Raw genomic sequence first — 210,023 nt, forward strand, 5'->3', positions numbered from 1 at the left:
CCGTCTGCACATCGCCGACCTGATCCGCGTGGCGGATTCGACCGCGCTGCCCGGAGAAATGGCGGATGCCGTGAAGGCCGGCGTCGAGCGGCTGGACCGCAAGGCCGATGACGTGATCAAGGCCGAGGTGAAGACCGTCACCGCGCAGCTCACCGATCGTCTCGTTGCCACCGGGGCCAGCATCGAACTGGCGACCCGCGTGGCGCGGCTCTACGAACTGGACGGCGCGATTGCCATTGCCGCGCTGGCCGCGCGCTGCGGCTGGAGCGAGGAGGATGTGGTCTCCGCCTACGTTCGTCTCGGCGAGGCACTGGGGCTGGACTGGGCCAAGACGGCCGCGCAGCGCGCGACTTCGGCGGACAGCTGGGAGCGGCTGCTCACTGCCGGTCTCGCCCGCGATTTCGAGCAGCTGCGTCTCGATTTCCTGTCGCGTGCCGGCAAAAGCGGACCCGTCAGGCTGGTCGATACCTGGCTCGATCAGCACGAGACCCGCGTCGAGCGCTTCGCCCGCCTCGTCCAGCGCGCTCGCACCGCGCCGTCGGTCAGTCCGGCGATGCTGGCGCAGGTCGCCGCACAGGCGCGCATCCTGCTCGCGCGGCGCGCCGACGGGGAGTGATGGTACGATCCCGGCGCCTCGCGCGAGGCGCCGGGGCGTCGTTCAGCGCCGGTCCTGCCAGACGATCTGCGCGTTGGTGAACTCGCGGATACCGAAGTGGGAGAGTTCGCGGCCATAGCCGCTATGCTTGATCCCGCCGATCGGCGTGCGCGGGTCGGATGCGGCGAAGCCGTTGATGAAGACGCCGCCGGTTTCCAGCTTCCGCGCCATCGCCCTGGCACGCGCGGCATCGCCGCTCCATACCGCCCCGGAAAGGCCGAACTCGCTGTCGTTGGCGAGCGTGACGGCCTCGTCGGCATCCTTCGCGACGACGATCGCGGCGACCGGGCCGAACGTCTCTTCCTTGAAAGCGGTCATGCCGGGCTTCACGCCGCCGAGAATGGTCGGCGCGTAGAAATTGCCGTCGCCTTCGATCGGACCGCCGGCGAGCAGCACCTCGGCACCCTCGGCGATCGTGCGCTCGACCTGATTGTGCAACTCGTCGCGCAGATCGCGCCGCGCCATCGGGCCGACATAGGTGTTCTCGTCCAGCGGATCGCCGATTTTCAAGGCATTGACCGCTTCGACGAAGCGGCTGGTAAAGGCCTCGGCGATCGGCGCCTCGACGATGATCCGCTTGGCGGCGATGCAGATCTGCCCGCTATTCTGGAAGCGCGCCTCGACGGCTGCCTTCACCGCCGCATCGAGATCGGCATCGGCGAGCACGATGAACGGGTCGGAGCCGCCCAGTTCGAGCACGGACTTCTTGATCGCCTTGCCGGCCGCCGAAGCCACCGCCGATCCGGCGCGGACGCTGCCGGTGAGCGTCACGGCGGCGATGCGCCGGTCCGCGATCACGTCGGCGATCGTATCCTGATGCGCGTTGAACACCGAGAAGGCGCCATCGGGCGCGCCGGCAGCCTGGAACGCCTCCTCGACGTTCAGGCCGGAGCGCACGCAATTGGGCGCGTGCTTCAGCAGGAAGCCGTTGCCTGCGAACAGGATCGGCACCGCGCCGCGCACGATCTGCCACAGCGGGAAGTTCCACGGCATGATGCCCAGCACCACGCCGATCGGCAGGAAGGAGACGTAAGCCTTGTCGCCCTCGATCGTGGTCGGCTCGTCGGCGATCAGCGAGGCGCCGTGATCGACATACCAGTCGAACAGCTTCGCACATTTCTCCACTTCGGCGCGGGCCTGCACGATCGGCTTGCCCATCTCCTCGGTCATCGTGCGGGCAAAGCGTTCGGCATGGGCGCGGAAGTGCGCCGCGACCTTGCGCAGGATGTCGCCCCGCGCCGCGAGATCGAGACCGCGCCACGCCCGATAGCCGGATGCCGCCCGATCCAGCGCCGCGTCGCGTTCCGCGTCGCCCAGCCACGGAAAGGTCTCCGCCGCCTGTCCGGTCGCGGGGTTGATCGCGGTCGCGCCTGTGCTGCTGTCGGGCATCGTCTGTCCTCTCGTGGTGCGGCGCGGATATCGGGATCGCCGCGCCGGATACAATGCAGCCTTACCCCAGTCGCACGGCGTGCCAGCGCAGGTGATCGGCCATGAAGGTCGAGATGAAATAGTAGCTGTGGTCGTAGCCCGGCTGGATGCGCAGCGTCAGGTCGATGCCGGCATCGGCGCAGGCCTGCTCCAGCAGTTCGGGCTTGAGCTGGTCGGCAAGGAACTGGTCCGCGCCGCCCTGATCCACCAGCAGCGCGGGAACGCGCGCGCCATCCTCGATCAGGGCAACCGCGTCATGCTTGCGCCATCCCGAACGATCGGTGCCGAGATAGCCGGTCAGCGCCTTCTCGCCCCACGGCACCCGCCCCGGCGCGACGATCGGCGCGAAGGCGGAGACCGCCTTGAAGCGATCGGGACAGGACAGGCCGATGGTCAGCGCGCCATGCCCGCCCATCGAATGACCCATGATCGACTGGCGCGCCATGTCGGCCGGGAAATGTTCGGCGATCAACGCTGGCAGTTCGTCGGTAACATAGCTCCACATGCGGTAGTTCGCCGCATAGGGTTCCTCGCTCGCATCGACGTAGAAGCCCGCGCCCAGCCCGAAATCATAGGCCCCGGCGGGATCGTCCGGCACGCTTTCTCCGCGCGGCGAGGTGTCGGGCGCGACGAAGATCAGCCCCAGTTCGGCGCAGGCGGCGCGAAACTCGCCTTTCTCGGTGACGTTGGCGTGGGTGCAGGTGAGGCCTGACAGATACCAGACCACCGGCAGCTTCGCGCCTTCGGCATGCGGCGGCACATAGACCGAGAAGGTCATGTCCGTCCCCGTCGCGGAGGATGCGTGCCTGTAGACGCCCTGCACGCCGCCGAAGGCGCGGTTGGTCGAAACCGCCTCCATCATCCGCTCACCTTATGGAAGCCGCACAATTTGTTGCCTGCCGGATCGCGCAGATAGGCGAGGTAGACGACGCGTCCCTCGGTCGCCTGGCGGATGCCGGGTAGGTCTTCACAGGAGGTGCCGCCATGGGCGACGCCCGCTGCGTGCCAGGCGTCCACCATCTCGGGCGAGGCACAGAGGAAGCCGATCGTGCCGCCATTCGCGAAGCTCGCCGCGCCGCCATCGACGGGCCGCGTCACCAGGAAGCGGCCGCCGTCGTGCGAATAGACCAAGCGGCCCCGCGCATCGACGACGCCCGATGCCGCGCCGAGCACGCCCAGCGCCGCGTCGTAGAAGGCCTTCGAGGCATCGAGATCGTCCGCGCCGACGACGATGTGGCTGAACATCGGCCCGCCCCGTTCAATAGACGACGACGCTGCGGATGCTCTCCCCCGCGTGCATCAGGTCGAAGCCCTTGTTGATCTCCTCCAGCCCCATGACGTGGGTGATCATCGGGTCGATCTCGATCTTGCCGGTCATGTACATGTCGACGATCTTGGGCACGTCGGTGCGGCCCTTGGCGCCGCCGAACGCCGTGCCGCGCCAGTTGCGGCCCGTCACCAGCTGGAACGGCCGCGTCTCGATCGTCTTGCCGGCCTCGGCCACGCCGATGATGATCGAGGTGCCCCAGCCGCGATGGCAGGCCTCCAGAGCCGTCCGCATCACCTCGGTGTTGCCGGTCGCGTCGAACGTGTAGTCGGCGCCGCCGTCGGTCATCTGGACGATCTTCGCCACCACGTCCTCGCGGCTCATCCCTTTGCTGTTGAGGAAGTCGGTCATGCCGAAGCGGCGGCCCCATTCCTCGCGATCCGGATTGATGTCGACGCCGATGATCTTGTTCGCACCCGCCAGCCGCGCGCCCTGCAGCACGTTGAGGCCGATGCCGCCGAGACCGAACACCACGACATTGTCGCCGACCTGCACCTTGGCGGTGTTCACCACCGCGCCGACTCCGGTCGTGACCCCGCAGCCGATGTAGCAGCTGGTCTTGAACGGCGCGTCCTCGCGGATCTTCGCCACCGCGATCTCGGGCAGCACGGTGAAGTTGGAGAAGGTCGAGCAGCCCATATAATGGAAGATCGGCTGGCCCTTGTAGCTGAACCGCGTGGTGCCGTCGGGCATCAGCCCCTTGCCCTGCGTCGCGCGGATCGCGGTGCACAGGTTCGTCTTGCCGCTGAGGCAGCTTTTGCACTGGCGGCATTCGGGCGTGTAGAGCGGGATGACGTGATCGCCCGGCTTCACGTACGTCACGCCCGCGCCCACCTCGCGCACGATGCCCGCGCCCTCATGGCCCAGCACGCTCGGGAACAGCCCCTCGCTGTCGAGGCCGTCCAGCGTGTAGGCGTCGGTGTGGCAGATGCCGGTCGCCATGATCTCGACCAGCACCTCGCCCGCCTTCGGGCCTTCGAGATCCAGCTCCACGATCTCCAGCGGCTTCTTCGCTTCGAACGCTACGGCGGCGCGGGTCTTCATGATCGTCTCTCCGTGGATGCGGGTGCGCTGCTTGATCGTCATTCGGCATCGGGTGTCAATCGCCTTTGGCGCAAAGCAATGTTCGTCGGGGCAATCCCTATGGATAGGCCACCGGCGGCCGCCGGTTCGGCTATGCCCGACCGGAAGCCCCGCTGAGGGCATCGGAGGATCGCGGCTTGTTCGACAGTTTCACGCTCCGCGCGCTGCCGCCAGAGGACGAGGCGCTCCGTGAGCCGTTGCGGGCATTGATCGCCGAGCGTGTCGCGGCGCAACCGATCGATCGACGGGCGCGATCGTGGATGGGCTTCGATGCCGATCTCAGCCGCGCGCTGGGTGCCGCCGGCTATCTCGGCCTGACCCTGCCGAAACGCTACGGCGGGCAGGAGCGCGGCGCCTATGCGCGCTTCGTCGTCTCCGAGGAATTGCTGAGCGTTGGCGCGCCGGTTGCCGCGCACTGGATCGCCGATCGCCAGTCCGCACAGCTCATCCTTCATTTCGGGACGGAGGCGCAGCGGCAGGACTATCTGCCGCGCATCTGCCGGGGTGAGATCTATTTCTGCATCGGCATGAGCGAGCCGGGATCCGGATCGGACCTCGCCAGCGTGCGCACCCGCGCGGAGCCAGTGGAGGGCGGCGGCTGGCGGCTCAACGGCCAGAAGATCTGGACCACATTCGCCCACCACGACGATTACATGATCGCGCTGGTCCGCACCTCGGGTATTAGTGCCGACCGGCATCAGGGCCTGTCCCAGCTGATCATCGATCTGAAGACGCCCGGCGTCACCGTGCGCCCGATCGTCGACCTGACCGGCGACGCGCATTTCACTGAGGTCTTCTTCGAGGACGTCCACTTGCCGCCCGACGCGCTGATCGGCGAGGAGGGGGCGGGCTGGGCGCAGGTCACCGCCGAACTCGCCTTCGAGCGCAGCGGGCCGGAGCGTATCTATTCGAGCATCGTGCTGCTCGATGCATGGATCGCGCATATCCGCGCGCATCGGCCTGACGATGAGGCCAGCCTTGCGCTCGCCGGACGGCTGACCGCCGAGCTGGCGGTGCTGCGCGCCATGTCGCTGGCGGTCACCGCACGGCTGGCGGAGGGAGAGTCGCCGGTGATCGAGGCGTCGCTGGTCAAGGACATAGGCACCGGCTTCGAACAATCGATTCCCGCGCTGATCGCGGACGATCTCGGCCGCCATCCGGATCAGCCGGTCGCGCCCGAGCTGGTCCGTGCGCTGGCTTTCGCCACGCAGATCGCGCCGAGCTATTCGCTGCGCGGCGGTACGCGGGAAATCCTGAGGGGCATCATCGCCCGTGGTCTGGGGCTGCGCTGATGGACGACGCCGAATTCCTCGATCCGTTCGCACGACTGCTCGACGGCGTTTCGTCGCCCGCTCAGGTGCGTGCCGCGCAAGGCGGGGCGGGGATCTCCGCCTTGTGGAGTGCGATTTCCGAAAGCGGCTTCCTCGACGCATTGGTGCCGGAAGAGGCGGGAGGTGTCGGCTTGACCCTCCGCGCGGTCGGGTCGCTCGTCGAGGGGCTGGGCGCTCGCGCGACGCCCGCTCCCGTCGCGGAGACGATGGTCGCCCGCGCGCTGCTCGCCGAAGCCGGCGTCGCGACCCCCGCAGGGCCGATCGTGCTCGCGACCGGGTCGGCGTCGCGCGTGCCGCTGGCGATGGTCGCGGAACATGTGCTGCTCGATACGGGACGCGCGCTGCTCCTGTGCCGGCTGGATGAGGGCAACCGGCGATCGGCGGGCGTGCCGGGCAGCCTTGCCGCCGATCTGGCCGTCAGCGGGTGGCAGACGATCGAACGCCCTGCCGACGGCCTTCGCCCGATCGCGGCGGTGCTGCGGGCCGCGCAGATCGCCGGAGCCGCCTCCCGCCTGCTCGACATGACCGTCGCCTATGCCAACGAACGCAGCCAGTTCGGCAAGCCGATCGGCAAGCAGCAGGCGATCCAGCAGCAACTCTCCGTCATGGCCGAGAAGATGGTGATGGCGCGCATGGCGGCGCGGATCGGGACGGGCTACGCGCTGCTTCCCACGCCCGCCGCTGCCGCGACCGCCAAGAGCGTCGCCAGCGCCGCCGCCGTGGACATCGCTGCGATCGCGCACGCCGTGCATGGTGCGATCGGCATCAGCGAGGAGCATGACCTCCAGCTCTTCACCCGCAGCCTGCACGAATGGCGCGCGGCGGACGGATCGGAGAGTTATTGGTCTGCCATCCTTGGCCGTGCGCGACTGGCCGACGAGGCCTCGACGAGCGCCGATTTCATCCGCACGCTGTCCTCGCCCGCCTGATCCGCTTTCCCGAAAGGACCGACCATGACCGACCTCATCCTCGTCGAGCAGACGGAGGCGATCCGTACGATCACGCTCAACGCGCCCGAGCGGCGCAACCCGATCTCGGACATAGCGATGGTCGATGCGCTGTGCGACGCGATGAAGGCGGCCGATACCGATCCCGTCGTGCGTGTCGTGGTGCTGACCGGCGCAGGGAGTGCCTTCTCCTCCGGCGGGGACGTCAAGAAGATGGCGCCGGGGCAGGGCCTGCGCGACGCTCTGCCGGTCCGCACGCGGAGCAATTACCGCGAGGGCATCCAGCGCTTGCCGATCCTGTTCCAGTCGCTCGACGTGCCGGTGGTCGCGGCGGTCAACGGCCCGGCGATCGGCGCGGGCTGCGACCTCGCCTGCATGTGTGATGTCCGCATCGCGGGCGAGAGCGCGAAATTCGCCGAGAGCTTCGTCAAGGTCGGCCTGATCCCCGGCGATGGCGGCGCCTGGCTGCTGCCGCGCATCGTCGGCTTCTCGAAAGCCTGCGAGCTGGCGCTGACCGGCGATGTGATCGACGCGGCCGAGGCGCTGGCCTGCGGCCTCGTCTCGCGCGTGGTGCCCGATGCGGATCTGCTGCCGACCGCCCGCGCGATGGCGGAACGGATCGCCGCGAACCCGCCGCACGCCGTGCGCCTCACCAAGCGGCTGCTGCGCGAGGGGCAGACGGCGTCGCTGACGGGGCTGCTGGAATTGTCCGCCGCGCTGCAGGCGCTGGTCCATGCGACCGGCGATCATGACGAGGCGGTACGCGCCTTCACCGAGCGGCGCACGCCGGTGTTCAAGGGCGCTTGATCGGCCGGGGCGGTGTGCAATCCGCCGATGGTGACCCCAACGGTCACTCAGTAATCGCAGCAAGGTATTGGTTTAACGCCGGACTTTCTCTCCGGCAGCATTCCCATACCATCACAAATACCAGCCGTCTATTGGGATCGACTGGGCTGACACGGTGCTTCTTGAAGCCCATGGCAGGCCATCGCGGTGGGGATGGATGTCGGTATTGTCGCTTGCGGTTGTCGTGCAGGCGAGTGGGCGACACCAAGCCGTCAGGCAGCAACGCGCTCATTCCCAGCCGTTTCCAGGCCCGAGAGCCTTTCCTGTTTCCCGTCGGTCTGCTTCCAAGCGCGATCCACATCGTGGTCGGGGTTGGAAGGGCACCAATTGCAGCTTTGCCATCGGGCAAGTTTCGGGTGACGATGATCGCATTGCTGGTCTTCCGGTCTGGCGAATTGACCGGGCGAACCATTCCCGTCCTATAAGGCGGCCGCCAGCCGAACGCCATCAATCGAGCCGAGCGCGTGGCGACGAGAGGTTGTCGTATGCTTTTCACCGTTGACTTCGACAACCGCCGCTCGGTGTCCAATCTCTCGATTGACTCCAGAACGTCGCGGTCGTGGCTCAGTCGGCCAGGCCTTCCTTGTGGATGAGCGCCACGCCATGCCCGTTCGGGTTAGGGTGCGGCTCATAGGGGATGCCGAAGATCGTGCCGCGACCAAGCACCTGACGCGCGTCCGCGTCGGCCTCGAGAATGGCCAGCTTCTCCGGCATGACCCTGATCAGCAGCGGTTCGCGACCCTCCGCTCGCGACCGGTCGATCAAATCCTCGAGTTGCCCGATCAGCGTCATGTCGTCTCCATCAGTCGGCCGCCGACGATCACAGGCGAGCAAGAACTACAACGCGCCACCAACGTCTTCGGCGCATTCCGATCGACGGGCGGCATCGGCCGACGCCTACCATCCGCATGCGGATCACGGAGATGCGCGCCGTCTTGGGATTGCTTCGCAACGACTGATTTGGCCATATCGGGGCGCGGGCGAGGGCCGCCCTTGGGGGAATTCATTGAACAAGATCATTATGAGCGTTCTAACCTGCGCGGTGCTGGCGGGCTGCACGAACCATCCCAAAACCGATGCGGAGTTGAAGGGCGAGGCTGAAAACGCCGTCGACCAGAAGCTGAACACTCAGGCAACCTTTTCGCTCATGGAATCCGTCGCCTCGCAGGACATCGCTTGTGGCCACGTGTCCGCGGCGGAAGCGCCCGGCCGTGGAGGGGTCGATCAGGATTTCGTGTATCTGCACGACCGACTGATCATGGACGATGATCCCGATTTTGATCAGGCGGCAATGAAATGCGATATCGCGGCGGGTGGCGGCAACTCGTCGGATCTCGACAACGCAACCGATTAAAGGTGGGCGTCGAGCCGCCGGGAGCGGGATTTCGGTTGCGAAACGGAACTCAAGGGCGCATCGCATTAGAATGCGGGAGTGGAGTGACGAGGAGCGGCAAGCGCTACGCGATCTATGCGCTCAGGGGCTGCATATCGAACGCATTGCGAGCGCGATGAAGCGTCGTCAGACCGAAGTTGCGCAGGAGGCGGTGCGGCTTGGCCTTGAGGTTAAGCTGTCCCGCCCGCGGTATTGCTGAAAGGGCGGGTCACGGTTCTCCGGCGACCGCACCGTCTCTGGGAACACGCCGCTGGGCCCGCGGGGCGGCAACCCAAGCATCCTCGGCCAAGCGAAAAACGCGAATGTCGGGGGGGTGAGGATCGATCTCCCTGATGACGTATAAGCCCCCCGCCAGGTGCATGACATGGGTCTAGCCGCTCAGCGCCAATGTCGGCCGTTCCGCGGCCGATTTGGATATCCCGGTTGCTGCCGTTCTGATTTTTGGCAATTCGTAACGCACGAGCAGAGGTTCGCCGAACGGATGCGGCCCGGCGCCTCAAGGATCCGCGGGAATCGACGCTGCGGGTCGCTATCCGGATCCAACCGACCGCTGGACCTTGGTCGAAGCAGGGAAGGTATCGCCTTCGCGATTAGCAAATCGTCAATCCGTCCGTGAGTTAGATCAGTTTGGAGGTTGTCTGATCGGCGATGAAGAACTGGATGCATTTCTCCCGGCAGCCCGAGATCGTGCTCGCGCAATATGCCGAGTTGAAGCGTCAGGTGCCGCTTCTCTATGCCCTGCTCGTCCTGAACGCATGCGCGGTCGGCTACACCCACTACACTTTCGCGCCCGCGTGGACCACGTTGGGATTTCTAGGTTTCCTGATCGTGGTTTGTGGCTGGCGGATCGCGCGCTGGATTGCGGCGCCCGGCGCGGGGGAAATCGCTGTGTCCGACGCGCGCGCGCAACTTATCCGCACAACCCTTCTTGCAGGGGTTCTCGGCGCTGTGTTCATCGCCTGGTCTTTGCTCATTGATCAATATGGCGAAGCTGCTGAGCGGGGACATGTGGCGCTGTTCATCGCAGCCACGGTCATCGGATGCATTTTTTGCCTCGTCTATCTGCCGCAGGCCGCTTTGCTCGTCACCGCGGTCGTCACTCTTCCGTATCTGCTTTATTATACATTACGCGGTGATCCGGTTTTCATCGCTATGGCGCTTAACATCGCACTGGTATCGGGCGTCATGGTGCGTGTCCTCCTGAACAGCTTCAATGGCTTTAAGGACATGATCGAATCGCGGTCAGCGTTGGCGGCTAAGCAAGGGGAGACAGAACGTCTCAGCATTGAGAATGCGCGTCTCGCCCACACCGATATGCTGACCGGTTTGCCCAATCGAAGGTATTTTTTTAATTGCCTCGAGGAAGCGCTGGCCGCCGCACGTGCAAGCAAATCGCGCGTTGTGGTCGGCGTCCTTGACCTCGACCGCTTCAAACCAGTGAACGACACCTATGGCCACGCCATGGGGGATCGGCTGCTTGCTGATGTCGGCAAGCGACTGTCGAGCATTGCGTCCGCCGAGACGCTGCTGGCACGGCTAGGCGGCGACGAGTTCGGCCTGCTGCTGACCGGTTCGGTTGGCGACGTTCAGGCGGTAGGTCAGACGATCTGCGACATGCTCGCGGTACCCTTCGTGATCGATGGCCAGCGTATCAACCTCGGCTGTTCGGCAGGCTTGGCGGCCTATCCGGAAGCAGGAACATGCGTCCACGAGCTGTTTGATCGCTCGGACTATGCCTTGTACCATGTCAAGAGTGTCAAACGGGGCAGGTGCGCGCTCTTTTCGCTGGAACATGAAACGCTTATTCGATCGGAGCGTGCGATCGAGGCCGCGCTTCAGGCGGCGGACTTCGAGACAGAACTCGGCGTCGTCTATCAGCCTATCATCTGCCTGAATACGCAGACGGTTATCGGTGTCGAAGCTCTTGGCCGCTGGACCAGCCCAGCAATAGGCGCGGTGCCGCCGGACCGGTTCATCACGACCGCGGAACGCGTGGGAACGATCCATTCCCTGACGCTCATGCTGTTCAAAAAAGCCCTTTCCGATTTCAGGCGGATGCCAGCCGGTCTCCGGCTTTCTTTCAACCTTTCGGCATATGACATCACCTCGGCCGAATGTCTCGATCGATTGATGGCGTTGATCGTCGATGCCGGCGTGAATCCTGGTCGCCTGACGTTCGAACTGACAGAGACGGCATTAATGCGCGATTTTGAAGCGGCGGTGAGCGGTATCGAGGCTCTGCGAGCACTGGGTGCACGAGTAGCACTAGACGATTTCGGAACGGGGTATTCGAGCCTCGGTTATCTCAGGCAACTTCCCCTCGACACAGTGAAGGTAGATGGAAGTTTCGCGCTGAATGTCACCGAACAGTCCGGGCGCAATATCCTCTCAGCGATCCTCGGCCTATGCCGTACACTCGGTCTTGAATGCGTTATCGAGGGCGTCGAGAGCGATGTTCAACTGGCGGCCTTGCAAGCGCTCGGATACCGCGCTGCGCAGGGTTATCTCTTCGCCAGGCCGATGTCGTTTCGATCCCTTTTGGATTGGTGCGATGGCGCCGGCACAACTCGTGGCACCGATGCGGAAGCAGCTTGACGTCACTTCGTCTCAACTGCCCACCGGGATTGCTGTCGACGGGACCAAGATCAGGAGCAGCGGTAATGGAAAGACTTGGACTGAGCGGCCGTATCATCAGCGCGCTGAATCGTGCAGAGATCCATGACCTGGAAGCTCTTTTCGCCCACGATCAGGCTGCACTGGCTCGCGTTCCGGGGATTGGGCGCGCCAAGCTTCACGAATTGAAACGAGCAATGCTCGATCATTTCGGTTCGGACAGGGCCCCGCAGGATCCTCAAATCATTCGGCAAGCGCTGATTGGGCGGCATCAGGAGGCGATCGCGCAGCTGAAGTACCGTCGTCGTGAGATCAATCAGCAAATTTCCATTCATAACCGATCGATCAAGAGTCTACAGGAATCATCGATCGAGCGTCTGCGATCGGCCCCAGCTCAATGACCGCCGCCCCTTGAGATCGTGACCCGCATTCGACCAAGGTCTGTGCATCGCGATGGGTTCGGTGCGTCATCCTTAACACGCCCGAAGGGTTGAGCTGGTATCGCGCTAAATCTGAACCTTAGACGAGCCCATCAGTGCAGATCGCGACAAAATTTCAACGCCAGCTTCCGAGGTTCTTGCGGGACGCATTCGACGTCATGACCGGGAGCATCCCCGTAGCGAGCATTCCGACGCGTCCGTCCGTTTGGCGCGCGATCTGGCCGGTCTTGTCCCTGGCGACGGTCGCGGTGGTCAGCTGCGGGATAATGGTCAGTATCCTTGTTGCGCGTATGGATGCCGAGGCGGCGGCCGAAAAGCGGCAGATGATGTCCGGCGCCTATGAGCGAGAGATAGAAGCGCTAAGACCGACTGCGCGGGATTATACGCGGTGGGACGATGCCGTGACCCATCTCTATGGCACCGTCGATCGACGATGGGCTGCTGCCAACATCGGCGGAAGCTACATCAATTTCGTTCTGGACCACGATGGCTCGACGTTGTTCAGCGCAGAGCCGGACAAAAGCGAGCCTCTACTCGATCGCGTCGCTCCGGGCGCTAAAGCCGCTTTGATGGCAAGCTTTCCGCGAACAGCGAGACAGGTCGCTGCGACGGGTATCATTGCCATCATCGGCCAATATCGCGGTCGCCCCGCTGTTTTTGCCGGCGGCCCTATCATTCCCGGCGACCTCGGCGGTGCGATGCCGCCTGCTCTACGCTACGGAGTTGTCGTCCGAACGCTTGATGAAAAGGTTGTTGCCGGCTGGGAGAAGGCGTTCGATCTGCCGGGGTTACACTGGGTCGACAAAGCGTCGGGCTCTCCCGATGAGATCCTGGTGAAAGATAAAGCCGGGAAAACGGTGGGTGTGCTCGCCTGGAAGCCGGTCCGACCGGGACGATCGGTGCTCTTTTCAATGCTGCCGCTGATATTGGGTTCGAGCGCCCTCATCGTCGCAGCCGCGTACATGCTTTCCCGCGTTGTGCTGCGAACCAACGCGGCGTTGACACGGCAAACGTCCGCGGCACGCTCTGCGGCCGAGGTCGAGCAGGCTGCCCGGGAGGCGGCTGTCTTGGCCCAGCAGAGAGCGGAGGCAGCACTTCGATCGGCTGATGAGCAGCGGACTCGCGCGGAGGCACTGGCAAAGCGAGAAGTGGAAGAAGAGGTCCGTCATCGGCAAGAGCTTAGAAAATCGTCATCGGAGATTGCCCAGGCAGTCGACAGCAGACTGGGCGACCTGGTTTCCAAGCTTCTGGAGAAAGCCAGTGCCCTGGAAGGGAGCGCCGAACGCACTCTGTCATCGGTCGTCGAACGTGAGCGCGACGCCGCCGCGGCCCAGCGTGCGAGTCTGCTGGCGACCGACGCGATGGCGGAAATAGCGCAGCGCGTGTCCGAGATGGTCGCCACCACTGGGCAGATCCGGGAAGAGGCCCGCACCACGCAACAGGCAGTCGAGCGAGTCGACGGACAATCCCGCGCAGCGACAAAGGCGAGCCTATCTCTTCGTCACCATGTCGATGCCATCGCCCGTGTTGGAGAGACAATCGAACAAATTGCGCGACAGACTAACCTGCTGTCGCTCAACGCCACGATCGAAGCGGCGCGGGCCGGAACGCAAGGACGCGGCTTTGCCGTGGTCGCCAGCGAGGTTAAATCACTGGCGGAGGATGCTGGCCACAACGCCGCCGACATTGTGCGAAAGGTCGAGGAGGTGCAAACCGCTGCCGCGGTAACCGCGGGAATGGCCGAAACCGTCCACGGTCTTTTGCAAGAAGTCGGTAGATCGGCAGCGGAAACAGCAGCTGCGGTCGATCATCATAAGGCATCCGCACAATCCATTCTCGAGACGAGCGCCCTGATCGACCGAGAAACCCAGACCTCTCACGAGTCGATCTCCGAAATTGTCACGGGTTTGAAACACGTCTCGAGCGAGGCAAATACTACGCGCGCCGTGGGCATCTCGATTAGAGAAGATGCGCTTGAACTTAAAAGAGAGCTTCGGAATTTGCTTGCTGGCCTGAAGGACGCCGCAAGTCATTGATTGAATGAGCGACCAGAGCATATCAGTGACTTGGTCGAGGTCACTCATTTGCGGTAGAGCAAAGATCTTCGATCTGTGTTTAGGTTTCGGAGGGGATAGAAGCAGTCGGGCCTTAGCATCCAGCCCAAGCTATTGCGTGACCTACCCATGAGCGTCTGCTAAGGCGGTAAACCGTTATTCGCATACTATCCAGCAGACGGGCAACAGCGCGCCATAGTCGGTCATAGACTGTCTTCAAGACGCGGCCCAGAAGCTGCCGGGCGGCTATCGAAAGCTGGCAGCTAGTCTTTCGTTGCCTTGAAGCGCGATCGCGGCAGACGTCTGATCGTTGCGCAACGATCACGTGCCTCCACGTAAATGAGCCGATGCCTTCTCGGGTTGGAACCAAAGCTGGACGAAGCGTTGGATTGCCATGACGATCAAACAGGTTGCAGCTCTTCCTTATCGCATGGGTTTCGATGGACGCCCGGAAGTGATGCTCATCACATCACGGAGCGATGACCGACATTGGCTACCGCCAAAAGGGCATTTGATTGATGGTCTGGAACCTCACAACGCCGCAGCCCAGGAAGCACACGAAGAAGCTGGCGTGATTGGTGAAATATCGGAAAGGCCCATTGGCGCGTATCGCGCCCAGAAAATCCGTACGAACGGACAATCGGACGACCTCGAGATCGCACTCTATCCGATGCGTTTCGTGCGTCGCGAGGCTGATTGGCCGGAGAAAGGGCAGCGCGCAATACTCTGGTTCGATCCACAAGATGCGGCCCGCGCGGTACGAGAGGCTGGCTTATCGCGCCTACTTTCGGAATTTCGGCCTTTTTGACACCAGGCCTCAAGGACGCCGCAACCTGAAAATGGATATCGTCACGAACTGGTGATGCACGGGCGGCGTCCCTGCACCGGCGTCAATGAGCGCCATCCAATGGTTGGCGTTGGATCACGGGCGCAACGGATGGATGTACCTTTAGGCCTGTAGCCGTAGAAGGCATTGATGGAAGAGGAACTGAGCGACGCGCACTATGAAGCCTTGGCGAGCATTCGCCACGAGCTGCGGCGTTTCCTGCACTTCAGCGAGCAGGCTGCGTCCGCATCGGGGGTGACAGCGCAGCAGCATCAGGCGCTTCTCGCCATCAGGGCGTCGGGCGGCTCGATGCTCGTGGGAGCGCTGGCGGATCATCTGCTGCTTCGACCTCACAGCGCGAGCGAGCATGTCGATCGTCTCGTCAAGCTGGGCCTTGTCCGCCGCGGCGGCGGCACGACGGACAAACGACAGGTCCCGGTCGAACTGACATCGGAGGGCAAGGCGATGCTGGCATCGCTCTCCCGCGTGCACCGTGAGGAGCTCCGGCGGATACGCCCCTTGCTGACTCAGCTCATCGAGACGCTCTGACGAGCGAACTGGTAGCTTTGTTGGATCTGGATGTGGGGAGCCGCGCCACCGGGGTTCGGCGCGGTGCAGACATGACCGAGCAATCCGTCTCCAACGCCATAGACCAATCCATACAAAGCCAGCTCTCGGCCGCTTCTCCAGGCCTCAGTCACGATTGGGTGCTGCAATAGCGCTTGCACCTGCTCGATCACATTGAGTTCGCACAACCTGTCCAGCTTCGTACCCCGCGAACAGCCAGCGAGGTCATCGTGGCGTTGGCCATATAATCGACGAACAGGCGCCAACCACTGTGCGACCGCGTCAGCCGGTTCGGTGAGAACCGCTTCGATCCCGCCGCAGCCGTAATGGCCGACCAGCAGGATGTTATCGATGCCCAGCGCATCGACGGCGTAAGCGAGTGCGGCTGTGAAATTCGGATCCCCGGGCTCAGCAAGATTGGCGACGTTGCGGTGAACGAACATCTCGCCTGGATCGAGATCGACGATCTCGGTCGCCGGAACCCGGCTATCGGCGCAGCCGATCCAGAAGTAACGGGGGCGTTGTTGTCCGACCAGCCGAGCAAAGAAGCCCGGATCGCTGGTCGTCTTTCGTTCGGCCCACGCTCGGTTACGGCGGAGAAGATCCGGGACGGGACCATCCGCAGCGTCGGCCGTCATGTCGGCGAGTGAAGGTTCGGCACGCGGCCTCGCGTTTTGCCCTTGGTTCCGTCCTTAATCAGACGGCGCAGGCGATCCTGCTCTCGCCATGCTCGACCCACCGGGAGCAGTGCGAGAGCGCCGATCCCAAGGAAGAGGATCACCATCTGGACGAATGGGCGTCGTGCGGCGCCGGGAATGATGAACAGTGATGCCAGCACCAGCCAGGGGCCGAGCTCAGGCAACCGCATCCACTTGAAGACGTGCCACGCGGCCCAGGCGACGAGCGCGGCAGCAACAATGCCGCCGAACACCTGGAGCAGACAATTGGCAAATACGACGAGCATATCGCGGTCCCCCTGCTAGTCCGGGCAGCATCATGATATAAATATCGTAGAGCGATATATGTTCCCGATCAAATCTATTTCGCGAAGCGGGAGCGGGCAGTTTCGGCCTGGCGGTGCGCGCTCCGCGCCTTGAGCAGATCCTGCCTCGACAGGATGCCGACGACGCGACCGGTTTCAGCTTCCACGATCGGTACGCGGCCGATACCGGTTTCTATGATCATATCCGCGATCAGACCGCACGGCGTTTCGGGATGCGCCGCGGGCTGCGAGACGTCGGACAGCGTTTCGGCGAGACTGACATCGCCTTCCGGATCGGTGACCCGCCAGCGGAGCGCGTCCGTGCGCGAGACGAGGCCGAGCAGGCGCCCGTCAGCATCGACGACTGGATAGCTGCGATGCTTTGCCTCATCGGCGAAGAAAGCGCTGGCCGCTGAGATGCTCATCGTTCCAGGCAGCGTATCCGGGTGGGGCGTCATCAGCTGCCCTGCCTGGAGGAAATCGAGCGGATCGACGGTATATTCCTGCAGGATGTGTCGGCCGCGCCGGGCGATCTTCTCGGTGAGGATCGAGCGCCTCATCAGCAGGACGCTGACCGCATAGGCACCACCGGCGCTCGCGATCGTCGCAGGAAGACTGGCGAAGTGGCCCGTCAACTCGGCCGCGAAGAGCGCGCCCGTCATCGGTGCCCGCATCGCGCCGCTCATGATCCCTGCCATGCCGATCATCGCCCAGAAGCCGACATCGCCCGGCAGCGCGTGGCCAAGCAGGCATCCCGTGGCTCCCCCTAAGATGAGTAGCGGCGCAAGTATGCCGCCGGACGTGCCCGATCCCAAGGCGATCAGCCACACTATCGCCTTCACGAACAGGAGTGCCAGGACTACGCGCATGGCGAGACTGCCGTCGAGCAACGCCTGGATGCTGGCATAGCCCGAGCCCAGCACATGCCGATCGACGAGGCCACCGATGCCAACGAAGATCGCACCGATCGCAGGCCACCACATCCAGTGGACGGGCAGGCGATGGAACAGGTCTTCCACGCGGTAGAGCGTCGTTGAGAGCAGAGCCGCTTCCAGGCCGACGATCAGCCCGATGACGGCGGCTGCGGCCAGCACCCAGAGGCCGCCGGGCTGCGCGGACGCGGTCGCGAACATGGGGCCCGCGCCGATCAGCGTCGGTCGCCAGGCAAAGGAGACGAGCACGGCGACGACGACCGGCACGAAGCTGCGCGGCTTCCATTCGAACAGCAGTACTTCGATCGCCAGCAGGATGGCGGCGAGCGGCGTTCCGAAAATCGCGGTCATGCCGGCGGCGGCGCCCGCCACGAGCAGCGTCTTGCGTTCGGCTGCGCTCAGATGGAAGCATTGGGCGAAGAGCGATCCGATCGCCCCTCCGGTCATGATGATCGGCCCCTCGGCGCCGAACGGTCCGCCGCTGCCGATCGAAACGGCGGCGGAGAGGGGCTTAAGCAACGCAACTTTGACAGACAGACGGCTCTCGCCGAACAGGATGGTCTCGATCGCCTCGGGGATGCCGTGGCCCCTGATCTTTTCTGAGCCGTAGCGCGCCATCACGCCGATGATCAGGCTGCCGATCAAGGGGATGGCAAGCACCGCGAGCCCGACGGCACTGTCGGTGATGAGCGCTGGTGCGGCGGACAGGCGCCCGAACCAGAACAGGTTGGTGGCGACCGCGATCATCTTGAGGAGGGTCCAGGCGCCAATAGCCCCGCCCGAACCGACCACGACCGCCATGGCCGCCAACAGCAACATGCGCGCATCGACGCTGTGATCGGCAAGCGGGCGCCGGGCGAAATGGTCGGAATTGATCGCTGTCACTACGAGTCCCAAAAAAATGTGCGAGCCAGATATATCGCATACCGATATAGAACAAGGCGCGACATCGATGGTTGGAGCGCGGACGGTCTCCGGAGGCATGGTGTGTCGACCGGAGCATCAGCGGAGGAGATCCGGAATGAAGGCTGCCAGCATCCTGGAGACGATCGGAGGGACGCCCCACCTCCGCTTCGCCCGCATGTTTCCCGACGTCGAAGTGTGGATAAAATCGGAGCGCGCCAATCCTGGTGGCTCGATCAAGGATCGCATCGCCCTTGCCATGGTCGAGGACGCGGAGCGGACGGGAAAACTCCGGCCGGGCGGTACGATCATCGAGCCGACCAGCGGAAACACCGGGATCGGCCTCGCCATGGTGGCGGCCGTCAAAGGCTACCGGCTCATTCTCGTCATGCCCGAAAGCATGTCGATCGAGCGCCGCCGCCTGATGCTCGCTTATGGCGCGACGTTCGATCTCACCCGGCGCGAACAGGGCATGAAGGGGGCCATCGAGCGTGCCGCCGAGCTCGCCAGGTCAATCGACGGCGCCTGGATCCCCGGCCAGTTCGAGAATCCGGCGAATATCGATGTTCACGCCCGCACCACGGCGCAGGAGATACTGGACGATTTCCGTGACGATCCGCTGGATTTCCTGATCACCGGTGTCGGGACCGGCGGACACATCACAGGCGTAGCGCAGGTGTTGAAACCAGTTTGGCCAGATCTGAAAGTCTTCGCCGTGGAGCCGACCCTGTCGCCGGTCATCTCCGGCGGCCAGCCCGGTCCCCACCCGATCCAGGGGCTCGCGGCGGGCTTCATTCCCGCCAACCTGCACACGCGGCTCCTCGATGGCGTGATCACGGTCGAGGCGGCCGCTGCCAAGGAGATGGCGAGGCGCTCGGCGCGGGAGGAAGGGGTGCTGGTCGGAATCTCGTCCGGCGCGACGCTTGCGGCCATCGACCAGAAGATTTCGGAGGTCGGCGGGAATGCCAGGATATTGGGTTTCAACTACGACACCGGAGAGCGCTATCTCTCGGTCCCGGATTTTCTGCCAGGAGCGGAGCAGATATAGGCTCGATATTCCGCGCCACCGCTCTCCGCTCGCGGGGATCGGCGCCTGAGTTGTCTTTTCGCGCTCCCGCAGCGTAAATCGCAAGGCTGATCGGGAACCGAGTTTTGGTCGATGCGGCATGCTCTGTCGCGTTTGGGAGCGGGCTAAAAGAATGAATGGTATGAAGAGCGCGCTGTCCGACAGGCAGGCGCTATGGGCCTTTGTGCTGGGTTGCCTGGCGGTGACGGCGGGCGTCTGCGCCCACCTGCCGATGTTCGCCATGGCGCGCGGGATGCACTACCATCTCGCGGGCATGCCGATGACCAGCCTGATGATCGGCGGCATGGGCCTGATCCTGGGCGGACTCGGCGTTGCCGCCTATGGCCTGCTGCCCCGCAATCTGAGCACGCATCGTCTGTCGACCGCTAACATCGTCGTGTCCGCGCCGGAAGATGCGCCTCTCGGCCTCTCCCACTTCGCGCTGATGCTGGTGCTGGTGATCGCGCTTGTGGTCGACGTGATGAAGCCTGCCGCATTGGGTTTCGCGGTGCCGGGCATGAAGAGCGAATATGGCGTGGCGAAATCCACCGCATCCCTCGTCGCCTTCTTCGCGCTCGTGGGCACGGTGGTCGGTTCCGTCGTCTGGGGTTTCCTGGCCGACATCTATGGTCGCAAGGCGACGATCCTGCTGTCCGCGGTCTTCTTCGTGGGCACGGCGATCTGCGGCGCGATGCCGAGCCTCGCGTGGAACATCGGCATGTGTTTCATGATGGGCGCGGCCGCCGGCGGCATGCTCCCCGTCACCTATGCTCTTCTCGCCGAGATGATGCCGACCCGGCACCGGGGATGGGCGCTGGTCATGGTCGGTGGCCTCGGCGCCGTCGGAGGCTATTTCGCGGCGAGCGGCGCGTCCGCACTGTGGCAAGCCACCTACAGCTGGCGCATCCTGTTCCTGCTTAACTTGCCGACGGGCCTGCTCCTCGTTCTGCTGGGTGTGTTTATCCCTGAATCGGCGAAGTTCCTGATCGCTCGTGGGCGGACCGACGAAGCCGAGGCCGTGATGCGGCGCTTCGGAGCGACCGCTCGACGTGTCAGAGCGGAACCCGATCCCGAACGTCCCGCTTACCAGGCACTGACCGGCCTCCACCTTTGGGGCAAGCTCTGTGCACTCAGCCTGGCGGCCTTGTGCTGGGGCCTGATCAATTTCGGGCTCATGCTCTGATTGCCCGGCGATCTGCAGGAGAAAGGCTATTCGGTCACCGTCGCGAGCGCATTGCTCGCCAAGTCTGCCCTGATCTCGTTTCCGACCGTCTTCCTCTGCGCGTTCCTCTACAGTCGCTGGAGCACCAAATGGTCGTTGGTGACGATGATCGCGATCACCATGGTTGGACTGGCGCTGATCCTGCGCCTTGAACTTGTAGGCCGTGGCGACCCGGTTTTGCCCGTGGCATTGTTGATCGTGGGTTCGAACGGTGTCCTCGCAATCCTGTTGCCTTATTCAGCCGAGAGCTTCCCGATGGCTGTTCGCGGACGCGCCACGGGCTGGGTGGCTGCCTGCACCAAGGCCGGCGGCGTCGGTGCGCAAGCGCTCGCCATCTGCGCGCTTGCGCCGCCCATGGGCCTGTCGGCAGCGTTGATCCTGATACCGACGGCGATCGCGATGGCGCTCATCGCATGGTTTGGTCGCGAGACGCGCGGTCGGGACCTGCGTGACCTTGACCGCAGCGATATGGCCATGCCTGGTTGATGCGGTTTGGCGAGGGCGTAACACTGCCATTCGTCGCTAAAGGTGCGATATCGTACCCACAGCGCCGATCGGTCGTCTCCTATAGGATTTGCGAAGCCGCATGCCGAAGGCCGGCGCGCAATGGGGTCATCGCAGTCTCATCGGCCTTCGCCGAATGGACGACATAGGCCGAATAGGAGAATTCGGGCGCTTCGGACACCTGAACAAGCCGGCCATCATCGAGGTAGGGCTTGACGAAGCCTCGCCTGAAATAGCCGCTTCCGCCCATCGCGAGGATATAATCCAGCGCGAGAGGCCCGTGGCTGACCGATATGACCGGGTTGGCCTCGTCGGGAAGGGCGGCAAAGTATCGCTCGGCGAATTCCGGCCCCCAATCGATCCAGACCTGGCTTGCCGGATCGGCGGTTGGGGCAGGCGACACCGTTCGCACGAGGACCAGCTTCTCTTCGAAGAGAAGCTCTGCTGCGATCCCGACGCGGCGAGGAGCGGCGTAGAGCACCGCTGCATCGAGCGACCCGTTCTGGACCTGCTCCATCAGTTCGTCGGCGCCCGCGATCTGGACGTGCAACGCGTAATGCGGACATTCGCGACGCATCCAGCACATCCAGGCGGTGATGAGCGGGTTCCACAGGCTGAGTTGGGCACCCAGCATGATCATCATGTCCTTGCCGTCGGGGAGCGCCACAACGCGCCGCGCACGGTCCCAGGATTGCACCATGGTCGTCGCGAAGCGCAGAAAGCGCTCGCCCTCGGGCGTGAGGCGTGCACCGGCCTTGTTGCGGTGGAACAGGGTCCGCCCGAGTTGCTCCTCGAGCACGCGGATGCGGGCGCTGACGGCGGTCTGCGTGAGATTCAGGCTGGCGGCCGCGCTTACGAAATTCCCGGTCCTGACGATCTCAAGGAACGTGCGCGCCGCAGCGATGTCCATCTTCAAACCTTTTGCAGTGAAGGTGCAATAATATGCATTTGCTTGCAGTGAATGGCCAGCCGACAAACAGGAGAGAGCCGCAGGTGGGACCGGAGCGGCAAAGTCGAGGTCATCCCGCGATGCCGCCACGTTATCCTTTCGTGAAGGGCGCGTTGCTCACGTTGGCGGTGTCGGCGGGCTGGCTCGTTCTCTACATCGTCAACGAGACCCGGCGCGTCACGCCGACAGGAGTTTTCCTAGCCATGCTCGTTGGCGCTCCCGTTGCGGTCTGGTATTTGCGGACCTACGCGGATCGCCGTTCGTCCTGATTGCCGGAGGGCATGGCTGTGAGCGATGAGCTTTCTTCGCCCGTTTGCTACGCAGGCCATGCCGACGATCGGTACATGGGATATGCGGCGCGCGACGAGGTGGTCGATGCGCTCAACCGCTTGATCGAAGCCGAGCGTGCCGGTTCCCGCATTGCGTCTGCCTGGCGCAAGGATCCGGCTTTCGGCGATGGCGCAGCGTTTCTGTCGATGCTGAGGCTAGAGGAAGCGCAATGGTGCGCGATGCTGATCGGGCATGTGAGGCGGCTCGGTGGAACACCTTCTTCGAAGGCCGGACTCTTCCTTGCCAAGGCGATGGCGATGGAAGGCGTGTCGCAACGCCTCGCATATCTGAACAGGGGCCAGGCATGGGTCGTGCGGACCCTCGATGAACTGACCCCGCGAATCCGCGATGAGTGCCTCCATGCCGATCTCAAGCGCATGCGCGATGGGCATCTCGTCAATATCGCGTCTGCTGATGTCCTGATCGCCCGTCAGGACCAGCCGCCGCCCAGCGCCTGAAAGACAGTGATCTGATCCGCATTGACGTCGGCCTCGGCCGAGGCCGACGCGGCGACGGCGGCGATCCAGCTGCGCTCGGAGTCGAGCGCCACGAGACCTCCGACGCGGCCGCCCTTGCGAAGCTCGCGGGTGCGGGCCATCACCACGGCGGCCTGCTGCTCGGACTGACGAAGCCGTTTCAGCCTGACGAGCGCCGCCGCATAGGTGTCGAGCGACGTTTCGGTTTCGCGCAGCGCGGCGAGCACGGTGCCGTCGAAACTGGCGAGGCTGGCCTTGGCGCCGGCTTGCGAAGCGGCGATCCTGTCGCGCACGGCGCTGCGATGCAGGTCCCAGCTGATCGCGGGGCCGACACCGAAGCGGTTGGTGAGTGCGGACAGGGCATCGACGGCAGCGCCGGTGGACCCCAAAGTCGCGCCGAGCCGGATATCGGGGTAGAGAGCGGCGGTGGCGACCCCGATCCGTGCCGTTGCCGCCGCCAGCCGGCGCTCGGCGGCGCGGACATCGGGCCGCCGCCGGAGCAACGCTCCTCCGTCTCCGGTCGGAATCGGATTCTTCAGCTGCAGCGGCGCGGCGCAACTCAGCCATGCCGGATCGTAATCGCGGGGCGGTATGCCCATCAACGTCGCCAGCCGAAACGCCGCATTGCGCTGCCGCGCGGCGAGCGGCGCCAGCTGCGCCAGACTGTTTTCGATCGCACCCTGCTGGCGCTGTTGCTCGAATTGCGGAGCCCGCCCGTTGCGGACCAGCGTCCGCGTCAGGGTGAGCCCCTGCTGCTGGACGGCGATAGACCGGCGCAGAACGTCGAGCTGCCGCCCGCCGTTGCAGATGTCGGCATAAGCGCGCGTCGTCTCGGCGGCGACCGAGACCCGCGCGAGATCGCGGGCGGCGACCACCGCCTCCTGGTCGGCGGATGCGGCTTCGATGCCGCGCCGGATGCCGCCGAACAGATCGAGGTCGTAGCTGATCCCGATGCCGCCGTTGTAGGTGTAGCGCTCCGGCGGCTGGACGTGCTGGAGCGCGGCCTCGGCGGATTGCTGGACATAATTGACCTCGACGTCGGCCAGCCCGCTGAACCGGCCGGACTGCGCCTCGGCGAGAAGGGCGCTGCTGCGCTCGAGATTGGCCTCGGCCACGCGCAGATCGGTGTTCCTGGCCAGTGCCTGCTCGACAAGCCCGTCGAGGCGCGGATCTTCGTAGAGCCGCCACCAATGATCGGGGAGCGGCTCGGCCGTAACCGCCTCACCGCCGGACAGAAACGCGCCCTGCGCCGCGGGCGCGTTGACGATCGCGGCTTCGGGCACCCGGTAATTCGGGCCCACGGCGGCGCAACCCGCCGTTACGAGGGCGATGGCCAGTGCCAGCGGGTGCCGTATCCTCACCACGGCAGACTCCGGCGGACGGTCGCGTCGCCCGGCCTGCCATGGATCTCGACCGATGCGGTTTGGCCGGGGATCAGGCGGACGCCCGGCGGGATGCGATCGATGACGATACGCACCGGGATGCGCTGGGCGAGGCGAACCCAGGTGAAGGAGGGATTGACGTTGGCGAGCTGCGCGTCGGTCCCCTGGCGCTCGCGATCCTCGACACCGCCGGCGATGCTCTCGACATGGCCGCGTATCTCGTTGGCGACGCCCATCAGGTAGATGCTCGCGGGATCTCCGACATGGATGGCGGGGAGCTTGGTCTCCTCGAAATAGCCTTCGACACGCAGCGAGCGATCGTAGACCAGCGCCAGCGCCGCCTTGCCCGCCGTCAGGTACAGGCCCGGCTGAAGATCGACGTTGGAGACGGTGCCGTCGACCGGCGCGCGCACCAGCGTCCGATCGAGATTGAGCGCCGCGAGATCGCGAGCCGCCACCGCCTGATCGACTGCGGCGCGCAGCTGCGCGACCTTGGCGGTGCCTTGCTGCGTTACCTCTTCGGCGACGACATCGGGCATGGCGCGGTTGCGACGGTCCTCCTGGGCGGCCTCGGTCAGCGCCGCCTTCTGGGTGGCGAGGCTGGCACGCGCCTGCGCGAGCGCCAGCTGATAGCGGGGGCGATCGATGACGAGGAGGATCTGCCCCTTCTTCACCGGCTGGTTGTCATGGACGAGCACGTCCGTCACCAGGCCTCCGACGTCGGGGGCCACCGGCACGATATCCGCCCGGACCTTGCCGTCGCGGGTGATCGGTTCGACCTGGTAACGCTGCCACAGCGCATAGATCGCGCCGAGAATGACGAACAGCAGCAACCCGGTGACGAGGGTGCGAACGATAGCGTGCCAGCGGATCATTCAGGAGATTGCCCATCGCGGGAGGAAATCGTCGGCGAGGGTTGCGAGACCCAGCCAGATGAGGAGGAACAGCGCCAGTTCGAGCAGCGCCGGATGCCAAAGGATGCGGTGCAGCGGCAGCCGCAGCAGAAGACCACGCAGCAGGAAGGTCAGCATGACCGCCACCACCGCCCAGACGAGCGCCGCCGGCATGTAGACGCCGAAGACATGGAGTTCCTCGATCATGCCCTCGCCTGCTGGAAGGGCGTGGCCCGTGGGAAGAGGTTGCAGCGCATGCCCACCATCGCCAGCAGCGTCGAGGGATAGATGCCCGAATGCGGATCGATGCCCTGGTCGATGGCGTCGTCGATCGCAGTAAGCAATGTTGCGTCCGGCTTGATCGCTTCGCCGGCCTTCAGCCTTGCGCGGAACATGGCGCTGAGTTGATCGAGCAGCCTGTCGATCGCGGCCATCGCGTTCGTTCCGGCATGCTCGACGCCCCCGCGGATTTGCACGATGTTGCGCCCGACGCGGAGATCGGCGAGCCCATCGGCCGCGTGCAGGGCGTCTCCGGGCGCCGCCACCGCCATGCGGGCCGCGACCTGGCCGAGCCGATCCACGGCACGCGCGGTCCATGCATCGGCGGCCGGGACGGCGCGGGGATCGGCCAGCGCTTCCAGGTCACGCCAGTTCGCCCGGATGATCCGGTGCGCGGTCCAGCGCGCGTTGGCGGAGCGGAACAGCCGGGTGACGGCGAGCGTGGTGACGATGCCGCCGACCTGGGCGAGCCCGGTGTTCGCGAAGGCGGAGAAGTCGATCGTGAAGCGGTCGAGGAAGCCCATCGCCACGATGAAGCAGGAGAACATCGGCAGTGCGTGGGCGGAGCGCGCCGGATCCGCCTGGATGTATCCCATGCCGATCAGCGCCGGCGCCAGCGTGACGATCAGCATCTCGGCCCCGTCGACACGGGGCAGGATGACGAACAGATACAAAGCGGCGAGCGGAAAGGTGGCGAGCGTCGCCGTCAGGTAGCGGCCGATCACTGGTGCCGGATCGTCCTGCGCCGCGAACGAGCAGGTGATGAGCGCCGCGAAAGCGGCTGTCGCAGACCCGTTTGGCCACGCCAGCAGGATCCAGACCGCGCAATAGATCATGACGGCGGTGGCGGTGGCGGCGCCTGCCAGCGCCGCGAGGCCGTGATCGCGGGCCAGCGGGAAATGCGACGCGGCCGGCAGGGCCTCGCGCGCCGCGATCGAGGCATCGGGATCGTCGAATCGGCGAACGAGAAAGCTTGCCTCATGCAACGCCGCCATGAACTCGGCCATCCGGTCGCACAGGCTGGCGGCGAGCAGCGAGTTCCAGTCCCCGTTTCGGACGCGCGTCGCGGCGACGGCCCGGCATTGCGCGAGCAGCCCGTCGTCGAGCGGGTCGGGCATGTCGGCGTTGCTCAGGCCCAGGATCACGGTCTGCACGAGTGTCCCGATCTCGGGATCGACGGCGTCGTGCGCGCGCAGCTGGTCGAGCCGGTTGGCGGCGGCAGAGGCGAGCGGGAGGATCGTCGCCAGTCGTTGCTGGAGCGCGATAACCGTATCGCGCGTCGCCAGCGCGAAACGCTGGTCGAACGGCAGGTTCACCGCGATCATGCCGAGCTCGGTCACATCACTCGCGAGCTTGCGGCGATGCTCATACTCGAGCGCGGTATGACGGGTGCCGAGTGCCTCCGCCGTCCATCTGGAGGCATCGGCCAGGAAGGTGCGGGCGCGCTGGTGGATAGCAGGCCGGACGTTCCACGGCTGCAGCACCATGTGGGTGACCGTCACGCACAGGATCGCGACCGTCATCTCCTCGACCCGCGAGATGGTGGTGGTGAAGATGTTGCCGGGATCGTCCAGATAGGGAAAGCTGATCACCGCCGAGCTGAACGCCGCCATCTGGAACAGGAAGGCGCGCGGTGTCCGGTCGAGTACCGCTAGATAGATACACAAGCCGGTCCATGCCGCCAGGCAGACGACAAGCAGGATCGGCGAATTCTGGAGATTGGGGACCAGCGCGATCGTCACCAAGGCGCCGGTCAGGATGCCTCCGATCCGATAGAAGACCTTCGGCCGGAACGCACCCGCCATCGGCTGCGCCGTCACATAGACGGTCAGTAGCGCCCACCAGGGTCGTGGCAGGCTCGCGGTGAAGGCAATGATCAGGGTTGCGGCAGCCGCGATGAAGCTGCTCAGCGAAAAGAGCAGCTTCCGTGAATCGATCGCCAGAGCGCCGGATACTCCGCGATTTGCCCGGAAGGCATGCGACGCGGGCGAAATGCGCCCCGGAGAGGAAGATGTCGAAGCTACGCTCATGGCAGGGATCCGTCGCGCGAGGCGATGCTAGCTGATCACCCGGCTGTCGACTTCGCGATCGACGTGGACATCGGTCACTCGGCCGCTCTCGCTGTTCAGCGAAGTCGTCCAGCGAACCTCGTCGGTCGCGTCGCCGTCCGTCCACATTTGTCTGTAAAGGCATTTGATCGCCTCTGGATGATGGCGGTCGGGCCGGCACGTTGCACCCGCGGCACGCAGAATCTGTATCGCGTCGGGCAGGGGGCTGCCGATTGCGACGGCTGCGAGGATCGCGGTTCGTCCAGCCGCGAGGGCCGCGTCGCCTGTATGAAGATATTCGACCTCGCGAAAATCGAGGGGCGCAGCTGTTGCCGCCTGGATCGAGGCAGGAGAGATCAGGCTCGTCGCCACGGCGAGCAGAGCGGGCAGGGGCGATGGCAAGCGCATTCGGTCGACCTCGTGAAAAGGGCGTGCGGCATTCCGCGCGCCGTCGCTGTCGACGGTACGCGGGTTAGACTTGCTGGTTGGGGGAGAACCTGCCCGTCAGTCCGGGCCGCCGCGTACAAGCGGCGTGATGACAAAAACAGTGCAATGTTTTGCTGCCTGCCAGCAAATATTCTGCACTATGCCGTCGTTGGCCGTAGCCCTGGTATACGACGCGCGCAATTGCGAGGAGATTAGGCGTCGTCCGGGAACAATCATATGCCGCGCCGGGCGCTAATCCGGCATCGGTATCGGGCCTAGACCGGCTTCACCGCCACCGAATGACCGGCCGGGCGGGGAGGTTGGAGACACGTCATGGACCGCAACATCGGAAATGCCGACACCTATGCCACGCCCCGCATCGAAGCGCGGGTGGAGGCGATCGCCCACCATTTCGGCGAGCAGGCCGCGCCCGACGTTCCGGCCGCCGTCGGCCTCATGCTCGTCGCGAGCTTCGCCACGATCATGGGCAGCTTCCTGCTGCTCTACACGGGGTCGCGCTTCGCCACGATGATGGTCGCGATCAGCATCGTCTACACGGCGATCTATCTGTCGGTCCCGACGATCTTCCTGCGCATCGACGCCCGCCGCGGCGGCCATGTCGGCATGGCGGAATTCCTGGAGAAGGGCCTCGATACCTGGACCGGTCATGTCGGTGGCCGCGAGGCGATCGTGCAATTCCTCACGATCCCCGTCGCCATCGCGATCGCCGTCTTCGGCATCGGCGTCGCCGCCGCGCTGATCCTCTGACGCCCGTCGGGCGTCATTCCCTGCAAATCCCGCGGAGCCCGGCCTCAGGTCGGGCTCCGCTGCTGTCGCGCGTACCCGATCGCTCAGGCGGCGAGCAGGTCGTCGGCGGGGCCGAACAACTCGTAGTGGATCCGATCTTCCGCTACGCCTTCGGCCCTCAAGCCGCTCACGAAATGACGCAGAAACGGGGTGGGGCCGCACAGATAGACGTCGGCGTCCATCAGCGGCGTGTTGGCCCGCAACCATGCCAGATCGACGAAGCCCGTCCCGTCATGATCGACATCGGCGTCCAGCGGCTGGCTGTAGAAGGTCGCCGTACGCATCCGGCCATGCCCGGCCGCCAGCGCCCGCACGTGCTCGCGCATCGCATGGGTGTCGCCATTCAGCGCGCCATGGACAAAATGGGTCTCGACCCCCGGCAGTCTTGCGGCGATCGTCTCAGCCATGCTCACCATCGGCGTCAGGCCGACGCCGCCCGACAGCAGGATCACGGGGCGGGCAGGCTGATCGGGCAGGAAGAAATCGCCCGCCGGTGGTGTCGTCTCCAAGGTATCGCCGATCTCGACGCGGTCGTGGAGGTGCACCGATCCGCCCATGCCGTCGACCTCGCGCTTCACGGAGATACGGTAGACATCGCTGTTGGGTGCGCAGGAGATCGAATAGTTTCGCTTGGTGCCCGGCTCCCCCGGCATGTCGAAGCGCAGCGTCAGATACTGGCCGGGTTTGTGCGGAAGGACGGCGCCGCCGTCGACCGGGCGCAGGACGAACGAGGTGATCACCGAGCTTTCGCGGATCTTCCCGGCCACGACGAACCGCCGCCAGCCGCTCCAGCCCCCGTCGGTCCGCTCGATTTCCGACCGGATGGCCGCTTCCCTGTCCTTGAGGATGTCCGCAAGGAACCAGAATGCCTGGCCCCAGGCGGCCAGAATGTCCGGCGTTGCCGCCGCGCCGAGTACGTCCTCGATCGCTGCGAGCAGCGCGTTGGCGACATGGGGATAATGCGCGGACAGGATATGATAGCCGATATGCTTCTGGGCGATGCGCTCGATCACCGGCGCCAGCACGCCGGGATCGGAGATATTGCGGGCATAACCGAGGATCGCCGCGGCCAGCGCGTTGACTTGCCGGCCTCCTTCGCCCTGGTTGGCGCGGTTGAACAAGGCGGCGATGACGGGATCTTCGAACAGCTTCGTGTACATCGCCGAGGTGATCGCGGCGCCGTGCTTCTCCAGCGCGGGCACGCTGGCCTGGACGCGCGCGATCGTCTCCGCGGACAGCGGATGGGGCATGATCTGTCTCCTTGGGTGGATGGTTCAGGTGGTGACGGAAGCCGGCGGCGGCCTGGACCCCAGCATCGCAGCTCGCCCTTCAGGCGTGTGCAGCTGCAGCCCGAGCCGGAGGCTCTGCGCGATACGGGAGGCCTTTTCCTGGAGAGCACCGGCCACCGGGCCGGGCAGCAACTCGCTCGTCGTCGTCGCCCAAAGCGCAAGCCAGCGATCGAACATCGGCGGCGTGATCCGAGATGCGTGCCGCATATGCGTGGCCATCGGATTACCCTTGTACCGGCTGCTCGAGATCATCACCGACGACCAGAAGTCGGCGATCTGTCCGAGGTGGTGGGGCCAGTCGCTGATCGCGTCCTCGAAGACCGGGCCGAGGAGGGCATCGCCCCGGACACGACCGTAGAAACGGTCCAGCAGCGGCGCCAGCTGATGCTCTTCGAGGACGGGCTCCACGACTCACTCCAAATGCAACGGCAACGCATCTATTGCCGAAGGATAAAAGATGCAACAGATTTACATCTTATCGGTCGACGACTAGGGTCGAGACATGCGGCTGACCCGGTACACTGACTATGCGATGCGGGTGCTCATGCATCTCGGCGCGCGCGAGGATGAGCTTTCGTCCATCGCCGAGATCGCGCGTGCCTACGGTATTTCCCAGAATCACCTCATGAAGGTCGTGCAGGATCTCGGCAAAGCCGGCTATGTCGCGACCCAGCGTGGACGGGGCGGCGGTATCCGGCTGGCGCGCCCGGCGATCGACATCAATCTGGGCGCCGTCGTGCGGCATACCGAGGAGGGGTTCGACCTCGTCGATTGCGACGACTGCCTGATCGCACCGGCCTGTTCCCTGCCGCGCGTCCTCAACGAAGCCGTCCAGGCGTTCCTTGCCGTGCTCGATCGTTACACGCTGGAGGACATCCTCGTCCGGCGTCGAGACCTGCGATCGCTGTTCGGAATGGCGACCGAACCGGACGCGCCATTATGCGCCGATCGTGCACAATAGAGATGGCGAACCGGGTCTAATCCCCGGCGCCGACCCGGCCTAGTCCAGGGGCAGGCCGCAACCGCGGCCGGCACCTGAGGAGCAGGACCATGTCGCACCGAATCGACTACAACAAAGCCGCCCCCACCGCGATGAAGGCGCTCGGCGGCGTCTACGGTTACGTGATGACCTCGGGGCTGTCGCCCGCACTGGTCGACCTCGTCTATCTGCGCACCAGCCAGATTAACGGCTGTGCCTATTGCATCGACATGCACAGCCGCGACCTCGTCAAGAAGGGTTTCGACATCGAGAAGCTGGTGCTCGTACCTGTCTGGCCCGAGGCGAAGGGACTGTTCAGCGAGACGGAGCAAGCGGCCCTCGCCTGGACCGAGAGCGTGACCAGGATCGCCGAAGGCGCCGCGCCGGACGAGGTCTACGAAGCGGCGCTCGACGCCTTCGGCGAGAAGGGACTTGCCGACCTCACGGTCGCGATCGGCCTTATGAATGCCTACAACCGGCTGGGCATCAGCTTCCATGCGACCCCGGCCGCGGTCGCCAAGGCGTGAGAAGGCTCTCGCGATTGGCGCAATTCCGGCAATAATGAAGTGCCGAGCCGACGCTATTCGAGGCGACCCCCAGGGCATAGCGACTCTCTGCAGGAGAGTATCATGATGAGCCACTATCGCGCGCAGGCCACCGCCATCGGCGGGCGCACCGGATCGGCCGCCTCCGCCGACGGAGCGCTGCGCGTCCTGCTCGATACGCCGCGCGAGCTGGGCGGCGAAGGCGGCAAGGGCACCAATCCCGAACAGCTGCTTGCCGCCGCTTATGCCGCAAGCTTTCTCGAGACGCTCCGCACCGTGGCCCTGGGCCGGCGCCTGCAGCTCGCGCCCGACGCCAACGTCACCGCGACGATCGGCATCGCGGACCGGGACGAGGCCGGCCGCATGACTCTCGCGATCCGGCTCGATGTCGACCTGCCCGGTATGGACGAGGTTGCCGCAAGCACGCTCACGGAGGAAGCGCATTCGGTTTGCGCCTATTCGAACGCCATGTCCGGCAATGTCGAGATACGCATCGACGTGCAGTGATTACGCTTCGATGCCGTGCGCCCAGGGCCGGTTCGCGAAATGGTCGCGCAGGAACCCGAGCAGCACGCGAACCCGCGCGGGGCGGGCGCGGCCGGGCGGCGTCACCACATAGACCGGGCCGGGCGCCGTCTTCCAATCCGGCAGCAATTCGATCAGCCGGCCAGCCTGGAGATGATCCCAGATGTAGAATTCGGGATAGGTCGCAAGCCCCAGCCCCGCCAGGAGCGACGGCACCATCGCCGTGCCGTTGTTGACGCGCAGCGGTCCCTTCGCGCGAACCGTGAAGCTCCCTTCGGTTTCGTGCGAGAATTCCCATTCCGTGCCCCACGGCACGTGGCTGGGGATCACAGCCGGAAGGGTCGCCAGCTCGGACGGGTGGGCGGGGCTGCCGTGCCGCTCGATAAAGGCGGGCGCCGCGACGAGGGGGCGACGGAAGGAGAAGAGGCGGCTGACGCGCAGCGAGCTGTCGGCCAGCCCGCCGATCCGGATCGCGCAGTCCAGTCCTTCCGCGACGATGTCGACCTTGCTGTCGGTAAGGCAGAGATCGATTTCGATGTCCGGATAGGCCTTGAGGAATTCCGGCAAGAGCGGCGCCAGCGCCTCGACCCCGAACGCGGTGGTCGCCGCGATCCGCACCAGGCCGCGCGGAATGGCGGCCTCCTCCAATATCTCGGCCTCGACACCGATGCCGTCGGCGAGAATGCGGGATGCACGCTCCAGGCAGATTCTGCCGCTCTCGGTCAGGGTGAGCTGGCGGGTGGTGCGATGGATCAGCGTGGTGCGCATCCGCTCCTCCAGTCGCGTGACGGCCTTGGAAACCGTGGTCTTGGCGAGGCCCAATTCCTCGGCAGCATGGCTGAACGAGCCCTTCTCGGCGACCTTGGCGAAGATTGCCCAGGCTTCGAAATCCGGCATGTGCGGCATGGTCGCGCCCCCCTCGCCGCGACCCTATCATGTCCGTTCCGTCAATCTAGCGCCTTGCCGATCGAGCCGCCGCCATCCACGAACAGGGTCTGCCCGGTGATGTAGCCGGCGTCTTCGGAGAGAAAGAAGGCGATCGCTGCGGCGAGCTCTTCCGGTCGACCGAGGCGGCGCATCGGGATCAGCGAGAGGAAGCGCGCCTCGCGTTCGCTGCCTTCGGGCGTGTTGGCACGAAACAGCTCGGTGCCGACCGGGCCGGGTGCCACTGCGTTCACGGTGATGCCGGTCTCCGCCAGTTCCAGCGCCCAGGTACGCGTGAAGCTGTTGAGCGCGGCCTTGGCGCCCGCATAAGCGGTGCGTTCGGCGATACCGAGCACAGTAAGGCTCGAGAGATTGACGACCCGACCCCATCCGCGCGCCTTCATGCCCGGCAGTAGCGCTTGGGTCGCCAGAATGGCCGGGTGAAGGTTCAGGCGCAGGATGTCGTCGACGTCGGCGAGCTCGATCTCGCCGATCCTGTGCAGGCGCACCAGGCCGGCGTTGTTGACCACACCGTCAAAGGCGTAATGCGCCGCGAGATCCGCGAACATTTTGGTCGATCGTGCAGTGTCTGTAAGATCGAGTGTCACCAGCGCGCCTGGAAAGCTCGGGTCAGGACTGCGTGCGATACCGACGACGCCGTGGCCGGCAGCGATCAATCGTTCAGTCAGGGCACGGCCGATGCCCTTCGTGGCACCGGTCACGAGGAACGTGCGGGAAGTTGTCATGATGGGATCTTTCGATTTCGCGCCGACCCTCTCAGGCGGCGATTGCGGTGCTGGCGACGGAGGGCGAGAAGCGGATCTCGGCAACGCGCCGCTCCGCGTCGGCAATCGCGGCGGCCCGTGCATCCGGTCCCGTCGCGACGCCTTCGGCGCGGACGACCATGATCTCCGCGATGCCAAGGAACCCGAAGACGGTGCGCAGATGCGCTTCCTGATGGTCCATCGTCTCGGCTGGGGTTCCCGCGAGTACGCTGCCGCGGCCCGACAGGATGATGACCTCCTTGCCACCGGCCAAGCCTCGCGGCCCTTTGGCGGTATAGCGAAAGGTTTCGCCGGCAACGGCGATCCTATCGATCCAAGCCTTCAGGGTGCTCGGGATGCCGAAGTTGTACATCGGGGCACCGATCACGATGATGTCGGCTGCCTTGAATTCGGTCATGAGTTCGCGACCCAAGGCGATATCGGCCTCGATTTCCCTCGTACGTGGTGCGTCGAGATCGGTCAGCGCCTGGATGTAAGCCGGCGAGAGGTGGGGGATCGGCGTCTCTGCGACATCACGGTGTGTGACGGCAGCGGCAGGGAAGGTTGCGGAGAGGTGCTCCACCACGCGCATCGACAAGGCGCGTGTCACGGAATTGGCGCCGAGAATGCTGGAATCGACAATGAGAATGTTCATGGCCTGTCCTTTCGGAATCGGGGAAGGCCCTTTGTTTGGCGTTTACGATGGCCCGCGATTAGTCGGCACTCCGGCAACTCTCTGCTGACCGATTGCGGGTATCGGAACGACCAACCGCTGCCTCATATCGGCCATTGCCCGTTGCAGGCGATAGCAAGTGGCGCGAAAACGGGTGCCGGCCAGGCAAACTCTGATCGCTGGCAAGGGGTCGGGCGAAGTCGAGCGCTGTCGGAATGTCCGGCCGCCAAGCTGGATGCAGGTCGAAGGGGCCAACGCTGTTGGTCAACCCTGCCGCTTTCGACTCGGCAGCCGGACTTGGGTATCAGACCCCCGACCGCCGCGATTGGCAAGATCGTTGGCTACCATTTGCGCCGAAACGTGAGGCGTGCCGACTTGGCTTAGATCGTGTCTACTTGACCGGGCAAGATCAACGGTCATCAGAGGATTTGTGGTCCAAAATTTAAAAGCTAGCCATTTTTGCTGCACGCGGTTTATCAGCTAGGCGCCAATTGTCGCCGTTCACGCCTTGATATGAAGATCCCAAAACCCGCCATTCGTTCATCCAAGCCGTTCCACTATTTCGGAGAACCTGATCTTGGCCTTTCACTCTGGCAAAGCTTGGCGGGCCTATTGGCGCGCTGTCATCTTCCGGCGTGCCTGAGAGTTCGCACAAGTGTTCTGGAAGGCCCCTCGATGAAGCGTCCCGATAATCTGCAAGAAACCCAATCGGGTGGCGATGTTGCCCGGCTGACGATCGCGCCGCTCTTTATTTTGGCTGGGCTTGTCCACCTTGCACGACCGAGCTTCTTCGAGCCGATGATGCCGGCGGCGGTGCCCTATCCTCATGCGGGCATCATCATGACTGGCATCGCGGAGATCGCCGGAGCCGTCGGCCTGTTTGTGCCCCGCGTCCGCGCTCTGGCGGGCGTAATGCTCGCGCTCTACGCGGTCTGCGTCTATCCGGTGAACACCCTCCATGCGGTCCATGATCTGTCCACCGGCACGGATCTCGGCTGGGCGTATCATTATCCCCGGCTGTTCGCCCAGCCGCTGATCTGTTGGTGGGCACTGGCGGCCGGTGGCCTGCCGCGTCGTAAGACTTCGAGCCCGGGCTGATCCCGCTAGCGTGCATCCGGCGCAATCCTCCTCCCGTATCTTCCCTGCGCGTGAAGGGCGCGTGGTCACGAGGAGACGAGAGCGATGCCCATCTGGAAATGGTATCTGCTGCCTTCATGCCTGGGCCTGACTGCAACCCCGGCTTTCGCCGCCCCCGCCTTCGCGCCCGGGCAATGGAACCACGAGACGCGCCTCGTGCAGGCCGACGTTCCGGGCATCCCCGAATGGGTGATCCGGATGTTCGCGGGCCATGGCAGCCGCAAGAGCTGCAACAGTGCCGCGCAGCTGAGTAGCCATCCCGAAGCGCTGCTGACGGCGGACGACGAGGCCGTCTGCAAGTTGCGGAAATTCTCCGCAACCAACGGAAAGCTGGTGTTCGACACCTTCTGCACGAACAAGCGCTTCCCGGACGGGCTGCTGGTGTCATCCCGCGGCTCCTACACGCCGACATCCTACAGCATATCGACGACGAGCACCGGTACGCGGGATGGCAAGCCGGTCCGTATCCTGACGACAGGCACCGGCAAGCACGTCGCCAACGCCTGCACCAAGTCCTGAGCCATCATGATTGGCACATGGATATCGACGGCGTTTGCGACCGGCATCAGCTTCCTGGCGCTGGATTCGATCTGGCTCAGCCTGGCGGCGAGCCGGCTCTATCGCCCTCGCCTGGGGCCGCTTCTGCTCGAGCGCTTCGATGTGGCACCGGCGGCGGCTTTCTACCTGATCTATCTGGCGGGAATCCTCATCTTCGCTATCGCTCCGGCACTCGTGACGGGGCGGTGGACGTCCGCGCTCGCGCGCGGTGCGATGCTGGGGCTGGTCGCTTACGCCACCTACGATCTCACCAACCAGGCGACGCTGCGCGGCTGGTCGGCCACTGTGACCGTAGCCGATCTGTGCTGGGGCATGTGTGTCACAGCGACGGCCGCGACGATCGGCTTCACCGTGGCGCGCTGGATGCTCGCGCGCGGCTGAGGCTCCAGACGATCACGGCGGACAGCGCCGCCACGCTCATCACGTTCAGCCGCAGGAAGTGGGCATATTCCGGCGCCGTGAAGCGCCCGAGCGGATCGCCGTAATGGCCATGCAGCAGGCCGGCGCCTAACGTGACGCCGAGCAGGACGGCGGCGACCCGCCACTCTTCGCGCCGAAACGCGAGGCAGGCGATCAGGCCGCATGGGATCAGGAACAGCTCTACGCCGGACGTCTCGCCGAACGCCTTGGTGCTGAGGATGCCGTTGGCGATGCCGGTAAGCGGCAGCATGATGCGGCCGGCGACCGCGTTTCGCCGAGCGACGACCGGCAGGCAGGCGAAGAAGGGTGTCGACAGGAAGGTCCAGCACGCCACCGGCCAGTCGCCGCCGACGATCCACCAGAGATAGAGCGGATAAAAGGGCTGGTTGGAGGCGACGAGCAGCGCGATGCGGTTGCACGCTGCCGTCAGCGGATCGGAATGCGCCGCATAGTTGCCGAGGCGCCGGACTAGGCTCACGCGGAACTGGCGACGGGGCGAAGACGATAATGGCTCACGCCCCATTCCTCGCCGCCCGCATGGCCGAAGAGACCGGCGGTCGCGAGATAGAAGAGCCGCCAGCGGCGGCGCCAGAGCTTCGCCTGATCGCCATAGACTTCGCGCAGCACGGCATCGATCTCCGTACGGTTGGCGTCGAAGCGGGCGAGCCACTGTTCGGCAGTGCGCTGATAGTGGCGGCCGTTCCAGCGCCATTGCTCCTCGACCTCGAAGCAGTCTGGGAAATGTCCGATCAGGCCATGGCTCGGCATGATCCCGCCGGTGAAGAAATGCTGTGCGATCCAGTCGGTCTGGTCCGCCTTGTCGAAGCGATAGGGCTGGCTCCGGTGGCTGAACACATGGAGGAACATCCGGCCCTCCGGATTGAGCCAGCCCCTCGCGCGATCGAGCAGCGCTTTCCAGTTGGACATATGCTCGAACATCTCGACCGAGACGATCCGGTCGAAGGTGCCGGTCGACTGGAAGTCGTTCATGTCGGCGGTGACGACGAGGAGATTGGTGATGCCGGCCGCCTCGGCTAGTTTCTCGATATGGCGCCGCTGCGGGGCGGAGTTCGACACTGCGACGATCCGTGATCGCGGGAAGCGCTCCGCCATGAACAGGGTCAGCGAGCCCCAGCCGCAACCGAGTTCGAGGATCGTCTGGCCGTCGGCGAGGTCGGCATGGGCAATCGTGTCTTCCAGCGCGAGGATCTCGCCCTCGACCAGCGTTTCGCCGCCAGTCGGGTAGAGGCAGCAGCTATATTTGCGGCGCGGCCCCAGCGTCAGCTCGAAGAAGCGGGGCGGCAGTTCGTAATGCTGCTCGTTGGCGGTGTCGGTGTGCTCGGCGATCGGATGATCGGCCATGGCGCGCGCGAAGGCGGCGTCATTGTCCTTCGCCGAGGCGAGGCTCCGCCGCCGCGTGCCGACCAGGAACTCGACCCCCGCGCGCGTGATGGGATCGGGAAGTGGTGTCGCCTCGACGGCACGGATGGCGGCGGCGATCGGGTTCATGGGCGATCCTCTTTGGTCGGAGACTTGGGGATGGGCCAGAAGGCGCGGATGCGCCGCTGCGTCCGGCGGAAGGCTTCGCCCCGCGAGCGCAGCATATGCGCTTCGAGCGGCGGGATGCCGGAGACGTGGACGAGCAGCCAATACATGAAGGCCGGCCCGCTCAGCGCGAGCCAGCCCCAGCCGAAGCGGCCATCCGGCCCGATGGCGATCATCGTATAGGCGACCCAGCCGAGCCATTCGAAGAAATAGTTGGGATGGCGTGACAGGCCCCACAGCCCGGCATCGCAGACACGGCGCCGATTGGCGGGGTTGTTGCGGAAGCTGCTGAGTTGCGTGTCGGCCACGGCCTCGCCGATGACCGCCGCAAGCAGGATCGCGGCCCCGGCTCCGTCGCTCCAGCCGAATGCGGGCGCCGGATTGCGCGCCGCGACGAGGATCGAGACCGACAGCAGCCACGCCGCGATCGCCTGGATCTGGAGGAAACCGAAGAGGCGCCGGTCGAACCGGTCTCCCCATTCGCGGCGCAACTCTGCATAGCGCGGATCGTCCTGGCCACCCTTGGTTCTGAGCGCGATGTGTGTGCCCAATCGCAGCGACCAGCCGCCTACCAGCAGCGCAACCAACTCTTGCCGCTTGCCCGGCGACCCATCGATTGGTGCCAGCGCCGATACTACGCCGGCCAGTCCTATCGCGTAGGACCAGATCACGTCCGTCCAGCCCGATCGGCCGGGCCTGCGGGCGATCGCCCATGCTCCCGCCATCGCGATCGAGAGCGCGACGGCGATCAGCGCGGACAGGATGACGGGGCCCATGCCGGAGATACGGGCGGTCATGAATTTCGGATGCCGCCGATTTTCCGCTCATCCAAATCCGGCCTCGCTCCGTAGCTCCTTCAGGAAGCGATTGAGAGAGGGTGCGGAACATCATGCAGGCCGACGGGACGCTCGATATCGCGGTGGTCGGCAGCGGCATTTCCGGCTTGTCGGCCGCCTGGCTGCTGTCGCATCGCCATCGCGTCACCCTGTTCGAGGCGGACGATCGGATCGGCGGCCACAGCCATACGGTGGTGGCGGGCGGCACGCCTGTCGACACCGGCTTCATCGTCTATAACGAGCAGACCTACCCGAACCTGACGGCGCTGTTCCGCCATCTCGACGTGCCGACCAAGGCGACCGAGATGACGTTCGCTGTCTCGCTTGATCGCGGGCGGCTCGAATATTCGGGCACCGATCTGGGCGGCCTGTTCGCCCAGCGCCGCAACCTCGCGAGCCCGCGTTTCTGGTCGATGCTGCGCGATCTCGAGCGCTTCTACCGGCGCGCGCCGCGCGACCTGTCGACCATGGGATCGGTCGGGCTCGGCGATTATCTGGACGGTCTGGGGTGCGGCGCGGCCTTCCGCGACGATCACCTCTACCCGATGGCCGCGGCGATCTGGTCGACGCCGGTCGGCGACATTCCGGATTATCCGGCCGCCGCCTTCGTCCGCTTCTGCGAAAATCACGGTCTCCTCAAGCTCGGCCGCCGTCCCGTCTGGAGGACGGTCGATGGTGGCAGCCGAGAGTATGTTGCGCGGCTTACCCGATCCTTCGCGGATCGCATCTCCCGATCGCGACGGGTGCGGCATGTCCGGCGCGTGCAGGGCGGCGTCGAGATCGATGCGGGCGGTGGCACAGAGCGCTTCGATCACGTCGTGATCGCCACCCATGCCGATCAGGCGCTGGCGATGCTAGGCGATGCGGATGCGCGGGAACGGCATATTCTCGGAGCCTTCGGCTATCGCCGTAACGAGGCGGTTCTGCACTCCGATCCGTCGCTGATGCCGACCCGCCGCCGCGTCTGGTCGAGCTGGAACTATGCTTCGGAAGCCGGGCCGGGCGCGCCGGCGCTTTCGGTCACCTACTGGATGAACCGCCTTCAGGGTCTGCCCGACGCGCAGCCCCGGTTCGTGACGCTCAACCCGATCCGTCCGCCGGATCCATCGCTCGTCCACCGCCGTGATATCTACGATCATCCCGTCTTCGACACGGCGGCCGGTGCCGCGCAGGCCAGACTCTGGTCGCTACAGGGCGTGCGCAACACCTGGTTCTGCGGAGCCTATTTCGGCGCGGGGTTCCATGAGGACGGGTTGCAGGCGGGTCTGGCGGTGGCCGAGCAACTCGGCGGCGTGCGGCGACCGTGGACCGTCGCCGGCGAATCCGATCGCATCCAGATCACGCGACCGGCCGACTTGGCGGTCGCCGCATGACGGGCAACTCCGCTCTCTATGTCGGCCACGTCATGCACCGGCGCACCCGGCCACGGGAGCATCGGTTGCGTTATCGCATCTTCTCGCTTCTGCTCGATCTCGACGAGATCGACCTGCTGGCGAAGCGATTACGCCTGTTTTCGCGCGGTCGCTTCAATCTGTTCGCCTTCCATAACCGGGATTATGCGGCCGGCACCTGCGAGCCGCTGCGCGTGCAGATCGAGCGATATCTCGTCGCCGCGGGCATGGACCTTGGTGGCGGAGCGATCCGGCTGCTCACCATGCCCCGCATCCTCGGCTTCGCGTTCAATCCGCTGAGCGTCTATTTCTGCCATGATCTCCAGGGAGCGCTGCGGGCTGTGCTCTACGAGGTGAACAACACCTTCGGGCAGCGGCACAGCTATCTTCTACCGGTCGAGCAGGCGGACGGGGCCATCCGGCAGGGCTGCGCCAAGCATTTCCATGTTTCGCCCTTCATGGGGATGGACATGCGCTACGCCTTCCGGCTGGCGCCGCCTGCGGAGCGTCTATCTCTCGCCATCACGGGCTCTGACGATGCCGGGCCGATCATCACGGCGGTCCACAGCGCCACGCGTCGTCCACTGACCGATGCCGAACTGCTCAAGGCCTTCGCCAGTCACCCGCTACTGACCGTCAAGGTCGTCGGCGGCATCCTGTGGGAAGCGCTCAGGCTCTGGATCAAGGGCGTGCCGGTGCAGGACCGCCCGGCGGCGCCCCTTCATCCCGTCACCATCGTAAAATCCCGGCAGGAGGCCGCATGTATCTGAGCCACGAGACGCAGGCCGATACCGTCGCCTTCCCGCCGGCAACGCCTGAGGCCGGGCCCTGGCTGGTGCGCCGCGTGTTGCGCCATCTGGAGTGCGGGCGGCTGACGGTGACCCTGCCTTCCGGCGAGCGGATCGCGCATGTCGGGCGGCTGCCTGGGCCGCATGGCGTGATGGAAGTGCGCAACCTGCGCGCCTTCCGGCGTCTGCTGACGCGGGGCGATGTCGGCTTTGCGGAAGGCTATATCGCCGGTGACTGGGCTAGCCCCGATCTCACTGCGTTGATCGCGATGGCGGCGGAGAATGTCGCGCGGCTCGATCGGACGATGGACGGCTTCTGGGCGGTCCGGCTGTGGCGCCAACTCGGTCACGCGCTGCGGCGTAACTCGACCAGCGGGAGCCGGCGCAACATTGCCTTCCACTACGATCTCGGGAACGATTTCTATCGGCTGTGGCTCGACGAGAGCATGACCTATTCGTCGGCCTGCAGGATCGGAGTGGGCCAGTCGCTGGAAGCGGCACAGGGCGGCAAGCTCGATCGGATCGCCGAATTGCTGTCGCTCGGTGGCAACGAGAATGTTCTGGAGATCGGCTGCGGTTGGGGGGCGCTCGCGACGAGGCTGGCTCCGCAATGCCGCAGCGTCACCGGGCTCACGCTGTCGGCCGAGCAGCTTGCCTACGGTCGCGAACAGGTCGCGAAGCAAGAGGTGGCCGACCGAGTCGACCTGCGGCTGCAGGACTATCGCGAGGAAAAAGGGCGTTACGATCGCATCGTCTCGATCGAGATGCTGGAGGCGGTCGGCGAAGCCTATTGGCCCGTCTATTTCGCAAAGCTCAGGGGTTGCCTCAAGCCCGGCGGCCGGTCCGTTCTGCAAGTCATCACCATCCGCGAGGATCGCTTCGATTCCTACAAGCGCAGTCCCGATTTCATCCAGCGCTACATCTTCCCGGGCGGGATGCTGCCGACGCAGGCCATCCTCGCGGATCAGGCGAAGCGGGCGGGGCTCGCCGTCACGACATCCGAGACCTTCGGCGAGGGCTATGCCGACACCTTGGCCGAATGGCGCCGCCGCTTCGATGCGGCCTGGCCAAAAATCGCCGCGCTCGGCTTCGATGCCGATTTCCGGCGGCTGTGGGACTATTATCTCAGCTATTGCGAGGCGGGCTTCCGCACCGGCACAATCGACGTCGGGCTGTATGTCCTCGAACCGGTCTGATCACCCAGCAGGGTGTGCCGCCTGCCACGCCTTGACCGCCGCCATCGTCTTCTCGACATGCCCGGCCGGATCAAGCGCGCTATAGGCGAAGATCACCTTGCCGTCGGGCGCGATCACGTAGCTGGTGCGATTGGAGCGGGCGACCACTGGCAGCTTGACCTTGTATTCCGAGATCAGCTTCCCGTCCGCCGAGGCGACGGCGAACTTGTTGCGGCATTCGCTGACCGAGAAGCGATTGAGCTTGTCGATGTCGTCACCCGACACGCCGATCACGGTGGCACCCAGCGCATGGAACTGGTCGCTTGCCTCGGCGAAGTCATGCGCTTCGACGGTGCAGCCGCTGGTGAAGGCTGCCGGGTAGAAATAGAGGACGACCGGCCCCTTCTTCAGCGCATCGGCAAGATGGAAGGGGAAGGGCTTGCCGGCGAGGCTCGCCTGTGTGGTGAAGTCCGGTGCGGTGCCCCCGACCGGAAGAGCGGCTTTGCCCGGCGAGCAGGCCGATAATGCGAGGGTTCCGACGGCCGCCGCGATAGCCCTGATCATATCGTATCTCCTGCCGTTTCTGATCGAGATACGCGCGGGCCGATGAACCGGATGCATCGCGGATCAGGTCGTCGTCAGCTTGCCGGTCAGGATGACCGGGCCGGTCGGCTGGCCAGTCGGCGAGCCGCCCACCGGCTCGACCGAGACGGCGATCGTCACGCCTGCTGCCATCACCGAGGCCGCGGTGGTCGGCACCTTGGCCCAACTCGGCGCCGCCGCGTTCATCACGCCCATCGAGCGCGGCTTGCCGTCGGCCGGGATGACCCACAGTTCGGGCGAATGCGCGCCGATGTCGAGGCCGGTGACGGCCGAGGTCATTCGCCCGCTGGCCGGATCGAAACTGACCGTCACGAAGCCCGTCTTGCCGGTGAGCACCGCCACCATCGGTGCTGCGGCCTGCTGCGCGACCGGCACGCGCTCGACGATCGTCTGCGGCTTCTGGAGCGCTACCACGGCCAGTACGACGGCAGCGGCGCTGGCGACCAGCGTTCCCGCCTTCCACCAGCGGAGCGACGCAGAAGCGGCCTGCGAGCTATCGTTCGCCGGCAGGCGCGCCTCGATCGCGGTCCAGACCGAAGCGCTGGGTGCTTCGCCGGGATGGTCGATCATCGCCGCCGCATAGCCTTGCCAGCGGGCGTGGGCGCTGGCGAACCCTTCGTCGGAGGTCAATCGCACTTCCGCCACCTGCCGCTCCGCAGGATCGAGCAACCCAAACGCCAGCTCGGCGGCGAGCAGTTCGTCGTCATCGGGCAACTCTGCGCTCACGACAGGCAGTCCTTGAGCTTGAGCAGCGCGCGCCGGATCCGGCTCTTGATCGTGCCGAGCGGCGTCGCGGCGCGGCTCGCCAATTCGGCATAGGTCGAGCCCTCAAAGAAGGCGGTGCGGATCAGGCCGGCATCGCCGCCGTCAAGCGTGCCCAGGCAATGGGCCAGTCGTTGCTGGTCCTCGCCGATCTCCATCAGCGTCGAGGCGGCCGGTGCGGGATCGTGCACATCTTCGGCAAGTTCGATCGGCGCGGTCGCGACCTTGCCACCGCTGCGCAGGCGATCGACCGCGCGGTTGCGCGTCAGCGTGATGAGCCACGTCATCGCGCTGCCCTTCGCCGCGTCGAACGTGGCCGCCCGGCGCCACACCGAGAGATAGGCTTCCTGCAACGCCTCTTCCGCTTCCTGCCTTACGGGCAAGATACGCAGGCAGACGCCGAATAGCTTCACCGAAGTGCGGCGATAGACATCCTCGAACGCGGCGCGGTCGCCATCCGCCACGCGGCGAAGCGTTGCGGCAAGGCTGGCGGCGTCGCTGTCGGAACTTGTCGAGCCCATGCGCATCCAATGAGTCGTGAGCGACGTAGCTCGTAAGAGCTTCAGACTAGCCGGCATTCCGCCCGAGGCAAGAAGGACGACGAGGAATGATGAAGGTTCGACGTGAAGCTCGGTAGGGGGCGGGTAGCTGGCGCGCTGCTGGGGCTGATCGCCTCGGCCTGCTCGCCGCTGAAGGTTTTCAATGCGGTCATGCCCAAGGATAGCGGCGTCCGGCTGATCGTGCGGGACGCGGCCTTCGGTCCCGATCCGCGTCAGCGGCTGGACGTCTATGCGCCGATGGCGCGATCCGCGACGCCCCGGCCGATCATCGTCTTCTTCTACGGAGGTTCCTGGAATTCGGGGACGAAGAGCGGCTATTCCTTCGTCGGGCGGGCTTTGGCCTCGCGCGGCTACATCGTGGCGATCCCCGATTACCGGCTCGTGCCGCAGGTCCACTATCCTACTTTTCTAGAAGACAATGCGACTGCGGTGCGTTGGGCGCGTTCGCATGCGGCCGAGATCGGCGGCGATCCCGATCGGCTGGTGCTGATGGGCCATTCCGCCGGTGCCTATGATGCGGCGATGCTGGCGCTCGATCCGCGCTGGCTCGGGGCGGACCGCATGGCCGTCAAGGCGCTGGTCGGGCTGGCGGGCCCGTATGATTTTCTGCCGTTCGACGGTCCGGTCGTCCAACAGACCTTCGGCGGGGTGGCGGATCCGGTCACGACGCAGCCGGTCCATTATGTCGAACCCGGCGATCCGCCGGCTTTCCTCGCGACGGGTGACAAGGACGAGACCGTCCGCCCGGCCAACAGCGACTCTCTCGGCGCAAAACTCCGGGCGGCGGGCGTTCCCGTCGAGCGCCGAAGTTATCCCGCAGTCGGGCACGCTGGACTCGTCACGGCGATCGCGAAGCCATTAAGAGGGCGGGCTCCCGTGCTCGGCGACCTGACCGCGTTCGTGAACCGCGAAGTCGGATCCGGGCATTGAGGTCAGGCTCGCGGGAACGATGTCTTCCATCGGACGGTTTCAAGTAGTTACCTCCGCCCTGTGTCGGCAGTTTGCCACCAGCATATAGCGTTTTACCAACCTTCCTCAGCGGGCCTCCGGACCTGCCGAGCCTTCAGGGGATCTTGCCGGCAATGGGGTTTCTGGGACTCGACACCCCGATGGCCGAAGCGATCCGATCGCACGATTGGTCCGCGACGCCGCTGGGCCCGATCGACGGCTGGCCAGCCGCTCTGAAGACGACGGTCAGCCTGATCGTGAATTCGCAATTCCCGCAATGTATCGTCTGGGGTCCTGGGCTGGTCAGCATTCCCAATGATGCGTTTTTGCCGATCCTGGGCGACAAGCCTTCGGCGCTTGGGCGATCCTTCGCCGATGTCTGGTCCGAGGCGTGGCACGAGATCGGTCCGATCGCGGAGCGCGCTTTCGCCGGCCAACCGACCTTCATCGAGAACTACGCGATGATGACCGATCGTTTCGGCGCGGAGGAGGAGGCCCATTTCACCTTCTGCTACAGCCCGATCCGCGACGAGAACGGCACGATCGTCGGTATGCTCGACACGGTGACGGAAACCAGTTTCGCGGTCCGAGCGGACCAGCAGCTCAAGATTCTCAACCGAGAGTTGGGCCACCGCCTCAAGAACGTCCTGGCGGTGACGCAGGCCGTCACCTTGCAGACCCTGCGGCGCTCCGCAACGCTGGATCAGGCGAAGGCGGGCGTCAGCGAGCGACTGGCGGCGCTGGGCCGCGCGACCGACGTGCTCACCGCTGCGGAATGGGATGCGGCCGATCTGGCAGCGCTCGCCGAGGTTGCCCTCGCCGGGCATCAGAACGACCGCATCACGGTCAGCGGTCCGCCCGTGCTACTATCCTCCTCGCAGGCGATCGCGATGGCGCTGGCCCTGCACGAGTTGGCCACCAACGCCTCGAAATACGGGGCGCTCGCCGTGCCTTCCGGGCGGATCGATCTGTCCTGGAAAATCCATCCGGCCCCGAATCCCGATGGCATGCGTTTCACCTTGTGCTGGACGGAAATGCATGGACCCACCGTCACGCCCCCCGTGTCGAAAGGGTTCGGCTCGACGCTGATCGAGCGCACATTGAAGTCCGCCTTTAAAGGAAATTGCGTGCTGGATTATCGGCCTGCGGGCCTCATCTTCACACTGGACGCGCCATTGGCAGGCATGTCCGGGGGGGCGGGTCTGCTCTGATGGGCCAGGCCATCACCATAGCCCAGCATACCGTGCTGGTGGTCGACGACGAGCCGATCCTGCGGTTCGAGCTTGTCGACATGCTGGAGGAGCATGGCTTCCAGGTTCTCGATGCGGAGGATGCCGACGAGGCGATCCGGATCATGGAAGGCCACCCGGAGATCGGTGCCGTCGTCACGGACGTGCAGATGCCGGGCTCGATGGACGGGATCAAGCTCGTCCACTACATCCGCAACCGCTGGCCGCCTGCAGCGCTTTTCATCGTCTCGGCGCAGAAGCTGGCCAACGACTCGCTGCTGCCGGATCGAACGATATTCTATGGCAAACCGCTCGATAGCCGACGCCTGGTCCGCGATCTGAATGCTGCGCTGGATGCATGAACGGTGAACTGGGAGGTTCGCTTTCAGGTATTTCGTGCCCCCCACCAAGAGTAGGCGGTTGGTCTGCACCTGACTTACCGTTCCTGTCCCGCGAGCGAAGTGCGTAACGCCTGGAGTGCGTTTCTGTTGTGGCCGATTTTGGCCACAGGAGAAGAACGATGGGCACTTCAGAATTTGATCCCGGCGCGGGTGACCGGCAAGCTTGGAACGCGGGGCGGAAAGTTGGGGCCAAGCGAGCGCTGAAGCCAAAGCAGATATGGGGTATTCGCTTCTATCTCGATCATCATCGGCGCCTTCGCGATCGAGCGCTCTTCGACGTCGCGATCGATAGCAAACTTCGGGGTTGCGACGTCGTCCGCCTGAAGATCGGCGATATCGTAAGCGGAGGGCAGATTCGCACACGTGCAACCGTCACCCAGACAAAGACAGGGCGGCCGGTGCAGTTCGAGTTGCTTTCGGATGCCCGTGCTAGTCTGTTGGCTTGGCTGCAGCGTCGCGGCGGCACATTAGGCGATTACGTGTTTCCAAGCCGGATCGATCATTCCGACCATCTCAGTACCCGTCAGTATGCTCGCCTAGTGGATGAATGGGTGACCGGCGTCGGATTGCGACGAGAAGACTACGGAACCCACTCTCTCCGGCGTACCAAGGCCTCGATCATCTATAAGGCGACGGGAAATCTGCGGGCTGTCCAGATTCTGCTGGGTCATAGCAAGATCGAAAATACAGTCCGGTATTTAGGCGTCGATGTCGAAGACGCCTTGACCCTCGCAGAGGGCACAGAAATCTGACGGTGTCGGCTCCCCGCCCAAAGCGAGGAGCCGATCTGATCGGCGCCCAATCCCGGTCATAGAGCGGCTTGTTATCCGTGGTGGTTTGCGGTCGTTGCCATCAAGCGCCTTCGATGCAAACGTAGAGCAATCGCGGAAAGCTGCTCGTCGCGTCCTCTGGCGAGCCGCTTTGAGGGGAGAATAGGGTGGAAGCTACGGGCGTTTTGGCTGCCGGGGAAAGCTCCGCCGCGATGGCCTATATCAAGGCCCGGCGAGGCGTGTCGCCACGGCAGACCAAGTTAATCCTCCTCATCTTTATGTTGGCCGTAGGCGTTCCGGTGGGGGCATGGGCGTCGGGTTCATGGCTGGACGCCGGGCTGTCGGTGGAGTTCGCCGTCGTCGGTCTTATCGTGGGGGCGCTGGTGGTCCAACGCATTGCGAGGTCCTTGATGCGCAAGGCGCTCACCGAACGGGGTCAGGCTTACGAACAGCGCCTTACCTTCCGTCTTGCGCCCGAAGGCATAGTCTATGATTTGACAGACCTTACGATGACCGCCCGCTGGTCTACCACCGCTCTATCAACGAAAGATCGGGCAAAACGCCCTACTTGCTTGGCAAGTGTCTTTCCAAAGCCGTCCATTGCTTCCTTGACGACGGGAGCAGCGATTGCAGCGGCGGTAAGGGCTTCGGGAGGAGGTGGAATAGCCATAACTTGATTAGTGCAACAAGCCAAAGGCCTATGCAATAGTCCGTCGCTCCCGCTCATGCTTTAGAAAACCGGCTTTGGCACCTCGCTCTTTGGCTGAAGAACACTCACTAAGCATCATTGCATTTTGAGGCCTTCCGCCCGCGCCATACCGCGACTTTGGTCTCCATCGGGCCATAGAACGGTATACGTTCAACCGGTTCGCTGGGCGATCGCGTGCTAGTTGGCATCAATTTTGATCGCCCAAACCTTTGATGGTGGCGGCGCGTCAGGCACCGAACGTCCTGCTCATCCAACCCGCCTTCGGCATTGACGGTGTGGCGGGCAGGGTATCGATCGGCGCAGGTTGCTCTTTGCCGACAGGCTCGGGCTGCGTGGCTGGCGTCGCTGCTGCCTGCATCGCGAGGATGGTGCGGAAGCGCCCATGCCATTCATCAAGGCGTTCTGCCGCCCGCCGAACGAACATGGAGTTCGGCTCCTTACCCTGTCCATCCTTGAAGAACACGATCTCATGGACGGGCTGCACAAGGTCGTTGGTGAAGACCTTGAGTGATAGGCGCTTCACGAGGTCCGTGGTCGTCTTCGATCCCGACAGGCCACCGACAAGGAGGCCCGCAGGCCCAAGCAGCACGCCACCGACGATCGCACCCTTCGCTTGGCTCCCCCGATTGGTGCGCGTCAGCAAGCCGCCGTTACGCTCGATCTCGACCGCGACAAGCTGGTCGAAGGTGAAGACCTTGACGCTGGCGCCCCGCATAATCGCAAAGCGGTTGGAAGCGGGATCGAGTGCAAGGCTAGGGCCGAATCCCCCGTCGAACCTAACAGCAGGGTTGAAGCCGTCGATCGTGGCAAGGGCCTGCGTATGCCCTTGCTGTACCTCGGATTGCATGATGCCCATGATGATGCCGCCGATGATGACGAAGGCTACGATAACGACAATGAGCATGTGCTTTGCTCCCGTTGGATTGCGGCGTGGTGCCGACGCTATCGAATGAGATTTCGGAAGTCGGGCGAGGCCAGCGCCTTGCCGATGATGTCCTGCACGGCAGGTACATAGGCCTGCGCAACGTTGTTGCACGCTGCGGTGGCGGCAAAGCCTGCCCTGAACGTGTAATCGTTCGATATGGTCAACGTGGTGCCGTTGCTGGACGTAAGCATGATCGTCATCGACCACCGCCCGTTTTCGCTACCGAGGCCAGAACTGGAATCGATGCGCAGCAGGCGCCCGCTGACCATTACCCTGCCCGGTGGCGGCGCATAGGCGCCCGCTACCTTCAACTCGTCGGCAAGGGCCTTCTCGACATACTGGGCATGGGTAAGCCCGTCCTGCATCCGCATGAGGCCGATACCGCGGCACTTCACATCGTCCTGTGCAGGTTCCTCGAAGGCGCCCACGCTGATGCCTGTAGCGTGAAGGTCGCGGAGCGCGACCACGTTGTCCGTTCCGACAGAGTAGCGAGGCGTTACAGGCGTCGCACAGGCTGACAGGGCACCCGCCACCGTCAAGGCCACCACATGCTTTGTTCGTATCGTCATGCCGCCCCCTGTCCCTGTAGGAGGCGTTCCCGGCTGCGAGCCGGGCGTTGGAAACCCTGCACAAGGACAAGGCGCATGCACCTTTACCGGCGAACCGGCTGGACATACGCGCATGCCACCCGGCCGAGAAAACTCGACCGGACCTTGTGGCAAAGAGGTTTCCACGCCTCACGGTTTGGATTTTGCCGAACCGCATAGGCATCAATGCCAGCGCCAACGATCGGGCGCAATGGGTATCAGTTTGCGTTATGTTCCAACTGTGGATGATTGATATAGGGCTGACCGCATTCGCCCCAATTGCAGCCATCGCCGTAAACGATCATGATACCTCAAATCGGTCATCGGAACGAGCGGGAGAGCCATGAAGTTAAGCACCACGGTGATGGAGCGAATTGGCGTCGCGACCCTAATCGTCGGAATGATGCTGCTCCCAGCGATCGCCTCTATGCATCTTTCGCCCTACTGGATGATCTTAGCGCTCGCCATCGCGTGGAGTGGGGCGTATTTGCGTTCTCGTAGTCGTCGTGCGCAACAGGCCGCCACAATTCGCCAGCGATAGCCACTTGAGCCGTTCGGCTATCGCCCCAAAGGCGGTCGTGAACGCCGCGTTTGCATTTCGCTGATTGCCGACGCAACCTCGCTCCTTTATCACGCTCCGCTGACAAGCGCAGGGCGGAACGATGTTCCATAAAGTTTTACTCGCCGTTGTATCGTTCTCGCTGTTATCGGGAGAGAAATATCCGCCCGCCCCTAGCCACAAGCATGCCGGTCCTATTCAGAGCGATATCATTCAGTCCTTCGCCACGGACTGCGGGGCAGGGATCGGGCGATATTCTGTTTCGCTAACAATGCCGGCAAAAGCGGAAGCATATCTTAGTGGAATAACGGTAGATGGGAGAGTGATCGAAGAACCAGTTCTCAGTGAAGCCAACAGGGCTTTGAAAGGTATTTCGCGGGTTCAATATGCAACCGTCGAATGTATCAATAGCGGTCTCGCCGTTCAGGTTACGGGGTCAGATTCCTCAAAAGACCAGAAACTTTTGGTGATATTCGTAGCTTCTCGGCGCGGTCTTGACGGCATTCGGACTCTACCTGCTGTTTCATAGCCGCGTCTAGAGGAAGTCGATCGAGATCACCTTGGGAACCGGCAAAGAAGCGGCAAGCAATTTCCAAAAGCAGTCCAGCCGTTTTCCACCATCCCATGCCGATCCGGTGCCTCTGCCGAATCGAATCGCGCGGGAAGCGGCCTGACGGGTTTCGGGCGGAAAATCTGCCGGGCCGTTGTCGCCCCAGTTGGCGCCGTTTCAACGTCTGGACGCGGCTCCTGACAGCCGCCATCATGCTTCCGATGATCGAGGTCCGCGCCCCACTGGAGATCAAAGCTGATCCGCAAGGCGGCTGGGAACTCGTCTTCTGGGTGTTAAATAGTTTCAACTACACAACTCCGTTCCGCGCCATGCTCCGCGAAATTGCGGAGGCATTGGGACAAGACGCAGATGGATGTCTCTCGCTACCCGCTCATGTCGATGGCGAGGATTTCGTAGAAGGAGTCCTGATGTTCAACGAGACATCGCTGCGGGTCTATTACGAACACGCGCTCAGCTATCTGACCTTGGCGACAGGGGATCGAGAGGTGCTGGCGGCGGTGGCTGAGCGTATCCAGCCGCGCATCGCAGTCATTTAACCGAGCGTCAGCTCCCGACTTCTCGCGTCCAAAACCTGCCCGCCCGCAACCCACCATATCCGGACGTTCGCAGGTTGGTGGCAAATTGCCTACAAAAGCGCACAGCGAAGGCACGAGACGGGTTAGGATACCCTACATGCCTTGGCTGTGCGCATCTGGTGGCGAATCAACGCCAAATCGAGGGTTATCGGCCCTCTTCTGCCCTCCTTCGATCTATCGCTTCGAGTTTGGCGATAACGGCTGCGATGGCAGCAGGGTCGATCTGCCCACCCCTCATACAATGTCGGGGAACCGCTCTTACTGAATGCAGATTACAATTGGTTGCGGGACATGCAGCGATTTGCTCACGCCAAGTTCCAGGGTTCAGACTATCATACCCGCAATCTTTACAATGTAGCTCAATATAAGTTTTGTAGCTTGCCAAACTTCTGTTCCTTTTCGATATTACACTCCATAATTGTTGAAATAAAACGGCGTTGCCGTCCGAAGTAATTAGCGCATTGGCAGGTGCATTGTAAAGCCTCTTATCGATGACTTGGATACACATGCGCCCTCTTTGCCGAACGCGGAAACCCATCGGCGGCAAGAGAGCAAGCGCCAAGTGTAATTGCGACCGGGTTCTGTTTATGTTCTCATTGATGCATGGACCGAATCGAACCTGCACGCATTGCCGAAATCCTCGCCGATAGCCCGATATGGGCGAGGCTGGCCCTGACGGCCGCCAACCCTTCTCTCGTTGAAAGGGCAGCCGATACGATGGCGGCGCTGATCGTCGCCCGCCTTGGCGAACCCGAGCCGCCGACGAACGACGCAAGGCAGATGACGCTACCGATCCGTTGAACCGCGCCGCCGTGGAATCGGTGCTATTGTGCCCCTCTCCACCCAAAAAAGTGTGAGACAAACACGCGCGACAAAGCCCCCCGGAAGGAGGCTAAGTGCTTGATTTTATTAAATTGGTGACCCCAACGGGACTCGAACCCGTGTTTTCGCCGTGGACACAAAATCTTGAATTAATTCAATGGCTATTGCCACACAGACGCCTCGAATGCGCCTTATGTAAATCAATGGCTTAGGGTAGCGGTGGCAACGATCTGGCAATGTAGGATTCCACCTGACACGCTTTACAGGTGCCACGATTCGCGACGCTCAAGGACATCTGCTCTGCCGGCTACGACCTCCGGCTCTGGTGTTACGCGTGCGCCCGCGCCGAGCAGATCGATGCCGGCATCTGGCGTCAATTCGAACAGAGAGGATGGCCTATTGAACTCGAAGCCGCCCGTCGCCGATTTCGCTGCCGATGCTGCCAATCGCGCGACGACGTGCTGATCGTTCCCGGCCGGCCGGCTCCGTCACAGGCCGATGCTCCGTTGCCGTCCTTTGAGAACGGAGCCGACATGGTCGCGTGGTTCTATCATCATAATCGAGCGCTGAAAAAGAAGCGCACCACGCTTCACGTTCCCCCTGCCATGATGGAGCGGTTACGACTTCGAATGATGCGACAACCCCGCTAGCCTTCCAAGCTGACATGAATAGCTGAAATCTGCGCGTTCTCGTGTAAAACATCGCCAAAATCGTCTATTGGAGATCAATAGGTTAGCGCTGCGGTGTAAAACATTTCTATTGGCTCAAACGGGCATTCCTACGCCGTTGACGTTCCAGTTGAGCGCCCCTTCCCGGTTGCACCACGCCGCATACATTTGCGCCCCGGATGCCGTGGAGAAGTCACCACGGACCAGCGCTCCGATACCATCCTCCTCCGGCCGCTTAGCCCGAACGCAGAAGCGATCGCGTAGCGGGCCGAAGCCGTCGACGTAGGCTCGGGCGCCTGCCGGCAGCGTCGGAGGCGTATTGCCGGCAAGGCGCCCGAAAAGCCGCATCAGGCCGCTGCCGCCGTCGTGCCGGCCAGCGCTTCGATGCCGTCGACCACCAGCGTGGCGGCGAGCTTGAGGCCGCCAGCGCTCTCGATCGCCGAGGCGAGCGCCACGAGGCCGCTTTCGAGGTTCGGCAGCGTCGCGCGATAGGCCGCCTGGGCAACATCAAGGGCGACGGCACCGATGATGTTGATGTCGGCCTTAATACCCTGCGCCTCAGCCGTGGCGATCAGCGCTTTGGTGATGGCGAACACCTTGTCGGGGCCGCTCATACCGGTCGTGTCGATCGAGAGCTTGGCGGCGAGGTCTTTCGCCGCTTGACCGAAAGCCGTCGCCAACTCTTGCTGGATCGCGTGAGTGAGGTCGGTGGTACCTTCGCTGGTGCCGGGGATGAGGATGCCGGCAACGAAGCCGAGAACCTTCTTGAGGGTGGATGCAACGGACATGATATTCTCCTTCTGGTAGGCTTTGCGAGTGAGGGTGATGATCAGCTGGCTGGCGCGCCTGTGGCGGCGCCTCAGGATGGCTGCACGGGCGGCCGAGGCTCCGCAGGCGCGTACAGTGCCTCCACCCATCGCCAGTGAGCAGCGCGCGCCCGGATGGCACTCCAAGAGGCGGCTCCAGCTACGAGCAGCGCGCCGAGGACTTCGTCCGCGATCGGGGAGACGGCGCCGTTGACCGTGTCCTGATCGACGTAGCCGTGCGCGACCAGCGCCGTGCCGGCAGCGGTGATGACGTGCCGGACGATCGCAGCAGCGATCGCCCGCGCGGCGGTGGATGCAGGCGAAGGGAGATCGTTCATTTCGGCAACTCCGTGAGGCAGATTTTGATTTCGTCTGTGCGCCGGTTCACCAAACCGGGCACGACCTTCCCATTCGCGCGGTTCCACATGGCGAAGGCTGTGCACGCGCCGACCCAGTCGCCCGCGCGAAAGCGGCGGGCGACTGTCGACGTTGCGAAGTTGGCGGCGCCGATATTGTAGGCGAGGCTGATCGAGGCGGCGAGCTGATAGGGATGGCCCTTGAGCGTGGGCGCTGCCTTGAGGACCGGCGCCACGAATGACACGAGGCGCTTATCGACACGCACCGCGCAGCCCGCCGACGTCTCCCGGTCGCCGGGCTTCACGTTCAGCGTGTCGCCGTCGCAGATCGTCCAGATGCCCGGCGCGTCGGCAGCGCCATGATAGGCTTCAAGGTGCTGCTGGCCGCCGCTCTCCCATTTCGTCACCGTCGTGCCTGTGATGATCGCTGCCGTGGCGCCGATCGCAGCGGCGAGCTTCGGCCAGCGGTTCACGCGCGAAAGCGCGGCCCGATCGTCCGTCATGAAACCTCCATCGATGTCGATCATTGAGAGGTCAGCCGGGTGCCTACTCCACCCGGCCTTCCCCCGCTTGACCCCGTCGGCTGACCCCGGCGGGGTTCTTTTTTATCGGCCGGGGTAGCCGTATCTGGCGCTCATCCAGCCCTGCATGTAGGCTTCGTCGTGCTGGACCTGGCGCAGCTGCTCGTCCTGCGCCTTGTTCTTCTCGCGGGCGATCTCATTGCTGTCGTAGTTTCGCCCGATGCCGGCGCCCTGTTGTGCCAGAACCTCGCGCACCGCCGCGATGGCTGCCGTATCGGCAGCCTGCCCGGTGGATGTCGTCTCCAGCTTTTCCTTCCACGGCCCGGTCAATGCGGCAACGATGAGCGCGATGGCGCTGAGCAGGCCGAAGCCGATCATCGCCATGCCGTTGCGTTCCTTTGACTTGCGGTCGGTTTCGTCCCGCATCTCGGCCTTCACCGCTTGGGCGCGCTGAGCTGCACGCTCGCCCGTGTCCGTCATTCCCTCGCTCAGCTTATCAATCTTGCCGCCAATGTCGCCAACGACGCTGGTCAGCTGGTTAACTGAGCTTTCGATACGGTCCTGCCGCTCTTCGATGTGCTGCCGCCAGCCGTTGCCGAACATCACGCGACCCCCACCATCGTTTTCCAAGCGGTGATCACGGCCGCCACCGAAGTATCGAAGTCGGCGTCACCCGCTCCATACGCTTCGTTGAACAAGGCCCATCCGGCGTGCTTGCCGTAGAGCGGGACGCCGCCCGATCCCGAAACGTAACCGAACGGGTGCGCGCTCGCGGCCGAGCTGGTGACCAACGCGTCGGGGGAGACCTGCGTGAGCAGCCCTTCGATGCCATCGATCGCGAAGTGGTTCGTTTTCGTCAGCGGATCGTGGCTCAGCAGCGCGATGTGGGGCGCCCCTGCGGTCGGCGTTGCACCAGCAAACACGATGTCGGCCTGAGGTGCATCTGCCCACGTCACGCCGATCTTGAAGTCGGCGCCCGCGAACTCAGCGACATACCCCGAGCCATCGAGGCCGGAGCCATAGATGCAGAAAAGGCTGCCCGTCGCCGTGCGATTGATCAGCTGGATCGGCGCGATGAAAGTGAAGGCCTGTGGTGGCGTAACGCCGAGCGCATACGGGCCAGTCGTCGTGGCATGGACGTCGATTGACGCATCGCCGTTGAAGTCGGCATCGTTCGCCGCCAGCACCTGCAACACACCGGTTCCGGCCCCGGCATTGCCGATCGCGACGCCTGCATTCATCCGCTCGGTGAAATTCTGGTTGGGATCGATCCCGCGTCGCGCCAGCGCGTTTGGGCGCATATACGACACGATCTTCGAGAAACCGATCGCCGCCACCGCGCGATCGACATCGTCCGAGAACGGCTTTCGCGCCCAAGACGCGCCCTGCGTGTCGGTGAGGATGTTGCCCTTGCCAATTCCCATGTGCAGCTCCTCAGATCGCGTTGAAGGTCAGAATTTGGTGCTGTGACCAGTCGAACATGCGGCCACCGCCTGCGAGCGCGGAGAACGTGTCGGCGGAAGTGTCGCGGATGCAGCCGCGTGGGCCACTCGTTGGGCCGGCCGGCACGGCGGGAACGGATCCGTTTTTCACCCCTTCGAACGTCTGCATCGCGTAGGTCAGCGTGTAGCTGCGGCCCGCAACCAGCGCCGTTGCAGTCGTCGCCGTGATGTCGCTGAAGCCGGACGGTGCGAAGTCCGACAGCGCGATCTCAGCTCCGCTGGTGTTGTCGACCAGCCTGAAGCCGAGCTGCCCCGGATCGGTGACGTTGACCGCGTCGATCGCGATCTGGGTAAGCGTACGGTAGCTGATCGTGATGCCGGTGCCGGTGCCGTTCACGTTGGTCGCCCAAACGCCGGGCACCGGCTGTCCGGCGCGCAGCGCGGCCTTGGCGCGGCCCTCATATTCGCCGAGCTTGCGATAGCCGAGCGAATCTTCATGCAGGCCATCTATGAAGTGGACCAGCCAGTATTGCGGCCCCAACATGATGAACCGGTCGGGATTGGCGATAGCGCGCGCCACCATCGCGGCTACGATGTTGCCGTTATAGTGGGTCGAGCCAGCCGCGTTGCCGTAGACGCACCAGCTGCTCGGCGACCAGAAGATCAGCGGTATATTCGCCGGGACCGGATGGCCATTAGCGCCGAGGATCGCGCGGATGCTCGTGCTAAGGTGCAGCCCGAGCGCATCCCATTTGTCGACGAAGGTATCGACCGTTGCCTGATTGTCGTTCGGGTAGTTACTCTCGCCCTGATCATAATCGACGCCAGGCACTTCGAGGATAGCGCCCGTTAGCTTGGCCCAAGCCGACCATTTCTCGACGCCGCGCAACAGACTGCGATCCGGCAGCGTGTCAGGGCCGATTTGGTCGATGTTCGCGCCACCGACGCCGAAGGTTGCGTAGACCATCGCTTCGTTGTCGCCCAGCGTCGGCGCGAGTACGGCCGCCTGCCCGGCGCCCGTCGACTCTCCGAGCGTGTTTGAATTCGCGACCAGCGTCTCGACCAGCGGCACGAGGCTGTCGAGCTGGCTGTCGAGGATCAGATAGGGCGCGGTCGGCACCTCGTGCACCGCGTCCTGCATCGGCCAAGTGCCGGTCGAGAACATGAAGGCCTTGGTCGGCGCCGGCGGGGTGGTGCTGATCGGCAACCCCGAATTCGTCTTCACGCTCAGCGACTGGCCGGTCTTCGGGCAGCCCACGAGCCGCGTCTTTCCGGACAGCATCGCCATGCCGCCCGCAAGATTGAGGTGCCGCATCTCCTCGGCGCCGCCATTTTCGTCGATCCACCGCACATAGGTGCGATTGAGGCGAGGGGCGCCCTTCACCGCACCCTTCACGCTCGCGATCGAAATCCGCAGCGTGTCCGAACGAACCGTCACCAAGCCCGCATCGTCGACGAAAGGAATGAACTCGTCATACCCCGGAACGACGCTGCCATCGTCCTTATACCAGAGAATGGGCGCGAAGTTGGCATCGAACGTCCCGCTGCCCCCGCCGTCGTCGGGAAAGATCGGAAATGACAGCGCGCCCAAGCTGTCGGGCGTCACCGCCTTGTCAGCGTCTCGACCAGCGAGAACCTCGGCTTTGGTTGCAGGGGCCACGAGACCATCCGCCCCGTGAAAGGTCTGCAGCCAGTCGTCGAACGAACCGACGAAGCCCTGTACGACGGCCAGCTGATACGCATTCATGCCGGGAGGGCCGGCGGGGATCATTATCGTCATGTGGTGGGACCCTTGATCACGCGAAGAGTGAGATCGCCGAGCAGGAAGCGTTCGCCGGCAGGCGGCGTCGCCAGCAGATCGGCCTGCAGAATGAAGTCGCCGGTCGTGTCGTCGATACCGGAAAGCGTGGCGGCAAGGATGCGGATGCCGATCAGCCGGGAAGGCCCGTCAAGGATCGTCAGCCCCTCGCCGGCACCGCCAGGCGCCATGTCTAGTGTGAAGTCCACCGTCGCGACATTCGCGTGGTAGAAGCTCGCTTTGAGCGTGTAGCCTGTCAGATCGACATGGCCGTCAAGGCTCGCATCGCCATAGGTCAGAGACTGGACGTAGTCGCAGCTCTCGCGGGCATCTGGAAGCATGACCATCGATCAGCTCGCGGGGAAGAGCTTGATGATGTAGCTCTCCAGCGTGCAAGTGTCGGTCGTGACGGCAAGCTGGCAGGTGAGCGTGATCGGAACCGATGCCGTGGTGTCGATCGCGCTGGTCGTCGGCGTACCGGACGAAGTCGCGAAGCCAGCCGATGTGCCGACCTGCGAGTTGGTGGCGTTGCGGTTCGCGATGCGTACGAGGACCTGCCCTTGCGCGCTGGTCGTATAGGCCGACGAAGCGAACGACGTGCCGCCGAAGCGGACCCTGATCGTCTTGGTGTTCGAGTTGTTGGTGTAGCTCCAGTCAGGAACGATCTCGATCTGCCCGTTCGGGGCCATCGCGTTTGCCGGCACCGTGCAGGTCGCAGCCGTCCATTCGATTGTATCGCCGGTATGGCTGGCGGCAACCGCATTTTGACAGAGGACCGAACCGAGACCGAGCAGGCCGCGCGCTGTGGGAGCGTCGGCCGCGCCAAGAAGCGATTGGCCGAATGGTGATGCCGAAATCAGAGAGCAACTGCCCGATCCGGTCCAGAGCGCGACCTTGTTCGCCGACGTCGCCAGCGCGGAAAGGCAGGCGAGGTTCGCGTTATAGCCCTGCACCGTGGTGCCGATCGCGCCGGACAGCAGGCCGGAGTTAGACAGCGTGCCGCCAGAGAAGCCCAGGCCACCGCCGATCGTCACTGGCGACCATGTGCCAGCGGCCGAACGATAGTAAAGGGCGCCCGTGGCGCTGGCACCGGCGAGCGACGTCAGGTCGCCGTCGAGCGGCTGAAATGCCGTCGTGAAGCTGCTTTGTCCTGCAAGGTATCCGGCGAGGCTGCCCGTCGTGACGACCACATTCGAGCAAGGCGATACGCCCGTCGCACAGCCGCTACCCTGCACGCCCGACAGCTTGATAGCATCGTCCGGCAAGGTCGCCGCTGGCATGGCAGAGATTTTCACATCCGCAGCCGGCGCCGAGGCGCAGACCAGCAGCCCGGCGAGCAGCGCGCCCGCCAGGCGGCCTTGCGGTCGAAGTCGACGGGCGCGAGCTTGCTGATCAGGTCCGCGCGATCGTGCGGATCGAGCTTCCATTCCGCGATCCACTTGTCGCCCTGCCGGCGACGACGAAAGCGCAGGGTGCCGTTCAGCACGTTGATCGTGAACGGGTCCGCGTCAAACGCATCGTCCTTCACCGCCAGCCACGGCTGCGCGAGACGCGCTATGCACGTCAGCTTGCCGTTGGCCTCCGAGCTGCGGCCCCATTTGCGATGATGATCGGCGCGGGTGACCGCCTGCCCCTTCTTGACGTCGACGATGCAATCGAGCGCGTTTTCATCGCCGCCGGACTGCCGCCACATCTTCAACTCCGCATAGGCGAAGGCATCGAGCTTGTAGCGCTCGGCCTCGGGCAGCTCCTCCCATTCGTCGAACCAGTCGGGCTTCGTCGCGCCGCTTTCGCGGATCACCTCGGCTTCGTCCTGAATGGCGCGCACCGTCTTGAACACGGCGTCCAGCACCTCGGGCGGCACCGCCTTCTCTTCCTGTTTCAGCGCGACCCAGCGACGGCCATCCCAGCCCATCCAGCCGAGCGCGGGCGACCAGCGGAAATCGTCGCCAAAGCGCTCCGCGAACCGCTCGGCGTTGCCGAGATCGGTATGCGGCTTGAAGATGCAGCGGCGATGCCGCGCCTCTTCGTCATCGTCCGCCCCCCGGCCCCCATCGTCGTCATTGGCCGGCTCAGGCTTCCACCCGGAAGGTTTGCCATCCTCAGTCCCCCGGCGGGGTGCGGGGTTGGCGGAAGGGTGGAAGGGTCGAGCGGCGCGATCGCGGGCGCGGGCGGCGATGTCGGCCAGGTCGCGCGGATCGGCGATGCCGGCGGCGAGGCCGCGATCGACGGCCGAGCGACGCGCCACGGGATCGCCGAATGCCGAGACGGCATCGTGCAGGGCCGCACGAGCGACGGATTCGGAAATCGCGCCAGCGCCGACCAGCTGGCCGATCACGAAGCCGCTGGCGTTGCTCTGATTGTCCCGATTGCCGAGCGGCGTCGACGCCAGCGCCTTTGCCTCGGCTTCGAGCGCTGACAGCGCATAGCGCCGCACGATCGTGGTCGCCGCGTCGTCCGCCGCCCATGTGGCGGACGGACGCGAGCCGGAAGGATGAGAAGCGGTCGCCGGCTGGTCGCCGGCGGCGTTTTTGGGTTTGCCAGCCTTGGGCGCGCGTAGCGCTTCGATCAGCCCGGCCGGAGCCTCTACAGGTTCGACGTCGTACTTACCGCGCAGCCAGCGATAGCGGCCGGCAGTTGCATCCGCGCACGGCTCGACGATCACGCTGGGCGGCGCGATCACGTAGCCGCCCTTGCCGCGCACGTCGACGTGAAGCGGCAACGTCCCCCGATTGCGGATCGATTCGCCCTCGGCCGGCTGGCGGAGATAGACATGCACGCCGCCGCTAGGCGTAACAGACACCAGCGAACTGGGAATTTCGCAGCCGATCTGCGCTTCAGTCTCGGCCTTCAGCTGATCGAGCGTGAATTCGCGCCGGGTCACCTCGCCGGTATTGGGATCTACATCTTCCTCGACGCGCGGATCGAAATCGACCGCGAACAACCCATTGCGGCCCATGGCGATGCCGATCATCGCGTTCGGCCAGCGTCGCCACCATCCGACGATCGTCTTTTCGTCGACCGTCGCGCCGCTACAGCCGTTGCCGATATACGGCGCCTTCGCTTTGGGCGTCTTTGTCTCGCCCTTCGAATTCACATACGGCTCCCCGTCGCACTCCCGGCAAGGAAAAACCGGCCAGCCCTGCCGCGCATATTGAAGCGCGGCTTGGCCCATAGGCGACGGCAGACTGGACACGGGGCAATACCTCCGAAACCGCGCGAGGCGGCGAAGCAAACAGGATCAGCGGGGGAGCGGCCGTCAGGGCCTAGAAGGGCACATCGTCATCGAGATCGCTATCGAAGGCTCCACGCCCATTCCCGGTCCACCCGTCACCGGTATTGCTATTTCCGGCCGGCCCGGCACCGTTGCCGCCCGATTGGGCACCGGCACCATCGAGCATAACGAGCGTGCCATGGAACCCCGAAACAACGATTTCCGTGGTGTAGCGATCGCTGCCATCTGATGCCTGCCACTTCCGAGTAGCGAGCTTTCCCTCGATATAGACCTTCGAGCCTTTCTTGAGATAGCGCTCGGCGACGCCGCAAAGTCCTTCGTTTTGGATCGATACGCTATGCCATTCGGTGCGCTCTTTGCGCTCGCCGGTATTGCGATCCTTCCAAGTCTCGCTGGTCGCGATCCGAAGATTTACGAGCTTTCCGCCATTCTGGAAGCTCTTCGTCTGCGGGTCTTGCCCGAGATTTCCGACAATGATGACCTTGTTTACTCCGGCCATGACTCCCCCTTCTAAAACAGGCTTGCTTGGTGAGGTTGATTGGCTGCGATCCAGTCCTGCACCTCGCGGGCAGCGGCGATATATTCGGCGCTTGGCGTCTTTGATTGCTCTTGCCCCGGCCGGAAGGTCCGCCAAATTTTCGAGCGTAGACGCTGCGGCAACTTGTACCAATGTTCGCGGCATCCCCAGGATGCCGGCGGAACTCGCCTATCGCAGCCGGGCCAATGGCAATGATGCCCGCCGGAGCGGCCGTCCGCGATCGCAGCCCGGACATACTCGGCTTTCTCGCCGATCGGCGCGCTCGTCATAGCAGCGGCCTCACGACGGCGCCGGGATCGAGCGGTTCGACGATTTCGATGCCGCAATCGATCAGGCACGGCGTGCACGGCTTCCAATCGCCGGCCACCTTGCCGAGCCTCACCAGCTCGCGATGCACGGCGTAGCAGGGCGGATCACCATCCTCCGCACAGCGGTTCGCGCAAATCGCGAGGGCGGGATCGTTCGTCATGCCGGCATCCCATCATGCTGGACGCCGTCGAGCAGGCGGCCGGCGACTTTCTTGCCGACGCGCTTGAAGACGACTGGCTCAAGATCTGCGGGCACCGGCATGCCATCGGGCCACTTCGCGTCAGGCGCCGGCTCGGCGATGTGTTCGCCCCATTGCTTGAAGAGGAAGGGCACGCCTGCCGCCGAACACTGATTGCGCAGGCCTCGCACCCAATCCGGATGCACCGGCCGCGCACCGTGCCCGCTCTCCCCGCCCACGATCACCCAATCGATGCGATGCTTGGGATAGTGACGCGGATAATTATTCAACCAGCCGCTGTTCCATCGCGAAACCGGCAGCACAAAAGGCTCGATATCCAGTTCCGTTAGCAACGGCTCGCAAGACAAAAAGCGGATGGCGGCGGGCGTCTCCACAAGATCGCAGGCGCGCTGCATCAGCCAATGCTGGTTCTCGGCGGACACCCCGAGCCAGACATTCGCAAGCGGCCATTGTTCTACGGCCCACCATGCTTTCGCACGGCGGTTCGCGTCGGCAGCCGATGTTCCGCCCCACTGACGCAGAACGTCCGTGATGCGCCTCGGCGTATCGGCGTCGCTGATATAGGCGCGCATCCGCGCGGACCGCTTCGTCAGGACCTGGTGAACGTGCTGCGGCGATAGCGCGCACGCAGCGAAAACACGATCGATCCACGCATCGGGCACCTTTTCATGGAAGGTGTCACCATGGGCGTTCCAGAAGATATGACGCGGCCGCCGCCAACTCAGCGGCTGGCGAAGGGCAGCCTCGTGGAGATGAACCTCGCCATTCCACACCATCCCGCCCGTCGTCTTATCGACAAGAGCCGCGCGGAAGGGGGTACGATGCGCCTGTTTCATGGCGTAGCAGCGCTTGCAGCCAGGCGAATAGACCGAGCAGCCGTTGATGGCGTTGACCGTGGCGTCCGTCCACTCGATCCGCGTCCGATCAGCCACGCGCCGTCACCTTGAAGAAGACGTGCAGGCCGCTAATTTCGGGTTGCACGACAGGGAGGACTGAATGGCCGACATCGACTGGACCCAACCCGCTACCGTTTACAGCCGCATCCCGCTCGCGGGTGGGCCGCCGCGTGAACGGGCCGAGGCAATTACTGGCAACCTTGAACAGGCCGTGCGTTTCGCCATCACCGGTTCCAGCGGGCCTCTCGACCGGCTGGTGATCAAGATCGACGACGGATCGGCCGAATACGAAGCCGAGGAAATCCGCGAGCTTGCAAGGCATTTGCCCTAGGCCGGCCATCAGCGTTCCTCCACTTGACGCGCGACCCACTCTTCCAGCGCTGACATCATCAGCGCGCCCGGAGCCATGTTCTGTTCGCGCGCGACCGCGACGATCGCCGACCAGATCGACGGCCAGCGTTCACGCACCATCCGGATCGCATCGGCCGGCGTTTCCGGACCGCCCGCGATCATCACTTTCGCGATCGGATCGCCGGGCGGCAGCGGCCGCATCAGGACCGGCGCCGCGCCCATGCGCATGGTCGCGCGATCGATCTCGATCTGCGCGCGATCGCGCTCGACGCGAGCGGCCATCTTCTCAGAACTGGACGGCGGCAGCGGCGCAACCTCGCGCAGGGCGGCCGTCGCCGGATCAGCTTCATAACGCTGCATGAATAGGCGCGCCTCGGCCGCGCCCTTGACGCCGATCCGTCCGCAGCCGCGCAGGCGCGCCACGAACGCCGTATCGTTTCGCGCCAACAGGCCGAATTCGTGTGGCTTCATTTTGTAGCGATCAAGGAACGCCTCGATCTCGCGGCGCAGGGCGCGGCTGTCATACTTGCTCATGCCAGCGCCATTCCGGTACGCGCGCCGCTCGACAGTATCGTGATGCGACGGCGATGCTTGGGGCCGACAAACTCGATGCCGATCCGTTTTGCCGCCCTGAGTTTGCTGATGACGTAGCTGGCGGCCCGCGCGTCGGCGAGGCCGGCTGCGGCCGCCAGTGTCGCGTTCGATGGGCACGGGCGCTTCGCTGCCGCCGCCCTGCGCAGGCGCAGATAGATCACGGCTTCGGGACTGACCGGCTCCGCATCATGAGCCGCTGCGGCGGACATCGCCTTCACGGCGGCGCGCTGTCGGGAGGCGAGGCGCTGCATCACATATTCTCGACGCCCGTCCGAGGTGCGGCTCGTGAACGTGATCAGACCTTCGCTATGCTTGATCTTCGCCCGAACGACGCCAGGCGCAGACCGAGGGAATTCCTTCCCCCAGGCATACACAGCCGATTCTCCGACCGCCGCCGCGTCGACCCACTGATCGACCTCGGCGGGGGTAATCGCCCCCCGTTCCGTCATGTTGCCCCCGCCTACTCCTAGATAGCCAGCATCTGCCCGAGGCCCCCGCGCAGCATCGCTGCAGCCCCGAACGGGATTTTGATGGACTGCCCGTGGCCGACGATGGTCACGCCATCGCTGCCGTTGAGCAGGTCGAAATGATCGTCGAGCTGGACGTGGCGTGGCGCCTTCGCAGGCGCAGCGCTCGATACTGGGGCCACAGGCAGGTCTTTGACAGGCGGAACGACCGCCCGCGCGAACATGCCGGGGCGCACTGCGCCCCCGGTCGTTTCGGCGATCATATTGGCGATGCCGGTTTCCGGCTCAGCTTCGCCCGTCAGGATGCGGACGGCTTGGGCTTCGGTAAGGCACGCTGCCAGCCGGCTGAAGCGCACGCCATAATCCTCGCCGAGATCGCGGCCGAGCATCCACTTCGCCAGCTCAACCTGCCCGGCAGTCCATTCCCCCGAAATGATGCCGCGCTCATCGCGCAGATCGCGGATCAAGTCCCATTCGTCTAAGCCAGCCAAGCTGCAGCCAGCGAGTGTAAGCGAGAGGGTCATGGTGCAACCTCCGTCAGTGCTTTGAGACGCATGCGCATCATGTCGATCACGTGCCCGGCGGCCTCGATCTCGTTGCGCATTTCGACAATCTCTTCATCGTCGATCTTGCCGTCGTCGGCGAATGCCAACGCAACTTCGTGCAGCAAACCGGTGATTGCCGGCAGCGCGTCCCGATCGGTCGCGTCGCTGCTGTCGATGGGAACTACACGCATGCCAACCAGTGACATTACGTCATTGGCGAAGGCTCCATTCCATTCACGGCATCCGAGAATGAACGAAACAACCCCCATTTCGGCAGTCGCATCACGATATTTTGCGGCGGTATCCTCGCCTTTGCCGAGAACGCGACCGACGTCTGCATACGTTAAACGGTCGCGGTCTTTCAGGCGCCCGAGGCTCACCCCGATGGTTTCGAGCAAAATCGAAGCGGATGGCGTGCGAAAATTGCCGTGGATCATCGGGCGGCTCATCCCGCAATACCCGCTGCATGAGCCGGCATTACGACACTAGGACGCTCATTGTCCGCGCAGAGCAGTTGACGCTGTTCGTACTCTTCCATCGCTTGGCGGACCTTTGCTTCCGTCGTCGACCAAACACGCCGGCCGGCCCGCACTTGGCGGACAAAATGGCGGTCGCCGAACAGCGCGCCGAAGGTTGTGGCCGCCATCTTGTGGCGATCGAGGAAGCGCTCGATGTCAGTTAGCAGCGTCGTCATGACCGCCGACATAAGGTGTGAAACATCACACCGTCAAGGTGTGAAACATCTCATCTGCCGTCGACGCATCATTACGTGTGAAAAATCACACATGTCCGAGCAGTACGAAGTCACCCGCGTGAAGGCCGAGTTGAGGCGCTTGATGGCCAAGAAGGGCCTTAAGGCTAAGCGCCTGTCGCTTGATGCCGGCTTGGGGGAGACGGCCGTTAGAGATATATTCGAACGGCCCGACGCTGACATGAAGGTGGGGACGCTGCACAAGCTGGCGGGAGCGCTCGACGTCACCATTGATGATATCATCGGTTCGAAGATCGATATCGTCGGCCGCGTCGGCGCAGGCGGCAACGTCATCTATGAAGAGAATCCGCTCGGCAGCGCGCCTCGCCCGCCAGGCATCGGCGGCACGCTGGAGGCGTTGGAGGTCGATGGATCATCGATGCTCCCGCGCTATTCGTCGGGGGACGTCGTCTATATCGCGCGCCAACATGACGGAGTTAGCGAAGAGGACATTGGCGAGTTCTGTGCCATCCGGCTGCTCACTGGTGAAACGTACATCAAGCAGCTGGCTTTGGGGTCGCGACCTGGCTTCTTTACCCTTCGATCCCTGAATGCCGAGGATATTTCGGACGTCGAGGTTGAGTGGGCGACGCCGATCCTTTTCGTCCTTCCAAGAGCCGCGCGACGTCGGATGGGCTTTTGACCCAATAGCGGAAGCCGCCAGCCGGCGGTTCCGGTGCGTGACGATCTGGGTAGTACGAAGCGACCCCGACATGGTCGTCGGTGACCACCACAGCGAGCGTCGCCCCCAACAGGCAGGCGCGCCCATACCCGACGCTGGCGATCGTCGCTGCTATACCGCGTCCCTGTTCATGAATAAGCCGGTGCAGCCAGTTGGCGCGCGGTACATAGCCTATCGTTTCCTGTGCAGCGGAAATGACCCGTAGAGCCATCTCATCATGTGGATTGTCCGGCTCGTGGACGAACAGCACACGCTCGCCAGCCGAGCAGCGCGACAGCGCCTCTTGATAGTGTGAGACCCCCGCGACCCGGCAAAATGCCAACCCATCGTCCACGAATCGACCCCGTTTGACCTCCACTAACGATTCCAGAGGCAGGAGAACAATTCAAGAACCATGTGACAGATCACACTTTCATATTGACGAGGTGTGAAACATCACACTAGAGCTTGCACCTTCCAACGGGGAGGCACGCATGCCGGTATCCAAAGACAACATCGTTCGCTTGGCCGACCGCCGGCCGGTTCGCACCGCGCAGCCGATTGAGCCGGCCTCGCTGCAACGCCTGTACGAGGGGCCGCGCCAGCGCCCCCGGCTGATCCCGCTTCCGCTGAAGCCGTCTCGCGCCAAGCAGATCGTCGACGTGGCGATGATCGCGCTGATCGTCCTGACCATCGGCTATTTCGCGGCGGAGTTCGCCCGTGCTTACATCGCGGGGCGGCTGTGATGCGCGATCAGCAGATGGTCTTCCGTCACAACATCACGGCCACCGCCGTGCTTGAACTTGACGAAGCGCAGCTCGGGGCACTCGACGCGCTGGCGGGCTACGGCGACGACGCGTTTCTTCGCGTCTTCTACAAGCAAATGGGCGAGAGCTATCTCAAGCCGTACGAGGCGGGCCTGCGCTCGCTCTTCAAGCGCATCAAGAACACGGTTCCGGAGGCGCTCCACCAGATCAACGACGCCCGCCGCCTGTTGCGCGCGCAGCAGGATCGCCGTGAGGCCCAATGGCGCAAGCGGCTGCAGCGCGACCGCCCCGATCTGGACGGCCGCGACATGGTGGAGGGCGATCTGTGATGTCGATCCCCGCAATCATCCAAGCCGATCGCGACTGGTGGGCCGACTACCTCTCGGAGGTCTACGGCGCCGGGCATCCCGACATCGTCGCCATCCGTGCCGGCGAACGTGACAACGCCAAGGCGTTGCGCATGATCGCTCAACATCGCGTCGCCTATGCTCCGCCGAGCCTTGATGGTCGACCAAGCGATGACAGTCTGTTGCCGCATCTGCCCGAGAGCATTTCGGCCGCGAAGCGGTGCGGGATGCAGCGCTCGCATTGGCTCGACGGCTGGTTCGTTCCTTGGTCGCCGCGCAATGACAATGAGAACGCCGAGGGTCCGTGGTCGGATTGGGTCGCTCTCGCGCTCCGCATCCTTGAAACGGACGCCAAGGCTCGCGCCGCCCTCGCACAAGAGGGAGCGAAGGCATGAAGCACCCGAACCTGCTCGACGGCCTCGAACCCGCGCTGGCGACACCGATCCCGCATATCGGCGGGCTGGTCGGCGTCGGCTTTGCAGGCGGCGGAGGTAGCTCCGAAGGGCTGAAGAAAGCCGGCCTTACGGTCGACTTCGCCATGAATCACGATGCCGCCGCGATCGCGATGCACGTCGCGAACCATCCTCAGGCTCTGCATTTCTGCCAGGACATCTGGCAGGTCCGCCCGGAGAACGTGGAGCCGGGTCGCCCGATCCGCATCATGTGGTTCTCGCCGGACTGCAAGCACTTCAGCATCGCCAAGGGCGGAACGCCGGTCGACAAGCAAATTCGCGACCTCGCTTGGGTCATTCTGCTGTGGGCGAAGCTCCGCCGCCCCGACGTCATCCTGATGGAGAACGTCCGCGAATTCATGGGCTGGGGGCCGCTGATCGAGGTCGACGGCGAATTGGTGCCCGATCCCAAGCGCAAGGGCGAATACTTCCGCGCCTTCTGCCGCGAGCTGCGCAAGCTCGGCTACGTCATCGACTTCAAGATCATGGTCTGCGCCGATTACGGCGACCCGACCAGCCGCACCCGCATGTTTGGCCAGTTCCGCTGCGACGGTCAGCCGATCACATGGCCGGAGCCGACCCACGGTGCGCCGAACGATCCGGACGTCATCGCTGGCAGGAAGCTGCCTTGGCGTACCGCCGCGTCTCACGTGCTGGACTTTTCGCAGCCGTGCCACTCGATCTTCATGACGAGGGAGGAAGCACGCGCTGGCAAGATCAGGATCAATCGGCCGCTGGTCGACGCCACCTTCGCCCGCGTGACGCTGGGGCTGGAGCGGCACGTGCTGGAGGCGGCACAGCCCTACATCATCAAGATCACGCACGGCAGCGCCGCGCCCGCAGCCAGACGCGTCGACGCACCGCTCTACGGGCAGACCTGCGCCAAGGGCGGCGAGCATGCGCTCGCGGTCCCCAGCTTGGTGCCCCTGACGCATCAAGGCGCGCCGCGCGCCCACGGCGCCGAAGAGCCGACCCGGACGATGACTGCCGCCAATCGCGGCGAGATCGCGATGTCGGCCGCCTTCGTTACGAAGTTTCGTCGCGATAGCGCCGGCACGGCCGCGACCGATCCGATCCCGACCGTCTCGGCGAACAGCTTCCAGAAAAAGCCCGGCGGTGCCGCGCCGCTCGGTATCGCGGCCGTGCACATGGTGCAGCACAACGCCGGCCCGAATAACGGCGGGCTGGCCGGCCGGCCGACCACCGAGCCGGTGTCGACCCTCACGACGGCCGGCGCGCAGCAGAACGTCTGCGCGTCATACCTGGCGCATTTCCGTGGCAGCGGCGATCGCAGCGGCAACGACGTGCGCGAGCGCGTCGTCACGCAAACGGCCGGAGGAACGCACGTCGCCGAGGTGCGGACCTTTCTGGTGAAATACTACAAGAGTGCCGAGGTCGGGCAACATACCAACGAGCCGGTTCACGCGGTCACGACGAAGGCCCGTTTCGCGCTGATCGAAGTCAGCACCGCCGACGTCATCATGACGGAAGAGCAGCGTTACACCGCCTATTGGGTTGCCCGCCTGATCGACGTCTATGGCCATCCGGAGGGAAAGCCGAAGCGCCGCCGCCGCAAAGGCTTCGGCTCTCTCCACTATCGCACGCTGATCGACCGGATCGACGCCATGCACCGGCCCCGCCCGTCTGCAGTCGGCCGCGACGGCTGGATCGTATGGGACATCGGCATGCGGATGCTGACGGTCCGCGAACGCTTCCGCGCGCAGGGCGTCACCGACGATTACATCATCGACGTCGAGGTCGACGGCAAGCCGATCAGCGCCACCAAGCAAGGCGAAATGTGCGGCAACATGGTGCCGCCCAACACGGCCGAGGCGATCGCCCGCGCCGCGCTGCCGGAGCTGCGCGCACAGCCGGTCGGGGTGGCGGCATGAATGTGATCGACACGCTCTACGCGCTCGACGCGAAGCGGCCGCAATCGAATCTGTTCAACGGCGATCATCGCGAGGCCGTTGGCGAATGCGTCCAACGCACGGTCGCCAACATGCTGACCGTCGCGACCCGCTATGATCACTGGATCATCGCCTATTCGGGCGGGAAAGATAGCTCCACAGTCGTGACCGTCATCGTCACGCTGCTGCAGCTCGGCGCGATCCCACGGCCGAAAACGCTGATCGTCATGTACGCCGACACGCGGATGGAGCTGCCGCCGCTGCAGGCGGCCGCGCGTCTCATGATGCAGCGGCTGCGCGAAATGGGCATTGAAGTGATCGAAGTCGTCGCGCCGATGGACGATCGTTTCTTCGTCTACATGTTCGGCCGTGGCGTACCGCCGCCCTCGAATACTTTCCGCTGGTGCACACCGCAGATCAAGGTCGAGCCGATGACGGCTGCTATCCGTGATCGCATCGCCGGGCTGGACGGCCGCGTCCTGACCCTGACCGGCGTTCGGCGTGGTGAGAGCAAAGCTCGCGACGATCGGATCAATCTGTCCTGCAGTCGCAACGGTGCCGAATGTGGACAGGGCTGGCTGCAGACTGATCTGCCCGGCGATCTGACTGATACCTTCGCGCCGATCGATCACTGGACGCTCTGCAACGTGTGGGATTGGCTTAGCGTCTTTGCGCTGTGGCCGGAGTTCGGCAGCTGGCCGACCGCGATCATCGCCGAGGGATACGGCGAGATCGAAGACATGCGCACCGGCTGCGTCGAGTGCAATCTGATCGAGCATGACGGCGCGCTCGGCGCCGTGCTGCGCATGGGCGGATGGGAACATCTGGTCCCGCTGCTCGGTCTGAAAATCCTGTATCGCGAGCTGAAGAAGCCTCGGCACCGTAAGCGGAAGTCGGGCGGCCAGACCCGCAAGGACGGCACGCTTCAGACTAACCAGCAGCGCATGGGGCCACTGACCTTCGAGGCCCGCCTAATGGGCCTCGACACCGTTCTGCGCATTCAGCGCCAGGTCAACGACATGGCGGCCGAGCGCGACCGGCCGGGCATCGTCCTGATCGACGAAACGGAGGAAGCGCGCATCCGCGAGCTGATCACGCTGAAGACGTGGCCGCGCGACTGGAGCGAGAGCGATCCCGACGCGACCGTCTGGCTCGATCGCTTCAATCCCGATGGGTCGGTCGAGCCGATCCTCTATCGCGATCTGGTCGGCCAGTGATGGCTTGGCTTCCAAACCCCGGATACCTGCCAGAGGCAGCGATCGGCAAGCGCGTCCGCGTCCGATTTCCGGACGGCCGGGAAGGGCGCTGCGATGACAATCCCATGTCGCCCCCCGGCTGGGCAGCGGATGGCCGCAGCGGTTGCCGCTGGTCGCTGACCGGCCGACCCCACGACATCGCCGAATACGAGGTGATCGAATGACGAAGTCCGTCTTAGACGGTCACGCGGCCGCTAACCCCGGCCCGTACCTCAACGATCGCCAGCGCCTCGCCGCGCTCGCCGTGCAGCTGCGCGACAATCGCGCTGGTCAGTACGAGGCGATGATCGCCAAGGGCCAGATCAGCGAGAACGACGCGTTCCGTGATTCGCTCGCCCGCCAGAGCATCGCAACCGATTGGACGGCGATCATCAACCAGACGGCCCGGCCGAGCGAACCTTGGGCGCGCAACGCCGAATGCTGCTGGTGCCTGCACGAAGTGCTGCGCTCGCAAGAGGATCGCCTTGCGCCGATGCATGAGACGCACGACGGCTATTTCGAGGCCGTGGCGCTCCGCGATACGATCGCCGCCCTGCTGCAGCACTACCGAACGAAATGGGTTTGGATACTGCTCGGCGAGGCCGAGCGCCGCGCCGCCGCCCCGCAGGCCATGCGAGGTGCGGCATGACGTATCCGCTTATCAAGCCATGCCTCGGCTGCGGAGATTTGAGCGGCGTCCTATACGGCTACGGCGATTTCGGACCGTTGAACTGGCACGTCGAATGCGACGGTTGCGACTACATGGGGCCGGCTGGAAATAAGCTGCAGGCGATCCGTCAGCATAATCAGCGCGTCGATAACCGTGTCGACACCATCATCGCCAACCTCACGGGCGCGCAGCGTTCGTGGATGACCGAGCGTGCGAAGGTCTATGGCGGCCGGGTCGCCATCCTGCCGCCCTCGAATACCTATCGCCGGCTCTTCGCGCTTTGCCTCGTTACGCCCGGCGGCGACGCAACGCCTCTTGGCCTCCTAGTGCGCAAGCGGTTGTTCGCGCAGATCGCGAAGCACCAATGACGGATCGCGCAGAGGATCACGCGGGTTTTGCCATGGACCCGCCGACGCCCGTCTTAGACGGATCAGCCCTTGAGCAGAGCGCGCGCACATATCGACGGTGCGTCGAGATCGCCGATCAGGCCGTGCCTAAATATCGGGGCGGCAAGCGCTCGTATAGCTGCGGCGGACAGATGGCTAAGCGCTGGGCCGCCGCGTTCGACGCAGCCATGATCGCGCTCTCAGGGGCTAAAGCATGACCGTCTTAGACGGACCCGCCAGAAAGCCCGCTGAGAGCCAGAACGCGTCTCAGGGCGACACCTGCCCCGAATGCGGGAGCGTCTACGCACGCGTGCATCCCAACCAGATGTTCTGCACGCCCGCGCACAGCAAGGCGTTCAACAACCGTCTGCTGAAGCGTGGGCAATCCCTTACGCCCCTTTCCATGGCCGCGCGGATCACGCGAGGCGGATGGTGCGGCGACACCGCCACCGGGATCAAAGCCCGCCAGATGGCCGAGCAGCTGATCGCCCGCTACGTCGCCGAGGATAAGGCGGCCGGCCGGATGCGCATGGATCACTATGTCGCTTTGCGTATCCGCAAGGGCTTCACCCCGGCATGAGGATGGAGCGCGTCCAGATCATGCCGGACTGGCCGGCGCGGATGACTGCGGAGCTAGCCTCCGCGTACATGGGCATATCTAAGTCCAGCTTCATCGCGCGCTATCAGCCGATCGGCGTGAAGGAAGGCGCGAACACGTTGTGGGCGCGCGCGCAGCTCGACGCCATCATTGCCAAGCAGTTCAATCTGAAACAGTCTCCCACCGGTCGCGGCGCGGAGATCGATACGTGGGCAGATTTGTGATCGACCGCCCCAACCTGAAGCAACAGGGCAAATACCTCTATTTCCGCCGCAAGGTGGGCGGAAAGACGCAGTATCATCGTCTGCCCGATCCGAGCGATCCGGACTTCGAAGCGGCTTACGATCGTCTCGCGCAGCCCGATTCGCCGAAGGCCGCCGCGCCGATCGCCGGCAGCCTCGCCGCGCTCGTGCGGGACTATCGGGCGAGCAGCGACTATCTAGGTATTCCCAGCGACAAGACGCGGGCGAACTATCTCCGCTATCTCGATCTGATCGTCGAGAAGCACGGCCACCGCCAGGTGCACCAGATCAGGCCGACGCACGTCTACAAGATGCGCGACGCTATGCAGGACACGCCGGGCAAGGCGAACAACTGGCTGAGCATCTTCCGCACGCTCATGAGCTATGCGGCCAAACGCGACTGGCGTGGCGACAACCCCGCCGCTGGCATCAAGCCGCTCGCGATCGGCGAACATGAGCCGTGGCCGGCCGACCTGCTGCGCGTCTGCCTTGAAGTCGCCTCGCCGATGACGCGGCTGCTGATCGTCACGGGGCTTTGCTCCGGACAGCGGAACAGCGACGTGATTCGCATGCAGCACGGCTGGATCAAGAACGGGATCATGGGGCCGTTCATCCAGCAGAAGACGAAGGTCGAGGTCGCGGTGCCCATGCACCCGTTCTGGACGGCCGAGCTGGCGAAGCTGCCTCGCAATGCCGTGACGCTGGTCTATGACCGGTTTGGCAAGCCATTCGGCACAACCGGCGCGGTGCGCGAGCGCATCCGCGACCTCATGGCGATGAAGGAGGTTCAGGAAGTCCTAGCCGACCTTGCCGCCCGCGAGATCATCGCCGAGGGCGACACCTTCGTGTTCCACGGCCTGCGCAAGAACGCCTGCTGCTACCTGCTGGAGATGGGCAATAATGACAGCCAGGTCGGGCACATGCTCGGCATGTCGCCCGAGATGGTCCGTCACTACGGCAAGCGCTCGCGCGCGCTCATGATCGCCAAATCGGCCGCCGCCAACTTCAAGGGTGGTAAATTCGGCGATTTGCAGGTGGTAAATTTCAAATCGCGTCCGCGCAAAAACGGCTGATTTCAGCCGATGGTGACCCCAACGGGACTCGAACCCGTGTTTTCGCCGTGAAAGGGCGACGTCCTAGACCGCTAGACGATGGGGCCAGCGAGGCGAGGCCGCGCGTTAGGGCATCACGGGCGCGGGGTCAATCCGCCCAGGCAGCATCATCGAGATGAAGTTCGGCGGACGGGCGCGATGCCCAGTCGTCGATGCGGGCGCGGCCGGCCAGCCAGAGCTTGCGCGTGCTGCCGGCCGCCAGCAGCGCCCGGCCCAGGGGCGTATCCGCCGAACCGAACGCCATCGCCTTGATCGGCTTGCCGTCGTCGCCTGAAACGATCGTGCGGACATGGCCGTTGCCGACGATATCCGCCTTCACCACGCTCACGCGGCCGGCGGCGACGCGCGGCCCTGGCCAGCCGGCGCCGTAGGGGCCGCCTGCTTCCAGCGCCTCGACCAGCGCCGGCGTGACGCCGCCGGGGCCGACCACCGCGTCGACCAGCAGCGCGCGCGCATCGGATGCGGCGGCGACGTCCGATGCGAGGCGTTCGTCGAGGAATTCGGCGAAGGCATCGAGCTTGCCGGGATCGATGGTGATGCCACAGGCCATGGCGTGGCCGCCACCCGCCACCAGCAGGCCGCTGTCCTTTGCCGCCAGCACGGCCGCACCGAGATCGACGCCCGAGATCGAGCGGCCCGATCCCTTGCCGGTCTCGCCATCCAGCGCGACGACGATGGCGGGCTTGCCGGCGCGTTCCTTGATGCGGCTGGCGACGATGCCGATCACGCCGGGGTGCCAGCCATGGCCGGCGATCACCGCGACGGAGCGGTTGTCCTGCGCTGCCAGCAGGGCCTCGGCCTCCTCGCGCACCGCCTGCTCGATCGCGCGGCGTTCCTCGTTGAGCAGGTTGAGTTCGGCGGCGATGGCGCGCGCCTCGCCCTCGTCCTGCGTGGTCAGCAGGCGCACGCCGAGATCGGCACGGCCGACGCGTCCGCCCGCATTGATGCGCGGACCGAGCGCGAAGCCAAGGTCGGTGCAGGTGGGGTTGCGGGTGAGCCGCGCCGCCTCGATCAGCGCGGCAAGGCCGATATTGCGCCGCCCGGCCATCACCTTCAGACCCTGCGCCACGAAGGCGCGGTTCAGGCCCTTGAGCTGGGCGACGTCGGCCACGGTGCCGAGCGCGACGATATCCAGCAGCTCCAGCAGCTTCGGCTCGGGCCGGTTCGCGAACCAGCCGCGCGTGCGCAGCGTGCGAATCAGCGCTGCGCTGAGCAGGAAGGCGACACCCACCGCGGCGAGGTGGCCGTGCGCGGCGCCTTCGCCCTCATCCAACCGGTTGGGGTTCACCAGCGCGTGCGCGACGGGGAGCGAGGTGGCGCATTTGTGGTGATCGACCACCACGACGTCGAGCCCGGCATCCTTGGCGGCCTGCAGCGCCTCATAGGCCATGGCGCCGCAATCGACGGTGACAACGAGGCTTGCGCCGGCTTCCGCCAGCCGTACGAGCGCATCGGCCGACGGGCCGTAGCCTTCGAGCAGGCGGTCGGGGATGTAGGTGCCGGCGGCGAGGCCGAGGTCGCGCAGCAGGCGGACGAGGAGCGCGGCCGAGGTCGCGCCGTCCACGTCATAGTCACCGAAGATCGTCACCGGCTCCTGATGCTCGACCGCGTGCGCCAGCCGTTCGGCCGCCTTGTCCATGTCGCGGAAGATGGATGGGTCCGGCATGAAAGCGCGGATGGTGGGCGTGCGGTGGCTTTCCAGCGCGTCGCGCGTGCAGCCGCGTGCCATCAGCAGTTGATCGACGAGCGAATCCGGCCGGAAGCCCGCATCGGAATCGTCGTTGGCGAGACCGCGCCAGCGCCAGGGCTGGCCAAGGATCGATCGGGTCACTCCACAGGGGGCGGCGGCACTCATGCCACCGCCCTAGCGGATGATCGGGCCAAAGTGAATCAGGCCTCGGCCGCCCGCAACACGACATGGCCGACGCGCGGCAGCAGCAGCTTCAGCAGCGGACCGGTCATCAGTGTCGTCACCACCGCCATCACCACCAGCATGGTGAACATGTTCTGCGGCAGGAAGCCCAAATCGTAGCCGATGTTGAGCACGATCAGCTCCATCAGCGCGCGGGTGTTCATCAGGCTGGCGAGGATGCTCGATTCGTTGGTGTCGAAGCCGGCAGTCCGCGCGGCGAGGAATACCGACACAAGCTTGCCGCCCACCGCTGCCGCGAGCACCAGCGCCAGCCAGCCGAAGTCGCTGGGCGAGAGGCCGAGCAGATTGGTGCGCAGGCCGGTGAAGGTAAAGAAGACAGGCAGGAAGAAAACCAGCGTGAAATGCCCCACCTGCTTGTGCCAGGCCGCCACGAACTCGGTATGGCGATGGAAGAGCAGACCGCAGGCGAAACCGCCGAAGATCGCGAAGATGCCGATCTGGAAGGTCGCGATGCCGAGCGCGAACATCAGGCACAGCACCACCGCCATCAGGTTCGCGGGCAGGCGGCCATCCACCAGCGGGTAGCGGCGCATCAGCCAGTCGACGAAGGGGGCCAGCACGAACCGCAGCGCCAGCAGCAGCGCGCCGATCGCGAGCAGTCGATAGAGCAGGAAAAGAGTGGAAAAAGCGGCGGCGGCGTAAGCCGAGATGCAGGCCAGCAGCACCCAGCCGACGACGTCATTGATCGCGGCGGCCGAGATCGCGACCACCCCGATCGGAGTACGCGTCAGCTCGAACTCGCGCAGGATGCGGCCGAGGATCGGCACGGCCGTAATCGCCAGCGCCACGCCGCAGAACAGGGCATAGATGAAGGGATCGATGCCGGGCGCCACGCTGGGTTGCGAGGCGAACCCCAGCCACAGGCCGAGGCCGAAGGGCACAACGATCGAACCGACCGCGATCAGCAGCGTCGCCCGTTTCATTTTTGCCGATCGCAGATGGCCGAACTCGAAGTCCGCGCCGATCTGGAACATCAGCAGGATCAGGCCGATCTGGCTGAGCACGGTGATCGCAGGGCTGGCCTTGGCGCCGAATATCGCGAGCGACACGCCGGGAAAGAAATGGCCGAACAGCGACGGGCCGAGCAGCAGTCCGGCGACGATCTCACCGATCACACCGGGCTGGCCCATCGCCCGGAACACGCCGTTCATGATCCGCGCCGCGCCGATCATGATGATCAGCTGTAACAGGATCGAGAACAGCAACTGCTCGTTTGCGTGCACGGACGCCATCGAAAACCCTCCCCCTTTTTTGGGGGAGGATTAGGCTGTTGGCCTACGCTGTCAACGGTGGCGCGATGAGCAGATAGGATCCGCTCACTTCCCCTTGTGGTGCTCGCCCTTCACCCAGCGGATGGTGCGCGAGGAGGCGCGCATCACGACGCTCTCGGTGGTCAGCACGCCGTCGCGGCGACGCTTGACGCCGCCCAGCAGCGAGCCATCGGTCACGCCGGTGGCGGCGAAGATCGCGTCGCCCTTCACCAGATCCTCGAGTTCATAGACGCGGTTGAGGTCGGTCACGCCCCACTTGGCGGCGCGCGCCTTCTCGTCGTCGTTGCGGAACAGCAGACGGCCCTGGAACTGGCCACCGACGCAGGAGAGCGCCGCTGCCGCCAGCACGCCCTCGGGCGCGCCCCCCGAGCCCATATACATGTCGACGGTCGATTCCGGATCGGTCACCGAGATCACGCCTGCGACGTCACCGTCGGGGATCAGGTGGACGCCGCAGCCGAGCGAGCGCAGTTCGGCGATCAGTTTTTCGTGGCGCGGGCGATCGAGCACCATCACCGTGACGTGGTGGGGCTTGCAGCCCTTGGCGGCGGCGAAGGCGGTGACGCGCTCGGTCGGCGTCATGTCGAGATGGACGACGCCACGCTCGTAGCCCGGCCCGATCGCCAGCTTGTCCATATAGACGTCGGGCGCGTTGAGCAGGCAGCCATCCTCGGCGATCGCCAGCACGGCCAGCGCGTTGGGGCCGGCCTTGGCGGTGATCGTGGTGCCCTCCAGCGGATCGAGCGCGATGTCGATCTTGGGGCCTTTGCCGGTGCCGACCTTCTCGCCGATGTAGAGCATCGGCGCCTCGTCGCGCTCGCCCTCGCCGATCACGACGGTGCCGTCGAACTCCAGCTCGTTGAAGGCGCCGCGCATCGCCTCGACGGCGGCGGCATCGGCCGCCTTCTCGTCGCCGCGTCCGATCAGCTTCGCCGCAGAAATCGCCGCCGCCTCGGTTACGCGCACCATTTCGAGCACCAGAACGCGATCGAGAACCTGACTTGCGGCGACCTGACTATCCGGCATGATGCCTCCTGCGACCTTCGAGTTGCGCCGAGCGATAGGGAAGGCGTGTTACGATGTCGAGCATGGCAGCGTTGGCATTTCTCGCGGCCGCAGCATCGGTTCCTCCATCCAGCGCATCCGCTCCGCAGGGCGCGATCAGCGCCGATCAGGCGATGGCGCATTATCGGTCCATCGTTCACGATGCGGAGGTTGGAACGCAAGGGGATGCGGCCTGCCCCGAAAGTGAAAACCGCGATATCGTCGTTTGCGGCCAGGATCGGCATCCTGCTCCCCGCCTGCCGATGCCTGAGGCGCGCGCCGAGCCGGGCGAGGTGACCCATCATCTCGGCGAGCCGCCGCCTTCCCTGGCGCCATCGGCACCCCGTCTGCCGAGCAAGCAGGCGCAGACGATCGGCAAGTTGTTCGGCCTGCTGCGTGAAGCGGTGACCGGCGAGGATCCGGACGATTAGACGTCGAGAATGTGCATCAGCATCGGCGTGCCGAGCAGGCTCTGCGATCCTTCGAGGCGGGCGAGTGCGTCGCTGACCGAACGTTCCGGCCCCTCGTGCGTCACCATCGCGACCAGTACGCCGCCGTCGGGCGTGGTGCCGCGCTGGATCAGGCTTTCGATCGACACGCCGGCATCGCGCATCGCAGCGGCGATCTCCGCAAGCACACCGGGGCGATCCGCGACCGAGAAGCGCAGATAGGCGCGGCCGCGACGCTCGCCGGCGGGGGCGGGCGCCATCTCGGCGAGGCTTTCCACCGGCATGGCGAAGGCGGGGCCATATTCGCCGCGCGCGATGTCGATCAGGTCGGCGACCACCGCGCTTGCGGTCGGGCCTTCGCCCGCGCCGCGGCCCTCGAAGAACAGGCGGCCGACGAAATTGCCCTCCGCCACCACCGCATTGAGAGAACCGGCAACATGCGCGAGGGGATGATGCAGCGGCACCAGGCAGGGCGCGACCCGCTGGAACAGGCCGGCGGTGGCGCTGCCTTCCGGCTGAGCCTCGGCCAGCCCGACGAGGCGGACGCGATAGCCGAGCGCCTGCGCCTGCGCGATGTCGGCGGCGATGACGTGGCGGATGCCCGAAACGGCCGCTGCGCCGAAATCGATCTTCGATCCGAAAGCCAGCGACGCAAGAATTGAGAGCTTATGGGCGGCATCGACGCCATCGATGTCGAAGGACGGATCCGCTTCCGCATAGCCCAGACGCTGCGCCTCGCCGAGCACCTCGGCGAAATCGCGGCCTTCCGCTTCCATCGTGGTCAGGATGTAATTGCAGGTGCCGTTGAGGATGCCATAGACGCGCCCGATCGCGTTGGCCGCTGCGCCCTCGCGGAGCCCCTTGATCACCGGGATGCCGCCCGCGACCGCCGCCTCGTACTTGAACGCGACGCCCTTGCCCTCCGCGTCTCCGGCGAGGCCGAGGCCGTGATGCGCGATCATCGCCTTGTTGGCGGTGACGAAGTGACGGCCCCCGGCGATGGTACGACGCGCGAGCGTGAGCGCCGGGCCGTCCGCCCCGCCGATCAGTTCGACGACCACGTCGATATCGTCGCGCGCAGCCAGCTCGGCGGCATCGTCCACCCAGTCGAAGCGGGCGAGGTCGACGCCGCGATCGCGGGTACGGTCGCGGGCCGAGACCGCGACGATCTCGATCGCGCGGCCGGCGCGGCGCTCGACGATTTCGCGATTGGTGTCGATCAGCTTGATCACCCCTGCACCCACCGTGCCAAGGCCAGCCAGAGCGACGCGCAACGCTTTCGACATCAAAAACCCTCCCGAGAGACCAGAACTCGCTGGCACGTCGGGAGGGTCAGGGCAAGCCGATTAGGCTTGGGTACCGCTTAGCGGCACTTCACGTTGCCGCGATCGATCGAGCGGCCGAGCAGCGCGCCGCCACCGGCGCCGAGCAGCGTGCCGAGCGTGCCGCCGCCGAGCAGGTTGCCGGCGAGGCCGCCACCCAGGGCGCCGATCACGAGGCCGGTCGTGCCGTCGCTGCGGCGGCAGTAATAGCGACCGTCATGGCCGCGATAGATCGAATCGTCCCGGCCCATGCGGCGCGCCTTGTAACGGCGGTCGTAATGATAGGAGCCCTGCGGATTCCAGTCGTGGCGATCGCCCTGCCAGCCATAGTGATTGCCATTGTCGTGGCGATCCCAATGCTTGGCCAGCGCAGGCGTCGGCAGCGCCATCGGGGTCGCGAGCATCGACAGCGCGACCGCGCCGAACATCAACTTCTTCATGGTCCACTCCTTCAAGCGTTCCCCCAAGAACCGGCCGGGCGACCAAAAGTTGCCCGGCACGATCCTGATATGGGTTATGCGCTTCGAAGCGTGACGCGTCCATGAATTGCTTCGTCAGCGAAACGAAAGGTTCAGACTGCCTTTGCCGTGGTCGACGGCGTGTTGACGCCCATCGACTGGAGGTAGCGCTTGATGTTGCGCGCCGCCTGGCGGATGCGGTGCTCGTTCTCGACGAGGGCGAGGCGTACATAGCCTTCGCCCTCCTCGCCGAACCCGACGCCCGGCGCCACCGCGACCTGCGCATGGGTGAGCAGCTGCTTGGAGAATTCCAGCGCGCCGAGATGCGCGAGGGCGGGCGGGATCGGCGCCCAGGCGAACATCGAGGCTTCGGGCGAGGGAATGTCCCAGCCGGCGCGGCCAAAGCTCTCGACCATCACGTCTCGCCTGCTCTTATAGAGCTTGCGGTTGCTCTCGACGATGTCCTGCGGCCCGTTGATCGCCGCCACTGCCGCGGCCTGAATCGGCGTGAAGGCGCCGTAATCGAGATACGACTTCACCCGCGTCAGCGCGCCGATCAGCGTCTTGTTGCCGACCGCGAAGCCCATGCGCCAGCCGGCCATGGAGTAGGTCTTGGACATCGAGGTGAACTCGATCGCCACGTCCTTGGCGCCCGGCACCTGCAGGATCGAGGGCGTCGGCGTGTCGCCGAAATAGATTTCCGAATAGGCCAGATCGCTCAACACCCAGAGCTTGTGCTCCTTCGCGAACGCCACGACCTGCTCGTAGAAAGCGAGGTCGGCCACATAGGCGGTCGGGTTCGACGGATAGCCCATCACCAGCACCGAAGGTTTCGGCACGGTGTAGGCGACGGCATGCTCCAGCCGCTTGAAGAAATCCGGCCCCGGCGCGGCCGGGATCGAGCGGATCGCGGCGCCCGCGATGATGAAGCCGAAGGTGTGGATCGGGTAGCTGGGGTTCGGCGCCAGCACCACGTCGCCCGGCGCGGTGATCGCCTGGGCAAGATTGGCGAGGCCCTCCTTGGAGCCGAGCGTCACCACCACCTCCGTCTCGGGATCGAGATCGACCCCGAAGCGGCGGGCATAATAGCCGGCCTGCGCCTTGCGCAGCCCCTTGATCCCCTTCGACGCGGAGTAACCGTGCGCGCCGGGATTGCGGGCGACCTCGCACAGTTTCTCGATGACGTGCGGTGCCGGGGCACCATCGGGATTGCCCATGCCGAGATCGATGATGTCCTCGCCCGCCGCGCGCGCCGCTTCCTTCATCGCGTTCACTTCGGCGAACACGTAGGGGGGCAGGCGACGGATACGGTAGAATTCCTCGGACATTCAAAAGACCTTCTGGATGGCTCGCCACCATGGCGGCGGGCGCGCTATAGCCGAATCGAGGCGCACGGCACAGGCGCGAAAGTCCGGAGAGATCCTTTGGCCGAGAATGGCGATACCCTCGACGCGATCCAGCCGACGCTGGAGGATATCCAGCACTGGACTGGGGTGATGGGGCGCGCCCAGCAGCTCATCCTCGAATATGTCTCGAAACAGTCGCTCCAGATGCCGGCGGCGACGGCCAAGCTGCCGGACTTCTCGACATTGTGGACGAACCCGCAGGCCGTGTCCTTCGACACCGACAAGCTGGCCGACGCGCAGGCCGATTTCTGGAAGGACAGCCTGACGCTCTGGCAGCGGTTCCTCGATCCCTCCACGGCGCCCGTACCCAAGGGCGACAATGATCGCCGCTTCGCCGCTCCGCAGTGGCGCGACTTGCCGCTGTTCGATCTGATCCGCCAATCCTACCAGATCGTCTCCGAGCATATGCTGCGTTCGGTCGAGGCGATCGGCGGGCTTGCGCCCAAGCAGCAGGAGCAGCTGCGTTTCGCCACGCGCTCGTTTGTCGAAGCGATGTCGCCCTCCAACTTCGTCGCGACCAACCCGCAGGCGCTGGAGAAGATCATCACCTCGCGCGGGGAGAGCCTGCTGAAAGGCATGGAGAACCTGCTCGCCGATCTCGATCGCGGCCAACTCACCCATTCCAATAGTGGCGCGTTCGAGGTGGGACGCGATCTCGCCTCGACCCCCGGCAAGGTGATCCACGAGACGCCGCTCTACCAGCTGATCCATTATGCGCCGACGACGAAGGAGGTGGCGAAGATCCCGCTGGTGATCTTCCCGCCGTGGATCAACCGCTTCTACATCCTCGATCTCAAGCCCGAGAAGAGCTTCGTTCGCTGGGCGGTGGAGCAGGGGCTGAGCGTGTTCATGGTCTCGTGGAAGTCGGCTGACGAGAGTCTCGCCCACATCACGCTCGACGACTATGTCTCCGCCCAGATCGATGCGATCGACACGATCCGCGACCAGCTGGGCGTCGAGAGCGTGCACACGATCGGCTATTGCGTCGCAGGCACCACGCTCGCGACGACGCTCGCCTGGCTGGCGGCGAAGGGCGAGGCGGCGAAGGTCGCCAGCGCGACCTTCTTCACGGCCCAGGTGGATTTCTCCGACGCGGGAGACCTCACCCTGTTCGTCGACGACACGCAACTCGATCTCGCGGCGGGGTTGGCGGGGGACAAGGGCTATCTCGACGGGCGCTATATGGCAGCGACCTTCAACCTGCTGCGCGGCAAGGACCTGATCTGGAACTATGTCGTCCAGAACTACCTGTTGGGCGAGGACCATATGGCCTTCGACCTGCTGCACTGGAACGGGGATGTCACCAATCTGCCCGCCGCATGGCACCAGGCCTATCTCCGCGATCTCTATCGCGACAATCTGCTGGCCCAGCCGGGCGCCTTGACCGTGATGGGCGTGCCGATCGATCTGTCGAAGGTCATGACGCCCGCCTACATACAGGCCGGACGCGAGGATCATATCGCGCCGCCGCAGAGCGTGTGGAAGATCACCGAGCATTTCCGCGGGCCACTACGATTCGTACTCGCAGGCTCCGGTCACATCGCCGGCGTGGTGAATCCTCCGGCCTCGGGCAAATATCAATATTGGACAAGCGATGCGCCGGCCCCGACACTGGAGCAGTTCGTCGCGGATGCGAAAGAGACCCGTGGAAGCTGGTGGCCGCACTGGCGTGCCTGGATCGCCGAGCGGGACGGCGAGACCGTCCCCGCAACCCGCGCGCGCATCCCCGGCAAGGGCAAGCGCAAGAGCATCGAAGACGCGCCCGGACGCTACGTCATTCAGCGCTGACGACGGTTCGCCGCGTCACCTTTTCCGTTCGTCTCAAAGATCATGTTGCAGTGCACAATAAGCGCTTGCAGCAATCGGTGCGATTGTGTATTGTGCATCGCAACATGACTGTAACAGTGCTGCGTGGAGCACGACGATGGCGGACGAGACGAGCAAGCCCCAGCCCGCGGTAACCCCGAAGCCGGTGGTCGCCGATGCGCCCAAGTCGACGGTGGTGGCGAAAGCCCCAGCGCCGGTGAAGGTCGAGAAGGCCGAACCCGCTCCCGAGCCCATCGTCGCCAAGGTCGCACCGGTCGCCAAGCCGGCCGCCCCCGCAGCGAAAGCAACACCCGCCGTCGCGAAACCCGCGCCGGCGGCTGCCAAGAAGGCGTCCAGCGCGCCCAAGAGCAAGTCGGCCCCCGTGGCTGCGACGCCCGCCCCCAAGGTGGTTCTGTCGAAGCCGGTCGAAGTGGCCGCCATCAAGGTGGAACCGAAGGCTGCGGCGCCCATCCCCGCGAGGGAAGCGTCGAAGCCCGCCCAGAAGGCAGCCGTGACGAAACTTGAGACGGCCCCCGTCGCCGTCCTCAGCGAGGGAAGCAGGATTATGAACGACACCGTGACCAAGGCCCAGGAAACCGCCAAGAAGCTCACCGCCGATGCCGGTGCCAAGATGCAGGCCTTCTTCGGCGACGCCAGCGAGCGCGCCAAGGCGAACTACGAGAAGGGCGTGAAGCTCACCGAGGAAATGACCGAGTTCGGCAAGGGCAATGTCGAGGCGATGGTCGAGTCGGGCAAGCTGGCCGCCAAGGCCGCGGAGTCGCTCGGCCAGGAAGCCGCCGACTATGCGCGCAAGTCTTTCGAGAGCAGCACCGCGGCGTTCAAGACCTTCGCGTCGGCCAAGTCGCCGACCGAGCTCTTCAAGCTGCAGAGCGACTATATGAAGACCTCGTTCGAGGCGGCCGTCGCCGAGAGCACCAAGGTCACCGAGGCGTGGCTGAAGCTGGCCGGCGACATCGCCCAGCCGCTGTCGAACCGCTTCGCGGTCGCCGTCGAGAAGGTGAAGGCCACCGCCGCCTTCTGATCTCCGACGGATCGACACAAGGACACGGCCGTCCCCTCGCGGGGCGGCCGTTTTCTTTTGGGTCCATCGGTACGGTCCGGCCCTTGCCCTGCCCCCGCGCAATGCCATATTCTGCGTGATGACCATGCAGCAGCACGACCCCCTCCGCGACCACTGGATCAACGCCATCTCCGTCACGGGTATGGCGCAGAAGGACGGCGAGGATGCCGGCACCGGCCTCGGCGTCGCCACGCGGACCCGCACGCGCACCAAGAAGCCGTCGCTCTACAAGGTGCTGATGCTCAACGACGATTATACGCCAATGGAATTCGTCGTGCTGTGCCTGCAGCGCTTTTTCCGCATGAGCATCGAGGATGCGACGCGGGTGATGCTCCACGTCCACCAGAAGGGTGTCGGGGTGTGCGGCGTGTTCAGCCACGAGGTCGCCGAGACAAAGGCGACTCAGGTGGTGGATTTCGCGCGCCAGCACCAGCATCCGCTCCAGTGCACAATCGAAAAAGCCTGACCGGCCTCATTCAATAGCGGAAGGCGCTCGCGATCGGCTCGGCGGTGACCGGGTAGCCGGCATCGTTGGGGATGCAGAGCCAGTCTCCTCCGTCGCGCTGCTCGATCCAGGGCGAGATGATGCGATCCGGCAGACGCTCGGCGTCCGCGCGGGCTTCGTCGAAAGAGGCGAATCGCGCCAGCCGTTCGAGCAACCGTCGCGTCGGGTAGATCACCCGGCCGTCCCCCCGGTCGCAGCGTTGCAGGACCTCGGCGGCCGTGGCCCAGAAGGCGCGACTGGTCTCGATCCCGTCCGCCACCGGCTCGTTTCGGTCCTCCAGCCGGGCGATGTAGAAGCGGGTGTCGAACCGCCGCTTCACCGTTTCGTGCATCGGTAGCCAGCGAGCGAAGGGAATCAGCGCGGTGGGATCCTGCGCCACGACGATGCCTGTTTCCTCCATGGTTTCGCGCAGAGCCGCGATCCGCGCCGCCGCGTCGATGGGATCGAGTTGCGGCAATCGTGCGCCGGCTTCGTCGCGATCGGGTGGATCGACCCGGCCACCGGGAAAGACGTAGGCGCCTGCCGCGAAGACGAGATCGGCGCCCCTCTGGACGATCAGATATTCGGGCCACGCCCCCCTGTTTTCCCGCATCAGGATCAGGGATGCCGCATCGATCGGCGGCGATATCGCGATGTTCGGCTGTCCCAAGTTGATGTCCACCTTGCGGAGTTGTCATTTTGTCACCGCTCTGCGGCATGAGATAGTCACGTTTGCACATTCCGGTGCAGGGGCGAAGGGCGCGCATCGATCATGACCATGGCTGCGATGTTTTGCCGCCTCCGCGGGCACCGGCGTCTGCGCACCAAGGCGTGGCATGATGGCATTGATTATCGCGCGCCGTGCGTGCGCTGCGGGACGCCGCTGATCCGCGACATGGATGGCGCGTGGCGACCGTTCGACTGGGTCAAGGACGCGCCCCCCGGCTCGCAGCCTCGATCGGGCAGGCCCCACCAAGATCATTGAGCCATCACGACCTTTGAGGATGCGCCCGGCCGGCGGAACGATTCCGCTCGCCATGTCTTGAATCGCCCGCATTTTCGGGAGGCTCACGGTGGCGACACGCGCCTATTGGCAAGGGCAGATCAGGCTGGCCCTGGTCTCGATCCCCGTAGAGATCTATTCGGCCACGAAGAGTGGCGCGACCGTCTCCTTCCGTCAGATCCACGAACCTTCGGGCAAGCGGATCCATTACGAAAAAGTAGTGGACGGCATCGGCCCGGTGGATGCCGACGAGATCATGAAGGGGTTCGAGGTTGAGAAGGGCGAATATGTCCTGCTCGACGAGGCGGAGATCGAAGGCGTCAAGCTAGAGAGCAAGAAGACGCTGGAACTGACCCAGTTCGTCGATGTCGGCGAGATCGACGCCATCTATTATGAAAAGCCCTACTATGTGGTCCCGGCCGACGATCTCGCCGAAGAGGCATTCGTGGTGCTGCGCGAGGCGCTTCGGCGGGCAAAGAAGATCGGGCTGGGGCAACTGGCGCTGAGGGGCCGCGAATATGTCGTCAGCCTCAAGCCCTGCGGGCGCGGCATGGTATTGGAGACCCTGCGCTATGCCGACGAGGTCAACAAGGCGGCGAGCTATTTCCGCGACATCGGCGATACCAAGCCCGATGAGGATCTTCTCGATCTCGCCACTTCGCTGATCGAGAAGAAGGCGGGCAAGTTCGATGCCGCCGAATTCCACGATCGCTATGTCGATGCGCTGAAGGATCTCATCGCCCGCAAACGCAAATCGAAGACCGGCAAGGTCAGCCTCGATACCGACGATGCCAGGCCGGCGCGCGGCGGATCGAACGTGATCGATCTGATGGCGGCGCTCAAGAAGTCGCTCGACAGGCCTGCCAACGATACCGCGCGCAAGACGACGGCCCGCAAGGCGTCTGCGAAGAAGGCTCCGGCGAAAAAGCCCGCCGCCCACAAGGCGCCCGCGCGTAAGAGCGCCTGACATGGCGACGCGGCGCAAGCCCGATGCGCTCGCCACCTATCGTGCGAAACGCGATTTCAAAAGGACGCGCGAGCCTCGCGCCGGCAGGCGATCGAAGAGCGGCCACCTCTTCATCGTCCAGAAGCATGATGCGACCCGCCTCCACTGGGATTTCCGGCTGGAGATGGATGGCGTGCTGAAAAGCTGGGCGGTGACGCGCGGTCCCAGCCTCGATCCGGACGACAAGCGCCTCGCGGTGCGGACCGAGGATCACCCTATGGCCTATGCCGAATTCGAGGGGACGATTCCCGAGGGCGAATATGGCGGCGGCACCGTCATGCTGTGGGACAGGGGCGAGTGGGAGCCGGTCGGCGGCAAGGACCCGGCGAAGACGATCGGGGAGGGGCACGTCCACGTCATCCTCCATGGGCAACGGATGAAGGGCGAATGGCTGCTCGTCCGCATGAAGCCGCGCAAGGGCGAAAAGCGCGAGAACTGGCTGCTACGTAAGGTGGAAGACAAGGAGGCCGGCGGGTCCGGCGATCTGGTCGACAACGCGCTCACCAGCGTGGCGAGTGGGCGTTCGATGGCCGAGATCGCGCAAGGGGGCGATCCGGTGTGGCACTCGGACGCGAAGAAAGCGAAGGACGACCCCAAAGCGGCGAACGCCCCCGGAAAGGCGCCGCCCAAGGTGCCGGCAAGAAAGAAAGCGATCGGACAGCTGCCGGCTTTCCATGCCGTGCAGCTGGCGACCCTGGTCGATCATGTCCCCTCGGGCAGCGGCTGGCTGCACGAGGTGAAATATGACGGCTATCGCGCGCTGCTCGCCGTCTCGGGCGATCAGGTGAAGGCCTATACCCGCCACGGCCTCGATTGGTCCGATCGCTTCGCGCCGATCGTCGAGGCGGTGGCTGGACTGGGCCTCGGCTCGGCGCTGATCGATGGCGAGGTGGTGGCGCTCGACAAGCAGGGGCGGCCGAGCTTCTCCGCACTGCAGGCCGCGCTCAAGGATGGCGGCGCGCTTCATTATTTCGCGTTCGATCTATTGTCGGAAGGCGGCAAGGATCTGACGAAGCTCGGCAATGCCGAGCGCAAGCAGCGGTTGGAGGCGCTGTTGAGCGGTGCCGAGCCGCCTATCCATTATGCCGATCACATCGCATCGGGCGGGGAAAAGCTTTTCGATCGCCTGTGCCGCGAGGGCTATGAGGGCATCGTTGCCAAGCGCGCCGACGCGCCCTATCGCGGCGCCCGCACGCGCAACTGGCTCAAGGTGAAGTGCACGCGGCGGCAGGAGTTCGTCATTCTCGGCTATATCGAGAGCGACAGGAAGGGCCGCGATCTGCGCAGCCTCGCGCTCGGGCTGAACGAAGGTGGCGAGTTACGCTACGCCGGGCGTGTCGGCACCGGCTTCGATGCCGACACGCGCGCGATGCTGCTGGCGAAGCTGAAGCCGCTCGCCCGCAAGACCGCGCCGGCCGAGGTGCCGAAGGTCGCGGCGCGCGGCGTGCAGTGGGTGACGCCCAGGCTCGTCGCCGAGATCGCCTTCGCCGAGTTCACCGCCGAGAATGTGGTGCGCCATGCGAGCTTTCTCGGCCTGCGCGACGACAAGGAGGCGGAGCAGGTCGTGCCCGAGAAACCTGCCGCTGAGAGCAAGGACGTCAAGCCTTTCGGCATCGCCATCTCGCATCCCGATCGCGTGATCGACCCCGACGGGGACGTCACCAAGGGGCAGCTTGCCGATTATTACGCGGCGATGGCCGATCCGATCCTGCGCTGGATGGGCGGGCGGCCGGTCAGCCTCGTCCGCTGCCCGCAGGGGCGGGGGCGCAAATGCTTCTTCCAGAAGCATGATGCCGGCAGCTTCGGCGAGCATGTCGGTCACGTCGCGATCCGCGAGAAGGATGGGTCGTCCGAGGATTATCTGGTGGTCGAGGACGGCGCCGGCCTGCTCGCCTGCGTGCAGATGGGCACGATCGAGTTCCACGGCTGGGGGGCGCCGGCATCCGATGTTGAGAAACCCGACCGGCTGGTCTTCGATCTCGACCCCGACGAAGGGCTGGATTTCGAGGCGGTGGTGTCGGCCGCCCGCCATCTGCACGATCTGCTCGGCGAGATGGGCCTCGCGACCTTCCCGATGCTGACCGGCGGCAAGGGCGTCCATGTCATCGCGCCGCTGACGCCCAAGGCGGAGTGGCCGGCGGTGAAGGACTTCGCCCGCCGCTTCGCCGCCGCTCTGGCCGAGGACGATCCCGATCGCTTCACCGCGGCATTGGCCAAGACGCAGCGCAAGGGCCGCATCTTCATCGATTATCTGCGTAACCAGCGCGGCGCGACGGCGGTGATGCCGTACAGCGCGCGGGCGAGGGCGGGGACGCCGGTCGCGGTGCCGGTGACATGGCAGGAATTGCGCGAGATGGATGGCGCCGCACGCTGGCATGTCGGCGATGCGAAGGAACTGGCGAAGCGCGCCGGATCGAAGGCGCTGGCGCGCTGGGGCGTCGCCGACCAGACCTTGCCGGATCTCTAAGCCGCAAAACGAAAAGGCGCCGCCCGGCCATGCGGGCAGCGCCTTTCGAGGATCAAGCTGGCGGGCATCACGCCCGCCGCCGAATCACTTGATCTTGGCTTCCTTGAACTCGACGTGCTTGCGCACGACGGGATCGTACTTGCTGAAGCTCAGCTTCTCCGTCTTGGTGCGCGGGTTCTTCTTCGTGACGTAGAAGAAGCCGGTGTCGGCGGTCGAAACGAGCTTGATCTTGACGGTCGTCGGCTTGGCCATGGTGCCCTCGTACAAATCCTAGAGCGCGTTTCGCCGCCGCCGGATATGCCGGGCCCGCCGAATCGCCTGAAAAGCAAAAAGCGGCGCTGCCGCCGCTCATCCGGCGCGCTCCTGCGGCAGTGCGGGGGATATGTCAAGCCTGCAGCCCTTTAACCGGGCCGCAACACCCCTGCTTTAGTCTCAACCCATTGATATGGAGAGACGCCGTGAACAGGCAGTCGAACGAAGGGATGAAGCTGGTGCGCGCCGATCTGGGCGCCCGGCTGGATGCGCTGGAGGCGAGCCTCGCCAGGCGCGGGCCGATCGGTATGGCCGGACAGGCCGCCGGCATCGCCGTACTGGCGGCCGATTACGGGCTGGTTCCGGTACAGCGCCTGGCCGAGGGGCTGATCGTCGCGCTCGATGCGGGCGGACGCGGCGCCGCCGTGGGGCCATGGATCGAGCGCCTGCGCGACTCGATCGATTCGGATGCGGTCGACGAGCAGGCCGGCACCAGCTGGCTCGCATCGGTCTGGGTCCGTCTCGCCGGATGACCCCGGAACAGGCGGGGCGCCGCTGATGGACGCGCTCGTCCCCGCCTTCATCATCGCCCTGCTCGCCGAATTCGGCGATCGCACGCAGTTGCTCGCCATGGCGCTGGGCGACCGCTACCGCCGGTCCGGCGCCGTCATCGCGGGTATCGCGCTCGCCGCGATCCTGAACATGGCCATCGCCGGGGCGATCGGCATGGAGATAGCCGCCTACATCCCGCATCGCCCGGTCCAGTTGCTTACCGGCATCGCGCTGATCCTCGCCGCGAGCGGGGTGGCCTTTCGCGTCAAGGCGCCGCCGACGGTGGAGACCTGGCGACTGGGGGCCTTTCTCTCGTCAGCCGGGGCCTTCTTCATCCTCGCGTTCGGCGACAAGACGCAGTTCGCGATCGGTGCGCTGGCGGCGGGCAGCGGTTATCCCTGGCTGGCGGCGGCCGGCGGCGCGGCCGGCGTCACCGTCGCCAACGTACCCGCCGCGATCCTGGGCGAGCGCTGGCCACAGGTCGCGCCGTTGCGCTGGGCGCGGATCGCGGCGGGCATCCTCCTCGGGCTTGCCGGCATCGTGCTGATCATCATGGCGCTTCAGATCGGCTAAGCCTCGCTCGATCACTCAAATCGGATAATTTTGCACCCTAGCGGCGAACCGTTCGGCTATTAGCTCGTTATGGACGCGAACCGATCGCAAGGAGATTTCTGATGGCCGAGACGCCCCCCGCCAAGCTGGACACGCCCACCGACATCCAGAGCAACAAGGCTGCGACCGTTGCCGATGCGCTGAACGCGATTCTGGCGGACAGCTTCGCGCTGTACCTGAAGACCAAGAATTTCCACTGGCACGTCTCCGGCCCGCATTTCCGCGACTATCACCTGATGATGGACGACCAGGCGACGCAGATCCTCGGCACCACCGATGCGATCGCCGAGCGCGTGCGCAAGACCGGCAACACCACGCTGCGCTCGATCGGCGACATCAGCCGCCACCAGCGCATCAAGGACAATGACAAGGATTTCGTGTCGGCGTCCGACATGCTGGCGGAGCTGCGCGAGGACAATCTGGCGCTGGTCGAATCGCTGCGCGAGGCGAAGGACATCGTCGACGAGGCCAAGGACAACGCCACGTCGGGTATCCTCGACGAGTGGACCGACCAGGCTGAGGAGCGCGCCTGGTTCCTGTTTGAGGCCAGCCGCAAGGGTTGACGCAAGTCAAGGCGTGCATGGAACCGCCATGCACGCCCGGCGTTCAAATCCCCGACTGATCAATCAGGGGTTTCAACCATGCTCAAGGCGGCTTTTCTCTTTCTCGTGATCGGGCTGGTGCTCGGTCTTCTCGGCTTCGGCGGCATCGGTGGTGCATTCGTCGGTATCGCCAAGATCCTGTTCTTTATCGCGCTGGCGGTGTTCCTGGTGCTGTTGGTGCTGGGCCTGATGGCGGGCCGAGCGGTCGCCGACCGGTTGTAAGGTAGCGTCGCTGCAACAAAATTGGCCGGTCGCCCTCGCGGGTGGCCGGCCAAACCATGTCCGGCACCTGTCGAGAGGATGATCGTTAGGGATCGATGCGCGCCTTCGCCAAGCTCCTCGACGGTCTCGTCTACACGCGATCGCGCAACGCCAAGCTCAGGCTGATCGCGGATTATCTGCGGGCGACCCCCGATCCCGATCGCGGCTGGGCGATGGCGGCGCTTACCGGGGCGATCGACATCAAGGCGGTGAAGGCCGCGGCGATCGGCGAGATGGTGCGGCAGCGGGTCGATCCCGAACTGTTCGCGATGAGCCGCGATTTCGTCGGCGATCTGGCCGAGACGGTGGCGCTGATCTGGCCCAAGCCGGAGGGTGAGGCGGCAGAGCTTGATGACGGCTCGCTTTCCATCTCGGGCGCGCTGGCGCGGCTGGAGGCGGCGCCGCGCGCCAAGGCGGGTGATGAACTGGCGGCGATGCTCGATCATCTCGATTCGTCGGGCCGCTACGCTCTCATCAAGCTGGCGACCGGGGCGCTGCGCGTCGGTGTCTCGGCGCGGCTCGCCAAGACTGCGCTGGCGCAGGCCTTCGGGCTGGATGTCGATGAAGTGGAGGAGCTTTGGCACGGGCTTGAGCCGCCTTACGCCCCGCTCTTCGATTGGGCGGAGGGCAAGGGCGAGCGGCCGGCGCCCGAGGACCTGCCGGTCTTCCGCCCGTTCATGCTGGCGCATCCGCTGGAAGAGACGGTCGTCGATCTCACCGATTATGCGGCCGAGTGGAAATGGGACGGCATCCGGGTCCAACTCGTCCACGTCGGCGGCGAGACGCGGCTGTTCTCGCGCGCCGGAGATGACATCACCGGCAGCTTCCCCGATGTGGCAGCGGCTTTCGCTATGCCGGGCGTGCTCGATGGCGAATTGCTGGTGCGTGGGCAGGGGCAGGGGCGTGCCGAGCATGGCGGCGAGACGGCGAGCTTCAACGCGCTCCAGCAGCGGCTCGGGCGCAAGGCGGTCAGCGCGAAGATGCAGGCGGAGTATCCGGCCTTCGTGCGGCTCTACGACATCCTCTTCGACGGGCCTGATGACATTCGCGAATTGCCGTGGTCCGATCGGCGCAAGCGGCTCGAAGCGTTCGTCGCGAACCTGCCGGACGATCGTTTCGACATCTCGACGCTGATCGATGCCCCGGATTTCGAGGCGCTGGGCGACATCCGCGCCGGATCGCGCGACGCGGCTATCGAGGGCGTCATGCTCAAGCGCCGTGATTCACCCTATGTGGCGGGCCGCCGCACGGGCTTGTGGTACAAATGGAAGCGCGATCCGCTCGTGGCGGACTGCGTGATGATGTACGCGCAACGCGGCCACGGGAAGCGCTCCAGCTTCTATTCGGACTACACCTTCGGCTGCTGGACCGCGCCGCCGGACGAGGGCGGCGAATTGCTCCCCGTCGGCAAGGCCTATTCCGGCTTCACCGACGAGGAACTGAAGGGCCTCGATCGTTTCGTGCGCAACCACACCGTCCAGCGTTTCGGCCCGGTGCGCGAGGTGGAGAAGACGCTGGTGCTGGAGGTCGCCTTCGATTCGATCCACGAATCGAAGCGCCACAAGTCCGGCCTCGCCATGCGGTTCCCGCGTATCAGCCGGATCCGCACCGACAAGCCGGCGCACGAGGCCGATCTGATCGATGCGTTGAAGCGGATGATCGCCTGATTTCGATGGTGGATAACTTGCCCCGAATCATAATCGCTGCTAGGGCGCGCGCTTTCCGGACGTAGGGCATGTCCTGCGGCCGCCAATTTCGACGTGTCGTCAGGCCTCTCGGGACGCAGGGTTCCGATGCCTTCCGGCCGGCAGGAGACAGACGGGTTTATGCAGATCATCGTTCGCGACAACAATGTCGACCAGGCGCTCCGGGCCCTCAAGAAGAAGCTGCAGCGCGAGGGTGTCTATCGCGAGATGAAGCTGCGTCGCCATTACGAGAAGCCGAGCGAGAAGCGCGCCCGCGAGCGTGCCGCCGCGATCCGCCGCGCCCGCAAGCTGGAGCGCAAGCGCGCCGAGCGTGACGGCGTCCGGTAAAAAGCGGACCGGGCGGCGACTCCTGCCGCCCTCAAAACGCTAGACGTGATCGAACGGGCGGTGCAAAAGCCGCCCGTTTTCGTATCTGCAAGACGCGAGGTCCCATGTCCGAAGTCACCGCCGTTCCCCTGCGTCCCGTCGCCAAGGGCACCGTCAGGAAGATCTGGCTCGGCGTCGGTTTCGCCGTCGTGATCGGCGTCGGGGCGGCGCTGGCAGGCACCTACAAGCAGGTGGCGATGGGCCAGCCGCCGAGCGTCTTCCTCGCCAAGAACGCCAAGAAGCATGGTGTCGTCACCACGGCATCCGGCCTCGAATATGAGGTGCTGGCGCCGGGCAGCGGCAATTCGCCCGGCCCGCAGGACATCGTGCTGATCGATTATGACGGCAAGCTGCTCGATGGCACGACCTTCGATTCGACCGCGCAGCACGGCCAGCCGGCGGTGATGCCCGTCGCAGGCTCGATCCCCGGTTTCTCGGAAGGCCTGCAGCTGATGAAGCGCGGCGCGCGCTATCGCTTCTGGATCCCGCCGCAGCTGGGTTATGGCGAGCAGGGCGCGGGCGACGGCGTGATCCCGCCGAACAGCGTCCTCCAGTTCGATGTCAGCCTGCGCGAGATCGCGCCGCAGCAGCCGGGCTACGGCCAGGCGGGCATGGGCGGCGCGGGCGGCCAGCCCTAATCCCTACGGGATCGTCATTGCGGGCGTAGCGAAGCAATCCGTCGCCGCACACGATGCGCCTATGGATTGCTTCGTCGCTACGCGCCTCGCAATGACGACGAACTAGCCGGCGCGGGGTTCAGGAGGCCTTCTTCGCCTCTTCCGCAGGATCGAGGCCGCTCTTCCGCTCCAGCGCGACCTTCGCCATCGCCACGATCGGATCGGCAAACATGAGGCCCAGCAGCCCGAACAGCGCGCCGAGCAGCAACTGCATCCCCAGCACCAGCGCCGGCGCGAGATCGACCGAGCGGCGCGCCACCATCGGCACCACCACGTATCCGTCGAAGATCTGCACCAGCACGTACACGCCGATCGCCAGGAAGCCCGTCGTGCTGCCCGCCGAGAAGCCGACCAGCACGGTCAGCACGCCCGATACGATCGCGCCGATATTGGGCAGGAAGGCGAGGATGCCGGTGATCAGGCCGAGCAGCAGCGCGAAGGGCACGCCGACGATCGACAGCGCGATCCAGATGAAGAGACCCTCCGCCGCCATGCCGATCAGGCGCCCCGCCATCAGGCGGCGCAGCGTGTGCGCCATGTCGGCGCTGGTCTCGAAGAAGCCTTCGCGCTTGTCGGCGGGGATCAGCCAGGCGAGGCCGCGCTCGTATATCTTCGGCTCGGCGGCGAAGAACAGACCCAGCACCACGATCATCGCGACGCTGGAGATGCCGCCCAATGCCACGCCCACCGCACTGGTCAGCTGGCCGAGCGATCCCATCAACTGTTTGCCGAGCGCGCCGACGTCCGGACCGCCCTTCGGCACCACGCCATATTGGCTGGCCCAGCCTTCGATGCGCTGGAACTGGCTCATCACCAGTTCTTTCAGCGCCTGGAACTGGCTGACCAGCGTCAGCCCGGCATAGAAGAAGACGCCGATCAGGAAGGCGAACGCCAGCACCGCCACCAGCGCCACGCGCCAGCCACGCGGGATGGGCAGGATGCGGCCGAGCAGTCGCGCGCCGCCATCCAGCATCGAGGCGAAGACGAGGCCGCCGACGATCAGCAGCAGCGGCTGCGCCAGCACGTAGATCAGCACCACCGACAGCACGACCGAGACCCAGATGATCGCCTTCACCAGCTCGAAGCGGGTGCGCGGATCGCGAAGCTCGACGGGGGCGGGCGCCTGCATCGACGCCTCCGCCTCCTCGTGCGGGGTGGTCGGCGTCACGGCTTGGGCGGCGCGACGCGCGCCGGGTGGAGGTTGATGCCGGTGCGGCTCGGGCGCAGCGCGGTGAACCAGCTGATCGGGTTCCAGATCTCGCCGGTGCCGTCATAGCTGTGGGTGATGAACTCTGCGCGGCCGCCCAGATTCTCCCACGGCACCGGGCCGCCCAGGCCCAGTTCCTCGACCGGGTAGCGGCTGTCCGCCGACTCGTCGCGATTGTCGCCCATCACGAAGACCGTGTTGGCGGGCACGGTGATCGGGCCGTATTCGTCGCCGGGGCTGGCATCGACGCCGAGATCGATCGTGTCGTAGGTGCGGCCCGAGGGCAAAGTCTCGCGGAAGACAGGCAGCTCGCAATAGAGCTTGCCGTCCGGCCCGGTGGTGCGATGCGCTGCCTCCAGCCCGCGGTCGCAGGGCACGTTGGCATCCACCGGGATCATGGCCGGTTTCTCGGCGACACGCGGAATGGGTTTGCCGTTCAGCCACACCACGCCGCCGCGCACCTCGATCGTGTCGCCGGGCAGGCCGATCACGCGCTTGATATAGTCGCTGCTCTCACCGGTCGGCGTGAGGATCACGACGTCGCCGCGTTCGGGCATGTGGCCGAACAGGCGACCATGGATGAAGGGGATGACGTGCCAGAAGGAGGAGGCGTAGCTCCAGCCATAAGGATATTTGCTGACGACGAGGCGATCGCCCTTGATCAGCGTCGGCATCATCGACTCGGACGGAATGTAGAAGGGCTTGGCGACGAACGTCCAGAAGCCCAGAACCGCCAGGATCAGCCAGGCGAGGCCGCGCGCTTCGGTCTTCCAGTCGACCTTGTCCTTCTCCTTGGGAGCTTCCGCCGGGGTGGTGGTGGCGGTGTCGGTCTCGCTCAACTCTCTATCCTCAGTCTGCGTCTGCCGGGATCGGCAGCGCCTCGATGATGACGAACGCCTGCGCCCAGGGCAGATCGTCGGTCATCGTCAGATGCACAATCGGGGCGTGGCCCGCCGGGATCAACGCGTCAAGCCTCGCCTTGGCCCCGCCGGTCAGCGCGAGCGTGGGCGCGCCGCTCGGCAGGTTCACGACGCCGATGTCCTTCATGAACACGCCGCGCTTGAAGCCGGTGCCGACGGCCTTGGAAAAAGCCTCCTTGGCGGCGAAGCGCTTGGCGTAGGTGGCGGCGCGGGTGAGCGTCCGCCGCTCGGACTTGGCGCGCTCGGTATCAGTGAAGACGCGGACGATGAAGCGCTCGCCGAAGCGATCCAGAGAATTCTGGATCCGGTCGATGTTGCAGAGATCGGATCCGATGCCGACGATCACCGCGCCTCATCCATCAGTGCGCGCATCCGGCGGACGCTGGCCTCCAGTCCGGTGAAGATGGCCTCGCCGATCAGGAAGTGGCCGATGTTGAGCTCGGCGATCTGCGGAATGGCGGCGACCGGCACGACATTGTCGTAGGTGAGGCCGTGGCCGGCGTGCGGTTCGATGCCGTTCTTGGCGGCGAGCGCGGCGGCGTCGGTAAGGCGCTTGAGTTCGGCCACCTGTTTCTCGCCCTCGGCATGGGCGTAGGCGCCGGTATGGAACTCCACCACCGGCGCGCCGAGCGACACGGCCGCCTCGATCTGGCGGGGATCCGGCTCGATGAACAAGGACACGCGGATGCCGGCCTCGCCCAGCCGCGCGATCAGCGGCTTCAGGTGATTGTGCTGGCGCGCGGCGTCGAGGCCGCCCTCGGTGGTCACCTCCTCGCGCCGCTCGGGCACGATACAGGCGGCGTGCGGGCGATGGCGGAGCGCGATCGCCACCATCTCCTCGGTCGCCGCCATCTCGAAATTCAACGGCAGCGAGATCGCACCGATCAGATGGGCGATGTCCTCGTCCATGATGTGGCGGCGATCCTCGCGCAGGTGCGCGGTGATGCCGTCGGCACCGGCCGCCTGCGCCACCTGCGCGGCGCGGATCGGATCGGGATGCAGCCCGCCCCGCGCATTGCGGATCGTCGCGACGTGATCGATGTTGACGCCTAACCTCAGCTTGCCACTCATGAAGCACATCCCACGGCCGATAGCGCCCTATAGGCGAAGCCCTTGCCCTGCCAAACCTCGCCGAAGGTAAAATCGCCCCGCCGGGTGAACATGACCAGTGCCTTCCCCATCGCGGGCAGTATGAAGTTGCGAATCTGAACGCCGCCGATCTCGCCCCGTCGCTCGACGATCGAGGTGGGCATGGCGCAGCCCGCCAGTGTCGCGTCATATTGCCACTGGCCGAGCGCCGCCTGGCCCCATCTGGGCTCGCCCTTCCACATCGCGGCGGTTGCCGCCTCGCCGAGCAGCGTGTGGGCGATCAGCGCGCGATCGAAGGCGTAGAGCGCCATGGGAGGCCCGTAGACCGACCCCGCCGCGCCATAGGTGCCGAGATTGCCGATATCCTCGCGCACGCCGGGTTTCGCGATACCGCGGACGTGGGGCGCGGGCGGGCGATCGGGGGAGAAAAGCCCGATCTTGAACTCCAACGGCCCGGCGATCCGTTCCTGCAGCAGCTTCGCATAAGGTTTGCCGGTCGTCCTCTCGATAAGCGCGCCCAGCACGATGAAGTCGCAATTGTCGTAGTGAAAGACGAGGCCCGGCTTGGCGCGGGGGTGCTCCGCGCAATAATGCGTCGCCTCATATTGCATCGTGCCCCGGCCGGGCGGCGGGCGGTAGAAGAGCGGCATCCCGCTCCTGTCGTTCGGCCCGTCCTCGTTGGGATCGGCGAGGCCGCTGGTGTGCTGGAGCAGCTGGCGGATCGTGATCAGATCCGAAAAGACATGCGGCCATTCGGGCCACCAGTCGGTGATCGGCCGGTCGAGCGACAGGCGGCCCGCCTGCACCTCCTGCATCACGATCGTCGCCGCGAGCTGCTTGGAAACGGACGCCCAGCGCCACGTCGCGTCCGCATCGCCATGGACGTAGCCGGGCCTGTCCGAATCGCCCGCGATCACCACGCCGTCGAACCTGGCGGCGGAAACGATTCGGTCGAGCGGGGCGGGCGCCGGTGCGGCGGCGGTCAGCGCGAGCGCGAAAATCGGGGCGAAGCGGCGCGATCCCATCCCAATCCTCCCCCGCCAGGGGGAGGTGGCATGCGTCAGCATGACGGAGGGGGTGGGCGGCGGAGTTTTATCGGTGAGCACATCGTCGTCCTCCCCCTCCGTCGCCTTCGGCGCCACCTCCCCCTGGCGGGGGAGGATTTAGTTATGCCGCCTTGGCCCGGCTGCCGGGCTTGATCGCCGGAATCGCCGCCAGTTCCTCCGGCAGTTCGTCCGGCGCGTAGGTCGGCACGTCCATGGTCAGCAAAGCGGTCAGCGGCACGCCGACGTCCGCCGTGCCGTTCGAGCGATCGACCAGGCAGCCCGCCGCGATCACGCGGCCGCCGGCTTCCTCGATCGCCTTGATCGCCTCGCGCGACGACAGGCCCGTCGTCACGACGTCCTCCATCATCAGCACCTTCTGGCCCGGCTCGAGGCTGAAGCCACGCCGCAGCTCGAAGGTGCCGGAAGGCCGCTCGACGAACATCGCCTCGACGCCCAGCGCACGTGCCATCTCATAGCCGACGATCACGCCGCCCATCGCCGGCGACACCACCGCCGTGACGCCGGCATGCACCGCCGGCGTGAAGCGCGAGGCCAGCTCCGCGCACAGCCGCGCGGCGCGTTTGGGGTCCATCAGCACGCGTGCGCACTGCAGATAGGTGGGGCTGCGCAGGCCGGAGGACAGGATGAAATGTCCGTCCAGCAGGGCTTCGGCCGCGCGGAATTCCGCCAGCACCTCGTCGTCGGTCATGTCAGCCTTCCGAAAACCTTGGGTTCCGAGTCCCCCGGATCGCGCGCTGATAGGCGTGCCGGGCGCCACAGGCAATCCGCTGGCGTGCTGCGCCGCGGTTATCGGCGCTTGAGGCTTTGCGTTCGCTTGCTATAAAGCCGCCCAATGGTCGATGATGGGCAAGAGCCTGCGACACGGCCATGTGGGAAGAGGGGTGACATGAAGAGTTTGAAGTCACTGGGTTTTGCGGGCCTGATCGCCACCATGGCGCTGGGTGGCGCGCTCCATGCGCAAGCCCCCGCGGCGACGCCTGCGACGGCTTCCCCCACCGCGACCGCGACGCCTCCGGCCTCCGGCCAAGCCGCCGCCACCGCGACCACCAAGGATGCAGCCGCGCCCGCCGCCGCCGCGCCGGCCGACAGCGCCGCCGCGACGCCGGCCCCCGCGGCTTCCAAGATCCCCGAATTCTACCAGCCGACGCCGGGCATCGGCCAGCCGACCGACAAGATCTCGCTCCAGCCGCAGGTCACCGATCTCGGCCTCTTCGCCCAGCATTTCGACACCGCTTTGATCTGGGTGATTACGGCCATCAGCCTGTTCGTGCTGCTGCTGCTGGCGATCGTCATCGTCCGCTACAACCGTCGCGCCAACCCGACGCCGTCACGCACCAGCCACAACACGACGATCGAGATCATCTGGACGGTGGCGCCAGTGCTGATCCTGCTCTGCATCGCGGTGCCGTCGATCAAGCTGCTCGCCCGCCAGTATGCGACGCCGAAGCCCGATCTGACCGTGAAGGTGATCGGCCACCAGTGGTACTGGTCGTACCAATATCCCGATAACGGCGACTTCGAGGTCGTCTCCAACATCCTGACCGACGCGCAGGACAAGGCGAAGGGCGAACCCCGCCAGCTCGGCGTCGATGCCCGCATGGTCGTGCCGGTCGATTCGGTGATCAAGATCATCACCACCTCGGACGACGTGATCCACTCCTTCGCGGTGCCGGCCTTCTGGACCAAGATGGACGCGGTTCCCGGCCGCCTGAACGAGACATGGTTCAAGGTGAACCGCCCCGGCCTCTATTACGGCCAGTGCTCGGAACTGTGCGGCGCGCGCCACGGCTACATGCCGATCGCGGTCGAGGTCGTCTCCAGGCAGCAATTCGCCCAGTGGGTCGCCGCCAATGGCGGTACGATGCCGGGGGCAGCGAAGCCTGCCTCCAGCGACGCGACGGCCAATTCGCCGATCAGCAATCCGCCGGCGGGCACCGCCAATCCTGAACCCGGTGCCGGTGAATCCACCACCGCGACCGAGAACAGCACCGCCGCCGCGACGCCCGCGTCGCAGGCTGCCACGACCAACTGAGGCCCGGACCGATGACCGATACCACGGCCACCCCGCATTTCTTTGAAGCGCATGGCGACGCCCACGGGCATCATCACGACGCGGATCACAAGCCGGGCTTCTTCGCGCGCTGGTTCATGTCCACCAATCACAAGGACATCGGCACGCTCTACCTGATCTTCGCGATCACCGCCGGCATCATCGGCGGCGCGATCTCGGGCATGATGCGCGCCGAACTGATGGAGCCGGGCATCCAGTATCTGCCCACCTGGGCGCATTACTGGCACCAGCCCGAAGGCCGCGACGCGGCGCTCCATCTGTGGAACGTGCTGATCACCGCGCACGGCCTGATCATGGTCTTCTTCATGGTCATGCCGGCGATGATCGGCGGATTCGGCAACTGGTTCGTGCCGATCATGATCGGGGCGCCGGACATGGCGTTCCCGCGCATGAACAATATCAGCTTCTGGCTGATCATCCCGGCGTTCCTGCTCCTTCTCGGCTCCACCTTCGTGCCGGGCGGAACGGGCGACGGCGCGGGCACTGGCTGGACGCTCTACGCGCCCCTGTCGACGTCCGGATCGGCCGGCCCGGCGGTGGACATGGCGATCCTCGCGCTTCACCTGGCGGGCGCGTCGTCGATCCTCGGCGCGGTGAACTTCATCACCACCATCTTCAACATGCGCGCGCCGGGTATGACGCTGCACAAGATGCCCCTCTTCGCCTGGTCGGTGCTGGTCACCGCCTTCCTGCTGCTGCTGTCGCTGCCGGTCCTCGCCGCCGCGATCACCATGCTGCTGACCGACCGCAATTTCGGCACGACCTTCTTCGATGCGTCGGGCGGCGGCGACCCGATCCTCTACCAGCACCTCTTCTGGTTCTTCGGACACCCCGAGGTGTACATCATGATCCTGCCGGGCTTCGGCATGATCAGCCACATCATCGCCACCTTCTCGAAGAAGCCGGTGTTCGGCTATCTCGGCATGGCCTACGCGATGGTCGCGATCGGCGTGGTCGGCTTCGTCGTGTGGGCGCACCACATGTATACGACCGGCCTCGACGTGAACACGAAGATGTATTTCACCGCCGCCACGATGGTGATCGCGGTGCCGACCGGCATCAAGATCTTCTCGTGGATCGCGACGATGTGGGGCGGATCGATCGAGTTCAAGACCCCGATGGTCTGGGCGATCGGTTTCATCTTCATGTTTACCGTCGGCGGCGTGACTGGCGTGGTGCTGTCCAATGGCGGCATCGATAACTATTATCAGGACACGTATTACGTCGTTGCGCACTTCCACTACGTGCTGTCGCTCGGCGCGGTGTTCTCGCTGTTCGCGGGCTTCTACTACTGGTTCCCGAAGATGTCGGGGAAGATGTATTCGGAAGCGCTTGGTCAGATCCACTTCTGGCTGTTCTTCATCGGTGTGAACCTGCTGTTCTTCCCGATGCACTTCCTCGGCCGGCAGGGGATGCCGCGCCGCTATCCGGACTATCCGGACGCCTTCGAGAAGTGGAACCACCTGGCGACCATCGGCTACATGGTGATGGCGTTCAGCATGATCTTCTTCTTCGTGAACGTGTTCTACACGCTGTTCGCGGGCAAGAAGGCGCCGAACAATCCGTGGGGCGAGGGGGCCACGACCCTCGAGTGGACGCTGCCGTCCCCGCCGCCCTACCACCAGTTCGAGACCCTGCCGGTGATCGGCGACGAAGATCACCACTGATTCACGGCACTGATCCGGGTCGTATTTTCTGCTAGGGCCGCGCCCGGAGCGACGTTTCCGCTCCGGGCTTCGGTTCGAGTGAGATGAAGGACAGAATGGCGAGCGCGCCGATCGTTACATCGAATATGCCGGCGGAATGGCGCGACTTCTGGGCGCTGACCAAGCCGCGCGTGATGACGTTGGTGGTCTTCACGGGTCTGTGCGGCCTGCTGATCGCGCCGGGCCATATCCATCCGGTGCTGGGCTTCACCGCGATCCTGTGTATCGCGCTGGGCGCCGGCGCCGCTGCCGCGCTCAACCAGTGGTACGAGGCCGATCTCGATGCCAAGATGAAGCGGACGGCCAATCGCCCGCTTCCCGCCGGGCGCATGAACCGCCAGTCCGCGCTCCATTTCGGCGTGGGCCTCGCCGCCTTCTCGGTGATCCTGATGGGCCTCGCGGTGAACGCGCTCGCCGCCGCCATCCTGATCGTCTCGATCCTCTTCTACGTGCTGATCTATACCGTCTGGCTGAAGCGCCGGACGCCGCAGAACATCGTCATCGGCGGTGCGGCCGGCGCCTTCCCGGCGCTGATCGGCTGGGCGGCGGTGACGGGGCGGGTGGACGTTCTGCCGGTGCTGCTCTTCTTCCTCGTCTTCCTGTGGACGCCCCCGCATTTCTGGGCGCTCTCGCTGTTCGTGAACTCGGACTATGCCGCCGCCGGTGTACCGATGATGAGCGTTGTGGCCGGCACGAAGGCGACCCGCCTGCAGGCCTTCCTCTACAGCTGGCCAATGGCGGCGGTGGCGATCGCGCCCTGGCCGCTGGGCCTCGCCGGACCGATCTACGGCATCGCGGCGATCGCGCTGAACCTAGTTTTCCTGGCGCTCGCCGCGCGCGTCGGCTTCAGTCGCGAGGCGGATCCGGCGCTGATGAAGGCCGAACGCCGCCTGTTCGGCTATTCCATCCTCTATCTCTTCGCGACCTTCGGCGTGCTGGTCGTGGACAAGCTCTGGTTCGCCTGATGGCCCTCGATCCCGAAACCGAAACCGAAGTCCGCCGCCGTCAGCGCAGCCGGGCGATCGTCACCGCGCTTCTGCTCGGCGCCTTCGTCGTGCTGGTCTACGCGATCAGCATCGCCAAGATGCTCAAGTGAGCGCGGCGTCCCGCAACCTGCGCACCGGCCTGATCGCGGGCGCAGTGGCCTGCGGGATGGTTGGCATGGGCTTCGCGGCGGTGCCGCTCTATCGCATCTTCTGCCAGCAGACCGGCTTCGGCGGCACTGCGCGGATCGAGGAGGGGGCGAAGGCGCCCGGCGACACCGGCAAGATCGTCACCGTCCGTTTCGACGCCAACGTCTCCGACAAGCTGCACTGGACCTTCGAGCCGGAGCAGAAGACCGAACGCGTCGCGATCGGCGCCCGCCAGCTCGCCTTCTTCGACGCGACCAACCTGTCCGACAAGCCGATCACGGGATCGGCCGCTTTCAACATCTCGCCCGACCAGAGCGCACAATATTTCGTGAAGGTGCAATGCTTCTGCTTCACCCAGCAGACGCTCCAGCCCGGCGAAACACAGCGGATGCCGGTGGTGTTCTACGTCGATCCCGCCTTCCTGAAAGACCCGGACAATGCCGGGGTCAGCGAAATCACGCTCAGCTACACATTCTATCCTGTGGACCACGCGCCCACCCAAGGCTAAGGTCCACGCCGAACACGGCCTCAAGAGCCGACAGACAGGGACGAGAGAGACGATGGCCGGTGCGAAGAACCACGACTACCACATCCTTCCGCCGAGCCCCTGGCCGCTGCTGACGGCCTTCTCCGCGCTGGCGCTCGCATCCGGCCTGATCATGTTCATGCACTCGGTTCCCTACGGCAAGCTGCTGCTGCCGGTGGGTCTGCTGCTCACCGTCTCGATGATGGGCTTCTGGTGGGCGGACGTGATCAAGGAGGCCCATGCCGGCGATCACACGCCGGTGGTGCAGCTCCACCTGCGCTACGGCATGATCCTGTTCATCGCTTCGGAAGTGATGTTCTTCGTCGGCTGGTTCTGGGCCTTCTTCGACGCTTCGCTCTTCCCCAAGGCGGTGGAAGCGGTCGGCGGGGTGTGGCCGCCCAAGGGGATCGAACCGCTCAATCCGTTCAAGTTCCCGCTGCTCAACACCTTGATCCTGCTCTGCTCGGGTACGACCGTCACCTGGGCGCACCATTCGCTGATCCATGGCGATCGCAAGGGGCTGAAGCAGGGCCTGTGGTGCACGATCCTGCTCGGCCTGCTGTTCAGCTCGATCCAGGCATGGGAATATATCCACGCGCCGTTCGCGTTCAAAGGCAACATCTTCGGTGCCACCTTCTTCATGGCGACCGGCTTCCACGGTTTCCACGTCATCGTCGGCACGATCTTCCTGATCGTCTGCCTGATCCGCGCCTACAAGGGCGACTTCACGCCGCGCCAGCATTTCGGCTTCGAGGCGGCCGCCTGGTACTGGCACTTCGTCGATGTGGTGTGGCTGTTCCTGTTCCTCTCCATCTACGTATGGGGCGGCTGGGGCGCGACCTACGCCGGCTGAACGGGCAGCCGCGACGATGCAGGCTATGAGGGCGGGGGTGCGAACTTCCGCCCTTTTTTCAATTTCGCGGTCGTGCGCGCCGAGGGGCGGACGGAGGCGGGTGGCCCAACTTGCCTTCGCGTCCGAACGCTTCGCCGCTATACCCTCGTCATGACCACGGACCCGCCGCCCACCGAACCCACGATCGCTGCGGCGGGTCTGCAGGGGCTGTGCCCCAGGTGCGGCGCCAAGACGTTGTTCGGCGGCATGGTCAAGTTCGCGTCACGCTGCCGGGCCTGCGGGCTGGACTTCGATCGCTTCAACGTCGGCGACGGACCGGCGGCTTTCCTGACGCTGATCGTCGGCGCGGTCGTCTGCATCGCGGCGATCACTCTCGAACTCTCGGTAAGCCCGCCTTGGTGGTTGCACGTGATCATCTGGCCGCCGGTCACGACCGCGCTGGTGATCGTCTCGCTGCGCGTCGCCAAGGGTATGTTGATCGCATCCGAATATCGCAACCGCGCCGGGGAAGGTCACCTCCGCCGCGAGCCGCCGCAGCCATGAAGATCCGCATCCCCATCCTGCCGACCCTGCTTGTCATGCTCGCCGCGGGCATCATGATCTGGCTCGGCATCTGGCAGTTGCACCGTCTCCATTGGAAGGAGGGCCTGCTCGCCGAATATCGCGCCGCCGCCGGCAAGCCGCCGGTCGCCTTCCCGCGCGACCTGACCGACCAGTCCCTGCTGTTCCGCAAGTCGGAAGCCTTCTGCCTCCAGCCCGTCGGCTGGCGGGCGAGCGCGGGGCGCAACGAGGCCGGCCAGTCGGGCTGGAAGCACATCGCCGATTGCCGCACCGGCGCCGAGGGGCCGGGCTTTGCGGTCGACATGGGCTGGTCCGAAAAGCCCGACGCCCCGGCCGGGTGGAAGGGCGGCGAGGTCTCCGGCGTGATCGGGCCGGATCATGACGACCAGATACTGATCGTCTCGGCCGTCGCAGCACCCGGCCTGCAGCCGAGCCAGCCGCCCAGCCTCGACGACGTGCCCAACAACCATCTCGCCTACGCGGTGCAGTGGTTCATCTTCGCCGGGCTGGCGGTGCTGATCTACGGCATCGCGCTGTGGCGGCGGGGGAGGGTGTCGGCCGGCTGACGGCTCCGTCGCCCGAAATTGACAAAGTTGACAGCTGTGAAGGCGAAAAGAAGGCATTCCTGCGCGGCGATCGACGGTGAGAAAGAGCCGGCCGGCCACCCCGACCGGCGCGAGCGTGACAGACGAAATCCTACATTGGAAGGGCAGGCGATTCCGGCCTCAAGCCGATCATTCCCTTCCCGCAACGATGGCGCTAGGCTGCGCGCGATCAGGGGGGTACATGCACGTTCATCTTCCGAAGCCGATCCATGGTTGGCGTCAGTTTTTCGGCGAAGTCGGGATCATCGTGATCGGCGTGCTGATCGCGCTGGCGTTCGAGCAGGTGGTCGAGTGGGCGCACTGGCGCCATGTCGTCCATCAGGACGAGGAAGTGCTCAACGGGCAGGTGGAGGGCTATTACGGCGCGATGCTGGCGCGGGTCGATCAGCAGGCCTGTATCGACCAGCGCCTGTCCGATCTGGGTGTCATCCTCGCGCGGCACGATGCGGGCACACCGCTCGGCATCACGGGGCCGATCGGCCGCCTGAGCGCGTTCGGTGGGGATGACAGCGCGTTCGAGATGGCGATCGCCGATCAGTCGCTCGCGCACATGAGCCTCGCGTCGAAGCAGCGATTCTATGATGCCAGGGGATCCTACAAGACCTTCATCGCAAGCCAGGATATTGAGATGGAGGCATGGCGCACGCTGCGCACGGTCGATAGGCAGGCGCATCTGTCGCCTTCGGACTGGAGCGACATCGCGAAAGCCTATGATCGTGCCGTCGACGTGAACGGGGTGATGAAGGCCAATCTCACGACGACAAATGCCACTACGTGGCTGACGCCGTTCGGATCGTTCGAGAAGCCGACCGACGCGAGCCTGCGGTCCCTGCCCTGGGTCAAGCAATTGTGCGCGGGAACGGTGATCGGGAAAACGGCAGGCAACGGCAAGGCAGGCGCCTGATCGCCCCTGCCGATCGTCGCGGTGCGCCGATCCGGTTCGCGCCCTTGTGAAGCCGTGCCGGAACGGACGGCCTGCTCCGTCCTCTCCGCTTGCCCCTTGTCCCCCCGCCGTCTAAGCCGCGCGGCCATATGCGCTACATCTCCACCCGTGGGCAGGCCGATGCGCTCGGCTTCCAGGCTGCCACCCTTGCCGGTCTCGCGTCCGACGGCGGGCTTTATGTGCCCGAGGGCTGGCCGACGCTCAGCACCCAGGAGATCGAGGCGCTGGCCGGTCTCACCTACGCCGAGACGGCGGTGCGCATCCTCGCCCCCTTCGTCGGCGATGCGCTGTCCGAGGCCGATCTGCGCGCGCTGTGCGAGGCCGCCTACGGCCGCTTCAGCCATGCGGCGGTGACTCCGCTCGCGCAGCTCGATCACCGCCATTTCCTGCTGGAACTGTTCCACGGGCCGACGCTGGCCTTCAAGGACGTCGCGCTGCAGATGCTCGGGTTGCTGTTCGAGCGCTTCCTGTCGGGCGGCGACCAGCATCTCACCATCGTCGGCGCGACCTCGGGCGACACCGGATCGGCGGCGATCGAGGCGGTGGCGAACCGCGCGCACATCGACATCTTCATGCTGCACCCGAAGGGCCGCGTCTCCGACGTGCAGCGCCGCCAGATGACGACGGTGCTGGCGGAGAACGTCCACAATATCGCGATCGAGGGCGATTTCGATCAGGCGCAGGCGCTGGTGAAGCGCATGTTCGGCGACCGCGACTTCGCCGGGCGCTTCCAGCTGTCGGCGGTGAACTCGATCAACTGGGCACGGCTCGCGGCGCAGATCGTCTATTATTTCTATGCGGGCGTGCGGCTCGGCGCGCCGCATCGCGCGATCGCCTTCTCGGTGCCGACCGGCAATTTCGGTGACGTGTTCGCGGGCTTTGTCGCGAAGAAGATGGGCCTGCCGGTGGCGCGGCTGATCGTCGCGACCAACGTCAACGACATCCTTCATCGCGCGCTGTCGGCGGGCGATTACTCGACCGGCACCGTGACGCCGACCGCGACGCCGTCGATGGACATCCAGGTCAGCTCCAATTTCGAGCGGCTGCTGTTCGATCTTCACGGCCGCGATGCGGGCGCGCTGTCGGCGGCGATGAAGGGGTTCGAGGGCGACAAGGTGATGGCATTGTCGCAGGCGCAGCGTGATCGCGCGTCGGCGGATTTCGCCAGCGCCCGCGTCGATCACGAGGGCATGGTGGACGCGATGCGCTGGGCCCATGCCTCGGGTCAGGTGATCGATCCGCACACCGCGATCGGCCTCGCGGCGGCGCGTGCGGCGGAGTTGCCGGCCGACGTGCCGGTGGTGACGCTTGCCACCGCGCACCCCGCCAAGTTCGGCGATGCGGTGGAGGCTGCGATCGGCACGCGCGCTCCGCTGCCGGAGCGGATCGGCGGGCTGATGGAGAAGGAGGAGCGTTACGCCACGCTCCCCGCCACGTTCGAGGCGATCACCGGCTATATTGCCGAGCGCGCGAGGCCCCGCGCTTGAACCCGCGCCTCCATCGCCTGCCCAACGGGCTGACCGTTGCGGTCGATCCGATGCCGGGCGTCGAGACGCTGGCGGTCGGCCTCTACGCCGATGTCGGCAGCCGCTCGGAAGCGGCGCACCTCACCGGCCTCGCCCACATGGTCGAGCATATGGTGTTCAAGGGCGCGGGTGACCGCGATGCGCGCCAGATCGCCGAAGCGGCCGAGGATGTCGGCGGGCAGCTCAACGCGTGGACCTCGCGCGACACCACCGTCTTCCATGCGCGGCTGCTGCCGAACGATCTCGCGCTCGGCGTCGACCTGATCGCCGATCTCGTCCGCGCGCCGCATTTCTCGGCGGAAGAGCTGGAGCGCGAAAAGCAGGTGGTGCTGGCCGAACTTGGCGAATCGCGCGACACGCCCGACGACATCATCTTCGATCACCTCGCCGCCGCTGCCTATCCGGGCCAGACCTACGGCCGCCCGGTGCTCGGCGACGCGCAGACCATCGCCGCGATCGACGTGGCGGCTCTGAAGCGCTGGCTGGAGGAGCAGTATCGCCCGGCCGGGCTGGTGCTCGCCGCCGCCGGCAAGGTGGACGAGGATGCGCTGCAGAAGCTGGCCGAAGCGCGCTTCGGCGATCTCGCCGCCGGCGCGCCGCCCGCGTTTGAGCCGGCGCGCTTCGCTTCCGGTGTTGTCACGGATGCGCGACGCTTCGATCAGGTGCACGTCGCGTTCGCGCATCCCGGCGTCGATCAGCGCCACGGCGATGCCTATGCGCTCAGCCTGTTCGCCAGTGCGGCGGGCGGCGGCATGTCCTCGCGGCTGTTTCAGGAGGTGCGCGAGCAGCGCGGCCTCGCTTATTCGGTCTATGCGTGGAGCAGTGCGGCGGCGGACACCGGCCAGCTCGGCGTCTATTGCGCCTCGGCCAAGGCGGATGCGCCGCGTGCCTTCGCGCTCGCCCGCGAGGTGCTGGCGCGCACGGCGGAGGATCTCTCCGAGGCCGAACTGGCGCGTGCGCAGGCGCAGGCCAAGGCGGGGCTGCTGATGGGGCTCGAATCGGTGCAGGCGCGCTGCGACCATCTCGCCCGCCAGATCCAGGTCCACGGCCGCATCGTGCCGGTAGCGGAGACGGTCGCGCAGATCGAGGCGGTGGATGTCGCCCACGCGCGGCGCGCCGCGAACGACGCGATCGGCGGCGGCATCGCGACCGCCAGTGTCGGCGGCAAGCTCGCCCGTGTCGCCTGATACACTCGTCATTGCGAGCGTAGCGAAGCAATCCAGTGCCACAGGCGTGGCGCATATGGATTGCTTCGTCGCTTCGCTCCTCGCAATGACGGTGGAATGACAGGCACGCTGGTGAACCTTCAAACCCTCATCACCGAACCGTGGGCCGATTACGGCCTCGTCGATTCAGGCCACGGCCGCAAGCTGGAGCGCTATGGCCGCTTCCGGTTCGTCCGGCCTGAGCCGCAGGCGATGTGGGCGCCCGCCTCCTCGGAATGGAAGCACGATGGCGAGTTCCTCGGCGCGTCGGACGAGGATGGCGGCGGACGCTGGCACCTGAAGGGCAACGTACGCCGCGACTGGCCGCTCGGCTGGCAGGACGTGAAGTTCCACGCCGCCAACACGCCCTTCCGCCACCTGCAATTCTTCCCCGACATGGCGCCGCAATGGGCGTGGATGCGTGATCGCGTCGCGACGGACGACGAGGTGATGAACCTCTTCGGCTATACCGGCGTCGGCTCCCTCGCGCTGGCCGCCAAGGGTGCGAAGGTCACGCACGTCGATGCGTCCAAGAAGTCGGTCGAGCAGGGCAAGGCCAATGCTTTGCTCTCCGGCATGACCGACAGGCCGATCCGCTGGATGATCGACGACGCCACGAAGTTCACCGCGCGCGAGGTGCGGCGCGGGCGGCGCTATGCCGGGATCATGCTCGATCCGCCCAAGTTCGGGCGCGGCCCGACCGGCGAGACCTGGCGGCTGGAAGAGGGCCTGCCCGGCCTGATCGCCGATTGCGTGAAGCTGCTGGACCGCGAATCGAAATTCCTCGTCCTCACGGTCTATGCGGTCCGCATGTCGGCGCTCGCCATTGCCGAACTGCTGCGGCAGGCGACCGCCGAGCTGTGCGGTACGGTCGAGGCGGGCGAGATGGCGGTGCGCGAGGAGGCGCGCGGCCTGCTCCTCCCCACTGCCATCTTCGCCCGCTGGTCGAGTGGCGGCTGAAACCCTGCCGTCATTGCGAGGAGCAAAGCGACGAAGCAATCCAGATGCGCGGCGCTCGTGGCGCTGGATTGCTTCGCTATGCTCGCAATGACGATGCAAGAAGCGCTCAATACACCAATATCTGCCCCTGCATCCCCGATGCGACATCGAGCGCCACCGACGAGGTGAGATCGAACGGCCCACGCGCGCGCGGCGTCACCACGAATTCGCGGGTCGATTGCGAGGGAACGGTAACGATGCCCTCCCGGATCGCCTGCATGCCGCCGCGCGCATCGCGGATGTCGGCGCGTGCGAAGAAGCCCTTGGCCGAGAAATTATGCCCGCTCACGTCGCGGTTCACCAGCACGATGCGGGTCGGCACGTTGATCCTCAGCCGGATCACCTGGGGGTGGAACTTGCGATCCTGCATCACCACGGTGCGCGTCGGGATGGGCTTTGCGGCGGGCGCGGCCTGTACCGGTGTCGCCGCGATGGGCGCCAGCAGCGGGAGGGCGGCGGCGAGGGCAAGGGCGATACGCTTCATCTTGGGCTCCGTTGGTCAGTCTCGAAGGCTTCGTAACGCCGCACCGGCGGCAAAGGGTGCGCCGAAAGTGAGGAGCAAGGCGGTCGCGGCCAGCAGCTTGAGCGCCTGCGCGTTCGTCGGTTCGAGCGCGCCGGCACCGAAGATCAGCAGCGGTACCGCGAGCGGCAGCAGTACGAGGCCGGCCAACGCGCCACTCCCGCGCAGGCCGGCGGTGAGCGCGGCCACCGTCAGGCCCAATGCGGCGAGCGCGGGCGTGCCGATCGCCAGCCCGGCCTCCAGCCGGCCGAGCGTCGCGCCGTCCAGCCCGAGCAGCGCCGAGCCGGGCAGCGCCGCCAGCATCAGTGGCGGGCCGAAGCTCAGCCAGTGTGCGGCGATCTTGGCGGCGGCGACGCCTTCGTCCGCGATCCCGCGCGCCGCGAACTGATCGAGGATCCCTGCCTCGGCATCGGGGGCGACCAGCCGCTCGATCGGCAGCAGCGCGGCGAGCAATGCCGCCAGCCACAGCATCCCGCCGCCGGCCTTCGCCAGCAACCGCGCATCCGGCCCGACCGCGAAGGGGAAGAGGGTCGCCGCGATCAGGAAGAACACCACCGGCAGGCCGGCGGCGCGCAGGCCGCGTAGCGTGTCGCGCAGGATGAGGGGGGAGATCATGCGAGGATCCCGTCGAGCACGAGGTTCGCCGCATCGTCGACCGGCAGCGGCAGGTGGGTGGCGGTGACGACGGCGCCTCCAGCATTCCGATGCGCGCGGATCGCTTCGCCCAGCCGATCGACCCCCTCGGCGTCCAGCCCGTTGGCCGGCTCGTCGAGCAACCACAGCGCCGCGCCGCTCGCGATGGTGCGCGCGATGGCGGCGCGGCGGCGCTGGCCGGTCGAGAGATAGCGCACCGGCACGCGGGCGATGTGGGCGATACCCATTGCCTCCATCGCGGCTTCCGGATGCGTGCCGTCGAGCTTTGCCCAGAAGCCCAGCGCCTCGCCCAGCGTGCGATCCGTATCGAGAGCCGTCGCCTCGCCCAGCCACGCGACGCGGCCATCGCGTTCTACCGTGCCGGCGGACGGGCGGAGCAGCCCCGCCGCGATGCGCAGCAGGCTCGATTTGCCGACGCCATTGGGGCCGGTCACGACCAGCGCCTCGCCCGGCGCGACCGTCAGCGTCAGCCGCTCGAACAGCAGCCGGTCACCGCGGAGGCAGGCGACGTCGCGTAACGCCAGCATCACGCCTCGCCATCCTCCAGCGCGTGCATGTCGTCGTCCGACAGGCCGAAATGATGGCCGATCTCGTGGATGATGACATGGGTGACGAGCGCTTCCAGCGTCACTTCGCCCTCGGCCCATTCGTCCAGCAGAGGGCGGCGGTACAGATGGATGACGTCGGGCATCGTGCCGCTGTCGTCGACGCTCTTCATGCCGATCGGGCGGCCGGTGTAGAGGCCGGAGAGCGCGAAGGGATCGTCGATCCCCATCTCGTCCAGCACCGCTTCGTCGGCGAACTCTTCGACCTGCAGCACCACGCCGTCGAGATGCGCGCGGAAGGCATCCGGCAGGCGCGCCATCGCAGCGCGGGCGATCGTCTCGATCGCATCGGCATCGGGGGAGAGGCCCCAGGGGGTTTGACGGGCGGTCATCGCATCGCGACAGTAGAAGAGCCGAGCGGAGGTGCAATGGAAGACAGCGGCCCGGAGGTGGGGTTCGAGCAGGTGGTCAAGCGCTTCGGCGGTCTGGCGGTCGATCATGTCGATTGCACGGTCGCGGCGGGCAGCTTCGTGGCGCTGGTCGGCGGATCGGGGGCGGGCAAGTCGACGCTGCTCAGGATGGTCAACCGGCTGGTCGAGCCGGACGAGGGGCACATCACGATCGGCGGGCGCGATGTCGGCGAGGGGCCTGCGCCGCTGCTCCGGCGGCGGATCGGCTATGTCTTCCAGTCGATCGGGCTGATGCCGCATATGAGCGTCGCCGAGAATATCGCGCTGCCGGCGCGGATCGCTGGGACGGCGCCACCGGACCTCGCCGAGTTGCTGGCGATGGTGGAGCTTCCCGCGGACTATGCCGGGCGCCGCCCCGATGCCTTGTCCGGCGGCGAGCGCCAGCGCGTCGGCGTCGCGCGCGCATTGGCGACCGGCGCGAAGCTGATGCTGCTCGACGAGCCGTTCGGCGCGCTCGATCCGGTGACGCGCGACGCGATCGGACGGCGCTATCGCGATCTCCATGATCGGCTCGGCCTCACCTCCATCATGGTCACGCACGACATGGCCGAGGCGCTGCTACTGGCCGATCGCGTGCTGGTGATGGCGAAAGGCCGCATCGTGGCGGACGCGACGCCGGCCGAGATGCTGTCGGGCAAGGCGGGCCCGGAGGCGGACGCGCTGGTCGCGGTGCCGGCGCGGCAGGCCGTGGCGATCGAGGCCTTGCGAGGGTGACCGAGATCGCATCCCTCGCGGCGCATCACATCCTGCTCGCGGCCGCCGCTTTGGCGCTGGCTCTGCTGATCGCGGTGCCGCTCGGCCTTGCCGCCGTGCGCCGTCCCAAGCTGGCCAGCTTGGTGCTGGGTGTCGCGGGGGCGATCCAGACCATCCCCGGCCTCGCGCTGCTGGCCCTCTTCTATCCGCTGCTGCTGACGGTCGGCCATGGCGTGCCGGCACTGGGCTTCCTGCCGGCCTGGATGGCGCTGACGCTCTATGCGCTGTTGCCGATTCTGCGCAATGTGGTGGCGGGGGTGCGCGGACTCGACGCGGCGGTGATCGAGGCGGCGGAAGGCATCGGGATGACGGCCATGCAGCGCCTGCGGCTGGTCGAGGCGCCACTCGCGGCCCCCGTGGTGATGGCCGGAATCCGCACCGCGACCGTCTGGACGATCGGTGCGGCGACGCTGGCCACGACCGTTGGCGCGGCGAGCCTTGGCAATCTGATCTTCGCCGGCCTCCAGACCGAGGACTGGGCGCAGGTGCTGAAAGGCTGCGTCGCTTCGGCGGCGCTGGCGCTGGTGGCGGACGGGCTGCTCGCTCTGGTCGAGCGCGGGCTGGCGAAACGCGAGCGCTGGTCGCTGTGGCTGGGGGCGGCGGGCGTCGCGATCGGGCTGCTAGCGGCGGGCGTGCCTCTGGTCGGCGGTGGGCAGAAAATGGTGGTGGTCGGCGCCAAGAATTTTTCCGAGCAATATGTCCTTGCCCGGCTGATCGGGGATCGGCTGGAAAAGGCCGGCTATGCGGTCAGCTATCGCGAGGGGCTGGGATCGGCCGTGGCGCTGCGTGCGCTGCGGCAGGGGGATGTCGACGTCTATGTCGATTATTCCGGCACGATCTGGGCGGATTCGATGCACCGCGACAAGCCCGCGCCGCGTGCCGAGACGTTGGCCGGGATCGCCGATTTCCTGAAGCCCGCCGCGCTGGTCGGCCCGCTGGGGTTCGAGAATGCCTATGCGTTGGCGATGAGGAAGGGGCGCGGGATCGGCGATCTGCAGGCACTCGCCGCGTCCGCGCCTTCGCTTCGGCTCGGCGCCGACCTTGAATTCCTCTCCCGCCCCGAATGGCGTGCGGTGCAGTCGGCCTACGGGCTGCATTTCGCCTCGCAGCGGGCCTATGCGCCGACCTTCATGTACCGCGCGCTGGAAAGCGGGCAGGCCGACGTGATCTCGGCCTTCTCGTCGGACGGGCGGATCGCGGCGGATGATCTGGCGGTGCTTGCCGATCCGAAGCACGCGCTGCCTGGCTATGACGCGATCCTGCTGGTCTCGCCCGCGCACGCACACGATGCGCACTTCCTTGCGGCGGTGAAGCCGCTGGTGAACGCGATCCCGGTGGCGGCGATGCGGCAGGCGAACTACATGGTCGATCGCGACAGCGGCAAGGTGTCGCCCGATCAGGCGGCGCAGTGGCTGGCCGCGCATCTGGCCAAGAACTGAGGAGCAAGTGATGGCCGAGATCGTCAACCTCAACCGGGCGCGGAAAGCGCGTGCCAAGGCGGAGGCGGGCAAACAGGCCGAGGCCAATCGCGCGAAGTTCGGTCGCACCAAGGCGGAGAAGGATCGCGACGCCGCCGAGCAGGCGCGCCGCGACACGCTGCTGGATGGAGCGAAGCGGGGGGACTAGCTTCAATCGTCATTGCGAGGAGCGAAGCGACGAAGCAATCCAGTTGCGTGGCGTTCGTGGCTCTGGATTGCTTCGCTTCGCTCGCAATGACGATCGGTCAGTAGGCCAGCGCACACCCGTCCGCGCGCATCTCGCTGGCGGCGGCGTAGACGAGCTGGCCGGCGTCGGGCTTGTATTCCACGCATTCGTAGCGGCCGAAGCCGCCGTCCGACGCGCCGATCACATGGCCCATCGCCGCGAGCTGGGTGCGCGTCGCCTCCGGCACGCCGCTTTCGAGGCGCAGCAGACCCGACGGCGGCAGGCCCGCCCCGTCCTCACCCATCGACTGCGAGGAGCCTTCATGGTGCCAGCGCGGACTGTCGGAGGCGGCCTGCACGTCCAGCCCGTAATCCTCGCGGTTGACGATGATCTGCGTCTGGCCCTGCGGCTGCATGTCGCCGCCCATCACGCCGAAGGCGAGCCACGGCGTCCCGTTGCGGGTGGCGAAGCCGGGGATGATCGTCTGGAAGGGGCGTTTGCCCGGCGCGTAGATGTTGGGATGACCGTCCTTCAGTGAGAAGAGCTGCCCGCGATCCTGGAACATGAAGCCCAGTCCATCGGCCACCAGCCCCGATCCCATGCCCCGGAAGTTGGACTGGATCATCGACACCATCATGCCGCTGCTGTCCGCGCAGGAGAAATAGGTGGTGTCGCCATGGCTCGGCGCCTGCCCCGGATAGACCGGCATGGTGATCTTCGCCGGGTTAATCAGCTTGGCGCGCTGGGCGGCATAGTCCTTCGAGATCAGCCACTCGACCGGCACCTTGGCGAAGTGCGGATCGGCATAATAGCGGGCGCGATCCTCATAGGCCAAACGCTTGGCCTCGACCTGCAGGTGGATCGACAGCGGCGACTGGAAGCCGGCGCCGCGCATGTCGAAATGCTCCAGCATGTTGAGCATTTGCAGCGTCGCGATGCCTTGCGTGTTGGCGCCGAGCGCGTGGACGGTGACGCCGCGATAATCGGTCTGGTGCGGCTCGATCCATTCCCCGTGGTGGGCGGCGAGGTCGGCTGCGGTCATCCAGCCGCCGATCCGCTTGAAATAGGCCTCGATCGTCTTCCCGATCTCTCCGCCGTAGAACACGTCGCGGCCGCCTTGCGCGATCATCCGGTAGGTGCGGGCGAGATCGGGGTTGCGGAAGATCTGGCCGGTCTGCGGGCCTCCGTGCCCCATGCCGTAGGTCTTGATCGCATTAGCGGTCTCCTCGACGCCGGAGCCGGGGCGGAGGAACACCTTGAGGTTGCCGCGGATGTAATGCGCGATGATCTCCGGCACCGGCACGCCCTGTTCGGCATAATGGATCGCCGGCTCGAACAGCTCGGCCCATTTCAGCCTGCCGTAGCGCTGGTGCATCATCCACCAGCCGTCGAGCGCGCCCGGCACCGAAACGGCGATCGCGCCGAGCGGCGGGAGGGCGCCGTTCTTCGCGCGAGACCGGGCGATTTCCAGCGTCAGCGCGTGCGGGGAGCCGCCCGATCCGGCGAGGCCGACCACCTTCTTCTGCTTCGGGTCCCAGATCATCGCGAAGCAGTCGCCGCCGATGCCCGATGAGGTCGGCTCGAGGAAGCCGAGGCAGGCGTTCATCGCAATCGCGGCATCGACCGCCGATCCGCCTTTCTTGAGCGTATCGATCGCCGCCAGCGTGGCGAGCGGCTGCGCCGATCCCGCCGCGCCGTTGATCCCGTAGACTGCGCTGCGCGTCGCGAAGCTCGCGCCGACCGGCCGATCGCCGGCATGGACGTCGGGGCGGATGAAGCGCTCGTCGCCGCTGGGCTGGAAGCCCGGCAGCGGCGCCGGCGTCTCGGCGAGCAACGGGACCGCGACGGCGGCGGCGGGCAGCGAGGCGAGGAATTGTCTGCGGCGCAAGGGCGGTCTCCGTATCCCCCCGGAGGCGGATGGGAGTGTTGCGGCACGGACGTGCAATAGCAAGCCGGATCAGGCCGCGACCAGTTTGTCCTCGCTTATCGTCAATGTGAACACGGCCCCGCCGTCGGGATCGGTCGCGGCGCCCACCGCGATGCCCAATGCGTCCGCGAATCCTTTCACGATGGCGAGGCCGAGGCCGCTGTCCCCGCTGCGGTCGCTGCCCTTGCCGCGCGCGAAGGTCTCGAAGATCGCCTCCTCGTCGCCCGGCTGGATGCCGGGGCCGCGATCGCGCACCTCCAGCAGCACGGCGCCCGCCGTCCGGCGCGCCTCGATCGCGATGGGACCGTCGGGCGCGCCGTGCTGGGCGGCATTGGCGAGCAGGTTGATCAGGATGTGGTGGAGCAGGCGCGGATCGGCGCGGACCAGCGGCAGCGTCGCCGGGATCGCCAGGTCGATGCGGTTCTTCGCCAGCGTTTCCTTGAGATCGTGTACCGCCGCGCTGGCCGCGTCGGTCAGGTCGATCGGTTCCGGCTCCAGCTGGAGCGCCCCGGCATCGATCCGCACCATGTCGATCAGATTGTCGAGGAAGCGCTTGAGCCGCTGCACCTCGCGCCGGGCGAGCGCGACCTCGGGCGATTTCGGTGTCTCGGCCGCCAGTGCCTCGACCGCACCGGCCACCGAGGTGAGCGGGGTGCGCAGATCGTGCCCGATCGAGGAGAGCAGGGCCGCACGAAGCCGGTCCCGCTCCTTGAGCAGCGAGAGTTCGTGCATCTCGCCTTCCATCTTCAGCCGTTCATGCGCCAGCGCCGCCTGATTGGTGAGCGTCGAGAGCAGGACCGCACGATCGGCGCGCACCGGCTCGGTGCCGTCGGCGCGCGCAAGGCCGAGTACCGCCAGGGTGCCGAGCGCCGTCTTGAGCGGATGGAACTGCCAGTCCGCCGCTGCCAGCGTCGCGGTGCCGCGCCCGGCCGGCTCGCCCCGCGACCAGCACCAGTCCGCCGCCGCCTGATCGACCGGGCCGAGCGGCGCCGCCTCGGGCTGGGCAGCGACGATGCGCAAGCTGCCCTCGCGCTCGGCGATCAGCATCGTGTCGCAATCCATCAGGTTGCCGACCTCGAGGCAGACCGCGCTGGCGGTCTCGTCCCAGGTCGAGGCGCGGGCGAGCGACTGGCCGAAGGCGGCGATCTGCGCGTTCTCCGATGCGCTCCGTGCCGACAGGTTGGCGCGCAATCGCAGCCGTCCGGCAAGATTGCTCACCAGCGCCGCGATGCCGATCAGCACCAGCATCGTCAGCAGGCTCTGCGGATCGGCGATGGTGAAGGTGTGGAGCGGCGGCAGGAAGAAGAAGTTATAGGCAAGGCCGGCGACGAGGCTGGCGAACAGGCCGGGCCTCAGCCCGAAGCGCTGCGCCGTGAGGATGACGGGCAGCAGGTAGATGAGGTCGAGTCCGCCCGCGCCCACGAGCGGCTGGGCAAAATGATCGATCACGGTGGTCAGCGCCACCAGCAGCACCGCGATCACGTAGGGGACGGGACCGCCCCAGCCATCGACGAGCGGGGCGAGGCCGCGCCCGCGATTTTCCGCCGGGCGGGTCGCAGGAATGACGTGCAGCGCGAGACCCTCCGGTCCCTCCTTGATCATTCGCTGGACGACCGATCCGTGGCGCAGCTCGAACCACCAGCTGCGCCGCGACTTGCCGAGGACGAGCTGGGTCGCGCGGCTGGCGGCGATCTGGTCGAGCAGCCCCTGCGCGACGTTCTCGGCCGGCATCCGCGCGATCGTCGCGCCCAGGCTGGCGGCGAGGCGCAGTACGTCGGCGATACGCTGGCGCTGCTCCTCGCCGAACGTCTCGGCCCGCGCCGTCTCGATCACCACCGCCGTCCACGGCGCCTTCAGCGCATCGGACAGCCGCTTGGCGACGCGGATCAGCGTGTCGCAGCCGGGTTGCTCCGATACCGCGACCAGCACGCGCTCGCCGCCGGCATAGGCGCCGGGCATGGCGCCCGCGTCTAGCATCTCCAGCATCTGCCGATCGACGCTCATCGCCGCGCGGCGCAGCGCCATCTCGCGCAGCGCCGACAGGTTGGGCTTGGAGAAGAAATGCTGGAGGGCGCGCGTCGCCTCTTCCGGCACGTAGACCTTGCCGTCCTTCAGCCGATCGATCAGGTCGTCGGGCGGAATATCGACGACCTCGATCTCGGCCTGCTCGAACACGCTGTCGGGCACCGTCTCGCGCACGCGGACACGGGTGAAGCTGGCGACGACGTCGTTGAGGCTTTCGACATGCTGGATGTTGAGCGTGGTCGCGACGTCGATGCCGGCGTCGAGCAGTTCCTGCACGTCCTGCCAGCGCTTGGGATGGCGGCTGCCCTCGACGTTGGAATGGGCGAACTCGTCGACCAGCGCCAGTTGCGGCCGGCGTTCGAGGATCGCGTCCAGATCCATCTCGGCGAGATTGTGGCCGCGATGTTCGACGATGCGGCGCGGTACGATCTCGAACGGTGCGACCAGCGCTTGCGTGTCGGCGCGTCCGTGCGTTTCGACCACGCCGATCACCACATCGATCCCGGCGCGCAATTTCTCCGCGCCATCGAGCAGCATCTCGTAGGTCTTGCCGACCCCCGGCGCGGCGCCGAGAAAAATCTTCAGACGCCCGCGCCCCTCACGCGCGGATTGCTTCAGCAACGCCTCGGGGGAGGGGCGGAAATCATCGCTCATCGGCCTGCTTCTACGCCGCCTGCGGGGCGGGCACCACCGCGCTTTACGCGAGGCTTATGCCGAAACGGGATTTCCCCATTGCATGGCACCCGCCAGCGCCCCATCAACCGGCGATGTCGATTCCCGCCAAGATCCTGGTGATCGAGGATGATCCCGCGATCCGTCGCCTGCTGCGCGTCACGCTGGAACGCGCCGGCCATGCCGTCGCCGAGGCGGGAACCGCGCGAGAAGGGCTGTCGCTGCTGGGCATCGAGAAGCCGCAGGTGGTGCTGCTCGATCTCGGCCTGCCCGATCGCGACGGGTTGGAGCTTGTGCAGCTCATCAAGGGGCAGCTGCAGGCGACGGTGATTGTCGTCTCGGCGCGCGAGGAGACCGCGGAGAAGGTCGCGGCGCTGGATCTCGGTGCCGACGACTATCTCACCAAGCCGTTCGACACCGAGGAATTGCTCGCCCGCGTCCGCGCCGGGCTGCGCCACCGCCTCGACGCGCGCGGTGCCGAGCATCGCGTCGAGGCGGGCGAGGTGGTGATCGACCTCGACAAGCGCCGCGTGACGCGCGGAGGCGAGGAGGTGCATCTCGCGCCCAAGGAATATGGTGTGCTGGCACTGCTCGCCCAGCGGCCCGACCGGGTGCTGAGCCACGCGCAGATCCTGCGCGAGGTGTGGGGGCCGGCGCAGGCCGATCGCGTCGAATATCTCCGCATCGTCGTCCGCGCGCTCCGCCAGAAGCTGGAGGCGGACCCGGCGCGGCCGGTGCTGATCGTCAACGAACTGGGCGTGGGATATCGGCTGCGGCCGGAATAGAGGTTACTGCCCGCCGCCCCAGTGGCCCCGGCCGCCGCCGCCCATGCGCCCGCCCATGCCGTGTCGCAGCCGCTCCAGCGCATCGAAGCGGGCCTGCTGATCGGGCGCCAGCGTGGCGCGGAAGGTCTGCGCGGCGGCCATCCGGGCCTGCATCCAGCCGCTGCGATCGCCGCCGCCATCGGGCGGCGTCATCGCGCCGAGGAACTGGTCGAGCGCCGGACGCTGGTCGGGCCGCAGGCCGAGCAGCAGCGCCATGTCGTCCGCGCGCCCCGCCGCCGTCTGCGCCGGGTCCATGCCGGGCGACGGAGCGGGATCGGCGGCGTAGCCCGTGCCGGTGATCAGAACGGCGGCGGCGAGCGCGCCGAACAGGGTGTTGCGCATGGGGCATCCTCGTTTGTGGCCACGCTTTGCTCGCGTGGCTTTGTGTCGGGCGAATGTCCGCTGCCCGGCACGGCTGAAATCCTGTGCACACATGGCGAGTCCATGCGCTAGACTATGAATATGGCTGTGCTCCCCGACCGAACCGTCGCCACGCTCGCCCATCTACTGGTGGTGGACGACGATGCCGGCATCCGCGTGCTGCTCGCCGAACGGCTCGGTGCCTACGGTTACCGGGTAACCACGGCGGCCAGCGTCGCCGAGATGGACCGGGTGCTCGCCCGCGACACGATCGACCTGATCCTGCTCGACGTGATGATGCCGGGTGAGGACGGGCTGTCGGCGTGTCGCCGTCTGGTGCAGCAGGGCGGCCCGCCGGTGATCATCCTGTCCGCGCTGGGCGACGAGCAGGATCGCATCGTCGGGCTGGAGATCGGCGCCGATCATTATCTGTCCAAGCCGTGCAGCCCGCGCGAGATCCTGGCCCACGTCCGCGCACTGCTCCGCCGCAGTGCGGCGGCCGAGACGTCTTCGGACGATCGGCGCGGCTTTGTCTTCGATGGCTGGCGGATGGACCTCGATTCGCACGAACTGCTCGATCCCGAGGGCGTGCTCGTCCACCTGTCCGACGGCGAGTTCGCGGTGCTGCGCGCCTTCGTCGAGCATCCGCGCCGGGTGCTGACCCGCGAGGCGCTGCTCCACGCCGCGCGCGGGCCGGATTCGGATGCCTTCGATCGCGCCATCGACGTGCAGGTCAGTCGGCTCCGTCGCAAGCTGCGCGCCGGCGAGAGCGACCTGATCCGCACCGTGCGCAACGAGGGCTATCTGTTTGTCCCGAAAGTCACGCCGACGTGAGGGCGCAACGGTGATGCTCGGCCGGGCATGGGGGCGCCCGCCATTGTTCCTGCGGATCTTCGGGGTGATGCTGGCGGCGCTGATCGCGGCGCAGCTGCTCGATTTCGCACTGCTCGTGTCCGTCCCGCCGCCGACGCCGCGCCTCTATCCGATCGCGGAGGTGGCGGAACTGCTCCATGGCGATGCCCCGCACGACACCGCCACTTACCGCGTCACCGAGACCACCAAGACGCCGGACGACGATGACGATCCGCGCACCCGCCGCCAGCGCGCGCAGCTGGCCCAGCGGCTCGGCGCGGGGCAGGCGGACGTGCGGCTCGATTTCGATCGGCCTCCGCTGTTCCTCGGTGGCCCTATGCGTCGCCCCCAGCATTGGAAGGACGAGCAGCGCGACCAGCTGCTGTTCGGCCATTTCGTCGCCTCGTTCCATCTGCCCGACGGGCGCTGGCGGGTGGTGCGCCCGGCCAGCCACGGGATCGAGCCGTGGCATTGGCGGATGCTGCTCTGGCTGTTCGGGCTGCTCGTCGCGGTGGCGCCCTTCGCCTGGTGGGTGGCGCGGCGTGTCGCCCAGCCGATCGGCCTGTTCGCGGATGCCGCCGGACGGCTCGGCCGCGATCCGCGCGCGGACCCGATGCCGGTCGAAGGGCCGGCCGAGGTCGCGGCCGCGGCCTCCGCCTTCAACGAGATGCAGGCGCGCATCCGCCGCTACGTCGACGATCGCGTGACGATGGCGGCGGCGATGGCGCACGATCTGCGCACGCCGCTGATGCGCCTGTCGCTGCGGGTCGAGAAAGCGGGGCCGGAACTGCGCCCGGCGATGGAGGCCGACATCGCGGAGATGCGCGAGATGATCGGCGCGGCGCTCGCCTTCGTGCGCGACATAGGCCGCCCGCCGCGTCGCCAGAAGCTCAGCCTGCGCGCGCTGGTCGAAAGCGTTGCCGACGAGATGGCGGATATCGGCGCCGACGTGATGGTGGAACTGGGCGACGATATCGTCATCGAGGCGGACGTCGCGGGCCTGAAGTCGCTGCTCGCCAACCTGATCGGCAACGCCGTCGCCTATGCGGGCCAGGCGCGAGTCCGCATCGCGCGGCCTGCCGGTCATGCGCTGATCGAAGTGGCGGACGACGGACCGGGCCTGCCCGACGACATGCTGGAGCGCGTGTTCGAGCCGTTCTTCCGCGCCGAACCATCCCGCAACCGGGAGACCGGCGGCAGCGGCCTCGGCCTCGCGAGTGCGCGGGCGGTGGCGCGCGCGCACGGCGGCGACATCACGCTCATCAATCGCGCCGAAGGCGGTCTGCTGGCACGGGTGCTGCTGCCGCTTTGAAAGGGGCGCGGGGGGCGCTATCGCCGCCATGACAAAACAAAGGGAATCGTGATGCGGACGCTGATTGTATCGTTGGGGGCGCTGCTGCTTTCGGGAACGGCGCTGGCCGATCCGCCGCAAACGGCGCCCGCGTCGGCACCGGCTCCCGCCAGCGACATCACGGTGAACGGCGCGGCGCAGAAGCCGGCGGTCACGCCGCTCGGCGGCGGCCACATCTTCATCAGCCCGATGGGCGAGCCGTTCCACACCGACAATGGCGTGTCGGCGGCAGAGCAGTGGTTTCGCGGCGCCGATGCCAACCACGACGATCGCATCACGCCCAAGGAGTTCGTCGACGACGCGATGCGCTTCTTCAAGGTGCTCGATCTCAATCACGATCACATCATCGATCCCGACGAGATCGAGAATTACGAGAGCGTGATCGCGCCGGAGATCCGCGTGCTGAGCACCTATGGCGATCCCAATCTCGCCAAGCAGGACGATGACGGCAACGTCACCGATCCGCCCTATCCGACGCGTCTCGGCGCCGGTCGCTTCGGCTTCCTCGACGCCCCCGAGCCGGTGGTGACGGCGGACACCAATTTCGATCGCGCGATCAGCGAGCAGGAATTCGCGACGACCGCGCTCAAGCGGTTCAAGATGCTCGACGTCAATGGCGACGGCGTGCTCACTCGTGACGAACTGCCCCGCCTCGATGTCCATCCGGAACGCCGCAACGGCCGCGGCAACCGGGATATCCAGGGCGGCGGCGGGCATCGCCACCACGGCGGCGGTGGCGGCATGGGCGGCGGCGGTATGGGTGGTGGAATGGGCGGCGGTGGCGGCTTCGGCGGCTGAGGCCGCTCAGGCCAGTACCGTCGCCAGGAACCAGATCCGGGTCGCCTGCGTGCGCATGATCGGCGCGCGGCAATAGCGGCAGACACCGCGATGGACGTCGCCGTCGCTTTCCTTGCGGGCGGGTACGGGGGTGTGCTTGCCGATCCGGCAGCGCTCGGCGCGGGTGAGGCGGGCCATCGTCGTCTCCTTCCATGTGAGAAGACGTGGCCCGCGCTCCTTTCCCTTGAATGTCGCGGTGTTACAAATTGTTCAGCTTGGCAGCTTGCCGTCGAGGAAGCCGATGATCGCCGAGAAGTCCTTGGTGGCGCCGCCCGAATTGGCGAAGGCCTGGTAGAGCGATTCCGCCGCCGCGCCCATCGGCGTTGCCGCATCGACGCTGTGCGCGGCGCCCAGCGCGAGCTTGAGGTCCTTGAGCATGAGGCCCGCCGCGAATCCGCCTTCGTAGCCGCGATCGGCCGGGCTTTCCGGGCCGACGCCGGGCAACGGGCAGTAGGAGTTGAGCGACCAGCTCTGGCCGGTGGCCTTCGACGCGATGTCGAAGAAGGTCTGCGGATCGAGGCCGAGCCGCACCGCCAGCGCCAGCCCCTCGCAGGTGCCGACCATCTGGCTGGCGAGGATCAGGTTGTTGCAGATCTTGGCCGACTGGCCGGCGCCGCTCGCGCCGGCATGGATCACCGCCTTGCCCATCTTGGCGAGGATCGGCTCTGCCTTGGCGAAGGCGCTGTCCGTGCCGCCGACCATGAAGGTAAGCGTGCCGCCGTTCGCCGCTGCGATGCCGCCCGAAACCGGCGCGTCGACCGCCTCGAAGCCGAGCGCCGTGGCCTTCTCGGCGTTGCTGCGCGCGGTGGCGACGTCGATGGTCGAGCAGTCGATCAGCAAGGTGCCGGGCGCGATGACGCCGAACAGTTCTTCGTAGACGCCCGCGACATGCTTGCCGGCGGGCAGCATGGTGATGACCGCCTCGACGCCCTTTGCGGCCTCGACAGCGGAGGTGGCAGTGCTGCATCCGCCTTCCTTCGCGCGGGCCAGTGCGGCTTCGGCCAGGTCGAAAGCGACGACCTCATGCCCCGCCTTGGCGAGATTGAGCGCCATGCCGCCGCCCATGTTGCCGAGCCCGATGAAACCGATCTTCGCCATATGTCTCTCCTCGTTGTTTCCCCTCCCGCTTGGGGGAGGGGTTAGGGGAGGGGATGGCGAAACGCAGCTGCGCCCTCCCCCGACCCCTCCCGCAAGCGGGAGGGGAGGTGGCTCACTTGCCCTTCCATTCCCCCTGCCGCTTGGCGACGAAGGCGCTCATGCCTTCCATCTTGTCCTCGGTGGCACACAGGCCGGCGAACAGGCGGCGCTCGAACAGGATGCCCTGCTGCAACGTCGTCTCGAACGCGGCGTTGACCATTTCCTTGTTGGCGATGGCGGCCAGCGGCGGCATCGCCGCGATCGCCTGCGCGGTCTTCAGCGCCTCCTCGATCAGTTGATCGGCGGGGACGACGCGCGCGACGAGATTGGCGCGCTCGGCTTCCTCGGCGCCCATCATCCGGCCGGTGAGGCACATCTCCATCGACTTGGCCTTGCCGATCGCCCTGGTCAGCCGCTGCGATCCGCCCATGCCGGGGGCTACGCCCAGCTTGATCTCGGGCTGGCCGAACTTGGCGGTGTCGGCGGCGATGATGAAGTCGCACATCATCGCCAGCTCGCAGCCGCCGCCGAGCGCGAAGCCCGCGACCGCCGCGATCACGGGTTTGCGCGTGCGGGTGAAATCCTCCCAGCCACCGAAGAAGTTGGTGGCGTAGGCGTGGGCGAAGCCCATCGATTCCATCTGCTTGATGTCGGCACCCGCCGCAAACGCCTTCTCGCTGCCGGTGACGACCATGCAACGCTGTTCCGGGTCGGCATCGTAGGCGCGCGCCACCGCCACCATGTCGGCCAGCACCTGTGAATTGAGCGCGTTCAGCGCCTGCGGGCGGTTGATGCGGACGAGGGTGACGGCGCCGTGCTTCTCGACCAGCAGCGTCTCGTAGGTATCGCTCATTGCTTCATCATCTCCCGTGCGACGATCATCTTCATGACCTCGTTGGTGCCTTCGAGGATGCGGTGGACGCGCAGGTCCCGCCACAGTTTCTCGATCGGATAATCCTGCAGATAGCCGTAGCCGCCGTGCATCTGGAGCGCACGATCGACCACCGCCGATCCGGTATCGGTGGCGAGGCGCTTGGCCATGGCGGCGAACCTGGTCTTGTCGTGGCTGCCCGCCGTCACCTTGGCGGCCGCCATGTAGAGGAGCGCGCGCGCCGCCTCCAGCTCGGTCGCCATGTCGGCGAGGCCGAACTGGGTGTTCTGGAAATCGACGATCCGCGTGCCGAACTGGCGGCGCTCGGACGTGTATTTCAGCGCCTCGTCGAGCGCGCGCTGCGCGCCGCCCAGCGAGCAGGCGCCGATGTTGAGCCGCCCGCCGTCGAGGCCGGACATCGCGATCTTGAAGCCATCGCCCTCATTGCCGACGAGGTTCTCCACCGGCACGCGCACGCCGTCGAAATTGACCTGCGCGGTCGGCTGCGAGCGCCAGCCGAGCTTCTTCTCGTTGGCGCCGAAGGAGACGCCCGGCATATCCTTCTCGATCACGAGGCAGGAGATGCCCTTGGGGCCGTCCTGCCCGGTGCGGACCATGACGACGTAGATCTCGTTCTCGCCGCCGCCCGAGATGAACGCCTTGGAGCCGGTGACGACATAATGGTCGCCGTCCTTCACCGCCCTGGTCTTGAGCGCGGCGGCGTCGGAGCCGGAACCCGGCTCGGTCAGGCAATAGGAGGCGATCGTGTCGCAGGTGACGAGGCTCGGCAGGTACTTCGCCTTCACGGCCTCGCTGCCGAACGTGTCGATCATCCACGCGGCCATGTTGTGGATGGAGATGAAGGCGCTGGTGGAGGGGCAGCCATAGGCCATCGCCTCCATGATCAGCGCCGATTCGAGCCGCCCGAGGCCGATTCCGCCGGACTCCTCGCTGACGTAGATCGCGCCGAAGCCGAGCTCGGCCGCCGCCTTCACCGTGTCGCGCGGGAAGATGTGATGCTCGTCCCACTCCGCCGCGTGGGGCGTGATGGCGTCTGCGGTGAAACGACGGGCGAGTTCCTGGATCTCGCGCTGGTCGTCGGTGAGGTCGAATTGTCCCGTCATCTTTTCACTTTCGTCATGCCGGACTTGATCCGGCATCCAGAGCCACGAACAATGCCCCATGCCGAAGCAGCCCGCCGTCTATATCCTCGCCAACGACCGGAATGGCACCCTCTATATCGGCGTCACATCCGATCTGATGGCGCGCCTCTATCAGCACCGCGCCAAGGAGATCGAAGGCTTCACCAGCCGATACGAAGTCTCCCGCCTCGTCTGGTTCGAGATGCACGAGACGATGGAGAGCGCAATCCTGCGGGAAAAGCAGCTCAAGAATTGGCGCCGCATCTGGAAGATCGAGCTTATCGAGGCAGACAACCCGCTGTGGCGCGATCTCGCCGAAGATCTCGGTTTCGATCCTCTTGCGTCACCTACCCCTTCTTCGTCATCCTGACGAAAGTCAGGATCCAGAGCCTCAAACGAAGCCGCCTGTGGCTCTGGATCCCGGATCAAGTCCGGGATGACGGGTGAAAGACGCATCAGCCGCCTTCTCACCCCATCGTGGGGATGACGAAGCTGCTGTCGCCCTGGGCGGAGCCGTCGGGCCAGCGGCCGGTGACGGTCTTGACCTTGGTCCAGAACTTCACGCCTTCCATGCCGTGCTGGTTGGTGTCGCCGAACGCCGAGCGCTTCCAGCCGCCGAACGTGTGGTAGGCGACCGGCACCGGGATCGGCACGTTGATACCGACCATGCCGACATTGACGCGCGCGGCGAACTCGCGGGCGGCGTGGCCGTTGCGCGTGAAGATCGCGACGCCGTTGCCGTACTGGTGCTTGGAGGGAAGGGCCACCGCCTCCTCGAAATCCTTGGCGCGGACGATCTGGAGGACCGGGCCGAAGATTTCTTCCTGATAGGTGCGCATGTCGGTCGTCACGCGATCGAACAGGGTCGGGCCGACGAAGAAGCCCTCCTCATGGCCCTGCAGCTTGAAGCCGCGCCCGTCGATGACCAGCTCGGCGCCCTCGTCGATGCCCATCTGGATGTAGTTCTCGATCTTCGCCTTGTGCGCGGCGGTGACCACGGGTCCGTAATGCGCATCCGGATCGGTCGAGACGCCGACGCGCAGCGCCTCGATCGCCGGTATCAGCTTGGCCTTGAGCCGCTCGGCGGTGTCCTCGCCCACCGGCACCACCACCGGCAGCGCCATGCAGCGCTCGCCCGCCGAACCGAAGGCGGCACCGGCGAGATCGTTCACCACCTGATCGAGATCGGCGTCGGGCATGACGATGCCGTGATTCTTGGCGCCGCCCATCGCCTGCACGCGCTTGCCGGCCGCGACGCCACGCGAATAGACGTAGTGCGCGATGTCGGACGAGCCGACGAAGCTGACGGCCGAGATCGCCGGATGATCGAGGATCGCGTCGACCATCTCCTTGTCGCCATGGACGACCTGCAGGATGCCCTCGGGAAGCCCCGCCTCGCGGAACAGCTCGCACAGCATGTTGGGCACCGACGGGTCGCGCTCGGACGGCTTCAGGATGAAGGCGTTGCCGGTGGCGATCGCGACGCCGGACATCCACAGCGGGATCATCGCCGGGAAGTTGAACGGGGTGATGCCCGCGCCGATGCCGAGCGGCTGGCGGAAGCTCCACACGTCGATGCCGGGGCCGGCCCCTTGCGTGAACTCGCCCTTCAGCACGTGCGGGATGCCGCAGCAGAATTCGATCACCTCCAGGCCGCGCTGGATGTCGCCCTTGGCGTCGGCGATCACCTTGCCATGTTCGGAGGAGAGGACATGGGCGAGCTTGTCCATGTCGCGCTCGACCAGTTCCTTGAACTTGAACATCACGCGGGCGCGGCGCTGCGGGTTCACCGCGGCCCAGGCGGGCTGCGCGGCCTGCGCGGCGGCGATCGCCTTCTCCAGATCGGCCTGCGTGCCGAGCGCGACGCGCTTCTGCACCTTGCCGCTGTTGGGATCGAAGATGTCGCCGTAGCGGGCGGCTTCCGTCTCGGTGGCACCTGCGATCATGTGGCCGACGTCGTGCATCTGCGACTCTCCTCGATTGTCGTTTCCACCGCCATGGGCCTATGCAGAGGCGCAGGCAAGATCGCCGAACTGCAAGGCAAGGCTGCAAATATGCAGGACGAGGAGCGGACACGATGAACTGGGACGACATGCGCGTCTTCCTCGCGCTGGCGCGTTCGGGAACGCTGGCCCGTGCCGCCGCGCTCGTGGAGCAGGACGCGACCACCGTGGCGCGCCGCATCCAGCGGCTGGAGGCGGCGCTGGCCACCACCCTGTTCGAGCATGGCGCCACCGGCCAGACCCTCACCGAAAGCGGCCACCGCCTGCTCGCCCATGCCGAGGCGATGGAGGCGGGTGCGCGCGCGGTGGCGCAGCAGGCGGAGAGCGGCGCGGGGCTGGGCGGCACGATCCGCATCAGCGTGTCGGAAGGCTTCGGCATGGGCTTCATGGCGCCGCGCCTGCCCGGCTTCACCGAAGCGCATCCGGGCATCGCGCTCGATCTGATCGCGTCGACCGGCTTCCTCAATCCCTCCCGGCGCGAGGCGGACATTGCGATCATGCTGGCGCGGCCCAAGGGCGGGCCGTTGATCGCGGCCAAGCTCACCGACTATCGGCTCGGCGTCTATGCGAGCGCGGATTATCTTGCGGCGACCGGGCCGGTGGAAAGCGTCGAAGCGCTGACCCGGCGGCGGCTGGTCGGCTATGTGCCCGACCTGATCTTCGCGCCCGAGCTGCGCTATCTCGCCGAGGTGGACGAGCGGCTGGAGCCGGCGATCCGCTCCTCCAGCATCTCCGCCCAGGCCCTGCTGATCGCCGGCGGGGCGGGGTGCGGCATCCTGCCCTGCTTCATGGGCGACCGTCATCCGGCGCTCGTCCGCCTGCTGGCGCAGGAGGTCGCGATCGAGCGGAGCTTCTGGCTGGTCGTCCATCGCGACATGCGCCGCGTCGCGCGGATCGAAGCGTTCATCGGATGGCTGCGCGAGGAAGTCTCGGCGGCGCAGCCGACCCTGCTCGGCAAGGCGTTCAAAAAGTAGGTTGAAAAACATTGCGAGCCATATCATTAGGAAACTAATGAATTTGGATCGATATGCCTTGGAGGCCGCTTTCGGGCGCCGCATCCTGCCGCTGTCGCGCCGCTGGCGTGCGGCGGCCGACCGCGCGCTGGCCGATTCCGGCCTGTCGAGCGCCGCAGGTTGGGCCTTGCTTCATGTGGGGCGATTGGGTGACGATGTCCGCCAGGCGGAGCTCGTCGCGGAGCTGGACATGCAGGGGGCGTCGGTCGTTCGGGTACTCGATCAGCTGGAGGCGTCGGCGCTGCTCAGCCGCACGCCCGACGTCGCCGACCGCCGCACCAATCGTGTCCGCCTGACGGAGAGCGGTCGCGCGCTGGTCGAGCGGATCGAGGAGGCGCTGGCGGCGCTGCGCCGCGATCTGACGGAAGGTGTGCCGGATTCGGCGCTGGCGGTGGCCGAGGGCGTTCTGCAGCTGATCGACCAGCGGATGCTCCTGCTGCGCGAGCGCGCCCGGTGAAGACGCTGGTCCGGGCGGATGCGGATGCCGTCCTCTTCTCGGTCAAATGCTTCGTCGCCGCGATGCTGGCTTATTATGTCGCGCTGCGCATCGGCCTGAACCGGCCGTTCTGGGCGGTGGTGACCTCCTACATCATCGCGCAGCCGCTGTCCGGCGCCGTGCTGTCCAAGGCGGTGTTCCGGCTGGCGGGCACGGTGCTCGGCGCCAGTGTGTCGGTGCTGCTGGTGCCGACTTTCGTCAATGCGCCGGCGGTGCTCACCCTCGCGCTGTCGCTATGGCTGGGGTTGTGCATCTATCTCGCCCAGCTGGATCGCACGCCCCGCGCCTATGTCTTCCTGCTGGCGGGCTATACGGCGAGCATCATCGGTATCCCCAGCGTCCAGGTGCCGGGCACGATCTTCAACACGGCGATCCTGCGTGTGCAGGAGATCACGATCGGGATCCTGTCTGCCAGCCTGATCCATGGCATCATCTTTCCCCGATCGGTGACGTCGCTGCTGCTCAAGCGGATCGACGCGATCCTGGCGGACGCCCGGCGCTGGTCGATCGCCTCGCTCGCCGGCGCGCGCGAGGCGCGGCTCGATATCGAGCGGCGCAGGCTCGCGATCGACGTCGCCGAACTGCACCAGCTGTCGATCCACCTCCCCTTCGATACCGAGCGGATCCTGCCGCGGGTGCGCACCGTGCGCGCCCTGCAGGACAGGCTGTCGATGCTGCTGCCGCTGGCCTCGACCATCGAGGATCGGCTGGCCGAACTGGAAGGCTGCCCCGGCGGCGTGCCCGAGCCGGTCTCGGCGCTCGTGACGCGGGTCCGCGGGTGGATCGATCAGGAATGTGCCGGCCCCGATCGCGAGGCGTCGGCCGACGCGTTGATCGCAGAGGCGCGCGCGCTGGAGCCGATCGCGCGACAGACGCCCGAAACCGGGCCGGAGACGACCCTCGTCTGGCGCGACATGCTGCTGCTCAACCTGCTGTCGCGCCTCGCCGAGCTGGTGGCGTCGCTCCGCGACGCGCATCTGCTGCGCGATCAGGTCCGCTCGCCGAGTTTCACCGCCATTTCGCCGCGCATCCCCGAGCTGCTCCGCGCGACCAGCCGGCGCCCGCTGCATCTCGATCGCGGGCTGGCGATGCGATCCGCCTTCGGCACGATCGCGACGATCGCGATCGGCTGCACCTTCTGGATCGCGACGGCGTGGAAGGATGGCGGCGGCGCGGTGCTGATCGCGGGCATCGCCTGCGCGCTGTTCGGCGGCTTCGACAATCCGCGCGCGGCGATCGGCAGGATGCAGCTCGGCTCCACCATCGGCCTCGTCGCGTCGATCTTCTATGCCTACACCGTGCTGCCGCGCGTCACCGATTTCGTGACGCTGGCGGCGGTGCTGGCGCCGATGCTGCTGATCATGGGCGTGATGATGGGCAAGCCGACGACGGCGGCGGTGGGCGTCGGCTTCCTGATCGGCTTTCCGGCGACCGTCGGCCTCAACGCCAGCTACACGCCCGATTTCGGCCCGCAGTTCAATGGCGCGATCGCGCAGTTCATCGGTATCGGTTTCGCCATGTCGACGGTCGGCCTGTTCATCACGATCGGTGCGGAGGATCGCTTCGCGCGGCTCGCCAAAGCGGGCTGGCGGGATGTGGCTCGCCGCGCGCGGGGCCGGGCGCCGGATGGGGCGCGCTGGATGGCGCTGATGCTCGATCGGGTCGGGCTGATGCTGCCGGCGATGGGCAAGGGCGTCGACCCCGGCAAGCCGCTGCTCGATGCGCTGCTCGACATGCGCATCGGCTTCGTCGCGGGTGAGCTCGACCTGCTGCGCAAGGGCGCGACCGAGGAGGAGAGGGTGCTGATCGCCGAGACGCTCGGCAGCGTCGGCGACCACTTCGCCCACCTGCGCGCGTCGAAGGCGGGGCCGCCGAAGCCGGAGGTGCTGGACGACATCGATCGCGCGGTCGCCGTCTTCGCGCGCGACGAGGAGCCGTCGCGCCGCCGCGACGGGCTGATCCTGCTCACCAGTCTGCGCCGCAACCTGTTCCCGGCGGCGCCGGCCTACGGAGCGGCGGCATGATCGGCGAAATCTCGATCGGCGGGGTCTTCTTCCCGCCCCTGCTGCTGTTCGGCCTGCTCGCGCTGGGCGTTACCGGCGTGCTGAGCCGACTGTTCCAGATCATCGGCGTCTACCGTTTCGTCGCCTACCGGCCGCTGGTCGATCTCGCCCTCTTCATCCTCCTGCTCGGCCTCGCCGTGCTCCTCACCGCGCATCACGGACTGCAATCATGAACCCCATCGTCTCCGCCGTGCTGCGCTGGATCGTCACCGCGCTGATCGTCGTCGCCGCCATCATCGTGGCGATCGCCCTGTGGCGCCGTTACGAGACCGATCCGTGGACGCGCGACGGCCATGTCCGTGCCGACGTAGTGCGCGTCGCGCCGGACGTCGGCGGGCTGGTCACCTCGGTCGCGGTCCGCGACAACCAGATCGTCCACAGGGGCGACCTGCTCTTCGTCGTCGACATGCCCCGCTATGCTGATGCGCTGGGCCAGGCGGATGCCAGCATCGCCAGTGCGCGCGCCAAATACGATCAGGCGCAGAAGGTGGCGCGCCGCGACATCGCGCTCGGCGATCTCGTCGCGACCGAGACGCACGAGGAGAATGTCGCCGCCGTGCAGACCGCCAAGGCCGCGCTCGACGCCGCGATCTCGGCCAAGCAGACCGCGCAGCTCAATGTCCACCGCACCACGGTGCGCGCCTCGGTCAACGGCATCGTCACCAATCTCGATCTCCACCCCGGCGATTATGTCGGGCCGGGATCGCAGGCGATGGCGCTGGTCGATACCGATTCGATCCGGATCGAAGGCTATTTCGAGGAAACCAAGCTCCGCCACATCCATGTCGGCGACAAGGCGCGCATCCGCCTGATGGGCGACGAGCACGACATGGACGGCCATGTCGACAGCATCGCGGCCGGCATCGCCGACGACCAGAGCAAGAGTACCGCGAACCAGCTGCGCGAGGTCGACCCGACCTTCTCCTGGGTGCGCCTCGCCCAGCGCATCCCGGTGCGTATCCACGTCGATCGCATGCCGGTCGGCACCCAGCTGATCGCGGGCCGCACCGCGACCATCACCATCCTGCCCGAGCCGGGCCAGACGAAGTGAGGCGCGCTTCCGCATCGATGGCGATCGCGTCGCTGCTCGCGGGCTGCACGGTCGGCCCGAACTATCATGTGCCGGACAAGGCGATGGCGAAGTCGCCGTCGGCCAACCGGCCCTTCATCAGCGGGCAGGAGGCGGCGTTCGATCAGGCGCCGCTGCCCGATCACTGGTGGCGCCTCTACAACGATTCCCGGCTCGACGGCTACGTGCAGGAGGCGCTGGCCGCCAATACCGATTTGCGCGCGGCCGACGCCAACCTGCGCCGCGCGAGCGAGGTGGTGCGCGAGGTCGAGGCGGGCCGGACTGTCCAGACCAAGCTGGAGGCGGCGGCGTTCGGTGCGGATGTCGGCGGCTATACGCTGACGGTGCCGCTCGATCTCTCCTACAGCGCGGTCGCCTCGGCCTCGATCGAATATCCGCTCGATCTGGCGGGCGGCATCAGGCGCGGCATCGAGGCGGCGAAGGACAATCGCGAGGCTGTCGAGGCGGCGCGCGACCAGGTGCGCGTGACGATCGCGGCGGCGGTGACGCGCAACTATGCGGATGTCTGCTCGGCCAACCTCACGCTGGCGGCGACGCGGCACGTGCTCGACATCCAGACGCAGACGCTCAGCTCGATCACCCGGCTGTTCAAGGGCGGGCGCGGCACCGCATTCGACGTGACGCGCGCGCGCACCGCCGCCGACAAGAGCGCCGCCGCCATCCCCGAGATCGAGGCGGCCCGGCAGGCCTCGCTCTACGAACTGGGCGCACTGATGGGCCGCGCGCCGGCCGATTATCCCAAGGAGCTGGAAAGCTGCATCGTGCCGCCCAAGCTCGGCCAGCCGCTGCCGATCGGCGACGGCACTGCGCTGATCCGCCGCCGGCCGGACATCCGCGCCTCGGAACGCCAGCTCGCCGCCGCCACCGCCGGCATCGGCGTGCAGATGTCGAAGCTGTATCCGCAGGTGGCGCTCGCCGGATCGGCCGGTCTCGCCAATTCGCTGTCCAATTTCTTCACCGGGCCGAGCTTCGGCGGTTATGCCGGGCCGCTGATCAGCTGGGCCTTTCCTAACCGCAAGCTGATCCACGCCCAGATCGCGGAGGCCGGCGCCACGGCGGACGCGGCGTCTGCCAAATTCGACGGCACCGTGATCGAGGCGCTGCGCCAGACGGAGACCGCGCTCGACGCCTATGCCCGCGAGATCCAGCATGACGAGGCGCTGGACCAGGCGCGCAATGATGCCGAGAAATCGACCGAGCAGGCAAACAAGCTGTTCCGCTACGGCCGTACCGACGTGCTCAACGTGCTGACCGCGCAGGCCAATCTGGCCGAGGCCGAGGCCGCGCTCGCCCAATCGCGCGCGACGCTGATCGACCGGCAGGTCAACGTGTTCCTCGCGCTTGGCGGCGGCTGGGAGGAGTGAACCGCTCGGTTAGACCAATAGCTGATCCCTTTTGGTGAAATCTCGTTAGTATTAAGGGATTAGTCCGATCGGATATGGATATGGCATCGGCCCCCCTGCAGAGCCGCTGGAGTCGGCTGCGCCCCTGGCTGCTCGGCGCCGTGCTCGTCGGCGCGCTGGTTCGGCTACCGTTCGTGCCCGCGACCCGGCATGAGCCGGGTTGTACCCGATATATTCCGGTGTCGGGCGAACCCACGCTGATTGCGCACGCGGCAGGTGGGCTGCCCGGCCGCACCTATGCCAACAGCATCGCGGCGCTCGACCTGTCCTACAGCCACGGGCTGCGGACGTTCGAGATGGATTTTCACGAGCTGCCTTTCGGTATCGTCCGCGCCGGCCACGATTATTACGACCTGATGGATCCGCGTGGCGCAATGCTGTCGGATGTCGTCACCTGGCTGCGCGCGCACAAGGATGCGCGGCTCATCACCGACTTCAAGACGAACAATGTCAGCGGGCTGCGCCGGGTGATGGAAATGGCGCCCGATCTGCGCGATCGGATCGATCCCTTCATCTACGGCGCCGACGAATATCAGCCGGTGCTGGCAATGGGGTTCAGGCGGCCGATCTTCGCCATCTACCAGACGCATGACCGCGACTGGCTCGATTTCGTGAACAGCCACCCGGTTTATGCCGTCGCGGTGACGCAGGATTACGAGCCGGTACTGGGGCGGATCCACCGCCCGGTGATCCTCCACACCATGGATACGCCGATCTACCCGCAGAACGTGTTGGCGGTGATCACCAATTGCCTGACGCCGGGGTGAGCTAGGCGGCCAGCGGCTCGGGCGACGCCGGTAGCGCGCTCGGCTCCGGCCCGGTGCTCCCCTCGACGGTCGACCGGTCGGCCCGATAGGCCATGTAGATCGCTCCGCGAGCCAGCGCGATGCCCACCGGCAGATCGATCAGATAGTGCCACCGGCTGGCGATCGCCGTGACGATGATATAGCCGAAGATCGGAATGTAGGTCGGCAATAGCGGCCGGCCGTGCCGCCAGGCGAACCACAGGAAGAGATAGGAAAAACCGGCGTGGAGCGAGGGCATCGCGCCCAGCCCGGCGAACAGGTTGAGCGATCCGTTGTCCGCCAGCCATTGTGGCCCCGCCGCCACCGACATCTGCCGGAGCGCCAGCATCTCGTGCTGTGCGGCGGTGATCGAGGCACTCGTCCCTGCTTCGTAGACGAAGGGGCCGACAGCAGGCAGCAGCAGATAGCCGATGGCGCCCAGTCCCTGCAGGAAGATGACCGAAAGGAACAGCTTGCGGAACGTGTCCGGCGTGCGGATCGCGTGATAGCCGAAGCTCAGGTAGAACATGACCATGAACGACCAGAGGTAGATTCCCTTCCAGTAATGGAGGATCGGCCGCAGGGCGACGCGCAGAGCCATGCACAGATCGACGACCGGTCGCGCCATCTCGTCGATTTGCCAGAAGAAGGCGTCGTAGCTGGTCGTCCGGATGAACGGCACCCAGAGCTTCAGGTTGAAATGCACGATGCCGATCGCCGCATAGCAGAGCAACGCGATCAGCGGCCGCCACGGCGATGTCGAGCGATTGGCCATGACCGCGCAGGCCAGCCACACCCCGATGCCCAGCAGCGGCAGCGTCAGCTGGATGCCCATCATCTGGGCGCCCTGCCCGGACGGAAGCCGGATGGGCAGTCCGTAGCACAGCGACAAGGCGCACATGAGCAGCGCCATGCCGGCCGTGAAGGTCACCTCGATCGGGACGGGGATGTGCTTGGTCATGGCGCTTTAAGACCAAAATACAATTGAGAGAGTCTTAAAGCGAAAATCCAGCTGCAGTAGAGGCTTCAAATGTTGCAGTCTGTTGCAGCCTTGATTGCGACTATAAGGGGGTGGCGATCATTCCTCGTCGGGATACGGCCCCTTGCCGCCCTCCGCGATGAATTGGTCGGTGCGGGCATCGACCACGCTCATCGGCACTGACCCGAGCTGCAGGATCGCATCGTGGAAGGCGCGGATGTTGAACTTCGGCCCCAGTGCCTTCTCGGCCCGCGCGCGGTCGTCGCGGATGGTCTTCTCGCCCAGATAATAGCTCAGCGCCTGGCCGGGCCAGGAGATGTAGCGATCCACCTCGGTTTCGATGTCGTGATCGGCGAGCGCGGTGTTGTCGTGGAGGTATTTCTGCGCCTGTTCGCGCGTCCAGCCGAGATGATGGACGCCGGTATCCACCACCAGTCGCGCCGCGCGCCACATCTGGAAGCTCAGCATTCCGAACTTCTCGTAGGGCGTCTGGTACATGCCCATCTCGTCGCCCAGCCGCTCGCAATAGAGCGCCCAGCCCTCGCCATAGGCCGAGATATAGCCTTCGGAACGGTAGCGCGGCTGGTCCTTGTTCTCCATCGCCAGCGGGATCTGGAAAGCGTGGCCCGGCGCGCTCTCGTGCAGGGTGAGGGCGGTCAGCTGGTAGAGCGGGCGGCTCGGCAGATCGTAGGTGTTGACGAGGTAGACGCCCGGCCCGCCACGACCGGACGTGTAGGTCGGCGCGATGCTCGGCGGCACCGGCACGATCGCGAAGCGCGCGCGCGGCAGGTGGCCGAACCAGGTCGAGGCCTTGCCGTCGAACATCTTGGCGGCCCAGGCGGCGCGATCGAGCAGGGCCTGCGGGGTCTTGGCGTAGAATTGCGGATCGGTGCGGAGGAACTGGAGGAAGGCCGGGAAATCGCCCTTGAAGCCGGTCTGCTTCATCACCTCCAGCATTTCGGCGTGGATCGAGGCGACCTGTTGCAAGCCGTAGGCGTGGATCTGGTCCGGCGTCATGTCGAGCGTGGTGAATTCGCGGATCTTGGACGCGTAATAGGCCTCGCCGTCGGGCAGCTTCTCGGCCGCCAGCACCGGGTTGGCATGGGGGAAGTAATCGGCCTTCCAATAGCCGAGCAGCTTGGCGTAGGCCGGCACCACCTTCGCCATGATCACCGAACGAGCCTGTTTGCGAAGCTCCTCCGCCCGCGCGGCAGTAATGGTGTTCGGCATCTCCTTGAACGGCGCCCACCAGCCGGTCTCTTCGGCGGTTTTCGCGTCCGCCACCGCCGCGATCGATCCGTCGCGGCCTTCCAGTGTCGCCTTGGGGGCAGTGAAGCCGCGTGCTTCGCCCGCCTTCATGTTGGCGATCTGCTGGTCGATATAGCGCGGCATTTCAGAAAGCCGGCTGATGTAGTTGAGATACTCCTGCTCGCTGCGCAGCGGCTTGGGATCGACGTCGACCTGCCAGAAGGGCGAGTCCGAATTGACCGGCTTCTCCCATTCGCGGAAATGCTGCTCGGCGGCGAGCGCCTCGATCTGGCCGCGATAGACGGCGTAGTTGATGCGGTTCTCCGGCGTCAGCGCCGATTGCGGGATGGCATCGAGTTGCTTGAGCGTGTCGTTCCACCGGGCGGCGCGCGCCGCCTGCGCCTGCGGAGAGACGTCTGGCAGGTGCGGCGGCATGATCGCCGCCGGGCCGCGCTCGGTCGGCTGGCCGCTGTCGGCGAGCCGCCAGAGATATTCGTCGTTGGAGAGCGTGAGGAAGCGCGCGTTCCAGTCGCCGTGCGATGCCTGGGGTGTGGGAGCCGCCGCGATCAGCAGTGGCAGCAGGAACACGGAACGACGCATCGGCAAACTCCCCGTCTGGAACGGGGCGACCTTGCCCCGCGTCTCACGCCATCGCAACCGCCGGCGACATTGCGGCCCGCGCGGGCGGCGGCTATCGCGATGGCATGGCAGGAAACACGCCCAGCACCTTCGATCCCGTCGCCGCCACGCGCATGGTCACCTCGCTCGGCCACAATGCCGCGATCGGCGCGCGTTATGTCGCGCACGGGGCCGACTGGATGGAACTGGCGATCGACTATCGCGAGGATCTGGTTGGCGACACGACCACGGGTGTGCTCGCCTCCGGCCCGATCATCACGCTGATGGACATGGCGACGAGCATGGCGATCTGGGTCCGGCGCGGCGCGCTCGCCCCGCAGGCGACGCTGGACCTGCGCGTCGATTACCTGCGCGCCGCGACGCCGGGCCGCAGCGTGGTGGGGCGCGGCGAATGTTACCGGCTGACCCGCCGCGTCGCCTTCGTGCGCGGCATGGCGCATGACGGCGATCCGGACGATCCGATCGCGCACGTGGCCGGCACCTTCATGATGACGGACGCGGCGTGATGGCGGGAGTGCCCAAGCTGCCGCCCTACGCGCGCTTCCTCGGCATTTCGGCGGAGGCGGGGGAGGACGGCCCGCTGTTCCGGCTGCCCTTCGCCGTGTCCGTGATGGGGCGCCCGCATTTTCTGCACGGCGGCGCGATCGCCGGCCTGCTGGAGATCGCAGCGCTCGGCACGGTGCTCGAGAGGCTGCGCGACGAGCCGGGCGTCAGTATCAAGCCGATCAACGTCACCGTCGATTACATGCGCGGCGGCCGCGAGCGCGAGACCTTCGCGGCGGCGACCATCCTGCGGCTCGGCACCCGCATCGCCAATGTCGAAGCCTTCGCCTGGCAGGAGGATCGCGACAAGCTGATCGCGTCCGCGCGCATGACCCTGATGGTGCGCCGGCCCAAGGCTACGGGAGAGGGATAAGCACATGGCCTATTGGGTGCTGCGGTCCGAGCCGGACGCGTATTCATGGGACGATCTGGTCCGCGACGGCGCGACCGAGTGGAACGGCGTGCGCAACTATACCGCGCGCAATTTCCTGAAGGAGATGGCGGTCGGCGACGAGGCGCTGTTCTACCATTCCAACACCGAGAAGGCGGCAGTCGGCATCATGGCGGTGACGCGCACCTGGCAGCCCGACGGCGACGACGGCAAGTGGGCGAGCGTCGCGGTGAAGCCGGTGCGCCCGCTGGCGCATCCGGTGACGCTCGCTGCGATCAAGGCCGAGCCGAAGTTTGCCGAGCTGATGATGCTCAAGCAGTCGCGCCTGTCCGTCTCGAAGGTGGAGCCGGACGAATGGGCGCTGCTGCTCAAGATGGCGGAAGGCTGATCCCGGTCACGATGCCGGGCAAGCCGATCCCGCCGGGTCGGCGTCCAGCTTGATCCCGACGATCGAGACGGTGAAGCCCGTGCCCGCGCCCAGCACGAACGGCTGTGATACCTTCGCCACGTCGGCGCCCGCCTTGCGGAAGCAGTCGAGCGGCACCTTGGCACTGGTCCATGTTCCGGGCGTCGCGGCGGCAAACAGGCTGGTGGCGTCGATCGCGCCCGTGTCACCCACGCCGAGCATCACCTTGCCCGCCGGCTTCGTATCGACGCGATAGTCGATGCGCAGGCTCATCTGCGCGTTGGTCTGGCGGGAGAGGTCGACGGTCGGGCCGGAGACGCGGACATGGCCGGCACCGGTGAAGGCATATTGGCGCGCCGCTTCCTGCCGCCCGGCGCCATCGACATTCTTCTCGGTCACCGCGCCGTCGGCGGCGAGCCTCCACGGCGGGGCCACCTTGCCCGGTGTGAAGTAGGTCGCGATGTTGGCGAGCGAGGCGTCGATGCCCGGTACTTCACTCAGATGCGGCACCGTGACGTGGCTCGCATAGGTGAGGCCGTAGCCGTAGGCGAACAGCGGATCGTAGCCCGGCTGGCCGACATTGTTGGCGAACTGCCCCGCATTCTTCGGCCAGCTGAAGCTGAGTTTGCCCCGGAAATCGCGGTTCGGCGTGCCGTCCTTCTTCGCGACCAGCACGTCGGCCACGCCTTCGCCCTCGCTGCCGGGCAGGAAGGCGGCGACGAACGCGTCGGACTGGTTGAGCTCCGGATTCACCCAGAGCGGGCGGCCCGACAGGAACACGGAGACGACGGGGATGCCCTGCGCCTTCAACGCCTTCAGCTGCGTCAGCGCCTGCTTATCGCCGGGCTGGAATTCCAGCGTCGATATGTCGCCGACCATCTCGGCATAGGGCTGCTCGCCGAACACCACGACCGCGACATCGGGCTTCGGCCCGTGCACACGGCCGTCGGTGCTGAGCGTCGCGGTGCCGCCCGCCGCCTCGATCGCGGACTTGAGGCCGCCCCAGATCGTCGTCGCGCCGGGGAAGTCCGCATTGGTGTTGCCGGTGCCCTGCCACGAGAGCGTCCAGCCGCCCGATTGCAGGCCGACATCGTCGGCGTGGCTGCCGGTGACGAGCACGTTCTGGCCCGGCCTGATCGGGAGCAGAGCGCCATTGTTCTTGAGCAGCACGAGCGACTCCGCGACCGCAGCCCTCGCCACCGCACGATGCTCCGGCGCGCCCAGTTCGGCCTTGTGCTCGTAGGGCCGCGCCGGATCGAACAGGCCGAGCTTCGCCTTCACACGCAGGATGCGGCGCACCGCATCGTCCACGCGGGCCATCGGGATCTTGCCCTCCTGCACCTCGCGCAGCGTGTTGTCGAACAGCGCCTTCCAGTCGTTGGGCACCATCGCCATGTCGAGGCCCGCGTTGAAAGTCGCGGCGCAGTCGCCGGGCGTGCAGCCGGGCACCTGACCGTGCGCGTTCCAGTCGCCGACGACGAAGCCCTGAAAGCCCAGTCGGCCCTTGAGCACGTCGGTCAGCAGGCTCTTGTTGCCGTGGTTCTTCACCCCGTTCCACGAGGAGAAGCTGGCCATCACCGTCATCGCACCGGCATCGATGCCGGAGATGTAGCCGGGGGCGTGCGTTTCGATCAGCGTCTGCTCGTCGATCTCCGCATCACCCTGGTCGATGCCGTCATGGGTGCCGCCGTCGGCGAGGAAATGCTTGATCGATGCGGCGACCTGGCCGTTCTGGATCCGCGTCGTGCCCGGCGCGCCCTGCAGCCCGCGCACCATCGCGGCGGCGTAGAGCTTCGTGATGTCGGGTCGCTCCGAATAGCCTTCGTAGGTGCGGCCCCAGCGATCGTCCTGCGGCACCGTGACGGTCGGCCCGAACGCCCAGTCGAAGCCGGAGGCGGCGCTCTCCGCCGCCGTCACCGCGCCGATCTTCTCCATCAGCGCCGGATCGCGCATCGCGCCGAGGCCGATATTGTGCGGGAAGACGGTCGCGCCCATCACGTTGGAATTGCCGTGCACCGAATCCATGCCGAAGATCGTCGGGATCGGCACATGGCCCGGCCGCTTCTCGATCGAAACCTGGCGGAAGGCCTCGGCCGTCCTGATCCAGTCGCCCACCGGCCCGCGGTCATTGCCCGAAAGCGGCGGGGAATTGCCGCCACCCAGCACCGAACCCAGCGGATAGTCGCGCAATTCCTCCGGCTTGATCGAGGAGATGTCGCCCTGGATCATCTGGCCGACCTTCTCGCGCAGCGTCATCCGCTTCATCAACTGCGTGACGAACGCCTCGGTCTTCGGATCGACCAGCCCGACGCTGTGCGCCTTCGGCCAGAGCGCCGGATGGGCGGTGGCGGCCGGCGGCGTCTGCGCGATCGCCGACGTGCTCGCGAGCAGGCCAAGCCCGACGGCCAGCATGATGCGCATGTCTCTCTCCCCTGGCGACGGCTCGGGTGGCGGTCGCTTCACGTCCTGTCTGGCTGACATCGTTGACAATGACAAGCGCTGTCATCATGCGGATAACAATGCTAACAGCCCCGCGGGAACGGTTGCCGTCGCTGCGACATTCGACGCAGGCCGGATTTGGAGAGGCTGAATGACTGAACTCGTCGCCGTCGACATTGGCGGGACCAACGCGCGCTTCACGATCGCGACGGTGAAGGACAATGGCGCGATCGAGCTGGGCGAGGTCGTCACGCTCCCCACCCATGCCTATGCCAGCCTGCGCAGCGCGTGGGAGGCGTTCGCCGAAAAGCTCGGCCGTCCGCTGCCAAAGGACGGCGCGATTTCCTTCGCCGGCCCGGTGGACGGTGCGGTGCTCAAGCTCACCAACAGCCCCTGGGTGTTGCGGCCCGCTCTGATCCCGTCGATGCTGGGGCTCGACCGCTACGAGCTGGTCAACGATTTCGGCGCGGTCGCCTATGCGGTCAGCCGGGTCGGCCCCGAATATCTCCAGCATATCTGCGGGCCGGACGAGCCGCTGGGCAAGGAGGGCGCGATCAGCATTGTCGGCCCCGGCACCGGCCTGGGCGTGGCGCAGCTCCATCGCGGCCATCGCGGCCACATCACCGTGATCACCACCGAGGGCGGGCATATCGACTTCGCCCCGCTCGACAAACTGGAGGACCAGATCCTCCAGCGCCTGCGTACCCGCTATCGCCGCGTGTCGGTGGAGCGGATCGTCGCCGGCCCCGGCCTCGTCAATCTGTACGAGGCGCTGGCCGCGATCGAGGGCCGCAATGTCGCGCCGGACATCGACGACAAGGAATTGTGGAAGCTGGCGCTGTCCGGCGACGACGTGCTCGCCTCGGCGGCGCTCGATCGCTTCTGCCTGTCGCTGGGATCGGTGGCGGGCGACCTCGCGCTGGCCCACGGCGCGTGGAACGGGACGGTGATCGCCGGCGGCGTCGGTGTACGGATCGCCGATCACCTGCCAATCTCCGGCTTTTCCGGCCGCTACACCGCCAAGGGCCGGTTCGAGGCGCGGATGGCGCAGATTCCGGTGAAGCTTATCACGCACCCGCAGCCCGGCCTGCTGGGGGCGGCGACCGCCTTCGCGGAGAAGCATTGCCGCTAATCCCTTCGCAGGTGCAGCATAGGGGTTGCGCCGCCAAGCCATGGGCGTAAGGAACGCGGCATGACGGCCGCCACCCCCGACGCGCGCATGGCACCCCATATCGCGATGCCCGGTCCCCATGCAGGGATGAGCTTCCGCGAGTTCGTCGCGCTGATCGCGGCGATGATGGCGGTGGTTGGCCTCGCCATCGATACGATGCTGCCGGCGCTGCCCGCGATCGGATCGTCGCTGGGCGTGGAAGACGAGAATCGGCGGCAGCTGATCATCACGACTTTCCTGCTCGGCTTCGGCGTGGCGCAGCTCGTCTACGGGCCGGTTTCGGACCGGTTCGGTCGCAAGCCGATGCTGATCGCAGGCGCCGCCGGCTATGCGTTGACCAGCTTCTTCGCCGCCGTCGCCCCCAGTTTCGAGCTGCTGCTCGTGGCGCGGCTGCTGCAGGGCATCGCGGTGGCGGCTGTGCGTGTCGTCAATGTGTCGGTGGTCCGCGATTGCTATGGCGGCCGGCAGATGGCGCGGGTGATGAGCCTGGCCTTCATGGTCTTCCTCGCCGTGCCGGTGCTGGCGCCGTCGATCGGGCAGGTGCTGATGTGGTTCCTGCCGTGGCGGGGCCTGTTCGGGGCGCTCACCGTCTATGCGGTGTTGCTGCTCGGCTGGATCGCGTGGCGTCTGCCGGAAACGCTGCATCCCGAATATCGCCGGCCGATCGATCCGGTCTCGGTGTCCCGCGCGATCGCTCGCTCGCTGACGGCGCGGCAGGCGGTGGGCTACATGCTGGCGCAGACGGTGCTGAGCGGCGCGCTATACGGCTTCATCAATTCGGTGGAGCAGATCTTCGCCGACAGCTTCCATGCGCCGAAGATGATGCCTGCGGTGTTCGCCGGGATCGCGGGGATGATGGCGGTGGCCTCGCTGGTGAACTCGCGCGTGGTCGAGCGGCTGGGTACGCGGCGCGTGTCGCACAGCGCCTTGCTCTGCTTCGTGGCGGCCGAATTGGTGCATCTGGCGATCGCGGCGACGGGGCACGAGACGATCGCGACCTTCGCGGTCTGCCAGGGCATCGCGATGTTCGGGTTCGGCCTCTCCATGTCCAACTTCGGCGCGATGGCGATGGAGCCGCTGGCCGACGTGGCGGGCACGGCCGCGTCGGTGCAGGGTTTCGTGACGGTCGTCGCCGGGTCGCTGATCGGCTACTGGATCGGCCAGCATTTCGACGGCACGACGCTGCCGCTGACCATCGGCTTCGCGCTGGCCGGCGTGTCGGCGCTCGGCATCATCCTGGTCACCGAGGGCGGACGCCTGTTCCGCCCTCGCATGGGGGCCTGAGGCCCCGTCCTCTCAAATCAGTCCGCGAACAGCAGCGCCGGCACCTCGATCAGCCGGCGGATCGCCTGGATGAATTTCGCCGCATCCATCCCGTCGACCACGCGATGGTCGAAGGAGGAGGAGAGGTTCATCATCTTGCGCACCTCGATGCGGCCGTCGATCACCACCGGCCGCTCGACCATCTTGTTGACGCCGACGATCGCCACTTCCGGCCGGTTGATCACCGGGGTGGAAACGATGCCGCCGAGCGCGCCCAACGAAGTGAGCGTGATGGTGGAGCCGGACAGTTCCTCGCGCTTCGCCTTGCCGCGCCGGGTGGCGTCGGCGAGGCGGACGATCTCACCCGCCAAGCCCCACACGTCGTAGGTCTGCGCGTCGCGGATGACGGGGACGGAGAGGCCCGCATCGGTCTGCGTCGCCATGCCGAGATGGACGGCGGAGTGGCGCTGCACCACACCGGCCTCGTCGTCGAAGCGGGCGTTGACCATCGGGAAGTCCCGCGCGGCCTTGGTGATCGCACGGATCAGGAAGGGTAGCATGGTGAGCTTGGGCCGCTCGCCGCGCGTCTCGTTCATCGCGGCGCGGAGCGCCTCGACGGCGGTGACGTCCACCTCGTCGACATAGGCGAAGTGCGGGATGCGGCGCTTCGCCTCGGCCATGTTCTCGGCGATGCGGCGGCGCAGGCCGGTGACCTTGATCTCCTCGATCTCGTCCTCACCGGCGGCGATCGGCGCGGCCGCATAAGAGCGAGCCGGGGCCGAGCCGCCACCCTGATATTTCAGGAAGGCATCGAGATCGGAATGCTTCACCCGGTCGCCGGCGGCGGGGTGGACCTGCGCAAGATCGACGCCCAGCTCCTTGGCGCGCTGGCGCACGGCGGGGGAGGCGAGGACTTTGCGACCTTCTTCTCCCCTCCCTGAAAGGGAGGGGCTGGGGGTGGGTTCGCTCGGGGCGGGCGCGGCAGTTCCTTGCGAGTAACCCACCCCCGACCCCTCCCTTTCAGGGAGGGGAGAGGGTTGCGCCGCCGGCTCTTCTTTCGCGGCCGGAGCAGGCGCGGCCTCTTCGCCGCCCTCGGTCTCGAACACCACAAGCGTCGATCCAATCGCGATCTGGTCGCCGACCGCGCCGGCCACCTCGATCACCTTGCCCGAAACCGGCGCCGCCATCTCGACGGTCGCCTTGTCGGTCATCATGTCGGCGACCGGCTGGTCCTCCTCGACATGATCGCCGACCTTCACATGCCAGGTCACGATCTCGGCCTCGGCGATGCCTTCGCCGATATCGGGGAGGCGGAAGTTTACGCGCGCCATGCGATCAATCCTTCATCACGCGCTTGAGCGCCTGGCCCAAGCGGACGGGTCCGGGGAAATAGGCCCATTCGAGGCTGTGCGGGTAGGGCGTGTCCCACCCGGTGACGCGCTCGATCGGGGCCTCGAGATGGTGGAAGCAGCGCTCCTGCACCTGCGCCGAAAGCTCCGCGCCGAAGCCCGAGGTGCGCGTCGCCTCGTGGACGATCACGCAGCGGCCGGTTTTTTCGACCGAGGCGGCGATCGTCTCGATGTCGAGCGGCACCAGCGTGCGCAGATCGATGATCTCGGCATCCACGCCGCTCTCCTGCGCCACGCCCAGCGCGACGTGGACCATCGTGCCGTAGCAGAGCACCGTCACCGCTTCGCCGGCGCGCACCACGGCGGCCTTGCCGAGCGGCACGTTGTAATAGCCCTCCGGCACCTCGGACGAGTCATGCTTGGACCAGGGTTGGACCGGGCGATCGTAATGGCCGTCGAACGGGCCGTTGTAGATGCGCTTGGGCTCGAAGAAGAGCACCGGGTCCGGATCCTCGATCGCGGCGATGAGGAGACCCTTGGCGTCATAGGGGTTGGACGGGATCACCGTCTTGAGGCCCGAGACGTGGGTGAAGATGCCCTCGGGCGACTGCGAGTGGGTCTGGCCGCCGAAGATGCCGCCGCCGAAGGGCGAGCGCACCGTGATCGGGCAGGTGAAGTCGCCCGCCGAGCGATAGCGCAGCCGCGCCGCTTCCGAGATCAGCTGGTCCATGCCAGGATAGATGTAGTCGGCGAACTGGATCTCGGGCACCGGGCGCAGGCCGTAGGCGGCCATGCCAATCGACACGCCGATGATGCCGCACTCGTTGATCGGCGCGTCGAAAACGCGGTTCTTGCCGTATTTCTTCTGCAGACCGGCAGTGGCGCGGAACACGCCGCCGAAATAGCCGACATCCTCGCCCAGCACGGTGACGCCGTCGTCGCGCTCCATGCAGACGTCCATGGCGGAATTGATCGCCTGGATCATGTTCATCCGCGTCATACGCCGGCGACCCTCCGCTCTTCGAGGCTCTGTCCCATTTGTTCCCTGAGGTGCGGCGGCATTTCGGCGAACACGTCCTCGAAGCTGGTCTCGAAGCCGTGGTTGAAGGCGGTGCCGGACAGGGTGCCGAGCTTCTCGGCCTCCTTGCCCGCATCGCGGACCTGCGCGGTCACTTCGGCCTGAAGCGCCTCGTGGCTGGCATCGTCCCACTCGCCGATCCTGATGAGATGCTGCTTCAGCCGCTCGATCGGATCGCCGAGGGGGAAGTGCAGGCCCTCGTCGGCCGGACGGTAGGCGCTGGGATCGTCCGAGGTCGAGTGGGCTTCCACCCGATAGGTGAAATGCTCGATCAGGGTCGGGCCGTGGTTGGAGCGGGCGCGCTCGGCGGCCCACTCGGTCGCGGCATAGACGGCGAGCGCGTCGTTGCCGTCCACGCGCAGCGCCGCGATGCCGTAGCCGAGGCCGCGCGCCGCGAACGTCGTCGATTCGCCGCCCGCGAAGCCCGCGAAGGAGGAGATCGCCCACTGGTTGTTGACGATGTTCAGCACCACCGGCGCGCGGAACACGGATGCGAAGGTGCAGGCGGCGTGGAAGTCGCCCTCCGCCGTGGTGCCCTCTCCGACCCAGCTCGCCGCGATGCGGGTGTCGCCCTTGGCGGCCGACGCCATCGCCCAGCCCACCGCCTGCGGATATTGCGTGCCGAGATTGCCCGAGATCGAGAAGAAGCCGGCTTCCTTCGACGAATACATGATCGGCAGCTGGCGGCCCTTCAGCCGGTCGCCCGCGTTGGAATAGATCTGGCACATCATGTCGATGAGCGGCCAGTCGCGCGCGATCAGCAGACCCTGCTGGCGGTAGGAGGGGAAGCACATGTCGTCGCGATCGAGCGCCATGGCCTGCGATACGGCGATCGCCTCCTCGCCGGTGCACTTCATGTAGAAGCTCGTCTTGCCCTGGCGCTGGGCGCGGAACATGCGGTCGTCGAACGCGCAGGTCAGCATCATGGCGCGCAGGATGGCGCGGATGCGGTCCGGCTCGAGTCGCGGGTTCCACTCGCCGACGGCCTGGCCGTCCGGATCGAGCACGCGGATCAGGGTGAAGGGATAGTCCCGCAGCGTCGCCGGATCGGCGGCGATATCGGGTCGCGCGACACTGCCGGCCGCCGGAAACTCCATATCGTCGAACGACACCGTATCGCCGGGCCGATATTTCGGCTCGGGCACGTGCAGCGAGAGCGACCGCAGGTTGCGGCCCGGCTCGTCGGCCATTCTGATCCTCCTCACGGGTGCCCCGCGCGTCACCAACGACGCGCAGACCCGATCGGCTCCCTAGCGCCGGGCAGGAGCGAGGAAAAGAGGCCTATGAAATAATGTTATGTTGCAGCGCAGCTTAATTGCTCTTCTGTGAAACAGGCACAGCGAAGCTGCCGCGCTGCACAGAGGGGTTGCCGGACACCGCGCCGGGCGCCGCATTGGCGATCGGCGGGGCATTCTCCCAGCCGCCGCCCAGCGCCTTGAACAGCGAAACCTGCGCGTCGGCAACCGCCTGATCCGACTGGGCGAGCGCCGAACGCGCCGAAGCGCGATCCTGTTCGGAGACCAGCAGGTTGAGGAAATTGTCGCGGCCCGAATCGAAGCGGATGCGCGAAAGCTTGGCGGCATCGTCGGCGGCATCCGCCGCACGGCCGAGTGCCGCATTCTGATCGAGCGCCGCGGCATAGCGGGCGAGCGCGCTCTCGGTCTCCTTGAGCGCCGTCAGGACCGTGCCCTGAAAGGTGGCGAGCGAGGCGTCGGTGCCGGCCCTGGCCTGCTTGATCTGCGCCTTGGCCGCCAGAATGTTCGGGAAGTTCCACTGGATCAGCGGGCCGACCGAGAAGCCGAACGACTTGGCCGTACCAAGCTGGCTGCCCTTGGTCCCGGTGGAGTTCACCGAACCCAGCAGGCTGACACTCGGAAACAGAGCGGCGGTGGCGACGCCGATCCGCGCGGTGTCGGCGGCGAGCGTCCGCTCGGCGGCGCGCACGTCCGGACGGCGGGCGAGCAGTGTGGCGCCGTCGCCGACCGGGATCACCGTCTTCACCTTGGGCACGATGTGGCAGGCCTGCGCCTCGCCGTCGATCTCGGCGGGCGGGCGGCCGGTCAGCGCGGCGAGCGCGTAGAGCTGGGCGCGCCGCTCGGCTTCGAGCTGGGGCACCTGCGCATTGGCTTGCTCGACCGTCACCGCCGCCTGATCGACATCGCGGCGGGTGCCGCGCCCGGCATCGAGCAGCCGCTGGGTGAGCTTCAGCGTGTCGCCCTGCAGCCGCGCCGTGTCGCGCGCGACATCGGCCTGCGCCGCATAGCCGCAGGCGTCGGCATAGGCTTGCGCCACCGACGCGGCGATCGTGATCCGCGCCGCGTCGAGCTGGGCGCGGGCCGCCTGCTCGTCGCCCTTCGCCGCCTCGATCGAACGGCGGACGCGGCCGAAGATGTCGACCTCGTAGCTGGCGTCGAACCCGGCCTGGAAGAGGTTGTAGTCGAAGCCGTCGACCCCGGCCGGGATCGCGCCCGCCGCGCCGGGTTGCGCGCCGAGGCTGTCGACGCCGGTGCGGTTGCGCGAATACTGGCCCGAGACGGTGGTGGTGGGGAACAGGCCCGCCCGCTGCTGCAGCAGCACGCCGCGCGCCTGGCGCAGATTGGCATCTGCGACGCGGATGTCGGTGTTGTAGGCGAAGGCGTCCTGAATCAGGCGATCGAGCGCCGGATCCTGGAACATCTCCCACCATTTGTCCGGCAGAGGCTGGCCGGACAGCATGGTGGATGCCTGCCCCTCGACGAAGGGCTGCTTCGCATCCGGCTGGACGACCGGCGGCTTGTAGTTCGGTCCCACGGCGCAGGCGGCGAGCGCCAGCGCGGGCAGGGTGGCCAGCGGGCCACGAAGGCGGCGGATCATCTCAATAGCCTCCCTCGGCGACAGTCTCGCCGGGTTTCCTGCGGCGCCAGCCCCGCACCTTGTCCTGCACCTTCTCGCCGAGCATCTTGGTGATCACGTAGAAGCTGGGCGTGAACATCAGGCCGAAGAAGGTCACGCCGATCATTCCGAAGAACACCGCCACGCCGAGCGCCTTGCGCATCTCGGAGCCGGGGCCGTTGGAGATCACCAGCGGCAGCACGCCGAGGATGAACGCGATCGAGGTCATCAGGATCGGGCGCAGGCGCTGGTGGGCGGCGCGTTCGGCCGCTTCCCGGTGGCTGAGGCCGTCATCCTCGCCCTGGCGGGCGAACTCGACGATCAGGATGGCGTTCTTCGCGGCGAGGCCGACCAGCACGACGAGACCGATCTGGGTCAGGATGTTGTTGTCCATCCTCATCAGCCCCACGCCGACGATCGCGGCGAGCAGGCACATCGGCACGATCAGGATCACCGCCAGCGGCAGGATCACGCTCTCATACTGCGCGGCGAGCAGCAGGAAGACGAACAGCACGGCCAGACCGAACACGTAGATGCCGGTATTGCCCGCCTGCTCCTGCTGATAGGCGAGGTCGGTCCACTCGAAGGTCATGCCCTTGGGCAGCACCTGCTGGGCGAGGCCCGCCATCGTCTTGAGCGACTGGCCCGACGAGAAGCCGTGCGCGGTATCGCCCTGCAGTTCCGCGGACGGATACAGGTTGTAGCGGACCACGCGCCACGGGCCGGCGTCATTCTCCATCTTCAGCACGGCCGCCAGCGGCACGGTGCCGCCACCGGTCGCCCGCGTCCGCAGCCGCTCGATGTCCGAGCTTTGCTGGCGGAAGCTGGCGTCCGCCTGCGCGGTGACGCGCCAGGTGCGGCCGAGATAGTTGAAGTCGTTGATGTAGGTGGAGCCCAGATAGGTGCCGAGCGTCGAGAAGATATTCTCCACCGGCACGCCGATCTGCTCGGCCTTCTCGCGATCGATGTCGGCGAACAGGCGCGGCGTCTTGGTGTTGAAGGTGGTGAAGGCGGCCTGGATGCCCTTGGCCTTGTTCGCCCCCATCATCATGCCGAACGCGGCCTTTTCGAGCGCCTGATAGCCGGCACCGCTGCGGTCCTCGATCTCCATCTTCCAGCCGCCGCCGGTGCCGATGCCCGAAACCGGGGGCGGCGGGATCAGGAGGATGTTGCCTGCCGTCACCTGGGCGAGCGACTTGCGCAGCTCGGCGGTCACCTGATCGATGTCGGCGCGCGAGCCCTTGGCCTTGAGCGGCGTGAACACCACGGCGGCGTTGGGCGCGGTCGTGAAGGTCGCGCCGTCGAAGCCGGTGAAGGCGACGGTGCCTTCGAGCGCCGGATTCTTGAGCACGATGCTCTGCACCTGCTGGACGACCTGGTCGGTCCGTTCGAGCGAGGTGCCCGGCGGCATCTGGACGACGCCGATCAGATAGCCCTGATCCTGCGCGGGGATGAAGCCGGTCGGGGTCGCGCCGAAGCGCCACACCGCAAGACCGATCAGGCAGACATAGGCGATGCCGACCAGTACGAGCCGGCGGACCAGCTTGCCGGTCAGGCGGCCGTAACGCTCCGACATCGAATCGAACACGCGGTTGAACCCGTTGGCGAAGCGCGCCGGATAGCCGCGCACACCCGTCGGCACGCGCTGTTCGTGGCCATGCTCGTGCGGTTTGAGCAGCAATGCGGCGAGGCTCGGCGACAGCGTCAGCGACACGAAGGCCGAGATCGCGGTGGCCGACACGATGGTGAGCGCGAACTGCTGGTAGAACTGGCCCGAAATGCCGGGGATGAACGCGGTCGGCACGAACACGCCGCACAGCACCAGGGCGATCGCGATCAGCGCGCCGGAGACCTCGTCCATCGTCTTGTGCGCGGCCTCGCGCGGGGTGAGGCCTTCCTCCGCCATCAGGCGCTCGATATTCTCGATCACGACGATGGCGTCGTCGACGACGATGCCGATCGCCAGCACCAGCCCGAACAACGACAGGTTGTTGAGGCTGAACCCGAACGCCTCGAGCACCGCGAACGCACCGATCAGCGAGATCGGGATCGCGATCAGCGGCACGATCGCGGCGCGCCAGCTCTGCAGGAAGAGCAACACCACGATCGAGACGAGGATCAGCGCGATATAGAGCGTGTGCTGCACCTCCTCGATCGAGGCCGAGATATAGTCGGTCGGGTGGTAGGCGATCTTGTAGGCCATGCCCGGCGGGAAGCTCTTGGCCGAGTCCGCGAGCGCGGCCTTCACCGCATCGGCGGTGGCGAGCGCGTTGGAGCCGGGCAACTGCTGCACGCCGAGCAATGTGGCATGCTGGCCGCTGTAATAGCCGTTGGTGGTGTAGTCCTGCGCACCCAGCTCGATCCGCGCGACGTCGCGCAGGCGGGTCAGGCTGCCGTCGGTGCCGCGCTTCAGGATGATGTCGCCGAACTGCTCGGGCGTGGTCAGGCGGCCGAGCGCCTGCACGCCGAGCTGGAAGGCGCCGCCATTCTTGCCGAAGGGCGGGGCGCCGACCGAACCGGCCGCGACCTGTGCGTTCTGCGCCTGGATCGCTGCGACGATCTCGTCGACCGTCAGATCGCGCGACTGGGCCAGATCCGGATCGATCCAGATACGCATCGCATAGTCGCGCGCGCCGATCTCCAGCGTGTTGCCGACGCCCTGGATGCGCTTGATCCGGTCGGTCACCTGCAGGGTGACGTAGTTGGAGATATATTGCTCCGACAGCGAATGGTCGGGCGAATAGAAGGCCACCGCCATCAGGAAGTCGGGCGAATTCTTGCGCACCGTCACGCCGATATTGCGCACTTCCTGCGGCAGGCGCGGCTCGGCCTCCGACACGCGGTTCTGCACCAGAACCTGCGCCTGATCGGGATCGACGCCCTGCTTGAAGCTGATCGTGAGCGTCATCGTGCCGTCGCCGACCGATGAGGAGGACATGTAGATCATGCCCTCGACGCCGTTGACCTGCTGCTCGATCGGCACCGCGACGGTGTCAGCCAGCGTCTCGGCGGTGGCGCCGGGATAGGTCGCCGTCACCACCACGGTCGGTGGCGCGATCTGCGGATATTGCGAGACCGGCAGCTGCGGATAGGAGATGGCGCCGACGATCACGATCAGGATCGACAGCACCGCCGCGAAGATCGGCCGTTCGATGAAGAAATGCGGGAAGCGCATGGACGCGTCCTAAATCAGCCCGCCGTGGTGGCGGTGGAGGCCTGCGGCACGGTGACGGCCGGGGTGGAAGGCGAGGTATCGGGCGCGCGCGGCTTGATCACCGTGCGCTTCGCGTCCACCGCCATGCCGGGCTGGAGAGCGGCGATGCCGTCCAGCACGACGAGGTCCGTGGGCGCGAGGCCGTCGCGGATCGCGCGCAGGCCCTGCACCTCCGGCCCGGTCTCGACGGTGCGTTGCACCACCTTCCCGTCCCGTCCGACGACAAAGACCAGCTTGCGGGACTGGTCGGCGGTGATCACCTCGTCGGGCACCAGCATCGCCTGATAATGGCCCGAGCCGAGCAGGCGGGCGCGGCCGAACATGCCGGGCGTCAGGAAATGCTTGGGATTGGCGACCACGGCATGGGCGCGGATCGTGCCGGTGTTGGGATCGAGCGCGTTGTCGACGAACTCCATCCGGCCGTGCCAGTTATAGCCCGTCTCGTCGGACAGCTGGATCTGCACCGGATTGGCGGCCGACCGCGACGATCCGCGCTGCCCCTGCTGCGCTTCGCGCAGATATTTCAGGTAGAAGCTCTCGGCACCATCGAACGAGAACCAGATCGGATCGAGCGAAACGACCGTGGTCAGCAGCGTCTGGTTGGCGATCACCTGGTCGCCCAGCGATACGCGCTTGTCCGACACGCGGCCCGAAACCGGCGCGCGCACCGTGGTGAAGCTGAGGTTCAGGCGGGCATTGTCGGCGGCGGCGATGGCGGCCTGCAGGCTCGCCTGCGCGGTGCGGACCTGCGCCTGGTTGTTCTCCAGCTCTTCCTTGCTGACCGCCTGCACCTTGACCAGTTCGGCCGAGCGGGCAGCGACGGACCTGGCGTTGGTGAGCGTCGCGCGCGCCGAGGCGACCTGCGCCTCCGCCTGCTCCAGCGAGGCGCGGAACGGGCGCGGATCGATCACGAACAGCGGCTGGCCGGCGCGGACATCCTGCCCGTTGCGGAACAGGATCTGCGTCACCACGCCGGTGACGCGGGCGGACATGTTGACGCTCTGCGGAGCCTCGAACTTGCCGACATATTCGTCCCAGTCGACCACATCGCGGACGAGCGGCTGGGCGACGGAGACGTGCGGAGTCGGCGGCCCCGGCGGCGCCTGGTTCCCCTTGGAACAGGCGGCGAGCAGCGCGAACGTAGCGATGGTAGCGACGGTGCGGGTCATGGAGCCCCTTTCTATTGCGGCGCAGCAATAGTCCCTGTCCAACCGAAGGCAAGCTATTTTTTACCGAGCGGTACGTTTTGCCTCCGTTCCCTCCGGATATAGGGCCGGCCTATTCCTTTGGCTAGCCTGCCCCCTTTCGCGGAACGGATGACAGCGCTAGACGGCGGAAATCCGAAGGAGACGAACGATGGCCGATGTCGATGCCCTGATGCGCAAGGCGCCGGTAATTCCGGTACTGGTGATCGATCGGCTGGAGGATGCGGTGCCGATCGCCGAATCGCTCGTCGCTGGCGGCCTGCCGCTGCTGGAGGTGACGCTGCGCACGCCGGTCGCGCTCGATGCGATCCGCGAAATGGCCAAGGTTCCGGGCGCGGTGGTGGGTGCTGGCACGGTGCTCAACGAGCGCCAGCTTCACGATGCGCAGGCGGCGGGCGCGACGTTCATCGTCTCGCCGGGCCTGACTGCGCCGCTGGTGAAGGCGGCGGCGGCCGCGGACATCGATTTCCTCCCCGGCGTCGCCAATCCGGCCGACATCATGACGGGCCTCGATCTCGGCCTGACGCGCTTCAAGTTCTTCCCCGCCGAGGCGGTGGGCGGCCTGAAGGCGCTCAAGGCCTATGCGTCCGTGTTCCGCGACGTGCGCTTCTGCCCGACCGGCGGCATCACCGTCGAGACCGCGCCGCAGTGGCTGGCGGAACCGGCCGTGTTGTGCGTCGGCGGTTCGTGGCTCGTGCCGTCCGGCGCGATCGACGAGGCGGCGATCCGCCAGCGCGCGGAAGCGGCGGCGGCGCTGCGGGGCTAGGCTACCGCGCTCCGCCGGCGCGCATAGGCGAAGTAGACGACCAGCCCGATCGCGTTCCACGCGAAGAAGCGTAGCTGCGTGCCCACCGGCAGCGTCGCGAACAGGCCGAGGCAGCCGATCACGCCGATCGCTGCCACCAGCGGCGCGGCGGGCACGCGGAAGGCGCGTACCCGGCCCGGATCCCGCCTGCGCAGCACCACCAGCGATACGCATACGGCGACGAACGCGCAGAGCGTGCCGGCGTTCGCCAGCGCGGCGATCTCGGCCAGCGGCAGGAAGGCGGCGATCGCCGCCACGATGATCGCGGTGCCGATCGTCACCGCCACCGGCACGCCGCTCTTCGGGTGAACGCGGCCGAGGCCAGGGGGCAGCAGGCGGTCGCGCGCCATCACGAAGAAGATGCGCGTCTGGCCGAACAGGAAGGCGAGGATCACCGTCGGCAGCGCGATGATCGCGACCGCGCCGAAGATCTTGGCGGCGGTCGTGCTGCCGAACGATCGGAGGATCAGCGCCAGCGGCTCGGCCGATTGCGCGAAGCTCGCCACCGGCGCCGCGCCGATCGCGGTGGCGGCGATGACCATGTAGATCACCACGCACGCCGCCATCGATCCGACGATGCCGATCGTCATGTCGCGGCCGGGATTCTTGGCCTCTTCCGCAGCCGTGGAGACGGCATCGAAGCCGTAGAAGGCGAAGAAGATGATCGAGGCCGCCGGCAGCACGCCGAGCTTGATCAGCGTGTCCGGATGGAGCGGGTCCGGCCCGGAATGGGGCAGCACGCCGTTGGGGAAGAAGGGGTGGAAGTTGGCCGCGTCGAAATGCGGCAGCGCCACCGCGACGAACATCGCCAGCGCCGCGATCTTGAGCGCCACGAGGATCGCGTTGAGCGTCGCCGATTCGCGCGTGCCGACCAGCAGCAGACCCGCCACCACCGCGATGATCGCGACCGCCGGCAGGTTGATGACGCCGCCCAGCTCCGGCCCGTTGGCCAGCTGCTTGGGGATGGTCCAGCCGATGCCGTCCATGAAGCCGGTGAAATATCCCGACCAGCCGACCGCCACCGTCGAGCAGACCACCGAATATTCGAGGATCAGGCTCCAGCCGACGATCCACGCGATCGTCTCGCCCACCGCGACGTAGGAATAGGTGTAGGCCGATCCCGATTGCGGGATCATCGTCGCGAGCTCGGCATAAGCGAGCGCGGCGGCGGCGCAGACGAGGCCTGCGATCAGGAAGGACAGGATCACGCCCGGCCCGGCGAGGCCCGCGCCGGTGCCGATCAGCGTCAGGATGCCGGTGCCGACGATCGCGCCGACGCCGAGCGCGACCAGATGCGGCCAGCCGAGCGTGCGATGCAGCTTGTGCGCGGCGTCGGCGGGCGGCGCCTCGATGGGCTTCAGAGGACCGAACAGGCTCATGCGCGGCTCACGGCCGGCGCGTGAAATTGACAAGTCTGACACGTATCATCGCCGAAGCGGAACGGACTGGCGCGATGGTCGCAAATGTTACGGATCGTCATGCGGCGACCGTGACAGACGAAATCCTACATTGGAAGAGCCTGATGCGGTCACGCACCCGCGGTGCCCTGTTATTGCGGCGCGGGCTGGCCCGAAGGGGGAGTGGGTCCGCTGCTCGGCGACCTGCCTTCCAGTCCCTTCTCGCGATCCTTGCCTTCCTCGCGATAGGCATCGGCCTGGTCGTGATAGATGTCCCTGGCGGTCTTGGTGGGTTGCTGCTCGGCCTGCCGGTCGATCTGCGCGGCCTTGTTGTCATAGGCCTGGCGCACGGCATCGCCCTGCGTCTTCTCCTGGCAGGCGGCGAGCAGGGGCAGCGCCAACAGGGGCGGGGCGAGCAGGCTGAGCACGAACAGGCGCATGGCGATCCTCCCAATCGCGCAAACAAGCGAGCGGGACGGTCCTATGGTTCCGAAATACGGGAGAAGTGGGGAGCTTCTGTTGCTCGGTGCTCCCCGTACCGCCGGTATCCGATTCTGTTGCCCGGTTCGGCCCGAACCGCGCTCTGGTTGAAGTAACTTATCCGTTAGGACTCGTTACGCGGCCAGGGCGAGCGCCTCGTTGTCGTTGGCACTTGTGGTTTTGATCGGTTTTACGGCTCAATCAGGCCGGGCAAAAATAGCAAGCTCGTACACACGTCGATCCTAGTTCGGCCCCATCAGAAGCCCGGTCTTGCGTCCGGGTTGTGGTGGAGCCGCCGGGTACCGCCCCCGGGTCCGCTGCGCCTCACTCATTATCATTTATCACCATAGCCGGCCCCGAAAGGACGGCAGGACCGATATAGGGGGAGAGCGTTGAGGCCGCAACCTGTGCCTAGCCCCGGATGCGTTCCATATAATGCCGCCGGCACAATGCGACGTAGCGGTCGTTGCCGCCGATACCGATCTGGGCGCCGCTGGTGACGGCGTTTCCGCGCTCGTCGATGCGCAGGTTCATCGTCGCCTTGGCGCCGCAATTGCAGACCGTCTTGATCTCCGTAAGCACGTCCGCCAGCGCCAGCAGCGCCGCCGAACCCTCGAACAGTTCGGCGCGGAAATCGGTGCGGAGACCATAGCAGAGCACCGGCACGCCCATCTCGTCGGCGACGCGGGCGAGTTGGAGCACCTGCGGCCGCGTGAGGAACTGCGCCTCGTCGATCAGCACGCAGCCGATCGCGCCGCCCTGCCGCGCGTCGGACACCTCGGCGTGGAGATCGGTGTCCGGATCGAAGGCCATGGCCTGCGCCTCCAGCCCGATCCGCGAATCGATCACGCCATGGCCGCCGCGATCGTGGACGCTCGCGGTGAACAGCAGGGTCCGCATCCCGCGCTCGGCATAGTTGAAGGCGGATTGCAGCAGCTGGGTCGATTTGCCGGCGTTCATCGCCGCATAATAGAAATAGAGCTTGGCCATCGCCGCCCGATCCCATGCGGGCGGGCGGGGCGCAAGCCGGCTCAGCTCTTGATGAGCGTCATCCGGTCGCCGGCGATCGACACGGTGTCGATCCGACCGAGGAAGGACTGGCCGAGCAGCGCGATGTCGCTCGGCGTGTCGAGCACGGTCGCCTGCACGTTCATCAGCTGGATCTCGCCGATGCGCAGGCGGGGCAGGGTGACGGTGGCGGCGGTGATGATGCCGGATGCGGTCTGCATCTGGCGGTCGTAGTTGAGGTGATCGACATCGACGCCGACGAAGCGCGCCTGCGCCTTGCTGAGCGCGACGGTTGTGGCTCCGGTATCGACGAGGAAGTTGAGCGATTTGCCCGCGACATCGCCGTCGGTGAAGAAGTGCCCCTGCCAGCCGCGATCGATCACGACGGTGCCGCCGCTGGCGTGGGGCGTCCGCCAGTCGTCGGTGGCGGCAGCGGTGGTCGCGGGCGCCGGCTGGGCCGGAGCGTGACGCGACAGCCCGCTGCCGACCGCGAGGCCGAAGATCATCGCCGAACCCAGGATCATCACCGCGCCGCGCATGTCCGCCCTCGCCCACAAGCAGCGGCACCATAAGAGGTGGGACTTAATGGAGCGTATCGGCTGCGATCAGCCCCAGGCCAGCCCGATGCCATAATCGCGGATCGCGCGCGGCCAGGCGGCGGCCAGCGTTTCGAAGCGCGGACGGTCGTCCGCGTAGAGCGCGCGGATCGCCTCCTCGTAACCGGGCCGATCGCCGGCCATGGCGGTGAGGAAGCGGTAGGCGGCATTGCGACGGCCCGCGCCGTCGCCCTCCGCCTTGCGCGCGGCATCGACCAGCTTGCGGAGGGCCGCCGATGCGCCGCCGGGCTGCTCGTTCAGCCAGTCCCAGTGGCGGGGCAGCAGTGTCACCTCGCGCGCGACGACGCCGAGGGCAGGGCGGCCACGCCCGCGCGGCGCCTCCGGCTCGGGCGTCTCGCGCGGGTCGAAATCGATCTGGCGGCCGTCCTCGTCGTCGAACACCAGCAGATCGTCGGCGCGCGGCATTTCCGGCATGGCGGCGAGCGCTGCGACGATCTCGGCGCAGCTGCCGCTCGCCACCCACATCTCCTGCGCGAAGGCGGTATAGGTCTTCATCATCGTCTCCCTGTTGCGGAAGGCGATTTATGCCCGGATCAAATTCGAGTCAATATAACCCGGATAAATATCGTCATCGCGAGACGCGAAGCGGCGTGGCGATCCATAGGCGCCGCATTGGATTGCTTCGCTACGCTCGCAATGATGAGGAGGTTATTCGCTCTCGGAAATATCCCGCGCCACGTCGGGGCGGCGGAGCAGCTTGTCGATGTGGCTGCCTTCGTCGAAGCTCTCGTCGGCGAGGAACTTCAGCTTCGCGGCGAACTTCAGGTTCACGCGCTTGGCGACCTCGCGCTGGAGATAGGCGGTGTTGGTGCGCAGCGCCTTGATCACCGCCTCCTCGTCCGCGCCGAGCAGCGACTTGATGAAGACGGTGGCGTGCTTGAGGTCCGGCGACATGCGCACCTCGGTCACCGAGACGGTGTGGGTGGCGAGCACGTCGTCATGCACATCCCCGCGCGCGAGGATCTCGGAGAGGATGTGGCGCACCTGCTCGCCTACGCGCAGCAGGCGGACGGAACGGCCTTCGGAGGTTTCGTTGTGACGCATTTTTCTCAGACTATGCGGTTATCGTTTGCCCACCAGACCATGTAGGCGATCAGCCCCAGCAGGCCAGCACCGGATAGCATCGCCACGGCATCAACAGCTGCCCAGACATACCGCCGCGCGATCGCATCGCGACACGCCCCACGCCCGCCGGCAATAGCGACAAGTACGGCAACGGAGGCGAGAAGTACGACAAACAGTCTGTCGTTCAAGATCTCGCCTCCACTTGGCCGATCTTAGAGCGTGCGCTCGCGCATCTCGACCTCGAACGTCTCGAGATAGTCGCCCGCCTTGATGTCGGTATGGCCCTCGAAGGTCACGCCGCACTCGAGGCCCGCGCGCACTTCCGGCACGTCGTCCTTGAAGCGGCGGAGCGACGCGATCGAGCCGTTGTAGATGATGACATCCTCGCGGGTGATGCGCGCGCGCAGCGCCTTGCGGATGAAGCCCTCGACGACCAGCAGGCCCGCCGCGCGGCCGTGCTTGCCCGCCGAGAAGACCTCGCGGATCTCGGCGCGGCCGACGACATGCTCGATCGATTCCGGCCCGAGCTGCCCGGCCATCGCGGCACGGATCTCGTCGAGCAGATCGTAGATCACGTCGTAATACTTCAATGCCACCTGATCGCGGGTCGCGATCTCGCGCGCCTTGGCGTTGGCGCGGACGTTGAAGCCGATGATCGGCGCCTTGGAGGCGGCCGCCAGCGTCACGTCGCTCTCGGTGATGCCGCCGACGCCCGAGTGCAGGATGCGCACCTGGATGTCGTCGTTGCCGATCTTGTTGAGCGAGCCGACGATGGCTTCCACCGAACCCTGCGTGTCGGCCTTCACCACCACCGGGAACTGCTGCGCCTGCTTCTCGCGGAACTGCGAGAACATCGATTCAAGGTTGGCGGGCGCCTGGGTGGTGCGCTTGCGCTGGATCACGCCGGCGCGATACTCCGCGACCTCGCGGGCGCGCGCCTCGTTCTCAACCACGGTCAGCGTGTCGCCGGCGCCGGGCACGCCCGACAGGCCCAGCACCTCGACCGGCACGGACGGGCCGGCGGTCTTCACCTGCTTGCCCTTGTCGTCGATCAGCGCGCGGACCTTGCCGCTCTCGGCGCCGACGACGAAGATGTCGCCGACCTTGAGCGTGCCCTTGCGGACGAGGATCGTCGCGACCGGGCCGCGGCCCTTGTCGAGCTGCGCCTCGACCACGGTGCCCTCGGCCTCGCGATCGGGATTGGCCTTCAGCTCAAGGATTTCGGCCTGGAGCAGGATCTTGTCGATCAGCTCGTCGAGGCCGGTGCGCTTGAGCGCCGAAACCTCGACGTCCTGTACCTCGCCGCCCATGGCTTCGACCTGGACGTCGTACTGCAGCAGCGCCTCGCGGACCTTCTGGGCGTTGCCGCCCGGCTTGTCGACCTTGTTGATCGCCACGATCATCGGCACGCCGGCCGCCTTGGTGTGGTTGATCGCCTCGATCGTCTGCGGGCGGATGCCGTCGTCGGCCGCCACCACGATGATGACGATGTCGGTGACGTTGGCACCGCGCGCGCGCATCTCGGAGAAGGCCTCGTGGCCCGGCGTATCGAGGAAGGTCACCTTGTCGCCCGAAGGCACGGTGACCTGATAGGCGCCGATATGCTGGGTGATGCCGCCGGCCTCGCCCGCGGCCACGTCGGTGCCGCGCAGGGCATCGAGCAGCGAGGTCTTGCCGTGATCGACGTGGCCCATGATGGTGACCACGGGCGCGCGCGGCAGCAGCGTGCCCTCCGGCTCGTCCTCGGTCGAGGCGACGATGTCGATGTCGCTCTCGCTGACGCGCTTGAAGTTGTGGCCGAACTCGGTGATCAGCAGCTCGGCGGTATCCTGGTCGATCGTCTGGTTGACGGTGACCGGCATGCCCATCTTGAACAGGGCCTTCACCAGATCGGCGCCACGCTCGGCCATGCGGTTGGCCAGCTCGGCGACGGTGATCGTCTCCGGCAGCACGACCTCACGGACCTGCTTGGCCTGCGGGCCGCCCGACTGGTGGTGGCGCTTGTCCTTTTCGCGCGCACGCTTCAGCGCGGCGAGGCTGCGGGCACGGGCGCCGCCCTCGTCGTCGAGCGCGCGGGTGACGGTGAGCTTGCCCGACTGGCGGCGATCGTCGCCACCGGGGCGACCGGCGGGCGTGCGGGCCGGGCGGGCCGGCGGCTCGGGCCGGGCGACCGGCGTGAAGCGACGCGGCGGCGGTGCACCGGCGCCCGTACGGGCCTCCGGCTGCGCCTCTTCGGCGGCAGGCGCTGGCGTTGCAGGCGCGGCGGCCGCTTCCTCGGCGGCCTTGCGGGCTTCCTCGGCGGCGCGCTTGGCGTCTTCCTCGGCCTGCTTGGCGCGATCTTCCTCGGCGCGCTTATTCTCTTCGGCGCGGCGCTTTTCCTCCTCGGAGGCTTCGGCCTTCAGGCGCTCTTCGCGGCGGCGCGTCTCTTCGAGCGCGGCCATGCGCGCTTCCTCGGCCTCGCGCTGGAAGCGCTCGAGCTGCTCGCGGCGCTCCAGCGGCGTCATCGGGCGCTGCGGCGCCTCGGCCTGCGGACGCGGGGCAGGGGCGGGCGCGGCCGGGCGCGGAGCCGGGGCGGCAGGGGCCGCCGGCGCGGGTGCTGGAGCCTGCGCGGCCTGCACCTCGGGCTCGGGCGTCGGCGCGGGATCGCCGGGCCGGCGGAGCACGCGGGCCTTCTTGGTCTCCACGATCACGGTGTTGGAGCGGCCGTGGCTGAAGCTCTGCTTCACCTTGCCCGTCTCCACCGTGCGCTTCAGGCCCAGCGGCGCGCGCATACCCAGCTTCGGCTTTTCAGAATCGCTCATCGACTACCCAAATCCTCAAACATCGTCGCCGGCGGCCGGGCCGTCGGCGTTTTTCAAACCCGTAAGAGCCGAAAGGCCCCGCGAAGAGTCGCGAGGCTCGGCCCCACTTTTCCGTCCGATAAATCCGCGCCAGCGAGACAAATCGTGCTCGACGCGGAGGGCGGCAGCCCGGTCTGTCAGCGCGACATGTACCACATTTTCGCGGCCGAGCGCCATGGACAATATGGTGCGGGGCAGCGGCAATACCAGACCCCGGAGGTCCGTTCCTTCCGCATCCGACCCGACGCGCAGCGCCTGATCGAGCTTGCGGTTGCCGTCCTCGCCCGCATCGGCCGCGTGGAGCAGCAGATGGACGCGGCCCTTGCGCGCCGCCTCCCCGATCCGATCCGACCCCACCGAGACGGTGCCGGCGCGGGATTCGAGGCCGAGCCGATCGAGGAACGCGCGTTCAAGCGCGGTCTCGATCATCTGGCCGAGATCGTCGGGGATGGTCAGCGGCTTGCCCTTGAACGCGCGGGCGAGCGCGCCCTTGAGCTTGCCCTTCTTCTGCGCCGCGTCGAGCGTCTCGCGATCCACGCCCAGCCATGCGCCCCGGCCCGGCGCCTTGGCGCGGATGTCGGGCAGGACGAGGCCGTCCGGCGAGATGGCGAGGCGGATCAGGTTGTCCTTGGCGTCGTGCGCGCCGGACAGGATGCACTTGCGCTCGGGAGTGTGCGCGTCGCCCTTTGCACGTCCTTCGACAAGCTCAGGACGAACGGAGGAAGAGGGTGCGACGCCCCCGTCACCGTTCGCACTGAGCGAAGTCGAAGTGCGTGCCCCAAGCGGGGCGTCAGCCTGTGGGCCGTTCAGATGCTCATCGTTTTCCATCCGCAGTCGCGACCTCCTGCGGTTGGACGGGCGGCCGGTCGGCGATCAGGATGCCGCCGGCGCCGTAATTTTCGGTATTCACTTCCTCGATCACGATCTGGACGGCGGCCGGGTTCTTGCCCAGCCGCGCGACCAGCGAGGCCGTCACGTCCGCGACGATGCCCGCTTTCTGCTCCCTGGTTGCGGAGCCCGCCATCCTGATCGAGACGAACGGCATCTTACGCGTCGTCCTCCGGCGCGAGCATCTCGTCCTCGACGGCGACCGCGCTCTCCTGCGCGGGCGTCTCGTCGGCGAACCAGCCGGCGGCGGTGCGGGCGGCCATGATGATCTCGTTGCCCTGATCCTCGGACAGGCCGTACTCGGCGAGCACGCCGCCCTTGTCCTCGACGCGCTGCGGCTTGGCCGGCGCACCCTCAGCGCGGCGACGCGGCTCGGCGCGCTTCTTCTGGACGAGTTCGTCGGTGGCGAGATCGCCCACGTCGTCGAGCGTCTTGACGCCCGCCTTGCCGAGCGTGACCAGCATCGCCTCGGTCATGTACGGCAGTTCGAGCAGCGCATCCTCGACGCCGAGGTTGGTGCGCTCCTCGCGGGCCGCGGCCTCGCGGCGTTCCAGCGCTTCCTGCGCGCGGCTCTGCAGCTCGGCGGCGAGATCCTCGTCGAAGCCCTCGATCGCGCTGATCTCGCCAGCGTCGACATAGGCGACCTCCTCAAGGCTGCCGAAGCCCTCGGCGACGAGCAGCTGCGACAGCGTCTCGTCGACGTCCAGCTCGCCCTCGAACATGTTGGAGCGCTCGACGAATTCCTTCTGGCGCTTCTCGGAGGCATCGGCCTCGGTCAGGATGTCGATCGCCTTGCCGGTGAGCTGCGAGGCCAAGCGGACGTTCTGGCCGCGGCGGCCGATCGCGAGGCTGAGCTGGTCGTCGGGCACCACCACCTCGATCCGCTCGTCATCCTCGTCGATCACGACGCGGGCGACGTTGGCGGGCTGCAGCGCGTTGACCACGAAGGTGGCGACGTCGGGCGACCAGGGGATGATGTCGATCTTCTCGCCCTGCATCTCCTGCACGACGGCCTGCACGCGGCTGCCCTTCATGCCGACGCACGCGCCGACCGGATCGATCGAGCTGTCGCGCGAGATCACGCCGATCTTGGCGCGCGAACCCGGATCGCGGGCGGCGGCCATGATGGTGATCACGCCGTCGTAGATTTCGGGGACTTCCTGCGCGAACAGCTTCTTCATGAAGTCGGGGTGCGCGCGGCTGAGGAAGATCTGCGGGCCGCGCACTTCGCGGGCGACCTTGAGGATCAGCGAACGGATGCGATCGCCGACGCGCACCACTTCACGCGGGATCTGCTGGTCGCGGCGGATGACGCCCTCGGCGCGGCCCAGGTCGACGACGACATGGCCGAACTCGACGCGCTTCACCACGCCGGTGATGATCTCGCCGACGCGATCCTTGAACTCGCCATACTGGCGCTCGCGCTCGGCATCGCGGACCTTCTGGAAGATGATCTGCTTGCTGGCCTGCGCCTGGATGCGGCCGAACTCGATGGGGGGCAGCGGATCGACGATATAGTCGCCGATCGCGGCGTCCTTCTGCAGCTTCTGCGCGTCGGCCGGCGAGATCTGGGTGAAATAGTTGTCGACCGCCTCGACCACCTCGACCACGCGCCACAGGCGCAGGTCGCCGGTGCGCGGATCGATCTTGGCGCGGATGTCGTTCTCGGCACCGTAGCGGGTCTTGGCGGCGCGCTGGATGGCGTCCTCCATCGCCTCGATCACGATCTCGCGATCGATGAGCTTCTCCTTCGCCACCGAATCGGCGATGGCGAGCAGCTCTGCCTTGTTGGCGGACATGACGGTGGCCACGGTTCAGGCTTCCTTTTCGATGATGCGGTCCGCACCCTCTGTCGAGAGCGGTGCGGTGGCCTTGATGAGCGCGTCGGTCAAGAGCAGCTTGGCGGACGCGATGGAGGTGAAGGGGAAGGCGAAAGGCTCGCCCGACTTGAGCAGGGTGACGGTGATCGTCTCGCCCTCGACACCGGCGAGTCGGCCGTCGAGCTGCTTGCGACCGGCAATCTCTTCGGCAAGGCGGATGCGACCGTCGAAGCCCGCCCAGTCGATGAAGTCCTGAAGGCGGGTCAGCGGCCGGTCGATGCCCGGCGACGAGACCTCAAGCCGGTAGGCCTCCTCGATCGGGTCGGCGACGTCCAGCACTTCGGAGATGCGGCGCGAAAGCGCCTCGCAATCGGTGATGTCGAGCTGTCGGGTGTCGGGCCGCTCGGCCATCACCTGCAGCGTCGGATCGGACTTGCCGCCGAACATCGCCACGCGCACGAGGTCCAGCCCGAGCGCCTTGGCTTCGGGTTCGATCAGGCGGGTAAGCTCGGCGATGTCAGCCATACGACTCCGGAAATAAGATAAACCGCCTCGTAGCCGGCCCCGGTGGGACCAGCCTCGGCAGAGTTTCCAATGTCGAGAAGGCACCGGCTGTATAATCGGGTTGACGCCGCTCGGCAAGCGTGGCCGTAAGAGGCGTGGGGGTTTTGGTTGAGGTGACCGATGCGCCCGCTGATTTTCCTCGCTCTCGCCACTACGCTTGCGATGCCGGCCGCCGCCGAACAGAATTTCGGCAACGCCAGGCCGAATCCGGTCCAGCCCTTCACCGCGACCGCCGTCGCGACGTTCGATACGCCCTGGGCGATCGCCTTCCTGCCCGACGGGCACATGCTGGTCACCGAGAAACCGGGCAAGATGTATCTGGTGAGCCAGACGGGATCGAAGCAGCTGATCAACGGTGTGCCGAAGGTGCATTATGAAGGGCAGGAGGGCCTGCTCGACGTCGCCGTCTCGCCGCACTTCGCCACGGACCGCATGGTCTACATCACCTATGCGGAGCAGGGCGCGGACGGTTCGGGCCTCGCGCTGGCGCGGGCCAGGCTGATCGGCACGTCGCTGGCCGGCCTGCAGGTCATCTGGCGGCAGATCCCCTACGGCAAGGGCGGTCAGGACGGGGGCATCGTCACCTTCGATCCGACCGGCAAATATCTGTTCCTGACGGTGGGCGAGCGGATGCGCTTCACGCCCGCGCAGGATCCCAGCCAGGCGACCGGCAAGATCCTGCGCCTGACGCTCGACGGCAAGCCCGCGCCGGGCAATCCGTGGGCGGGCAAGACGGGGGCGGCGAGCGTCGTCGTGACCGATCCGCCCAAGGATGCCGAGGCGGCCAGGACCGCCAAGGGTCGCACCGTGAAGTGGCCGGGCACCAACCTGACGCCGGCCGAGACGTGGACGCTCGGCCACCGCAATCCCTATGGCCTCGCCTTCGACGCGAAGGGGCGGCTCTGGGAGATCGAGATGGGGCCGAAGGGCGGCGACGAACTCAACCTGATCAAGCCGGGCAGGAATTACGGCTGGCCGGTCGTTTCCAACGGCATCAACTATGACGGCGTGCCGATCCCGAAGCACGACACGCATCCGGAGTTCGAAAAGCCGGTGGTCTACTGGACGCCGGTGATCGCGCCCGCCGGCCTCGCTTTCTACGACGGCAAATTGTGGCCGCAGTGGAAGGGATCTGCCTTCATCGGCGGGCTGGTCAGCCAGGCGCTCGTCCGCATCGCCTTCGATGGCCCCAACGGCGCCCGCGAGGCCGAGCGCTGGGACATGGGCCACCGCATCCGCGATGTGGCCGAGGGGCCGGACGGCGCGCTCTGGGTGATCGAGGACGAGGATGAAGGGCGCCTGCTCAAGCTGACGCCCAGGAAGTGAGGCGCGGCGCCCGGTGCGCCGCCTCGCCTAGTGCGCCGTCTCTTCCTTCGCCATGAAGGCGTGGCTGAGGCCGTGATACAGCCGCTCCTCGCAGACGAAGCCGGCCACCCAGTCGGCGATGATCGCGGTGGCGAGCAATGGCAGCAGCAGGCCGTGGCTGGCGGTCGCTTCCGAGAGGATGACCACCGCCGTCAGCGGCGCGCGGACGACGCCGGTGAAATAGCCGACCATGCCGAGCAACACGACCGGGCCGGCGGCGATCGCCGGGAAGAACCAGCGCAGCAGGTCGCCCAGACCGGCGCCGGTGGCGAGGCTCGGCGCGAAGATGCCGCCGGGAAGGCCAGAGACCGCCGTCGCCAGCGTCGTGATGAACTTGGCAGGGCCGAACCAGCCCGGCGCGTCGGCCCCGGCGATCATCAGCCGCGCCGGCTCGTAGCTGGTGCCCCAGGTGAGGCCGGTCAGGCAGCCGATTTCGGCGACGATCAACCCGGCGACGGCGGCGGAGATGATCGGCCGCTTGCGGATCGCGACCAGCCAAGGCCGCTGTGACAAGCTGAACCCCAGCATCGCGCGCGAGAAGAGGCCGCCGACGAGGCCGCCGATGACGCCCGCGACCGGGATCACCAGGATCGACTGGCCGAGCGGCAGCGTCGTGCCCATCGCGCCGAAATAGACATAGTCGCCATTGAGACCGAGGCTGACCATGCCCGAGATCAGGACGGCGGTCATGACCAGCAGGGTCATCCGCTGTTCGTAGGCGGCGGCGAGTTCCTCGATCGCGAAGGTGACACCGGCGAGCGGCGTATTGAACGCCGCGGCGACGCCGGCGGCGCCGCCCGCCACCATCACCGAGGCGCGGATCGGCACGCGGAAGATGCGGTGGGCATAGCCCATGATCGTCGCGGAAATCTGCACCGTCGGTCCCTCGCGACCGACCGAGGCACCGGCGAGCAGCGCGCCGATGGTCACGAAGAATTTGAACACCGCCGTCTTTGCCGAAGCGAGCGAGCGCATCGCCCCATCGGGATCGAAGCGCGCCGCCATGATCTGCGGGATGCCCGATCCGCGCGAATCCGGCGCGACCCGGCGCGTCAGCCAGACCAGTCCGGCGAAGGTGGCGGGGGTCACGATCAGCGGCGCCCACCAGGCGAGGTGGACGAGATGCAGGAACTGATCGCTCGCCCAGTCCGCCGCTTTGGCGAAGACCAGCGCGACGAGGCCGAGCGCGACCGCGCCGGACAGGATCGCGGCCCGCTTGCGCCAGACCGGCGCGGTCGGCCCATGGCGGCGCGCAAGGATCAGCGCGCGGTCGATGCGGCCGTGCCGCTTCATGCCGCCACCGGCAGCGACGCGGGGACGTCGGTACGCAGATACCGAAAATACCAGACCTCATGGCCCTTGGCGCGCGCCTTGGCCTCGTAGCGGGTTTCCGGCCAATCATCGGGGCGAACGAGGAAATCCTGCGGTCCCTCGACCTGCCAGTCGAACTGGGGAAGCCCGGCCATCACCATCATCGCCCAGCGGACATAGACGGGGTGATCGGTGCCGAAGCGGAACTCGCCGCCCGGCTTCATCTTCTGCGCGAGCAGGCCGATCGGGCCGGGGTTCATGAACCGGCGCTTGGCGTGGCGCGCCTTGGGCCAGGGATCGGGGTGGAGCAGCCAGGCACGATCCAGCGATTCGTCGGGCAGCCGCTCGAGCACCTCCAGCGCGTCGCCGAGGTGGAGGCGGACATTGGTAAGGTTCCGGTCGCGCACCTGCATCAGCGCGCCGACCATGCCGTCGAGGAACGGCTCGCAGCCGATGAAGCCCATGTCTGGCGCGTTGGCGGCCTGCCAGCCCATATGCTCGCCCTTGCCGAAGCCGATTTCGATGGCGAGCGGCATGTCGCGACCGAACAGCGTCCGCGCATCCACCGGTCCCTGATCGGGTACAGAAAGACCCGGCAACGTCTCCTCGACGAGCGCCGCCTGCTGGGCGCGCAGCGGATGGCCCTGGCGGCGGCCGTAGAGGCGGCGGATCGTCAACGGATCGTGCATAGCGCGCGCTCTAGCGGGCGAATGCGAGTCTTGCACCCCCGGAACGCGCCTTTTCTCGACTCGTTGATGCGGCTGGAGGAGAGACAATCATGGACGCCAAGCAAGACCCGCGCGTCGAGAAGGCGCTCGATCATTTCGCAGTCGCCCCGCCCAAGGTGCGCGAAGCGCACGATGCGGAGCATCACGAGAAACTCGTCGACGATCCAAGTCATGAGGACAGCAAGCTCGATGTCGGACTCGACGAGAGCTTCCCGACCTCCGATCCGGCTTCCGCGACGCAGCCGGGCCATGCCGATCCGGCGCCATCGTCCGGCTATGACGAGGCAGCGGAGAAGGCGCTGGAACGTGACAAGGCGGATCGCGGCTGACGCTGGGCGGTAGACTCTGGTCGTAGTCACCTGGACGCAACACTCGCGCCATATCGCATCTTATCAACAGCTTTGCGGTGTATGGATGTTGCGCCGCACAACATTCCATGATTCTATCTTTACCGGGACCGTGGTTGGTTAAGCCTCGCGTAACCAGACGAGGCGTACTCTCCACGGGGTAAACGGTGGGGTAAGACGCATGGGTACGCAATCACGACCGGCAGATGGCGCGATGGCGCTGGCAGAGATGAAGGAGTTCGCCTCCTTCCCCGCCGCGACGCAGCGCTATATCCGACGCTCTCTCGATGTCGGCCTCGAACGGCAGGACGCGCTCGGCCGCTGGTCGCGCGATGTGGTGGAGGCGGCGAGCATCCGCGCTCAGACCCGCGTCTACGGCCGCCTCGACGGCCTGCGCGCGATCGTGCCGGACGATAGCGGCCTCGATGCGATCGAGCCGTTCATGGCGCCGCTGGTGACGATGTCGGCCTTCGATCTCGGCCAGGATCGCCTGTGCAGCTTCGGCGCCTATCGTTTCCTCTACGAGCGCCTGCTCGGCGCCTCGGTGCGGCCGTGGCTGCCCGGCGCCTTCTGCGCGGCGGCGGCGCTGCCGCACCTCCATCCCGATCGGCGGCGCGCCTTGCTCCAGTCGATCAGCGAAGCGGCGGCGACGGCGGCGGGCTGGTCGGCCCGCGAGCCGAGCTTCTATCCGGAATGGGTGGAGAAGGTGGACACCCGCCTGGCCAACTGAGGGTCCGGCTCCGGGTCGCGGATCGGCCCGGAGTATTTTCGATTTCAATTTTTCTTATTATTCGGGCATGGCGAAGGCCGAAACGGAACGGGCGCAAGAGCGTTCGCTCCAAGCCATCACCGGAGATGCCCGATGCCTGCCATCCGCCTCGAAACCAAGCGCGTCGAGAAGCCGTGGGGTCGTCACGATCTCTGGCCGGGCTTCGATGATGTGCCGGAAGGCGGCACGCCGATCGGCGAGATCTGGTTCCAGGCGCCCAAGGGCGTCGGCGAGGACGATCCCGAGCTGCTGATCAAATATCTGTTCACCGCCGACAAGCTCTCGGTGCAGGTCCACCCCGACGATGCTTACGCGCGCGCCCACGGACATGAGCGCGGCAAGAGCGAGGCGTGGCAGATCCTGTCGGCCGAGCCGCACGCCACCATCGCGATCGGCACGCTGAAGCCGATGACCAAGGAGGAGCTGCGCGCGGACGCCGAGAGCGGCAAGATCGAGGACGAGCTCGACTGGAAAGCGGTGAAGGCGGACCAGTTCTGGTATTCGCCCGCCGGCACCGTCCACGCGATCGGGCCGGGCCTGGTGCTGATCGAGGTCCAGCAGAATGTCGATCTTACGTATCGCCTCTACGATTATGGCAGCGATCGCGAACTGCATCTCGACGATGGCGTCGCCTGCGCGGACCCGGTGCCTTACGTCGCGCCGTTCACGCCCTACGATCTGGGTGAGGGCCGTCGCATCCTGTCGGGCGAGGACGCCTTCGTGACCGAGCGGTGGACCGCTGCGCGCGCCGGCACGCTCAAGGCGACGCACGATCGGCCCGTGTGGCTGGTGCCGCTGAAGGGCGACGGCGTGGTGGACGGGCAACCGATCGGGCCGGGCGGCGTATGGCTGGCCGACAGCGACGTCGCGTTGGAATTGAAGGACGGCGCCGGCCTGCTGCTCGCCTATCCGGGCGGCGCGGTGAACGAGGGGCTGATCGCCTAGGGGGTCAGCTTCCCAGCCAGCTGGCATCGATCGTCGCGAAGCGGTCGATATGGTTGGCGGTGGCCGCCAGCCGCGCCTCGTCGAGGATCCGCACCCGGCCGTTGGAGCGTGCAATCACGCCTTCCTCGACGAGCTGGCGCATCATCCGGTTGACGTGGACGGCGGTGAGGCCGGTCGCGTCGCCGATCTCCTCCTGGGTCAGCGGCAGCGGGATGCCGTCCGCCACCGCCTCGCCACCGGCGCGAAGCCTGCGCATCACGTCGCAGATCAGCGCCGCGACGCGTGCGCGCGCCGACGTGCGGCCGACCGAGGCGAGCCGGTCCGCCAGCGCCACGCGCTCGGCCTGCGCCAGCGTATAGAGCAGCAGCCCGAGCCGGGGATGGTCACTGAACAGCCGGCGCAGCGCCGCCTTGTCGATCACGCCGACCGCCGCATCGGTCGCGGCGACCAGCGTGAAGGGTGCCGCGTTCCACGCCATGCCGGTGTCGCCGGCAAATTCGCAGGGCAGATGGACGGAGAGGATCTGGCGGTTGCCGTCGGGCAGCAGCATCGAGGAATAGAGCCAGCCGCGCCGCACCACGAACAGTTCGCGCGCGGGCGCCTGCTCCGCCCGCAGCACATGGCCACGGGACACCAGCCTCTCGCTTTCCTCCAACGCCCCGAGCGCGCGGCGCTCGGCATCACCAAGGCGGAGATACCGGCCGAGCCGATCCGCCAGACAGCTTTGAACCACCGCTCCTCCGCTCGTCCCCGTTACAGTTCCGTTCCGTAACCGGATCGCGGCCGTTGCGCGCTAACAACGATCAAGATTTGAAGGACTTGTCGGGATCGCGCGACGAGCGGCTGGAGGCGTGCCTTGTGCGCCACTGTGAATCCTCTAGGAAGCGCTGTCATGGACAGAATTGTTATCCGCGGCGGTGCCAAGCTTTCGGGCCGTCTTCCCATCTCCGGTGCGAAGAATGCGGCGCTGACGCTGCTGCCCTGCGCGCTGTTGACCGAGGAAACGCTGACGCTCGGCAACCTGCCGCGCCTCGCCGACGTGGATGGCTTCGGCCACCTGCTGAACGGCATGGGGGTCTCCACCGCGATCGCGGGCGGCAGCCCGGACGAGTTCGGCCGCACCATGACGCTGGATGCGCGCCGCATCACGTCCACGACCGCGCCCTACGATTTCGTGCGCAAGATGCGCGCCTCGATCCTGGTGCTCGGCCCGCTGATCGCGCGGATGGGCGAGGCGACCGTCTCGCTGCCCGGCGGCTGCGCGATCGGCAATCGCCCGATCGATCTCCACCTCAAGGCGCTGGAGGCGCTTGGCGCCAAGCTGGAGATCACCGCCGGCTACGTGAAGGCGATCGCGCCCGACGGCGGGCTGAAGGGGGGGCATATCGCCTTCCCGATCGTGTCTGTGGGCGCCACCGAGAATGCGCTGATGGCCGCCTCGCTCGCCAGCGGCGAGACAATCATCGACAATGCCGCGCGCGAACCCGAGATCGTCGACCTCTGCCGCTGCCTCGTCGCGATGGGCGCGGAGATCGAGGGGATCGGCACCGAGCGGCTGATCGTCCACGGCAAGCCGAGCCTGCACGGCACCACGTATCGCGTGATGCCGGACCGGATCGAGGCGGGCAGCTATGCCTGCGCGGCGGGCATCACCGGTGGCGAGTTGGAGCTGGTCGGCGCCCATGCCGACGAAATGGGCGCGATCCTTTCCGGCCTGCGTGAGACCGGCCTGCACGTCGAGCCGACCGCCGATGGCGTGAAGGTCGCGGCGAACGGCAAGCTCAAGGCGCTGACCATCTCGACCGCCCCCTATCCGGCCTTCCCGACCGACATGCAGGCGCAGTTCATGGCGATGCTGACGCGTGCCGACGGCGCCTCGGTGCTGACGGAGACGATCTTCGAGAACCGCTACATGCACGTGCCGGAACTGGCGCGGATGGGCGCGGACATCCAGGTCCATGGCCGTACCGCGGTGGTGAAGGGTGTCGACAAACTTGTCGGAGCCGAGGTGATGGCGACCGATCTGCGCGCCTCGATGAGCCTGGTGCTCGCCGGCCTCGCCGCCGAGGGTGAGACGCGCGTCCACCGCGTCTACCATCTCGATCGCGGTTATGAGCGGCTGGAAGAGAAGCTGAGCGCGGTCGGCGCCGACATCGAGCGCGAAGCCGACAGCTAAACTGTTGCGTTTCTGCGCTTTCCTTAGCGCTTCGGTAATCTCGCCCGTTCATCAGGGCGGGGGAGATTATCGATGTATACCTTTCAGTTCGACGCGGCATGTGAGTTGCTGGACATACGCTGGCAGGGGCCGTTCACCCCGCTGGCGGTGGCCGATTACGCCCGCAAGCTGAAGAGCCGCTTCATCGCCGAGGGGTTCAGGCCGGGCTACCTGCTGCGCATGGATATGACCGACAGCTTCGTGCAGCCGCGCGAGGTACTCGGCGCCTTCTACGAGAGTTTCTACGATTTCCCCAAGGCGCGGCGCATCGCGATCGTCACTCCGAGTGCGGTCGCGCGGATGCAGGTCCGCCGGATCATGACCCAGCCTTATCTGCGGATCTTCGAGACAGCCGGGCCGGCACTCGACTGGCTGCTGGAACCGGAGCTGGTCTGACCGGCCTTATTGGTCCTTGATATAGAAATCATAGTGGATGCGCACCCAGGCGCCCACCATCGGCCGGCCGTTCACGCGCGGCGGCATCACCCGGAACTGCCAGGCGGCGTTGACCATCGATCGCGCGAAGCCCGATCCCGGCGTGTCGCCGATCTCCTTGCAATCCTCGACCCGATAGTTGGCGACAGTGCGGCAGGCGATCTCGCCCCAGCCGGGCATGCGCAGGCCGTTCTTGGGCAGATAGAAATCCATCTCCTGCTGGGTCGGCGGGTGGGGATACCATTCGGCATTATACAGGCGGTCGCCCGGCCCGCCGCCGCCCGATCCGTTGTCGTCGCCCGCGCCGGAGCCATCGGCCTGCTGGCCACCCGCTGCCGCCTTCTCGGCGGCGCGATTCGGCTTGGTCGAGATGTCGGACTGGACGAAGTCGTCGTGGCTCATCGGGATGACGTTCCACGGGATCGGCGGCGGCGGCACCACCGGCGGCGGCGTCTTCGGCGTCGGCCTGGTCTCGGTCGGCTGCACGGTCTTGTGCGCGGGCGCCGCCTGCACCGCCTTCTGGGCAGCATGGCTCGGCTTGTCGCCCTGCACGTCGATCGTGGTCAGCGAACCGGGCGGCTTGCCCGGCAGCGTATCGGGCAGCAGGCCGAGGCGCAGCAGCATCCAGATCAGCGCCGCCACCAGCGCCAATGCGATCGCGAAGCTCGACGCGCGGCTGCCGAGCGTCGGGCGGTTCACATAGGAGGAGGGGGCAGCATACGCCGGGCGCATCGACCGCCCATCTATAGGCCTGCGTGTCGCACCGCAACGCGATGACAGACAATTAATGCAGGCTCACAGCCAGACGTCGAGGATGTGGATGAGCAGGCCGACCGATCCGCCCACCAGCGTGCCGTTGACGCGGATATACTGAAGGTCGCGCCCCACCGCCTGCTCCAGCCGGCCGGTGACGGTCTTGGCGTCCCAGCCGCGCACGGTGTCGGAGACGAGGCGGACGATGTCGGCGCCATAGCCGACCACGATGCCCACCACGGCGCGCCGGGCGAAGCGGTTGACCGTGGCGGCGAGCGCGGCATCGGCCTGGAGCGTCGCGCCCAGCTGGCGGATCGCTTCACCGAAGCGGCCGGCGGCCATCGCATCGGGATCGCGCGCCATCCTGAGCATACCGGCGCGCGCCGATTCCCATACGCCCTGCCACCATTGGGCCAGTGCCGGGTTGTCGATCATGTCGGATTTGAAGGCCTGCACGCGCGCCTGCATCTCGGGCGAATGGCGCAGATCGTCGGCGAGGGTGGCGAGCTTCTCCTCCACCTTGGCGCGCAGCGGATGGTCGGGGTCTTCGCCGGCCTCCTCGATGAGCTTGTAGACGCCATCGAGGATCTTGTTGGCCAGCGTCTCGTCCAGGCCGGTCCAGCGCATCACCGATCCGGCCTTGGCGGAGATCATGGCGCGGATCAGATCCTCGTTGGCGACCAGCGCACGGCCGATCCATTCGATCGCATTGTCGAGAATCGGCACATGGCGATTTTCGGCGATGGCGGCGGCGAGCGCGTTGCCGAGCAGCGGCGAGAGGTCCAGCTCGCGCAGCCGCTGCGCGAGGCCGGCGCGCACCATGCCGCCCAGCCGCTCCTGATCGAGCGATTCGAGCAGGTCCGCGAACAGGCGCGAGGCGCCGCCGCGCAGGCGCCCGACCGTGCCCTCAGTGGGATGCTCCAGCCAGTGACCGGCGGTACGCGCGACATCGAGCCGGCGCATCCAGCGGGCCAGCGGGCCGACCTTGCTCAGGAAATTGTCGAGCAGGAAGCGGGCCAGCGTATCGCCGATCCGATCCTTGTTCCTCGGGATGATCGCCGTGTGGGGGATGGGCAGGCCGAGCGGATGGCGGAACAGGGCGGTCACCGCGAACCAGTCCGCCAGGCCGCCGACCATCGCGGCCTCCGCGAAGGCGCGGATATAGCCTGCGGCCGGATGGGCCGGCTCCAGATAGCGTGCGACGATATAGACCGCCGCCATCACGACCAGCAGCCCGGTCGCGACCAGCCGCATCGTCCTCAGGCCGTTATTGTCCGTCGCCACCGGGCGGGCATTGCGCAGAAGGGAACCGCTCATGCCCCCATTAAGGCACAAGATGGCGGAATGTTCACTCCGCCGCCTGCGGTGCCCCGCCATGGCCGTGCTCGCCGCCATTGGTGAAGACACGGCCGAGCATCGGCCCGAACCGCCGCTCGATCCCGTCCGCCAGGCTGAAGCCCGCCGGCACGATCAGCAGGGTGAGCAGGGTCGAGAGGATCAGGCCGCCGATCACCATCACCGCCATCGGCTGGTTCCACGATCCGTCGCCGCCGAGCGACAGCGCGGTCGGCATCATGCCGGCGACCATCGCCACCGTGGTCATCACGATCGGCTGGGCGCGCTTGTGCCCGGCCTCGAGGATTGCCTCGTCGCGGGTGGCGCCGTGGCGGATCTCCTCGATCGCGAAGTCGATCAGCAGGATCGAGTTCTTGGCGACGATGCCGAGCAGCATCAGGAAGCCGATCAGCGCCGGCATCGACATCGCCATGCCGCAGATGTGCAGCGCGATCAGGCCGCCCAGCGGTGCCAGCGCCAGCGAGCTCATGTTGACGAGCGGCGGCACCACGCGACGGTAGAGCAGCACCAGCACCGCGAACACCAGCAGGATGCCGGCGACCAGCGCGATGATGAAGTTTGTCACCATCTCCGCCTGCCACTTGGCTTGGCCCGAGGCGACGTAGTGCACGCCGGTGGGCAGCTGCTTCATCGCCGGCAGGTTCATGATGTTGGTGCGTTCCTCGCCGGCGATGGCGCCGGGGGTGAGGTCGGCGCTCAGGATGACGCGGCGTTCCTGGTTGTAGCGCTTGATCTCGGACGGGCCGGCACCGAAGCCGATGCTGGCGACGACGCGCAGCGGCACGGTGCCGCCGTTCGCGGTCTGCACCGGCAGGTTGCGGATCGTCGAGATGTCCGACCGGCTGTTCTGGTCGAGCGCGACGCGGATCGGGATCTGGCGATCACTGAGCGAGAATTTCGCCGCATTCTGGTCAATCTCGCCGATCGTAGCGATGCGGATCGTCTGGCTCAGCGCATCGGTGGTGACACCCATTTGCGCGGCCATGTCGAGGTTCGGCTTGATCACGATTTCGGGGCGCGGGATCTCGCCCTCGATGCGCGGCGCGACCAGCTTGGGCAGACCCTTCATCTGCGCGATCACGGCCTCGGCCGCGTCGTTGAGCTTGGCGGGATCATCGCCCGCCAGCATCATCGAGATGTCGCGCGAGCTGCCGTCGCCGCCGCCATTCTGCGAGGCGAAGGTGACGCGCGCGTCGGCGATCTTGTTCAGCGTCGGCACCAGAGAGCGCTCGAACTGCGTGCTGGTGCGCTTGCGGTCCTTCTTCAGCGTCATCGCGATTTCGCTGTTGCCGACGTTGATGAACTCGACGGCGACCGCGACCTCGGGCTGCTGGCGCATGATGTTGGCGACCTTGTCGGTCAGCGCCACGGTCTGCTCGTAGGTGGTGCCGGGCACCATCTGGATCTCGACGTGGCTGGTGTCCTGGTCGGTTTCCGGCTGGAAGGTGAAGGGCAGCGTCACGAAGGCGACGATGGTGAGCAGGAAGGCCACCAGAGCGATGCCCATCGTCCAGGCGCGGTGATCCCACAGGAAGGCGGTGCGGCGATAGCCCGCCAGCTTGCGCGCGTGCGCCTTGCTGGTGTCGAGCGTCCAGCGCAGGACCCGCTGGTACCGGTCCGCCCATATGCCGCCGGCATGATCCTGCTGGCCGTGGGATTTCAGGAAATAGGCCGCGATCATCGGCGTGATCAGGCGCGCGACGAGCAGCGACATCAGCACGGCGACGACGACGGTCATGCCGAAATTCTTGAAGAACTGGCCGGCGATGCCCGGCATCACCGAAACGGGGAAGAAGACCGCGACGATCGAGAAGGTGGTGCCGACGACGGCGAGGCCGATCTCGTCGGCGGCGTCGATCGCCGCCTGGAACGCCGTCTTGCCCATGCGCATGTGGCGCACGATGTTCTCGATCTCCACGATCGCATCGTCGACCAGCACGCCGGAGACGAGGCTGAGCGCCAGCAGCGTCATCTGGTTCATCGTGAAACCGATGAGGTCCATGACCCAGAAGGTCGGGATCGCCGAGAGCGGGATGGCGAGAGCGGAGATCAGCGTGGCGCGCCGGTCCCGCAGGAAGAAGAACACCACGACGACCGCCAGCACCGCGCCCTCGACCATCGACTTGATGGCCTCGTGATACTGGTTGATCGTGTAGTCGACGTCCGCGACGCGCTTGACGAAGTGAACCTTGGGATTCTCCTTCTCGATCTGCGCGAGGATCTTCTCGGCCTCGTGATAGATCGTGACGTCCGACGCACCACGGGCGCGGAAGATGGCGAAGGCGATGGTGGGCCGGCCGTTCATCTTGGCGGACTGGCGGACCTCGCCGTAGAGGTCCTTCACCGTCGCGATGTCGGAAAGCTTGATCGACCGGCCTCCGCCCAGCCCGATCTGCACCTGGCTCAGATGATAGGCGTCCTGCGCGTTGCCGAGGATACGGACCGACTGTTCGGCGCCGGCGATCTCCGCACGGCCGCCGGCCGCGTTGGTGTTGATCGCCATCAGCTGCTGGTTGACCTGGCTCGCCGTCACGCCGACCGCCTGCATCTTGGCGGGATCGAGGATGACGCGGATCTCGCGGCTGACGTCCCCGTAGGTCTTGACGTTCTGCATCCCCTCGATGCCGAGCAGGCGGCGCGCGACGTCGTTCTTCACGTACCAGGAGAGCTGCTCCATGGTCATGTCGTTGGCGCTCACCGACCAGCGGGCGATGGCGTTGCCGTTTATGATCGCGCGCGTCACCTGCGGTTCGAGAATGCCGTTGGGCAGCGAGCCGCGGATCTGCGAGATCGCCTCGCGCACGTCGTTGGTGGCGCGGTCGACCGGTGTGTCCAGCGTGAACTGGACGAACATCTGCACGTCGCCCTCGTCGATCGTGGTCTGGATCTCGTCCACGCCCTCGAGGTTGCGGACCGCAGCTTCGACCTTCTGGGCGATCTGCGTCTCCATCTCGACCGGCGCGGCACCGGGCTGCGAGATTTCGACGATCACGCCGGGGAAGGTGATTTCCGGATCCTGGTTCACGTCCATGCGCATGAACGCGACGATGCCGGCGAAGGTGAGCCCCGCGAACAGCACCAGCGCGAACACCGGATTGCGGATCGACCAGGCGGAAATGTTACGCATCGCGAATGTCCTGTTGGGAAGGCCTGATAAAGGCTCAGTTCCGCTTCAGTTCGGGGATGACTTTCTCGCCGATGTTGAGGAAGGCGCCGGCCGAATAGACCACCCGCTCATTCCCCTGCAGGCCCGACAGCACGGCGATGCCGGCATCCGAGACATCGCCGATCTTCACTGAACGGCGCTGCACCTTGTCGTCCTTGTCGATCAGATAGACGTAATTGCCCTGATCGTCGCTCAGCACCGCCGATTCCGGCAACACCGGCGCCTGCGTATGCTGGGATGAGAAGTCGGCGGTGGCGAAGCCGCCGGGGCGCAGCGCCGGATCGTAGGCGAGCTGCACGCGCACGGTGCCCTGCCGGCTGACCGGATCGATCATCGGCGCGATCTGCCAGATGGTGCCCGTGAAGGTGCGGCCGGCGCCGACAGGAGTGACCTGCACCGTCATGCCGACATGCAGGCCGGCAATATCCTGCTCGGCGAGGCGTGCCTGCATTTCCAGCATGCCGTCCATCGCGATCTGGAAGAGCGCCGACGAACCGGAACTCACGATCTGGCCCGCTTCGACATTGCGGGCGAGGACGAGGCCGGAGGCCGGCGCGCGGATGTCGAGACGGCCGAGGCGCGCGGCCTGTTCGCGATACTGGGCCTGTGCCAGCCGCACGGCGGCGTTGGCGGCATCGCGCGCGGCGGTGCGCGAATCGATGTCGGCCTTGGAGATGAAACCGCGCGAGACCAGCGCCTGCGCTCGATCGAGATTGCTCTGCGCCAGCTTGGCGTTGGCGACCGCCGACTGGATCTGCGCCTGCATCTGCGCGGTCGTTGCGGCCTGTACGGCCGGATCGACGGTCGCCAGCGTCTGGCCGGCGCGCACCCAGTCGCCGGCATCGACCAGCACGCGGCTGACCATGCCGCCTTCGCCCGCGACGCCGACCGGCATGTCACGCTTGGCCATCAGCGAACCGGTGGCCGAGACATTGGACGCGACCGAGGTGCGCCCCGGCACGATCACCGTGACGGTGGGAGCCGAATTGGTCGGCGCCGGGGGCGGGGTCTTGCGGCCGAAGTAGATGCCGGCCGCGATCAGCACGGCGAACACGCCCGCGAAGATCAGGATCAGCTTGCGCCGCTTGGCCCTGGTGGCGCGATCGACGTCGTCCGTGCTCGTGTCGCCGCTCCAGCCCTGATCGTAATTCATGCCTCACCCATGCGCATACGCCGCGCCCGTGGGCGCCCCTCTCGAAGTGTGTTATCTGAATAGTGCACTGGCATCAAGCGGCTGCCTGCGCTTTTCGCTCGGATGTGGCTCATATCATGAACGGATGATGGGCACCATGTTCAGCTTCGGTTGATCGGCCAAGCTGCACATCGTGCCGCATGCACCGGGCTGGGTCCGCCCGGTCGAGGGAGATCATCATGAATTACCGCCTGTTGTCCGCTGCCGTGCTCGCCATGGCGCTGCCCGGTGCCGCGCTTGCCGACGAGGTTTCGACCGTGCCGATCGCCGGCACGCGACTGGATGTGAGCGCCGACGGCCAGGTGACGCGCGCGCCCGACATCGTCACCGTGTCGGCCGGCGTGGTCACGCAGGCGTCCAACGCGGCATCAGCCATGGCGGAGAATGCGAAGCGGATGGCGGCGACGGTCGCGGCGCTGAAGCGCGCCGGCGTGGCGGACAAGGACATCCGCACGGCATCGCTCAGCCTGCAGCCGCAATATCGCTATACGGACAACCAGCCGCCCGCGATCACGGGCTATCAGGCGAGCAATTCGCTGACCGTCACCTTCCGCGACATCGGCAGGACGGGGGCGATTCTCGACGCGCTGGTCGCGGCGGGCGTCAACCAGATCGGCGGACCGGATTTCGCGCTGGAGCATCCAGACGCCGCGCTCGACGAGGCGCGTGTGCAGGCGGTGCAGAAGGCGCGCGCCAAGGCGGAGGTCTATGCCAAGGCGGCGGGCCTTTCGATCAAGCGAATCGTCGCGATCGGCGAGAGCGGCGGCTATTCCCCGCAACCGCCCCGCCCGATGATGATGGCGATGGCGCGCGCCAAGGAGGCGACCGACCTCCAGCCCGGCGAGGAGAAGATCGGCGTGACGGTGAACGTAACGTTCGAACTGCAGTAAATCCGCGAACAGAAAAGGCCGCCCCGCTGTCGAGCGGGACGGCCTGTCTGGTTTAAGCGAACGCCACGCGCTCTACGCTACTCGCAACGAAACCGGATCAGCGCACCGAACCGCGGCGCACGAGGTTCACGATCGCCAGCAGGATAACCGCGCCGAGCAGCGACACCAGGAAGGTGCTGAGCGTCAGGCCCGCATTGTTGATGTTGCCGCCGCCGGTCACCAGACCGCCGATGACCGCACCGATGACGCCGACGACGATGTTGAGGATGATGCCCTGCTGGGCGTCGGTCCGCATGATGATGCTGGCGAGCCAGCCGACGATGCCACCGATGACGAGCCAAAGAATGATACCCATGTCATGCCTCCTGCTTCGCCGCGCGGGCCTGGACCTGTCGTGCGGCGCTCCGGTTCTTGATACGCATGGGGAATGATTGCGTTCCGCAGGTCCACGACTTTGCAATCGCCAGAAACGACGAAGGGCCGCCCTGCCGGACTGGCGGGGCGACCCTCGAACCGCTTCGCGAAACGTCGCGTCAGAACTTCTGCTGGCGCTCGTACACCGAACGATAATGCTGGATTCGCGTGACACGCAGGCCCGGCATTCCCGAACGATCGACCGCGCGCTGCCAGCCCGCAAATTCCTCGAGCGTCAGCGAATAACGTTGGCACACCTCGTCCACGGTCAGCAGCCCGCCATTCACGGCGGCCACCACCTCGGCCTTGCGGCGCACGACCCAGCGCCGGGTTTCCGGCGGGGGGAGCGTGTCCAGCGTCAGCGGCTCGCCGAGCGGACCGATCACCTGAGCCGGACGAAACTTCTGATTCTCGATCACTTTTCACACCTCGAACTGGGCCGTAGCCAGCGATGCTCCCCCATCGCATCGTCCCCTCTACCGGGAAGCGGTTGAAGGAACGCTAAAACGCCAAGGTAAATCCGGGCTTCATCAGTCTTGACCGCGCCTTTTCGGCCGATGCGTGGGCAATACGGGGGTGGAAGCTGCCCTGCAGTTCGCCGATGGCACCGGCATCCTGCCCGCCGAACACCTGCACCAGAGCGGCCAGGCTGTCGCCGGTGCGCTCGCGCTGCGGGCGGGACATGCGACCGGCGAGCTGCGCGGTGGACGAGGATGCCTGGCTCACCGCCGCGCCGGCGATCAGCAGTGCATGGTCCAGGCCGTGGTCCGGCGAGAGAAGATGTTTCGGGTCCATGCGCTCTTCTGTGAATCCTGTGGGAGCGCAATGATGCGGTAAGTATGGCTAACAACCGGTAAACAAGGGGCAGCGGTTCGTCGCTTTTGCGCAGCCGGCGCCGATCCGCTATGGGCGCCGCATCATGCAGGCCGATTTCCAGCTGGGCAGCGACATGAAGGGTCGCCGCATCGTCGTCGCCATGTCGGGCGGGGTCGACAGTTCCGTTGTGGCGGCGCTCGCCGCGCGAACGGGCGCGGAGACGATCGGCATCACCCTGCAGCTCTACGATCATGGCGCGGCGGTCGGCCGTGCGGGCAGCTGCTGCGCGGGCCGCGACATCCGCGACGCGCGCGCGGTGTGCGATCGCCTAGGCATCGCGCATTACGTGTTCGACTATGAGAGCGCCTTCCGCGAGAGCGTGATCGATCGCTTCGCCGACGATTACATGGCGGGCCGCACCCCGATCCCCTGCGTGCGCTGCAACCAGGGGGTGAAGTTCACCGATCTGCTGCGCCTCGCCCGCGATCTCGGCGCGGACTGTCTCGCGACCGGCCATTATGTGCGGCGCGTGGAGGGGGCGGCGGGCGCGGAGCTGCACCGCGCCGCCGATCCGGCGCGCGACCAGAGCTATTTCCTGTTCGCCACGACGCAGGATCAGCTCGACTATCTCCGCTTCCCGCTGGGCGGTATGCCCAAGGCGCAGGTGCGCGAACTGGCGGCGGAGATCGGTCTCGGCGTCGCGGCCAAGCCCGACAGCCAGGACATCTGCTTCGTGCCCGACGGCGACTATGCGTCGGTGGTGAAGAAAGTCCGGCCCGAGGCGGAGAAGGCGGGCGAGATCGTCGATCTGTCCGGCCGCGTGCTCGGCGCGCACCGCGGGCTGATCCACTTCACGGTGGGCCAGCGACGCGGGCTGGAGATCGGTGGATCGCCCGAGCCGCTGTACGTGGTGAAGCTGGACGCGCCGGGCAACCGCGTGGTGGTCGGTCCACGCCGCGCGCTGGCGGTGAGCGCGGCAAGGCTGTCCGACATCAACTGGCTGGGCGGAGACTTCGACGGACCGCTGACCGCCAAGGTACGCTCGATGGCCAAGCCCGTACCGGCGCGCTTCGTGGACGGCACCGTGCTGTTCGACGCGCCGGAATATGGCGTCGCGCCGGGGCAGGCGGCGGTGCTCTATGCGGGCGACCGAGTGCTGGGCGGCGGCTGGATCGAGACGACGGTCGCGGCGGAAGCGCTCGCGGCCTGAGGCGTCTTTCTCGTTCAGATCTGCCGGAGACGCCCCACTTCGTCGATGATTTGCGGCCAGTAATCCGCAGGCATGAAGCGATTCTCGCCAAGCAAGAGCCGTTTGGCGCCTTTGGGATTACGAGCCGCCAGCACCAATCGGCGCACATCCTCGTCCCGCCAGCCAGCCCATTCGCCGGCTATATCCAGCAGGTTGAAATAAAAGGCCGGCCGCACTTCCCATCGCAAAACGCGCTCTGCCTCTTCGATGGACCATCCGTCCCGAACGATCACGTTGGCAATGGTGGGAACCCAATGTTCGGGCATATCGGTATCGAGGAACAGGTCTGCGAGTGCGCACCACAGCGGCATGCGGCGAGTGATCTCCGCCTCGCAAACTTCTGTCACAGTATGAATCTCCCCTCGATCACCGTGCGGCACTGGCCCGACAGCACCACTCGCTCGCCCTCGTAAAGGCAGCCCAACCGCCCGCCGCGCGCCGACGCCTGATAGGCGGTGAACTCCGCCCGCCCCAGCTTCTCCGCCCAATAGGGCACTGCGACCGCGTGGGCCGATCCGGTGACCGGATCCTCGTCGATGCCGCCGCCGGGGGCGAAGGCACGGCTGACGATGTCGGTGTCGGTCCCGCGCGCCGAGATGATGGTCAGCAGATCGCCATGGGTGGCGAGCGCGCGGAAATCGGGATCGCAGGCGCGCACGATGCTCTCGTCCTCGACAACGACGAGTCCGTAGCGATGCTCGTGCCACAGCGTCTCGACCACGCCGCCGATGCCGAGGCCGGCGACGATGTCGGGCAGCGGCTTGGGTGTCGGCTTCCATGCCGGCAGCGCCAGCGTATAGGCGCCGCCGTCGCGGCCGACCTCCAGCACGCCGACCTTGCGGGTGCGGAAGGTGACGCGATCGCGCGACCGATCGGCGCCGAGGATGAAATGCCCGCTCGCCAGCGTTGCATGGCCGCACATCACCACCTCGACCGCAGGGGTGAACCAGCGCAGTTCGTAATCCGCCTCGCCGGTGGCATCGGGCAGCAGGAAGGCGGTTTCGGACAGGTTGTTCTCCGCCGCGATCGCCTGCAGCGTCGCATCGTCGAGCCACGCGTCGAGCGGCATTACGGCCGCCGGGTTGCCGGTGAAGGGGGCGTCGGCAAAGGCGTCGATCTGGACGAATGGCAGCTTCAAATCTCGCTCCTCTCGGCGATGTGGGCGGGCAGGGTGCCCTCCTGGTCGACATGGCCGACCGGATCGGGATGGATGATCACCTCCAGGCCGGGGAAGGCGGCCATCAGCGTCGTCTCGATATGCTCCATCACCTCGTGCGCGGTGCCGATCGTCGTTTCGGGCGGGAAGGACATGTGGAACTGGGCGAAATCGTGCGCGCCGCTGGCGCGGGTGCGCAGATCGTGCATCCCCGCCATCGCCGGAATGGTCGCGGCGACGTCGAGGAAGGCGCGGCGTTTCTCCTCCGGCCATTCGCGGTCCATCAACTGGTCGATCGCGTGGGAAGCGGAGGCCCATGCCCCCCATCCGAGCCAACCCGCGATGGCGAGGCCGAACAGCGCGTCCGCACCCTGCAGCCCCGCGTAGCGATCGAGCACCAGTGCCAGCACGACAGCGAAGTTGAGCGCGAGATCCGATTTGTAGTGCAGATTATCCGCCCCGATCGCGACCGAGCGGGTGCGGGCCAGCACCGCCTTCTGATAGGCGAGCAGGGCCATGGTCGCCGCCATCGCGACGATCGAGACGGCGATGCCCGTCTCGGGCGAAGCGGTGGGTGCGCCTTCCGCGAAGGCCATGATGGCGCGGGCCGCGATGGCGACCGCCGATGCCGCGATCAGTGCCACCTGGAAGAGCGCGGCCAGCGCTTCCGCCTTGCCATGCCCGAAACGGTGATGCTCGTCGGCGCGCTGGGCCGCCACATGGACGCCATAGAGCGTGACGAGGCTGGCGATCAGATCGAGTCCGGTATCCGCCAGGGAGGCAAGCATCGCGACCGATCCTGTCTCGATCACGGCGTAGACCTTCAGGCCCAGCAGCAGAGTTGCGAGACTGACAGAGGCGAGCGCTGCGCGGCGATTGAGCGTGCCGGCCTCGGTTGCCGCGTTCATGGGTAGAGCAGCCCTTCTTGCCAGCCGTCACCATCGCGTACGAAGACACGCCGTTCGTGCAGGCGGTGCGCGCGATCCTGCCAGAACTCGATCCGCACCGGCGTCACCCGATAGCCGCCCCAATGCGGCGGGCGCGGCACGTCGCCGCCCTCGAAACGCGCCTGCACCTCCTCGAAGCGGGCCTCGAAGGTGGCGCGGGCATCGAGCGGGCGGGACTGGTCCGATGCCCAGGCGCCCAGCTGCGAATCCCGCGATCGGGTGGCGAAATAGGCGTCCGATTCTTCGTCCGATACGAGGCTGACCGGCCCCTCGATCCGCACCTGCCGGCGCAGGCTCTTCCAATGAAAGAGCAGCGCCGCCTGCGGATCGGCCGCCAGTTCGCCTGCCTTGCGGCTCTCGCGGTTGGTGTAGAAGACAAAGCCGCGCTCGTCGTGGCCCTTCAACAGTACCATCCGGACCGATGGCATCCCGTCCGCCCCGACGGTGGCCAGCGCCATCGCGTTGGAGTCGTTGAGTTCGGAGGCGCGCGCCTCCGCCATCCAGGCTCGAAACAGGGCATGGGGGTCGTTCGTCATGCGCAACCACATAGCGCTTGGGCCGCCCTTGCGTTAGGCGTGTCGGCACCACATCTTCGCTGTTGCATTTGGGCAACAGTTTTCGGAACGCGCGGCTAGGTTACACACGAGACATGGCAGACCCCTATTCGACCCTGAACGTGGCCCGGAACGCCGACGAGAAGGCGATCAAGTCCGCCTATCGCAAACTCGCCAAGGAGCTGCATCCGGATCGCAACCAGGACAATCCGAAGGCGGCCGATCGCTTCGCGGCGGTGACGCAGGCCTATGATCTGCTCTCGGACAAGGACAAGCGCGCCCAGTACGATCGCGGCGAGATCGACGAGAACGGCCAGCCCAAGATGCCGTTCGGCTTCGGCGGTGCGGGTGGCGGCGGCAATCCGTTCGGCGGGCGCGGTGGCTTCCGCCCCGGTGCCGGCCCCGGCGGCGCGGGCGGCTTCCAGGGCGAGAGCGGCGATTTCTCCAGCATCTTCGACGAATTGTTCGGGGGTGCGGGCGGAGGTGGCGGTGGCCCGTTCGGCGGCGGGCGGCGTGGTGGCGCCCGGCCGCAGCCCAAGGGCGCGGACGTCACCTATCGCCTGTCGGTCAGCTTCGAGGACGCCGCGGCCCTTCGGCCGCAGCGCGTGAGCCTCGCCAACGGCAAGACGATCGAACTGAAGCTCCCCGCCGGCGTCGAGACCGGGACGCAGCGGCGCCTGCCCAATCAGGGCGAGGCCGGACCCGCCGGTCCCGGCGATGCGATCGTCACGATCGAGGTGCAGCCGCACCGCTTCTTCAAGCGTGAGGGCGACAATGTCCTGCTCGATCTGCCGGTGCGGCTGGACGAGGCGGTGCTCGGCGCCAAGGTGAAGGTGCCCACCGTCGACGGCGCGGTGATGGTGACGATCCCCAAGGGTTCGACCTCCGGCAAGACGCTGCGGCTGGGCGGCAAGGGTTTCCACAAGGAAGGCGGCGCGCGGGGCGATCAGTTGGTCACGCTGCTGGTCGACCTTCCCGCCGCTGATGCCGAGCTGGAGAAACTGGTCGAAAGCTGGACCGGCGATCGCGATCGCAATCCCCGCGCGGGGCTGGGCGTCTGAAGGACGTCTCGCCCGAAAGCCCGGAGGCGCGTTCGCACCGGCCGGGCCGGATGCAGCGTGCGTCCGCGCGGATGGGGATCAGTCTGCCGGTCTTCACCATCGTCAAGCGCGTGGTGATCGGCGTCTATTCGGATGGCTTCATCCACGCCGGCAATCTGGCCTACCTGACGCTGCTGGCGCTGTTCCCCTTCTTCATCATCGTGACGGCGCTGGCCCAGTTGTTCGGCCGGTCCGGCGACGGAGCGGAGGCGGTGGCGCAGGTGCTCCGCCTGATGCCGCACGGCGTGGCCGATCTGCTGCGGCCCGCGATCGATTCGGTGCTGGCGGCGCGCACCGGACCGCTGCTCTGGCTCGGCGCGGCGGTCGGCCTGTGGACGGTCGGCAGCTTCATCGAGACGATCCGCGACATCCTGCGCCGCGCCTACGGCACCCGGCCGGGCGGCGCCTTCTGGCATTACCGGCTGGGATCGGTGGCGATCATCGTCGTCGCGGTGATGCTGATGATGCTGGCCTTCGCGGTACAGGTGGCGCTGACCGGCGCGGAGCAATTCGTCTATCGGCTCGTCCCCGTCGCGCGGGACTTTACGGGCTGGATCAGCCTTTCACGCCTGCTGCCCGCCTTTGCGGTGTTCGTCGCGCTCTACGTATTGTTCTACACGCTGACCCCCAGCCTTTATCGCTTCTCGAAGAACCCGAAATGGCCCGGTGCCCTGTTCACCGCCGGCTGGTGGCTGGCGGTAACGGTGGTGCTGCCCGTCATCCTCAACCGGTTGGGCAACTATAACCGCACCTATGGCAGCCTCGCGGGCATCGTCATCATGCTGTTCTTCTTCTGGCTGGTGGGCTTTGGCCTGGTAATCGGCGCGCACCTCAACGCAGCACTGGCGGAATCCCCCGAACAGGAGCTAAAGGACCCCGCCGAAGAGACTGAGGAAGCAGCATGGCCGGTTTGATGCAGGGTAAGCGCGGGCTCATCATGGGCCTGGCCAATGACAAGAGCCTCGCCTGGGGCATCGCGAAGATGCTCAAGGAGCATGGCGCCGAGCTGGCGTTCTCGTATCAGGGCGAGGCGATCCTGAAGCGCGTGAAGCCGCTTGCCGAGCAGCTGGGTTCCGACCTGCTGATCGACTGCGATGTCGCGGACATGGACGCGCTGGACACGGCATTCGATACGCTGAAGGCGACCTGGCCGACGATCGACTTCGTCGTCCACGCCATCGGCTTCTCGGACAAGAGCCAGCTGCGTGGAAAGTTCTACGACACCACGCTCGACAATTTCCTGATGACGATGAACATTTCGGCCTATTCGCTGGTCGCGGTGGCGAAGCGCGCGCGGGAAATGATGCCGAACGGCGGCTCGATCCTGACGCTCACCTATTACGGGGCCGAGAAGGTGATCCCGCACTACAACGTGATGGGCGTCGCCAAGGCCGCGCTGGAGACCAGCGTGAAATATCTCGCGGTCGACATGGGTCCGGAGGCGATCCGCGTGAACGCCATTTCGGCCGGCCCGATCCAGACGCTGGCCGCGCGCGGCATCGGCGACTTCAACTACATCCTCAAGTGGAACGAGCTGAACGCCCCGATGCGCCGCACCGTGACGATCGAGGATGTCGGCGGCGCCGGCCTCTATTTCCTCTCGGACCTGTCGGCGGGCGTGACCGGCGAGATCCATCACGTCGATGCCGGTTACAACGTCATCGGCATGAAGGCCGAGGACGCGCCGGACATCGCTCTGGCGTGAGCTACAACAGCTTCGGACGGACGTTCCGCTTCACGACGTGGGGCGAGAGCCATGGACCGGCGCTCGGCGCCGTGGTCGATGGCTGTCCGCCGGGGCTGGCGCTGACCGAGGCCGATATCCAGCCGTGGCTCGACAAGCGCCGCCCCGGCACTTCGCGCTTCACCACGCAGCGGCAGGAGCCGGATCAGGTCCGCATCCTGTCTGGCGTGTTCGAGGGGCGGACGACCGGCACGCCGATCAGCCTGATGATCGAGAATGTCGACCAGCGCTCCAAGGATTATTCGGAGGTCGCGCTGGCCTATCGTCCCGGCCATGCCGATTATGCCTATGACGCGAAATATGGTTTTCGCGATTATCGCGGCGGCGGCCGATCCTCCGCGCGCGAGACTGCGGCGCGGGTGGCGGCGGGCGCGGTGGCGCGGGCGGTGATCCCTGAGGTCCGCATCCGCGCCTATCTGGTCGAGCTCGGCGGCGATCGCATCGATCCTACCGCTTTCGATGACGCGCAGATCGACGCGAACCCCTTCTTCTGCCCCGATGCCGGCGCTGCCGCGCGCTGGGAAGAGATCATGGATCGTACCCGCAAGGCCGGCTCGTCGGTCGGTGCGGTGGTGGAGTGCGTGGCCGAGGGTGTGCCGGCCGGCTGGGGCGCGCCGCTCTACGCGAAGCTCGACAGCGAATTGGCTTCGGCGATGATGAGCATCAACGCGGTGAAGGGCGTCGAGATCGGCGACGGATTCGCGGCCGCCCGGCTGACCGGCGAGCAGAATGCCGATCCGATGCGCCCCGGCAATGATGGCAAGCCCGTTTTCCTGGCCAACTACGCCGGCGGCGTCGCGGGCGGGATCGCGACCGGGCAGCCGGTGGTGGTGCGCGTGGCGCTGAAGCCCACCAGCTCGATCCTGACTCCGACCGAAACCGTCACCCGCGAAGGTGAGGCGACCGAGCTGCGCACCAAGGGGCGCCACGACCCTTGCGTCGGCATCCGCGCCGCGCCGGTGGTGGAGGCGATGATGGCCCTGGTACTCGCCGATCAGAAGTTGCTCCACCGCGCGCAGACGGGGCTCTGATCGTCGTTTCGGTGGCGTCCGACGGAAATCCTTAACGGGCAGGGCGAGGCACGCCGCCGTTTTCGGCGCGTTGATAGCCCCACCTTCGATAAGGATAACAAGGAGAGATCGCCATGCGCATCATGATCGCAACCGCCGTTGCCGCGCTGCTTCCGGCCGCCGCCCTCGCGCAGGCCGCCGCGCCGATGAACACGCCGCCGGCACCGGGCATGACCCAGCAGACCACCACCAGTACGATGCCGACCACCGACCCGACCGGTATGCCGAACGGATCGGCCACCACCTCGACGACGACGACCGCGCCGACCGACAGTTCGGCCGCGCCGGCCAGTGATCCGTCGATGGCGGCGGCTCCCGCGGGCTCCACGCAGAGCACGACGACCAGCACCCCCGACCCGGATACCGGCGCGACCACCACGAAGACCAAGACCAAGCACAAGCCGCATTGAGCTTGTGCACTGCCTAGCGGGCGACCTGCCCGCCACGCAGGAAGGGCCGGAGCCGCAGGGGCTGCCGGCCCTTCTTTTTTGCGTCAGTCCGCGAAGGGATCGCGGACGAGGATCGTGTCGTCGCGCTCGGGGCTGGTGGAAACCAGCGCCACCGGGCAGCGGATCAATTCCTCCACGCGGCGGATGTATTTGATCGCCGCTGCTGGCAGATCCGCCCAGCTACGCGCACCCGCCGTATTTTCGCTCCAGCCGGGGATCGTCTCGTAGACCGGCTCGACATTCGCCTGATCCGCCGCATGGGGCGGCAGGTAATCGTAGGCCTTGTCGCCGATCTTGTAGCCGACGCAGATCTTCAGCTCCTCGAAGCCGTCGAGCACGTCGAGCTTGGTCAGCGCCACGCCGGTGATGCCCGAGACGGCCGCCGCCTGCCGCACCAGCACCGCGTCGAACCACCCACACCGGCGCTTGCGGCCCGTCACCGTGCCGAATTCGTGGCCGCGCGTGCCGAGACGTTCGCCGATCTCGTTTTCCTGCTCGGTCGGGAAGGGGCCGGAGCCTACGCGCGTCGTGTAGGCCTTGACGATGCCCAGCACGAAGCCCGCCGCGCTCGGGCCGAGGCCCGAACCGCCCGCCGCCGTCCCTGCGATGGTGTTGGACGAGGTGACGAACGGGTACGTCCCGTGATCGACGTCGAGCAGGATGCCCTGCGCGCCTTCGAACAGGATGCGCTTGCCGGCCTGCTTGGCCTCGTTGAGTGTCACCCACACCGGCTTGGCGTAGGGCAGCACGATGTCGGCGATCTCGCGGAGATCAGAGAGCAGGCGCTCGCGATCGATCGGCGGCTCGCCGAAGCCGGCGCGCAGCGCGTCGTGGTGCGCGCAGAGGCGATCGATCTGGGGCCCAAGATCGTCGAGATGGGCGAGATCGCAGACCCGGATGGCCCGCCTGCCGACCTTGTCCTCATAGGCCGGGCCGATGCCGCGCCGCGTCGTCCCGATCTTGCCGGCGCCGCTGGCATCCTCGCGCAGGCCGTCGAGGTCGCGATGGAAGGGGAGGATCAGCGGGCAGGTCTCGGCGATCTGCAGGTTGCTCTCGTCGATCGTCACACCCTGGCCGCGCAGCTTGGCGATCTCGTCGCGCAGGTGCCACGGATCGAGCACCACGCCGTTGCCGATCACGCTGAGCGCGCCGCGCACGATGCCCGAGGGCAGCAGCGACAGCTTGTAGACATTCTCGCCGACGACCAGCGTATGCCCGGCATTGTGGCCGCCCTGGAAGCGCACCACCACCTCGGCGCGCTCGGTCAGCCAGTCGACGATCTTGCCCTTGCCCTCATCGCCCCACTGGGCGCCGACGACGGTTACGTTAGCCATGGATGCGAGTCTCCCGCCTGCCGTGCGGATCCGGCGCGCCCTTCGACAGGACTCGGTGCGCCGGATGGTCCAGATTGGCCCGCGCGACGAATGCGCAGGCCTGTGCAATTCCGGGCGCGCCTCTGCCCGTGCGGGGGGCGCGCTGTCAAGTATCGCTCAGGCCGGCACCACGCCCGAAGCCGTCAGCGCGTGCGTGCAGCCGAGCGACGCGGGCGTATCGGCATCGGACAGCGCCGCCACCGTCGCCTGCCCGCCGTCGCGGATCGCGGACGCGGTGGCGTCCGCCGTGCCGAGCGGCAGGAACACCCGGTCCCGGCCCGAGGGCGCGACGCCCGCATCGACGATCGGATCGAGATAGATGGAGAAGCCGACCGCCGGCTCCTCCCGCCCGTCAGGATGCACGATCGAATAGGCCCCGCCGCGCCCGACCTCGCCGCGCACGCCGTCGGCGAAGAGCGAGAAGCCGATCCAGCTCTGATATTCGAAGCCGTGCCGCTCGGTGGGATCGAGCGTGACGGTGGCGCGGCCGCCGATCGCGTCGGCGATGGCGCGGGCGCCGGCGAGCCGCGAGGCGAGGATGCCGCCGCTGTCGATCGCCGACAGCCGCTCGATCGCCGCATCGACCGGCCCGGCCGCCTCGATCAGCGGCAGATAGGCGGTGGCGCCGAGCGCGGCGAGCGCGCCGGCATCCTTGCCGTCCAGCTCGTGGATCACGGCGTCGAGGTCCGCGACCGGCATCGGCCCGGCGGCGAGCGTCGCCACCAGATCGGGGAGGGTGAGATCGACCGAGAGGCCCGTCGCCCCCGCCGCCGCCAGCGCATCGAGCGCGACGCGCACCGCCTCGATCACGGCGGGCACGGCATCGGTGCCGACGATCTCGGCGCCGGCCTGACACATCTCGCGCTCGGGGCGGAGCTGCGTGCCGCGCACCTTGAGCACCTGGCCCGCATAGCAGAGCCGCAAGGGGCGGGCGCGGTGGGCGAGGCGGGTCGCGGCGATGCGGCCGACCTGCGCGGTGATGTCCGGCCGGAGCGCCAGCGTGCGCTGCGAGATCGGATCGATCACGCGCAGCAAGTCCGTGCCGCGCGAGGATTTGAGGCGGCCGAGCAGCGTCGTCTCGAACTCGGCGAGCGGCGGCTCGACGCGGGCATAGCCGTTCAGCTCGGTGGTGGTGAGCACCGCGCCGCGCACCCGCCCCAGCGCCTCCGCCTGGGGGGGCAGGCGATCGCGCAGGCCTTCGGGGAGGAGCGAGGGGCTGGTCATGGCGGGGACGCTCTTAGCGGGTTTCCGGGGGGATGCTAGGGTTTCGGTGCCTTGGCCGGGATGTGCAGCGTCGGGGCCACGAGCGTCAAAGAGCAGCCATCCGGAGAGGTGTCGAATCGGATGCCATGCCGTTCGAACGTCATCAGCAAATCCCTTTTGGTTCGTGAATGCGGCTGCCTGAGCGAAAGTTCGAAATCCGACACCGTCTTCCTCGCGACGTCGGCTTCAGCTGCGAGACGGTCTTGCGACCACTCCAGCAAGGCTCGTGCGGCAGCGCAGAAGCGGCCTGAAAAATACTCATAATGAGTAATATCATGCAAAATGAGTTGACCTGTGCCTGGCGGTGTCGTAGCGATCGCCTTATACGGATAGCTTGGCGGAGACCATCGTGCCCTTTGAAATCGACGTCGCTGGTCAGCGCGTGATATTCTCGAACTCAAAGCACATGGAGAATGTCGATGCGGGCAGCGTCAATCTCGTCGTGACCAGCCCTCCTTATTGGAATCTGAAGGATTACGGCGATTCGGATGAAGAGATCGGCGCTGGATCCTACGAAGAATATCTCGACGATCTCAATCGTGTATGGGATGAATGCTATCGTGTCTGCGACGACGATGCCGTTCTTGTGATAAACATCAATTCCCGTCGATCAAAAGGAGAATTCTATCCGATCGCGTTCGATATCGTCGCAAGAATGCAAGGATGGCGATTTTGGGATCATAATATCTGGTATATTCCCAACGCTCTGCCTCAGCCTAATGCGTATCGGGAGAGGCTTCTCGACAATAAATTTGAATCTCTTTTGGTGTTCACCAAGGGAGACGGTAAATCGTATCACTTCTCGAAACCTCGCGTGCCGCAAAAATATGCCCAAGCGGATACGCGGGACAACAAGAATTCAAACGGCCGCTGCCTGGGTAATATCCTGAGAATTCCGGCTTATCGGCCGCCGAATATCAAGAGCATGGGATATCACGTCGCAGCCTTCCCCGAAGAACTGGTCGCCTTCCTGATCGAGAGCTACAGTCGGCCGGGGAATATCATCCTCGATCCGTTTCTTGGTTCCGGCACGACGCTCAAGGTGGCCCGAGTGATGGGCCGCAGTGGCATTGGTTACGAAGTGCACGAGGAATATCGGGATCTCATCGAACGTCGCATCTCCGAAAACTGGGAGGTGCCCGACTGGAAGGATCTCGATATCCTGCATTCCGCGACGATGAAGACCGGAACCGGGAAACCAAGAAAGGCGCAATTCGCGAAGAACGGCAAGGCGCCGGAGATCAATCTGTTCGAGTAACGAGGCCTTCGCCTGCTTCGAGCCAGCCGACCGTGGAACGCAGGTTTTCCTGATCCATGACGATGTCATGGGCATTCCAGCGAGTGATGAAGGGTGCGAATTCCCGCTGGATCGATCGTGGCAGCGCGACATGAAGAGGTAAGCCCAATCGCTTGGCGACGATGACGACAACCTTCCAAAGCGATTTGAACTGACAGAATTCGTCCGATTTTGTCAGAACTCCATCCAGACCGGCCCGATTGCTCCTGAAGCCGACGCCGTCGACAAAGGCCAGCAACGTCGGCTTCCCATGCGACGCGTAACGCGAGTCAATCCAGTCCCTGGCTTCGCTCATCTCGAGATGATCCTTGGATTCTCCATATTGGCCGATGTTGGCCGTATGGACCGTCGATTTGACGACGATCGCCGGGTTCCTGGCCGAAGGAATCACGAGATCGAACGAAATGCCGTCGATCTGGGCGTCGCGGCAAAGTGGGTTTTCCGCTTTCTCTTCGGGCGAGAAGGGAACGCCGAGAGAGGATAACAGGTTCGCGACGCGATATTCGGCTTCATGCCCGCTCAGCTTCGCGCGTTGCTGCCTGATATATCCCGGCCATGTCGCCTGATTGAGCGACTGGAATAGCCCCTCCAGCGCCGGCCCATTCTGGTCGAATTGTCCGAGCACGGCTCGCAAGCGTTTCAAAAGATAGGGACCTGCGATGTTCCAGCCATTGGTCGAGGCAATTTTCCTGTAGCTCGACGGTATGGTCAGGCCTGCCGCCGAGCCGCTGGCGCGCAAATCGGTCAATATTTTGTTGCGGGTGAGCCCGCAGACCTGAAGAAGAACGGCTATCCTGTCTTCGTCATTGCGAAGAGCTGCGCCGAGTTTGTTGAGAATTCCGGCTTCGTCGGGCTCCACCACCCACGAACGGACCTGTACGAGAAACGCAACCTCGTTCTTCGTGAGCTCCCGACGCTCGTCAAACTGCGCCTGAAACTCGTCGGCGGCGTGATCCCAGAGGTGGCGTTCGAATTCTGCTCGTTTGCTGGCCAGCGATTCGGTCATCTATAGTCTTCTCCGCTACGACGCTGTGGTCATGCGGCCGGTTTCGCAAGTCAACGATGGATCGGCGAGCGGCCCCAACCGAAGCCGCCCACCCGTTACCTCAAAACCCCAACGCCTTGACCTGCTTCACGCCCGGCAAGCCCTGCACCTTGGCGAGCAGCGCCTCGTCCACGCGGGTATCCACCGAGAGCAGCAGCACCGCCTCGCCGCCCGCCGTGCGGCGGCCGAGGTGGAAGGTGCCGATGTTGACGCCCGCCTCGCCCAGCGTCGTGCCGAGGCGGCCGATGAAGCCCGGCGCGTCCTCGTTGACGATGTAGAGCATCGCGCCGTCCAGATCGGCCTCCACCTTGATCCCGAAGATCTCGGTGAGGCGGGGCGAGGCGTTGCCGAACAGCGTGCCGGCGACCGACTTCGGCCCCGCCTTGGTGTCCACCGTCACGCGCACCAGCGTGTGATAGTCGCCCTCTCGATCGTGGCGCACCTCGCGCACGTCCAGCCCGCGCTCCTTGGCGAGGCCCGGCGCGTTGACCATGTTCACCGTGTCCGAATAGACGCGCATCAGCCCGGCCAGCACCGCGCCGGTGATCGGCTTCTGGTTCAGCTCGGCGGCGGCGCCCTCCACCTCGATGGCGAGGCCGGTCAGCGCGTCATGCGCGAGCTGGCCGACGAGGCTGCCGAGCTTTTCGGCGAGCGCCATGTAGGGCTTCAGCTTGGGCGCTTCCTCGGCCGAGAGGCTCGGCATGTTGAGCGCGTTGGTGACGCCGCCCGAGACGAGGAAGTCGGCCATCTGCTCGGCGACCTGGATCGCGACGTTGACCTGCGCCTCGGTGGTCGACGCGCCGAGGTGGGGGGTGGAGATGAAGTTCGGGGTGCCGAACAGCGGGCTCTCCTTGGCCGGCTCGGTCACGAACACGTCGAGCGCGGCGCCGGCGATGTGGCCGCTGTCGAGCCCTTCCTTCAGCGCCGCCTCGTCGATCAGCCCGCCGCGCGCGCAGTTGACGATGCGCACGCCCTTCTTGGTCTTGGCGAGATTCTCGGCCGAGAGGATGTTGCGCGTCTGCTCGGTGAGCGGCGTGTGCAGCGTGATGAAGTCGGCACGCGCCAGCAGCTCGTCGAGCGTCGCCTTGGTGACGCCGAGCTCGATCGCGCGCTCGTCGGTGAGGAAGGGATCGTAGGCGACCACCTTCATGCGCAGGCCGAGCGCTCGGTCGGCGACGATCGAGCCGATATTGCCGGCCCCGATCAGGCCGAGCGTCTTGCCCGTCACCTCGACGCCCATGAAGCGGTTCTTCTCCCACTTGCCGGCCTGGGTGGACTTGTCGGCCTCGGGCAGATCGCGGGCGAGCGCGAACATGAGGGCGATGGCGTGCTCGGCGGTGGTGATCGAGTTGCCGAAGGGGGTGTTCATGACGACCACGCCCTTGGCCGAGGAGGCCGGGATATCGACATTGTCGACGCCGATGCCGGCGCGGCCGACCACCTTGAGGTTGGTGGCGTGCTCGAGGATGTCCTTCGTCACCTTGGTGGAGGAGCGGATGGCGAGGCCGTCATACTGGCCGATGATCGCCTTCAGCTCGTCGGGCGTCTTGCCGGTGATCTCGTCCACCTCGACCCCGCGCTCGCGGAAGATCTTGGCGGCCTGCGGGTCCATCTTGTCGGAAATCAGTACCTTGGGCATGTCGGTGTGTCCTGTCAGTCACCGTCACCCCGGACTTGATCCGGGGTCCCGCTTTTGCGCGGGCGGTGAAGGGAAGCGGGACCCCGGCTCAAGGCCGGGGTGACGAAGTGGGTGGTTTCAGGCCTTCGCGCTGGCGAAGGCGAAGTCGAGCCAGGGGCCGAGCGCCTGGATGTCGGCGGTCTCGACGGTGGCGCCGCACCAGATGCGCAGGCCGGCGGGGGCGTCGCGATACGATCCGAGATCATAGGCGGCATCCTCGGCCTCGAGGATGGAGACCATCTTCTTCTCGATCGCGGCGGCCTGTTCCTCGTCCAGTCCGTTGAATTTCAGGCAGACCGAGGTGTTGGAGCGCGAAGCCGGATCGGTCGCGAGATGATCGAGCCAGTCCCGCTCCGCCACGATCGCGTCGAGCGCGGCGGCATTGGCGTCGGCGCGCTGGATCAGGCCGGAGAGGCCGCCGAGGTTCTGCGCCCATTCGAGCGAATGGATGTAATCCTCGACGCAGAGCATCGACGGGGTGTTGATCGTCTCGCCCTTGAACACGCCCTCGGACAATTTGCCCTTGGCGGTGAGGCGGAAGACCTTGGGGATCGGCCAGCTCGGCGTGTGCGTCTCGAGCCGCTCGACCGCGCGGGGGCTGAGGATGATCACGCCATGCGCGCCTTCGCCGCCCAGCACCTTCTGCCAGGAGAAGGTGACGACATCGAGCTTCGCGATCGGCACGTCCTGCGCGAACACCGCCGAGGTGGCGTCGCAGATCAGCAGGCCTTCACGATCGTCCTTGATCCAGTCGCCGTTCGGCACGCGCACGCCTGACGTGGTGCCGTTCCAAGTGAAGACGACGTCGCTGTTTTGATCGATCGCGGCCAGATCGGGCAGTTCGCCATAGGGCGCCTTGATGACGGTCGGGTCGAGCTTGAGTTGCTTGGCGGCATCCGTCACCCAGCCTTCGCCGAAGCTTTCCCACGCGACGGTGGTGACGGGGCGGGCGCCGAGCAGGGTCCACATCGCCATCTCGACCGCGCCGGTATCCGAACCGGGGACGATGCCGATGCGGTGCGTGTCCGGCACCTGCAGGATCTTGCGGGTCAGCTCGATCGCGTAAGCGAGGCGGCTCTTGCCGATCTTGGAGCGATGCGAGCGGCCGAGCGAGGCGTGCGGCAGCGCGGCGGCATCCCAGCCCGGCGGCTTGGCGCAGGGGCCGGAGCTGAAGAAGGGGCGAGCCGGCTTGGGCTCGGTCGGACGGGTAGCAGCCACATTTGTGGCGTCGGCACGCATCGTATCAGTCATGTCTGACTCTCCTCACAGAGAGCACGCGCCGCGTTGGGACGGCGTGGCCCGCCGACGGCCTTAACGGCGCGGACGGGCATGTCAACCGGCGCGAAGGTCGGCCCGAGCCGATTTTCCGTTCAGTGTATTGTCAGAATAGGACGGGCAACATCATGACGAGTTTGTTTTAACGTGCGATTTTTTCATGCGACGATTGTGCGAATCTCTTGCGGAATCGATTAAAATGGATATGGCGATGTCTATGATGGACCGGGGGGTTCAACAGATCGTCACGCCGCAGGGCGATGTGCTGGTGGTCATGCCGCTGGCGCATTTCGAGCGTCTGTCCGCCGCCGCCGGCATGTTCATTTTCTCGGACGAGCGCGATGCGGAGGCCGTTCCGGCCGAAGTTCGCGTGGCGATCGACGAAGGCGAAAGTCCGCTCGCCGCGTGGCGCCGTTACCGCGCCATCTCGCAGAGCGCGTTGGCCCGCGAATCGGGGGTGTCGCGCTTCACCATCATGCGGATCGAGGCGGCGGGCGCGGGGGCCGGCAATCGGCAGAGCCGCAAGCTGCTCGCTGCCGCGCTGGACATCCCCGTTTCCGCGATCTGATCAGCCGCTGTCGCCGGCGCCCGTCTGGCCCTGCATCACCGAATCGAGCTGCGATCGCCAGGCGGCGCGGCGTGCCTGATAGTCGTCATGGGGCGTCGCTGGCGCGGCCTGCGTCTGAGGCGGTTGCGCGGCACGGCTCACGGAGACTTCGGTGGGGGCGGGAGGGGGAGGGGGATCGTCGGCGACAATCCCGGCGTCGCTCGCTCCTTCGTCGGTGGTCTGCGCCGGATCGGGCATCGGCGCCGTGTCGGCGACCTGCATGGGATCGGGCGACGGGGCGCTGGCCATTGCCGGAGCGGCCGACGGCATCTGCCGGAGGCTGGCCGCCCATGCCGGGATCGCCGAATCGGGTACGGCGGAATAGGTCGGTTTCTGCGCCTCGGCGGTGCCGGCCATGCCCGCGAGGATCGATGGTTTGGCCCTGGGCGTGGTGTTGGGCACCATCCACGCGGTCATCAGCGCGCAGAGGGGCGCGGATCGCCCATTTTCTGTGGATGTCGTTCATACCGCGAAAAACGCGCGGCGCGGCCGGCGGAGACTCGGCTCGGCGCGCGGGACGGGCGTCTGGCGGCGGAAACGGGTCGCGCGACGGGATGTCGCTGGCCGGGCGATGGCGTGCCGCTACAGTGAGGGGGTGCGTCGGATCGGTCTTTCTGGAGTGCTGGCGGGGCTGGTCCTGGCTTCGTGCGTCCCCCCCGGAAAGCCCGCGCGTCCTCCCGCGACCACCTATCGCCCGCCGACCCCGCGTCCCGCCTATGACGCGGCGGCGCGGCGGCAGTGCCTCGCCCAGCTGACCGCCGATGGCGCGCGCTATTCGGTGCTGCCGGATCGGGATTTCGGCAACGGCTGCTCGGCGATCGGCACGGTCCAGCTCGACGACATCGGCATGCCGGTTTCCAACCTCGGCGCGATGACCTGCCCGCTCGCCGACGCCTTCACCCGCTGGACGCGCGACGCGACGCAGAAGGCGGCGCAGGCCTGGCTCGATTCCCCGGTGGTGAAGATCGAGAGTTTCGGCACCTACAGCTGCCGGCCGGTCAACGGCGTAGCGGGCGCACGTCTGTCCGAACATGGTCTGTCCAACGCGGTCGACATATCGGGCTTCGTGCTGGCGAACGGGCGGCGGATCACCGTGCTGGCCGACTGGAACGGGCCGGACGAATATGCCCGCAACTTCCTGCGCGCGGTGCACGATGCCGGCTGCCGGCGGTTCAGCGTGGTGCTCGGCCCGGATGCCAACGCGCTCCACCGCAACCACCTGCATTTCGACATGGGGCGGGGGCCGTATTGCAAATAGCCGCGTCATTGCGAGCGCAGCGAAGCAATCCAGTGCCACGAACGCTCCGCAAGTGGATTGCTTCGTCGCTGCGCTCCTCGCAATGACGATGAGAGAGTAATCGCCTTCCCACCGTCACGAAGCCGGTCTAAGCCCCCGTCAATGACCAACGACAATCGTACCCCGGCCGGCGACAAGGCCGGCGTTCCCAAGCGTATCTTCGCCCCCGCCCGCACCGAGGCGAAAACCGCCCGCGAGGCGGTGATCACCCCCCAGACGCAGGATCCGTCCTACCGGCTCGCCTTTCAGGACGACGAGTTCCTGCTGCGCGAGGATCTGCGCCCCGTCCGCTTCCAGCTCGAACTGCTCAAGACGCAGCTGACGCTGGACGAGGCCAAGATCGGCTCCACCTTCGTGATGTACGGCTCCGCGCGCATTCCCGCGCCGGATCGGGTGCAACTGGTACTCGATGCGGCGAAGACGCCCGAGCAGAAGGCGATCGCGGAGAAGCAGGCAGGCCTTGCGAAATATTATGACGAGGCGCGCAAGCTGGCGCGGCTGTCCAGCGGCGTGGGGCTGGACGAGGACGGCAAGAAGCAGTTCGTGGTGTGCTCGGGCGGCGGCCCGTCGATCATGGAGGCGGCCAATCGCGGCGCGCACGATGTCGGCGCGGATACGATCGGCCTCAACATCGTGCTGCCGCACGAGCAGGCGCCCAACCAGTATGTCACCCCGCACCTCTCCCTGCGCTTCCACTATTTCGCGCTTCGCAAGATGCACTTCCTGCTACATGCGCGCGCGCTGGCTGTGTTCCCCGGCGGCTTCGGCACGTTCGACGAATTCTTCGAGCTGCTGACGCTGGTGCAGACCGGCAAGACCCGGCCGCTGCCGATCCTGCTCTATGGGCGGGAATTCTGGGAGGCGGTGGTGAACTGGGATGCGCTGGCCAGCTACGGCGTGATCTCGCCGCAGGATCTGGAGCTGTTCCGCTTCGTCGAGACCGCCGAGGAAGGCTGGGCGATCGTCAAGGAATGGTACGGGATGGACGAGGGGGCGTAACGCCAACCGTCGTCATTGCGAGCGAAGCGAAGCAATCCACCGCTCCGGGCGGTGCGCCATGGATTGCTTCGTCGCTACGCTCCTCGCAATGACGAGGGGGGCGTCCGGCTTACTTCTTGGTCTGGGCCTCGTTGCCCGTCACGCTCGGCGCGGCATCGCCGCCGACACTGCCCTTGGGATTGGCCGCAGCCTGACCCTCGGTGACGACCGGCTGCTTGGCGGCGCCTTCGCCCTTGCTGTTGTCGCCCGGCTTCGCGGCGGCGTCGGTGCCAGCGGCCGCAGCAGGCGCTTCGGCCGGTGCGGTCGGCAGCTTCTGCGGGCTGTCGCTCTGCGAGTTGAGATAGGCGATGACGTTGGCGCGGTCTTCCGGCTTGGAGAGGCCGGCGAAGGTCATCTTGGTGCCCGGCGCATAGGCTTTCGGGCTCTTCAGCCAGGCGAACAGCTCGTCGAAGGTCCACGGACCCGACTTGGCCTTGATCGCATCAGAATAAGCGAAGCCCGCCTCGCTGCCGACCGGACGGCCGACGACGCCCCACAGCTGCGGGCCGATCTGGTTGGGGCCACCCTTCTGGTCCGAATGGCAGGCGCCGCACTTCTTGAAGACCTCGGCGCCCTTCTGCGCGTCGGCCGAGGCAAGGTAGAAAGCGGCCGGCTTCTCCGCGACGGCGCCGTCGGGCGATGCCTCTTCCTCGACGCCTTCCACGGTATAGCCCATCTTCTCGGGCCGCTCGGAATGGAAATATTCGCCGCTCACCACGGAGAAGCCGAGCGCGCAGATGCCGGCGAACAGAACCCAGCCCACGATCGTGTTGGTGCGGTCCTTTACGCCACCGGATACCCGGTGCCCATCCTCGAAATGGGGATCCTCGTTCCGCTCCACCATGCGTCGCAGCACTCCCTGTTCGTCGTCCGCATGCTTCGTGGCGGCGACTTTAGGGGGCAACCCATAGATTCCGGAAACGTCACGCGCAAGCGCGCTTGCGGGGGCCTGCGCGTTGCGCGTAAGCGCGCAGGCCCATGCAGACCTATCCCGCCCCCGCCGCGAAGCTCGTCGACGAGATGGTGGCCGCCGCCGCCGCCGACCCGCAGCGCGCCGTCGCCTTCCAGGGCGCGCCCGGCGCCAACAGCCATATCGCGGTGAGCGAAGCGTTTCCGGATGCGCTGCCGCTGCCCTGCTTCGGCTTCGAGGATGCGATCGACGCGGTGCGCAAGGGCGAGGCCGACTGCGCGCTGATCCCGATCGAGAATTCGCTGCACGGTCGCGTGGCGGACATGCATTTCCTGCTGCCAGAGAGCGGCCTCGTCATCACCGGCGAGCATTTCCTGCCGATCCGCCACTGCCTGCTGGGATCGGGCCGCCTCGCCGACGTGAAGGAGGCGATGAGCCATCCGCAGGCGCTCGGCCAGTGCCGCCACTGGCTGCGCGGGCGCGGCATCCGCGCGATCCCCTATGCCGACACCGCCGCCGCCGCCGCCGAGGTGGTGGCGATGGGCGCGCCGAAGGACGTGGCTGCGCTGGCGCCGAAGCTCGCGTCCGAAATCTACGGCCTGCCGCTGATCGAGGAAGCGATCGCCGACGAGGCGGACAATACCACGCGCTTCGTGGCACTGGCGCTGGGCGCGCCGGCGGAACTCGCGCCGGGTCCGTACATGACGACGCTGATGTTCGCGGTGAAGAACGTGCCAGCCGCGCTATTCAAGGCGATGGGCGGCTTCGCGACCAACGGCGTCAACATGACCAAGCTGGAAAGCTACCAGCGCGGCGGTGCCTTCCAAGCGACGGAGTTCTACGCGGACATCGAGGGGCATCCCGAGGATGTGCCCGTCGCCCGCGCGCTGGAGGAACTCGCCTTCCACTCGCGCTGGGTGCGCTTGCTGGGAACCTATCCGAGGGCGCGGGCGCGGGGGTAGTCTCTCAATCTTCCCCCGCCAGGGGGAGGTGGCAGGCGCCAGCCTGACGGAGGGGGCGGGCGGCGGAACGATAGCGGCTGCTCCGCATCCTCCCCCTCCGTCGCCTTCGGCGCCACCTCCCCCTGGCGGGTGAGGATTCAGGCTTCCGCCACCCAGCGGCTCAGCAGCGTGTGCGCGATCGCATAGGCCGGGGGGGGCAGGAAGGGCGCATCCGCCTCGCCCGCCAGCGCCGCGCGGATGCCGTCGCGCGACACCCATTTCGCCTCTTCCAGCTCGGTGTAATCGATGCTCAGCGCATCGTCGTCGGTCATGCCCACGCAGGCGATCATCAGCTGCGAGGGGAAGGGCCAGGGCTGCGAGGCGAGATAGCGCACCGAATGGACGGAGACGCCGGCCTCCTCCTTCAATTCGCGGGCGACCGCTTCCTCGATCGATTCGCCGGGCTCGAGGAAGCCGGCCAGCGCCGAATAGCGGCCCGGCGGGAAGGCCGGCTGGCGGCCGACCAGCACCTTCGCGTCGGCGCCCTCGCCATGCTGGGCGAGCATGATCACCACCGGATCGACGCGCGGGAAATGATCGGTGCCGCAGGCCGGGCAGGATCGGCCCCAACCGGCGCGAAACACCATCGTCTCCGCGCCGCAATTCGCGCAGAAGCCGTGGCGGCTGTGCCAGTCGACCAGGCTGCGCGCGGTCGCGTAGGTGCCGGCATCCTCGGCCGACATGGCGGTGATCGCCGCGAACAGCTCGGGCGAGCGGCGGAAGGCGGAGACGCCACGCTCCAGCGCGACGAAGCGGGGCGTGCCGTCGAGCCGACCAAGCAGCGCCAGCTCGGTGCGCACCTCGGTGTAGCGCAGCGGCGTCCAGCCGAGCGCGCCCTGTTCGGCCCCGACCGGGTGCAGACCGCTCATCTCCAGCAGCAGCGCCTCCGGGTCGGAGCGCATGGCGCGGACCATCGCCTCGTCATGGCGCGCATCGTCGGCGCGATCGAGCAGGGAGCCGGTGAAGCCTGGATTCATAGTGCGAGCATCTCCGACGAGGCGCGGCCGAGCGCGGCGGCGCGGGCGTAAAGGGTGGGGAGGCCGGCCTGCTCGATCAAGTCGATCGGCCACCATTCGCCCTCGATCGGGCGTGCGGGGAGTTCGGCCGCCATCACGTCGAGCGATAGGGCGAAGTGCGTGAAGACATGTTCTACCGTGCCGACATGGCGCCAGCAGGCGGGTATGGGCGGGGCGGCTTCGGGTGTCTCGCCCCAGTCGCCGCCGGGCAGCGCGCGCATCCCGCCGAGCATCCCCTTGTCCGGCCGGCGGACGAGCAGCACTGCGCTCTCCGATTCGAGCCAGTAGGCGATGCCCCTGCGGCGCGGCTTGGCCTTCTTCGCGGGCTTGACCGGATAGGTTTCGGGATTCCCCTCCGCATAGGCCGCGCAGGCGGACGTGAGCGGGCAGGCGTAGCAGCGCGGGTTGCGGGGCGTGCAGACGGTGGCGCCGAGGTCCATCATCGCCTGCGCGAAGTCTCCGGCGCGTGCGTCCGGCGTGATCGTGTCGGCAAGCGCCCGAATGCGCGGGCGGCTGCCCGGCAGCGGCTCGGCAATCGCGAACAGCCGCGAGACGACGCGCTCGACATTGGCGTCGACCACCACAGCGCGTTCCCCGAAGGCGATCGCGGCGACGGCGGCGGCGGTGTAGGCGCCGATGCCCGGCAGCGCGCGCAATCCCTCTTCGGTGGACGGGAAACCACCCAGCCGCGTCACTTCACGGGCGCAGGCGATCAGGTTGCGGGCGCGGGCATAATAGCCAAGCCCCGCCCATGCCGCCATCAGTTCGGCCTCGTCCGCGGCGGCGAGATCCGTAACCATCGGCCAGCGACCCACGAACCTGGCGAAATAGGGGCCGACGGCCGCCACCGTCGTCTGCTGGAGCATGATCTCGGACAGCCACACGCGATAGGGATCGGGTCGCTCCGCAGCACCCGGCGGCGTGCGCCACGGCAGGGTGCGGGCATGGTCATCGTACCAGTCGAGCAGGCGTTGCGAGACGGGCATATCGACGGACATGGGGCGCCTATGGCATGGGGAGGGGAATGACGGAACGGACTTCTCCAAAATCGGGTGCGAGCAAGGCGAGGAAGAAGCCCGCCGAGCCGACGCGCCAGAACCGCGCGCGCGCCCTGTCCGAGATCGTGCCCGAGATCGGCGGGGCCGCCTTCCGCCGCTTCGGCTTCGTCCAGTCCGCGATCATCAGCCGCTGGCCGGAGATCGTCGGCCAGCGCTTCGCCGGCGTTTCCGCCCCCGAATCGATCCGCTTCCCGGCGGGCAAGAAGTCCGACGGGGTGCTGACGCTGACCGTCGAGGGCGCCCACGCGCCGATGATGCAGCACGTCGCGCCGACCCTGATCGAGCGGGTCAATTTGTTCTTCGGTTATCCGGCGGTGGCGCGCGTGCAGATCCGGCAGGCCGCCGCCCAGCCCCGGCCGAAACCGGCGCCCAAGCCCGCGCCGCCCTCTCTCAAGCCCGTCGCGCTCGGCGATTCGCTGCGCGCGGTGGGCGATCCGGAGCTGCGGGCGGTGCTCGAATCGCTCGCCGCCGGTCTGTCCTTCACCACCAATGTGCCGCGCCTGCCGGAGCCACACGAATGATCCGTACCGTGATTGCGTTGCTTGCCCTCGTGTCCCCGCTCGCGGCCGAGGCCGCCGCGCCGCGCCACCTGCCCACCCACAACGTCCAGCACCCGTCCGCTGCCGACTGGACGAAGGTCGTGAGCCTCACGCCCGATGGCGGCATCCGCATGGGCAATCCGAACGCGAAGGTGAAGGTGGTGGAATATTTTTCCTACACCTGCCCGCATTGCGCCGCCTTCGCGACCGAGGGAGCCGGGCCGCTGGCGCAGAAATATGTGCGCGGGGGCCAGGTCAGCTACGAGATCCGTGTGGCGTTGCGCGACGCGATCGACCTCACCATGGCGCTGTCTGCACGCTGTGTCGCCCCGCCCCGTTATTTCGATACGGTCGGCGCGATCATGGGCTCGCAGCAGGACTGGTTTCCCAAGGCGATCGACTACATCAACGCCAACCGCGACAAGCTGAACAGCGTCGACGACACGGCCGCGATCCACGCGATGCTCGCCAATGTCGGCGTGGAGGCGATGCTCGCCAAGCAGGGGGTGACGCCCGCCGCGCTCAATGCGTGCCTCGCCAGCAAGCCGGCCGAGGACATCCTTCAGAAGACCACCAACGACGCCTGGAACGTGAAGCATATCAGCGGCACGCCGGGCTTCTTCATCAACGACGCCGCGCAGCCGGACATCCACGGCTGGGCGCAACTCGAACCCGCCATCCAGACGGCGATCAAGGGCTGACAGGAGTAACACTTGCCATGAAGACCCCCTCTTATCTCGTGCCCGTCCTTGCCGCCCTCGCGCTCGCCGGCTGCAAGAAGCAGGCGGACGACAGCGCGACGCCCGCCGCCAACACCGCGTCTGCCGCGCCGGTGGCCGCCCCAGCCGGCGGCTGGACCGAGCAGGTGACCAGGACGGCCGAGGGCGGCTATCTGATGGGCAACCCCAACGCGCCGGTGAAGCTGATCGAATATGGTTCGCGCTCCTGCCCGCACTGCGCCAAGTTCGACAAGGAAGGCGTGCCGCTGCTCAAGGCCGGCTACGTCGCGTCGGGCAAGGTCAGCTACGAGTTCCGCGACTTCCTGATCCACCCGATGGATCTCGCCGCGATCCTCGTCGGCCAGTGCAACGGCCCGTCCACCTTCTTCCCGATTCTGGACCAGATGATGGCCGATCAGGATGATATGGTCGCCAAGCTGCAGGCCCTGCCGCCGACCTTCCAGAACACGCTGACCGGATCGCCGGCCGATCAGGCGACCAAGTGGGCCGAGGCGCTGGGCTATATCCAGTTCGTCGGCCAGCGTGGCGTGCCGGAAGCGAAGGCGCGCGCCTGCCTTGCCGATTCGAAGGCGATCGACGCGATCAGCCAGCAGATGAACGATTCGCAGACCAAGTATAACGTCAACTCGACGCCGACCTTCATCATCAACGGCAACAAGGTGGACAACGCCTATGACTGGGCGACGCTGGAGCCGGCGCTGAAGTCGGCCGGCGCCTGACGCCGGGCTGACGGGGGGCGGGATGCGGATACGGAGACTGAAGCTCACGGGCTTCAAGAGCTTCGTCGATCCCGCCGAACTGGTGATCGAGCCGGGGCTGACGGGCATCGTCGGCCCCAATGGCTGCGGCAAGTCCAACCTGCTCGAAGCAATCCGCTGGGTGATGGGCGAGGCGTCCGCCAAGTCGCTGCGCGGCGGCGGCATGGAGGACGTGATCTTCGCCGGCACCACGGCGCGGCCGGCGCGGGACTTCGCCGAGGTCTCGATCCTGCTCGACCAGCTGGACGGCAACGATGCCGAGGTGGTGCGCCGGATCGAACGGGGCGCCGGCTCCGCCTATCGCATCGACGGGCGCGACGTGCGGCAGAAGGATGTCGCCTTGCTGTTCGCCGATGCGGCGACCGGCGCGCACTCGCCCGCTCTCGTCAGCCAGGGGCGGATCGGCGCGATCATCGCCGCCAAGCCGACCGACCGCCGTGCGATGCTGGAGGAGGCGGCGGGGATCGCCGGCCTCCACGTCCGCCGCCGTGATGCCGAACTGAAGCTGCGCGCGACCGAGCAGAATCTCGAACGGCTCGATACGTTGTTGGGCGACATGGAGGCGCGGGCGACGGCGCTGCGGCGGCAGGCGCGCGCGGCTGAACGCTACCGGCTGCTCTCGGCCGAAATACGTATCGCCGAGGGGCGGCTGATCTATGCGCGCTGGCGCGATGCGGCGGCGCAGGCGGAAGCGGCGAAGCGCGAGGCCGAGGCGGCGGACGCGGCGGTGGCGACGACAGCCGACCAGCAGCGCCGCTCGGGCGAGGCGGTCTCGCAGGCGACGATGAAGGTGGCGGCGGCACGATCGGCGGCACAGGCGGCGCGCGAGGTGGTGGCGAGCGCGGGGCACCGGCTGGAGACCTTGCGGTCCGAGCTGGCGGCGCTGCACCGGCGGATCACCGACGTCGCGCGGCTGCGCGATACGCTGGAGCATGACCGCGCGCGCGAGGGTGCGCTGGCGGCGGACGCGGCGGCGGCGATCGCGCGGCTGACCGAGGAGGCGGAGACGCTCGCCGCGCGGGCGGGCGAGGCCGAGGCGTCGCGCCCGGCGCTGGCGGCGCGGCTCGGCGAGGCGGAGGTGGGCTTGCGCGATGCCGAGGTGGCACTGGCGCAGGCGCTCGCGGCGGAGGCGGCCG

The 210,023-nt window shown here is 66.4% G+C and carries 229 protein-coding genes, 1 tRNA gene, 1 other RNA gene and 1 pseudogene (1 of these 232 cut by a window edge); 115 read left to right on the forward strand and 117 right to left on the reverse strand.

The annotated features are described in order from the left end of the window. On the forward strand, positions 1–616 hold the end of the coding sequence (locus QGN17_RS17180) for an NAD-glutamate dehydrogenase (RefSeq protein WP_281045833.1). Its footprint begins 4,067 nt before the window's first position; only the last 616 of its 4,683 coding nucleotides appear in the window; its start codon lies off the left edge, out of view; its stop codon occupies positions 614–616. Between the two features lie 42 nt (positions 617–658). Here the strand turns inward: QGN17_RS17180 and QGN17_RS17185 are convergent, their stop codons facing one another. The 4 genes from QGN17_RS17185 to QGN17_RS17200 form a co-directional block, all read right to left on the reverse strand. Further along, positions 659–2,044, reverse strand: coding sequence for an NAD-dependent succinate-semialdehyde dehydrogenase (locus QGN17_RS17185; RefSeq protein ID WP_281045834.1), 1,386 nt, complete (start codon positions 2,042–2,044; stop codon positions 659–661). Between the two features lie 61 nt (positions 2,045–2,105). Further along, positions 2,106–2,942 carry an S-formylglutathione hydrolase gene (fghA, locus tag QGN17_RS17190; protein WP_281046044.1) on the reverse strand — a complete coding sequence of 279 codons (837 nt, stop codon included), beginning with the start codon at positions 2,940–2,942 and terminating at the stop codon, positions 2,106–2,108. Next, the gene (locus tag QGN17_RS17195) at positions 2,942–3,328 is read right to left on the reverse strand and encodes a VOC family protein (protein ID WP_281045835.1); all 387 of its coding nucleotides are present in this window, start codon (positions 3,326–3,328) and stop codon (positions 2,942–2,944) included. Before QGN17_RS17195 ends, fghA begins: the two co-directional genes overlap by 1 nt. A gap of 13 nt (positions 3,329–3,341) precedes the next feature. After that, positions 3,342–4,454, reverse strand: coding sequence for an S-(hydroxymethyl)glutathione dehydrogenase/class III alcohol dehydrogenase (locus QGN17_RS17200; protein ID WP_281046045.1), 1,113 nt, complete (start codon positions 4,452–4,454; stop codon positions 3,342–3,344). A 176-nt stretch (positions 4,455–4,630) separates the two neighbouring features. Between QGN17_RS17200 and QGN17_RS17205 the strand changes: the two genes are divergently transcribed. From QGN17_RS17205 to QGN17_RS17215, 3 genes are read left to right on the forward strand one after another with little or no spacing between them, the layout of a single operon-like run. Continuing rightward, complete coding sequence (locus QGN17_RS17205; RefSeq protein WP_281045836.1) at positions 4,631–5,785, forward strand: acyl-CoA dehydrogenase family protein; 1,155 nt, start codon at positions 4,631–4,633, stop codon at positions 5,783–5,785. Beyond that, the gene (locus tag QGN17_RS17210; protein ID WP_281045837.1) at positions 5,785–6,753 is read left to right on the forward strand and encodes an acyl-CoA dehydrogenase; all 969 of its coding nucleotides are present in this window, start codon (positions 5,785–5,787) and stop codon (positions 6,751–6,753) included. Before QGN17_RS17205 ends, QGN17_RS17210 begins: the two co-directional genes overlap by 1 nt. Positions 6,754–6,777: 24 nt before the next feature. Continuing rightward, entirely contained in the window at positions 6,778–7,578 is an 801-nt protein-coding gene (locus QGN17_RS17215; protein ID WP_281045838.1) for a crotonase/enoyl-CoA hydratase family protein, read from the forward strand. Positions 7,579–8,181: 603 nt separating this feature from the next. Here QGN17_RS17215 and QGN17_RS17220 read toward each other — a convergent pair. Beyond that, on the reverse strand, positions 8,182–8,409 hold the full coding sequence (locus QGN17_RS17220) for a hypothetical protein (RefSeq protein WP_281045839.1): 228 nt from the start codon (positions 8,407–8,409) through the stop codon (positions 8,182–8,184). A 214-nt stretch (positions 8,410–8,623) separates the two neighbouring features. Between QGN17_RS17220 and QGN17_RS17225 the strand changes: the two genes are divergently transcribed. From QGN17_RS17225 to QGN17_RS17250, 6 genes are all read left to right on the forward strand, one after another. Further along, the gene (locus QGN17_RS17225; protein WP_281045840.1) at positions 8,624–8,971 is read left to right on the forward strand and encodes a hypothetical protein; all 348 of its coding nucleotides are present in this window, start codon (positions 8,624–8,626) and stop codon (positions 8,969–8,971) included. Between the two features lie 687 nt (positions 8,972–9,658). Beyond that, positions 9,659–11,605: a putative bifunctional diguanylate cyclase/phosphodiesterase gene (locus tag QGN17_RS17230; RefSeq protein WP_281045841.1), complete on the forward strand. Its 1,947-nt coding sequence runs from the start codon at positions 9,659–9,661 to the stop codon at positions 11,603–11,605. Between the two features lie 65 nt (positions 11,606–11,670). Then, the gene (locus QGN17_RS17235; protein ID WP_281045842.1) at positions 11,671–12,024 is read left to right on the forward strand and encodes a DNA-directed RNA polymerase subunit alpha C-terminal domain-containing protein; all 354 of its coding nucleotides are present in this window, start codon (positions 11,671–11,673) and stop codon (positions 12,022–12,024) included. 176 nt (positions 12,025–12,200) lie between these two features. Next, positions 12,201–14,099: a methyl-accepting chemotaxis protein gene (locus QGN17_RS17240; RefSeq protein WP_281045843.1), complete on the forward strand. Its 1,899-nt coding sequence runs from the start codon at positions 12,201–12,203 to the stop codon at positions 14,097–14,099. A 412-nt stretch (positions 14,100–14,511) separates the two neighbouring features. Then, positions 14,512–14,925 (forward strand): NUDIX hydrolase, encoded by a 414-nt coding sequence (locus tag QGN17_RS17245; protein WP_281045845.1) that lies wholly within the window; start codon positions 14,512–14,514, stop codon positions 14,923–14,925. 168 nt (positions 14,926–15,093) lie between these two features. Continuing rightward, complete coding sequence (locus tag QGN17_RS17250) at positions 15,094–15,492, forward strand: MarR family winged helix-turn-helix transcriptional regulator (protein WP_281045846.1); 399 nt, start codon at positions 15,094–15,096, stop codon at positions 15,490–15,492. Here the strand turns inward: QGN17_RS17250 and QGN17_RS17255 are convergent. The 3 genes from QGN17_RS17255 to QGN17_RS17265 all read right to left on the reverse strand — a co-directional run bounded on the left by QGN17_RS17255 (position 15,471) and on the right by QGN17_RS17265 (position 18,243). Next, positions 15,471–16,148 carry a carbonic anhydrase gene (locus QGN17_RS17255; protein ID WP_281045847.1) on the reverse strand — a complete coding sequence of 226 codons (678 nt, stop codon included), beginning with the start codon at positions 16,146–16,148 and terminating at the stop codon, positions 15,471–15,473. The genes QGN17_RS17250 and QGN17_RS17255 overlap by 22 nt on opposite strands. Then, a complete protein-coding gene (locus QGN17_RS17260; protein WP_281045848.1) occupies positions 16,145–16,474 on the reverse strand; it encodes a hypothetical protein in 330 nt (109 codons plus the stop codon). The genes QGN17_RS17255 and QGN17_RS17260 overlap by 4 nt, the downstream gene beginning before the upstream one ends. Positions 16,475–16,548: 74 nt before the next feature. Continuing rightward, the gene (locus QGN17_RS17265) at positions 16,549–18,243 is read right to left on the reverse strand and encodes a chloride channel protein (protein WP_281046046.1); all 1,695 of its coding nucleotides are present in this window, start codon (positions 18,241–18,243) and stop codon (positions 16,549–16,551) included. A gap of 202 nt (positions 18,244–18,445) precedes the next feature. On the opposite strand from QGN17_RS17265, the gene cysK reads away from it, so the two are divergent. From cysK to QGN17_RS17280, 3 genes are all read left to right on the forward strand, one after another. Next, positions 18,446–19,375 (forward strand): cysteine synthase A, encoded by a 930-nt coding sequence (gene cysK / locus QGN17_RS17270; protein ID WP_281046047.1) that lies wholly within the window; start codon positions 18,446–18,448, stop codon positions 19,373–19,375. A gap of 160 nt (positions 19,376–19,535) precedes the next feature. Beyond that, complete coding sequence (locus QGN17_RS17275) at positions 19,536–20,576, forward strand: MFS transporter (RefSeq protein ID WP_281045849.1); 1,041 nt, start codon at positions 19,536–19,538, stop codon at positions 20,574–20,576. Further along, the gene (locus tag QGN17_RS17280; RefSeq protein ID WP_281045850.1) at positions 20,577–21,101 is read left to right on the forward strand and encodes an MFS transporter; all 525 of its coding nucleotides are present in this window, start codon (positions 20,577–20,579) and stop codon (positions 21,099–21,101) included. 79 nt (positions 21,102–21,180) lie between these two features. Here the strand turns inward: QGN17_RS17280 and QGN17_RS17285 are convergent, their stop codons facing one another. Continuing rightward, positions 21,181–22,029, reverse strand: coding sequence for a LysR family transcriptional regulator (locus QGN17_RS17285; RefSeq protein WP_281046048.1), 849 nt, complete (start codon positions 22,027–22,029; stop codon positions 21,181–21,183). 119 nt (positions 22,030–22,148) lie between these two features. Between QGN17_RS17285 and QGN17_RS17290 the strand changes: the two genes are divergently transcribed. Together QGN17_RS17290 and QGN17_RS17295 are read left to right on the forward strand one after the other, a co-directional pair. After that, complete coding sequence (locus QGN17_RS17290; protein WP_281045851.1) at positions 22,149–22,337, forward strand: hypothetical protein; 189 nt, start codon at positions 22,149–22,151, stop codon at positions 22,335–22,337. Between the two features lie 12 nt (positions 22,338–22,349). Beyond that, on the forward strand, positions 22,350–22,856 hold the full coding sequence (locus tag QGN17_RS17295; RefSeq protein WP_281045852.1) for a DUF6306 domain-containing protein: 507 nt from the start codon (positions 22,350–22,352) through the stop codon (positions 22,854–22,856). Here QGN17_RS17295 and QGN17_RS17300 read toward each other — a convergent pair. From QGN17_RS17300 to QGN17_RS17320, 5 genes are read right to left on the reverse strand one after another with little or no spacing between them, the layout of a single operon-like run. Further along, a complete protein-coding gene (locus tag QGN17_RS17300) occupies positions 22,829–24,235 on the reverse strand; it encodes an efflux transporter outer membrane subunit (RefSeq protein WP_281045853.1) in 1,407 nt (468 codons plus the stop codon). The genes QGN17_RS17295 and QGN17_RS17300 overlap by 28 nt on opposite strands. Then, positions 24,232–25,131, reverse strand: coding sequence for an efflux RND transporter periplasmic adaptor subunit (locus tag QGN17_RS17305; RefSeq protein WP_281045854.1), 900 nt, complete (start codon positions 25,129–25,131; stop codon positions 24,232–24,234). The genes QGN17_RS17300 and QGN17_RS17305 overlap by 4 nt, the downstream gene beginning before the upstream one ends. Further along, positions 25,132–25,356: a DUF1656 domain-containing protein gene (locus tag QGN17_RS17310; RefSeq protein WP_281045855.1), complete on the reverse strand. Its 225-nt coding sequence runs from the start codon at positions 25,354–25,356 to the stop codon at positions 25,132–25,134. Then, on the reverse strand, positions 25,353–27,458 hold the full coding sequence (locus QGN17_RS17315; protein ID WP_281045856.1) for an FUSC family protein: 2,106 nt from the start codon (positions 27,456–27,458) through the stop codon (positions 25,353–25,355). The genes QGN17_RS17310 and QGN17_RS17315 overlap by 4 nt, the downstream gene beginning before the upstream one ends. Positions 27,459–27,485: 27 nt before the next feature. After that, a complete protein-coding gene (locus tag QGN17_RS17320) occupies positions 27,486–27,848 on the reverse strand; it encodes a hypothetical protein (RefSeq protein WP_281045857.1) in 363 nt (120 codons plus the stop codon). Positions 27,849–28,235: 387 nt separating this feature from the next. Between QGN17_RS17320 and QGN17_RS17325 the strand changes: the two genes are divergently transcribed. Next, the gene (locus QGN17_RS17325; RefSeq protein ID WP_022692117.1) at positions 28,236–28,670 is read left to right on the forward strand and encodes a hypothetical protein; all 435 of its coding nucleotides are present in this window, start codon (positions 28,236–28,238) and stop codon (positions 28,668–28,670) included. An 83-nt stretch (positions 28,671–28,753) separates the two neighbouring features. Here QGN17_RS17325 and hmpA read toward each other — a convergent pair whose 3' ends face one another. Together hmpA and QGN17_RS17335 are read right to left on the reverse strand one after the other, a co-directional pair. After that, on the reverse strand, positions 28,754–29,959 hold the full coding sequence (gene hmpA, locus QGN17_RS17330; RefSeq protein WP_281045858.1) for an NO-inducible flavohemoprotein: 1,206 nt from the start codon (positions 29,957–29,959) through the stop codon (positions 28,754–28,756). Between the two features lie 24 nt (positions 29,960–29,983). Continuing rightward, the gene (locus QGN17_RS17335; RefSeq protein WP_022692115.1) at positions 29,984–30,406 is read right to left on the reverse strand and encodes a group III truncated hemoglobin; all 423 of its coding nucleotides are present in this window, start codon (positions 30,404–30,406) and stop codon (positions 29,984–29,986) included. A 94-nt stretch (positions 30,407–30,500) separates the two neighbouring features. Here QGN17_RS17335 and QGN17_RS17340 point away from each other — a divergent pair, with 94 nt between their 5' ends. The 3 genes from QGN17_RS17340 to QGN17_RS17350 all read left to right on the forward strand — a co-directional run bounded on the left by QGN17_RS17340 (position 30,501) and on the right by QGN17_RS17350 (position 32,029). After that, positions 30,501–30,959, forward strand: a complete 459-nt coding sequence (locus tag QGN17_RS17340; RefSeq protein WP_281045859.1) for an Rrf2 family transcriptional regulator — start codon at positions 30,501–30,503, stop codon at positions 30,957–30,959. Positions 30,960–31,048: 89 nt separating this feature from the next. Then, on the forward strand, positions 31,049–31,504 hold the full coding sequence (locus QGN17_RS17345) for a carboxymuconolactone decarboxylase family protein (RefSeq protein ID WP_281045860.1): 456 nt from the start codon (positions 31,049–31,051) through the stop codon (positions 31,502–31,504). Between the two features lie 105 nt (positions 31,505–31,609). After that, the gene (locus QGN17_RS17350; RefSeq protein ID WP_281045861.1) at positions 31,610–32,029 is read left to right on the forward strand and encodes an Ohr family peroxiredoxin; all 420 of its coding nucleotides are present in this window, start codon (positions 31,610–31,612) and stop codon (positions 32,027–32,029) included. Here the strand turns inward: QGN17_RS17350 and QGN17_RS17355 are convergent, their stop codons facing one another. The 3 genes from QGN17_RS17355 to QGN17_RS17365 are packed head-to-tail and all read right to left on the reverse strand — an operon-like array spanning position 32,030 to position 34,390. Next, positions 32,030–32,944 (reverse strand): LysR family transcriptional regulator, encoded by a 915-nt coding sequence (locus QGN17_RS17355; protein WP_281045862.1) that lies wholly within the window; start codon positions 32,942–32,944, stop codon positions 32,030–32,032. Positions 32,945–32,994: 50 nt separating this feature from the next. Continuing rightward, on the reverse strand, positions 32,995–33,717 hold the full coding sequence (locus QGN17_RS17360) for an SDR family oxidoreductase (RefSeq protein ID WP_281045863.1): 723 nt from the start codon (positions 33,715–33,717) through the stop codon (positions 32,995–32,997). Between the two features lie 31 nt (positions 33,718–33,748). Further along, a complete protein-coding gene (locus QGN17_RS17365) occupies positions 33,749–34,390 on the reverse strand; it encodes an FMN-dependent NADH-azoreductase (RefSeq protein ID WP_281045864.1) in 642 nt (213 codons plus the stop codon). Positions 34,391–35,083: 693 nt separating this feature from the next. Between QGN17_RS17365 and QGN17_RS17370 the strand changes: the two genes are divergently transcribed. The 3 genes from QGN17_RS17370 to QGN17_RS17380 all read left to right on the forward strand — a co-directional run bounded on the left by QGN17_RS17370 (position 35,084) and on the right by QGN17_RS17380 (position 36,484). Then, positions 35,084–35,506: a DoxX family protein gene (locus tag QGN17_RS17370; protein WP_281045865.1), complete on the forward strand. Its 423-nt coding sequence runs from the start codon at positions 35,084–35,086 to the stop codon at positions 35,504–35,506. A gap of 84 nt (positions 35,507–35,590) precedes the next feature. After that, positions 35,591–36,064: a DUF3617 family protein gene (locus QGN17_RS17375; protein ID WP_281045866.1), complete on the forward strand. Its 474-nt coding sequence runs from the start codon at positions 35,591–35,593 to the stop codon at positions 36,062–36,064. 6 nt (positions 36,065–36,070) lie between these two features. Further along, on the forward strand, positions 36,071–36,484 hold the full coding sequence (locus QGN17_RS17380; protein ID WP_281045867.1) for a DUF2177 family protein: 414 nt from the start codon (positions 36,071–36,073) through the stop codon (positions 36,482–36,484). Here the strand turns inward: QGN17_RS17380 and QGN17_RS17385 are convergent. Genes QGN17_RS17385 through QGN17_RS17395 form a run of 3 tightly spaced genes read right to left on the reverse strand, consistent with a single transcriptional unit; the run spans position 36,450 to position 38,865 of the window. After that, positions 36,450–37,001, reverse strand: a complete 552-nt coding sequence (locus QGN17_RS17385) for a hypothetical protein (protein WP_281045868.1) — start codon at positions 36,999–37,001, stop codon at positions 36,450–36,452. The genes QGN17_RS17380 and QGN17_RS17385 overlap by 35 nt on opposite strands. Continuing rightward, positions 36,998–38,032: an SAM-dependent methyltransferase gene (locus QGN17_RS17390; RefSeq protein WP_281045869.1), complete on the reverse strand. Its 1,035-nt coding sequence runs from the start codon at positions 38,030–38,032 to the stop codon at positions 36,998–37,000. Before QGN17_RS17390 ends, QGN17_RS17385 begins: the two co-directional genes overlap by 4 nt. Then, a complete protein-coding gene (locus QGN17_RS17395) occupies positions 38,029–38,865 on the reverse strand; it encodes a DUF1295 domain-containing protein (RefSeq protein WP_281045870.1) in 837 nt (278 codons plus the stop codon). Before QGN17_RS17395 ends, QGN17_RS17390 begins: the two co-directional genes overlap by 4 nt. A gap of 80 nt (positions 38,866–38,945) precedes the next feature. Between QGN17_RS17395 and QGN17_RS17400 the strand changes: the two genes are divergently transcribed. The 3 genes from QGN17_RS17400 to QGN17_RS17410 are packed head-to-tail and all read left to right on the forward strand — an operon-like array spanning position 38,946 to position 42,279. Continuing rightward, the gene (locus QGN17_RS17400; protein ID WP_281045871.1) at positions 38,946–40,277 is read left to right on the forward strand and encodes an NAD(P)/FAD-dependent oxidoreductase; all 1,332 of its coding nucleotides are present in this window, start codon (positions 38,946–38,948) and stop codon (positions 40,275–40,277) included. Continuing rightward, complete coding sequence (locus QGN17_RS17405) at positions 40,274–41,065, forward strand: DUF1365 domain-containing protein (protein WP_281045872.1); 792 nt, start codon at positions 40,274–40,276, stop codon at positions 41,063–41,065. The genes QGN17_RS17400 and QGN17_RS17405 overlap by 4 nt, the downstream gene beginning before the upstream one ends. Next, a complete protein-coding gene (locus QGN17_RS17410) occupies positions 41,056–42,279 on the forward strand; it encodes an SAM-dependent methyltransferase (RefSeq protein WP_281045873.1) in 1,224 nt (407 codons plus the stop codon). The genes QGN17_RS17405 and QGN17_RS17410 overlap by 10 nt, the downstream gene beginning before the upstream one ends. Here the strand turns inward: QGN17_RS17410 and QGN17_RS17415 are convergent, their stop codons facing one another. From QGN17_RS17415 to QGN17_RS17425, 3 genes are all read right to left on the reverse strand, one after another. Next, complete coding sequence (locus tag QGN17_RS17415) at positions 42,280–42,822, reverse strand: peroxiredoxin (RefSeq protein ID WP_281045874.1); 543 nt, start codon at positions 42,820–42,822, stop codon at positions 42,280–42,282. It abuts the gene before it with no gap. A gap of 63 nt (positions 42,823–42,885) precedes the next feature. Beyond that, entirely contained in the window at positions 42,886–43,587 is a 702-nt protein-coding gene (locus QGN17_RS17420; RefSeq protein ID WP_281045875.1) for an anti-sigma factor, read from the reverse strand. After that, positions 43,584–44,144 (reverse strand): sigma-70 family RNA polymerase sigma factor, encoded by a 561-nt coding sequence (locus QGN17_RS17425; RefSeq protein WP_281045876.1) that lies wholly within the window; start codon positions 44,142–44,144, stop codon positions 43,584–43,586. The genes QGN17_RS17420 and QGN17_RS17425 overlap by 4 nt, the downstream gene beginning before the upstream one ends. 102 nt (positions 44,145–44,246) lie before the next feature. On the opposite strand from QGN17_RS17425, the gene QGN17_RS17430 reads away from it, so the two are divergent. From QGN17_RS17430 to QGN17_RS17450, 5 genes are all read left to right on the forward strand, one after another. After that, positions 44,247–45,113: an alpha/beta hydrolase gene (locus QGN17_RS17430; protein WP_281045877.1), complete on the forward strand. Its 867-nt coding sequence runs from the start codon at positions 44,247–44,249 to the stop codon at positions 45,111–45,113. A 179-nt stretch (positions 45,114–45,292) separates the two neighbouring features. Beyond that, the gene (locus tag QGN17_RS17435; RefSeq protein ID WP_281045878.1) at positions 45,293–46,342 is read left to right on the forward strand and encodes a sensor histidine kinase; all 1,050 of its coding nucleotides are present in this window, start codon (positions 45,293–45,295) and stop codon (positions 46,340–46,342) included. Further along, positions 46,342–46,722 carry a response regulator gene (locus QGN17_RS17440; RefSeq protein WP_281045879.1) on the forward strand — a complete coding sequence of 127 codons (381 nt, stop codon included), beginning with the start codon at positions 46,342–46,344 and terminating at the stop codon, positions 46,720–46,722. The genes QGN17_RS17435 and QGN17_RS17440 overlap by 1 nt, the downstream gene beginning before the upstream one ends. Before the next feature lie 158 nt (positions 46,723–46,880). Next, positions 46,881–47,513 (forward strand): tyrosine-type recombinase/integrase, encoded by a 633-nt coding sequence (locus QGN17_RS17445; RefSeq protein ID WP_281045880.1) that lies wholly within the window; start codon positions 46,881–46,883, stop codon positions 47,511–47,513. A 230-nt stretch (positions 47,514–47,743) separates the two neighbouring features. Next, on the forward strand, positions 47,744–48,208 hold the full coding sequence (locus QGN17_RS17450) for a hypothetical protein (protein WP_281045881.1): 465 nt from the start codon (positions 47,744–47,746) through the stop codon (positions 48,206–48,208). 258 nt (positions 48,209–48,466) lie between these two features. Here QGN17_RS17450 and QGN17_RS17455 read toward each other — a convergent pair whose 3' ends face one another. Then, on the reverse strand, positions 48,467–49,144 hold the full coding sequence (locus QGN17_RS17455) for a hypothetical protein (protein WP_281045882.1): 678 nt from the start codon (positions 49,142–49,144) through the stop codon (positions 48,467–48,469). Between the two features lie 38 nt (positions 49,145–49,182). Continuing rightward, positions 49,183–49,734 (reverse strand): hypothetical protein, encoded by a 552-nt coding sequence (locus tag QGN17_RS17460; RefSeq protein ID WP_281045883.1) that lies wholly within the window; start codon positions 49,732–49,734, stop codon positions 49,183–49,185. A 1,339-nt stretch (positions 49,735–51,073) separates the two neighbouring features. Here QGN17_RS17460 and QGN17_RS17465 point away from each other — a divergent pair. From QGN17_RS17465 to QGN17_RS17475, 3 genes are all read left to right on the forward strand, one after another. Further along, positions 51,074–51,418: a hypothetical protein gene (locus QGN17_RS17465; protein ID WP_281045884.1), complete on the forward strand. Its 345-nt coding sequence runs from the start codon at positions 51,074–51,076 to the stop codon at positions 51,416–51,418. 642 nt (positions 51,419–52,060) lie between these two features. After that, positions 52,061–52,258 (forward strand): DUF6771 family protein, encoded by a 198-nt coding sequence (locus QGN17_RS17470; RefSeq protein ID WP_281045885.1) that lies wholly within the window; start codon positions 52,061–52,063, stop codon positions 52,256–52,258. A 287-nt stretch (positions 52,259–52,545) separates the two neighbouring features. Then, complete coding sequence (locus QGN17_RS17475; protein WP_281045886.1) at positions 52,546–52,929, forward strand: hypothetical protein; 384 nt, start codon at positions 52,546–52,548, stop codon at positions 52,927–52,929. Between the two features lie 365 nt (positions 52,930–53,294). Here QGN17_RS17475 and QGN17_RS17480 read toward each other — a convergent pair whose 3' ends face one another. The 12 genes from QGN17_RS17480 to QGN17_RS17535 form a co-directional block, all read right to left on the reverse strand. After that, positions 53,295–53,735 (reverse strand): hypothetical protein, encoded by a 441-nt coding sequence (locus QGN17_RS17480; RefSeq protein WP_281045887.1) that lies wholly within the window; start codon positions 53,733–53,735, stop codon positions 53,295–53,297. A gap of 71 nt (positions 53,736–53,806) precedes the next feature. Beyond that, complete coding sequence (locus tag QGN17_RS17485; RefSeq protein WP_281045888.1) at positions 53,807–54,091, reverse strand: Pam3-gp28 family putative phage holin; 285 nt, start codon at positions 54,089–54,091, stop codon at positions 53,807–53,809. Then, positions 54,088–54,612, reverse strand: a complete 525-nt coding sequence (locus QGN17_RS17490) for a lysozyme (protein WP_281045889.1) — start codon at positions 54,610–54,612, stop codon at positions 54,088–54,090. The genes QGN17_RS17485 and QGN17_RS17490 overlap by 4 nt, the downstream gene beginning before the upstream one ends. Positions 54,613–54,714: 102 nt before the next feature. Next, the gene (locus QGN17_RS17495) at positions 54,715–55,233 is read right to left on the reverse strand and encodes a hypothetical protein (RefSeq protein ID WP_281045890.1); all 519 of its coding nucleotides are present in this window, start codon (positions 55,231–55,233) and stop codon (positions 54,715–54,717) included. Continuing rightward, the gene (locus QGN17_RS17500; RefSeq protein ID WP_281045891.1) at positions 55,233–55,967 is read right to left on the reverse strand and encodes a hypothetical protein; all 735 of its coding nucleotides are present in this window, start codon (positions 55,965–55,967) and stop codon (positions 55,233–55,235) included. The genes QGN17_RS17495 and QGN17_RS17500 overlap by 1 nt, the downstream gene beginning before the upstream one ends. A gap of 97 nt (positions 55,968–56,064) precedes the next feature. Next, the gene (locus QGN17_RS17505) at positions 56,065–57,852 is read right to left on the reverse strand and encodes a hypothetical protein (RefSeq protein WP_281045892.1); all 1,788 of its coding nucleotides are present in this window, start codon (positions 57,850–57,852) and stop codon (positions 56,065–56,067) included. Further along, the gene (locus QGN17_RS17510) at positions 57,849–58,211 is read right to left on the reverse strand and encodes a hypothetical protein (RefSeq protein WP_281045893.1); all 363 of its coding nucleotides are present in this window, start codon (positions 58,209–58,211) and stop codon (positions 57,849–57,851) included. The genes QGN17_RS17505 and QGN17_RS17510 overlap by 4 nt, the downstream gene beginning before the upstream one ends. Before the next feature lie 9 nt (positions 58,212–58,220). Next, positions 58,221–59,060, reverse strand: coding sequence for a hypothetical protein (locus QGN17_RS17515; protein ID WP_281045894.1), 840 nt, complete (start codon positions 59,058–59,060; stop codon positions 58,221–58,223). A 101-nt stretch (positions 59,061–59,161) separates the two neighbouring features. Further along, a complete protein-coding gene (locus tag QGN17_RS17520; protein ID WP_281045895.1) occupies positions 59,162–61,045 on the reverse strand; it encodes a bifunctional DNA primase/polymerase in 1,884 nt (627 codons plus the stop codon). A 91-nt stretch (positions 61,046–61,136) separates the two neighbouring features. Further along, the gene (gene ssb / locus QGN17_RS17525) at positions 61,137–61,604 is read right to left on the reverse strand and encodes a single-stranded DNA-binding protein (protein WP_281045896.1); all 468 of its coding nucleotides are present in this window, start codon (positions 61,602–61,604) and stop codon (positions 61,137–61,139) included. A 304-nt stretch (positions 61,605–61,908) separates the two neighbouring features. Next, positions 61,909–62,112: a hypothetical protein gene (locus QGN17_RS17530; RefSeq protein WP_281045897.1), complete on the reverse strand. Its 204-nt coding sequence runs from the start codon at positions 62,110–62,112 to the stop codon at positions 61,909–61,911. Continuing rightward, the gene (locus QGN17_RS17535) at positions 62,109–63,083 is read right to left on the reverse strand and encodes a phage Gp37/Gp68 family protein (protein WP_281045898.1); all 975 of its coding nucleotides are present in this window, start codon (positions 63,081–63,083) and stop codon (positions 62,109–62,111) included. Before QGN17_RS17535 ends, QGN17_RS17530 begins: the two co-directional genes overlap by 4 nt. A gap of 64 nt (positions 63,084–63,147) precedes the next feature. On the opposite strand from QGN17_RS17535, the gene QGN17_RS17540 reads away from it, so the two are divergent. Then, positions 63,148–63,378 carry a hypothetical protein gene (locus QGN17_RS17540; RefSeq protein ID WP_281045899.1) on the forward strand — a complete coding sequence of 77 codons (231 nt, stop codon included), beginning with the start codon at positions 63,148–63,150 and terminating at the stop codon, positions 63,376–63,378. Between the two features lie 8 nt (positions 63,379–63,386). Here QGN17_RS17540 and QGN17_RS17545 read toward each other — a convergent pair whose 3' ends face one another. The 5 genes from QGN17_RS17545 to QGN17_RS17565 are packed head-to-tail and all read right to left on the reverse strand — an operon-like array spanning position 63,387 to position 65,698. Beyond that, entirely contained in the window at positions 63,387–63,932 is a 546-nt protein-coding gene (locus QGN17_RS17545) for a hypothetical protein (RefSeq protein ID WP_281045900.1), read from the reverse strand. Then, positions 63,929–64,441, reverse strand: coding sequence for a hypothetical protein (locus QGN17_RS17550; RefSeq protein WP_281045901.1), 513 nt, complete (start codon positions 64,439–64,441; stop codon positions 63,929–63,931). Before QGN17_RS17550 ends, QGN17_RS17545 begins: the two co-directional genes overlap by 4 nt. 17 nt (positions 64,442–64,458) lie before the next feature. Beyond that, positions 64,459–64,983 carry a hypothetical protein gene (locus QGN17_RS17555; protein WP_281045902.1) on the reverse strand — a complete coding sequence of 175 codons (525 nt, stop codon included), beginning with the start codon at positions 64,981–64,983 and terminating at the stop codon, positions 64,459–64,461. After that, on the reverse strand, positions 64,980–65,441 hold the full coding sequence (locus QGN17_RS17560; RefSeq protein ID WP_281045903.1) for a hypothetical protein: 462 nt from the start codon (positions 65,439–65,441) through the stop codon (positions 64,980–64,982). The genes QGN17_RS17555 and QGN17_RS17560 overlap by 4 nt, the downstream gene beginning before the upstream one ends. Positions 65,442–65,449: 8 nt before the next feature. Then, complete coding sequence (locus QGN17_RS17565) at positions 65,450–65,698, reverse strand: hypothetical protein (RefSeq protein ID WP_281045904.1); 249 nt, start codon at positions 65,696–65,698, stop codon at positions 65,450–65,452. A 91-nt stretch (positions 65,699–65,789) separates the two neighbouring features. Between QGN17_RS17565 and QGN17_RS17570 the strand changes: the two genes are divergently transcribed. Next, positions 65,790–66,398 (forward strand): S24 family peptidase, encoded by a 609-nt coding sequence (locus tag QGN17_RS17570; RefSeq protein WP_281045905.1) that lies wholly within the window; start codon positions 65,790–65,792, stop codon positions 66,396–66,398. On the opposite strand, the gene QGN17_RS20930 is transcribed toward QGN17_RS17570, so the two are convergent. Then, entirely contained in the window at positions 66,289–66,795 is a 507-nt protein-coding gene (locus QGN17_RS20930; RefSeq protein ID WP_390902715.1) for an HIRAN domain-containing protein, read from the reverse strand. The genes QGN17_RS17570 and QGN17_RS20930 overlap by 110 nt on opposite strands. Positions 66,796–66,910: 115 nt before the next feature. Between QGN17_RS20930 and QGN17_RS17575 the strand changes: the two genes are divergently transcribed. The 11 genes from QGN17_RS17575 (at position 66,911) to QGN17_RS17625 (ending at position 74,096) form a co-directional block, all read left to right on the forward strand. Continuing rightward, a complete protein-coding gene (locus tag QGN17_RS17575) occupies positions 66,911–67,162 on the forward strand; it encodes a hypothetical protein (RefSeq protein WP_281045906.1) in 252 nt (83 codons plus the stop codon). Continuing rightward, positions 67,162–67,512, forward strand: coding sequence for a hypothetical protein (locus tag QGN17_RS17580; protein WP_281045907.1), 351 nt, complete (start codon positions 67,162–67,164; stop codon positions 67,510–67,512). Before QGN17_RS17575 ends, QGN17_RS17580 begins: the two co-directional genes overlap by 1 nt. Next, the gene (locus QGN17_RS17585; protein WP_281045908.1) at positions 67,512–67,925 is read left to right on the forward strand and encodes a hypothetical protein; all 414 of its coding nucleotides are present in this window, start codon (positions 67,512–67,514) and stop codon (positions 67,923–67,925) included. Before QGN17_RS17580 ends, QGN17_RS17585 begins: the two co-directional genes overlap by 1 nt. Next, positions 67,922–69,874 carry a DNA cytosine methyltransferase gene (locus tag QGN17_RS17590; protein ID WP_281045909.1) on the forward strand — a complete coding sequence of 651 codons (1,953 nt, stop codon included), beginning with the start codon at positions 67,922–67,924 and terminating at the stop codon, positions 69,872–69,874. Before QGN17_RS17585 ends, QGN17_RS17590 begins: the two co-directional genes overlap by 4 nt. Further along, the gene (locus QGN17_RS17595) at positions 69,871–71,109 is read left to right on the forward strand and encodes a phosphoadenosine phosphosulfate reductase domain-containing protein (protein ID WP_281045910.1); all 1,239 of its coding nucleotides are present in this window, start codon (positions 69,871–69,873) and stop codon (positions 71,107–71,109) included. The genes QGN17_RS17590 and QGN17_RS17595 overlap by 4 nt, the downstream gene beginning before the upstream one ends. Positions 71,110–71,308: 199 nt before the next feature. Continuing rightward, positions 71,309–71,776, forward strand: coding sequence for a hypothetical protein (locus QGN17_RS17600; RefSeq protein ID WP_281045911.1), 468 nt, complete (start codon positions 71,309–71,311; stop codon positions 71,774–71,776). Then, positions 71,773–72,165: a hypothetical protein gene (locus QGN17_RS17605; protein WP_281045912.1), complete on the forward strand. Its 393-nt coding sequence runs from the start codon at positions 71,773–71,775 to the stop codon at positions 72,163–72,165. Before QGN17_RS17600 ends, QGN17_RS17605 begins: the two co-directional genes overlap by 4 nt. Beyond that, on the forward strand, positions 72,162–72,401 hold the full coding sequence (locus QGN17_RS17610; protein ID WP_281045913.1) for a hypothetical protein: 240 nt from the start codon (positions 72,162–72,164) through the stop codon (positions 72,399–72,401). Before QGN17_RS17605 ends, QGN17_RS17610 begins: the two co-directional genes overlap by 4 nt. Then, positions 72,398–72,763, forward strand: coding sequence for a hypothetical protein (locus tag QGN17_RS17615; protein WP_281045914.1), 366 nt, complete (start codon positions 72,398–72,400; stop codon positions 72,761–72,763). Before QGN17_RS17610 ends, QGN17_RS17615 begins: the two co-directional genes overlap by 4 nt. A gap of 2 nt (positions 72,764–72,765) precedes the next feature. After that, positions 72,766–73,005 carry a hypothetical protein gene (locus tag QGN17_RS17620; protein WP_281045915.1) on the forward strand — a complete coding sequence of 80 codons (240 nt, stop codon included), beginning with the start codon at positions 72,766–72,768 and terminating at the stop codon, positions 73,003–73,005. Continuing rightward, positions 72,990–74,096, forward strand: coding sequence for a tyrosine-type recombinase/integrase (locus tag QGN17_RS17625; protein WP_281045916.1), 1,107 nt, complete (start codon positions 72,990–72,992; stop codon positions 74,094–74,096). Before QGN17_RS17620 ends, QGN17_RS17625 begins: the two co-directional genes overlap by 16 nt. Positions 74,097–74,106: 10 nt before the next feature. Here the strand turns inward: QGN17_RS17625 and QGN17_RS17630 are convergent. The 4 genes from QGN17_RS17630 to glpX form a co-directional block, all read right to left on the reverse strand. Continuing rightward, a tRNA-Glu gene (locus QGN17_RS17630) sits at positions 74,107–74,182 on the reverse strand. A 41-nt stretch (positions 74,183–74,223) separates the two neighbouring features. Beyond that, entirely contained in the window at positions 74,224–75,990 is a 1,767-nt protein-coding gene (gene recJ / locus QGN17_RS17635; RefSeq protein ID WP_281045917.1) for a single-stranded-DNA-specific exonuclease RecJ, read from the reverse strand. A 35-nt stretch (positions 75,991–76,025) separates the two neighbouring features. Beyond that, the gene (locus QGN17_RS17640; protein WP_281045918.1) at positions 76,026–77,300 is read right to left on the reverse strand and encodes a cation:proton antiporter; all 1,275 of its coding nucleotides are present in this window, start codon (positions 77,298–77,300) and stop codon (positions 76,026–76,028) included. Between the two features lie 84 nt (positions 77,301–77,384). Further along, on the reverse strand, positions 77,385–78,365 hold the full coding sequence (gene glpX / locus QGN17_RS17645; RefSeq protein ID WP_281045919.1) for a class II fructose-bisphosphatase: 981 nt from the start codon (positions 78,363–78,365) through the stop codon (positions 77,385–77,387). A gap of 281 nt (positions 78,366–78,646) precedes the next feature. Between glpX and QGN17_RS17650 the strand changes: the two genes are divergently transcribed. Then, entirely contained in the window at positions 78,647–78,814 is a 168-nt protein-coding gene (locus QGN17_RS17650; protein ID WP_281045920.1) for a hypothetical protein, read from the forward strand. On the opposite strand, the gene QGN17_RS17655 is transcribed toward QGN17_RS17650, so the two are convergent. The 3 genes from QGN17_RS17655 to QGN17_RS17665 form a co-directional block, all read right to left on the reverse strand. Next, complete coding sequence (locus QGN17_RS17655; protein WP_281045921.1) at positions 78,811–80,118, reverse strand: homoserine dehydrogenase; 1,308 nt, start codon at positions 80,116–80,118, stop codon at positions 78,811–78,813. The genes QGN17_RS17650 and QGN17_RS17655 overlap by 4 nt on opposite strands. A gap of 77 nt (positions 80,119–80,195) precedes the next feature. Continuing rightward, complete coding sequence (locus QGN17_RS17660) at positions 80,196–80,594, reverse strand: glycine zipper 2TM domain-containing protein (protein ID WP_281045922.1); 399 nt, start codon at positions 80,592–80,594, stop codon at positions 80,196–80,198. A 131-nt stretch (positions 80,595–80,725) separates the two neighbouring features. Continuing rightward, entirely contained in the window at positions 80,726–81,940 is a 1,215-nt protein-coding gene (locus QGN17_RS17665) for an LL-diaminopimelate aminotransferase (protein ID WP_281045923.1), read from the reverse strand. A gap of 168 nt (positions 81,941–82,108) precedes the next feature. Here QGN17_RS17665 and QGN17_RS17670 point away from each other — a divergent pair, with 168 nt between their 5' ends. The 3 genes from QGN17_RS17670 (at position 82,109) to clpS (ending at position 85,371) form a co-directional block, all read left to right on the forward strand. Beyond that, complete coding sequence (locus QGN17_RS17670) at positions 82,109–83,806, forward strand: PHA/PHB synthase family protein (protein WP_281046049.1); 1,698 nt, start codon at positions 82,109–82,111, stop codon at positions 83,804–83,806. Positions 83,807–83,942: 136 nt separating this feature from the next. After that, positions 83,943–84,866, forward strand: coding sequence for a TIGR01841 family phasin (phaP, locus tag QGN17_RS17675; RefSeq protein ID WP_281045924.1), 924 nt, complete (start codon positions 83,943–83,945; stop codon positions 84,864–84,866). Between the two features lie 181 nt (positions 84,867–85,047). Beyond that, a complete protein-coding gene (gene clpS, locus QGN17_RS17680; RefSeq protein ID WP_026095298.1) occupies positions 85,048–85,371 on the forward strand; it encodes an ATP-dependent Clp protease adapter ClpS in 324 nt (107 codons plus the stop codon). 10 nt (positions 85,372–85,381) lie between these two features. Here clpS and QGN17_RS17685 read toward each other — a convergent pair whose 3' ends face one another. Continuing rightward, positions 85,382–86,059 (reverse strand): NUDIX hydrolase, encoded by a 678-nt coding sequence (locus QGN17_RS17685; protein ID WP_281045925.1) that lies wholly within the window; start codon positions 86,057–86,059, stop codon positions 85,382–85,384. Between the two features lie 403 nt (positions 86,060–86,462). Between QGN17_RS17685 and ku the strand changes: the two genes are divergently transcribed. Beyond that, on the forward strand, positions 86,463–87,359 hold the full coding sequence (gene ku, locus QGN17_RS17690) for a non-homologous end joining protein Ku (RefSeq protein WP_281045926.1): 897 nt from the start codon (positions 86,463–86,465) through the stop codon (positions 87,357–87,359). A 1-nt stretch (position 87,360) separates the two neighbouring features. Continuing rightward, positions 87,361–89,865 carry a DNA ligase D gene (gene ligD / locus QGN17_RS17695; protein ID WP_281045927.1) on the forward strand — a complete coding sequence of 835 codons (2,505 nt, stop codon included), beginning with the start codon at positions 87,361–87,363 and terminating at the stop codon, positions 89,863–89,865. Between the two features lie 84 nt (positions 89,866–89,949). Here the strand turns inward: ligD and rpmG are convergent, their stop codons facing one another. Further along, on the reverse strand, positions 89,950–90,117 hold the full coding sequence (gene rpmG / locus QGN17_RS17700) for a 50S ribosomal protein L33 (RefSeq protein ID WP_017977469.1): 168 nt from the start codon (positions 90,115–90,117) through the stop codon (positions 89,950–89,952). Positions 90,118–90,323: 206 nt separating this feature from the next. Here rpmG and QGN17_RS17705 point away from each other — a divergent pair, with 206 nt between their 5' ends. The 8 genes and pseudogenes from QGN17_RS17705 (at position 90,324) to QGN17_RS17735 (ending at position 94,854) form a co-directional block, all read left to right on the forward strand. Beyond that, entirely contained in the window at positions 90,324–90,650 is a 327-nt protein-coding gene (locus QGN17_RS17705; protein WP_281045928.1) for a hypothetical protein, read from the forward strand. Between the two features lie 25 nt (positions 90,651–90,675). Further along, positions 90,676–91,242 (forward strand): TMEM165/GDT1 family protein, encoded by a 567-nt coding sequence (locus QGN17_RS17710; protein ID WP_281045929.1) that lies wholly within the window; start codon positions 90,676–90,678, stop codon positions 91,240–91,242. Positions 91,243–91,343: 101 nt separating this feature from the next. Then, positions 91,344–91,844 carry a Dps family protein gene (locus QGN17_RS17715; protein ID WP_281045930.1) on the forward strand — a complete coding sequence of 167 codons (501 nt, stop codon included), beginning with the start codon at positions 91,344–91,346 and terminating at the stop codon, positions 91,842–91,844. A 78-nt stretch (positions 91,845–91,922) separates the two neighbouring features. Next, positions 91,923–92,042 (forward strand): annotated as a pseudogene (locus QGN17_RS17720) (DUF1328 family protein); the annotation flags it as partial. Then, complete coding sequence (locus QGN17_RS20935) at positions 92,000–92,110, forward strand: hypothetical protein (protein ID WP_390902717.1); 111 nt, start codon at positions 92,000–92,002, stop codon at positions 92,108–92,110. The pseudogene QGN17_RS17720 and the gene QGN17_RS20935, both read left to right, overlap by 43 nt. 90 nt (positions 92,111–92,200) lie before the next feature. Then, entirely contained in the window at positions 92,201–93,811 is a 1,611-nt protein-coding gene (locus QGN17_RS17725; protein ID WP_281045931.1) for a cisplatin damage response ATP-dependent DNA ligase, read from the forward strand. Positions 93,812–93,970: 159 nt separating this feature from the next. Then, entirely contained in the window at positions 93,971–94,177 is a 207-nt protein-coding gene (gene rpsU / locus QGN17_RS17730; RefSeq protein ID WP_010126124.1) for a 30S ribosomal protein S21, read from the forward strand. 104 nt (positions 94,178–94,281) lie between these two features. Then, positions 94,282–94,854: an FKBP-type peptidyl-prolyl cis-trans isomerase gene (locus tag QGN17_RS17735; RefSeq protein WP_281045932.1), complete on the forward strand. Its 573-nt coding sequence runs from the start codon at positions 94,282–94,284 to the stop codon at positions 94,852–94,854. Between the two features lie 118 nt (positions 94,855–94,972). Here the strand turns inward: QGN17_RS17735 and QGN17_RS17740 are convergent, their stop codons facing one another. From QGN17_RS17740 to pyrE, 6 genes are all read right to left on the reverse strand, one after another. Further along, positions 94,973–96,061 carry an AI-2E family transporter gene (locus tag QGN17_RS17740; RefSeq protein ID WP_313790166.1) on the reverse strand — a complete coding sequence of 363 codons (1,089 nt, stop codon included), beginning with the start codon at positions 96,059–96,061 and terminating at the stop codon, positions 94,973–94,975. Further along, positions 96,058–96,939 (reverse strand): signal peptidase I, encoded by an 882-nt coding sequence (gene lepB, locus QGN17_RS17745; protein WP_281045933.1) that lies wholly within the window; start codon positions 96,937–96,939, stop codon positions 96,058–96,060. The genes QGN17_RS17740 and lepB overlap by 4 nt, the downstream gene beginning before the upstream one ends. A gap of 10 nt (positions 96,940–96,949) precedes the next feature. Then, the gene (gene acpS, locus QGN17_RS17750; RefSeq protein ID WP_281045934.1) at positions 96,950–97,366 is read right to left on the reverse strand and encodes a holo-ACP synthase; all 417 of its coding nucleotides are present in this window, start codon (positions 97,364–97,366) and stop codon (positions 96,950–96,952) included. Next, the gene (locus QGN17_RS17755) at positions 97,363–98,091 is read right to left on the reverse strand and encodes a pyridoxine 5'-phosphate synthase (RefSeq protein WP_281045935.1); all 729 of its coding nucleotides are present in this window, start codon (positions 98,089–98,091) and stop codon (positions 97,363–97,365) included. The genes acpS and QGN17_RS17755 overlap by 4 nt, the downstream gene beginning before the upstream one ends. Next, positions 98,088–99,134 carry a serine hydrolase domain-containing protein gene (locus QGN17_RS17760; RefSeq protein WP_281045936.1) on the reverse strand — a complete coding sequence of 349 codons (1,047 nt, stop codon included), beginning with the start codon at positions 99,132–99,134 and terminating at the stop codon, positions 98,088–98,090. Before QGN17_RS17760 ends, QGN17_RS17755 begins: the two co-directional genes overlap by 4 nt. 142 nt (positions 99,135–99,276) lie before the next feature. After that, positions 99,277–99,864 carry an orotate phosphoribosyltransferase gene (pyrE, locus tag QGN17_RS17765; RefSeq protein WP_281045937.1) on the reverse strand — a complete coding sequence of 196 codons (588 nt, stop codon included), beginning with the start codon at positions 99,862–99,864 and terminating at the stop codon, positions 99,277–99,279. A 198-nt stretch (positions 99,865–100,062) separates the two neighbouring features. Between pyrE and coxB the strand changes: the two genes are divergently transcribed. From coxB to QGN17_RS17825, 12 genes are all read left to right on the forward strand, one after another. Further along, positions 100,063–101,208, forward strand: a complete 1,146-nt coding sequence (gene coxB / locus QGN17_RS17770; RefSeq protein WP_281045938.1) for a cytochrome c oxidase subunit II — start codon at positions 100,063–100,065, stop codon at positions 101,206–101,208. Between the two features lie 11 nt (positions 101,209–101,219). Next, positions 101,220–102,914 (forward strand): cytochrome c oxidase subunit I, encoded by a 1,695-nt coding sequence (gene ctaD, locus QGN17_RS17775; RefSeq protein WP_281045939.1) that lies wholly within the window; start codon positions 101,220–101,222, stop codon positions 102,912–102,914. A 95-nt stretch (positions 102,915–103,009) separates the two neighbouring features. Further along, positions 103,010–103,918: a heme o synthase gene (locus QGN17_RS17780; RefSeq protein ID WP_281046052.1), complete on the forward strand. Its 909-nt coding sequence runs from the start codon at positions 103,010–103,012 to the stop codon at positions 103,916–103,918. Next, on the forward strand, positions 103,918–104,049 hold the full coding sequence (locus tag QGN17_RS17785) for a hypothetical protein (protein ID WP_281045940.1): 132 nt from the start codon (positions 103,918–103,920) through the stop codon (positions 104,047–104,049). The genes QGN17_RS17780 and QGN17_RS17785 overlap by 1 nt, the downstream gene beginning before the upstream one ends. Then, entirely contained in the window at positions 104,046–104,594 is a 549-nt protein-coding gene (locus QGN17_RS17790) for a cytochrome c oxidase assembly protein (protein ID WP_281045941.1), read from the forward strand. The genes QGN17_RS17785 and QGN17_RS17790 overlap by 4 nt, the downstream gene beginning before the upstream one ends. A 52-nt stretch (positions 104,595–104,646) precedes the next feature. Continuing rightward, positions 104,647–105,465: a cytochrome c oxidase subunit 3 gene (locus QGN17_RS17795; RefSeq protein WP_022692682.1), complete on the forward strand. Its 819-nt coding sequence runs from the start codon at positions 104,647–104,649 to the stop codon at positions 105,463–105,465. 150 nt (positions 105,466–105,615) lie between these two features. Further along, entirely contained in the window at positions 105,616–106,008 is a 393-nt protein-coding gene (locus QGN17_RS17800) for a DUF983 domain-containing protein (RefSeq protein WP_281045942.1), read from the forward strand. Then, positions 106,005–106,592 (forward strand): SURF1 family protein, encoded by a 588-nt coding sequence (locus QGN17_RS17805; protein WP_281045943.1) that lies wholly within the window; start codon positions 106,005–106,007, stop codon positions 106,590–106,592. The genes QGN17_RS17800 and QGN17_RS17805 overlap by 4 nt, the downstream gene beginning before the upstream one ends. A 220-nt stretch (positions 106,593–106,812) precedes the next feature. After that, entirely contained in the window at positions 106,813–107,535 is a 723-nt protein-coding gene (locus QGN17_RS17810; protein WP_281045944.1) for a hypothetical protein, read from the forward strand. Positions 107,536–107,663: 128 nt separating this feature from the next. Then, on the forward strand, positions 107,664–109,061 hold the full coding sequence (gene thrC / locus QGN17_RS17815) for a threonine synthase (protein WP_281045945.1): 1,398 nt from the start codon (positions 107,664–107,666) through the stop codon (positions 109,059–109,061). Beyond that, the gene (locus QGN17_RS17820; protein WP_281045946.1) at positions 109,058–110,287 is read left to right on the forward strand and encodes a M16 family metallopeptidase; all 1,230 of its coding nucleotides are present in this window, start codon (positions 109,058–109,060) and stop codon (positions 110,285–110,287) included. The genes thrC and QGN17_RS17820 overlap by 4 nt, the downstream gene beginning before the upstream one ends. Before the next feature lie 96 nt (positions 110,288–110,383). Further along, positions 110,384–111,265: a class I SAM-dependent methyltransferase gene (locus tag QGN17_RS17825; RefSeq protein WP_281045947.1), complete on the forward strand. Its 882-nt coding sequence runs from the start codon at positions 110,384–110,386 to the stop codon at positions 111,263–111,265. 106 nt (positions 111,266–111,371) lie between these two features. Here QGN17_RS17825 and QGN17_RS17830 read toward each other — a convergent pair whose 3' ends face one another. From QGN17_RS17830 to QGN17_RS17845, 4 genes are read right to left on the reverse strand one after another with little or no spacing between them, the layout of a single operon-like run. Beyond that, positions 111,372–111,788, reverse strand: a complete 417-nt coding sequence (locus QGN17_RS17830) for a cupredoxin domain-containing protein (protein WP_281045948.1) — start codon at positions 111,786–111,788, stop codon at positions 111,372–111,374. Positions 111,789–111,803: 15 nt separating this feature from the next. Continuing rightward, on the reverse strand, positions 111,804–112,439 hold the full coding sequence (locus QGN17_RS17835; protein ID WP_281045949.1) for a heme exporter protein CcmB: 636 nt from the start codon (positions 112,437–112,439) through the stop codon (positions 111,804–111,806). Further along, positions 112,436–113,005 (reverse strand): heme ABC exporter ATP-binding protein CcmA, encoded by a 570-nt coding sequence (gene ccmA / locus QGN17_RS17840; protein ID WP_281046053.1) that lies wholly within the window; start codon positions 113,003–113,005, stop codon positions 112,436–112,438. Before ccmA ends, QGN17_RS17835 begins: the two co-directional genes overlap by 4 nt. Then, the gene (locus QGN17_RS17845; RefSeq protein WP_281045950.1) at positions 113,005–113,415 is read right to left on the reverse strand and encodes a metallopeptidase family protein; all 411 of its coding nucleotides are present in this window, start codon (positions 113,413–113,415) and stop codon (positions 113,005–113,007) included. The genes ccmA and QGN17_RS17845 overlap by 1 nt, the downstream gene beginning before the upstream one ends. 36 nt (positions 113,416–113,451) lie before the next feature. Between QGN17_RS17845 and QGN17_RS17850 the strand changes: the two genes are divergently transcribed. The 3 genes from QGN17_RS17850 to QGN17_RS17860 are packed head-to-tail and all read left to right on the forward strand — an operon-like array spanning position 113,452 to position 115,872. After that, positions 113,452–114,207, forward strand: a complete 756-nt coding sequence (locus QGN17_RS17850) for an ATP-binding cassette domain-containing protein (RefSeq protein WP_281045951.1) — start codon at positions 113,452–113,454, stop codon at positions 114,205–114,207. Beyond that, positions 114,204–115,685, forward strand: coding sequence for an ABC transporter permease/substrate-binding protein (locus tag QGN17_RS17855; RefSeq protein WP_281045952.1), 1,482 nt, complete (start codon positions 114,204–114,206; stop codon positions 115,683–115,685). Before QGN17_RS17850 ends, QGN17_RS17855 begins: the two co-directional genes overlap by 4 nt. Positions 115,686–115,695: 10 nt before the next feature. Then, positions 115,696–115,872, forward strand: a complete 177-nt coding sequence (locus QGN17_RS17860; RefSeq protein ID WP_281045953.1) for a DUF4169 family protein — start codon at positions 115,696–115,698, stop codon at positions 115,870–115,872. A 97-nt stretch (positions 115,873–115,969) separates the two neighbouring features. On the opposite strand, the gene QGN17_RS17865 is transcribed toward QGN17_RS17860, so the two are convergent. Continuing rightward, positions 115,970–117,778 (reverse strand): gamma-glutamyltransferase family protein, encoded by a 1,809-nt coding sequence (locus tag QGN17_RS17865; protein WP_281045954.1) that lies wholly within the window; start codon positions 117,776–117,778, stop codon positions 115,970–115,972. Between the two features lie 69 nt (positions 117,779–117,847). Next, positions 117,848–120,496 carry a sensor histidine kinase gene (locus QGN17_RS17870; protein WP_281045955.1) on the reverse strand — a complete coding sequence of 883 codons (2,649 nt, stop codon included), beginning with the start codon at positions 120,494–120,496 and terminating at the stop codon, positions 117,848–117,850. Positions 120,497–120,609: 113 nt separating this feature from the next. Here QGN17_RS17870 and QGN17_RS17875 point away from each other — a divergent pair, with 113 nt between their 5' ends. Then, positions 120,610–121,299, forward strand: a complete 690-nt coding sequence (locus tag QGN17_RS17875) for a response regulator (protein WP_281045956.1) — start codon at positions 120,610–120,612, stop codon at positions 121,297–121,299. A gap of 3 nt (positions 121,300–121,302) precedes the next feature. Here the strand turns inward: QGN17_RS17875 and QGN17_RS17880 are convergent, their stop codons facing one another. Beyond that, positions 121,303–121,680, reverse strand: coding sequence for a hypothetical protein (locus tag QGN17_RS17880; protein ID WP_281045957.1), 378 nt, complete (start codon positions 121,678–121,680; stop codon positions 121,303–121,305). 120 nt (positions 121,681–121,800) lie between these two features. Here QGN17_RS17880 and QGN17_RS17885 point away from each other — a divergent pair, with 120 nt between their 5' ends. The 3 genes from QGN17_RS17885 to QGN17_RS17895 are packed head-to-tail and all read left to right on the forward strand — an operon-like array spanning position 121,801 to position 124,699. Further along, positions 121,801–122,532, forward strand: coding sequence for a response regulator (locus tag QGN17_RS17885; protein ID WP_281045958.1), 732 nt, complete (start codon positions 121,801–121,803; stop codon positions 122,530–122,532). 13 nt (positions 122,533–122,545) lie between these two features. Next, positions 122,546–123,862 carry a sensor histidine kinase gene (locus tag QGN17_RS17890; RefSeq protein ID WP_281045959.1) on the forward strand — a complete coding sequence of 439 codons (1,317 nt, stop codon included), beginning with the start codon at positions 122,546–122,548 and terminating at the stop codon, positions 123,860–123,862. A gap of 51 nt (positions 123,863–123,913) precedes the next feature. Further along, complete coding sequence (locus tag QGN17_RS17895; protein WP_281045960.1) at positions 123,914–124,699, forward strand: hypothetical protein; 786 nt, start codon at positions 123,914–123,916, stop codon at positions 124,697–124,699. Positions 124,700–124,705: 6 nt separating this feature from the next. On the opposite strand, the gene QGN17_RS17900 is transcribed toward QGN17_RS17895, so the two are convergent. The 4 genes from QGN17_RS17900 to QGN17_RS17915 all read right to left on the reverse strand — a co-directional run bounded on the left by QGN17_RS17900 (position 124,706) and on the right by QGN17_RS17915 (position 127,870). Next, positions 124,706–124,876, reverse strand: coding sequence for a hypothetical protein (locus QGN17_RS17900; RefSeq protein WP_281045961.1), 171 nt, complete (start codon positions 124,874–124,876; stop codon positions 124,706–124,708). Positions 124,877–124,948: 72 nt separating this feature from the next. After that, entirely contained in the window at positions 124,949–125,836 is an 888-nt protein-coding gene (mmsB, locus tag QGN17_RS17905; protein WP_281045962.1) for a 3-hydroxyisobutyrate dehydrogenase, read from the reverse strand. A gap of 112 nt (positions 125,837–125,948) precedes the next feature. Beyond that, entirely contained in the window at positions 125,949–126,728 is a 780-nt protein-coding gene (locus QGN17_RS17910; RefSeq protein ID WP_281045963.1) for an enoyl-CoA hydratase-related protein, read from the reverse strand. Continuing rightward, positions 126,725–127,870 carry an acyl-CoA dehydrogenase family protein gene (locus tag QGN17_RS17915; RefSeq protein WP_281045964.1) on the reverse strand — a complete coding sequence of 382 codons (1,146 nt, stop codon included), beginning with the start codon at positions 127,868–127,870 and terminating at the stop codon, positions 126,725–126,727. Before QGN17_RS17915 ends, QGN17_RS17910 begins: the two co-directional genes overlap by 4 nt. A gap of 58 nt (positions 127,871–127,928) precedes the next feature. Between QGN17_RS17915 and QGN17_RS17920 the strand changes: the two genes are divergently transcribed. Then, positions 127,929–128,258, forward strand: coding sequence for a GIY-YIG nuclease family protein (locus tag QGN17_RS17920; protein ID WP_281045965.1), 330 nt, complete (start codon positions 127,929–127,931; stop codon positions 128,256–128,258). Between the two features lie 97 nt (positions 128,259–128,355). Here the strand turns inward: QGN17_RS17920 and QGN17_RS17925 are convergent, their stop codons facing one another. After that, on the reverse strand, positions 128,356–129,852 hold the full coding sequence (locus tag QGN17_RS17925) for a CoA-acylating methylmalonate-semialdehyde dehydrogenase (RefSeq protein ID WP_281045966.1): 1,497 nt from the start codon (positions 129,850–129,852) through the stop codon (positions 128,356–128,358). Positions 129,853–129,965: 113 nt separating this feature from the next. On the opposite strand from QGN17_RS17925, the gene QGN17_RS17930 reads away from it, so the two are divergent. From QGN17_RS17930 to QGN17_RS17960, 7 genes are all read left to right on the forward strand, one after another. After that, positions 129,966–130,865: a LysR family transcriptional regulator gene (locus QGN17_RS17930; protein ID WP_281045967.1), complete on the forward strand. Its 900-nt coding sequence runs from the start codon at positions 129,966–129,968 to the stop codon at positions 130,863–130,865. Between the two features lie 37 nt (positions 130,866–130,902). Then, on the forward strand, positions 130,903–131,361 hold the full coding sequence (locus tag QGN17_RS17935; RefSeq protein ID WP_281045968.1) for a MarR family winged helix-turn-helix transcriptional regulator: 459 nt from the start codon (positions 130,903–130,905) through the stop codon (positions 131,359–131,361). Next, positions 131,358–133,424: an FUSC family protein gene (locus tag QGN17_RS17940; RefSeq protein ID WP_281045969.1), complete on the forward strand. Its 2,067-nt coding sequence runs from the start codon at positions 131,358–131,360 to the stop codon at positions 133,422–133,424. The genes QGN17_RS17935 and QGN17_RS17940 overlap by 4 nt, the downstream gene beginning before the upstream one ends. Beyond that, positions 133,421–133,636, forward strand: a complete 216-nt coding sequence (locus QGN17_RS17945) for a DUF1656 domain-containing protein (RefSeq protein WP_281045970.1) — start codon at positions 133,421–133,423, stop codon at positions 133,634–133,636. The genes QGN17_RS17940 and QGN17_RS17945 overlap by 4 nt, the downstream gene beginning before the upstream one ends. Beyond that, complete coding sequence (locus tag QGN17_RS17950) at positions 133,633–134,514, forward strand: HlyD family efflux transporter periplasmic adaptor subunit (protein WP_281045971.1); 882 nt, start codon at positions 133,633–133,635, stop codon at positions 134,512–134,514. Before QGN17_RS17945 ends, QGN17_RS17950 begins: the two co-directional genes overlap by 4 nt. 17 nt (positions 134,515–134,531) lie before the next feature. Further along, on the forward strand, positions 134,532–135,917 hold the full coding sequence (locus QGN17_RS17955) for an efflux transporter outer membrane subunit (protein ID WP_281045972.1): 1,386 nt from the start codon (positions 134,532–134,534) through the stop codon (positions 135,915–135,917). Between the two features lie 80 nt (positions 135,918–135,997). Beyond that, on the forward strand, positions 135,998–136,723 hold the full coding sequence (locus QGN17_RS17960) for a hypothetical protein (protein ID WP_281045973.1): 726 nt from the start codon (positions 135,998–136,000) through the stop codon (positions 136,721–136,723). A gap of 1 nt (position 136,724) precedes the next feature. Here the strand turns inward: QGN17_RS17960 and QGN17_RS17965 are convergent, their stop codons facing one another. Together QGN17_RS17965 and QGN17_RS17970 are read right to left on the reverse strand one after the other, a co-directional pair. Then, positions 136,725–137,702 (reverse strand): phosphatase PAP2 family protein, encoded by a 978-nt coding sequence (locus QGN17_RS17965; protein WP_281045974.1) that lies wholly within the window; start codon positions 137,700–137,702, stop codon positions 136,725–136,727. 117 nt (positions 137,703–137,819) lie between these two features. Next, positions 137,820–139,568 carry a DUF885 domain-containing protein gene (locus QGN17_RS17970; RefSeq protein ID WP_281045975.1) on the reverse strand — a complete coding sequence of 583 codons (1,749 nt, stop codon included), beginning with the start codon at positions 139,566–139,568 and terminating at the stop codon, positions 137,820–137,822. Positions 139,569–139,672: 104 nt separating this feature from the next. Here QGN17_RS17970 and QGN17_RS17975 point away from each other — a divergent pair, with 104 nt between their 5' ends. From QGN17_RS17975 to QGN17_RS17985, 3 genes are read left to right on the forward strand one after another with little or no spacing between them, the layout of a single operon-like run. After that, complete coding sequence (locus tag QGN17_RS17975) at positions 139,673–140,113, forward strand: PaaI family thioesterase (RefSeq protein WP_390902716.1); 441 nt, start codon at positions 139,673–139,675, stop codon at positions 140,111–140,113. Then, complete coding sequence (locus tag QGN17_RS17980; RefSeq protein ID WP_281045976.1) at positions 140,113–140,523, forward strand: PaaI family thioesterase; 411 nt, start codon at positions 140,113–140,115, stop codon at positions 140,521–140,523. The genes QGN17_RS17975 and QGN17_RS17980 overlap by 1 nt, the downstream gene beginning before the upstream one ends. Positions 140,524–140,527: 4 nt before the next feature. Continuing rightward, positions 140,528–140,929 (forward strand): EVE domain-containing protein, encoded by a 402-nt coding sequence (locus tag QGN17_RS17985; protein WP_281045977.1) that lies wholly within the window; start codon positions 140,528–140,530, stop codon positions 140,927–140,929. Between the two features lie 6 nt (positions 140,930–140,935). Here the strand turns inward: QGN17_RS17985 and QGN17_RS17990 are convergent, their stop codons facing one another. Further along, positions 140,936–143,368 (reverse strand): glycoside hydrolase family 3 protein, encoded by a 2,433-nt coding sequence (locus QGN17_RS17990; RefSeq protein ID WP_281045978.1) that lies wholly within the window; start codon positions 143,366–143,368, stop codon positions 140,936–140,938. Between the two features lie 169 nt (positions 143,369–143,537). Between QGN17_RS17990 and glk the strand changes: the two genes are divergently transcribed. Continuing rightward, complete coding sequence (gene glk / locus QGN17_RS17995; protein ID WP_281045979.1) at positions 143,538–144,518, forward strand: glucokinase; 981 nt, start codon at positions 143,538–143,540, stop codon at positions 144,516–144,518. A 60-nt stretch (positions 144,519–144,578) separates the two neighbouring features. Next, positions 144,579–145,841 carry a multidrug effflux MFS transporter gene (locus tag QGN17_RS18000; RefSeq protein WP_281045980.1) on the forward strand — a complete coding sequence of 421 codons (1,263 nt, stop codon included), beginning with the start codon at positions 144,579–144,581 and terminating at the stop codon, positions 145,839–145,841. Between the two features lie 17 nt (positions 145,842–145,858). On the opposite strand, the gene QGN17_RS18005 is transcribed toward QGN17_RS18000, so the two are convergent. From QGN17_RS18005 to QGN17_RS18030, 6 genes are all read right to left on the reverse strand, one after another. Next, positions 145,859–147,151 (reverse strand): dihydrolipoamide acetyltransferase family protein, encoded by a 1,293-nt coding sequence (locus tag QGN17_RS18005; protein ID WP_281045981.1) that lies wholly within the window; start codon positions 147,149–147,151, stop codon positions 145,859–145,861. A gap of 4 nt (positions 147,152–147,155) precedes the next feature. Then, a complete protein-coding gene (locus QGN17_RS18010) occupies positions 147,156–148,160 on the reverse strand; it encodes an alpha-ketoacid dehydrogenase subunit beta (RefSeq protein ID WP_281045982.1) in 1,005 nt (334 codons plus the stop codon). A 5-nt stretch (positions 148,161–148,165) separates the two neighbouring features. Next, complete coding sequence (locus QGN17_RS18015) at positions 148,166–149,437, reverse strand: 3-methyl-2-oxobutanoate dehydrogenase (2-methylpropanoyl-transferring) subunit alpha (RefSeq protein ID WP_281045983.1); 1,272 nt, start codon at positions 149,435–149,437, stop codon at positions 148,166–148,168. Positions 149,438–149,558: 121 nt separating this feature from the next. Next, entirely contained in the window at positions 149,559–151,100 is a 1,542-nt protein-coding gene (locus QGN17_RS18020) for an efflux transporter outer membrane subunit (protein WP_281045984.1), read from the reverse strand. Between the two features lies 1 nt (position 151,101). Further along, on the reverse strand, positions 151,102–154,293 hold the full coding sequence (locus QGN17_RS18025; RefSeq protein ID WP_281045985.1) for an efflux RND transporter permease subunit: 3,192 nt from the start codon (positions 154,291–154,293) through the stop codon (positions 151,102–151,104). A gap of 14 nt (positions 154,294–154,307) precedes the next feature. Continuing rightward, on the reverse strand, positions 154,308–155,501 hold the full coding sequence (locus QGN17_RS18030; RefSeq protein WP_281045986.1) for an efflux RND transporter periplasmic adaptor subunit: 1,194 nt from the start codon (positions 155,499–155,501) through the stop codon (positions 154,308–154,310). Positions 155,502–155,688: 187 nt separating this feature from the next. Here QGN17_RS18030 and eda point away from each other — a divergent pair, with 187 nt between their 5' ends. Beyond that, the gene (eda, locus tag QGN17_RS18035; protein ID WP_281045987.1) at positions 155,689–156,303 is read left to right on the forward strand and encodes a bifunctional 4-hydroxy-2-oxoglutarate aldolase/2-dehydro-3-deoxy-phosphogluconate aldolase; all 615 of its coding nucleotides are present in this window, start codon (positions 155,689–155,691) and stop codon (positions 156,301–156,303) included. Here eda and QGN17_RS18040 read toward each other — a convergent pair. The 13 genes from QGN17_RS18040 to rimP form a co-directional block, all read right to left on the reverse strand. Further along, entirely contained in the window at positions 156,300–157,721 is a 1,422-nt protein-coding gene (locus QGN17_RS18040; protein ID WP_281045988.1) for an amino acid permease, read from the reverse strand. The two genes, eda and QGN17_RS18040, sit on opposite strands and share 4 nt — an antisense overlap. 170 nt (positions 157,722–157,891) lie before the next feature. Next, complete coding sequence (locus QGN17_RS18045; protein WP_281045989.1) at positions 157,892–158,179, reverse strand: hypothetical protein; 288 nt, start codon at positions 158,177–158,179, stop codon at positions 157,892–157,894. A gap of 103 nt (positions 158,180–158,282) precedes the next feature. Beyond that, positions 158,283–158,627: a transfer-messenger RNA gene (gene ssrA / locus QGN17_RS18050) on the reverse strand. 3 nt (positions 158,628–158,630) lie between these two features. After that, entirely contained in the window at positions 158,631–159,209 is a 579-nt protein-coding gene (locus QGN17_RS18055) for a thymidine kinase (protein WP_281045990.1), read from the reverse strand. A gap of 41 nt (positions 159,210–159,250) precedes the next feature. Then, positions 159,251–159,766, reverse strand: a complete 516-nt coding sequence (locus QGN17_RS18060) for a retropepsin-like aspartic protease family protein (RefSeq protein WP_281045991.1) — start codon at positions 159,764–159,766, stop codon at positions 159,251–159,253. A 66-nt stretch (positions 159,767–159,832) separates the two neighbouring features. Beyond that, positions 159,833–160,342 (reverse strand): DUF2239 family protein, encoded by a 510-nt coding sequence (locus QGN17_RS18065; protein WP_281045992.1) that lies wholly within the window; start codon positions 160,340–160,342, stop codon positions 159,833–159,835. 150 nt (positions 160,343–160,492) lie between these two features. Then, on the reverse strand, positions 160,493–160,888 hold the full coding sequence (rbfA, locus tag QGN17_RS18070) for a 30S ribosome-binding factor RbfA (protein WP_281045993.1): 396 nt from the start codon (positions 160,886–160,888) through the stop codon (positions 160,493–160,495). Positions 160,889–160,893: 5 nt separating this feature from the next. After that, positions 160,894–161,097, reverse strand: coding sequence for a hypothetical protein (locus tag QGN17_RS18075; protein WP_281045994.1), 204 nt, complete (start codon positions 161,095–161,097; stop codon positions 160,894–160,896). 24 nt (positions 161,098–161,121) lie between these two features. Then, a complete protein-coding gene (gene infB / locus QGN17_RS18080; RefSeq protein WP_281045995.1) occupies positions 161,122–163,710 on the reverse strand; it encodes a translation initiation factor IF-2 in 2,589 nt (862 codons plus the stop codon). A 15-nt stretch (positions 163,711–163,725) separates the two neighbouring features. Further along, complete coding sequence (locus tag QGN17_RS18085; protein ID WP_281045996.1) at positions 163,726–164,577, reverse strand: DUF448 domain-containing protein; 852 nt, start codon at positions 164,575–164,577, stop codon at positions 163,726–163,728. Beyond that, entirely contained in the window at positions 164,564–164,794 is a 231-nt protein-coding gene (locus tag QGN17_RS18090) for a tautomerase family protein (protein WP_281045997.1), read from the reverse strand. Before QGN17_RS18090 ends, QGN17_RS18085 begins: the two co-directional genes overlap by 14 nt. Before the next feature lies 1 nt (position 164,795). After that, positions 164,796–166,448: a transcription termination factor NusA gene (gene nusA, locus QGN17_RS18095; protein ID WP_281045998.1), complete on the reverse strand. Its 1,653-nt coding sequence runs from the start codon at positions 166,446–166,448 to the stop codon at positions 164,796–164,798. 3 nt (positions 166,449–166,451) lie between these two features. Next, positions 166,452–166,982 (reverse strand): ribosome maturation protein RimP, encoded by a 531-nt coding sequence (gene rimP, locus QGN17_RS18100; protein ID WP_281045999.1) that lies wholly within the window; start codon positions 166,980–166,982, stop codon positions 166,452–166,454. 159 nt (positions 166,983–167,141) lie between these two features. Here rimP and QGN17_RS18105 point away from each other — a divergent pair, with 159 nt between their 5' ends. Further along, positions 167,142–168,347 carry a PQQ-dependent sugar dehydrogenase gene (locus QGN17_RS18105; protein WP_281046000.1) on the forward strand — a complete coding sequence of 402 codons (1,206 nt, stop codon included), beginning with the start codon at positions 167,142–167,144 and terminating at the stop codon, positions 168,345–168,347. A gap of 27 nt (positions 168,348–168,374) precedes the next feature. Here QGN17_RS18105 and QGN17_RS18110 read toward each other — a convergent pair whose 3' ends face one another. Together QGN17_RS18110 and trmB are read right to left on the reverse strand one after the other, a co-directional pair. After that, positions 168,375–169,679: a chloride channel protein gene (locus QGN17_RS18110; RefSeq protein ID WP_281046001.1), complete on the reverse strand. Its 1,305-nt coding sequence runs from the start codon at positions 169,677–169,679 to the stop codon at positions 168,375–168,377. Continuing rightward, positions 169,676–170,386: a tRNA (guanine(46)-N(7))-methyltransferase TrmB gene (trmB, locus tag QGN17_RS18115; protein ID WP_281046002.1), complete on the reverse strand. Its 711-nt coding sequence runs from the start codon at positions 170,384–170,386 to the stop codon at positions 169,676–169,678. Before trmB ends, QGN17_RS18110 begins: the two co-directional genes overlap by 4 nt. A gap of 89 nt (positions 170,387–170,475) precedes the next feature. Here trmB and QGN17_RS18120 point away from each other — a divergent pair, with 89 nt between their 5' ends. The 3 genes from QGN17_RS18120 to QGN17_RS18130 all read left to right on the forward strand — a co-directional run bounded on the left by QGN17_RS18120 (position 170,476) and on the right by QGN17_RS18130 (position 172,486). Then, positions 170,476–170,754, forward strand: a complete 279-nt coding sequence (locus tag QGN17_RS18120; RefSeq protein ID WP_281046003.1) for a hypothetical protein — start codon at positions 170,476–170,478, stop codon at positions 170,752–170,754. A 199-nt stretch (positions 170,755–170,953) separates the two neighbouring features. Next, positions 170,954–171,502 (forward strand): hypothetical protein, encoded by a 549-nt coding sequence (locus QGN17_RS18125; RefSeq protein ID WP_281046004.1) that lies wholly within the window; start codon positions 170,954–170,956, stop codon positions 171,500–171,502. A 132-nt stretch (positions 171,503–171,634) separates the two neighbouring features. After that, positions 171,635–172,486: a class I mannose-6-phosphate isomerase gene (locus QGN17_RS18130; RefSeq protein ID WP_281046005.1), complete on the forward strand. Its 852-nt coding sequence runs from the start codon at positions 171,635–171,637 to the stop codon at positions 172,484–172,486. A 4-nt stretch (positions 172,487–172,490) separates the two neighbouring features. On the opposite strand, the gene QGN17_RS18135 is transcribed toward QGN17_RS18130, so the two are convergent. Next, a complete protein-coding gene (locus QGN17_RS18135; RefSeq protein ID WP_281046006.1) occupies positions 172,491–173,219 on the reverse strand; it encodes a Crp/Fnr family transcriptional regulator in 729 nt (242 codons plus the stop codon). A gap of 159 nt (positions 173,220–173,378) precedes the next feature. Between QGN17_RS18135 and murA the strand changes: the two genes are divergently transcribed. Beyond that, positions 173,379–174,662 (forward strand): UDP-N-acetylglucosamine 1-carboxyvinyltransferase, encoded by a 1,284-nt coding sequence (murA, locus tag QGN17_RS18140; protein ID WP_281046007.1) that lies wholly within the window; start codon positions 173,379–173,381, stop codon positions 174,660–174,662. 72 nt (positions 174,663–174,734) lie between these two features. After that, positions 174,735–175,097: an STAS/SEC14 domain-containing protein gene (locus QGN17_RS18145; RefSeq protein ID WP_281046008.1), complete on the forward strand. Its 363-nt coding sequence runs from the start codon at positions 174,735–174,737 to the stop codon at positions 175,095–175,097. Between the two features lie 6 nt (positions 175,098–175,103). On the opposite strand, the gene QGN17_RS18150 is transcribed toward QGN17_RS18145, so the two are convergent. From QGN17_RS18150 to QGN17_RS18165, 4 genes are all read right to left on the reverse strand, one after another. After that, entirely contained in the window at positions 175,104–175,868 is a 765-nt protein-coding gene (locus tag QGN17_RS18150; RefSeq protein ID WP_281046009.1) for a hypothetical protein, read from the reverse strand. Positions 175,869–175,931: 63 nt separating this feature from the next. After that, positions 175,932–177,143 carry a DUF445 domain-containing protein gene (locus tag QGN17_RS18155; protein WP_281046055.1) on the reverse strand — a complete coding sequence of 404 codons (1,212 nt, stop codon included), beginning with the start codon at positions 177,141–177,143 and terminating at the stop codon, positions 175,932–175,934. A gap of 94 nt (positions 177,144–177,237) precedes the next feature. Continuing rightward, a complete protein-coding gene (locus QGN17_RS18160; RefSeq protein WP_281046010.1) occupies positions 177,238–180,372 on the reverse strand; it encodes an efflux RND transporter permease subunit in 3,135 nt (1,044 codons plus the stop codon). A 34-nt stretch (positions 180,373–180,406) separates the two neighbouring features. Next, complete coding sequence (locus tag QGN17_RS18165; RefSeq protein WP_281046011.1) at positions 180,407–181,564, reverse strand: efflux RND transporter periplasmic adaptor subunit; 1,158 nt, start codon at positions 181,562–181,564, stop codon at positions 180,407–180,409. A gap of 218 nt (positions 181,565–181,782) precedes the next feature. Here QGN17_RS18165 and QGN17_RS18170 point away from each other — a divergent pair, with 218 nt between their 5' ends. Then, positions 181,783–182,493, forward strand: coding sequence for an SIMPL domain-containing protein (locus tag QGN17_RS18170; RefSeq protein ID WP_281046012.1), 711 nt, complete (start codon positions 181,783–181,785; stop codon positions 182,491–182,493). A 97-nt stretch (positions 182,494–182,590) separates the two neighbouring features. Here the strand turns inward: QGN17_RS18170 and QGN17_RS18175 are convergent, their stop codons facing one another. From QGN17_RS18175 to QGN17_RS18185, 3 genes are all read right to left on the reverse strand, one after another. After that, on the reverse strand, positions 182,591–182,848 hold the full coding sequence (locus QGN17_RS18175) for a GlsB/YeaQ/YmgE family stress response membrane protein (protein WP_281046013.1): 258 nt from the start codon (positions 182,846–182,848) through the stop codon (positions 182,591–182,593). Positions 182,849–183,026: 178 nt separating this feature from the next. Beyond that, positions 183,027–183,326, reverse strand: a complete 300-nt coding sequence (sciP, locus tag QGN17_RS18180) for a CtrA inhibitor SciP (protein ID WP_022691870.1) — start codon at positions 183,324–183,326, stop codon at positions 183,027–183,029. A gap of 82 nt (positions 183,327–183,408) precedes the next feature. After that, a complete protein-coding gene (locus tag QGN17_RS18185; protein WP_281046014.1) occupies positions 183,409–183,702 on the reverse strand; it encodes a hypothetical protein in 294 nt (97 codons plus the stop codon). A 124-nt stretch (positions 183,703–183,826) separates the two neighbouring features. Between QGN17_RS18185 and mnmA the strand changes: the two genes are divergently transcribed. Next, the gene (gene mnmA / locus QGN17_RS18190) at positions 183,827–184,933 is read left to right on the forward strand and encodes a tRNA 2-thiouridine(34) synthase MnmA (protein WP_281046015.1); all 1,107 of its coding nucleotides are present in this window, start codon (positions 183,827–183,829) and stop codon (positions 184,931–184,933) included. A 14-nt stretch (positions 184,934–184,947) separates the two neighbouring features. On the opposite strand, the gene QGN17_RS18195 is transcribed toward mnmA, so the two are convergent. The 4 genes from QGN17_RS18195 to pdxH are packed head-to-tail and all read right to left on the reverse strand — an operon-like array spanning position 184,948 to position 187,611. Continuing rightward, positions 184,948–185,319, reverse strand: coding sequence for a DUF7079 family protein (locus QGN17_RS18195; RefSeq protein ID WP_281046016.1), 372 nt, complete (start codon positions 185,317–185,319; stop codon positions 184,948–184,950). After that, positions 185,316–186,110 (reverse strand): PhzF family phenazine biosynthesis protein, encoded by a 795-nt coding sequence (locus tag QGN17_RS18200; RefSeq protein WP_281046017.1) that lies wholly within the window; start codon positions 186,108–186,110, stop codon positions 185,316–185,318. The genes QGN17_RS18195 and QGN17_RS18200 overlap by 4 nt, the downstream gene beginning before the upstream one ends. After that, positions 186,107–187,036 (reverse strand): cation diffusion facilitator family transporter, encoded by a 930-nt coding sequence (locus QGN17_RS18205; protein ID WP_281046018.1) that lies wholly within the window; start codon positions 187,034–187,036, stop codon positions 186,107–186,109. Before QGN17_RS18205 ends, QGN17_RS18200 begins: the two co-directional genes overlap by 4 nt. Further along, positions 187,033–187,611, reverse strand: a complete 579-nt coding sequence (gene pdxH / locus QGN17_RS18210; RefSeq protein ID WP_281046019.1) for a pyridoxamine 5'-phosphate oxidase — start codon at positions 187,609–187,611, stop codon at positions 187,033–187,035. The genes QGN17_RS18205 and pdxH overlap by 4 nt, the downstream gene beginning before the upstream one ends. Before the next feature lie 113 nt (positions 187,612–187,724). Here pdxH and QGN17_RS18215 point away from each other — a divergent pair, with 113 nt between their 5' ends. The 5 genes from QGN17_RS18215 to QGN17_RS18235 all read left to right on the forward strand — a co-directional run bounded on the left by QGN17_RS18215 (position 187,725) and on the right by QGN17_RS18235 (position 191,953). Next, on the forward strand, positions 187,725–188,690 hold the full coding sequence (locus tag QGN17_RS18215) for a DnaJ C-terminal domain-containing protein (protein WP_281046020.1): 966 nt from the start codon (positions 187,725–187,727) through the stop codon (positions 188,688–188,690). 50 nt (positions 188,691–188,740) lie between these two features. Next, a complete protein-coding gene (locus tag QGN17_RS18220) occupies positions 188,741–189,643 on the forward strand; it encodes a YihY/virulence factor BrkB family protein (protein WP_281046021.1) in 903 nt (300 codons plus the stop codon). After that, positions 189,631–190,434 (forward strand): enoyl-ACP reductase FabI, encoded by an 804-nt coding sequence (gene fabI, locus QGN17_RS18225; protein WP_281046022.1) that lies wholly within the window; start codon positions 189,631–189,633, stop codon positions 190,432–190,434. Before QGN17_RS18220 ends, fabI begins: the two co-directional genes overlap by 13 nt. Then, complete coding sequence (aroC, locus tag QGN17_RS18230) at positions 190,431–191,504, forward strand: chorismate synthase (RefSeq protein WP_281046023.1); 1,074 nt, start codon at positions 190,431–190,433, stop codon at positions 191,502–191,504. The genes fabI and aroC overlap by 4 nt, the downstream gene beginning before the upstream one ends. 122 nt (positions 191,505–191,626) lie before the next feature. Then, positions 191,627–191,953 carry a hypothetical protein gene (locus tag QGN17_RS18235; RefSeq protein ID WP_281046024.1) on the forward strand — a complete coding sequence of 109 codons (327 nt, stop codon included), beginning with the start codon at positions 191,627–191,629 and terminating at the stop codon, positions 191,951–191,953. An 83-nt stretch (positions 191,954–192,036) separates the two neighbouring features. On the opposite strand, the gene QGN17_RS18240 is transcribed toward QGN17_RS18235, so the two are convergent. After that, a complete protein-coding gene (locus QGN17_RS18240) occupies positions 192,037–193,326 on the reverse strand; it encodes an adenylosuccinate synthase (RefSeq protein WP_281046025.1) in 1,290 nt (429 codons plus the stop codon). 156 nt (positions 193,327–193,482) lie between these two features. Beyond that, positions 193,483–194,589 carry an ATP phosphoribosyltransferase regulatory subunit gene (locus tag QGN17_RS18245; RefSeq protein WP_281046026.1) on the reverse strand — a complete coding sequence of 369 codons (1,107 nt, stop codon included), beginning with the start codon at positions 194,587–194,589 and terminating at the stop codon, positions 193,483–193,485. Positions 194,590–194,962: 373 nt separating this feature from the next. Here QGN17_RS18245 and QGN17_RS18250 point away from each other — a divergent pair, with 373 nt between their 5' ends. Further along, positions 194,963–195,886, forward strand: coding sequence for a DNA-methyltransferase (locus QGN17_RS18250; protein ID WP_281046027.1), 924 nt, complete (start codon positions 194,963–194,965; stop codon positions 195,884–195,886). Here QGN17_RS18250 and QGN17_RS18255 read toward each other — a convergent pair. From QGN17_RS18255 to QGN17_RS18265, 3 genes are all read right to left on the reverse strand, one after another. Further along, a complete protein-coding gene (locus QGN17_RS18255) occupies positions 195,870–196,931 on the reverse strand; it encodes a hypothetical protein (protein ID WP_281046028.1) in 1,062 nt (353 codons plus the stop codon). The two genes, QGN17_RS18250 and QGN17_RS18255, sit on opposite strands and share 17 nt — an antisense overlap. 100 nt (positions 196,932–197,031) lie before the next feature. Beyond that, the gene (gene serA, locus QGN17_RS18260) at positions 197,032–198,609 is read right to left on the reverse strand and encodes a phosphoglycerate dehydrogenase (RefSeq protein ID WP_281046029.1); all 1,578 of its coding nucleotides are present in this window, start codon (positions 198,607–198,609) and stop codon (positions 197,032–197,034) included. A 117-nt stretch (positions 198,610–198,726) separates the two neighbouring features. After that, a complete protein-coding gene (locus tag QGN17_RS18265; RefSeq protein ID WP_281046030.1) occupies positions 198,727–199,899 on the reverse strand; it encodes a phosphoserine transaminase in 1,173 nt (390 codons plus the stop codon). Positions 199,900–200,143: 244 nt separating this feature from the next. Between QGN17_RS18265 and QGN17_RS18270 the strand changes: the two genes are divergently transcribed. Continuing rightward, positions 200,144–200,491, forward strand: coding sequence for a helix-turn-helix domain-containing protein (locus QGN17_RS18270; RefSeq protein ID WP_281046031.1), 348 nt, complete (start codon positions 200,144–200,146; stop codon positions 200,489–200,491). On the opposite strand, the gene QGN17_RS18275 is transcribed toward QGN17_RS18270, so the two are convergent. Beyond that, positions 200,492–200,947, reverse strand: a complete 456-nt coding sequence (locus QGN17_RS18275; protein ID WP_281046032.1) for a hypothetical protein — start codon at positions 200,945–200,947, stop codon at positions 200,492–200,494. Between the two features lie 178 nt (positions 200,948–201,125). Here QGN17_RS18275 and QGN17_RS18280 point away from each other — a divergent pair, with 178 nt between their 5' ends. Then, entirely contained in the window at positions 201,126–201,788 is a 663-nt protein-coding gene (locus QGN17_RS18280; RefSeq protein ID WP_281046033.1) for an extensin-like domain-containing protein, read from the forward strand. Positions 201,789–201,929: 141 nt separating this feature from the next. After that, positions 201,930–202,826: an LOG family protein gene (locus QGN17_RS18285; protein ID WP_281046034.1), complete on the forward strand. Its 897-nt coding sequence runs from the start codon at positions 201,930–201,932 to the stop codon at positions 202,824–202,826. A 109-nt stretch (positions 202,827–202,935) separates the two neighbouring features. Here QGN17_RS18285 and QGN17_RS18290 read toward each other — a convergent pair whose 3' ends face one another. Continuing rightward, positions 202,936–203,709: a c-type cytochrome gene (locus QGN17_RS18290; RefSeq protein ID WP_281046035.1), complete on the reverse strand. Its 774-nt coding sequence runs from the start codon at positions 203,707–203,709 to the stop codon at positions 202,936–202,938. Between the two features lie 134 nt (positions 203,710–203,843). Here QGN17_RS18290 and QGN17_RS18295 point away from each other — a divergent pair, with 134 nt between their 5' ends. Beyond that, positions 203,844–204,737, forward strand: a complete 894-nt coding sequence (locus QGN17_RS18295; RefSeq protein WP_281046036.1) for a prephenate dehydratase — start codon at positions 203,844–203,846, stop codon at positions 204,735–204,737. A gap of 137 nt (positions 204,738–204,874) precedes the next feature. Here the strand turns inward: QGN17_RS18295 and nudC are convergent, their stop codons facing one another. Then, entirely contained in the window at positions 204,875–205,753 is an 879-nt protein-coding gene (nudC, locus tag QGN17_RS18300) for an NAD(+) diphosphatase (RefSeq protein ID WP_281046037.1), read from the reverse strand. After that, entirely contained in the window at positions 205,750–206,790 is a 1,041-nt protein-coding gene (mutY, locus tag QGN17_RS18305; protein ID WP_281046038.1) for an A/G-specific adenine glycosylase, read from the reverse strand. Before mutY ends, nudC begins: the two co-directional genes overlap by 4 nt. A gap of 26 nt (positions 206,791–206,816) precedes the next feature. On the opposite strand from mutY, the gene QGN17_RS18310 reads away from it, so the two are divergent. The 4 genes from QGN17_RS18310 to QGN17_RS18325 form a co-directional block, all read left to right on the forward strand. After that, entirely contained in the window at positions 206,817–207,371 is a 555-nt protein-coding gene (locus tag QGN17_RS18310; RefSeq protein ID WP_281046039.1) for a DUF721 domain-containing protein, read from the forward strand. Beyond that, positions 207,368–208,090, forward strand: coding sequence for a thioredoxin domain-containing protein (locus QGN17_RS18315; RefSeq protein ID WP_281046040.1), 723 nt, complete (start codon positions 207,368–207,370; stop codon positions 208,088–208,090). The genes QGN17_RS18310 and QGN17_RS18315 overlap by 4 nt, the downstream gene beginning before the upstream one ends. 17 nt (positions 208,091–208,107) lie before the next feature. Further along, positions 208,108–208,848: a thioredoxin domain-containing protein gene (locus tag QGN17_RS18320; protein ID WP_281046041.1), complete on the forward strand. Its 741-nt coding sequence runs from the start codon at positions 208,108–208,110 to the stop codon at positions 208,846–208,848. 22 nt (positions 208,849–208,870) lie between these two features. Further along, a partial coding sequence (locus QGN17_RS18325) for an AAA family ATPase (protein ID WP_281046042.1) occupies positions 208,871–210,023 on the forward strand: 1,153 nt, incomplete at its 3' end.

Source organism: Sphingomonas oryzagri (genome assembly GCF_029906645.1).
In the GTDB taxonomy this organism is placed as follows: Bacteria; Pseudomonadota; Alphaproteobacteria; order Sphingomonadales; family Sphingomonadaceae; genus Solisphingomonas; species Solisphingomonas oryzagri.

Bases quoted from the DNA above. Each gene is read 5' to 3' on its own strand.
- glpX (WP_281045919.1), bottom strand. From the start codon at position 78,365: ATGCCGGATAGTCAGGTCGCCGCAAGTCAGGTTCTCGATCGCGTTCTG.
- QGN17_RS17845 (WP_281045950.1), bottom strand. From the start codon at position 113,415: ATGACCGCCCGTCAAACCCCCTGGGGCCTCTCCCCCGATGCCGATGCG.
- QGN17_RS18090 (WP_281045997.1), bottom strand. From the start codon at position 164,794: ATGCCGTTCGTCTCGATCAGGATGGCGGGCTCCGCAACCAGGGAGCAG.
- fghA (WP_281046044.1), bottom strand. From the start codon at position 2,942: ATGGAGGCGGTTTCGACCAACCGCGCCTTCGGCGGCGTGCAGGGCGTC.
- QGN17_RS17605 (WP_281045912.1), top strand. From the start codon at position 71,773: ATGACGTATCCGCTTATCAAGCCATGCCTCGGCTGCGGAGATTTGAGC.
- QGN17_RS17890 (WP_281045959.1), top strand. From the start codon at position 122,546: ATGCTCGGCCGGGCATGGGGGCGCCCGCCATTGTTCCTGCGGATCTTC.
- QGN17_RS17450 (WP_281045881.1), top strand. From the start codon at position 47,744: ATGGCCTATATCAAGGCCCGGCGAGGCGTGTCGCCACGGCAGACCAAG.
- QGN17_RS18015 (WP_281045983.1), bottom strand. From the start codon at position 149,437: ATGGCCGACGAGCCGGGCCGCAACCTGCGGTCGCTCTCGCTGCACGTG.
- QGN17_RS18065 (WP_281045992.1), bottom strand. From the start codon at position 160,342: ATGATGAAGACCTATACCGCCTTCGCGCAGGAGATGTGGGTGGCGAGC.
- QGN17_RS17255 (WP_281045847.1), bottom strand. From the start codon at position 16,148: ATGACGGCCGACGCTGCGGATGGTCCCGTCCCGGATCTTCTCCGCCGT.
- QGN17_RS17930 (WP_281045967.1), top strand. From the start codon at position 129,966: ATGAACTGGGACGACATGCGCGTCTTCCTCGCGCTGGCGCGTTCGGGA.
- QGN17_RS18060 (WP_281045991.1), bottom strand. From the start codon at position 159,766: ATGCGCGGCGCGGTGATGATCCTGGGTTCGGCGATGATCTTCGGCCTC.
- QGN17_RS17985 (WP_281045977.1), top strand. From the start codon at position 140,528: ATGGCCTATTGGGTGCTGCGGTCCGAGCCGGACGCGTATTCATGGGAC.
- QGN17_RS17670 (WP_281046049.1), top strand. From the start codon at position 82,109: ATGGGGCGCGCCCAGCAGCTCATCCTCGAATATGTCTCGAAACAGTCG.
- mnmA (WP_281046015.1), top strand. From the start codon at position 183,827: ATGCAGGCCGATTTCCAGCTGGGCAGCGACATGAAGGGTCGCCGCATC.
- QGN17_RS17340 (WP_281045859.1), top strand. From the start codon at position 30,501: ATGCGGCTGACCCGGTACACTGACTATGCGATGCGGGTGCTCATGCAT.
- QGN17_RS18110 (WP_281046001.1), bottom strand. From the start codon at position 169,679: ATGAAGCGGCACGGCCGCATCGACCGCGCGCTGATCCTTGCGCGCCGC.
- QGN17_RS17495 (WP_281045890.1), bottom strand. From the start codon at position 55,233: ATGTTCGGCAACGGCTGGCGGCAGCACATCGAAGAGCGGCAGGACCGT.
- QGN17_RS17825 (WP_281045947.1), top strand. From the start codon at position 110,384: ATGACAGGCACGCTGGTGAACCTTCAAACCCTCATCACCGAACCGTGG.
- rimP (WP_281045999.1), bottom strand. From the start codon at position 166,982: ATGGCTGACATCGCCGAGCTTACCCGCCTGATCGAACCCGAAGCCAAG.
- phaP (WP_281045924.1), top strand. From the start codon at position 83,943: ATGGCGGACGAGACGAGCAAGCCCCAGCCCGCGGTAACCCCGAAGCCG.
- QGN17_RS17945 (WP_281045970.1), top strand. From the start codon at position 133,421: ATGATCGGCGAAATCTCGATCGGCGGGGTCTTCTTCCCGCCCCTGCTG.
- QGN17_RS17960 (WP_281045973.1), top strand. From the start codon at position 135,998: ATGGCATCGGCCCCCCTGCAGAGCCGCTGGAGTCGGCTGCGCCCCTGG.
- QGN17_RS17800 (WP_281045942.1), top strand. From the start codon at position 105,616: ATGACCACGGACCCGCCGCCCACCGAACCCACGATCGCTGCGGCGGGT.
- QGN17_RS17395 (WP_281045870.1), bottom strand. From the start codon at position 38,865: ATGACCGCCCGTATCTCCGGCATGGGCCCCGTCATCCTGTCCGCGCTG.
- coxB (WP_281045938.1), top strand. From the start codon at position 100,063: ATGAAGAGTTTGAAGTCACTGGGTTTTGCGGGCCTGATCGCCACCATG.
- ssb (WP_281045896.1), bottom strand. From the start codon at position 61,604: ATGGCCGGAGTAAACAAGGTCATCATTGTCGGAAATCTCGGGCAAGAC.
- QGN17_RS18160 (WP_281046010.1), bottom strand. From the start codon at position 180,372: ATGCGTAACATTTCCGCCTGGTCGATCCGCAATCCGGTGTTCGCGCTG.
- QGN17_RS17725 (WP_281045931.1), top strand. From the start codon at position 92,201: ATGCGCGCCTTCGCCAAGCTCCTCGACGGTCTCGTCTACACGCGATCG.
- QGN17_RS17925 (WP_281045966.1), bottom strand. From the start codon at position 129,852: ATGCACGACGTCGGCCACATGATCGCAGGTGCCACCGAGACGGAAGCC.
- QGN17_RS17445 (WP_281045880.1), top strand. From the start codon at position 46,881: ATGGGCACTTCAGAATTTGATCCCGGCGCGGGTGACCGGCAAGCTTGG.
- QGN17_RS18315 (WP_281046040.1), top strand. From the start codon at position 207,368: ATGATCCGTACCGTGATTGCGTTGCTTGCCCTCGTGTCCCCGCTCGCG.
- QGN17_RS17425 (WP_281045876.1), bottom strand. From the start codon at position 44,144: ATGGGCTCGACAAGTTCCGACAGCGACGCCGCCAGCCTTGCCGCAACG.
- QGN17_RS17365 (WP_281045864.1), bottom strand. From the start codon at position 34,390: ATGAACATTCTCATTGTCGATTCCAGCATTCTCGGCGCCAATTCCGTG.
- trmB (WP_281046002.1), bottom strand. From the start codon at position 170,386: ATGCACGATCCGTTGACGATCCGCCGCCTCTACGGCCGCCGCCAGGGC.
- hmpA (WP_281045858.1), bottom strand. From the start codon at position 29,959: ATGCCCCATCCGCTGTCCGCGGAGACGATCGCGCGCGTCCAGGCCAGC.
- QGN17_RS17195 (WP_281045835.1), bottom strand. From the start codon at position 3,328: ATGTTCAGCCACATCGTCGTCGGCGCGGACGATCTCGATGCCTCGAAG.
- infB (WP_281045995.1), bottom strand. From the start codon at position 163,710: ATGAGCGATTCTGAAAAGCCGAAGCTGGGTATGCGCGCGCCGCTGGGC.
- QGN17_RS17850 (WP_281045951.1), top strand. From the start codon at position 113,452: ATGGAAGACAGCGGCCCGGAGGTGGGGTTCGAGCAGGTGGTCAAGCGC.
- QGN17_RS18245 (WP_281046026.1), bottom strand. From the start codon at position 194,589: ATGACCAGCCCCTCGCTCCTCCCCGAAGGCCTGCGCGATCGCCTGCCC.
- QGN17_RS17440 (WP_281045879.1), top strand. From the start codon at position 46,342: ATGGGCCAGGCCATCACCATAGCCCAGCATACCGTGCTGGTGGTCGAC.
- QGN17_RS18175 (WP_281046013.1), bottom strand. From the start codon at position 182,848: ATGGGTATCATTCTTTGGCTCGTCATCGGTGGCATCGTCGGCTGGCTC.
- QGN17_RS18105 (WP_281046000.1), top strand. From the start codon at position 167,142: ATGCGCCCGCTGATTTTCCTCGCTCTCGCCACTACGCTTGCGATGCCG.
- QGN17_RS18000 (WP_281045980.1), top strand. From the start codon at position 144,579: ATGACGGCCGCCACCCCCGACGCGCGCATGGCACCCCATATCGCGATG.
- QGN17_RS17835 (WP_281045949.1), bottom strand. From the start codon at position 112,439: ATGATCTCCCCCCTCATCCTGCGCGACACGCTACGCGGCCTGCGCGCC.
- QGN17_RS17485 (WP_281045888.1), bottom strand. From the start codon at position 54,091: ATGAACGATCTCCCTTCGCCTGCATCCACCGCCGCGCGGGCGATCGCT.
- QGN17_RS17665 (WP_281045923.1), bottom strand. From the start codon at position 81,940: ATGTCCGAGGAATTCTACCGTATCCGTCGCCTGCCCCCCTACGTGTTC.
- QGN17_RS17550 (WP_281045901.1), bottom strand. From the start codon at position 64,441: ATGACGGAACGGGGGGCGATTACCCCCGCCGAGGTCGATCAGTGGGTC.
- QGN17_RS18255 (WP_281046028.1), bottom strand. From the start codon at position 196,931: ATGACCGAATCGCTGGCCAGCAAACGAGCAGAATTCGAACGCCACCTC.
- pyrE (WP_281045937.1), bottom strand. From the start codon at position 99,864: ATGACCGACGACGAGGTGCTGGCGGAATTCCGCGCGGCCGAAGCCCTG.
- QGN17_RS17915 (WP_281045964.1), bottom strand. From the start codon at position 127,870: ATGACGGGACAATTCGACCTCACCGACGACCAGCGCGAGATCCAGGAA.
- QGN17_RS17975 (WP_390902716.1), top strand. From the start codon at position 139,673: ATGGCAGGAAACACGCCCAGCACCTTCGATCCCGTCGCCGCCACGCGC.
- QGN17_RS17310 (WP_281045855.1), bottom strand. From the start codon at position 25,356: ATGATCGAGGAACTCCATGTCTTCGGCGTCTACATGCCGGCGGCGCTC.
- QGN17_RS18125 (WP_281046004.1), top strand. From the start codon at position 170,954: ATGGGTACGCAATCACGACCGGCAGATGGCGCGATGGCGCTGGCAGAG.
- rpmG (WP_017977469.1), bottom strand. From the start codon at position 90,117: ATGGCCAAGCCGACGACCGTCAAGATCAAGCTCGTTTCGACCGCCGAC.
- QGN17_RS17910 (WP_281045963.1), bottom strand. From the start codon at position 126,728: ATGAGCGATACCTACGAGACGCTGCTGGTCGAGAAGCACGGCGCCGTC.
- QGN17_RS18185 (WP_281046014.1), bottom strand. From the start codon at position 183,702: ATGGACCCGAAACATCTTCTCTCGCCGGACCACGGCCTGGACCATGCA.
- QGN17_RS17640 (WP_281045918.1), bottom strand. From the start codon at position 77,300: ATGGCGTCCGTGCACGCAAACGAGCAGTTGCTGTTCTCGATCCTGTTA.
- QGN17_RS18220 (WP_281046021.1), top strand. From the start codon at position 188,741: ATGCAGCGTGCGTCCGCGCGGATGGGGATCAGTCTGCCGGTCTTCACC.
- QGN17_RS17260 (WP_281045848.1), bottom strand. From the start codon at position 16,474: ATGCTCGTCGTATTTGCCAATTGTCTGCTCCAGGTGTTCGGCGGCATT.
- QGN17_RS18025 (WP_281045985.1), bottom strand. From the start codon at position 154,293: ATGCGCTTCCCGCATTTCTTCATCGAACGGCCGATCTTCGCGGCGGTG.
- QGN17_RS18145 (WP_281046008.1), top strand. From the start codon at position 174,735: ATGTATACCTTTCAGTTCGACGCGGCATGTGAGTTGCTGGACATACGC.
- QGN17_RS17410 (WP_281045873.1), top strand. From the start codon at position 41,056: ATGTATCTGAGCCACGAGACGCAGGCCGATACCGTCGCCTTCCCGCCG.
- QGN17_RS17355 (WP_281045862.1), bottom strand. From the start codon at position 32,944: ATGCCGGATTTCGAAGCCTGGGCAATCTTCGCCAAGGTCGCCGAGAAG.
- QGN17_RS18290 (WP_281046035.1), bottom strand. From the start codon at position 203,709: ATGGTGGAGCGGAACGAGGATCCCCATTTCGAGGATGGGCACCGGGTA.
- rpsU (WP_010126124.1), top strand. From the start codon at position 93,971: ATGCAGATCATCGTTCGCGACAACAATGTCGACCAGGCGCTCCGGGCC.
- QGN17_RS17600 (WP_281045911.1), top strand. From the start codon at position 71,309: ATGACGAAGTCCGTCTTAGACGGTCACGCGGCCGCTAACCCCGGCCCG.
- QGN17_RS18030 (WP_281045986.1), bottom strand. From the start codon at position 155,501: ATGACCCGCACCGTCGCTACCATCGCTACGTTCGCGCTGCTCGCCGCC.
- QGN17_RS17660 (WP_281045922.1), bottom strand. From the start codon at position 80,594: ATGAAGAAGTTGATGTTCGGCGCGGTCGCGCTGTCGATGCTCGCGACC.
- QGN17_RS17950 (WP_281045971.1), top strand. From the start codon at position 133,633: ATGAACCCCATCGTCTCCGCCGTGCTGCGCTGGATCGTCACCGCGCTG.
- QGN17_RS17580 (WP_281045907.1), top strand. From the start codon at position 67,162: ATGCGCGATCAGCAGATGGTCTTCCGTCACAACATCACGGCCACCGCC.
- QGN17_RS17710 (WP_281045929.1), top strand. From the start codon at position 90,676: ATGGACGCGCTCGTCCCCGCCTTCATCATCGCCCTGCTCGCCGAATTC.
- nudC (WP_281046037.1), bottom strand. From the start codon at position 205,753: ATGAATCCAGGCTTCACCGGCTCCCTGCTCGATCGCGCCGACGATGCG.
- QGN17_RS17880 (WP_281045957.1), bottom strand. From the start codon at position 121,680: ATGCGCAACACCCTGTTCGGCGCGCTCGCCGCCGCCGTTCTGATCACC.
- cysK (WP_281046047.1), top strand. From the start codon at position 18,446: ATGAAGGCTGCCAGCATCCTGGAGACGATCGGAGGGACGCCCCACCTC.
- QGN17_RS17900 (WP_281045961.1), bottom strand. From the start codon at position 124,876: ATGGCCCGCCTCACCCGCGCCGAGCGCTGCCGGATCGGCAAGCACACC.
- thrC (WP_281045945.1), top strand. From the start codon at position 107,664: ATGCGCTACATCTCCACCCGTGGGCAGGCCGATGCGCTCGGCTTCCAG.
- QGN17_RS17875 (WP_281045956.1), top strand. From the start codon at position 120,610: ATGTCGATTCCCGCCAAGATCCTGGTGATCGAGGATGATCCCGCGATC.
- serA (WP_281046029.1), bottom strand. From the start codon at position 198,609: ATGCCCAAGGTACTGATTTCCGACAAGATGGACCCGCAGGCCGCCAAG.
- QGN17_RS17895 (WP_281045960.1), top strand. From the start codon at position 123,914: ATGCGGACGCTGATTGTATCGTTGGGGGCGCTGCTGCTTTCGGGAACG.
- QGN17_RS17780 (WP_281046052.1), top strand. From the start codon at position 103,010: ATGGCGAGCGCGCCGATCGTTACATCGAATATGCCGGCGGAATGGCGC.
- QGN17_RS17520 (WP_281045895.1), bottom strand. From the start codon at position 61,045: ATGGGCCAAGCCGCGCTTCAATATGCGCGGCAGGGCTGGCCGGTTTTT.
- QGN17_RS17470 (WP_281045885.1), top strand. From the start codon at position 52,061: ATGGACCGAATCGAACCTGCACGCATTGCCGAAATCCTCGCCGATAGC.
- QGN17_RS18040 (WP_281045988.1), bottom strand. From the start codon at position 157,721: ATGAGCCTGTTCGGTCCTCTGAAGCCCATCGAGGCGCCGCCCGCCGAC.
- QGN17_RS17735 (WP_281045932.1), top strand. From the start codon at position 94,282: ATGTCCGAAGTCACCGCCGTTCCCCTGCGTCCCGTCGCCAAGGGCACC.
- QGN17_RS17305 (WP_281045854.1), bottom strand. From the start codon at position 25,131: ATGATCCGCTGGCACGCTATCGTTCGCACCCTCGTCACCGGGTTGCTG.
- QGN17_RS17795 (WP_022692682.1), top strand. From the start codon at position 104,647: ATGGCCGGTGCGAAGAACCACGACTACCACATCCTTCCGCCGAGCCCC.
- QGN17_RS17830 (WP_281045948.1), bottom strand. From the start codon at position 111,788: ATGAAGCGTATCGCCCTTGCCCTCGCCGCCGCCCTCCCGCTGCTGGCG.
- QGN17_RS17185 (WP_281045834.1), bottom strand. From the start codon at position 2,044: ATGCCCGACAGCAGCACAGGCGCGACCGCGATCAACCCCGCGACCGGA.
- QGN17_RS17980 (WP_281045976.1), top strand. From the start codon at position 140,113: ATGGCGGGAGTGCCCAAGCTGCCGCCCTACGCGCGCTTCCTCGGCATT.
- QGN17_RS18285 (WP_281046034.1), top strand. From the start codon at position 201,930: ATGACCAACGACAATCGTACCCCGGCCGGCGACAAGGCCGGCGTTCCC.
- QGN17_RS17480 (WP_281045887.1), bottom strand. From the start codon at position 53,735: ATGTCCGTTGCATCCACCCTCAAGAAGGTTCTCGGCTTCGTTGCCGGC.
- clpS (WP_026095298.1), top strand. From the start codon at position 85,048: ATGGCGCAGAAGGACGGCGAGGATGCCGGCACCGGCCTCGGCGTCGCC.
- mutY (WP_281046038.1), bottom strand. From the start codon at position 206,790: ATGTCCGTCGATATGCCCGTCTCGCAACGCCTGCTCGACTGGTACGAT.
- mmsB (WP_281045962.1), bottom strand. From the start codon at position 125,836: ATGGCGAAGATCGGTTTCATCGGGCTCGGCAACATGGGCGGCGGCATG.
- QGN17_RS18235 (WP_281046024.1), top strand. From the start codon at position 191,627: ATGATCGCAACCGCCGTTGCCGCGCTGCTTCCGGCCGCCGCCCTCGCG.
- QGN17_RS17590 (WP_281045909.1), top strand. From the start codon at position 67,922: ATGAAGCACCCGAACCTGCTCGACGGCCTCGAACCCGCGCTGGCGACA.
- QGN17_RS17405 (WP_281045872.1), top strand. From the start codon at position 40,274: ATGACGGGCAACTCCGCTCTCTATGTCGGCCACGTCATGCACCGGCGC.
- QGN17_RS17230 (WP_281045841.1), top strand. From the start codon at position 9,659: ATGAAGAACTGGATGCATTTCTCCCGGCAGCCCGAGATCGTGCTCGCG.
- QGN17_RS17295 (WP_281045852.1), top strand. From the start codon at position 22,350: ATGGCTGTGAGCGATGAGCTTTCTTCGCCCGTTTGCTACGCAGGCCAT.
- QGN17_RS18005 (WP_281045981.1), bottom strand. From the start codon at position 147,151: ATGGCGCGCGTAAACTTCCGCCTCCCCGATATCGGCGAAGGCATCGCC.
- QGN17_RS17785 (WP_281045940.1), top strand. From the start codon at position 103,918: ATGGCCCTCGATCCCGAAACCGAAACCGAAGTCCGCCGCCGTCAGCGC.
- QGN17_RS17380 (WP_281045867.1), top strand. From the start codon at position 36,071: ATGATTGGCACATGGATATCGACGGCGTTTGCGACCGGCATCAGCTTC.
- QGN17_RS17555 (WP_281045902.1), bottom strand. From the start codon at position 64,983: ATGACCCTCTCGCTTACACTCGCTGGCTGCAGCTTGGCTGGCTTAGAC.
- QGN17_RS18130 (WP_281046005.1), top strand. From the start codon at position 171,635: ATGCCTGCCATCCGCCTCGAAACCAAGCGCGTCGAGAAGCCGTGGGGT.
- QGN17_RS17325 (WP_022692117.1), top strand. From the start codon at position 28,236: ATGGACCGCAACATCGGAAATGCCGACACCTATGCCACGCCCCGCATC.
- QGN17_RS17250 (WP_281045846.1), top strand. From the start codon at position 15,094: ATGGAAGAGGAACTGAGCGACGCGCACTATGAAGCCTTGGCGAGCATT.
- QGN17_RS17200 (WP_281046045.1), bottom strand. From the start codon at position 4,454: ATGAAGACCCGCGCCGCCGTAGCGTTCGAAGCGAAGAAGCCGCTGGAG.
- QGN17_RS17465 (WP_281045884.1), top strand. From the start codon at position 51,074: ATGCTTCCGATGATCGAGGTCCGCGCCCCACTGGAGATCAAAGCTGAT.
- QGN17_RS17505 (WP_281045892.1), bottom strand. From the start codon at position 57,852: ATGACGATAATGATCCCCGCCGGCCCTCCCGGCATGAATGCGTATCAG.
- QGN17_RS17595 (WP_281045910.1), top strand. From the start codon at position 69,871: ATGAATGTGATCGACACGCTCTACGCGCTCGACGCGAAGCGGCCGCAA.
- QGN17_RS17210 (WP_281045837.1), top strand. From the start codon at position 5,785: ATGGACGACGCCGAATTCCTCGATCCGTTCGCACGACTGCTCGACGGC.
- QGN17_RS17275 (WP_281045849.1), top strand. From the start codon at position 19,536: ATGAAGAGCGCGCTGTCCGACAGGCAGGCGCTATGGGCCTTTGTGCTG.
- QGN17_RS17315 (WP_281045856.1), bottom strand. From the start codon at position 27,458: ATGAGCGTAGCTTCGACATCTTCCTCTCCGGGGCGCATTTCGCCCGCG.
- QGN17_RS17435 (WP_281045878.1), top strand. From the start codon at position 45,293: ATGGCCGAAGCGATCCGATCGCACGATTGGTCCGCGACGCCGCTGGGC.
- QGN17_RS17610 (WP_281045913.1), top strand. From the start codon at position 72,162: ATGACGGATCGCGCAGAGGATCACGCGGGTTTTGCCATGGACCCGCCG.
- QGN17_RS18085 (WP_281045996.1), bottom strand. From the start codon at position 164,577: ATGGAAAACGATGAGCATCTGAACGGCCCACAGGCTGACGCCCCGCTT.
- QGN17_RS18295 (WP_281046036.1), top strand. From the start codon at position 203,844: ATGCAGACCTATCCCGCCCCCGCCGCGAAGCTCGTCGACGAGATGGTG.
- pdxH (WP_281046019.1), bottom strand. From the start codon at position 187,611: ATGACGAACGACCCCCATGCCCTGTTTCGAGCCTGGATGGCGGAGGCG.
- QGN17_RS17920 (WP_281045965.1), top strand. From the start codon at position 127,929: ATGCCGAAGCAGCCCGCCGTCTATATCCTCGCCAACGACCGGAATGGC.
- QGN17_RS17570 (WP_281045905.1), top strand. From the start codon at position 65,790: ATGTCCGAGCAGTACGAAGTCACCCGCGTGAAGGCCGAGTTGAGGCGC.
- QGN17_RS17760 (WP_281045936.1), bottom strand. From the start codon at position 99,134: ATGGGATCGCGCCGCTTCGCCCCGATTTTCGCGCTCGCGCTGACCGCC.
- ccmA (WP_281046053.1), bottom strand. From the start codon at position 113,005: ATGCTGGCGTTACGCGACGTCGCCTGCCTCCGCGGTGACCGGCTGCTG.
- QGN17_RS17620 (WP_281045915.1), top strand. From the start codon at position 72,766: ATGGAGCGCGTCCAGATCATGCCGGACTGGCCGGCGCGGATGACTGCG.
- QGN17_RS17655 (WP_281045921.1), bottom strand. From the start codon at position 80,118: ATGTCGAAAGCGTTGCGCGTCGCTCTGGCTGGCCTTGGCACGGTGGGT.
- QGN17_RS17290 (WP_281045851.1), top strand. From the start codon at position 22,149: ATGCCGCCACGTTATCCTTTCGTGAAGGGCGCGTTGCTCACGTTGGCG.
- eda (WP_281045987.1), top strand. From the start codon at position 155,689: ATGGCCGATGTCGATGCCCTGATGCGCAAGGCGCCGGTAATTCCGGTA.
- QGN17_RS18010 (WP_281045982.1), bottom strand. From the start codon at position 148,160: ATGAACATGATCCAGGCGATCAATTCCGCCATGGACGTCTGCATGGAG.
- QGN17_RS17415 (WP_281045874.1), bottom strand. From the start codon at position 42,822: ATGATCAGGGCTATCGCGGCGGCCGTCGGAACCCTCGCATTATCGGCC.
- QGN17_RS18205 (WP_281046018.1), bottom strand. From the start codon at position 187,036: ATGAACGCGGCAACCGAGGCCGGCACGCTCAATCGCCGCGCAGCGCTC.
- QGN17_RS17805 (WP_281045943.1), top strand. From the start codon at position 106,005: ATGAAGATCCGCATCCCCATCCTGCCGACCCTGCTTGTCATGCTCGCC.
- QGN17_RS17650 (WP_281045920.1), top strand. From the start codon at position 78,647: ATGCCTGAGGCGCGCGCCGAGCCGGGCGAGGTGACCCATCATCTCGGC.
- QGN17_RS17220 (WP_281045839.1), bottom strand. From the start codon at position 8,409: ATGACGCTGATCGGGCAACTCGAGGATTTGATCGACCGGTCGCGAGCG.
- QGN17_RS17615 (WP_281045914.1), top strand. From the start codon at position 72,398: ATGACCGTCTTAGACGGACCCGCCAGAAAGCCCGCTGAGAGCCAGAAC.
- QGN17_RS18215 (WP_281046020.1), top strand. From the start codon at position 187,725: ATGGCAGACCCCTATTCGACCCTGAACGTGGCCCGGAACGCCGACGAG.
- ligD (WP_281045927.1), top strand. From the start codon at position 87,361: ATGGCGACGCGGCGCAAGCCCGATGCGCTCGCCACCTATCGTGCGAAA.
- QGN17_RS17375 (WP_281045866.1), top strand. From the start codon at position 35,591: ATGCCCATCTGGAAATGGTATCTGCTGCCTTCATGCCTGGGCCTGACT.
- glk (WP_281045979.1), top strand. From the start codon at position 143,538: ATGACTGAACTCGTCGCCGTCGACATTGGCGGGACCAACGCGCGCTTC.
- QGN17_RS17870 (WP_281045955.1), bottom strand. From the start codon at position 120,496: ATGAGCGATGATTTCCGCCCCTCCCCCGAGGCGTTGCTGAAGCAATCC.
- QGN17_RS17215 (WP_281045838.1), top strand. From the start codon at position 6,778: ATGACCGACCTCATCCTCGTCGAGCAGACGGAGGCGATCCGTACGATC.
- QGN17_RS17370 (WP_281045865.1), top strand. From the start codon at position 35,084: ATGAAGCGTCCCGATAATCTGCAAGAAACCCAATCGGGTGGCGATGTT.
- QGN17_RS18165 (WP_281046011.1), bottom strand. From the start codon at position 181,564: ATGAATTACGATCAGGGCTGGAGCGGCGACACGAGCACGGACGACGTC.
- QGN17_RS17235 (WP_281045842.1), top strand. From the start codon at position 11,671: ATGGAAAGACTTGGACTGAGCGGCCGTATCATCAGCGCGCTGAATCGT.
- QGN17_RS17935 (WP_281045968.1), top strand. From the start codon at position 130,903: ATGAATTTGGATCGATATGCCTTGGAGGCCGCTTTCGGGCGCCGCATC.
- ctaD (WP_281045939.1), top strand. From the start codon at position 101,220: ATGACCGATACCACGGCCACCCCGCATTTCTTTGAAGCGCATGGCGAC.
- QGN17_RS17970 (WP_281045975.1), bottom strand. From the start codon at position 139,568: ATGCGTCGTTCCGTGTTCCTGCTGCCACTGCTGATCGCGGCGGCTCCC.
- QGN17_RS17860 (WP_281045953.1), top strand. From the start codon at position 115,696: ATGGCCGAGATCGTCAACCTCAACCGGGCGCGGAAAGCGCGTGCCAAG.
- QGN17_RS18265 (WP_281046030.1), bottom strand. From the start codon at position 199,899: ATGACTGATACGATGCGTGCCGACGCCACAAATGTGGCTGCTACCCGT.
- QGN17_RS17965 (WP_281045974.1), bottom strand. From the start codon at position 137,702: ATGACCAAGCACATCCCCGTCCCGATCGAGGTGACCTTCACGGCCGGC.
- QGN17_RS18120 (WP_281046003.1), top strand. From the start codon at position 170,476: ATGGACGCCAAGCAAGACCCGCGCGTCGAGAAGGCGCTCGATCATTTC.
- fabI (WP_281046022.1), top strand. From the start codon at position 189,631: ATGGCCGGTTTGATGCAGGGTAAGCGCGGGCTCATCATGGGCCTGGCC.
- QGN17_RS17755 (WP_281045935.1), bottom strand. From the start codon at position 98,091: ATGAGTGGCAAGCTGAGGTTAGGCGTCAACATCGATCACGTCGCGACG.
- QGN17_RS18170 (WP_281046012.1), top strand. From the start codon at position 181,783: ATGAATTACCGCCTGTTGTCCGCTGCCGTGCTCGCCATGGCGCTGCCC.
- QGN17_RS17345 (WP_281045860.1), top strand. From the start codon at position 31,049: ATGTCGCACCGAATCGACTACAACAAAGCCGCCCCCACCGCGATGAAG.
- QGN17_RS17810 (WP_281045944.1), top strand. From the start codon at position 106,813: ATGCACGTTCATCTTCCGAAGCCGATCCATGGTTGGCGTCAGTTTTTC.
- murA (WP_281046007.1), top strand. From the start codon at position 173,379: ATGGACAGAATTGTTATCCGCGGCGGTGCCAAGCTTTCGGGCCGTCTT.
- QGN17_RS17455 (WP_281045882.1), bottom strand. From the start codon at position 49,144: ATGCTCATTGTCGTTATCGTAGCCTTCGTCATCATCGGCGGCATCATC.
- QGN17_RS17285 (WP_281046048.1), bottom strand. From the start codon at position 22,029: ATGGACATCGCTGCGGCGCGCACGTTCCTTGAGATCGTCAGGACCGGG.
- QGN17_RS18150 (WP_281046009.1), bottom strand. From the start codon at position 175,868: ATGCGCCCGGCGTATGCTGCCCCCTCCTCCTATGTGAACCGCCCGACG.
- rbfA (WP_281045993.1), bottom strand. From the start codon at position 160,888: ATGCGTCACAACGAAACCTCCGAAGGCCGTTCCGTCCGCCTGCTGCGC.
- QGN17_RS18275 (WP_281046032.1), bottom strand. From the start codon at position 200,947: ATGACCGCGTGGATGGTGCCCAACACCACGCCCAGGGCCAAACCATCG.
- QGN17_RS17955 (WP_281045972.1), top strand. From the start codon at position 134,532: ATGGCGATCGCGTCGCTGCTCGCGGGCTGCACGGTCGGCCCGAACTAT.
- QGN17_RS17560 (WP_281045903.1), bottom strand. From the start codon at position 65,441: ATGATCCACGGCAATTTTCGCACGCCATCCGCTTCGATTTTGCTCGAA.
- QGN17_RS18320 (WP_281046041.1), top strand. From the start codon at position 208,108: ATGAAGACCCCCTCTTATCTCGTGCCCGTCCTTGCCGCCCTCGCGCTC.
- QGN17_RS17990 (WP_281045978.1), bottom strand. From the start codon at position 143,368: ATGCGCATCATGCTGGCCGTCGGGCTTGGCCTGCTCGCGAGCACGTCG.
- QGN17_RS17885 (WP_281045958.1), top strand. From the start codon at position 121,801: ATGGCTGTGCTCCCCGACCGAACCGTCGCCACGCTCGCCCATCTACTG.
- QGN17_RS17390 (WP_281045869.1), bottom strand. From the start codon at position 38,032: ATGAACCCGATCGCCGCCGCCATCCGTGCCGTCGAGGCGACACCACTT.
- QGN17_RS17530 (WP_281045897.1), bottom strand. From the start codon at position 62,112: ATGACGAACGATCCCGCCCTCGCGATTTGCGCGAACCGCTGTGCGGAG.
- QGN17_RS17350 (WP_281045861.1), top strand. From the start codon at position 31,610: ATGAGCCACTATCGCGCGCAGGCCACCGCCATCGGCGGGCGCACCGGA.
- QGN17_RS17490 (WP_281045889.1), bottom strand. From the start codon at position 54,612: ATGACGGACGATCGGGCCGCGCTTTCGCGCGTGAACCGCTGGCCGAAG.
- QGN17_RS18020 (WP_281045984.1), bottom strand. From the start codon at position 151,100: ATGATCCGCCGCCTTCGTGGCCCGCTGGCCACCCTGCCCGCGCTGGCG.
- QGN17_RS18055 (WP_281045990.1), bottom strand. From the start codon at position 159,209: ATGGCCAAGCTCTATTTCTATTATGCGGCGATGAACGCCGGCAAATCG.
- QGN17_RS17540 (WP_281045899.1), top strand. From the start codon at position 63,148: ATGGCCGACATCGACTGGACCCAACCCGCTACCGTTTACAGCCGCATC.
- QGN17_RS17715 (WP_281045930.1), top strand. From the start codon at position 91,344: ATGGCCGAGACGCCCCCCGCCAAGCTGGACACGCCCACCGACATCCAG.
- QGN17_RS17265 (WP_281046046.1), bottom strand. From the start codon at position 18,243: ATGTTGCTGTTGGCGGCCATGGCGGTCGTGGTCGGTTCGGGCGGGGCT.
- QGN17_RS17245 (WP_281045845.1), top strand. From the start codon at position 14,512: ATGACGATCAAACAGGTTGCAGCTCTTCCTTATCGCATGGGTTTCGAT.
- recJ (WP_281045917.1), bottom strand. From the start codon at position 75,990: ATGAGTGCCGCCGCCCCCTGTGGAGTGACCCGATCGATCCTTGGCCAG.
- QGN17_RS17510 (WP_281045893.1), bottom strand. From the start codon at position 58,211: ATGCTTCCAGATGCCCGCGAGAGCTGCGACTACGTCCAGTCTCTGACC.
- QGN17_RS18155 (WP_281046055.1), bottom strand. From the start codon at position 177,143: ATGCGGCTGGTCGCGACCGGGCTGCTGGTCGTGATGGCGGCGGTCTAT.
- QGN17_RS18310 (WP_281046039.1), top strand. From the start codon at position 206,817: ATGACGGAACGGACTTCTCCAAAATCGGGTGCGAGCAAGGCGAGGAAG.
- QGN17_RS18045 (WP_281045989.1), bottom strand. From the start codon at position 158,179: ATGCGCCTGTTCGTGCTCAGCCTGCTCGCCCCGCCCCTGTTGGCGCTG.
- QGN17_RS17565 (WP_281045904.1), bottom strand. From the start codon at position 65,698: ATGACGACGCTGCTAACTGACATCGAGCGCTTCCTCGATCGCCACAAG.
- QGN17_RS17585 (WP_281045908.1), top strand. From the start codon at position 67,512: ATGTCGATCCCCGCAATCATCCAAGCCGATCGCGACTGGTGGGCCGAC.
- QGN17_RS17575 (WP_281045906.1), top strand. From the start codon at position 66,911: ATGCCGGTATCCAAAGACAACATCGTTCGCTTGGCCGACCGCCGGCCG.
- QGN17_RS18240 (WP_281046025.1), bottom strand. From the start codon at position 193,326: ATGGCTAACGTAACCGTCGTCGGCGCCCAGTGGGGCGATGAGGGCAAG.
- QGN17_RS17545 (WP_281045900.1), bottom strand. From the start codon at position 63,932: ATGAGCAAGTATGACAGCCGCGCCCTGCGCCGCGAGATCGAGGCGTTC.
- QGN17_RS17460 (WP_281045883.1), bottom strand. From the start codon at position 49,734: ATGACGATACGAACAAAGCATGTGGTGGCCTTGACGGTGGCGGGTGCC.
- QGN17_RS17360 (WP_281045863.1), bottom strand. From the start codon at position 33,717: ATGACAACTTCCCGCACGTTCCTCGTGACCGGTGCCACGAAGGGCATC.
- QGN17_RS18270 (WP_281046031.1), top strand. From the start codon at position 200,144: ATGGACCGGGGGGTTCAACAGATCGTCACGCCGCAGGGCGATGTGCTG.